213 protein-coding genes, 2 tRNA genes and 1 pseudogene (1 of these 216 only partly in view) are annotated in these 216,361 nt (G+C 64.6%); 98 read left to right on the forward strand and 118 right to left on the reverse strand.

What is annotated here, in order from left to right:
- Together P6U25_RS31775 and P6U25_RS31780 are read left to right on the forward strand one after the other, a co-directional pair.
- Window positions 1-1,200 carry the 3' portion of a flagellar hook-length control protein FliK gene (locus P6U25_RS31775; RefSeq protein WP_407148686.1) on the forward strand. It extends 381 nt beyond the left edge of the window, so only the last 1,200 of its 1,581 coding nucleotides appear in the window; its start codon lies beyond the left edge, outside the window; its stop codon occupies window positions 1,198-1,200.
- A gap of 10 nt (window positions 1,201-1,210) precedes the next feature.
- Complete coding sequence (locus P6U25_RS31780; RefSeq protein WP_407148687.1) at window positions 1,211-1,915, forward strand: flagellar hook assembly protein FlgD; 705 nt, start codon at window positions 1,211-1,213, stop codon at window positions 1,913-1,915.
- A gap of 609 nt (window positions 1,916-2,524) precedes the next feature.
- On the opposite strand, the gene coaA is transcribed toward P6U25_RS31780, so the two are convergent.
- Window positions 2,525-3,457 carry a type I pantothenate kinase gene (gene coaA, locus P6U25_RS31785; protein WP_407148688.1) on the reverse strand — a complete coding sequence of 311 codons (933 nt, stop codon included), beginning with the start codon at window positions 3,455-3,457 and terminating at the stop codon, window positions 2,525-2,527.
- Window positions 3,458-3,645: 188 nt separating this feature from the next.
- Window positions 3,646-5,256 carry a L,D-transpeptidase gene (locus P6U25_RS31790; protein WP_407148689.1) on the reverse strand — a complete coding sequence of 537 codons (1,611 nt, stop codon included), beginning with the start codon at window positions 5,254-5,256 and terminating at the stop codon, window positions 3,646-3,648.
- Window positions 5,257-5,708: 452 nt separating this feature from the next.
- On the opposite strand from P6U25_RS31790, the gene P6U25_RS31795 reads away from it, so the two are divergent.
- From P6U25_RS31795 to P6U25_RS31820, 6 genes are all read left to right on the forward strand, one after another.
- A complete protein-coding gene (locus P6U25_RS31795) occupies window positions 5,709-5,984 on the forward strand; it encodes a DUF1153 domain-containing protein (RefSeq protein ID WP_002714638.1) in 276 nt (91 codons plus the stop codon).
- Between the two features lie 173 nt (window positions 5,985-6,157).
- Complete coding sequence (gene fliF / locus P6U25_RS31800) at window positions 6,158-7,795, forward strand: flagellar basal-body MS-ring/collar protein FliF (protein WP_407148690.1); 1,638 nt, start codon at window positions 6,158-6,160, stop codon at window positions 7,793-7,795.
- 1 nt (window position 7,796) lies between these two features.
- Window positions 7,797-8,882, forward strand: a complete 1,086-nt coding sequence (gene fliG / locus P6U25_RS31805; RefSeq protein WP_407148691.1) for a flagellar motor switch protein FliG — start codon at window positions 7,797-7,799, stop codon at window positions 8,880-8,882.
- A complete protein-coding gene (locus tag P6U25_RS31810) occupies window positions 8,882-9,505 on the forward strand; it encodes a FliH/SctL family protein (protein WP_407148692.1) in 624 nt (207 codons plus the stop codon). The genes fliG and P6U25_RS31810 overlap by 1 nt, the downstream gene beginning before the upstream one ends.
- A 19-nt stretch (window positions 9,506-9,524) precedes the next feature.
- Window positions 9,525-9,875: a flagellar motor switch protein FliN gene (gene fliN, locus P6U25_RS31815; RefSeq protein ID WP_407148693.1), complete on the forward strand. Its 351-nt coding sequence runs from the start codon at window positions 9,525-9,527 to the stop codon at window positions 9,873-9,875.
- Window positions 9,876-9,926: 51 nt separating this feature from the next.
- A complete protein-coding gene (locus P6U25_RS31820; protein ID WP_407148694.1) occupies window positions 9,927-11,312 on the forward strand; it encodes a sigma-54 interaction domain-containing protein in 1,386 nt (461 codons plus the stop codon).
- A 40-nt stretch (window positions 11,313-11,352) separates the two neighbouring features.
- On the opposite strand, the gene P6U25_RS31825 is transcribed toward P6U25_RS31820, so the two are convergent.
- The 8 genes from P6U25_RS31825 to P6U25_RS31860 form a co-directional block, all read right to left on the reverse strand.
- Window positions 11,353-11,508, reverse strand: a complete 156-nt coding sequence (locus P6U25_RS31825; RefSeq protein WP_407148695.1) for a hypothetical protein — start codon at window positions 11,506-11,508, stop codon at window positions 11,353-11,355.
- A 206-nt stretch (window positions 11,509-11,714) separates the two neighbouring features.
- Complete coding sequence (locus P6U25_RS31830; protein ID WP_407148696.1) at window positions 11,715-12,308, reverse strand: flavin reductase family protein; 594 nt, start codon at window positions 12,306-12,308, stop codon at window positions 11,715-11,717.
- Between the two features lie 7 nt (window positions 12,309-12,315).
- On the reverse strand, window positions 12,316-13,161 hold the full coding sequence (locus P6U25_RS31835; protein WP_407152668.1) for an ATP-binding cassette domain-containing protein: 846 nt from the start codon (window positions 13,159-13,161) through the stop codon (window positions 12,316-12,318).
- Between the two features lie 10 nt (window positions 13,162-13,171).
- Window positions 13,172-13,978 carry an ABC transporter permease subunit gene (locus P6U25_RS31840; RefSeq protein ID WP_407148697.1) on the reverse strand — a complete coding sequence of 269 codons (807 nt, stop codon included), beginning with the start codon at window positions 13,976-13,978 and terminating at the stop codon, window positions 13,172-13,174.
- Entirely contained in the window at window positions 13,975-15,156 is a 1,182-nt protein-coding gene (ssuD, locus tag P6U25_RS31845; protein WP_407148698.1) for an FMNH2-dependent alkanesulfonate monooxygenase, read from the reverse strand. Before ssuD ends, P6U25_RS31840 begins: the two co-directional genes overlap by 4 nt.
- Window positions 15,138-16,091, reverse strand: a complete 954-nt coding sequence (locus tag P6U25_RS31850) for a sulfonate ABC transporter substrate-binding protein (RefSeq protein WP_407148699.1) — start codon at window positions 16,089-16,091, stop codon at window positions 15,138-15,140. Before P6U25_RS31850 ends, ssuD begins: the two co-directional genes overlap by 19 nt.
- A gap of 39 nt (window positions 16,092-16,130) precedes the next feature.
- Window positions 16,131-17,081, reverse strand: coding sequence for a sulfonate ABC transporter substrate-binding protein (locus P6U25_RS31855; protein ID WP_407148700.1), 951 nt, complete (start codon window positions 17,079-17,081; stop codon window positions 16,131-16,133).
- A 221-nt stretch (window positions 17,082-17,302) separates the two neighbouring features.
- Entirely contained in the window at window positions 17,303-18,508 is a 1,206-nt protein-coding gene (locus tag P6U25_RS31860; RefSeq protein WP_407148701.1) for an LLM class flavin-dependent oxidoreductase, read from the reverse strand.
- Window positions 18,509-18,727: 219 nt separating this feature from the next.
- Between P6U25_RS31860 and P6U25_RS31865 the strand changes: the two genes are divergently transcribed.
- The 5 genes from P6U25_RS31865 to P6U25_RS31885 all read left to right on the forward strand — a co-directional run bounded on the left by P6U25_RS31865 (window position 18,728) and on the right by P6U25_RS31885 (window position 22,012).
- Window positions 18,728-19,837: an ATP-dependent RecD-like DNA helicase gene (locus P6U25_RS31865; protein ID WP_407148702.1), complete on the forward strand. Its 1,110-nt coding sequence runs from the start codon at window positions 18,728-18,730 to the stop codon at window positions 19,835-19,837.
- A gap of 215 nt (window positions 19,838-20,052) precedes the next feature.
- Complete coding sequence (gene msrA / locus P6U25_RS31870; protein ID WP_407148703.1) at window positions 20,053-20,769, forward strand: peptide-methionine (S)-S-oxide reductase MsrA; 717 nt, start codon at window positions 20,053-20,055, stop codon at window positions 20,767-20,769.
- A gap of 21 nt (window positions 20,770-20,790) precedes the next feature.
- Window positions 20,791-21,201, forward strand: coding sequence for a peptide-methionine (R)-S-oxide reductase MsrB (gene msrB / locus P6U25_RS31875; RefSeq protein WP_407148704.1), 411 nt, complete (start codon window positions 20,791-20,793; stop codon window positions 21,199-21,201).
- A gap of 134 nt (window positions 21,202-21,335) precedes the next feature.
- Entirely contained in the window at window positions 21,336-21,500 is a 165-nt protein-coding gene (locus tag P6U25_RS31880) for a DUF3309 family protein (RefSeq protein WP_407148705.1), read from the forward strand.
- Between the two features lie 221 nt (window positions 21,501-21,721).
- Window positions 21,722-22,012: a hypothetical protein gene (locus P6U25_RS31885; protein ID WP_407148706.1), complete on the forward strand. Its 291-nt coding sequence runs from the start codon at window positions 21,722-21,724 to the stop codon at window positions 22,010-22,012.
- 80 nt (window positions 22,013-22,092) lie between these two features.
- Here P6U25_RS31885 and P6U25_RS31890 read toward each other — a convergent pair whose 3' ends face one another.
- The 4 genes from P6U25_RS31890 to P6U25_RS31905 form a co-directional block, all read right to left on the reverse strand.
- On the reverse strand, window positions 22,093-22,629 hold the full coding sequence (locus P6U25_RS31890) for a DUF4112 domain-containing protein (RefSeq protein ID WP_407148707.1): 537 nt from the start codon (window positions 22,627-22,629) through the stop codon (window positions 22,093-22,095).
- 284 nt (window positions 22,630-22,913) lie between these two features.
- On the reverse strand, window positions 22,914-23,342 hold the full coding sequence (locus P6U25_RS31895) for a DUF5413 family protein (protein WP_407148708.1): 429 nt from the start codon (window positions 23,340-23,342) through the stop codon (window positions 22,914-22,916).
- A 209-nt stretch (window positions 23,343-23,551) separates the two neighbouring features.
- Window positions 23,552-25,111, reverse strand: coding sequence for a hypothetical protein (locus tag P6U25_RS31900; protein WP_407148709.1), 1,560 nt, complete (start codon window positions 25,109-25,111; stop codon window positions 23,552-23,554).
- 35 nt (window positions 25,112-25,146) lie between these two features.
- Complete coding sequence (locus P6U25_RS31905; protein WP_407148710.1) at window positions 25,147-26,439, reverse strand: adenylosuccinate synthase; 1,293 nt, start codon at window positions 26,437-26,439, stop codon at window positions 25,147-25,149.
- Window positions 26,440-26,790: 351 nt separating this feature from the next.
- Between P6U25_RS31905 and ybaK the strand changes: the two genes are divergently transcribed.
- Window positions 26,791-27,273 carry a Cys-tRNA(Pro) deacylase gene (gene ybaK / locus P6U25_RS31910; protein ID WP_407148711.1) on the forward strand — a complete coding sequence of 161 codons (483 nt, stop codon included), beginning with the start codon at window positions 26,791-26,793 and terminating at the stop codon, window positions 27,271-27,273.
- Window positions 27,274-27,291: 18 nt separating this feature from the next.
- On the opposite strand, the gene P6U25_RS31915 is transcribed toward ybaK, so the two are convergent.
- From P6U25_RS31915 to P6U25_RS31925, 3 genes are read right to left on the reverse strand one after another with little or no spacing between them, the layout of a single operon-like run.
- Window positions 27,292-27,510 (reverse strand): hypothetical protein, encoded by a 219-nt coding sequence (locus P6U25_RS31915; protein ID WP_407148712.1) that lies wholly within the window; start codon window positions 27,508-27,510, stop codon window positions 27,292-27,294.
- Between the two features lie 38 nt (window positions 27,511-27,548).
- Window positions 27,549-28,910, reverse strand: a complete 1,362-nt coding sequence (locus tag P6U25_RS31920; protein ID WP_407148713.1) for a cytochrome P450 — start codon at window positions 28,908-28,910, stop codon at window positions 27,549-27,551.
- Window positions 28,849-29,526, reverse strand: a complete 678-nt coding sequence (locus P6U25_RS31925; protein ID WP_407148714.1) for an acyl-homoserine-lactone synthase — start codon at window positions 29,524-29,526, stop codon at window positions 28,849-28,851. The genes P6U25_RS31920 and P6U25_RS31925 overlap by 62 nt, the downstream gene beginning before the upstream one ends.
- 78 nt (window positions 29,527-29,604) lie before the next feature.
- Here P6U25_RS31925 and P6U25_RS31930 point away from each other — a divergent pair, with 78 nt between their 5' ends.
- From P6U25_RS31930 to P6U25_RS31955, 6 genes are all read left to right on the forward strand, one after another.
- A complete protein-coding gene (locus tag P6U25_RS31930) occupies window positions 29,605-30,378 on the forward strand; it encodes a LuxR family transcriptional regulator (protein ID WP_407148715.1) in 774 nt (257 codons plus the stop codon).
- 109 nt (window positions 30,379-30,487) lie between these two features.
- On the forward strand, window positions 30,488-30,619 hold the full coding sequence (locus tag P6U25_RS31935) for a hypothetical protein (RefSeq protein ID WP_407148716.1): 132 nt from the start codon (window positions 30,488-30,490) through the stop codon (window positions 30,617-30,619).
- On the forward strand, window positions 30,616-30,987 hold the full coding sequence (locus tag P6U25_RS31940; RefSeq protein ID WP_407148717.1) for a hypothetical protein: 372 nt from the start codon (window positions 30,616-30,618) through the stop codon (window positions 30,985-30,987). Before P6U25_RS31935 ends, P6U25_RS31940 begins: the two co-directional genes overlap by 4 nt.
- A 153-nt stretch (window positions 30,988-31,140) precedes the next feature.
- Entirely contained in the window at window positions 31,141-32,067 is a 927-nt protein-coding gene (locus P6U25_RS31945; protein WP_407148718.1) for a DMT family transporter, read from the forward strand.
- 95 nt (window positions 32,068-32,162) lie between these two features.
- Window positions 32,163-32,972, forward strand: coding sequence for an MlaD family protein (locus P6U25_RS31950; RefSeq protein ID WP_407148719.1), 810 nt, complete (start codon window positions 32,163-32,165; stop codon window positions 32,970-32,972).
- A gap of 217 nt (window positions 32,973-33,189) precedes the next feature.
- Window positions 33,190-34,344, forward strand: a complete 1,155-nt coding sequence (locus tag P6U25_RS31955) for an alpha-hydroxy acid oxidase (RefSeq protein ID WP_407152669.1) — start codon at window positions 33,190-33,192, stop codon at window positions 34,342-34,344.
- A gap of 481 nt (window positions 34,345-34,825) precedes the next feature.
- Here P6U25_RS31955 and P6U25_RS31960 read toward each other — a convergent pair whose 3' ends face one another.
- The gene (locus P6U25_RS31960) at window positions 34,826-35,230 is read right to left on the reverse strand and encodes a hypothetical protein (RefSeq protein ID WP_407148720.1); all 405 of its coding nucleotides are present in this window, start codon (window positions 35,228-35,230) and stop codon (window positions 34,826-34,828) included.
- 89 nt (window positions 35,231-35,319) lie between these two features.
- On the opposite strand from P6U25_RS31960, the gene P6U25_RS31965 reads away from it, so the two are divergent.
- The 3 genes from P6U25_RS31965 to P6U25_RS31975 all read left to right on the forward strand — a co-directional run bounded on the left by P6U25_RS31965 (window position 35,320) and on the right by P6U25_RS31975 (window position 38,091).
- On the forward strand, window positions 35,320-35,934 hold the full coding sequence (locus P6U25_RS31965; RefSeq protein WP_407148721.1) for a TetR/AcrR family transcriptional regulator: 615 nt from the start codon (window positions 35,320-35,322) through the stop codon (window positions 35,932-35,934).
- Between the two features lie 139 nt (window positions 35,935-36,073).
- The gene (locus P6U25_RS31970; RefSeq protein ID WP_407148722.1) at window positions 36,074-36,919 is read left to right on the forward strand and encodes a metal-dependent phosphohydrolase; all 846 of its coding nucleotides are present in this window, start codon (window positions 36,074-36,076) and stop codon (window positions 36,917-36,919) included.
- Between the two features lie 224 nt (window positions 36,920-37,143).
- Window positions 37,144-38,091: a DMT family transporter gene (locus tag P6U25_RS31975; protein ID WP_407148723.1), complete on the forward strand. Its 948-nt coding sequence runs from the start codon at window positions 37,144-37,146 to the stop codon at window positions 38,089-38,091.
- An 81-nt stretch (window positions 38,092-38,172) separates the two neighbouring features.
- Here the strand turns inward: P6U25_RS31975 and P6U25_RS31980 are convergent, their stop codons facing one another.
- A complete protein-coding gene (locus tag P6U25_RS31980; protein ID WP_407148724.1) occupies window positions 38,173-39,135 on the reverse strand; it encodes a LysR substrate-binding domain-containing protein in 963 nt (320 codons plus the stop codon).
- A gap of 135 nt (window positions 39,136-39,270) precedes the next feature.
- On the opposite strand from P6U25_RS31980, the gene P6U25_RS31985 reads away from it, so the two are divergent.
- Window positions 39,271-39,654 (forward strand): nuclear transport factor 2 family protein, encoded by a 384-nt coding sequence (locus P6U25_RS31985; protein WP_407148725.1) that lies wholly within the window; start codon window positions 39,271-39,273, stop codon window positions 39,652-39,654.
- Between the two features lie 129 nt (window positions 39,655-39,783).
- Window positions 39,784-40,761 carry a Bug family tripartite tricarboxylate transporter substrate binding protein gene (locus tag P6U25_RS31990; RefSeq protein ID WP_407148726.1) on the forward strand — a complete coding sequence of 326 codons (978 nt, stop codon included), beginning with the start codon at window positions 39,784-39,786 and terminating at the stop codon, window positions 40,759-40,761.
- 175 nt (window positions 40,762-40,936) lie between these two features.
- Here P6U25_RS31990 and P6U25_RS31995 read toward each other — a convergent pair whose 3' ends face one another.
- Window positions 40,937-42,622 (reverse strand): methyl-accepting chemotaxis protein, encoded by a 1,686-nt coding sequence (locus tag P6U25_RS31995; RefSeq protein ID WP_407148727.1) that lies wholly within the window; start codon window positions 42,620-42,622, stop codon window positions 40,937-40,939.
- Between the two features lie 257 nt (window positions 42,623-42,879).
- On the opposite strand from P6U25_RS31995, the gene P6U25_RS32000 reads away from it, so the two are divergent.
- The 4 genes from P6U25_RS32000 (at window position 42,880) to P6U25_RS32015 (ending at window position 47,415) form a co-directional block, all read left to right on the forward strand.
- Entirely contained in the window at window positions 42,880-43,923 is a 1,044-nt protein-coding gene (locus P6U25_RS32000; RefSeq protein ID WP_407148728.1) for a C-terminal binding protein, read from the forward strand.
- A gap of 149 nt (window positions 43,924-44,072) precedes the next feature.
- Window positions 44,073-45,410: an ABC transporter substrate-binding protein gene (locus P6U25_RS32005; RefSeq protein WP_407148729.1), complete on the forward strand. Its 1,338-nt coding sequence runs from the start codon at window positions 44,073-44,075 to the stop codon at window positions 45,408-45,410.
- A gap of 159 nt (window positions 45,411-45,569) precedes the next feature.
- The gene (locus P6U25_RS32010) at window positions 45,570-46,526 is read left to right on the forward strand and encodes a carbohydrate ABC transporter permease (RefSeq protein ID WP_407148730.1); all 957 of its coding nucleotides are present in this window, start codon (window positions 45,570-45,572) and stop codon (window positions 46,524-46,526) included.
- Between the two features lie 46 nt (window positions 46,527-46,572).
- Window positions 46,573-47,415 carry a carbohydrate ABC transporter permease gene (locus P6U25_RS32015; RefSeq protein ID WP_407152670.1) on the forward strand — a complete coding sequence of 281 codons (843 nt, stop codon included), beginning with the start codon at window positions 46,573-46,575 and terminating at the stop codon, window positions 47,413-47,415.
- 175 nt (window positions 47,416-47,590) lie between these two features.
- Here the strand turns inward: P6U25_RS32015 and P6U25_RS32020 are convergent, their stop codons facing one another.
- From P6U25_RS32020 to P6U25_RS32045, 6 genes are all read right to left on the reverse strand, one after another.
- A complete protein-coding gene (locus P6U25_RS32020; RefSeq protein ID WP_407148731.1) occupies window positions 47,591-48,418 on the reverse strand; it encodes a TonB family protein in 828 nt (275 codons plus the stop codon).
- Entirely contained in the window at window positions 48,418-48,864 is a 447-nt protein-coding gene (exbD, locus tag P6U25_RS32025) for a TonB system transport protein ExbD (RefSeq protein WP_407148732.1), read from the reverse strand. The genes P6U25_RS32020 and exbD overlap by 1 nt, the downstream gene beginning before the upstream one ends.
- Window positions 48,865-48,867: 3 nt before the next feature.
- Complete coding sequence (gene exbB, locus P6U25_RS32030; RefSeq protein ID WP_407152671.1) at window positions 48,868-49,596, reverse strand: tonB-system energizer ExbB; 729 nt, start codon at window positions 49,594-49,596, stop codon at window positions 48,868-48,870.
- A gap of 86 nt (window positions 49,597-49,682) precedes the next feature.
- Window positions 49,683-50,192: a heme utilization cystosolic carrier protein HutX gene (gene hutX / locus P6U25_RS32035; protein WP_407148733.1), complete on the reverse strand. Its 510-nt coding sequence runs from the start codon at window positions 50,190-50,192 to the stop codon at window positions 49,683-49,685.
- Between the two features lie 11 nt (window positions 50,193-50,203).
- Window positions 50,204-50,539, reverse strand: a complete 336-nt coding sequence (locus tag P6U25_RS32040; protein ID WP_407148734.1) for an antibiotic biosynthesis monooxygenase family protein — start codon at window positions 50,537-50,539, stop codon at window positions 50,204-50,206.
- A gap of 138 nt (window positions 50,540-50,677) precedes the next feature.
- A complete protein-coding gene (locus P6U25_RS32045; RefSeq protein WP_407148735.1) occupies window positions 50,678-52,978 on the reverse strand; it encodes a TonB-dependent hemoglobin/transferrin/lactoferrin family receptor in 2,301 nt (766 codons plus the stop codon).
- A gap of 311 nt (window positions 52,979-53,289) precedes the next feature.
- Here P6U25_RS32045 and P6U25_RS32050 point away from each other — a divergent pair, with 311 nt between their 5' ends.
- Genes P6U25_RS32050 through P6U25_RS32065 form a run of 4 tightly spaced genes read left to right on the forward strand, consistent with a single transcriptional unit; the run spans window position 53,290 to window position 56,340 of the window.
- Window positions 53,290-53,496 carry a hemin uptake protein HemP gene (locus tag P6U25_RS32050; protein ID WP_407148736.1) on the forward strand — a complete coding sequence of 69 codons (207 nt, stop codon included), beginning with the start codon at window positions 53,290-53,292 and terminating at the stop codon, window positions 53,494-53,496.
- An 8-nt stretch (window positions 53,497-53,504) separates the two neighbouring features.
- Entirely contained in the window at window positions 53,505-54,455 is a 951-nt protein-coding gene (locus tag P6U25_RS32055) for a hemin ABC transporter substrate-binding protein (protein ID WP_407152672.1), read from the forward strand.
- Window positions 54,452-55,552: a FecCD family ABC transporter permease gene (locus P6U25_RS32060; protein WP_407148737.1), complete on the forward strand. Its 1,101-nt coding sequence runs from the start codon at window positions 54,452-54,454 to the stop codon at window positions 55,550-55,552. The genes P6U25_RS32055 and P6U25_RS32060 overlap by 4 nt, the downstream gene beginning before the upstream one ends.
- On the forward strand, window positions 55,549-56,340 hold the full coding sequence (locus tag P6U25_RS32065) for a heme ABC transporter ATP-binding protein (protein ID WP_407148738.1): 792 nt from the start codon (window positions 55,549-55,551) through the stop codon (window positions 56,338-56,340). The genes P6U25_RS32060 and P6U25_RS32065 overlap by 4 nt, the downstream gene beginning before the upstream one ends.
- Window positions 56,341-56,468: 128 nt before the next feature.
- On the opposite strand, the gene P6U25_RS32070 is transcribed toward P6U25_RS32065, so the two are convergent.
- From P6U25_RS32070 to P6U25_RS32115, 10 genes are all read right to left on the reverse strand, one after another.
- Window positions 56,469-58,133, reverse strand: a complete 1,665-nt coding sequence (locus tag P6U25_RS32070) for a mucoidy inhibitor MuiA family protein (protein ID WP_407148739.1) — start codon at window positions 58,131-58,133, stop codon at window positions 56,469-56,471.
- Window positions 58,134-58,596: 463 nt separating this feature from the next.
- Window positions 58,597-59,769 (reverse strand): thiolase family protein, encoded by a 1,173-nt coding sequence (locus tag P6U25_RS32075; RefSeq protein ID WP_407148740.1) that lies wholly within the window; start codon window positions 59,767-59,769, stop codon window positions 58,597-58,599.
- Window positions 59,770-60,042: 273 nt separating this feature from the next.
- Window positions 60,043-61,632: a phosphoglycerate dehydrogenase gene (serA, locus tag P6U25_RS32080; RefSeq protein WP_407148741.1), complete on the reverse strand. Its 1,590-nt coding sequence runs from the start codon at window positions 61,630-61,632 to the stop codon at window positions 60,043-60,045.
- A gap of 235 nt (window positions 61,633-61,867) precedes the next feature.
- The gene (locus P6U25_RS32085) at window positions 61,868-63,040 is read right to left on the reverse strand and encodes a phosphoserine transaminase (protein ID WP_407148742.1); all 1,173 of its coding nucleotides are present in this window, start codon (window positions 63,038-63,040) and stop codon (window positions 61,868-61,870) included.
- Between the two features lie 323 nt (window positions 63,041-63,363).
- Window positions 63,364-63,834: a GNAT family N-acetyltransferase gene (locus tag P6U25_RS32090; RefSeq protein ID WP_407148743.1), complete on the reverse strand. Its 471-nt coding sequence runs from the start codon at window positions 63,832-63,834 to the stop codon at window positions 63,364-63,366.
- A 21-nt stretch (window positions 63,835-63,855) separates the two neighbouring features.
- Window positions 63,856-64,446 (reverse strand): glutathione S-transferase family protein, encoded by a 591-nt coding sequence (locus tag P6U25_RS32095; protein ID WP_407148744.1) that lies wholly within the window; start codon window positions 64,444-64,446, stop codon window positions 63,856-63,858.
- A 71-nt stretch (window positions 64,447-64,517) separates the two neighbouring features.
- Window positions 64,518-65,369 carry an outer membrane protein gene (locus tag P6U25_RS32100; RefSeq protein ID WP_407148745.1) on the reverse strand — a complete coding sequence of 284 codons (852 nt, stop codon included), beginning with the start codon at window positions 65,367-65,369 and terminating at the stop codon, window positions 64,518-64,520.
- 182 nt (window positions 65,370-65,551) lie between these two features.
- Complete coding sequence (locus tag P6U25_RS32105) at window positions 65,552-66,406, reverse strand: outer membrane protein (protein ID WP_407148746.1); 855 nt, start codon at window positions 66,404-66,406, stop codon at window positions 65,552-65,554.
- A gap of 784 nt (window positions 66,407-67,190) precedes the next feature.
- Window positions 67,191-68,537 carry a phosphoglucosamine mutase gene (glmM, locus tag P6U25_RS32110; RefSeq protein ID WP_407148747.1) on the reverse strand — a complete coding sequence of 449 codons (1,347 nt, stop codon included), beginning with the start codon at window positions 68,535-68,537 and terminating at the stop codon, window positions 67,191-67,193.
- A gap of 212 nt (window positions 68,538-68,749) precedes the next feature.
- Window positions 68,750-68,926, reverse strand: a complete 177-nt coding sequence (locus P6U25_RS32115) for a hypothetical protein (protein WP_407148748.1) — start codon at window positions 68,924-68,926, stop codon at window positions 68,750-68,752.
- Window positions 68,927-69,032: 106 nt separating this feature from the next.
- Here P6U25_RS32115 and P6U25_RS32120 point away from each other — a divergent pair, with 106 nt between their 5' ends.
- The gene (locus P6U25_RS32120; RefSeq protein WP_407148749.1) at window positions 69,033-70,169 is read left to right on the forward strand and encodes an L-lactate dehydrogenase; all 1,137 of its coding nucleotides are present in this window, start codon (window positions 69,033-69,035) and stop codon (window positions 70,167-70,169) included.
- A 78-nt stretch (window positions 70,170-70,247) separates the two neighbouring features.
- Here the strand turns inward: P6U25_RS32120 and P6U25_RS32125 are convergent, their stop codons facing one another.
- The 8 genes from P6U25_RS32125 to P6U25_RS32160 all read right to left on the reverse strand — a co-directional run bounded on the left by P6U25_RS32125 (window position 70,248) and on the right by P6U25_RS32160 (window position 78,515).
- A complete protein-coding gene (locus P6U25_RS32125; RefSeq protein ID WP_407148750.1) occupies window positions 70,248-70,856 on the reverse strand; it encodes a hypothetical protein in 609 nt (202 codons plus the stop codon).
- Between the two features lie 191 nt (window positions 70,857-71,047).
- The gene (locus P6U25_RS32130; RefSeq protein WP_407152673.1) at window positions 71,048-71,626 is read right to left on the reverse strand and encodes a hypothetical protein; all 579 of its coding nucleotides are present in this window, start codon (window positions 71,624-71,626) and stop codon (window positions 71,048-71,050) included.
- 114 nt (window positions 71,627-71,740) lie between these two features.
- Window positions 71,741-72,583 carry a shikimate dehydrogenase gene (locus P6U25_RS32135; protein WP_407152674.1) on the reverse strand — a complete coding sequence of 281 codons (843 nt, stop codon included), beginning with the start codon at window positions 72,581-72,583 and terminating at the stop codon, window positions 71,741-71,743.
- Between the two features lie 31 nt (window positions 72,584-72,614).
- On the reverse strand, window positions 72,615-73,253 hold the full coding sequence (locus P6U25_RS32140; protein WP_407148751.1) for a YoaK family protein: 639 nt from the start codon (window positions 73,251-73,253) through the stop codon (window positions 72,615-72,617).
- Between the two features lie 145 nt (window positions 73,254-73,398).
- The gene (locus tag P6U25_RS32145) at window positions 73,399-75,447 is read right to left on the reverse strand and encodes an elongation factor G (protein WP_407148752.1); all 2,049 of its coding nucleotides are present in this window, start codon (window positions 75,445-75,447) and stop codon (window positions 73,399-73,401) included.
- A gap of 375 nt (window positions 75,448-75,822) precedes the next feature.
- Window positions 75,823-76,308 carry a DUF992 domain-containing protein gene (locus P6U25_RS32150; RefSeq protein ID WP_407148753.1) on the reverse strand — a complete coding sequence of 162 codons (486 nt, stop codon included), beginning with the start codon at window positions 76,306-76,308 and terminating at the stop codon, window positions 75,823-75,825.
- A gap of 238 nt (window positions 76,309-76,546) precedes the next feature.
- Complete coding sequence (locus P6U25_RS32155) at window positions 76,547-77,065, reverse strand: DUF992 domain-containing protein (RefSeq protein WP_407148754.1); 519 nt, start codon at window positions 77,063-77,065, stop codon at window positions 76,547-76,549.
- 247 nt (window positions 77,066-77,312) lie between these two features.
- Window positions 77,313-78,515, reverse strand: coding sequence for a pyridoxal phosphate-dependent aminotransferase (locus tag P6U25_RS32160; RefSeq protein WP_407148755.1), 1,203 nt, complete (start codon window positions 78,513-78,515; stop codon window positions 77,313-77,315).
- Window positions 78,516-79,123: 608 nt separating this feature from the next.
- On the opposite strand from P6U25_RS32160, the gene P6U25_RS32165 reads away from it, so the two are divergent.
- Window positions 79,124-79,777, forward strand: a complete 654-nt coding sequence (locus tag P6U25_RS32165) for a glutathione S-transferase family protein (protein WP_407148756.1) — start codon at window positions 79,124-79,126, stop codon at window positions 79,775-79,777.
- Between the two features lie 158 nt (window positions 79,778-79,935).
- Here the strand turns inward: P6U25_RS32165 and P6U25_RS32170 are convergent, their stop codons facing one another.
- Window positions 79,936-80,142, reverse strand: a complete 207-nt coding sequence (locus P6U25_RS32170) for a hypothetical protein (RefSeq protein ID WP_407148757.1) — start codon at window positions 80,140-80,142, stop codon at window positions 79,936-79,938.
- 42 nt (window positions 80,143-80,184) lie between these two features.
- On the opposite strand from P6U25_RS32170, the gene P6U25_RS32175 reads away from it, so the two are divergent.
- Complete coding sequence (locus P6U25_RS32175; RefSeq protein WP_407148758.1) at window positions 80,185-80,331, forward strand: hypothetical protein; 147 nt, start codon at window positions 80,185-80,187, stop codon at window positions 80,329-80,331.
- Between the two features lie 12 nt (window positions 80,332-80,343).
- Here P6U25_RS32175 and P6U25_RS32180 read toward each other — a convergent pair whose 3' ends face one another.
- Entirely contained in the window at window positions 80,344-80,697 is a 354-nt protein-coding gene (locus tag P6U25_RS32180) for a DMT family protein (RefSeq protein WP_407148759.1), read from the reverse strand.
- A 204-nt stretch (window positions 80,698-80,901) separates the two neighbouring features.
- Here P6U25_RS32180 and P6U25_RS32185 point away from each other — a divergent pair, with 204 nt between their 5' ends.
- The 3 genes from P6U25_RS32185 to P6U25_RS32195 all read left to right on the forward strand — a co-directional run bounded on the left by P6U25_RS32185 (window position 80,902) and on the right by P6U25_RS32195 (window position 83,453).
- Entirely contained in the window at window positions 80,902-81,714 is an 813-nt protein-coding gene (locus P6U25_RS32185; protein WP_407148760.1) for a PAS-domain containing protein, read from the forward strand.
- A gap of 96 nt (window positions 81,715-81,810) precedes the next feature.
- Window positions 81,811-82,272, forward strand: coding sequence for a GNAT family N-acetyltransferase (locus P6U25_RS32190; protein WP_407148761.1), 462 nt, complete (start codon window positions 81,811-81,813; stop codon window positions 82,270-82,272).
- Between the two features lie 239 nt (window positions 82,273-82,511).
- A complete protein-coding gene (locus P6U25_RS32195) occupies window positions 82,512-83,453 on the forward strand; it encodes an aldo/keto reductase (RefSeq protein WP_407148762.1) in 942 nt (313 codons plus the stop codon).
- Window positions 83,454-83,708: 255 nt separating this feature from the next.
- Here P6U25_RS32195 and P6U25_RS32200 read toward each other — a convergent pair whose 3' ends face one another.
- The 3 genes from P6U25_RS32200 to P6U25_RS32210 form a co-directional block, all read right to left on the reverse strand.
- Window positions 83,709-84,053, reverse strand: a complete 345-nt coding sequence (locus tag P6U25_RS32200) for an endonuclease domain-containing protein (protein ID WP_407148763.1) — start codon at window positions 84,051-84,053, stop codon at window positions 83,709-83,711.
- A gap of 73 nt (window positions 84,054-84,126) precedes the next feature.
- Window positions 84,127-85,356, reverse strand: coding sequence for a DUF1501 domain-containing protein (locus P6U25_RS32205; RefSeq protein WP_407148764.1), 1,230 nt, complete (start codon window positions 85,354-85,356; stop codon window positions 84,127-84,129).
- Window positions 85,353-86,909, reverse strand: coding sequence for a DUF1800 family protein (locus P6U25_RS32210; protein WP_407148765.1), 1,557 nt, complete (start codon window positions 86,907-86,909; stop codon window positions 85,353-85,355). The genes P6U25_RS32205 and P6U25_RS32210 overlap by 4 nt, the downstream gene beginning before the upstream one ends.
- 315 nt (window positions 86,910-87,224) lie before the next feature.
- Between P6U25_RS32210 and P6U25_RS32215 the strand changes: the two genes are divergently transcribed.
- Entirely contained in the window at window positions 87,225-87,911 is a 687-nt protein-coding gene (locus P6U25_RS32215; protein WP_407148766.1) for an HAD family hydrolase, read from the forward strand.
- Window positions 87,912-87,958: 47 nt separating this feature from the next.
- Here the strand turns inward: P6U25_RS32215 and P6U25_RS32220 are convergent.
- A pseudogene (locus P6U25_RS32220) lies at window positions 87,959-88,555 on the reverse strand (TetR/AcrR family transcriptional regulator).
- Between the two features lie 93 nt (window positions 88,556-88,648).
- On the opposite strand from P6U25_RS32220, the gene P6U25_RS32225 reads away from it, so the two are divergent.
- Window positions 88,649-89,440, forward strand: a complete 792-nt coding sequence (locus P6U25_RS32225) for a crotonase/enoyl-CoA hydratase family protein (protein WP_407148767.1) — start codon at window positions 88,649-88,651, stop codon at window positions 89,438-89,440.
- Between the two features lie 120 nt (window positions 89,441-89,560).
- Here the strand turns inward: P6U25_RS32225 and P6U25_RS32230 are convergent, their stop codons facing one another.
- Complete coding sequence (locus tag P6U25_RS32230) at window positions 89,561-90,268, reverse strand: glutathione S-transferase N-terminal domain-containing protein (protein ID WP_407148768.1); 708 nt, start codon at window positions 90,266-90,268, stop codon at window positions 89,561-89,563.
- Between the two features lie 193 nt (window positions 90,269-90,461).
- Complete coding sequence (locus P6U25_RS32235) at window positions 90,462-90,695, reverse strand: hypothetical protein (RefSeq protein WP_407148769.1); 234 nt, start codon at window positions 90,693-90,695, stop codon at window positions 90,462-90,464.
- Window positions 90,696-90,881: 186 nt separating this feature from the next.
- Between P6U25_RS32235 and P6U25_RS32240 the strand changes: the two genes are divergently transcribed.
- The 6 genes from P6U25_RS32240 (at window position 90,882) to P6U25_RS32265 (ending at window position 96,587) form a co-directional block, all read left to right on the forward strand.
- A complete protein-coding gene (locus P6U25_RS32240) occupies window positions 90,882-91,784 on the forward strand; it encodes a LysR substrate-binding domain-containing protein (RefSeq protein WP_407148770.1) in 903 nt (300 codons plus the stop codon).
- Between the two features lie 125 nt (window positions 91,785-91,909).
- Complete coding sequence (locus P6U25_RS32245; RefSeq protein WP_407148771.1) at window positions 91,910-92,131, forward strand: hypothetical protein; 222 nt, start codon at window positions 91,910-91,912, stop codon at window positions 92,129-92,131.
- A gap of 11 nt (window positions 92,132-92,142) precedes the next feature.
- Entirely contained in the window at window positions 92,143-92,334 is a 192-nt protein-coding gene (locus tag P6U25_RS32250) for a hypothetical protein (protein WP_407148772.1), read from the forward strand.
- Window positions 92,335-92,461: 127 nt separating this feature from the next.
- Window positions 92,462-95,374 (forward strand): excinuclease ABC subunit UvrB, encoded by a 2,913-nt coding sequence (gene uvrB / locus P6U25_RS32255; RefSeq protein ID WP_407148773.1) that lies wholly within the window; start codon window positions 92,462-92,464, stop codon window positions 95,372-95,374.
- Window positions 95,375-95,528: 154 nt separating this feature from the next.
- Window positions 95,529-96,296, forward strand: a complete 768-nt coding sequence (locus tag P6U25_RS32260; protein WP_407148774.1) for a DpnI domain-containing protein — start codon at window positions 95,529-95,531, stop codon at window positions 96,294-96,296.
- 117 nt (window positions 96,297-96,413) lie between these two features.
- On the forward strand, window positions 96,414-96,587 hold the full coding sequence (locus P6U25_RS32265; protein ID WP_407148775.1) for a hypothetical protein: 174 nt from the start codon (window positions 96,414-96,416) through the stop codon (window positions 96,585-96,587).
- A gap of 29 nt (window positions 96,588-96,616) precedes the next feature.
- Here the strand turns inward: P6U25_RS32265 and P6U25_RS32270 are convergent, their stop codons facing one another.
- From P6U25_RS32270 to P6U25_RS32280, 3 genes are all read right to left on the reverse strand, one after another.
- A complete protein-coding gene (locus tag P6U25_RS32270; RefSeq protein WP_407148776.1) occupies window positions 96,617-97,060 on the reverse strand; it encodes a GNAT family N-acetyltransferase in 444 nt (147 codons plus the stop codon).
- A 798-nt stretch (window positions 97,061-97,858) separates the two neighbouring features.
- Entirely contained in the window at window positions 97,859-98,050 is a 192-nt protein-coding gene (locus tag P6U25_RS32275; protein ID WP_407148777.1) for a hypothetical protein, read from the reverse strand.
- A gap of 84 nt (window positions 98,051-98,134) precedes the next feature.
- The gene (locus tag P6U25_RS32280; protein ID WP_407148778.1) at window positions 98,135-98,383 is read right to left on the reverse strand and encodes a hypothetical protein; all 249 of its coding nucleotides are present in this window, start codon (window positions 98,381-98,383) and stop codon (window positions 98,135-98,137) included.
- A 141-nt stretch (window positions 98,384-98,524) separates the two neighbouring features.
- On the opposite strand from P6U25_RS32280, the gene P6U25_RS32285 reads away from it, so the two are divergent.
- Window positions 98,525-99,343 (forward strand): hypothetical protein, encoded by an 819-nt coding sequence (locus P6U25_RS32285; RefSeq protein ID WP_407148779.1) that lies wholly within the window; start codon window positions 98,525-98,527, stop codon window positions 99,341-99,343.
- 101 nt (window positions 99,344-99,444) lie between these two features.
- On the opposite strand, the gene P6U25_RS32290 is transcribed toward P6U25_RS32285, so the two are convergent.
- On the reverse strand, window positions 99,445-99,579 hold the full coding sequence (locus P6U25_RS32290; RefSeq protein ID WP_407148780.1) for a hypothetical protein: 135 nt from the start codon (window positions 99,577-99,579) through the stop codon (window positions 99,445-99,447).
- Window positions 99,580-99,893: 314 nt separating this feature from the next.
- Between P6U25_RS32290 and P6U25_RS32295 the strand changes: the two genes are divergently transcribed.
- The 5 genes from P6U25_RS32295 to P6U25_RS32315 all read left to right on the forward strand — a co-directional run bounded on the left by P6U25_RS32295 (window position 99,894) and on the right by P6U25_RS32315 (window position 103,058).
- Complete coding sequence (locus P6U25_RS32295; RefSeq protein ID WP_407148781.1) at window positions 99,894-100,331, forward strand: nuclear transport factor 2 family protein; 438 nt, start codon at window positions 99,894-99,896, stop codon at window positions 100,329-100,331.
- A 115-nt stretch (window positions 100,332-100,446) separates the two neighbouring features.
- Window positions 100,447-100,722 (forward strand): hypothetical protein, encoded by a 276-nt coding sequence (locus tag P6U25_RS32300; protein WP_407148782.1) that lies wholly within the window; start codon window positions 100,447-100,449, stop codon window positions 100,720-100,722.
- Between the two features lie 181 nt (window positions 100,723-100,903).
- The gene (locus P6U25_RS32305) at window positions 100,904-101,338 is read left to right on the forward strand and encodes a nuclear transport factor 2 family protein (RefSeq protein ID WP_407148783.1); all 435 of its coding nucleotides are present in this window, start codon (window positions 100,904-100,906) and stop codon (window positions 101,336-101,338) included.
- Window positions 101,339-101,562: 224 nt separating this feature from the next.
- On the forward strand, window positions 101,563-102,480 hold the full coding sequence (locus P6U25_RS32310) for a hypothetical protein (protein WP_407148784.1): 918 nt from the start codon (window positions 101,563-101,565) through the stop codon (window positions 102,478-102,480).
- A 161-nt stretch (window positions 102,481-102,641) separates the two neighbouring features.
- Window positions 102,642-103,058: a hypothetical protein gene (locus tag P6U25_RS32315; protein ID WP_280975495.1), complete on the forward strand. Its 417-nt coding sequence runs from the start codon at window positions 102,642-102,644 to the stop codon at window positions 103,056-103,058.
- Window positions 103,059-103,483: 425 nt separating this feature from the next.
- On the opposite strand, the gene P6U25_RS32320 is transcribed toward P6U25_RS32315, so the two are convergent.
- From P6U25_RS32320 to P6U25_RS32330, 3 genes are all read right to left on the reverse strand, one after another.
- On the reverse strand, window positions 103,484-103,627 hold the full coding sequence (locus P6U25_RS32320) for a hypothetical protein (protein ID WP_201456095.1): 144 nt from the start codon (window positions 103,625-103,627) through the stop codon (window positions 103,484-103,486).
- 158 nt (window positions 103,628-103,785) lie between these two features.
- On the reverse strand, window positions 103,786-104,268 hold the full coding sequence (locus P6U25_RS32325) for a MaoC family dehydratase (protein ID WP_407148785.1): 483 nt from the start codon (window positions 104,266-104,268) through the stop codon (window positions 103,786-103,788).
- 105 nt (window positions 104,269-104,373) lie between these two features.
- Complete coding sequence (locus tag P6U25_RS32330) at window positions 104,374-104,838, reverse strand: MaoC family dehydratase (protein WP_407148786.1); 465 nt, start codon at window positions 104,836-104,838, stop codon at window positions 104,374-104,376.
- A 327-nt stretch (window positions 104,839-105,165) separates the two neighbouring features.
- Here P6U25_RS32330 and P6U25_RS32335 point away from each other — a divergent pair, with 327 nt between their 5' ends.
- Together P6U25_RS32335 and P6U25_RS32340 are read left to right on the forward strand one after the other, a co-directional pair.
- Window positions 105,166-105,459 (forward strand): DUF4282 domain-containing protein, encoded by a 294-nt coding sequence (locus P6U25_RS32335; protein WP_407148787.1) that lies wholly within the window; start codon window positions 105,166-105,168, stop codon window positions 105,457-105,459.
- Window positions 105,460-105,808: 349 nt separating this feature from the next.
- Window positions 105,809-105,934 (forward strand): hypothetical protein, encoded by a 126-nt coding sequence (locus tag P6U25_RS32340; RefSeq protein ID WP_407152742.1) that lies wholly within the window; start codon window positions 105,809-105,811, stop codon window positions 105,932-105,934.
- A 206-nt stretch (window positions 105,935-106,140) separates the two neighbouring features.
- Here the strand turns inward: P6U25_RS32340 and P6U25_RS32345 are convergent, their stop codons facing one another.
- Both P6U25_RS32345 and P6U25_RS32350 read right to left on the reverse strand, forming a co-directional pair.
- Window positions 106,141-106,821, reverse strand: a complete 681-nt coding sequence (locus P6U25_RS32345; RefSeq protein WP_407148788.1) for an AAA family ATPase — start codon at window positions 106,819-106,821, stop codon at window positions 106,141-106,143.
- Window positions 106,822-106,995: 174 nt separating this feature from the next.
- On the reverse strand, window positions 106,996-107,319 hold the full coding sequence (locus P6U25_RS32350) for a hypothetical protein (RefSeq protein WP_407148789.1): 324 nt from the start codon (window positions 107,317-107,319) through the stop codon (window positions 106,996-106,998).
- Window positions 107,320-107,710: 391 nt separating this feature from the next.
- Between P6U25_RS32350 and P6U25_RS32355 the strand changes: the two genes are divergently transcribed.
- Window positions 107,711-108,415: a phosphatase PAP2 family protein gene (locus P6U25_RS32355; RefSeq protein WP_407148790.1), complete on the forward strand. Its 705-nt coding sequence runs from the start codon at window positions 107,711-107,713 to the stop codon at window positions 108,413-108,415.
- 1,072 nt (window positions 108,416-109,487) lie between these two features.
- Here P6U25_RS32355 and P6U25_RS32360 read toward each other — a convergent pair.
- The 4 genes from P6U25_RS32360 to P6U25_RS32375 all read right to left on the reverse strand — a co-directional run bounded on the left by P6U25_RS32360 (window position 109,488) and on the right by P6U25_RS32375 (window position 112,490).
- Window positions 109,488-110,459, reverse strand: coding sequence for a hypothetical protein (locus P6U25_RS32360; RefSeq protein ID WP_407148791.1), 972 nt, complete (start codon window positions 110,457-110,459; stop codon window positions 109,488-109,490).
- Between the two features lie 643 nt (window positions 110,460-111,102).
- A tRNA-His gene (locus P6U25_RS32365) sits at window positions 111,103-111,179 on the reverse strand.
- 183 nt (window positions 111,180-111,362) lie between these two features.
- Window positions 111,363-111,797 carry a phasin gene (locus P6U25_RS32370; protein WP_280975486.1) on the reverse strand — a complete coding sequence of 145 codons (435 nt, stop codon included), beginning with the start codon at window positions 111,795-111,797 and terminating at the stop codon, window positions 111,363-111,365.
- Window positions 111,798-112,106: 309 nt separating this feature from the next.
- Window positions 112,107-112,490, reverse strand: a complete 384-nt coding sequence (locus P6U25_RS32375; RefSeq protein ID WP_407148792.1) for a phasin family protein — start codon at window positions 112,488-112,490, stop codon at window positions 112,107-112,109.
- A 327-nt stretch (window positions 112,491-112,817) separates the two neighbouring features.
- Between P6U25_RS32375 and P6U25_RS32380 the strand changes: the two genes are divergently transcribed.
- The gene (locus P6U25_RS32380; protein ID WP_407148793.1) at window positions 112,818-116,477 is read left to right on the forward strand and encodes a PAS domain-containing protein; all 3,660 of its coding nucleotides are present in this window, start codon (window positions 112,818-112,820) and stop codon (window positions 116,475-116,477) included.
- A 308-nt stretch (window positions 116,478-116,785) separates the two neighbouring features.
- Here the strand turns inward: P6U25_RS32380 and P6U25_RS32385 are convergent, their stop codons facing one another.
- Entirely contained in the window at window positions 116,786-117,103 is a 318-nt protein-coding gene (locus P6U25_RS32385) for an ArsR/SmtB family transcription factor (RefSeq protein ID WP_407148794.1), read from the reverse strand.
- Between the two features lie 75 nt (window positions 117,104-117,178).
- Between P6U25_RS32385 and P6U25_RS32390 the strand changes: the two genes are divergently transcribed.
- Complete coding sequence (locus P6U25_RS32390) at window positions 117,179-118,123, forward strand: threonine/serine dehydratase (protein WP_407148795.1); 945 nt, start codon at window positions 117,179-117,181, stop codon at window positions 118,121-118,123.
- 346 nt (window positions 118,124-118,469) lie between these two features.
- Here the strand turns inward: P6U25_RS32390 and P6U25_RS32395 are convergent, their stop codons facing one another.
- Genes P6U25_RS32395 through P6U25_RS32405 form a run of 3 tightly spaced genes read right to left on the reverse strand, consistent with a single transcriptional unit; the run spans window position 118,470 to window position 120,494 of the window.
- On the reverse strand, window positions 118,470-119,114 hold the full coding sequence (locus P6U25_RS32395; protein ID WP_407148796.1) for a GNAT family N-acetyltransferase: 645 nt from the start codon (window positions 119,112-119,114) through the stop codon (window positions 118,470-118,472).
- A gap of 1 nt (window position 119,115) precedes the next feature.
- Window positions 119,116-119,766, reverse strand: coding sequence for a 3-oxoacid CoA-transferase subunit B (locus P6U25_RS32400; protein WP_407148797.1), 651 nt, complete (start codon window positions 119,764-119,766; stop codon window positions 119,116-119,118).
- Window positions 119,766-120,494: a CoA transferase subunit A gene (locus P6U25_RS32405; protein ID WP_407148798.1), complete on the reverse strand. Its 729-nt coding sequence runs from the start codon at window positions 120,492-120,494 to the stop codon at window positions 119,766-119,768. Before P6U25_RS32405 ends, P6U25_RS32400 begins: the two co-directional genes overlap by 1 nt.
- Window positions 120,495-120,734: 240 nt before the next feature.
- On the opposite strand from P6U25_RS32405, the gene P6U25_RS32410 reads away from it, so the two are divergent.
- The 4 genes from P6U25_RS32410 (at window position 120,735) to P6U25_RS32425 (ending at window position 126,153) form a co-directional block, all read left to right on the forward strand.
- Entirely contained in the window at window positions 120,735-122,693 is a 1,959-nt protein-coding gene (locus tag P6U25_RS32410; protein WP_407148799.1) for an AsmA family protein, read from the forward strand.
- 159 nt (window positions 122,694-122,852) lie between these two features.
- Window positions 122,853-124,238, forward strand: a complete 1,386-nt coding sequence (locus tag P6U25_RS32415; RefSeq protein WP_407148800.1) for an ABC transporter substrate-binding protein — start codon at window positions 122,853-122,855, stop codon at window positions 124,236-124,238.
- 197 nt (window positions 124,239-124,435) lie between these two features.
- Complete coding sequence (locus P6U25_RS32420) at window positions 124,436-125,305, forward strand: carbohydrate ABC transporter permease (RefSeq protein WP_407148801.1); 870 nt, start codon at window positions 124,436-124,438, stop codon at window positions 125,303-125,305.
- Window positions 125,302-126,153, forward strand: a complete 852-nt coding sequence (locus tag P6U25_RS32425) for a carbohydrate ABC transporter permease (RefSeq protein ID WP_407148802.1) — start codon at window positions 125,302-125,304, stop codon at window positions 126,151-126,153. The genes P6U25_RS32420 and P6U25_RS32425 overlap by 4 nt, the downstream gene beginning before the upstream one ends.
- A gap of 4 nt (window positions 126,154-126,157) precedes the next feature.
- Here P6U25_RS32425 and P6U25_RS32430 read toward each other — a convergent pair whose 3' ends face one another.
- Genes P6U25_RS32430 through P6U25_RS32440 form a run of 3 tightly spaced genes read right to left on the reverse strand, consistent with a single transcriptional unit; the run spans window position 126,158 to window position 128,978 of the window.
- The gene (locus tag P6U25_RS32430) at window positions 126,158-126,967 is read right to left on the reverse strand and encodes an ABC transporter permease (protein ID WP_407148803.1); all 810 of its coding nucleotides are present in this window, start codon (window positions 126,965-126,967) and stop codon (window positions 126,158-126,160) included.
- The gene (locus P6U25_RS32435) at window positions 126,967-127,881 is read right to left on the reverse strand and encodes an ABC transporter permease (protein WP_407148804.1); all 915 of its coding nucleotides are present in this window, start codon (window positions 127,879-127,881) and stop codon (window positions 126,967-126,969) included. Before P6U25_RS32435 ends, P6U25_RS32430 begins: the two co-directional genes overlap by 1 nt.
- Window positions 127,878-128,978 carry an ABC transporter ATP-binding protein gene (locus tag P6U25_RS32440; RefSeq protein ID WP_407152675.1) on the reverse strand — a complete coding sequence of 367 codons (1,101 nt, stop codon included), beginning with the start codon at window positions 128,976-128,978 and terminating at the stop codon, window positions 127,878-127,880. Before P6U25_RS32440 ends, P6U25_RS32435 begins: the two co-directional genes overlap by 4 nt.
- A 292-nt stretch (window positions 128,979-129,270) precedes the next feature.
- On the opposite strand from P6U25_RS32440, the gene P6U25_RS32445 reads away from it, so the two are divergent.
- Entirely contained in the window at window positions 129,271-130,500 is a 1,230-nt protein-coding gene (locus P6U25_RS32445; RefSeq protein ID WP_407152676.1) for a tetratricopeptide repeat protein, read from the forward strand.
- A 31-nt stretch (window positions 130,501-130,531) separates the two neighbouring features.
- Here the strand turns inward: P6U25_RS32445 and P6U25_RS32450 are convergent, their stop codons facing one another.
- The gene (locus P6U25_RS32450) at window positions 130,532-132,055 is read right to left on the reverse strand and encodes an ABC-F family ATP-binding cassette domain-containing protein (RefSeq protein ID WP_407148805.1); all 1,524 of its coding nucleotides are present in this window, start codon (window positions 132,053-132,055) and stop codon (window positions 130,532-130,534) included.
- Window positions 132,056-132,406: 351 nt separating this feature from the next.
- Window positions 132,407-135,094 (reverse strand): EAL domain-containing protein, encoded by a 2,688-nt coding sequence (locus tag P6U25_RS32455; protein WP_407148806.1) that lies wholly within the window; start codon window positions 135,092-135,094, stop codon window positions 132,407-132,409.
- A gap of 259 nt (window positions 135,095-135,353) precedes the next feature.
- Here P6U25_RS32455 and P6U25_RS32460 point away from each other — a divergent pair, with 259 nt between their 5' ends.
- Window positions 135,354-136,457 carry an NAD(P)/FAD-dependent oxidoreductase gene (locus P6U25_RS32460; protein ID WP_407148807.1) on the forward strand — a complete coding sequence of 368 codons (1,104 nt, stop codon included), beginning with the start codon at window positions 135,354-135,356 and terminating at the stop codon, window positions 136,455-136,457.
- Between the two features lie 83 nt (window positions 136,458-136,540).
- Here the strand turns inward: P6U25_RS32460 and P6U25_RS32465 are convergent, their stop codons facing one another.
- Entirely contained in the window at window positions 136,541-136,726 is a 186-nt protein-coding gene (locus tag P6U25_RS32465; RefSeq protein WP_280975469.1) for a YdcH family protein, read from the reverse strand.
- Between the two features lie 241 nt (window positions 136,727-136,967).
- On the opposite strand from P6U25_RS32465, the gene P6U25_RS32470 reads away from it, so the two are divergent.
- The 3 genes from P6U25_RS32470 (at window position 136,968) to P6U25_RS32480 (ending at window position 137,857) form a co-directional block, all read left to right on the forward strand.
- Window positions 136,968-137,174, forward strand: coding sequence for a YdcH family protein (locus P6U25_RS32470; protein ID WP_029085523.1), 207 nt, complete (start codon window positions 136,968-136,970; stop codon window positions 137,172-137,174).
- 186 nt (window positions 137,175-137,360) lie between these two features.
- Window positions 137,361-137,570 (forward strand): hypothetical protein, encoded by a 210-nt coding sequence (locus tag P6U25_RS32475; RefSeq protein ID WP_407148808.1) that lies wholly within the window; start codon window positions 137,361-137,363, stop codon window positions 137,568-137,570.
- A 35-nt stretch (window positions 137,571-137,605) separates the two neighbouring features.
- Window positions 137,606-137,857 (forward strand): hypothetical protein, encoded by a 252-nt coding sequence (locus tag P6U25_RS32480; protein ID WP_407148809.1) that lies wholly within the window; start codon window positions 137,606-137,608, stop codon window positions 137,855-137,857.
- Window positions 137,858-137,877: 20 nt separating this feature from the next.
- On the opposite strand, the gene P6U25_RS32485 is transcribed toward P6U25_RS32480, so the two are convergent.
- A complete protein-coding gene (locus tag P6U25_RS32485) occupies window positions 137,878-138,570 on the reverse strand; it encodes a GGDEF domain-containing protein (RefSeq protein WP_407148810.1) in 693 nt (230 codons plus the stop codon).
- A gap of 145 nt (window positions 138,571-138,715) precedes the next feature.
- On the opposite strand from P6U25_RS32485, the gene purE reads away from it, so the two are divergent.
- A complete protein-coding gene (purE, locus tag P6U25_RS32490; protein WP_407148811.1) occupies window positions 138,716-139,204 on the forward strand; it encodes a 5-(carboxyamino)imidazole ribonucleotide mutase in 489 nt (162 codons plus the stop codon).
- On the forward strand, window positions 139,201-140,304 hold the full coding sequence (locus P6U25_RS32495; protein ID WP_407148812.1) for a 5-(carboxyamino)imidazole ribonucleotide synthase: 1,104 nt from the start codon (window positions 139,201-139,203) through the stop codon (window positions 140,302-140,304). Before purE ends, P6U25_RS32495 begins: the two co-directional genes overlap by 4 nt.
- Window positions 140,305-140,396: 92 nt before the next feature.
- On the opposite strand, the gene aqpZ is transcribed toward P6U25_RS32495, so the two are convergent.
- Window positions 140,397-141,119: an aquaporin Z gene (gene aqpZ, locus P6U25_RS32500; RefSeq protein WP_407148813.1), complete on the reverse strand. Its 723-nt coding sequence runs from the start codon at window positions 141,117-141,119 to the stop codon at window positions 140,397-140,399.
- A 262-nt stretch (window positions 141,120-141,381) separates the two neighbouring features.
- On the opposite strand from aqpZ, the gene rpsU reads away from it, so the two are divergent.
- Complete coding sequence (gene rpsU / locus P6U25_RS32505; RefSeq protein ID WP_407148814.1) at window positions 141,382-141,678, forward strand: 30S ribosomal protein S21; 297 nt, start codon at window positions 141,382-141,384, stop codon at window positions 141,676-141,678.
- 152 nt (window positions 141,679-141,830) lie between these two features.
- Window positions 141,831-142,445, forward strand: coding sequence for a tetratricopeptide repeat protein (locus P6U25_RS32510; protein WP_407148815.1), 615 nt, complete (start codon window positions 141,831-141,833; stop codon window positions 142,443-142,445).
- A gap of 16 nt (window positions 142,446-142,461) precedes the next feature.
- Here the strand turns inward: P6U25_RS32510 and P6U25_RS32515 are convergent, their stop codons facing one another.
- The 12 genes from P6U25_RS32515 to P6U25_RS32570 form a co-directional block, all read right to left on the reverse strand.
- Complete coding sequence (locus P6U25_RS32515) at window positions 142,462-143,301, reverse strand: hypothetical protein (protein ID WP_407148816.1); 840 nt, start codon at window positions 143,299-143,301, stop codon at window positions 142,462-142,464.
- Window positions 143,302-143,573: 272 nt separating this feature from the next.
- Window positions 143,574-143,858 (reverse strand): cupin domain-containing protein, encoded by a 285-nt coding sequence (locus P6U25_RS32520; RefSeq protein ID WP_280975459.1) that lies wholly within the window; start codon window positions 143,856-143,858, stop codon window positions 143,574-143,576.
- A 51-nt stretch (window positions 143,859-143,909) separates the two neighbouring features.
- Window positions 143,910-145,241: a sodium:proton antiporter gene (locus P6U25_RS32525; RefSeq protein WP_407152677.1), complete on the reverse strand. Its 1,332-nt coding sequence runs from the start codon at window positions 145,239-145,241 to the stop codon at window positions 143,910-143,912.
- 96 nt (window positions 145,242-145,337) lie between these two features.
- Window positions 145,338-146,435 carry a calcium:proton antiporter gene (locus P6U25_RS32530; protein ID WP_407148817.1) on the reverse strand — a complete coding sequence of 366 codons (1,098 nt, stop codon included), beginning with the start codon at window positions 146,433-146,435 and terminating at the stop codon, window positions 145,338-145,340.
- Between the two features lie 55 nt (window positions 146,436-146,490).
- On the reverse strand, window positions 146,491-147,309 hold the full coding sequence (locus P6U25_RS32535) for an alpha/beta hydrolase (protein ID WP_407148818.1): 819 nt from the start codon (window positions 147,307-147,309) through the stop codon (window positions 146,491-146,493).
- A gap of 191 nt (window positions 147,310-147,500) precedes the next feature.
- On the reverse strand, window positions 147,501-148,901 hold the full coding sequence (locus P6U25_RS32540; protein ID WP_407148819.1) for an NAD(P)(+) transhydrogenase (Re/Si-specific) subunit beta: 1,401 nt from the start codon (window positions 148,899-148,901) through the stop codon (window positions 147,501-147,503).
- A 39-nt stretch (window positions 148,902-148,940) separates the two neighbouring features.
- Window positions 148,941-149,258, reverse strand: a complete 318-nt coding sequence (locus P6U25_RS32545; protein WP_407148820.1) for a proton-translocating transhydrogenase family protein — start codon at window positions 149,256-149,258, stop codon at window positions 148,941-148,943.
- Window positions 149,259-149,270: 12 nt separating this feature from the next.
- Window positions 149,271-150,395: a Re/Si-specific NAD(P)(+) transhydrogenase subunit alpha gene (locus P6U25_RS32550; protein ID WP_407148821.1), complete on the reverse strand. Its 1,125-nt coding sequence runs from the start codon at window positions 150,393-150,395 to the stop codon at window positions 149,271-149,273.
- Window positions 150,396-150,537: 142 nt separating this feature from the next.
- Window positions 150,538-150,690: an aa3-type cytochrome c oxidase subunit IV gene (locus tag P6U25_RS32555; protein WP_407148822.1), complete on the reverse strand. Its 153-nt coding sequence runs from the start codon at window positions 150,688-150,690 to the stop codon at window positions 150,538-150,540.
- Window positions 150,691-150,772: 82 nt separating this feature from the next.
- Window positions 150,773-151,168, reverse strand: coding sequence for a type II toxin-antitoxin system death-on-curing family toxin (locus tag P6U25_RS32560; protein ID WP_407148823.1), 396 nt, complete (start codon window positions 151,166-151,168; stop codon window positions 150,773-150,775).
- A gap of 12 nt (window positions 151,169-151,180) precedes the next feature.
- The gene (locus P6U25_RS32565; RefSeq protein WP_407148824.1) at window positions 151,181-151,405 is read right to left on the reverse strand and encodes an AbrB family transcriptional regulator; all 225 of its coding nucleotides are present in this window, start codon (window positions 151,403-151,405) and stop codon (window positions 151,181-151,183) included.
- 122 nt (window positions 151,406-151,527) lie between these two features.
- Entirely contained in the window at window positions 151,528-153,429 is a 1,902-nt protein-coding gene (locus tag P6U25_RS32570) for a M3 family oligoendopeptidase (RefSeq protein ID WP_407148825.1), read from the reverse strand.
- Between the two features lie 142 nt (window positions 153,430-153,571).
- Here P6U25_RS32570 and P6U25_RS32575 point away from each other — a divergent pair, with 142 nt between their 5' ends.
- From P6U25_RS32575 to P6U25_RS32585, 3 genes are all read left to right on the forward strand, one after another.
- Window positions 153,572-155,056, forward strand: a complete 1,485-nt coding sequence (locus P6U25_RS32575) for a sigma-54-dependent transcriptional regulator (protein ID WP_407148826.1) — start codon at window positions 153,572-153,574, stop codon at window positions 155,054-155,056.
- A gap of 334 nt (window positions 155,057-155,390) precedes the next feature.
- Window positions 155,391-157,739 (forward strand): L,D-transpeptidase family protein, encoded by a 2,349-nt coding sequence (locus P6U25_RS32580; RefSeq protein WP_407148827.1) that lies wholly within the window; start codon window positions 155,391-155,393, stop codon window positions 157,737-157,739.
- A gap of 266 nt (window positions 157,740-158,005) precedes the next feature.
- Window positions 158,006-159,589, forward strand: a complete 1,584-nt coding sequence (locus tag P6U25_RS32585; protein WP_407148828.1) for a DUF882 domain-containing protein — start codon at window positions 158,006-158,008, stop codon at window positions 159,587-159,589.
- Window positions 159,590-159,627: 38 nt separating this feature from the next.
- On the opposite strand, the gene P6U25_RS32590 is transcribed toward P6U25_RS32585, so the two are convergent.
- The 3 genes from P6U25_RS32590 to P6U25_RS32600 form a co-directional block, all read right to left on the reverse strand.
- Entirely contained in the window at window positions 159,628-161,391 is a 1,764-nt protein-coding gene (locus P6U25_RS32590) for an adenylate/guanylate cyclase domain-containing protein (protein WP_407148829.1), read from the reverse strand.
- 119 nt (window positions 161,392-161,510) lie between these two features.
- Window positions 161,511-161,783 (reverse strand): DUF2312 domain-containing protein, encoded by a 273-nt coding sequence (locus tag P6U25_RS32595; protein WP_407148830.1) that lies wholly within the window; start codon window positions 161,781-161,783, stop codon window positions 161,511-161,513.
- A gap of 268 nt (window positions 161,784-162,051) precedes the next feature.
- Window positions 162,052-162,354 (reverse strand): DUF1244 domain-containing protein, encoded by a 303-nt coding sequence (locus P6U25_RS32600; protein ID WP_407148831.1) that lies wholly within the window; start codon window positions 162,352-162,354, stop codon window positions 162,052-162,054.
- 265 nt (window positions 162,355-162,619) lie between these two features.
- On the opposite strand from P6U25_RS32600, the gene P6U25_RS32605 reads away from it, so the two are divergent.
- A complete protein-coding gene (locus tag P6U25_RS32605; RefSeq protein WP_407152678.1) occupies window positions 162,620-163,156 on the forward strand; it encodes a DUF1036 domain-containing protein in 537 nt (178 codons plus the stop codon).
- Window positions 163,153-164,592, forward strand: a complete 1,440-nt coding sequence (gene pyk / locus P6U25_RS32610) for a pyruvate kinase (protein ID WP_407148832.1) — start codon at window positions 163,153-163,155, stop codon at window positions 164,590-164,592. The genes P6U25_RS32605 and pyk overlap by 4 nt, the downstream gene beginning before the upstream one ends.
- 54 nt (window positions 164,593-164,646) lie before the next feature.
- Here the strand turns inward: pyk and P6U25_RS32615 are convergent, their stop codons facing one another.
- Complete coding sequence (locus P6U25_RS32615) at window positions 164,647-165,075, reverse strand: OsmC family protein (RefSeq protein ID WP_407148833.1); 429 nt, start codon at window positions 165,073-165,075, stop codon at window positions 164,647-164,649.
- Window positions 165,076-165,151: 76 nt separating this feature from the next.
- Entirely contained in the window at window positions 165,152-165,826 is a 675-nt protein-coding gene (locus P6U25_RS32620; protein ID WP_407148834.1) for a TetR/AcrR family transcriptional regulator, read from the reverse strand.
- Between the two features lie 322 nt (window positions 165,827-166,148).
- Here P6U25_RS32620 and P6U25_RS32625 point away from each other — a divergent pair, with 322 nt between their 5' ends.
- Entirely contained in the window at window positions 166,149-167,132 is a 984-nt protein-coding gene (locus P6U25_RS32625) for a phosphatase PAP2 family protein (protein WP_407148835.1), read from the forward strand.
- 307 nt (window positions 167,133-167,439) lie between these two features.
- A complete protein-coding gene (locus P6U25_RS32630; protein ID WP_407148836.1) occupies window positions 167,440-168,900 on the forward strand; it encodes a hypothetical protein in 1,461 nt (486 codons plus the stop codon).
- Window positions 168,901-169,119: 219 nt separating this feature from the next.
- On the opposite strand, the gene P6U25_RS32635 is transcribed toward P6U25_RS32630, so the two are convergent.
- The 12 genes from P6U25_RS32635 to P6U25_RS32690 form a co-directional block, all read right to left on the reverse strand.
- The gene (locus tag P6U25_RS32635; protein ID WP_407148837.1) at window positions 169,120-169,539 is read right to left on the reverse strand and encodes a DUF3052 domain-containing protein; all 420 of its coding nucleotides are present in this window, start codon (window positions 169,537-169,539) and stop codon (window positions 169,120-169,122) included.
- A gap of 11 nt (window positions 169,540-169,550) precedes the next feature.
- Window positions 169,551-171,473, reverse strand: coding sequence for an ATP-dependent zinc metalloprotease FtsH (gene ftsH, locus P6U25_RS32640; RefSeq protein WP_407148838.1), 1,923 nt, complete (start codon window positions 171,471-171,473; stop codon window positions 169,551-169,553).
- A gap of 254 nt (window positions 171,474-171,727) precedes the next feature.
- Window positions 171,728-172,750: a tRNA lysidine(34) synthetase TilS gene (gene tilS, locus P6U25_RS32645; RefSeq protein WP_407148839.1), complete on the reverse strand. Its 1,023-nt coding sequence runs from the start codon at window positions 172,748-172,750 to the stop codon at window positions 171,728-171,730.
- 52 nt (window positions 172,751-172,802) lie between these two features.
- Window positions 172,803-173,846 carry a tol-pal system protein YbgF gene (gene ybgF / locus P6U25_RS32650; protein WP_407148840.1) on the reverse strand — a complete coding sequence of 348 codons (1,044 nt, stop codon included), beginning with the start codon at window positions 173,844-173,846 and terminating at the stop codon, window positions 172,803-172,805.
- A gap of 241 nt (window positions 173,847-174,087) precedes the next feature.
- Entirely contained in the window at window positions 174,088-174,582 is a 495-nt protein-coding gene (gene pal / locus P6U25_RS32655) for a peptidoglycan-associated lipoprotein Pal (RefSeq protein ID WP_407148841.1), read from the reverse strand.
- 309 nt (window positions 174,583-174,891) lie between these two features.
- The gene (locus tag P6U25_RS32660) at window positions 174,892-175,629 is read right to left on the reverse strand and encodes an N-acyl amino acid synthase FeeM domain-containing protein (RefSeq protein ID WP_407148842.1); all 738 of its coding nucleotides are present in this window, start codon (window positions 175,627-175,629) and stop codon (window positions 174,892-174,894) included.
- A gap of 171 nt (window positions 175,630-175,800) precedes the next feature.
- The gene (locus P6U25_RS32665; RefSeq protein WP_407148843.1) at window positions 175,801-178,128 is read right to left on the reverse strand and encodes a putative bifunctional diguanylate cyclase/phosphodiesterase; all 2,328 of its coding nucleotides are present in this window, start codon (window positions 178,126-178,128) and stop codon (window positions 175,801-175,803) included.
- Between the two features lie 183 nt (window positions 178,129-178,311).
- Window positions 178,312-179,637 carry a Tol-Pal system beta propeller repeat protein TolB gene (gene tolB / locus P6U25_RS32670; protein ID WP_407148844.1) on the reverse strand — a complete coding sequence of 442 codons (1,326 nt, stop codon included), beginning with the start codon at window positions 179,635-179,637 and terminating at the stop codon, window positions 178,312-178,314.
- A 72-nt stretch (window positions 179,638-179,709) separates the two neighbouring features.
- Window positions 179,710-180,642 (reverse strand): cell envelope integrity protein TolA, encoded by a 933-nt coding sequence (locus P6U25_RS32675; protein ID WP_407148845.1) that lies wholly within the window; start codon window positions 180,640-180,642, stop codon window positions 179,710-179,712.
- A 36-nt stretch (window positions 180,643-180,678) separates the two neighbouring features.
- Window positions 180,679-181,155: a biopolymer transporter ExbD gene (locus tag P6U25_RS32680; RefSeq protein WP_407148846.1), complete on the reverse strand. Its 477-nt coding sequence runs from the start codon at window positions 181,153-181,155 to the stop codon at window positions 180,679-180,681.
- Window positions 181,156-181,189: 34 nt separating this feature from the next.
- On the reverse strand, window positions 181,190-181,903 hold the full coding sequence (tolQ, locus tag P6U25_RS32685) for a protein TolQ (RefSeq protein WP_407148847.1): 714 nt from the start codon (window positions 181,901-181,903) through the stop codon (window positions 181,190-181,192).
- 1,426 nt (window positions 181,904-183,329) lie between these two features.
- A complete protein-coding gene (locus P6U25_RS32690; protein ID WP_407148848.1) occupies window positions 183,330-183,929 on the reverse strand; it encodes a superoxide dismutase in 600 nt (199 codons plus the stop codon).
- 126 nt (window positions 183,930-184,055) lie between these two features.
- Here P6U25_RS32690 and P6U25_RS32695 point away from each other — a divergent pair, with 126 nt between their 5' ends.
- Together P6U25_RS32695 and P6U25_RS32700 are read left to right on the forward strand one after the other, a co-directional pair.
- Window positions 184,056-184,586 (forward strand): GNAT family N-acetyltransferase, encoded by a 531-nt coding sequence (locus tag P6U25_RS32695; RefSeq protein WP_407148849.1) that lies wholly within the window; start codon window positions 184,056-184,058, stop codon window positions 184,584-184,586.
- A gap of 291 nt (window positions 184,587-184,877) precedes the next feature.
- Complete coding sequence (locus P6U25_RS32700) at window positions 184,878-186,266, forward strand: MATE family efflux transporter (protein WP_407148850.1); 1,389 nt, start codon at window positions 184,878-184,880, stop codon at window positions 186,264-186,266.
- A gap of 117 nt (window positions 186,267-186,383) precedes the next feature.
- Here P6U25_RS32700 and P6U25_RS32705 read toward each other — a convergent pair whose 3' ends face one another.
- The 4 genes from P6U25_RS32705 to P6U25_RS32720 form a co-directional block, all read right to left on the reverse strand.
- A complete protein-coding gene (locus P6U25_RS32705) occupies window positions 186,384-187,535 on the reverse strand; it encodes a DUF3095 domain-containing protein (protein WP_407148851.1) in 1,152 nt (383 codons plus the stop codon).
- A 193-nt stretch (window positions 187,536-187,728) separates the two neighbouring features.
- Window positions 187,729-189,591 (reverse strand): molecular chaperone HtpG, encoded by a 1,863-nt coding sequence (gene htpG / locus P6U25_RS32710; RefSeq protein WP_407148852.1) that lies wholly within the window; start codon window positions 189,589-189,591, stop codon window positions 187,729-187,731.
- 111 nt (window positions 189,592-189,702) lie between these two features.
- Window positions 189,703-190,515: an MBL fold metallo-hydrolase gene (locus P6U25_RS32715; protein ID WP_407148853.1), complete on the reverse strand. Its 813-nt coding sequence runs from the start codon at window positions 190,513-190,515 to the stop codon at window positions 189,703-189,705.
- A gap of 199 nt (window positions 190,516-190,714) precedes the next feature.
- Window positions 190,715-191,809, reverse strand: a complete 1,095-nt coding sequence (locus P6U25_RS32720; protein WP_407148854.1) for an asparaginase — start codon at window positions 191,807-191,809, stop codon at window positions 190,715-190,717.
- Between the two features lie 317 nt (window positions 191,810-192,126).
- On the opposite strand from P6U25_RS32720, the gene P6U25_RS32725 reads away from it, so the two are divergent.
- On the forward strand, window positions 192,127-193,281 hold the full coding sequence (locus P6U25_RS32725; protein WP_407148855.1) for an OpgC domain-containing protein: 1,155 nt from the start codon (window positions 192,127-192,129) through the stop codon (window positions 193,279-193,281).
- A gap of 74 nt (window positions 193,282-193,355) precedes the next feature.
- Window positions 193,356-194,066, forward strand: coding sequence for an alanyl-tRNA editing protein (locus P6U25_RS32730; protein ID WP_407148856.1), 711 nt, complete (start codon window positions 193,356-193,358; stop codon window positions 194,064-194,066).
- Window positions 194,067-194,077: 11 nt separating this feature from the next.
- On the opposite strand, the gene P6U25_RS32735 is transcribed toward P6U25_RS32730, so the two are convergent.
- A complete protein-coding gene (locus tag P6U25_RS32735) occupies window positions 194,078-195,367 on the reverse strand; it encodes an MFS transporter (protein WP_407148857.1) in 1,290 nt (429 codons plus the stop codon).
- 169 nt (window positions 195,368-195,536) lie between these two features.
- Between P6U25_RS32735 and P6U25_RS32740 the strand changes: the two genes are divergently transcribed.
- A complete protein-coding gene (locus P6U25_RS32740) occupies window positions 195,537-196,001 on the forward strand; it encodes a class I SAM-dependent methyltransferase (RefSeq protein WP_407148858.1) in 465 nt (154 codons plus the stop codon).
- Between the two features lie 66 nt (window positions 196,002-196,067).
- Here P6U25_RS32740 and P6U25_RS32745 read toward each other — a convergent pair.
- A tRNA-Met gene (locus P6U25_RS32745) sits at window positions 196,068-196,144 on the reverse strand.
- 313 nt (window positions 196,145-196,457) lie between these two features.
- On the opposite strand from P6U25_RS32745, the gene P6U25_RS32750 reads away from it, so the two are divergent.
- Entirely contained in the window at window positions 196,458-197,891 is a 1,434-nt protein-coding gene (locus tag P6U25_RS32750; protein WP_407148859.1) for an aldehyde dehydrogenase family protein, read from the forward strand.
- Window positions 197,892-198,240: 349 nt separating this feature from the next.
- On the opposite strand, the gene P6U25_RS32755 is transcribed toward P6U25_RS32750, so the two are convergent.
- Window positions 198,241-198,408, reverse strand: a complete 168-nt coding sequence (locus P6U25_RS32755; RefSeq protein ID WP_407148860.1) for a hypothetical protein — start codon at window positions 198,406-198,408, stop codon at window positions 198,241-198,243.
- Between the two features lie 109 nt (window positions 198,409-198,517).
- Between P6U25_RS32755 and P6U25_RS32760 the strand changes: the two genes are divergently transcribed.
- From P6U25_RS32760 to P6U25_RS32770, 3 genes are all read left to right on the forward strand, one after another.
- Window positions 198,518-199,033, forward strand: a complete 516-nt coding sequence (locus tag P6U25_RS32760) for a CvpA family protein (RefSeq protein ID WP_407148861.1) — start codon at window positions 198,518-198,520, stop codon at window positions 199,031-199,033.
- A gap of 219 nt (window positions 199,034-199,252) precedes the next feature.
- Window positions 199,253-200,035: an SDR family oxidoreductase gene (locus P6U25_RS32765; RefSeq protein WP_407148862.1), complete on the forward strand. Its 783-nt coding sequence runs from the start codon at window positions 199,253-199,255 to the stop codon at window positions 200,033-200,035.
- Window positions 200,032-201,021: an NADPH:quinone reductase gene (locus P6U25_RS32770; protein ID WP_407148863.1), complete on the forward strand. Its 990-nt coding sequence runs from the start codon at window positions 200,032-200,034 to the stop codon at window positions 201,019-201,021. The genes P6U25_RS32765 and P6U25_RS32770 overlap by 4 nt, the downstream gene beginning before the upstream one ends.
- A gap of 57 nt (window positions 201,022-201,078) precedes the next feature.
- Here the strand turns inward: P6U25_RS32770 and P6U25_RS32775 are convergent, their stop codons facing one another.
- On the reverse strand, window positions 201,079-201,495 hold the full coding sequence (locus P6U25_RS32775; protein ID WP_407148864.1) for a DUF3775 domain-containing protein: 417 nt from the start codon (window positions 201,493-201,495) through the stop codon (window positions 201,079-201,081).
- Window positions 201,496-201,614: 119 nt separating this feature from the next.
- On the opposite strand from P6U25_RS32775, the gene P6U25_RS32780 reads away from it, so the two are divergent.
- The 5 genes from P6U25_RS32780 to P6U25_RS32800 all read left to right on the forward strand — a co-directional run bounded on the left by P6U25_RS32780 (window position 201,615) and on the right by P6U25_RS32800 (window position 206,351).
- Window positions 201,615-202,463 carry an MBL fold metallo-hydrolase gene (locus tag P6U25_RS32780; RefSeq protein ID WP_407148865.1) on the forward strand — a complete coding sequence of 283 codons (849 nt, stop codon included), beginning with the start codon at window positions 201,615-201,617 and terminating at the stop codon, window positions 202,461-202,463.
- A 167-nt stretch (window positions 202,464-202,630) separates the two neighbouring features.
- Complete coding sequence (locus P6U25_RS32785) at window positions 202,631-203,473, forward strand: fumarylacetoacetate hydrolase family protein (protein ID WP_407148866.1); 843 nt, start codon at window positions 202,631-202,633, stop codon at window positions 203,471-203,473.
- Window positions 203,474-203,637: 164 nt separating this feature from the next.
- Entirely contained in the window at window positions 203,638-204,249 is a 612-nt protein-coding gene (locus P6U25_RS32790; RefSeq protein ID WP_407148867.1) for a glutathione S-transferase family protein, read from the forward strand.
- A gap of 111 nt (window positions 204,250-204,360) precedes the next feature.
- Entirely contained in the window at window positions 204,361-205,464 is a 1,104-nt protein-coding gene (locus P6U25_RS32795) for a serine hydrolase domain-containing protein (protein WP_407148868.1), read from the forward strand.
- Window positions 205,465-205,481: 17 nt separating this feature from the next.
- A complete protein-coding gene (locus tag P6U25_RS32800; protein WP_407148869.1) occupies window positions 205,482-206,351 on the forward strand; it encodes an MBL fold metallo-hydrolase in 870 nt (289 codons plus the stop codon).
- 174 nt (window positions 206,352-206,525) lie between these two features.
- Here the strand turns inward: P6U25_RS32800 and P6U25_RS32805 are convergent, their stop codons facing one another.
- Window positions 206,526-207,068, reverse strand: a complete 543-nt coding sequence (locus tag P6U25_RS32805; protein ID WP_407148870.1) for a methylated-DNA--[protein]-cysteine S-methyltransferase — start codon at window positions 207,066-207,068, stop codon at window positions 206,526-206,528.
- A 151-nt stretch (window positions 207,069-207,219) separates the two neighbouring features.
- On the opposite strand from P6U25_RS32805, the gene P6U25_RS32810 reads away from it, so the two are divergent.
- A complete protein-coding gene (locus P6U25_RS32810) occupies window positions 207,220-208,029 on the forward strand; it encodes an alpha/beta fold hydrolase (protein ID WP_407148871.1) in 810 nt (269 codons plus the stop codon).
- Window positions 208,030-208,097: 68 nt separating this feature from the next.
- Here the strand turns inward: P6U25_RS32810 and P6U25_RS32815 are convergent, their stop codons facing one another.
- On the reverse strand, window positions 208,098-208,553 hold the full coding sequence (locus P6U25_RS32815; protein WP_407148872.1) for a carboxymuconolactone decarboxylase family protein: 456 nt from the start codon (window positions 208,551-208,553) through the stop codon (window positions 208,098-208,100).
- Between the two features lie 107 nt (window positions 208,554-208,660).
- Here P6U25_RS32815 and P6U25_RS32820 point away from each other — a divergent pair, with 107 nt between their 5' ends.
- From P6U25_RS32820 to P6U25_RS32835, 4 genes are all read left to right on the forward strand, one after another.
- Window positions 208,661-209,527 carry a sigma-70 family RNA polymerase sigma factor gene (locus P6U25_RS32820; RefSeq protein WP_407148873.1) on the forward strand — a complete coding sequence of 289 codons (867 nt, stop codon included), beginning with the start codon at window positions 208,661-208,663 and terminating at the stop codon, window positions 209,525-209,527.
- Window positions 209,528-209,691: 164 nt separating this feature from the next.
- On the forward strand, window positions 209,692-210,366 hold the full coding sequence (locus P6U25_RS32825) for a GntR family transcriptional regulator (protein WP_407148874.1): 675 nt from the start codon (window positions 209,692-209,694) through the stop codon (window positions 210,364-210,366).
- A gap of 111 nt (window positions 210,367-210,477) precedes the next feature.
- Window positions 210,478-211,278 carry a phytanoyl-CoA dioxygenase family protein gene (locus P6U25_RS32830; protein WP_407148875.1) on the forward strand — a complete coding sequence of 267 codons (801 nt, stop codon included), beginning with the start codon at window positions 210,478-210,480 and terminating at the stop codon, window positions 211,276-211,278.
- 153 nt (window positions 211,279-211,431) lie between these two features.
- Window positions 211,432-212,739, forward strand: coding sequence for an NAD(P)H-dependent oxidoreductase (locus P6U25_RS32835; RefSeq protein ID WP_407148876.1), 1,308 nt, complete (start codon window positions 211,432-211,434; stop codon window positions 212,737-212,739).
- 96 nt (window positions 212,740-212,835) lie between these two features.
- Here P6U25_RS32835 and P6U25_RS32840 read toward each other — a convergent pair whose 3' ends face one another.
- Window positions 212,836-213,921, reverse strand: coding sequence for an NAD-dependent epimerase/dehydratase family protein (locus tag P6U25_RS32840; RefSeq protein WP_407148877.1), 1,086 nt, complete (start codon window positions 213,919-213,921; stop codon window positions 212,836-212,838).
- A 305-nt stretch (window positions 213,922-214,226) separates the two neighbouring features.
- On the opposite strand from P6U25_RS32840, the gene P6U25_RS32845 reads away from it, so the two are divergent.
- A complete protein-coding gene (locus P6U25_RS32845; protein ID WP_407148878.1) occupies window positions 214,227-215,315 on the forward strand; it encodes a TRAP transporter substrate-binding protein in 1,089 nt (362 codons plus the stop codon).
- 85 nt (window positions 215,316-215,400) lie between these two features.
- Here P6U25_RS32845 and P6U25_RS32850 read toward each other — a convergent pair whose 3' ends face one another.
- Window positions 215,401-216,018 carry a hypothetical protein gene (locus tag P6U25_RS32850; RefSeq protein ID WP_407148879.1) on the reverse strand — a complete coding sequence of 206 codons (618 nt, stop codon included), beginning with the start codon at window positions 216,016-216,018 and terminating at the stop codon, window positions 215,401-215,403.
- Between the last annotated feature and the right edge of the window lie 343 nt (window positions 216,019-216,361).

Raw genomic sequence — 216,361 nt, forward strand, 5'->3', positions numbered from 1 at the left:
GCCCAGACCGAGGCTCAGCCGGCTCCATCCGACAAGGCGGCGGCTAACGCGGCCAACCCGATCGCTACCGTGCTTCCGGTTGCCGCGGCCCGGACCGATCCAAGTGCAACGGCCACAACCACCTCGTCCGACAAGCCTGCGGCACCGCTGGCGATCGCGGCCGCGGCGATCGCTGCGAGCTCGGCGATCGCCGGCACCGGCGCGCCCAACGGCACCGACACCGCAACCGCGACAACCACCACCGCGAACGCCGGCAACATCGCCAAGGCCGCCGGCGTGAAGACCGAGGCGCAGGTCGCGGCCAGCGCCGATGCAACGACGGCCCAGGGCGTCGCGACAGCGAGCGGTAGCGTAACGCTCACCGCAACTGTCGCGGCCACGACACCTGCCGCGAAGGCGACGACACAGCAAGCCACCACACAAGCGGCCGTGAAGGATGCGGCCGCCACCGCGCCTGCGGATCAGGACGGCACCGCCGCATCCAACAACGCCGCTGCGGCGGCGCCGACGACCATCGTTCCTCAGGTGACCCAACCCGCCGCCGTCGCCGGCAAGGCGAAGACCGCCGACGGCGCCGCCGATGTCATCAAGGCCGATGCCGACGGCAAGGCCGCGCCGATGCCTGCTGCCAACGCCCACACGGCGGCGCAGACATTGCTCAATGCGCCCGACGCCAGCACGCAGGCCGCGAACGCGCTTCCGCCGCAACTCGCGACCACATCGACGACGCAGGTCACGGCACCACAATTCACCGTGGCCACCGCGGCGCAGAATGCCGCCGTGCCGCTGAGCGGACTTGCGATGCAGATCGCCGCCTCCGCCAGGAGCGGCAAGAGCCGGTTCGAAATCCGGCTCGATCCAGCCGAGCTTGGCCGCATCGACGTCCGCATCGACGTCGATCGCAATGGCCAGGTCACCTCGCATCTCACCGTCGAACGGCCGGAAACGCTGTCGATGCTGCGCCAGGATGCCAACCAGTTGCAGCGCGCGCTCGACAATGCCGGCCTGTCGACCGGAAACGGCGGATTGCAGTTCAGCCTGCGCGACCAGTCGCAGTCCGGTCAGAACAACAACGGCCAGCCCAATCCGAACGCCCATCGCCTGATCGTCAGCGAGGACGAGAGCGTTCCCGCGGCCAACGCAAGCCGCTCCTACGGGCGCCCATCCGGCGCGCTCGGCGGCGTCGATATCCGAGTGTAGGGAGTTCACGATGTCAGTCGATGCAACCATGCCGACGCCGATCACTTCGGCACCAGGAACCAACACCGGATCGAGCTCCAGCAGCAACTCGGCGTCGACGACGACGAAGGGCATCGCCGACAATTTCCAGACCTTCCTGACGCTCCTGACGACGCAGTTGCAGAACCAGAACCCGCTGGATCCGCTCGACACCAACCAGTTCACCCAGCAGCTCGTGCAGTTCGCAGGCGTCGAGCAGCAGCTCAAATCGAACGACCAATTGAAGTCGCTGATCGATATCGAGAAGAGCGCGCAGTCGACCCAGGCGCTGGTTTATGTCGGCAACACGGTCGCGGTCGACGGCAGCAAGGCGCAGTTCGACAAGTCCGCGACCTGGAATCTGACGGCGACACAGGCCGCGAGTGCCACCATCACGATTACGAGCTCGACCGGCCAGACCGCCTATTCCGGCAGTTTCAACCTGAACCAGGGCAATGCCAGCTTCGTCTGGGACGGCAAGGGCACTGACGGCACGCAATGGCCGCCCGGCACCTACACGCTAACCGCAACCGGCAAGGACTCCAAGGGCAACGACGTCGCGATCACGACAGAAGTTCAAGGCATGGTGGATTCGGTCGACCTGACAGCCTCCCCGCCGCTGCTCTCGATCGGCGGCCAGACCTACACCACCGACAAGATCAAGCGCGTGGTGCGCACAACGACAGGCTCGAGCTGAGTTACGTCACTCTCGCTGCACATTTCGTCTGTCGTTCCTGCGAAGGCCGGCGCTACGTCCACCGCCGTCGTCCCTGCGAAAGCAGGGACCCATACTCCGCGGCGGATGTTGTGAATGGAACGCGTCGTTCCAGCATCGCGCAACGAACAGCATTTGTGGTTATGGGTCCCTGCTTTCGCAGGGACGATACCGAGTGTGTTTGCGTGGCCCGCGAGTCAAACATCTGCATTCTCTCACTCGTCATGGCCCGCCACCGGGTCGCGCGAACGCGCGCCCGATGACAGGCTCCGGCGGGCCATCCAGTACGCCGCGGCCTCTCGGTTCAGGCACCGGCCTCTCTGGAATACTGGATCACCCGCATGCGCGGGTGATGACAGCGCGCTGGTTGACAGGTGAACTTGAAACTGCCCCGGATGCACATTCTCTCACTCGTCATGGCCCGCGCAGGCGGGCCATCCAGTACGCCGCGGCTTCTCGGTTCAGGCACCGGCCTCTCTGGAATACTGGATCACCCGCATGCGCGGGTGATGACAGCGCGCTGTTTGGCATGACTACATGAATCCACGGCCTCTCAAGATGAGGACGCACGACGTTTATGACGCCGCAGGATCAGGTTTCCCGCAGCCAGATTTCACCGATCGAATGATCGGAGCGCTTGCGCAGCACGACGTCGGCCCGCGTCCGCGTGGGTTGGATGTTCTCGCGGAGATTGGCGCGATGATGCTCACGCCACAACCTGTTCGCAACCTCGCGTGCGTCCGCCGGTGGGAGGTCCCGGTAGTGATGGAAATATGAGGTAGGATCGCGGAAAGCCGTCGGCTGTAGCCCGAGAAAGCGCTCGACATACCAGGACTGGATGTCGGCCTCGTCGGCGTCGAGGTAGATCGAAAAATCGAAGAAATCGGAAACCACCACCGGTGCCGTGCCGCGCGCCTGCAGGACATTGAGCCCCTCGAACACCAGGATGTCGGGTTGCCGGACCACCTGACATTCGGAAGGCGCGATATCGCCGATCAAATGCGAGTAGACGGGCAGCGCGAGGTCGGGCTCGCCGGCCTTTATCGCCGAGAGAAACCGCAACATGCGCGGAAGATCGTAGCTGTCGGGAAACCCTTTCCGCCGCATCAGCCCGCGCTCCTCCAGAACGCTGTTGGCATGCAGGAAGCCGTCGGTCGTCACCAGCTCGACTTGCGGATGATCCGACGAGCGCGCCAGGAGCGCGCAAAGCACGCGGGCAAGGGTGCTCTTGCCGACCGCAACGCTCCCTGCCAACGCGACAATGTAGGGCGAGCCGCGCGCCGGCCGACCGAGAAATTCCGCCTTGACCCGCGCGAGGTTACGCGCCGCCAAGAAATGGAGGTTCAACAGGCGGGTCAACGGCAAGTAGACGTCGGCGACCTCGGCGGTGGTGATCGGCTCGTTCAAGCCGCGAAGCGCCAAGAGATCGGCGTCCGACAGAGTGAGGGACGTGTTGGAGCGCAATGCCGCCCAATCGCGTCGGCCGAACATCGTGTATGCGGACAGCTCGTCGGACGGTGTCATGGTCATCTGCTCACGGTGGACCAGATGCATTCCACCAATTTTGCCTGGGCAAATCCAGGTGCTTCAATGCCCCACGAGGTGATCGCGCGAGTTGGGCAGCCCCCATGTAGCCACCGATCGCTCCCCTTACCTTTGGCGCGGGCAGCCGAGCAAGATGCGCCGAGTGGGGCGCGTCCTCTTTCCCTGCGTTACCACAAGCCCCGTTGCGGCGGATAGAAGCCCTGTTGCGACGGATAGACTTGCTGCGACGGATAGCCCTGCTGCGGATAATAGTACTGGCCGCCACGTCGGCGCGTGTAGACCGCTTGAGGGGCCGCATTGCCCTGGAAGAAATTGCCGAAGAAGCCGCCGCCGTCGTCGCTCCAGCCGTCGCCCGCGACCTCTATCCCATCGGTCCGCGGCGTCGGCTTGCGCGTGATGAAGCCGCCTTGCGGCTGGTTGCTCAGCACCGCGACGAACTCAGTGCGGTAGTTGGTCTCGCTGCTCAGCGGCTCGTCCGAGATGATGATCGAGGATTTCGGCACCGCAGTCGGCGCGATGCGATCCAGCACATCCTGCGGGATCGTGACGCGGTCGAGCGCGTCCTTGGCGTTGTCGCCGTCGTCGATCGTGACCTCGGTCCAGCGCAGGCCTGCGCCGTTACGCGCTACCGCCGTGTAGATGTGCGTGCCGATCGGCCGGTCGGGATCGCGGATCGTGACCGGAACCTCGATGCTCGAGTCGAACACCTCGCCGCCGTCCGGCCACGGCTTGTGGGTGTTGCGGCGGACGTAAAGCTTCTGCGTCGCGCGGCTGATGTAGACCGAGACCGGCTCGAGCGCGAGCTTCGCCTCGGTCGCCGCTTTCTCGGTCTCGGCCTTCTTGGCCGCAGCCGCCTTGGCGGCGTCCTTGGCGACCGCGACGGCGTCGAGCTTCGGCTTCGCATCGGCCTTGGCGGTATCGAGCTGCGTGGCAGCGTCCGCGGCCTTGGTAGCGGCCTTCTGCTTGATGTCCTCGGCGCGCGCCTTGGCCTGGTCGGTCTTGGCCGCGGCGAGCACCTTGTCAGCGTAGGCGAGTTCTGCGTCGGCACGGGCTTTCAGCTTTTCCAGCTTGCGCAGCGCTGCCGGCGTGTATTGCGCGGCGTCCTTCGCCGCGGCCGCGACGGCTTTCTTCGCCTCGTCGGCCGTCCTGGCGGCTTCCGCCGCCTCGCGTTCCAGAGCCTCGGCATGTGCCGGTGCAGCGGCCATGGCTTGCGGGTTCGGCACGAACAGCGCCGGGTGGGTGAACTCGACCGGAGCCGCATCGTTCGGCGCGATGATCACGCGCATGCCGATCCAGGTCTTGTCGAACAGGTCCTCCGCGAACTCGTAAGGCATTCGCACGCAGCCGTGCGAGGCGGCATAGCCGGGCAATGGTCCGCCGTGCAGCGCAATGCCGTTCCATGTGATGCGCTGCATGTTCGGCATCCACGCATCATCGTACAGCGTCGAGTGGTGGTCCTTGTCCTTCTCGACGACGGCGAAGACGCCGGCCGGCGTCTCGCGTCCCTTGATGCCGCTTGAGACCGGCGCGCGCAGGATCCAGCCGTCGGCGTCATAGAACGTGACCTTCTGGGTCTTGATCGACACGATCGCCATGATCGGCTCGCCGGCCTCGCGCGGCGCCACCGCCTCGACGGCGGGTGCCGGGCGCGCCTGCCGCGCCGCGGCCGCGGAGGTCAGCGCCAGCAATGCGGCGAGCGCCGCGAGCGCCACGGTGGCGGGAAGGCCCCGACGCAGCATTGCCCCGGTGGATTGTGCCGTCGTCAATCGAGCAACCATGCCCTGCCCCGCTTGAAATGCCTGTCCGCGCTTGCGTCAATCAAGACGTCAGGTCTCAAGTTCCTGATCAACTTGACGGCTGCCACCGTTCGCGACGCTGCCAGTCCGTTCCCCGGCGACTATCGGCGCGATTCGACAACGAATCTCTCATATACGACCCCCCGGGCGTGAGAAAGGTGGCGCGCGGCCGATGGCCGCGGCAAATTTTGGTGTTTCGCCGACACGCAAGTTTCGCATTGCCGGCTTCTGTCGACGGAAGCACGCGAACGTGCCGATCTCATGGTGCGATCATCGGCCGCTGACCGCCCGGGCCCAATTGGCGCCCGAATTCCGCCCTGTTCCGGGCCGTTCCAACGAGATTCGTATTGGACGCTTGGGCTTAGGCAAATTTTAAACCGGTGGGCGTAGGTTACCTTCCGCGAGTTCAGTGGTTGAGAGTTTGTGAGTACGCCATGACAGAACCCCACCGCCCGAGGGTGAAATACGTCATCGGGCCTGACGGCAGCCCGTTAACGATTGCGGACCTGCCGGCCCCCGGAACCAAGCGGTGGGTGATCCGCCGTAAGGCCGAAGTCGTTGCTGCGGTCCGCGGCGGCCTGCTCTCCCTCGAGGAAGCCTGCAGCCGCTACACGCTGACCGTCGATGAATTCCTTTCCTGGCAGTTCTCGATCGACCAGCATGGTCTGGCCGGGCTGCGCACCACGCGAATCCAGCAATACCGGCAGTAATTCCGCAAATTCCTGTAGCATTTGACGAAAACCGGCTCCGCCTCGCGAGGCCGGTTTTTTTCATGTCCGCGTTTTTGCCGCGGTTCTTAATCCCTGTTAACCAGATGGAAACCATACCCTAGGCAATAATTGCCCAGTCGGACCCGCTGGGGCCGAATCCCTGGGGGCCGTTGGTGCAAAGTCTGGTTGCTTTCCTGAGAGGTCTGGGTGCGGCCCGCCTCGCGGCCATGGTGGCGGTCACGGCTGCCCTGATCGGCTTCTTCGCCTTCGTCATCGTCCGCGTCACCACGCCGCAGATGACCACGCTGTTCACCGACCTGTCGACCGAGGATTCCTCGGCCATCGTCAAGGAGCTGGAGCGACAGGCCGTCCCTTACGAGCTGCGCAATGACGGCGCCATCATCATGGTGCCGAAGGACAAGGTGACGCGACTCAGGATGAAGCTCGCCGAGGGCGGCATGCCCAAGGGCGGCGGCGTCGGCTACGAGATCTTCGACAAGTCGGACGCCTTGGGCACCACGAGCTTCGTCCAGAACATCAACCATTTGCGCGCGCTGGAAGGCGAGCTCGCCCGCACCATCCGCGCCATCGACCGCGTGCAGGCCGCGCGCGTCCACCTGGTGCTGCCGGAGCGGCCGCTGTTCTCGCGCGAGACGCCGGAGCCGTCCGCCTCGATCGTGCTCAGAGTGCGTGGCGCGCTGGAGCCGCAGCAGATCCGCGCTATTCGCCATCTGGTCGCCTCCGCAGTCAACGGGCTGAAACCGCAACGCGTCTCGATCGTCGACGAGGCCGGCCAGTTGCTCGCCGACGGCGCTACCAGCGATGCCGACGCGGCGGTCGGCGACGAGCGCCGCACCGCCTTCGAAAAGAGGATGCGCAAGCAGGTCGAGGACATCGTCTCCTCGGTGGTCGGCACCGGGCGCGCCCGCGTCCAGCTCTCCGCCGACTTCGACTACAACAAGATCACCGAGACCTCGGACAAGTTCGATCCCGAAGGCCGCGTGCTGCGCTCCAGCCAGACCCGCGAGGAATCGAGCCTCACCGCCGACAATTCCGGCCAGGTCACGGTCAACAACGAGCTGCCCGGCAACCAGAACCAGGACAACGCCGCCCGCGCCCGCGATCAGAGCAAGAAGAGCGAAGAGACCAACAACTACGAGATCTCCCGCACCACCAAGACCGAGGTCACCGAAGCCGGCCGTGTCAACCGGATCTCGGTCGCCGTGCTGGTCGACGGCAGCTATTCCAAGAACGAAAAGGGCGACCTGGTCTATCAGGATCGCTCCAAGGAAGAGCTCGACCGCATCGCTGCGCTGGTTCGCTCCGCGATCGGCTTCGACCAGAAGCGCGGCGACCAGGTCGAGGTGGTCAATCTCCGCTTCGCCGAGCCACCGATGGCAACCCCGCTGCCTGAGCCGACCGGCCTGCTCGGCATGCTGCAGTTCACCAAGGATGACGTGATGTACGTCATCGAGCTCGGCGTGATGATGATGCTTGGCCTGGTTGTGCTGTTCATGGTGGTCCGCCCGCTGGTCAAGCGCATCCTGGCGACCGACGTGGTGCCGGCGCTGACCGGCGCGATGCCCGCTCTCGCCGAGGCCGGCGCGCATGCCGGAGAAGGCACCACTGCTGCGACCGGCCAGGCCCTGATCCCGGGCGGCAGCGCCGCGGCGCAACTGATCGACGTCGCCCAGATCCAGGGCCAGGTCCATGCCCAGGCGGTGCACCGGGTCGGCGAACTGGCCGAACGCAATCCGAACGAGACCGTCTCCATCGTCCGTCAATGGCTGAGCGAACCCGCCGAGAGCTGACATGGCCGCCGTACCGCAGACCACCAACGCCAACGACATCACCAGCGTCCTGACGACGCTGGCGAGCCGCCAAAGCGGCCGGCCGAAGGGCAAGCCGCTGTCCGGTCCCAAGCGCGCGGCGATCCTGATGCTCGCGCTCGGCGAGCAATATGGCGGCAAGATCTGGTCGATGCTCGACGACGACGAGGTGCGGGAGCTGTCGGTTCATATGTCGACGCTCGGAACCGTCGAAGCCGACGTGGTCGAGGACCTGATGCTCGAATTCGTCTCGCGGATGTCGGCGTCGGGCGCGCTGATGGGCAATTTCGACGCCACCGAACGCCTGCTGCAGCAGTACCTGCCGGCCGAACGCGTCACCGGCATCATGGACGAAATCCGTGGGCCCGCCGGCCGCAACATGTGGGAGAAGCTCTCCAACGTGCAGGAAGAGGTGCTGGCCAACTACCTCAAGAACGAGTACCCGCAGACCATCGCCGTGGTGCTGTCGAAGCTGAAGCCCGAGCATGCCGCCCGCGTGCTAGCCATCCTGCCCGAGGACATCGCGCTCGACGTCGTGGGCCGCATGCTGCGGATGGAGGCGGTGCAGAAGGAAGTCATCGAACGCGTCGAGCAGACGCTGCGCACCGAGTTCATGTCCAACCTGTCGCAGACCCGCCGCCGCGACGCCCATGAGGTGATGGCCGAAATTTTCAACAATTTCGACCGCCAGACCGAGACCCGCTTCATCACCTCGCTGGAGGAGGAAAACCGCGAGTCCGCCGAGCGCATCAAGGCGCTGATGTTCACCTTCGACGACCTGATCAAGCTCGACGCCGCCTCGGCGCAGACCTTGATGCGCAACATCGACAAGGACAAGCTCGGCGTCGCGTTGAAGAGCGCCAACGAGGAAGTGCGCGCGTTCTTCCTCGGCAACATGTCCTCCCGCGCCGGCAAGATGCTGATGGACGACATGGCCGCGATGGGCCCGGTGCGGCTCCGCGACGTCGACGAGGCGCAGGCGCTGCTCGTCAACCTCGCCAAGGACCTCGCCGCCCGGGGCGAGATCACGCTGACCAAGAACCGCGCCGACGACGAGCTGGTGTACTGATGGCCGCGCCCGCGAAATTTCTGTTCGATACGGACTTCTCGGAGCCCGACCGCGCCCGCGAGCGCGCGGCCACTCCGGCCGAGGTCGCGCAGAAAATCGCCGATGCCGAGGCCCGGGCCTACCGCGCCGGATACGAAGCCGCGCAGCGCGAAGCCAAGGTCGAGAGCGACCGCCGGTCCGCCCAGGCGCTGGAGGAGATCGGCGTCGCGATCAAGGGCATCGCGGCGCGCTTCGCCGGCATCGAGACGCGGATGGAGACCGAAGCCGTCGATGTCGCGGTCGCGGTCGCTCGCAAGCTGTGCTCCGAACTGGTCGCGCGCGAGCCGCTCGGCGAGATCACCGCGCTGGTCAGCGACTGCTTTTCGCATCTGGTGTCGACGCCGCATCTCGTGGTCCGCATCAACGATGCGCTCTACGAGACCGCGCACGAGAACATCGAGCGGATGGCCGCGCAAAGCGGCTTCCAGGGCCGGCTGGTGATCCTGGCCGAGCCGACGATTGCGACCGGCGACTGCCGGATCGAATGGGCCGACGGCGGCGTGGTGCTGGAGCGCGCCGCCATCGAAGCGAAGATCAATGAACTTGTCGGGCGCTATCTGGCGTCCCGCGGTCAGGCCGGCTGACGGCGATGAGGGCAGAACCATGAGCGACACTGACGCACACGTCCCGCTTCCCGACCTCAATTCGTCCGAGGCGCCCGGTATCGACGATATCGGCTACAACGAAGACGAACATGCCTCGCGCATCGCCGCCGATCTCGAGGCGGTGTTCGACGTGCCGGTGCAGGTCTCGGCGGTGCTCGGCCGCTCCAAGATGGAAATCGGCGACCTGCTCAAGCTCGGACCGGGCACGGTGCTCGAGCTCGACCGCCGCGTCGGCGAGGCGATCGACATCTACGTCAACAACCGCCTGGTGGCGCGCGGCGAAGTGGTGCTGGTGGAAGACAAGCTCGGCGTCACCATGACGGAAATCATCAAGGCGGAACGCTCCTAACCTTAACGATGCCGCGCGGGGCGCGCGCGACCAGACGAACAGGAGATACTCATGCGGCTTCTCATCGTTGGCACCCTGAAGGGCCAGCTCACGACCGCTACCAAGATCGCGATGGAGAAGGGCGCAACCGTGACCCACGCCGAGACCGCCGAACAGGCGATGAGCGTGGCGCGCGGCGGCAAGGGCGCCGACCTGCTGCTGGTCGATGTCGGCCTCGACATCCGCGACCTCGTGATCCGGCTGGAGGCCGAGCATATCCACGTGCCGATCGTGGCCTGCGGCATCACCAACGATGCCCGTGCCGCGGTTGCCGCGATCCACGCCGGCGCCAAGGAATACATCCCGCTGCCGCCCGACCCCGAACTGATCGCAGCCGTGCTCGCCGCGGTCGCCAATGACGCGCGCGACCTGGTGTGGCGCGACGAGGCGATGGGTAAGGTGATCAAGCTCGCGCAGCAGATCGCAGGCTCGGACGCCTCCGTGATGATCACCGGCGAGTCCGGCACCGGCAAGGAGGTGCTGGCGCGCTACGTTCACTCCCGCTCGGCCCGCGCCAAGCGCCCGTTCATCTCGATCAACTGCGCGGCGATTCCCGAGCACCTCTTGGAATCCGAACTGTTCGGCCATGAGAAGGGGGCCTTCACCGGCGCGATCGCCCGCCGCATCGGCAAGTTCGAGGAAGCGACCGGCGGCACGCTGCTGCTCGACGAAATCTCCGAGATGGACGTGCGGCTGCAATCCAAGCTGCTGCGCGCGATCCAGGAGCGCGTGATCGACCGCGTCGGCGGCACCCGGCCGGTGCCGGTCGACATCCGCATCATCGCGACCTCGAACCGCAACCTCGCTGACGCCGTGCGCGAAGGCACGTTCCGCGAGGACCTGCTGTTCCGCCTCAATGTTGTCAATCTGAAGATTCCGCCGCTGCGCGACCGCCCGACCGATATTCTCGAGCTGGCGCAGCACTTCGCCAAGAAATACGCCGAGGCCAACGGCGTGCCGGTCCGCCCGATCTCGGCGGAAGCCCGGCGCATCCTCACCGCGAACCGTTGGCAGGGCAACGTCCGCGAGCTCGAGAACACCATCCATCGCGCGGTGCTGATGGCCCAGGGCGACGAGATCGGAGCCGAGGCGATCCTCACGCCCGACGGTGACCGCCTCGATCTCGCCAAGACCGCACCCGCCGTGGCGCACGCGACGCTCGCCGCCGAGCAGGTCACCCGGGCGCTCGTCGGCCGTACCGTCGCCGACGTCGAACGCGATCTGATCCTGGAGACGCTGAAGCACTGCCTCGGCAATCGCACCCATGCCGCCAACATCCTCGGCATCTCGATCCGCACGCTGCGCAACAAGCTGAACGAATATGCCGACGGCGGCATCCCGATCACCCCGGCCGGCAACGGCGCACCCGACTATCAGCGGCTGGCGACGGCAGGTTGAGGAGCCCAAACGGCGAGGCCGTTCGTGTGATTGCCACGCCTCACGAATAGCTCGGCGCGTCGGGCTTGCGGAAGATGTGGATGGGGTCGCCAGGCGTGACGTTGCGACCGGTGAACGTCACATAGGCGTACAGCGCGAGATAGCCGATGGCGAGCGCGCCGACGAGATAGAACAGCCAGATTCCCACGCGTTTCATCGAACCATCGCGTCTCCGAGATCTCGCCGGCTTTTAATCGGTCGTTCCGCGAAGCGCCACAGGCAACATGCCGCGCCCGGCCACCGCCCCCGTCAGGCCGTTGAAATCCGGCAGCGAGGCCGCGGCGCATCGAGGACTGTCGTCGTCGGCGTTCCCCCGAGGGAACAAGACTCAGACTCGACAGCCCCGCATCGCGGGCCATGATCTCACCTAGGGTGTCCCCGGGCATGGACGTGACGCGACGGCAGGCTGACCTCGGCCAGCCTTGCGGCGTCCTCTTCCTTGTCGATCGCGACATACTCGCCGTGCCAGTAGGCCAGCGCGGCGGTCCGCTGCGAGGCGATCACATCGAGCACGCGACCGATGACAATCGCGTGCGAATGCCGCTCGATCGTCTCCTCGACTTCGCAATCGATTGCGGCAAGGGCCCCGATCAGCAACGGTACGCCTGAGGCGCGCGTGGTCCATTCGGCGCCGGCAAACCGGTCCGCACCCTTCAGGCCATCCTTGCCGGTGAAGCGTTCGGCGATATCGAGCTGGTCCGCCGTCAGGATGTTGACGCCGAAGACGCCGTGGCGTGCGATCAGCGGCCATGACGAGGCCGCGCGATTGATGCTGACGATCAGCGACGGCGGGTCGACCGACAGCGACGACACCGAGGTCACCGTCATCCCCGAAATGTCGGTGCCGCGCCCCGCCGTGATGACGCTGACGCCGCCGGTGAGATGCCGCATCGCGCCACGGAAGTCGGTGGCGGAGACCGCGGGCGCAACCGAGATGTTTCGGACGACGGGGTTCATGGCAACCTCACAGATCGGATGTCTCGTCACTGCCTTCCAGCAGGTGCTTCAGAATCTCGCCCTCCAGCGCGGCGAGGCCGGCGGAGCCGCGCCGGCGCGGCCGCGGCAGGTCGATCGTGATGTCCTGCGCGATACGGCCGTCCTCGATGACCAGCACGCGGTCGGCAAGTGCGACCGCCTCGGCGACGTCATGCGTCACCAGGATCGCGGTGAAGCCCTGGTCCTGCCAGACGCGCTCGAGCAACTGCTGCATCGAGATCCGGGTCAGCGCGTCGAGCGCGCCAAGCGGCTCGTCGAAGGCGAGCACACGCGGTTGGCTGACCAGCGCCCGCGCCAGTGCGACGCGCTGCTTCTGGCCGCCCGACAGCACCGACGGCCACTGCGCGCGCTTGTCGCCGAGGCCGACCTCGACCAGCGCCTGCTCGGCCCGCGCTTGCGCGTCGGCCGAAGCGCGCTCACGGCCCAATCCGACCTCGACATTGGACAGCACGCGCGCCCACGGCAGCAGCCGCGGCTCCTGGAACATGACGCGGATGTCCTGCGCACGGAGTTGCTCGCCAAAGGCAATGCTCCCGGCCGTCGGCGCCTCGAGACCGGCGACGAGGCGCAGCAACGTGCTCTTGCCGCAGCCACTGCGGCCGACGATCGCGACGAACTGGCCGGCCGGAATATGCAGGTCGATGCCGCGCAACACCTCGTTGTCGCCGAACGCCTTGCGCAAGCCGCGGATGGTCAACGACAGGCCGCGGGCTGCGCCTTCCGATCTTTGCCGTAACTGCCGCGCCTTCACGACGACGTCGGCGCGGTCGACCGGCTCGGCATCAATGGATTCGAAACGAAGCGCTTCTTGCATTCTCATTCACTCACTTCTTCTGGAAGGCGGGATGCCACGACAGGGTGAGCCGCTCCAGCGCGCGCGAGGCGCTGTCGGCGAGCTTGCCGAGCAAGGCATAGATCAGGATCGAGAGCACGACGACGTCGATCAGCATGAACTCGCGCGCCTGCATCGCCATGTAGCCGAGGCCGGACGAGGCCGCGATGGTCTCGGCTACGATCAGAGTCAGCCACATGATGCCGAGCGCAAACCGCAGGCCGACGAAGATCGACGGCAGTGCGCCCGGGAAGATCACCCGGCGAAACAGTTCACCGTCCGTCATGCCGTAGATGCGGCCCATCTCGATCAGTTGCGGATCGACGGTGCGGATGCCGTGCAGCGTGTTGAGATAGATCGGGAAGAACACGCCGAGCGCGACCAGGAACAGCTTGGCCGACTCGTCGATGCCGAACCACAGGATGACGAGCGGGATCAGCGCCAGATGCGGGATGTTGCGGACCATCTGCAACGTCGTGTCGGTGAGTTTCGCCGACAGTTGCGACAGGCCATTGGCGAGGCCGAACGCGAAGCCGATGCTGCCGCCGATCAGAAAGCCGATGCTGGCACGCCAGAAGCTGACCCAGATGTTGCGGATCAGCTCGCCGGAGAGCAGCAGCTTCCATCCCGCCAGCGCGACGTCGGTCGGCGCCGGCAACACGCGCGACGGCACAAAGCCGGTGACGCAGGCGAGCTGCCAGAGCACGATGATCGCAAGCGGCACGATCCACGGGATCAGGCCGTCGACGCGGGGCAATTTCGCCGTGCGGACGCGCGGTAGACTGTCTATCAAGCTCATGAATGCGATGCCTGTTTCTGCGGACGATAGTCGTTGCCGATGGTTTCGCCGAACGGCCCGGTGTTGACGCGAAGGGGTGTCACGTTGTCCGGCCGCGCCAGCGACAAGAGCGGGAACACCAGCTCGGCGAAGCGATAGGCCTCCTCGAGATGCGGGTAACCGGACAGGATGAAGGTATCGATGCCGATGTCCTGATACTCCTTGATGCGCGCGGCGATGGTCTGGGGATCGCCGACCAGCGCGGTGCCGGCGCCGCCGCGCACCAGGCCGACGCCGGCCCAGAGATTCGGGCTGATCTCGAGCTTGTCGCGCCGTCCGCCGTGGAGCTGCGCCATGCGCTGCTGGCCGACCGAGTCCATCCGCGCGAGAATCTTCTGCGCGGCGGCCACCGTATCGTCGGTGACGTACTGGATCAGCTCATCGGCGGCCTTCCAGGCCTCGGCGTTGGTCTCGCGCACGATCACATGCAGGCGGATGCCGAACGACAGCTTGCGGCCGCGCTGTGCAGCCACCGCCTTCACCCGTGCGACCTTCTCGGCGACCTGCTCCGGCGGCTCGCCCCAGGTCAGGTACTTGTCGACGGCATCGACGGCGACATCAATGCCGGCATCCGACGAACCGCCGAAATACAGCGGTGGCCGCGGCGACTGCACCGGCTGGAACAACAGCCTGCCGTCCTCGATCCGGATGTGCTTGCCCTCGACATTGACGGTTCTGCCCGCCAACAGATCGCTGTAGACGCCGAGGAACTCGCGCGTCACCGTATAGCGCTCGTCGTGACCTAAGAAAACGCCGTCTCCCTTGTTCTCGACGGGATCGCCGCCGGTGACGACATTGATCAGGAGGCGGCCGTTCGACAGCCGGTCCAGCGTCGCGGTCATGCGCGCGGCGACGCTCGGCGACTGCAGGCCCGGCCTGACCGCCACGAGATAGCGCAGCCGCTCGGTCCACGGCGCAACGGCGGAGGCCACCACCCAGGAGTCCTCGCAGCTCCGTCCCGTGGGCAGCAGCACGCCGTAATAGCCGAGCTGGTCCGCGGCCTGTGCGATCTGGCGCAGATAGTTGAAGTTCACCTCACGGCCGCCGTGCACCGTGCCGAGATAGCGGCTGTCGCCGTGGGTCGGCAGAAACCAGAGGATGTTGGCGTTGATTGGGGTGCTCACGTGCCCGGCCTCCATGCGACGTCAGAAATCTTGATCTGTTTGGGGATCAGGCCGAGCGTGAAAAACGTGTCGGCCACCTGTTGCTGGTCCGCGATCACGGCATCGGTGATCGGCTTGATGCCGTAGGCCTGGCGCTTCAGGGCGACTTCCACCACCGGCACCGACAGCCCGATCGATGGCGCAAGCTGCTCGGCCACGGCGTGGATGTCGCCCTTCGCCCAGTCATCGACCTCGCTCAACTGCGCGAGCACGAGATCGACGATCTTCGGATCACGCTGCAGGAACGCCTTTGATGCGAAATAGAACTGGTAGTTCGCGACGATGCCGGCGCCGTCCGCCAGCGTGCGGGCGCCGGTTGCTGCTTCCGCGGCGGCCTGGAACGGATCCCAGATCACCCAGGCATCGACTGCGCCACGCTCGAAGGCAGCGCGCGCATCGGCCGGCGCCAGGAACACCGGCTCGACCTCGGAATATTTGACGCCGGCCTGCTCCAGTGCCCTGACCAGGAGATAATGGACGTTCGATCCCTTGTTGAGCGCAATCTTCTTACCCTTCAGCTCGACGATCGATTTGATCGGGCTGTCCTTCGGCACCAGGATCGCCTCGCCTCTCGGCGCGGCCGGCTCATAGGCGACATACTGGATCGGCGCGCCGGCGGCCTGCGCGAAGATCGGCGGCGCCTCGCCGGTGTTGCCGAAATCGATCGCGCCGACATTGAGCGCTTCGAGCAGCGGCGGACCGGACGGAAACTCGGTCCACACCGCCTTGTAGCCGGCGGCCTTCAGCTTCTGCTCGAGCGAGCCCTTGCTCTTCAGCAGCACGAGCTTGCCGTATTTCTGGTAGCCGATGCGCACGACCTTGTCCTGGCCGTAGGATGCGCCGACGGTCGCAGCGACGATGCTGAGCGACAGCACCGCACGGGCGACCCAGCGTCGCAGCAAGCGCGTCATGATGGCGTCCTTTGCATTGAATTGACCAAGGAAAAACGATCAGGTCTGGGGGTTGCGCCAGACGATGTCGCGGATCGCGATTTGCTTCGGAATCAGGCCGAGCTTGAAGAAGCGGTCGGCCACGCCCTGCTGGGTTGCGATGATCTCGTCGGTGACGGGCCCCACCGAAAAGCCGGCCCGCTTCGCTGCGATGGTCTGGATGTCGAGCGGAACGCCGGTGACGGCGGCCAGCGATTTCGCGACCTCCTCGGGATGCGCCTGCGCCCATGCCGCCGTCGACGCCGTCACGTCGACGATCTGCTGCAGGAGCTGGCCGTTGTTCTTCGCGAAGTCGCGGTTGGCAATGTAGAACGAGTTGGTCTTGGTGATCTCGCGGGCGTTGACCAGAATGCGGCCGTTCTGCTTGGTCTCGCCGATCGCGAAATACGGATCCCAGATCGCCCAGGCGTCGATGCCGCCATTGGCAAAGGCCGGACCGGCATCGGGCGGCGTCAGGTAGACCGGCGTGATGTCGTCATAGGTAAGCCCCGCCTTCTCCAGCGTCTGGATGACGATGTTGTGCGCACTCGATCCCTTGGTGAAGCCGATGCGCTTGCCCTTGAGATCGGCGATGGTTGCAATCGCCGAATTCCGCGGCACCAGGATGCCCTGCCCGTTGGTGATGGGCTGGCCTGCGGCATAGACGATGGCCGCGCCGGCAGCTTGGGCAAAGACCGGCGGCGAATCGCCGACCGCGCCGTAATGGATGCTGCCGACATTCATCGCCTCCATCATCGGCGGACCGGAGGAGAACTCGACCCATTTCACATCGATGCCTTGCGGCCGGAAATGATCTTCCAGGGCCGCGCGCTGGCGCGTGACAACCAATACGCCGTTCTTCTGATAGCCGATACGAATGTCCTTCGCGCCTGTCTGCGCCAGCGCGCGCTGGGACAGCGCAGCCGCGGCCGCGGAGCCGAGCGAAAATTTGAGGAACTCACGACGCTTCATTGCAACGAACTCTCCTGACGATCATGCGCGGTGCGGTGCGCTGCACGATCATGCGACGTCAGGATGATGGGGGCGGCCAATGAAGCTGTCGAGCACTCCGGAAAAATAGCGATGCCCGCACTTTGGTGCGGGCATCGCGCATGTCGTTTCTTTCAAGTCGCAGATAGCGTGTAGCGAATTATTTTCCTCACGCGATCGCGAGGTCGCTGCACAGGATTCGATCAGCCTGCGGCGGCACTCTTCTGCCCGACATTGACCGCAAGTTTACCGTAGCGATCCCTGAACGCTTCGGTGCCGATCTCCTCAAGCTGAATCGCGCCGCTCAGCACGCCCTTCTTCCATTGATCGTGCTCGGGATCGTGCTGGAATTCCGGCATCACTTCCTTGGCGAACAATTCGAGCGACTCGCAGATATGCTCATGCGTGTTCTTGCCGGCCTGGTTGAGCAGGATCACCTGATCGATATGCGACGAGCGGAAACGACGCAATTTCTTGCGCAACGTCTCCGGCGAGCCGATCAAGCCGCCGCGCAGCGCGGCCTCCTGCGCCTCGGGATTCTCGCGCTTCCACTTGTTGTATTCGTCCCACATGTTGACGGTGCCGGGTGCCGGGCGCTGCCGGTTCTGCGACTGCCCGTAATAGCGCAGCGCGAACTGGAAGAAGGTGGCGCCGTCGGCGCGCCGGCGGGCTTCCTCGTCCGTCTCCGCGCACATGAAGAACGAGACCAGCGCCATGTTCGGATTGATCTCATAGTCGGCGAGCTTCTTCAGCCGTTTGGTGATCGCATTGTAATAGGCGTGCACCCAGGCATGCGCGGCTTCCGCGCTGACGAACTGGAAGCCGAGTGCGCCGAAGCCGTTCTGCCCGGCGCGCTCGATCGTCGGCAGTTGCGAGCAGGCCATCCAGAGCGGCGGGTGCGGCTTCTGCACCGGCTTCGGCACGACGTTGCGCAGGGGGATGTCGAAATACTTGCCATGGTGCTCGGTGCCGACCTTGCTGAACATCGGGAAGATCGCTTCGACGGCTTCCTCGAACACCTCGCGCTTGGTCTCCATGTCGCGTCCGAACGGCGTCAGCTCGGTGATCGAAGCGCTCTCGCCCATACCGAACTCGCAGCGGCCGTTGCTCAGGAGATCGAGCACCGCGACCCGCTCGGCAACGCGGGCGGGATGATTGGTGGTGAGCTGGAAGATGCCGTGGCCGAGCCGGATGTTCTTGGTGCGCTGGCCGGCGGCGGCGAGAAAGGACTCCGGTGCCGGCGAGTGCGAATATTCCTCGAGGAAATGATGCTCCACGACCCAGGCGTAATCATAGCCGAGCCGGTCGGCAGTCTCCATTTGCGTCAGCGCGTTTTGATAAAGCCTGAGCTCGTCGCCGTCGTTCCAGGGGCGCGGCAGTTGCAGCTCGTAAAAGATGCCGAATTTCATCGCGTCACTCCCAAGGTCGCGCCCTCGACCACTTGTTGTGGTCCCGACCGCTTGTTGTTTTGCGGCAGTCTAGTGCCGCCTCGGGTCAAGTCTAGCCTCGGGCGCGAAACTCCAATTCCGCCGAGCGGAAGCTGGCTTGATCGGCACGCATGAATGTTTAGCTTGTGTTCGCTTGAGTCGCGGCGTTATCGGTCGCGCGCTCACTCCTTCCGAAAGCCCATGACGACATTTACGCCGCATCAGGACACCGCGCTGAAAGCCGTTGCCGACTGGCTGAAAGCCAAGCCAGGCCAGGGCGGCACGCCGCAGGTGTTTCGTCTGTTCGGCTATGCCGGAACCGGCAAGACCACGCTCGCCCGCCATATTGCCGAAGGCGTCGACGGCGAGGTGAAGTTCGCCGCCTTCACCGGCAAGGCGGCGCTGGTGATGCGCAACAAGGGCTGCGACAACGCCTCCACGATCCATTCGCTGATCTATCGCGCCCGCGAATCCGGCGTCGAGCAACCGAGCTTCGAATTGTGGGACGACGCGCCGGCCTCGAAGGCCAAGCTGATCGTGATCGACGAATGTTCGATGGTGGATGCCGAGCTCGGCCGCGATTTGATGTCGTTCGACTGCCCGCTGCTGGTGCTCGGCGATCCCGCGCAGTTGCCGCCGATCCAGGGCGGCGGCTTCTTCACCGACGCCGCGCCGGACGCGATGCTGACCGAGGTGCATCGTCAGGCGCAGGACGATCCGATCGTGCGGATGTCGATGGATATCCGCGAGGGCCGCGAGCTCGAGATCGGCCGCCATGGCGAGAGCGAGGTGGTCTCGCGCAAGGAGCTCGACCCCGACCGCGTGATGGGCGCCGATCAGGTACTGGTCGGCCGTAACAACACCCGCCGCGCCTACAACGTGCGGGTGCGGCAGCGGCAGAACATCGAGGATCCCCTGCCCGTTGCCGGCGACAAGCTGGTCTGCCTGCGCAACAACCGCAAGAAGGGCCTGTTCAACGGCGGGCTGTGGCGCGTCAAGGCGCGCGCGCAGTCGAAATCCAAGATCATCACCATGCGCGTGATGCCGGACGAAGACTTCGGCCACAAGGTCACCAAGGTCTCGGTGCGCGGCGAATGTTTCGATGGCGGCGTCGAGGGCGTGCCGTGGGAGCAGCGCAAGCCGTATGATGAATTCGACTACGGCTATGTGCTGACCGTGCACAAGTCGCAGGGCTCGCAATGGGACGACGTCGTGCTGTTCGACGAGAGCTTTGCGTTCCAGGACAGCCGCGCCCGCTGGCTGTACACCGGCATCACCCGCGCCGCGAAGCGGCTGAGCGTGGTGGTCTGACACATCCAGGTCTTCGGACCTCAATCCTGCCGCGCGACATGACCGCGCGGCTGACGCTTAAGGTACTGCATCGACGCGGTTTTATTCACGAAACCGTGTGACATCAGCCGTAACAAGGCGGCTGCTTGGCCGTATCTTGAGGGGTCGGAGCAGGCCGATTGCGCACGCCGGCCCACGCTTTAGACTGGCCCCAACCGCGATCCCACGAGGAACCCATGTCCCGTCGCACCCTCAGCCGCCTTTCACTGTGCGCCGCCACGATCGGCGCATTGGCCGTCGCCGCCTTTGCCGTCGCGCCGTCGCAGGCGGCCGAGGACGCCGTGATCATTCCGCCGCCTGCGACCGACGCGCAGGAGAGCGGCATCAAGACCGCGGTGCTGGCGGGCGGCTGCTTCTGGGGCGTGCAGGGCGTGTTCCAGCACACCGCCGGCGTCGTCAGCGCGGTCTCAGGCTATTCCGGTGGCAACAAGGCGACCGCGGACTACTCCATGGTCTCGACCGGCACCACCGGTCACGCGGAATCGGTCGAGATCAAGTACAACCCGCAGCAGATCTCCTACGGCAAGATCCTGCAGATCTTCTTCTCGGTCGTGCACGATCCGACCCAGCTCAACCGCCAGGGCCCCGACACCGGCTCGCAGTATCGTTCCGCGATCTTCACCACCAGCGACGAGCAGAAGAAGGTGGCGGATGCCTATATCGCCCAGCTCAACGCGGCCAAGGTCTATCCGAAGCCGATCGTGACCAAGGTCGGCGCGCTGCAGGCGTTCTACCCGGCGGAGGGTTACCACCAGGACTACCTGACGCTGCACCCGAACCAACCCTATATTGCGTACAACGACATCCCGAAGGTCGAGAACCTGAAGAAGATCTTCGCGGCGAACTACATCGAGAAGCCCACGCTGGTGAACGGCAGCAAGGTCACCAATTGAGCATCTCGCAAAGGAGGTTGAATGTCCGACACCAAGACTGGCGGCAAGGTCCACAAGAGCGAGGCCGAGTGGCGCAAGGAGCTGACGCCGATGCAGTATGCCGTGCTGCGCGAGAAGGCGACCGAGCGTCCGTTCTCCGGCGAATACGAACATGAGCAGCGCAAGGGCACTTATGTCTGCGCCGGCTGCGGGCAAACGCTGTTCGAGTCCGACCAGAAGTTCGATTCCGGTTGCGGCTGGCCGAGCTTCTCTAAGCCCGCGGTTGAGAGCCACATCGACGAGGAACAGGACACCAGCCACGGCATGATCCGCACCGAGGTGCTGTGCTCGAAATGCGACGGCCATCTCGGCCACGTCTTCAACGACGGTCCCGGGCCGACCGGCCTGCGCTACTGCATCAACTCGGCGGCGTTGAAGCTCGACCCGAAATAGCGTCAGTCTCGTCCCACCACATCAACGTGATCGGCGTCACGACCGAGGACTCGCAAGCCGGAATGTGATTTGCTGTGCTTGCGGGGCCGTCGGCGTCTCGCCGAGCGGCTGCCGCCTGTTTTGAGGAGGGCGCCATGTCGCTTGGATTGATCCTCATCATCCTCCTGCTGATTATCCTGCTCGGCGGCTATAGCGGCCGCATCCGCGGCTACGGCTACGGCTTTGGCCATTCCGGAATGGGCCTTTTCGGGGTAATTTTGGTCGTGGTCCTGATCCTGGCCTGGCTCGACAAGCTATGATCAACACAACTGTTTGAAATATATAGACTTATCGGACCGGTTCCCGTGCCATGCACGGATTCATCATGTGCCTTGCCGGGGCGGTTCTGGGGTCGCATTTCTGTCAAAGAAGCCTATATTAGCAGCGGAAATGACATGTACGGTGCGCCGCCCGTCGCAGCCCGCCGTCCCCAAAAATCCCTTCGCCGCGCTAGCGCCAAAAAGACAAGAGGTCGTCGACCATGCGTCCCATGCGTCCGTTCAACTTTAACACGTCCGCCGAACTGTTCCCCGCCGCGATCCGCAAGAAGAAACGGGCCGGCTTCGCCTATCGCCGTTTCGGCACCGCCGCCGAAGCCGTGCGCTTTGCGATGGAAGAGCTGCCCGCGGATTCGCTGAACGGCGCCTATCTGCAGGTCGAGGAAGCCCGTTTCGACCAGAACGGCATCCGCTCGCTCTATGAGAGCGAGGCCTTCCCGCTGCCGCGCCGCCCGCGTCCTGCGCCTGCCCAGACTGACGCCGACGCCGCCTAACTGTTTCTGCCTCGCCGTAACGAAAAGCCCTCGGACATTTCCGGGGGCTTTTGTTTTGGGCCGTTTGCTTGCGGATGCGCTTATTGCCGCGGCTGCTTGTCGAGCCAGCGGCGCAACAGCCGCACGTTGCGGATGTTGGCACGGAACATCACGTCGAACGCATCGCCCGCAACCGGCACCAGGCCGACCACGCCGTCGACGGCGACGTTGGCGAGCATCCGCGCGGTGATGTGCCAGGGCGCACCGAGCAGGCGCGCCTCGCGCACCAGCCACAGCGAGATCGCAGTGGTGATGATGTCGCCGATCACCGGGACCAGGCCGATGATCCCGTCGATGCCGTAGCGAATATTGGTGCCGGGCAGGATGAAGGCGACGTCGAGCAGCTTTGCGATCATCTCCAGCCGCGCCAGCCGCTGCTCGCGCGTCAGTTCGCCGAACGGATTGGCGCTGGAGGTGCGAAAATCGAACTGGAAACCGTCGAACTGCTGAAACGGCGCGGCATCAGGGATTTCGCGGCCATCCTGATCGATGACCTTGCCGCGCGCCTGCGCTCCGCCGAAGGGCGGCCGCGATCGCGCACGATGGGGCGTGAAGATGTCGTCCTCGGGCATGGTCATGACATGGTAACGCGCTCGCACGATGCAAGTTGCGGCACATTACCGCTGTGTCATCTGCCCGAGGCCGTAGGATGAGTTTCCGATTCACACATCAAACGGCGCTCTTGTCAAACAGCAGGTGTCGCGCATGCGAGTGATCCAGTATTCCAGAGACGACAGTGCTTGAGCCGAGAGGCCGCGGCGTACTGGATGCCCGCATGCGCGGGCATAACGATCGAGAGGATGTGAGTCTGCATTCTCGCCTCGACATGACGACGCGAGTGAGGGTTACACGACGTTGAGTATCATTGCGCCGACGTTGCCGGGGCTTGCAGCTCCTCGGCATATTTGTGTGCCGCCCAGGACGAGATCACGCCCGGCACGAAGCCGACCAGCCCGTAGATGACGAACTGCGCGACGCCGCTGTCCGGTCCGTGCGAGGCATACGTCAGCGCCGCCGCGACAAATGCGATCACGCCGACGAGCAGCATCCGCACCACGGCCGAAATCGACCGGACATGCATCAGGATGTCGTCGATCGCGCCGAACATCAACGCCGGCACGATGCCGAACAGGTAGTTGTATTGCAGCGACTTCGCGAACACCGCGAACAGCTTCGCAACCTCGCCACCATGGGTCTCGGTCCAATAGCCCGACTGGTAGGTGGTGGCGAGCAGCAGCAGGAAGCCGCCGATGAACGGCCCGATGGCTGCGAAGATGAGGTAACGTTTCATGGCGCGCCCTTGGAGCGTAGGCATTCAGTCTAGCGCAGTCGTGCAACGGTGCTACGGGAAATTGAACTCGAAGCGCTCCTTCGGGTCGTGCCCCGCTTCAAGCGGGGCATCCAGTACGCTGCAGCGTATCGGTGAACGTCCGGCGCCTCGGATACTGGGTCGCCCGGACGAGTCCGAGCGACGACGAACGGCAAGAGGCGCAAAGCCCCTTACTCCCCCCATGCCGCGAACGCTTCGTTGAAGGCACGCTCGCCCGGGGCGCCCTTCTCGATCGCGATGATGGCGCGGCGCTGGTTGGTGTAGACCAGGGGGACGTCGAACCAGGAGCGCTCCTTCAGGAGCTGCAGGTTGCGCGAGCGGTCTGCGTCGACATTGGAGAGGCCGACCAGGAAGAAGCCGTCGGTGACCTTGACCGCAAGCCCGGCGAGCGGCGTGCCGCGCGCCTGCTCGTTGGACTTCATCAGGATGCCCGGCACATTGCCGACGCCGCCATTGGCGAAGTCCTGCGGCAGGATGAAGGTCAACTCCGCGGTGTGGCTCGCCGGCAGCGAGGTGTCGGTGTTACGGCGGAACGACATCGTCATCTTGAACTTGCGATCGGGGATGTCGATGTCGGCGCGCACGGCGATGTCGGGCTGCTGGTTGCCCGATGCCTTGACCTGTTCGGTGCGCCACACCACCGAGCCGACATATTGCTTGCCCTTCGGATCGGACGGATCCTCGTCATAGAGCACCACGCGCTGCGCCACCGGAGCGACCGGCTCGCCCGACGGCTGGCCGACGCGGTCGGCGATCTTCGGCTTCACCGCGGGCGCCGAGGCATCCTTCGGCGCCTCGACCGCGGTCTGCGACGGCTTGAACAGACTGGTCACATAGGACATCGCCTGCTGGCGCAGGAGGATACCGGTGCCGACCAGAATCAAGATGATGCCGATGACGATCGCGGTCTTGAACGGAAACAACGAGCCGGTGCGGATCCGCTTCTTCGGCTCGCGATCGGCGTTGCCGGTCCGCTTCCGCTGCTGCTGCGGCGGCGCGTAGCGCTCGGCCTCCTCGATCGGCTCGTCATAGGAGAACTCCGCATCCGGATCGGCGCCCCGGTTCTCCATGTTCGGCTCGAGCCGGTCGAATTCCGGCGAGGGCGACGGCACGTTGGCGTAGGTCTTGCGCGCGTTGCGGCTGGCCTGCGCCGCGGCGCGGCCGAGATCGTCGGCATCGGCGGTGATGTCGCGGAAGCCGCGGACACCCGGCGCTGCGGGCGGTACCGGCGGCGGCGCACCCTCGGCCCGGCGCGGCGCGCCCGGCCGCTCGCGGGTCGGCGGCACCTGCGCGTCGGCTGGCGGCGGCGCCGGCGGGGACTGCGGCCGCGACGGGGGGACCGGCGGCGCATCGGAGCGCTGGTTGCGCGGGCGCGGATCCGGTGGCGGCGGATTGGACAGGCGCGGCCGTGCGGGAGGCGGCGCACCGGCGGCGGAATTGGCCTCCGGCGGGCGGGCATTGGCGCGACGGAAGGTATCGCCGCGTCCGCCGCCCGGGCGGGCCGCGTCGCGGGCCCGCTGGGCAGCCTCGGCTTCAACCTTGCGGACGGCTTCCTCCAGCGACAGCCGCTCGCGGGTGATCTCGGATTCGGAAAGCGGCGGTTGCACGCCGCGGAGCTGCTGGATCAGTGCCGCCCGCGCCCGCTCATAGAGCGCGCGGCGGCTTTCGCCGGGAGCGTTGGGGTCCAATCCGGCGATGGCACGGGCAATCAGCGGGTAGTAGTCAGCCATTTCCACACAATTGGTGGGATATAGGTAATATCCCGTTAAGCCTCGAACGGATTCTGTACCAGAATAGTATCCTCACGTTCCGGGCTGGTGGACAGCAGGGCGATCGGACACCCCACCAGTTCCTCGACCCGGCGGACGTACTTGATGGCCTGGGCCGGCAGGTCCGCCCAGGACCGGGCATTGGCGGTGGGCTGCTTCCAGCCTTCGATGGTCTCGTAGATCGGCTCCACCCGGGCCTGCGCGCCCTCGCCGGCTGGCAGGTGGTCGACCTCCTTGCCGTCCAGCCTGTAGCCGATGCAAACCTTGATGGTGTCGAACCCGTCGAGGATATCGAGCTTGGTCAGCGCCAGTCCGGCGATGCCGCAGGTCCGCACGGTCTGTCGCACCAGCATGGCATCGAACCAGCCCACCCGTCGCTTGCGTCCGGTGTTGACGCCGAACTCCCGGCCGCGGCGGCCGATCTCCTCGCCGATCTCGTCATTCAGCTCGGTCGGGAACGGGCCCTGGCCGACGCGGGTGGTGTAGGCCTTGCAGATACCCAGCACATAGCCGACGGCGCCCGGCCCAAGTCCGGTCCCGGTCGCAGCCTGCGCCGCCACCGTGTTCGACGAGGTCACATAGGGATAGGTGCCGTGGTCGACATCGAGCAGCGCGCCTTGCGCACCCTCGAACAGGATGCGCTTGCCCTCGCGGCGCTTGAGGTCGAGCAGCCGCCACACCGTTTCGGCATAGGGCAGCAGCTTCGGCGCCATCGCCGACAGTTCGGCCAGGATGGTCTTGCCGTCGATCTCCTCCAGATTGAGGCCGCGGCGCAGCGCATTGTGATGCGCCAGCAGCCGTTCGATCTTGTGCGGCAGGGTGTCGAGGTCGGCGAGGTCCATCAGGCGGATAGCGCGGCGGCCGACTTTATCCTCATAGGCCGGGCCGATGCCGCGGCGGGTGGTGCCGATCGAGGTGATGGCGTTGCTCGATTCGCGCAGCGCGTCGAGCTCGCGATGCAGCGGCAGGATCAGGGTGACGTTCTCGGCGATGCGCAGGTTGTTGGGACCGACCGCGACGCCCTGCCCCTTCAGCTTAGTGACCTCGTCGAGGAAGGCCTGCGGGTCGAACACCACGCCGTTGCCGATCACCGCAAGCTTGTTCGGACGCAGCACGCCGGACGGCAACAGCGCCAGCTTGTAGGTTTCGCCATTGATCACGAGCGTATGGCCGGCATTGTGGCCGCCCTGGAAGCGCACGACGATGTCGGCCTGTTCCGACAACCAGTCGACGATCTTGCCCTTCCCCTCGTCGCCCCACTGGGCGCCGACGACGACAACATTGGCCATTTCGAAGCTGTTCCCTTCAGGTGTTCCTCAAACCATGATCGCGGCGAAAACGCGTCCACCCACAGCGATCATGCGGTTCATGCGCCCAGCCCAAATCACGGCCTCAGCCGTCTGCACGCAAGGCGCCTAACCGGATAAAGGAAGCGGCTCGGCTGCGCAAGCAAGAAGGGGCCGTTCTAACCCTTTTGGGTGGGGTCCAACCCCTTGATATCCCCTAAAAATTCCGGAACGCGCGAGCCGGCGGCAGGCTGTCGCGAATTTAATGTTGGTGCTGCCTGCGGGAAATCCTGTCCTTGGTTGATCGTCGCCCCCATTGCGACGATCATCGACTTCCATTAACCGGCTCGATCCATGCCCAATGCGACACCCGCGACGATGGCCCTGAGGAAGCTTGGCCTCGCCTTCAAGCTCCACACCTATGTCTACGATTCCAATGCGGAGAGCATCGGCTTGCAGGCCGCGGAGGCGCTCGGGGTCGAGCCGAACCGGATGCTGAAGACGCTGATGGCGGAGGTGGACGGCAAGCCCGTCTGCGCCGTGGTGCCCTCCGACTGCGAGCTCAGCATGAAGAAGCTCGCCGCCGCAATGGAGGGCAAGTCCGCGAAGATGATGCGCCCGGCCGACGCCGAGCGCCTGACCGGCTACCACGTCGGCGGCATCAGCCCGTTCGGGCAAAAGAAGCCTGTGCCGACCGCGATCGACGAATCGGCGCTTACCCATGTCACCGTCTTCGTCAACGGTGGGCAGCGCGGCCTGCAGATCGAGATCGATCCCAACGACGCCGCGGTCGCCGCCGGCGCCAGGATGAAGGCGCTGGTGGCGACGCGGGGGTGAGCCTTCGCCCTGCCTGGATCAATGCGAAGGTTTGTCGTCGGCGAGCTCAGCGCCTATGAAGTCGGAGAGCCCCGACAATTCCTCTTCCGAAATGTCGTTGACGTTGAGGCGGATCTGCATGATCGCAAGATCAAGCAGATGTGCGGCAAAGGTCGCGCCCGCGGCCATCGCGATACCACGCTGCTGCGTCAGCACAGCGATGACATCGCGCAGCCGGCGCGCGTGCGCTTCATTCATATCCCCTTGCCTGTTGCTGACTAGTCGTAGATGCGTCGTCATTGGGACAGCGATTGCAATGTGGCGGCGGAGGGTACGCCGACCGGTGGAAGGTAGGGCATCGGATGCATCTCATCGAAATGCAGGACGCCGGCACGCGCCTGCCTGACTTCGATCTCGATCTTCATGGGCGGCGGGATCAGCGTCACTGACGCTTTCGGCCAAGGCGCCGGGTTCGGGCTGACACCGGTGAAGCGATAGGCCGCGGCAATCTCGAGCGCGAGGAGCTGGAGCTCGAGCATCGCAACCCCCATCCCGGCGCAGGCGCGCGGACCGGCTCCGAACGGGATGTAGGCGTCGGTGTTGTAGCGCCGCGTCATCAGGAAGCGATCAGGCTCCTCGAAATGCCGCGGATCGCGCTGCAACTGCCAGGGGCAGATCAACAGCGAGGTACCGGCCTTCAGCTCACGCCCGCCGACTGTCACGGGCTGCATCACCTCACGGGAGAACCACCAGGCGCCGGGGTAGAGTCGGCAGACTTCCTTCACCAGCGTGGCGCTGACATCAGCGCGACGCACCGCGTCGGGACGCAATTCGCCGTTGTCGTCCAGGCAGCGCTCCGCCTCGCCGGCGATTGAATCCATCAGCTCCGGATCGGTCGCCATGTGGTACAGCACCCAGGCGGCAGCGGTGCCCGTCGTGTGATGGCCTGCAAGCAGGAGCGTCAGGATTTCGTCGTGCAGGTCCTGATCGGAAAGGCCGAGTTGCTCGAATTCCTTCAGGGCGCTCGTTGCACGGGCGCGCTCGCGCAGCCTCTCGACCACGGTCGACATCGCGAGCTTGGCGAACTTCCGCCGCTGCTTGCGTCGGTGCCAACCGATCGGACCAACCGGCATTACGCGGAACATGTCGTCCGCGAGGTCATCCTCGATCATGCCGACCGCCTGCACCAGCGCCTCTTCGTCACCGGAGGAGATCACTTGCGTGCCGAACACGGCGATGCAGATCGTGCGCAGTGCCAACGCGGCGGTGAAAGTATGTGGATCGAACGAGCCCATTCGCGCCAGCTTGGCACCTACGGCGCGGATCTCGGCGCACATCTGCGGCAGATACCGCTCGACGCTCCCCTTCGCCATGTGCTTGTGCAGCACCGCGCGGCGCCGTTTGTGCTCGTCGCCATGCAGCATCAGCGAGCTGCGACCGAACACCGGCGTCAGCTTCTTGATCAGCCGCCCCTTGCCGATCTCCGTCTCTGGCGCCTTCAGGATCGGCCGGATCAGATCCGGATCGGTGACGAGGAAAACCGGACTTGGACCAAGATGCAGCGGCTCCAGCCCCAGCGGCGCAGCATTGCCGCGTTCAAGCAGGAACCGGAGTGGATCGTGCCGGAATGCGCGAACGTCCGAAAACATGTGTGGCATCGTGGATCTCCAGTTGCCGTCCAAGGTCGAGGAAGCCGGCCAGGCGGGGGTTTTCAGCGGGGTTGAGCGGGATCTCGCCGGCGAGCGCCCGCAGCGGGCGGCCGAAGCGATCGTTGCCGATCACCTGTGGCGGGCCGTAGCGGCGGGTGTGGATGCCCATGCGCGTGAGGAAGCGCTCATAGGCGGGATCGGCCATCGCCACCAACGCTTCGGCCCCGCGCAATTCGGCAAAGCGAAACATCAACGCGTAGTTCAATCGTCCGACATGCGCGTTTGCAGCGCCGGACAGCACGCCGAAGCGGCTGATCTCCCAGGCATCGGCGCAATTGGGGAAGCGACCGACCGCAAGCTGCGGAAAGACCGACTCGGTGAGATAGGGATGATCGGTGCGGATCGCGCGGAAACCGCCGACCAGCTCCGGGCCAAAGAACAGAAGACAGTGCTCGGTATACCAGGTGTCGAACTGATCGCGCTCGACGTCGCCGGTTGTGGTCAGCAGCCAGCCACGCTGGTCGACGAACAGACGCTTGCGCAGCCTGAGCATCGCCTCAACGCAGGCCGGATCGCGCTCTTCAGTTGTGATGAGGGCGTGATACGCCTCCAAAGGGTGCGACATTGCTCTGCCTCCAGATTCCGCGACATCTGGGACAAAAAGGCGTAGTTATGGTACCCCCAATATCGGGGGTTTTAGGCGATGGGCCTGGAAGAAGCGATTTCAAGCATCGAGACGTCGCAAACGATAGACGAGCTTCGCTCATCGCTGCACCGGATCATCCAGAACTACGGCTTCTCAGGCTTCACCTTCATAGATGCTGGCCGCCCCGAACTCGACATACCCTATTATACTGGCACGCACCCTCCGGCTTGGGAGCGGACCTATTTGCAGAACGATTTCGTCCATTGCGATCCGGCGCTGGCGCGGGTGCGGCGAACCAATACGCCGTTTCACTGGGGCACCCTGAAGCTGCCGGAGCGGCAGGGCCGCAAGCGCCCTCCGGAGCTCAAGATGATGGACGCCGCGCACGATCACGGCTTTCAGCAAGGCCTCGTCGTGCCCTTCCACTACCGCGACCGGCTCGGCGCCATCCATTCGAGCTCGACCGTGTTCTTCTGGGAAGACCAGCCGCGCGCATTCGACAAGCTGTTCCTCTGCCACCGGCATGAGCTGCATCTGCTCATGGTGTATTGGGTGCAGCGGGCGATGGATATCGTCAATCGCGACCAACGGAACGCACCGGCGATTCTGAAGCCTGCCGACGCCGCGGAGACCATCACCCTCACGGGCCGCGAGAAGGAGGTGATGGCCTGGGCCGCCCGCGGCAAGACGGTTGCTGATACGGCGCAGATCCTCGGTATCTCGCCAGAGACCGTGGAAGGCTTTGTCAAACAGGCGCTGCGCAAGCTCAACGCCTCCAACAAGACCCACGGCGTCGCAAAGAGCATCGCGCTCGGAATCATCGACCTGTGAGGTCCGCTCCGGTCGAGGCCACGTATTCGGGTTGGATTCGCCTCACCAATCGCTCCCTGATTGCATTCGCGCGTCATCTTGGTAATAAGGTGCAGGCCGGATGAATGGCATGCGATCATTTCCGTGGTTCTGCGATGATTTCGCATATCCGAAGGATTTGCAGCGCGCCGACCAGGACGCCGAGCGTCCCAAGGTGATTCCCATGTTCAAGAAGCGCGCCACCAGGGCGAGTTGCCGATGACAGGACGATCCCGCGAAATCGATCAATTCGTGAAGGCGCGCTGGCGCGCAATCGGGTTGTCGCCGGACGATCTTGCGGAGGTGCTCACGACGGTTGCGGAGCGGCCTGCGAAAGCCGGCCGCGGCAAGAGCACGGCCGGCGGTGGTCGGCTGATGCAGGTCGCCACCGCCCTGGGGGTCGCCAACGGCCGCGACGGCGCGCGGATGTGCGCACCGGATTCGACCGACGCCATACCGGCCGAGGCGTTGCTTGAATTGAGGCTGTTACGGCTGTTCCGCGACCTGCGCGACCCCGACACAAGGCGGATGCTGGTCCAACTGGTCGAGCAGATCGTCAAGCGCCAGGGCGCGCCGCGCAATGCGGATTGAGCGCAATCCCTCGCGGATTGTGCATGGTCGCGATGCGTCAGGTCCCATTGATGGCAGGCCAAAATCCGTGTCTGTGATGTGAGCCGGGGAGTCCAATCCGGCCCGGCGGTTGCGCGCCGGGCGGACCGCGGCGTCGTCAACCCGGTCCTTTGAATGTCCGCTTCCGAATCCGCCACAACGCCTGCATCCGGCTCCTGGATCGCCAACCAGCCGTATCTTCTGCTCTGCATCACCGCGATGTGTTGGGCCGGTAACGCGATCGTCGGCCGGCTCGCAGCCGGACATATTCCGCCGGTGACGCTGTCGTTCCTGCGCTGGACCGCGGCGTTCCTGATCATCCTGCCGTTTGCCTGGAAGCACATGGTGCGCGACTGGGCCGCGATCCGCGGCAAGCTCGGCATCATGATGCTGCTGTCGATCACCGGCATCAGCGCCTTCAACACCCTGCAATACTGGGCGCTCGAACATACCCAGGCGCTGAACACGCTCTTGCTGCAATCCGCGGCGCCGCTGGTGGTCGCGGTGTGGTCGCTGATCCTGCTCGGCGCCCGGCTGACGGTGGCGCAGGCGCTCGGCGTTCTGCTGTCGCTCTGCGGCGTGCTGGTGATCCTGCTGCATGGCGATCTCACCACGCTGTCGAAGATCGAGTTCAACAAGGGCGATCTGATCTTCACGGTCGCGCTGATCATCTTCGCGCTGTACTCGGTGCTGACGCTGAAGCGGCCCAACATCCACGGCCTGTCGGTCGCCTGCTTCACGTTCGGCTGCGGTGCTCTGTTTCTGGTCCCGTTCTTCATCTGGGAACTCAATGCGCGCCCGGTGATGCAGCTCACGTCAGGCAACTTGCTCTCGCTGTTCTATGTCGCAGTGTTCCCCTCGACGGTGGCCTATATCTGCTTCAACCGCGGCGTGCAGCTCATCGGCGCCAACCGCGCCGCGCCGTTCTTCCACATGGTTCCGGTGTTCGGCACCGTGATGTCGATCGTGTTCCTCGGCGAGCATCCGCAGGCCTTTCATTTCATCGGTTTCGCCCTGGTGCTGGCTGGCGTCTTCGCGGCATCCCGGAAGCAGTCCGCGTGATCCTTTATTCCCGCGCACGGATGATACGACGGCGCGGTGACGACCGGCCGAAAATCCGCTATCTCTAGGCCCGCTTCGCGAACAGGTCTTAAGCAATGGCGCGCGCCAGCAATGTGATGATCGGCACCCTGACGCTCGCCTTGATCGCGGGCTCGCTGATCGGCTGGCTCGGCTATCAGCGCTATGCCGGCATCAAGCGGCAGGTGCCGTTCCGCGTGATCTTCGAGGGCTCGGCCTCCGGTCTGCGCCGCGGCGGCAGCGTGAACTTCGCCGGCGTGCGGATCGGCGAGGTGGTCTCGATCAGGCTCGACCACCATCGCGTGGTCGCAATGACGCGGATCGAAAACGACGCGCCGATCAGGAAGGACACCGAGGTCGGCCTCGAATTCCAGGGCCTGACCGGGATTGCGGCGATCTCCTTCACCGGCGGCACCGACGCAGCGCCCCCTCCGGATCGCGGCGCGGACGGCATTCCGGAGCTGACCGCCGATCCCGAAGGCACGATGGGTGTGCCGGAAAAGCTGCGCCGCGCGCTTGGCAACGTCGACCGTGCCATCATCGAGAACGAGGCCGCGGTCAAGGACACGCTGCAAGGCTTCGAGAACTTCACCAGCTCGCTGTCCGGCAACGGCGAGCTGGTCACGAGCTTCGTCGATGCCGCCGAGACCGGCGTCAACGCGGTCGACGACAAGATCACCGCCACCGACAAGTTCATCAACAGCCTCGGCAGCGAGAAATACGGCGGCAAGCTGCTGCCGACCGTGATCTCGCTGCGCGAGCTGATCCAGAGCTTCGACAAGAAGTCCGGCGTCTTCATCGCCGAGACCCGCAGGACGCTCGGCGACGTCAGCCAGTCCGTCAACAAGTTCAACGAGAGATTTGTCGGGCCCGGCGGCAGGCGCTAAAGCGCGATGAGACTGCATCGTCATCGCGCTTTGTTTGCGCATGATCTCCCGCGCAAACGCTCCCGCGTTTGCCGCGAGGAAAACCGCTTCACACTGTTCCGGATCATGCGCTAGGCTGCGCCATCAAGAACCAAGAACAACGGAAATGCTCAACGTGCACGACCGGACCACCGCGCCCTCTCCGCCTCCCGTCACCGTGACCCGCGCCACGAGCGCCGTGCCGAGACATCTGCGGCGCTATCTCACGCTCGATGATTTCGAGCCGCAAGCGCGCCGGCTGCTGCCGAAATTCCTCTACGGCTACATCTCTGGCGGCGCCGAGACCGACGCGGCGCGCACCGACAATCGCAAGGCATTCGACGAATACGGCTTCGTGCCGCGGGTGCTGAAGGACGTCTCCGGCCGCGACCAGACCACGACGCTGTTCGGCAAGACCTACGCCTCGCCATTCGGCATTCCGCCGATGGGTTCGTCTGCGCTCTGCGCCTATCGCGGCGACATCGTGCTGACGCGCGCCGCTGCCGCGGCCAACGTGCCGATGATCCTGTCGGCGTCGTCGCTGATCACGCTGGAGGACGTCCGCGCCGCCAATCCTCAGGCCTGGTACCAGGCCTATCTCGCCGGTGTCGACGCCCGCATCGAGCCGCTGGTCGATCGCGTCGCGGCCGCGGGCTACGACACGTTCGTCGTCACCGCCGACGTGCCGGTGCCGCCGAACCGCGAGAACAACATCCGCAACGGCTTCCAGGTGCCGCTTGCGATCACGCCACGGGTCTTCTGGGACACCATCACGCATCCGGACTGGCTGCTGAACACGTGGGCGCGCACGGTGTTCAATCATGGCATGCCGCATTTCGAGAACATGGACGCCAAGCAGGGTCCGCCGGTGCTCTCCAAGAACCTGATGCGCAATATCGGCAACCGCGATCAGCTCGCCTGGAAGCATGTCGAGCTGATCCGCAAGCGCTGGCCCGGCAAGCTCGTGGTCAAGGGGCTGATCTCGCCGGAGGACGCGCGGCTGGCGCGCGAGCACGGCTGCGACGGGGTGATGGTCTCCAACCATGGCGGCCGCCAGCTCGACTACACCGTCTCCGCATTACGCACGCTGCCGGAGATCGCGGCACAAAAGGGCGATATGACCGTGATGGTGGACGGCGGCATCCGCCGCGGCACCGACGTAATCAAGGCGCTGGCGCTCGGCGCCGACTTCGTGTGGGTCGGCCGCCCGTTCCTCTACGCCGCTGTGGTCGCAGGCGAGGCCGGTGTGGCACGCGCGATCTCGCTGCTGCATGCCGAGATCGACCGCGACCTCGCCCTGCTCGGCATCCGCAGCCTGAAGGAGATCACGCCCGACCTGGTGCGGAAGTTTTAGACAGGCGTGCGGTGGTGGAGTAGCTCGCCACCGCAGGCGCGCGCGGCCAAAATATCGAAAACAACCCCATGCAAAGGAGCGGCCGGCCGGCTGCCGGCGCTCGACAAGGCAGCTTGACCTGTCGGGCAAATCAGGTTTATATTTCTAATATTCCGAAATTATGCAGCGCCGCTGCCCGCCCCTTGCGAGGCATCATTGCGTGAAGGAAGCACCCCGCCCGCTGCGCCCTTCGGCCCAGCGATCTCTCCGCGAGCGCAGGACAATCGCATTTGGGAGAAAAGTGCCCTACGGCCATCCTTCGAGACGCCCGCCTTTGGCGGGCTCCTCAGGATGAGGTCTTGTTTTGCGGCACAATAGTAGACCCTCATGGTGAGGAGCGCCGCTTGCGGCGCGTCTCGAACCACGAGGCCGAGTATGTGCGCAGCCGCCCAAGGCGGCATATGCGATAGCCCTGCCCGCGAGCGGGAGAGGCAAGACAGGATCAGGCATAGCGTGCCGCGCCCATGCAGAGCGCGGTGATGGCGAGCAGCCCGGCCGCGATGCGCTGGGCGACCGCAAGGCGCGAACGTGCCGCTGACGCGTCGCCCGCGGCATTGCGCAACTGCCTCACTGCACCGCCGCCGATGATGATCTGCACCGCGACTGCGGCGAGCGCTGCGATCGCTCCGCCCACCAGGATTTGCTCGGACAGCGCGAACGAGCCTTCATGAACCAGATGCCACAGCGTGGCACCGGTCACGATCGCCACCGTGGCGGCGCCGATCTGCGGGACCAACAGCCTCTCGGCGCCCAACCCGCCGGTGCGCGCCAGGGTGAAGCTCGAGCCGGCCCAAAACACCGATGACAGAATGTGAAGGGACAGCGCTATGATCAGGACGGTCTGCATGATGTCGCTCCAAGATCGGGACAGAAACATACGTTAGCAAATTAGATATACATGATGTATAGTCAATTCGACGAAAGCAAGGCAAACGAATGCCGCCGCGCAGTTATGTGAGTTCGGTGCGCAACGCGGCCGCCGCCGAAACGCGCGACCGCGTGATCGAGGCGGCGGCGCGGACGCTGCGCGAGGAAAACATCGCCCGGTTCTCGCTGGACACGGTGGCGAAGGCAGCCGGCGTGACGCGGCTGACCGTCTATAACCAGTTCGGCTCGCGGCGCGGGCTATTGGAAGCCGTGTTCGACGGGATCGCGAAAGCGGGCGGACTGCATCAGCTCGCCGACGCCATGGCGATGGCCGACCCGCGCGCCGCGCTCGACCGCATCGTCGAGATCTTCTCCGCGTTCTGGAGCCGGGATTCGGCGATCGGCCGGCTGCAGGACGCGATGGTGACCGATCCCGAATTCGCCGAGGCCGTGCGTGGCCGCAACGAGCGCCGCCGCAAGATCTTCACGGCGCTGGTCGACCGCATCGCGGAGAAGGGTACCTCACACCAAGCCCGCAAGGATGCAGCCGACCTGCTCTTCACGCTGACGAGCTATCCGACCTTCGCCTCGCTCAGCGCGGGGCGGTCGAGAGATGACGCCTGCCGGCTGGTGCAGCGCGCTTGCCACGCAGCGGTCGCGGCGCTGTCAAACCCGTCAGCCTGAGCGCCCGTCCCACCCGTCATTGCGAGTTCGGACCGGGGCCGCGATCCAGCCGCAAAGACTATGTCACATGCCGGCGCTACGCTAGAATGGGGTTGCGGACCCCCTGCTTGCAGGCGGTGCGAACGCGGAGGTCAGGGCCATGATGACCCTTCCGGAACTTGCGGCCGACGCTCTCGGCAAATTCCTCGGCGAGTACATGCAGCGCCGGTTCGGCACGTCGCAGACCCAGCTCGTCGAAATGGTGCCCTCGATCGCGCGGATCGCGATCGAATGCATCGGCAACAGCGATGCGCTCTTTCACAATGTCGAGCACACCATGCTGGTGACGCTGGCCGGCCACGACATCCTGCGCGGGCGCGCGCTGCACTCGCACATGACCGCGGAGGACTATGCCCATGTCATTATCGCCTGCCTCATGCACGACATCGGCTATGTGCGCGGGTTGTTCGAGGCCGACGACGCGGACGGCTATCTCATCGCCGCCGACGGACGCAAGATCACGCTGCCGCGCGGCGCATCGGATGCCGCGTTGATGCCCTATCACGTCGACCGCTCCAAGATGTTCGTGATGGAGCGGATCAAGGGCATCGCCCAGCTCGACCGGGGACGGATCGCACACGCCATCGAGGGCACGCGCTTTCCGTTGAGCGCCCCGAACGACAACGAAGCCTTCGACGAGGACGCCGCATTGCTGCGCGCCGCCGACCTGATCGGCCAGCTCGGCGATCCCAACTACATCCGCAAGGCCAACGCGCTCTACCTGGAGTTCGAGGAAGCCGGGCTGAACCGCGAGCTCGGCTACAATTCGCCGGCCGACCTCGTCAATCTCTATCCCCAGTTCTACTGGGATAGCGTCGCGCCCCATGTCCAGAAGGCGATCCGCCACCTCAACATCACCTCGGCCGGACGGCAATGGATTGCCAATCTCTACGGCAACGTCTTCCGCGCCGAGCGCGACATCTCGCTGTCGGGGCCGCAGAAATAGCCGGCGCAAGCAGGATGCAGGCCGATGCTCCGAGTGACCGTGTCATCCCCCGCGAAAGCGGGGTAACCAGTACGCTGCGCGGTCTCGAATCTTCGCTGATGGCTCTGGAGAACTGGATCACCCGCATGCGCGGGTGATGACATCGGTGACTGCGGCCGCGCATGGCACCAATCCGCTCTTTCGTCTTGCCGCAGCGGCAGATTCGGGCACAACATCAGCCAATAATGGCCGACCTCCGCGCTTTGCCCGCCGCTCCTCCCGTTCATCGCTCGCCGTTGCGCTGGCTCAACAACCAGCCCTATCTGCTGCTCAGCCTGACGTCGCTGTTCTGGGCCGCCAACATCGTGCTGGCGCGGCATGTCGGCAGCCATGTGCCGCCGATCACCCTGACCACGATCCGCTGGATCGGCGTCTTCCTGATTCTGCTGCCGTTCGCCTGGCCGCATCTCAAGCAGGACTGGCCGAAGCTGCGCGGCGCGCTGCCGCTGATGCTGCTGTTGTCGGCGACCGGCTTCGCGTTCAACAATGCGATCTCCTATTGGGCGATGCAGTACACCGAGGCGCTGAATGCGCTCCTGATCCAGTCGGCCGGGCCGCTGTTCGTGGCGCTGTGGTCGCTGATCCTGTTCGGCGTCCGGCTGACGCCGGCGCAGCTCGCCGGCATCGCGATCTCGCTGGCCGGCGTGCTCACCATCATCCTGCGCGGCGATTTCTCCGCGCTCGCCAGCATCAGCTTCAACAGGGGCGACATCATGTTCGGCTCCTCGCTGGTGTCGTTCGGGCTCTATTCGGCCCTGATCCCGCGCCGGCCGAGGATCCACCAGCTCTCGCTGATCTCCTTCACCACCTGCTGTGGCGCACTATTGCTGCTGCCGTTCGCATCCTGGGAGTTCGCAAGCGGCGCGCGGCTGCAGTTCGACCTTCTGACCATGGCGACGCTGGGCTTCGTGCTGATCTTTCCGTCCACCCTCGCTTATCTGTTCTTCAACCGCGGCATCGCGCTGATCGGCCCGAACCGCGCCGCGCCGTTCTTCCACCTGGTGCCGGTGTTCGGCTCGTCCATGGCCATCCTGCTGCTCGGCGAGACGCTCGCGCTGTTTCACCTGATCGGATACGCGCTGGTGCTCGCCGGCGTCGTGATCGCCTCGCGGCAGGGATCCGCCAAGCGCTAGCAACGACGGAAGCACCGTAGGGGCGGGTAAAGCGCAGCCTGCCGCACTTCCGCGACGGGAATGGCGGACTACGACTTCAGCCTAACACGCCTTACGCAAGCCGGCCGACTTACGCGGCGGATGGGCGCGGGGCTTTGCGGTCAGGTTATCCAGGATGAAGTCGATGAAGGTCCTCACCTTGGCCGGCACATGATTGCGCGAGGGATAGTAGACATAGAGCGGGAAGCGTTCGTCGGGCCAATCCGGAAACAGGTCGATCAGCGCTCCACTTCCGAGGTGGTCGTCAAGGCCGAGGTCGATGACCTGCGCGATACCGAACCCGGCCAGGCATGCGCCGAGCTTGGTCCCGGACTCCGTGACGGTGAGCCGCCCGTTGACCGCGACCGGCACCACCTCGCTGCCCCGGCAGAACTCCCAATCGAACGGACGCCCGGTCGATGGATCGATCGCAAGGATGCATTGATGTGCGTCGCTCGCCAGATCGCGCGGATGCGCCGGTCGCCCGTGACGCGCGATATAGGCCGGCGCAGCGACGGTGAGTACCCGGGCCTCGAGCAGCCGGCGGGCGATCAGCGCCGAGGGTGCCGGCTCGCCGAAGCGCACCGCCAGATCGAAGCCGTCGCTCACGAGGTCGGCGATGCGGTCGCGGGTCTCGATGCGGAGCTCCATCTCCGGATTCCGCCGCAGGAATTCGTTCAGCTTCGGGGCCAGAACCATGCGTGAGAACAGCGCATCCACATTGACCCGCAGCCTGCCGCGGACCGCATCCCGCGATTTCGAGGTTTCCGCCGCCGCCTCGCCGATCCCGGCCAGATGCGCGGCCACCCGCTCGTATAGCGCGCGTCCTTCCTCGGTGAGCTCGACGGCGCGGCTGGTGCGGTGGACCAGCCTGGCGTCGAGGCGCGCCTCGAGCTTTGCGATCGCCTTGCTGACGCCGGACTGCGTCATGCCGAGGCGTTCGGCGGCCTTGCCGAAGCTGCGCGCATCTGCGACCGCCGCGAGCACCACCAGGCCGCCAACCAGCCGACCGTCAACTTCGTCCATATCGATGCCTCTCAGTCATCCAAGAGATGACCGCCCAGTCGTAGCACTCCGCCACCATATCGGCCACTGTCGGCACAGATCACCGGCTCGATCCGGTGAAGCTACGGCCACATCATCCGCTACGGAGTGTTTGCAATGAGCGACATTGAGGCCATCGCATCCGCGATCGATGGATATTTCAACCTGATGTATGACGTCGACGATAGCCGGTTCCGCGACGTCTTCTCCAATGCCTGCATCGTGCACGGCATCCGGGACGGCAAGCACACGGTGCGGTCGGCCGCGGAATTCCGCGACTTCATCCGCAGCCGTCCCTCGCCGGCGTCGATGAAATCGCCGCGCGATGAGGCCATTATCAGCATCGACCAGACCGCGTCCGATCTGGCCATCGCCAAGGTGCGCGTCAGGGCGGGGCAAACCGGCTTCATCGACCACCTGGTGTTTCATCGGATCGACGGCAGGTGGCTCATCACCACCAAGGCTTTTCATGTCGCACAGGTCTTCCCAGCGGGATCGTAGAGTCTTCACCCGCGTCCGGAAGCGGACATGCGGCGAAAAGCTGCTCCCTGCACGCCTTCCGCAACCATTGCGGCCGGGCTAGCTTCGGCCGCAATGGGCTTGTTCACGGCCAGCGCGGGGGACGACGACATGATCTTGGAATTGAGACGATACTCGTGCGTGGCGGCCGCACTGCCCATCGTCGTCGCGCTCGCCGCCTCGGCCTCCGCCGAAGCACCTTATCCGACCCGCAACATCACGCTGGTGCTGCCGTTCGCCGCCGGCAGCGGCACCGACACCACGACGCGCCTGATCTCCAAGGAGCTCGGGGTTGCGCTCGGCGTCGGTATGGTGATCGACAACAGGGCCGGCGCCAACGGCTCGATCGCGGCGAGCTATGCGGCCCGCTCGGCACCCGACGGCTACACGCTGTTCGTCACCACGAACACGACGCATTCGGCCAATCCCTATCTGCTCAAGACCATGAGCTACGATCCGATCAGGGATTTCACGCCGATCGCACGGACCGGTGACCTGCCCTTCATGCTGGTGATCCATCCGGACATCCCGGCCAATTCGGTCGCCGAGCTGATCGCGCTCGCCAAGAAGGAGCCTGGCAAATACTCATATGCCAGCGGCTCCTCATCGGCGAGCGTGTCCGGCGCGACATTTGCCCGCCTCGCCGACATCGACTTGCTGCACGTCCCCTACAAGAGCTCGCCGCCGGCGTTGACCGACGTGATCGCCGGCCGGATCTCGATGATGTTCATCGACGTTCCGACCGGGCTGCCGCACGTCAACGCCAAGGCGCTGAAACCGCTCGCCGTCACCACCAAGCGGAAGTCCGCGCTGCTGCCGGACCTGCCCACGATGGACGAAACCGTGAAGGGCTTCGACATCACCTCGTGGCAGGGCTATCTCGGGCCCGCCAACATGCCGAAAGACATCGTCGTCAAGCTGAACGCCGAAATCCGCAAGATCGTGGAACGGCCCGACATCAAAAGCCAGCTCGCCGAGCGCGGCATGGAGGCGTTCTCCGGCACGCCGGAGGAGTTCGATGGCTTCCTCAAGGAACAGCTCGTGCTATGGGAGAAGCTGATCACCGACGCCGGGATCGAGAAGCAGTGACCGCACTCGCCGTCATTGCGAGCCAACGGGTCGCGCGAATGCGCGCCCGATGACAGGCTCCGCGAAGCAATCCATCCTTCCGCTTGGGGAGAGATGGATCGCTTCGTCGCTTCAGCGCAAAATTGCTTCGCAATTTTGTCGCGAGCTCCTCGCAATGACGTATGCGGCGCCGGCTCTACGCCGCGCGGACCTTCTGCAGGAATTCGTCGACCGCGTTGCGCAGCATGCCGGACTGGGTGTCGAGCTCGCGAGCGTTCGACAGCACGTCGCTTGCCGCGGTGCCGGTCGCCGCGGCTGCGGTGGTGACGCCGCCGATATGCGCCGAGATCTCGCTGGAGCCGGCCGCGACCTGCTGGATGTTGCGCGCGATCTCGCGGGTCGCGTCGCCCTGCTGGTCGATCGCGGCCGAGATCGAGACGGTGATCTCGCTCATCTGAGCGATGGTCGCGGTGATGCCGCCGATCGAGGTCACCGCCTCGCCGGTGGAGGCCTGCATCGCCGCGACCTGGGCGGAGATTTCCTCGGTGGCCTTCGCGGTCTGGTTGGCCAGCGCCTTCACCTCGGAGGCGACCACCGCAAAGCCGCGGCCGGATTCGCCGGCGCGCGCCGCCTCGATGGTGGCGTTGAGCGCGAGCAGATTGGTCTGGGCCGCGATCGAGTGGATCAGCTTGACCACCTCGCCGATCTTCTCGGCTCCCGTGGAGAGCGCTTGCACGGTCGCGTTGGTGCGTTCGGCATCGGCCACCGCCTGGCTGGCGACCTCGCTGGAGCGCGCCACCTGACGGGCGATCTCGGCAACCGAGCTGGACAGTTCTTCGGCCGCGGCGGCGACGGTACCGACATTGTTGGATGCGCTGTCGGACGCCGCACCGACGGTCGCGGCACGCGCGCTGGCGTCGCTCGCAGTCGCGGTCATCGATTGCGCGGTGGTCTGCATGCCGGCGGCGGCTGAGGCCACCGAGCGGACGATACCATTCACGCTGCGCTCGAAATCGTCGGCGATATTCTCCATCGTCGAGCGGCGATCGGCGGCGGCGCGGGCCTGGCTCGCGGCCTCGGCCTGCTCGAGGTCGCGGATCTTGACCGCATTGTCCTTGAAGATCTGCACGGTTGCCGCCATCGCGCCGACCTCGTCGCCGCGGCTGACACCGGGAATCTCGCCGTCGAGCTTGCCGTCCGCGATGTCGCGCATCCGGGCGCCGAGCAGGTTGAGCGGCCGGGAAATGCTGCGGCCGATCAGCCAGGCAGCCGATCCCGAGATGATGCCGATGCCGACGATCGCGAGGCCGAGCAGCCAGATGATCGGCCGCATCTTGGTGTCGAGATCGTCGAGATAGACGCCGGTGCCGACGAACATGTTCCAGCCGGGGATCGCGACCGCGTAGGACAGCTTGCGGATCGGCACTTCCTGGCCCGGCTTCATATATTCATAGCGCAAGGTGACATCGCCCTTGGCGGCTACGCCGTCGCGCAACTCGCGCGCCAGCTTGCGGCCGTTGGTTTCAACATCGAGGCGATTCTGGCCGATCTGCTTCGGGTCCGGAGCAAGAACTGTGACGCCTTCCATCGTGTAGGCAAACACATAGCCGGAGCCGTTGTCATAGCTCAGCGTGTTGCCGCGACGGCCGAACTCGGCGATCGCCGCGTCCTTGGTCAGTTGGCCCGCATCGACCTGCTTCTGCAGCCCGATCGCCATGTTGCGCGCCATTTCGGCGATCGCCTTGCTCTGCTCGAAACGCGCGTTCACCATCTCACGCTGCATGAGGTAGCCGGCGAGGATGCCAGCCGTGCACAGACCAAGGAGCGTCACCCCCACCAGAATGCCGAGCTTGGGGGTGATCTTCAGATTTGACAGCTTCACGGGGATCTCCGGGCGGGAAACGCAGCGCGATTGGTGGATTGATTCCGCACACCGTAATGTGAGAGCCTTTACCTGTTGGTTACGGAGGTTCCCCGTAGTAGCCCGGAGAATCAGAGCGCGGACCAACCGGCAATTGTGGAGGAGCCACTCAAGTCGCGTAGACGTAGATGGCGGCGGCGCAAGGCCGTGGCCCAAGCAAGAAGCCAAGCAAGAACAACGAGCAACAAAGAACAGAAGACTCACATCGGGAGCACGCAATGTCGAAATTCAGAGTGGTCACGCCGAAGGGCGCGAGCTTCACGGTCGCCGGCGGCGGTTACGACTATGAAAAGGAGGCGCTCGATCCGATCGGCGCCGAGATTGTCGAGGCTCCGGCCAACGAGGCGGAATTCATCGCCGCGGCCAGGACCGCCGATGCGATCTACGCCAAGGGCATGCCGATCACCAAAGCGATCATTGACGCGCTGGAGAACTGCAAGGTGATCACGCTCGGCAGCGTCGGCGTCGATTCGGTCGACGTAAAGGCGGCCACCGCCCGCGGCATCCCCGTCACCAACATCCCCGACACCTTCATCGAGGAAGTCGCCGATCACGCCATGATGCTGCTGCTCGCCGGCTTCCGCCGCCTGATCGAGCAGGACAAGATGGTGCGTACCGGCCGCTGGGCCGAAGGCCGGCCGGCGCTGCTGAAGATTCCCCGCCTGATGGGGCAGACGCTCGGCTTCATTTCCTTCGGCCGGGTTGCGCGCGCGGTGGCGAAACGCGCCGCTCCGTTCGGCTTGCGGATGATGGCCTACGATCCATTCATCCAGGAAACGCTGATGTATGACCACGGCGTGATCCCGGCGACGCTGTCGGAGGTGCTGTCACAATCGGATTTCGTCTCGATGCACGCACCGGCGCGGCCCGAGGTGCATCACATGCTGACCGAGAAGCATTTCCGCCAGATGAAAAAATCGGCCGTCTTCATCAACACCGGGCGCGGCGCCACCGTCGACGAGGAGTCGCTGATCAAGGCGTTGCAGGAGGGCTGGATCGCCCACGCCGCGCTCGACGTGCTGGAAAAGGAGCCGCCGTCGCACAACAACCCGATGCTCGGGATGGATAATGTTACCTTGACCGCCCATGTCGCGTCGGCCTCGGCACGTTTTGACGAGGCGCGCAAGCGCCGGGTGGGCTACGAATTGTCACTAGTGCTGCAAGGCATGTGGCCGGTAAGCTGCGTCAATCCGTCGGTGCTGCAGAACACCGCGCTGCGCCGCTGGCAGCCTGTCAGCATGGATCGCGGTCCGAACAGCTAGGCGGCGTCGAAGCGCCGTCGCGCGACCAGCCATCCCGCATTCGCATGCGGGATGGGCTCGGGCTTGCGCGAGGGCGCGCCGGAACAAATGAGAACCTTCACTGGCGGCCAACGCCGGGAAGGAAACATAAGAACAAGGAGAGAAACGAGATGAAGACCGAGATTACGCGCCGCGACGCCTTGGCGCTGGGGGTTTCCGCGGCAGCACTGGTTGCGACCGGCGCGTCGGCGCAGGATGCGTCGAAGGTGAAGGCCGCCGACGCAGCGGCCCCGTCGCTGCCGATCGAGAAGGGCGCATCCTTGCGGATGCTGCGGCCGGTGCGCTTCGTCCAGGCCGACGAGGACGTGTTCCGCGCCAATGCCAAGAAATTCACCGACAAGACCGGCGTCGAGATCAAGGTCGATTTCGTCGGCTGGGAGGACATCAACCAGCAGACCGCCGTGACCTCGAACTCCGGCGCCGGCCCCGACATGATCATCGGCTTCGGCGACGCACCGCACATCTATGTCGACAAGCTGGTCGAGCTGACCGATGTCGCCGACTATCTCGACAAGCGCTATGGCGGCTGGCTGGCGCTGGCGCGGCGCTACGGCATGCGTTCGAAGTCCAAGACCTGGATCGGGCTGCCGTTCGGCGCCTCCGGCGGCCCTCTCGTCTACCGCAAGTCGCTGGTCAACGCCGCCGGCTTCGACAAGGTGCCGGAAGACCACGCTGGCTTCCTCGAGCTCTGCAAGAAGCTGAAGGCGGCCGGCAAGCCCGCCGGCTTCGCGCTCGGCAACGCCGTCGGCGACGGCAACGGCTTCGCCAACTGGCTGTTGTGGTCGCACAACGCCGCGCTGCTGGATGAGGAAGGCAATATCATCATCAACAGCAAGGAAACGATCGCCGCGCTGAAATACCTGAAGGAGCTCTATCCGACCTTCATTGCCGGCACGCCGTCGTGGAACGATGTCTCCAACAACCGCGCCTACTCGTCGCAAGAGATCGGCCTGACCGCCAACGGCGTCTCGCTGTACTTCTCGCTGAAGAACGACCCCGCGACCAAGGCGATCGCCGACGACACCGAGCATCAGTTCCTGATCAAGGGGCTGGCGCAGACCTCCCCGATGTCGGGCCTGACCCTGAATGCGATGGTGTTCAAGCACAGCAAGTACCCCAATGCGGCGAAGGCGTTCCTGCAATTCATGCTGGAGCACGAGCAATACGAGCCGTGGCTCAACGCCAACTCCGGCTACTGGTCGCAGCCGCTGGCCGCCTATGCCGACGCCGCGGTGTGGTCGAGCGATCCCAAGGTCGCGATCTTCAAGGACACGATGAAGAGCCCCTATTACAACGGCTATAAGGGGCCGATCTCGACCGCGACCGGCGCCGTCAACGCCGACTACGTCCTGGTGCAGATGTGCGCATCGGTCGCAACCGACGCAGCAACGCCGGAAGCCGCCGCGGCGGAAGCCGAGCGGCGGGCCAAGCGATACTTCCGCCGCTGAGCTGAACGCATCTGGATCAACCGTCATTGCGAGCGAAACGAAGCAATCCATAGCGCCGCAACGGAGGAATGGATTGCTTCGTCAGCGGAGTTTATCATCGGGCCGGCCAACGGCCGGACCCGTTGGCTCCTCGCAATGACGACAGCGCACGAGTATTCAATGTCTGTAACGACCCTGCCATCGCGAGGAATGGCGCTGCGCCAGCCGAACTGGCTGATGCGCCTGTTCGATTATAAACCGTTCCTGGTCGTGGTGTGCCTCACGCCCGCGATCGGCCTGCTCGCGGTGTTCCTGACCTATCCGCTCGGCCTCGGCATCTGGCTCGCCTTCACCGACACCACGATCGGCCGCGGCGGCGTCTATGTGGGGCTGGAGAACTTCCAGTACCTGCTGAGCGATCCCTTGTGGTGGAGCGCTGTGTTCTACAGCATCTTCTACACCGCGGTCGCGACCTTCGGAAAGTTCGCGCTCGGCTTCTGGCTGGCGCTGCTGCTCAACAATCACTTCCCGCTCAAGAGCCTGATCCGCGCCATCGTGCTGCTGCCGTGGATCGTGCCGACCGTGCTGTCGGCGCTGGCCTTCTGGTGGATCTACGATCCGCAATTCTCGATCATCTCCTACGTCCTCGTCGACGTGCTGCATTGGCGCACCACCAACGTCGATTTTCTCGGCTCGCCCTGGCCGGCGCGGTTCTCGCTGATCGCGGCCAATATCTGGCGCGGCATCCCGTTCGTCGCGATCTCGCTGCTGGCCGGATTGCAGACCATCTCGCCTTCGCTCTATGAGGCCGCGATGCTCGACGGCGCCACTGCCTGGCAGCGCTTCCGCTACATCACCTTCCCGATGATGATGCCGATCCTGGCGATCGTGATGACGTTCTCCATCATCTTCACCTTCACCGATTTCCAGCTCGTCTACGCCATCACCCGCGGCGGTCCGGTCAATTCGACCCACCTGCTCGCGACGCTGGCGTTCCAGCGCGGCATCGCCGGCGGCGAGCTCGGCGAGGGCGCAGCGATCGCGGTGTCGATGATCCCGTTCCTCGTGTTCGCGACGCTGTTCAGCTACTTCGGCCTCGCACGCCGCAAATGGCAGCAGGGAGAAGCCAATGACTGACGTCGCAGCCCAATCGAGCAACGTCGGCAGCGCCACGCCCGACACGATGGCATGGGATTCCCGCGCGCGGCGCGCGGTGATGATCTATCTGCCGCTGGCCTGCTTCGTCGTGATCCTGCTGTTTCCGTTTTACTGGATGGCAATCACCTCGTTCAAACCCAACGCGGAGCTGCTGAACTACAAGGAGCACAACCCGTTCTGGATCACCTCGCCGACGCTCGCGCATATCAAGCATCTGCTGTTCGACACCGACTATCCGCGCTGGCTGAAGACGACGATGGTGGTCGCGATCGGCTCGACCTTCCTGTCGCTGTTCGCCTCGACGCTCGCCGCTTACGCGATCGAGCGGCTGCGCTTCCGCGGCAGCCCCTATGTCGGCCTCGGCATCTACCTCGCCTATCTGGTGCCGCCGTCGATCCTGTTCATTCCGCTCGCCACCGTGATCGTGCAGTTCGGCCTGTTCGACTCACCGATGGCGCTGATCCTGGTCTATCCGACCTTCCTGGTGCCGTTCTGCACCTGGCTTCTGATCGGCTATTTCAAGTCGATCCCCTACGAGCTCGAGGAATGCGCGCTGGTCGACGGCGCAACACGGCTGCAGATCCTGCGGCGGATCACGCTGCCGCTCGCGGTGCCCGGCCTGATCTCGGCCGGCATCTTCTCCTTCACGCTGTCCTGGAACGAGTTCATCTACGCGCTCGCCTTCATCCAGAGCGGCGCCAACAAGACCGTTCCGGTCGCGATCCTGACCGAGCTGATCACCGGCGACGTCTATCAGTGGGGCGCGCTGATGGCAGGCTCGCTGCTCGGCTCGCTGCCGGTGGCGCTGTTCTATTCGCTGTTCGTCGACTACTACGTGTCGTCGCTGACCGGCGCGGTGAAGGAGTAGCCAAGCGGTCATCAGATCGGAGCGGGCACACTCCATCTTCGTCATGCTGAGGTGCGAGCGAAGCGAGCCTCGAAGCATGCACGGCCGCAGTCGGGCCGTCGCCCTTCGAGACGGCCGCTTCGCAGCCTCCTCAGGGTGACGGTGAGAGGGATTGCGCAGACCGAGTAGATCCGCACTACCTCGGCACAAAGGCGACCGGCACGCTGAAGGCCATCGAACCTTGCGTTATCTCCGTCGGAAACGCCGGAAACGGCTGGGCCTGGCGAACCATCGCCAGTGCCCGTGCATCGAAGGTCGCATTGCCCGAAGAGCCGCTGAGGCGGCTCGACAGCACCTGTCCGCCGCGTCCCAACGTGAAGCTCAAATGGACCACGCCGCGCTGGCCGTTGCTGCCGGGCGGATAGGAGTGGAAGCGCATCAGATGCGCGCGGACGCGCTGGTTGTAGGCGGCGACTGCCGATGCGGATGCACCTGCGCTAATCGATGACGCCATCGGCGCCCGACGCTCGGCGCGCGACGGCGCGCTGGTGCGCGGCGCGGGCACAGAATCCGACGGATGCTTGGCCTCGCGGCGAACCACCTTCGGCTTCACCGGTGCCGGCTTCTGCTCAGGTGCAACCTTCGCAGGCTCCGCCTTCGGCGGCGCGGCTTGCTGCGTCGGCTCCGGCGGCGCGACCACGTCGGGCTTTTCCTGCGGCGGTGTCGGCGCGATCTGCTCCTGCACGGGCTGCGCAGCCATGGGCTCCGGCGGCGCGGCATCCGCTTCCTGCATGACGGGGCCTGGCGGCTTCTCTGCGGGCGTGATCTCGGGCGCCGAAGTGATCGGCGTCAGGTCCACCAGGACAGTCGGCACCGCGACGCCCGGCGGCGGCGCGGACGCCCAGGTCAGGCCGAGCGCGATGACTGCAGCATGTATCACGAGGATCGCAACGGCCGAGAGGCCCCAGCAACGCAGCCCAGCCTCATCGCCCGTGTCGTGCAGCGCAAAGGCGTTCATCGACATCAGCTTCGCCCGTCGAGGCCGACCAGCGCGATCTTGAGATAGCCGGCATTGCGCAGCAGATTCATCACCTCCATCAGGTCGCCGTAGCTGACCGCCTTGTCGGCGCGCAGGAAGATGCGCTCGTCCCGGTTGCCCTGGGTGGCACCGTCGAGTGTCATTGTCAGCGCATCGCGCGTGATCACGTCCTCGCCGACCGCGACCGAGAGATCCGGCTTCACGGTGACGAACACCGGCTTATCCGGGCGCGGCTGCGGCTCGGCGGTGCTGGCGGGCAGGTCGACGCCGAGATCGACGGTGGCGAGCGGCGCGGCCACCATGAAGATGACGAGCAGCACCAGCATCACGTCGATGAACGGCGTGACGTTGATCTCGTGCGCCTCGACGAGCTCGTCGTCTGTGCGACGCCGGCCACCGAGCGCGCCGCTGGAGCCGAGCTTCGCGCCCATCTCCTACTCCGCCGCATGCGCCAGCCGAAGCAGGCTGCGATCGCCCTCCCGGCTGACCAGCAGCATCACCATCGCGGAGGCATCGCCGAGTAGCGCGCGATGCGCCGCGATCACCCGCGTCAGGTGATTATAGATCACCACCGCCGGGATCGCCGCGACCAGGCCGAGCGCGGTCGCCAGCAACGCTTCCGCGATGCCCGGCGCGACCACCGCGAGATTGGTGGTGTGGGCCTCGGAGATGCCGATGAAGGCGTTCATGATGCCCCAGACCGTGCCGAACAGGCCGACGAACGGCGCGGTGGCGCCGATCGTGGCGAGCACGCCGGTGCCCCGCGCGATCTGCCGAGACATTGCCGCTTCCACCCGTTCGAGCCGGAGCGCGATGCGCTCCTTGAGGCCATCATCGAACAGGCCGCCGGACAGCGTCGCCTCGCGCGCCGCGGACCGGATGATCTGCGCCACTGCATCGCTGCCGTCGCGGCTCGCCTGCTCGACCTCGGCAAGCCGGGTATCGCGCTCGAGCAGGCCGATCCGCTGCCTGACGATCGCGGTCTTGCGCCTGATCTCGACGGTCTTGGCGAGCCAGATCGTCCAGGTGACGAGGGAGGCGAAGGCGAGCCCGATCATCACGGCCTTCACCACGATGTCGGCATTCTGGAACATGCCCCAGGGCGACAGATTGCGCGGCAGCAGTGCGGTGTCGGTCGCAGCATCGCTCACATCAGGTGGCATGACGCCGAGCACGGCGACTGCTACCGTCCAGATGCTTCGCCCGAGCCATCGCTGCGACATGATCGCCTCCCGTCCCTATCCGGTTATCAGCCCATTCTTGGCAACAGCCGATCTGCCAGCGCGTGGAAGCGCCGGAGCTGGTCGCCGCGCAGCGCGCGCGTTTCGTCGCGGCCGACGAACACCTTGAACATGAAGCCGCCGGCCGAATTGATGAAGGCGATGAACGCCGACGCCTTACCCATGAACGGACGCTCGACGAAGGCGATCGCCGCGCAGCGGTCGTGACGGAGATGGCCGTGCAGGCCTTTCGGCTGTATCAGGTTGAAGTAGCCGCGACCGACCTCACCTGTCGGAATCGCGCCGGTGAACTCGAAGATCGCATCCTCAGTGTGCACGATCAGCGTCACCTCGCCCCACTCGGCGATGTCCTGCATCGCGGCTGCGAATTCGCCGGCGCCGATCCGGACCATGCCGTCCGGCAGCGCCTCGAGCACCGCGCGCGGCGTGACCTTGCGCTCGCGCGCGACGTCCTCGATCACAGCACCGGGATTGGCGGCCATATAAGCTTTCAGCTCCGCAAGCTCGGTCGAGAGCACGGGCACCTCCACTACGCCGCAGCGTTTTTCGCCCGTTCGGTGATCAGCACCTCGAATCCTTCGAACTTGGGGTGGCCGAGATAGAGACTGCCGCCGGTCTCGTTACCGGCGCGGGAGTGGGCACGGCGGAACGCCTCGGACTTGGTCCAGGCCTCGAACGCGGCCTTGTCCGCCCACACCGTATGGGTCGCATAGAGCGTGTGGTCCTCGGCCTCGGGGCCCTTCACCAGGTGAAACTCGATGAAGCCCGGCAAATCGCCGAGATAGGATTCCCGCGTCTTCCAGACCGTCTCGAATGCTTCCTCCGAGCCCTTCTTCACCTGAAACCGGTTCATTGCGATGAACATGAAAGAGTTCTCCTGTTGGCGGCGGACGCCTTTCGCGATCCTGCCGGTTGATCTCGTTGATAACATGAACGCGCCAAGGCCGCGCTGGGGGCACCAGCGCGGCCGGAGCAACCTGGATGGAAGGATCGGCTCGTCGCGTCACGCTCCACCGAGGTGAATCTTCAGCCCGGCCTTGTAAACGGTGCCCGGACCAGGGCTCGAGAACAACACGTCGTTCTGCGTGGTGCCGTCGGTCGAACTGCCCGGGATCGCGTAGGGCCGATAGTACTGGTTCAAGAGGTTGTCGACCGACGCCGTGAAGGTGATGTCCTTGGTGGCGTTCCAGGTCAGATAGAGATTGACGAGGTCATAGGCCGTCGAGGGGAGATAGCCCGCCGGAAGATCGTTATTGGCGCCGAATGACGACCACTGCGCCGCGACCGTCAACGTGCGGTCGAGCAGACGCACGCCCGCCGTCGTCGTCACCTTGCGCGGCGTGATCGTAGCGAGACCGATATTGGTCTGGGTGTTCTTGCCGCGCATCAGATGGCCGCTGACGCCAAGGAACCAGGTGCCGGCGTCGTACATCGTCTCCGCCTCGATTCCCTCGATGCGGGCATGTGCGATGTTCTGGTATTGGTAGAACTGGCTGAAGGAGCCGAACGGCGGCACCGGGGTCGGCGTCGAGGCGACCAGATCGATATAGCCGTCGACATCGTTGCGGAACACGTTGATCTTGCCGCGGAACGTATCGCCGGCCGAGAAGATGCCGTCATACTTCAGGTTGACGCCGGCTTCCTTGTTCTTGCCGACCTCGGGCCGCAGGCCGGGATTCGGCAGGAAGCAGAACAGGCCGCTGGTGCCGTCGGGGCAGTTGAACAGCGCAGGGCCGCCGCCGGTAGCGTGGCCGCCGGCAATCAGCGTCTCGGTGATCGACGGCGCGCGATAGCCCTCGGCGTAGCTGACATAGGGCGTGAAGCCCGCGACCGGCGTGACGCCGACCGTGATCTTCGGCGAGAAGCGATCGCCGCTGGTCGAGGTGTTGAAGGAACTGAGATCGTAGCGGTCGTACCTGACGGCACTGACGATTTCTAGCCAGCTCGAATAATTCTGCTTCAACTGGACGAAGCCGCCGGACACCGTGCGCTGCCCGCTGGGGGTCGTGATGTTGGAGTTGCCGCGGCTGTCGAAAGTCTGGACATCGTCACGGAAGGCATCGAAGCCATAGGTAACGGCATTGCGCCATTCGCCGATGTCGAAGCGCGAGGTGTTGTTGACGTCGAGGCCGACCGTATCGAGCGAATAGCCGCGCTTGTCGCCAACGCATCCCGAGATGTTGTTGCCGGCAATGCCCGCCCCGCAATAGGCCGAGCCTGACGTGCTGTAGTGGTAGGTCTTGGTCTGATCGTTGTCGGTGCGGTTGCCGTAGACCGAGATGTTCCAGTCGAACAACATGTCGTCCGGCCTGGAGTATTTCCAGCTCAGCGTACCCGTGTAATTCCTGACGTCGGACGCGTAGACTGACGAGCCCTGATACAGCGCGCGCTGCGCCGCGGTCAGCACCGGGCCGCGATTGAACTGGCCGATGTCATACTGATAATCCTGGAATACGCCGCCGAGCTTGATCTCGTGGCCCTCGGCGGGGCGGATCGTCACCTTCATCAGGCCGCCGGCGATCTCGTTGCCGGTGTTGCCGATCTCGGTGCCCGAGCCGTCCTTGTAATTGCCCTGGGTACGATAGACGGCGCCGCCGAACACATCGACATTGGGATCGACCCGCACGCCGCCGAACACCGAGCCCAAGCCGCGATCCCGGTTGGTGCCGTAGGAGCCCGACATGTCAACGCCCCAGCGCTCGCCGGGACGCAGCACATCGTCGATATCCTTGGTACGGAACGAGACCACGCCGCCGATCGCGCCGGAGCCGTTGATGTTCGCGGTCGGACCGCGCACCACATCGACGCCGCCGATCAACTCGGGATCGAGGAAGAACGAGCCGTTGGCGTTGTGGCCGGTGCGCTGATAGTTCTGCCGCGCGCCGTCGACGACCACGGCGACACGGCCGAAGTCTTGCAGGCCGCGGATGTTGATGACGGTCGACGGATCGTCGCCGCGCTCCTGGACCGAGACGCCAGGCACATTATAGAAGATGTCGGACAGCCGGTTCGGCTGCAGGCCCTGAATCTTCTCCAGCGTGACGACGCTCACCGGCGCCAGCGCGTCGATCGCGCGCTCATCGGTCTTGTTCGCAACCGCCGTGATGGTGTCGAGCGATTGCACCGGCACCGCGCCGATCTGCGCCCGGGCATTGATAGGTGAAGTCGCGGTCTGCTGCTCGGCCGGCGGCTTCGCCGGCTTGCGCTTCGCCTGCTTGGGCAGCGCCGACGTGGGCCGCGCGGCCGACGGATCAGCGGTCTGGGCAAGACTGCCCTCCGACATGGTTGCCGCAAATGAAAACATTGACGCGCCCACAATCAGGGCGCGCGAATACTTAGCCCCGTCAGCCATACCAGCCCCAGCCCGATGATCGCTTGTTGGTTTGGCTGGCGTGCGCTCGGCAACGTGCGAGCGGCTTGCTGGCTAACGATGTCATTGCGATGCGAGCCACCCGCCCGCATCGTGTGACGATTGGTTACGTGCCGGCAACAAAGCGGTCAAGAATGCGGCGACGCTGTTTACATCGATTGTAAAGTGCGGCCGTTGGAATGCACCGTGGCCCGCTTATACAAACATATAACATCCGAAAAATTCGAAGTCGCAGCACCAGGACAATGTCGGAAGCTTCCGGAGACAACAGCGGCGCGGCCGGAAGGCCTACGGAAAACGCTTCGAGCGCAGCTAAAACCCTGATCATGCGCGGAAATCGCATCGACAGCCGCGACCTGTTTGCAGCGGAGCGCGAGATCATCATCGCGCATGGCGAAGAGAATTACCGATTGCGGCTGACGTCGCAGAACAAGCTGATCCTCACCAAGTGACATCAATGATGACAATTTGCCGCACGCTCGCCCTGCTCACGCTCTGCTGCCTGCTGTCACCGGAGATGGCGACCGCCGAGGGTCTCACCGTGCACGACGCCCGCGACCGCGACGTCGTGATCGACGACCCCTCGCGGATCGTCTCGATCGGCGGCGCGATCACCGAGATCCTCTATGCGCTCGGTTTCGAGGACCGCATTGCCGGCATCGACTCGACCAGCCTCTATCCCCCGACTGCGCTGCACGAGAAGCCCGACGTCGGCTACATGCGCCAGTTGTCGCCCGAGGGCGTGCTCGGCCTTCACCCAACGCTGGTGCTGGCGGTGCAGGGCTCCGGTCCGAAGGAGACCATCGACGTGCTGGAGGCTGCCAAGGTGCCGCTGGTGCTGGTGCCCGAGACGTTCTCCGAGGCTGGGCTCGTCGAGAAGATCAAGGTAGTCGGGCATGCCATGGCTGCCGATCGGCGCGCCGCCTGCCTGAGCGCGGCGGTGGAGACCGATCTCGCGCAATTGCGTGCGCTGCGCGCCAGGGTGACGAACCCGGTACGCGTAATGTTCGTGATGTCGCTGTTGAACGGGCGCGCCATGGCCGCAGGTCACAAGACCGCGGCGGACGAGATCATCCAGCTCGCCGGCGCCGTCAACGCGATCGACGGCTATGACGGCTACAAGCCGATCAACGACGAAGCCATCGTGGCGGCGAAGCCCGATGTCGTGCTCTCGATCGACCGCGGCAAAGACTCGCTCAGCGCCCAATCGATCTTCGGCCATCCGGCCTTCGCGCTGACGCCGGTCGCTGCCAACAAGACCTTCATCTCGATGGAAGGGCTTTACCTGCTCGGCTTCGGGCCGCGCACTGCCGCGGCGGCGCGCGATCTCTCACTCAAGCTCTATCCAGAGCTGGCGCCGCAGGGCGAGACCTTCAAGCCCGCCGTCCTGACGGCCAACTGCCGGCAATGAGCGTGCTGGCCGAAGGCCGTCCGCACGGGACGAAACGCCGGGTCGGCGCTGCGCTGCGGCCTGCGGCCTCGCTCACGCTTGCTTGCCTGCTCGCCGCCCTGGCCGGCACCGCCCTGGTCGCACTGACCGTCGGTGCCGCAGGCATTCCGCTGGCGCGGCTGCCCGCGGCGCTCGGCCTGTGGATCGACGACGGCACCAACCCGCTCGTCGCACGCGACCAGCTCGTGCTGTGGTCGATCCGGATTCCGCGGATCGCGGCGGCCGCGATGATCGGCGGCCTGCTCGCCGTCTCCGGCGCGATCATGCAGGGCCTGTTCCGCAATCCGCTCGCCGATCCGGCGCTGGTCGGCGTCTCCTCGGGCGGCGCCCTTGCCGCCGCCGCGGCGATCGTATTCACCGACAGCCAGCTCGGCGAGACCCTGCGCGTCCTGCAAAACCAGCTATTGCCGATCGCAGCGTTCGGCGGCTCACTGCTCACGACCATGATCCTCTATGCCATCGCCAGCCGCAGCGGACGGACCTCGATTGCGATCTTCCTGCTAGCGGGACTTGCGATCGCCGCGATCGCCAATGCCGGCATCGGGCTGCTGGTGTTCGCCGCCGACGATCGCCAGCTCCGCGACATCACGTTCTGGCTGCTGGGATCACTGAGCGGCGCGACCTGGGCCAAGGTCACGACACTGGCGCCGGTGCTGGCGATCGCTGTTGTCGCATGCCTCTCGATCGCGCGCGGGCTCGACGTGCTGGTGCTCGGTGAAGCCGAGGCATTCCACAGCGGTGTCGACGTCGAACGGCTGAAGCGCACCTCGATCGTGCTGGTGTCGGCAATGACCGGCGTCGCGGTCTCGGTCTGCGGCGTGGTCGGCTTCGTCGGCATCGTGGTGCCGCATCTGTTGCGGCTCGTGATCGGGCCGTCGCATCGTCTGCTGCTTCCGGCCTCCGCGCTTTCGGGCGCGATCCTGCTGGTCGGCGCCGATACGGTGGCACGTACCGTCGTCGCGCCGGCGGAGATGCCAATCGGTATCCTGACCGCGGCGATCGGCGCGCCGTTCTTCCTCGCGATGCTGCTGCGCCAGCGCGGATTGGTCTCGCTGTGACCGACCTGCTCGAGGCAAAGGCGGTGTCGATCGCGGTCGGCGGCACGACCCTGGTCGATGCGGTATCGCTGCAGATCGGCGCCGGCGAGATGGTCGCGATCGCAGGTCCCAACGGGGCCGGCAAGTCGACCCTGCTGCGCATGCTATCCGGCGATCTCCGCCCATCGCGGGGGACGGTCCGCCTCAAGCAGCGCGACATCCACGCCTACGGGCCGCGCGCGCTCGCGCAGCACCGCGCTGTGCTGTCGCAGCACGTCAACGTCAGCTTTCCGTTCACGGTCGAGGAAATCGTCACCATGGGCGCCGGCGAGAGCCCGCGCGCCGGGGCTCGCGGGCTGGTCGAGGCCGCGCTGGACGAAGTGGGCCTGGCGCATTTCCGCGCCCGGCAACTGCCGACGCTGTCGGGCGGCGAGCAGCAGCGCGCGCATTTCGCCCGCGTGCTGGTGCAGCTCGCCTGTGGTGAAGCAAAGCACGGCCCCGGCCTACTGCTATTGGATGAACCGACCTCGAGTCTCGATTTGCGGCACCAGCTCGATCTTGTCGAGACCGCACGGCGACGCGCGCAGCGCGGCACCACCGTGATCGCGATCCTGCACGACCTTAATCTCGCAATGCGATTCGCCGACCGCATCCTGCTGCTGCATCGCGGCCGCCTCGCCATCGACGGCGACCGCACCACCGCGATGCAGCCCGAGACGATCAGGCAGATCTTCGAGATCGACGCCGCGATCCAGCACACCGACCAGGGCGTGCCATTCCTGCTGCCGCAAACCATGCGGCCGATCTAGCCTATAACGGTTCAGCGGAAAGCGTTTCCGTCATTTCTCCAATTGCTGTGGGATGGATTGCTTCGCCGCGAAGCCTCCAGCGCGTCTTGGCGCGACCCGTTGGCTTCCGCAACGACGCAACAAGAGCGCTAGCCCGCCGGCACCATCACGACGCCCTTGTCCTTCGGCCAGCGCATCCGCCATGCGAAATTGATGTCTCTGACCTCACCGGGCTTGGCCTCGAACGCCCATTCCAGCACGCCGCGCTTGTCGCGCAGATTGGTGGTGGTCGCGGGCGTGCTTGACGGCAACATCTCGACCACGATGTCGTTGGTCTCGCTGACCGGCAATTGATCGAGGATCGCGACCTTGACCGGGAAATCGTGACCGTTGCGCACCGTGGTCTTGAACGCACGCTCCTCGGTCTTCGACGTCGTCACGATGAGCCCGGCTGAGCCTTCGTTGCGCTTCACCACCGTGCGCTCGATCTTGACCTTGTCGTCGGCGCCGAAGCCGAGCCGCACCGTCTCGTCCTTCGCGGTCGCCGCCATCTGGCCCCGGCCGACGAAGATGCCGTCACGGTAGATCGACACCCGCCCCGGCAGCAGCGGCGCGTCGTCGCTCTGCACAAAGCTCGCCTCGAGGAACGCGGTGGGATCGATCACCGGGACGGCGCGGATCGCGAGATCCGGCACGATCACAGCCGTCGAGATCCGCAGGCTTTTTGCACTCTCATTTGCCGCGACACTGACGCGTCCCGGAATCCTGAAGGTAGCCTGGAAGGCACCAATCTCGGCGGTCGCCTCGCGCTCCTCGGCATGTTTGCGAAGCGAGGCCTCGCCCTGCTCGACCTCCGGTGCCGGCGCAAGCGCCGAGCGCTGCATGCTGTCCAATGCCTTGGCTGCCGCCATCGGTCGCGGTGGTAGCGGATACTGCACGATCAGCGAATTGAGGTCGGGCGCATTGCCGCCACGCGCGACGCGGACGGTGGAGACGCCGAGCGTGACGTTCGACCAGTCCTCCCCGGTCGCTTGCGTGATTTCGGCGCGGCGCACCAGCTCCATCGCCGGCTTGCGATCCTTCGCGCCGGTATCGAGTCTGGCGTCATAAAGCGGGGTCCAGCGCGCGTTGGGCACCGAATAGGTCACCCGCAGCGTCGCCCTGGTCGCGGCCGTGGCGGCGACGTCGATCCGCACCTCGAGCTTGCTCGGCGGCTTGGCGGCGCGGTCGGCTTCGAGCCGCGCGACCTCGCGGTCGATGTCGCGTTGCTTGCGCTTGGCGTCACGGATCGTGCTGTCAGCGGTTGCGACTTCGTCCGCGACGGCCGCGAATGCGGCGCGCCATTCGCTCACCGGGCGCGCCTCGCCCTTTTCGCCGAGGCCGGCCGGCGAGGCCTCGGCAAAGCGGGTCGCGAACTTGCGCCGCGCCTCGGCGGCCGCAATCGCGCCCTGCAGATCGGCGCGTTCATCCTTCAGCGCCTCGATGCGCTTGTCGATCTCCGGCAGGTTGGCCGGCGCGATCTTACGCGACTCGCGCGTGTCGATCGCACCGATCGACAGCCTGGCAGCCGCCTCACCTTCGACCCGCAACGAGGACGGATCGAGCAACAGCGGGAAATCCTTCGCGACCAGCGTATTGTCGCCGGCAGGCAGGTCCAGTGTGATGACTCGAGTAACGCTCGCGCCATCGGGATAAACGGTGACCGCGTCGATATTCGAGGTCGCGTCGAGATCGGCCGCATGGAGCGGCCCGGCGGCCAGGGCAGTGACCAGCACCAGGCTGGTGGTCACCAGACAATTCGCAATCAATCGCATTGATATCCCTCCGAGAAACATCGCGTGGCACGCGAGGCGCGAAGGTGCGCCGGCGTCGCGGAGCACGCTTGCTCGTGGTGAGACGCGACGAAGAAGCGACTGGTTCGATTGAGGTTTCGGTGCGGCGTGACGATGGCGCGATGGCGGCCGCTGGATGGCGCAGCGGCGGCGGGACCTGCCAACATCTCCCGCACGGTCGTCATTGCGAGCCAACGGGTCGCGCGAACGCGCGCCTGATGACAGGCTCCGCGACGTGTCCGCCGAAGCCTTTGGCGAAGGCGGAAGCAAGCCACGGCTTCACGTATGCGGGACAGTGGATTGCTCCGTCGCTTCAGCGCAAAATTGCTTTGCAATTTTGTCGCGAGCTCCTCGCAATGACGGCTGAGAATGCATGTCACAAAAAAACACGGCGCCCGAAGGCGCCGTGCTGTCGTCGTCCGAACGTCTCAGCCGAGCCGAGACCTCAGCTATAGATCTCGAACAGGCCCGCGCCGCCCTGGCCGCCGCCGATGCACATGGTCACGACGCCCCACTTGGCCTTGCGGCGACGGCCTTCCTGCAGCAGGTGGCCGGTGAGACGTGCGCCGGTCATGCCGAAGGGATGGCCGATCGCGATCGAGCCGCCGTTGACATTGTACTTCTCGGGATCGATGCCGAGCTTGTCGCGCGAATAGAGGCACTGGCTGGCGAACGCCTCGTTGAGCTCCCAGAGATCGATGTCGTCGATCTTCAGGCCGTGCCGCTTCAGGAGCTTCGGCACCGCGTAGATCGGACCGATGCCCATCTCGTCGGGCTCGCAGCCGGCCGAGGCCCAGGCGACGAACCGGCCCATCGGATTGAGACCGCGCTTCTCGGCGTCCTTGGCTTCCATCAGCACCACGGCGGCGGCGCCGTCGGAGAGCTGGCTGGCGTTGCCGGCGGTAATGTACTTGCCCGGACCCTTCACCGGCTCGAGCTTGGCGAGACCCTCCAGCGTGGTCTCGGGACGGTTGCACTCGTCGCGATCGACGACGTAGTCCTTGATGCTCTCTTCCTTGGTGACCTTGTCGACCACCTTCATCCTGGTCTTCATCGGGACGATTTCGTCCCTGAACTTGTTGGCCTGCTGCGCGGCCGCCATGCGACGCTGCGACTCCAGCGAATACTCGTCCTGGTATTCACGGCTGACCTTGTAGCGCTCGGCGACGATGTCGGCGGTGTCGATCATCGCCATGAAGATGTCGGGCGCGGTCTTGAGCAGATCCGGATCGATCGATTCCTTCGGCGAGCCGCCGCCAGGAATCGAAATGCTCTCGACGCCGCCGGCGACGATGCAGTCCGAGCCGTCGGAGCGGATCGAGTTAGCGGCCATCGCGATGGTCTGCAGGCCCGACGAGCAGAAGCGGTTCACCGAGACGCCGGCGGTCGACTTCGGCAGGCCGGCGAGCAGCGCCGCCTGGCGGCCGATGTTCGGCGCGCCATGCGCGCAATTGCCGAGGTAGCAATCCTCGACATACTCCTTGTCGACGCCGGCGCGATCGACAGCGTGCTTGATCGCGTGCGCAGCGAGCGACATCGGCGGGGTGATGTTGAATCCGCCACGGCCGGACTTCGCCAGGCCGGTGCGCGCATAGGAAACGATTACGGCTTCACGCATAGTTTTCTCCCTTCGAGATGACGGTCATTGTGGCGTGTCATGACCCGTTCGTACACCTAATTTCGGCCGGCACAACAAGAATACCGGATGCCTGCCGACGACAAACGCCGCCTCCAGGGTCGGAGACGGCGTTCAGTTCCGCAGATCGGAATATCGTTGTGTTTGAAACGTATTTCCCCGTCGTCAATGCCCGGGCTTCCACGTCTTTCAGCGCGGACCTCAAGCAAGACGTAGATGGCCGGGTCAAGCCCGGCCATGACAGAGAAGAGGCTTTTAGAAGCTCAGCGCCTTGGCCTGCTTCACCTGCGGCAGCGCCTGCACCTTGGCAAGCACGTCTGCCGGCACCGCGCCGTCGACCTCGACCAGCGCGATGGCGTCGCCGCCCTGCTTGACGCGGCCGAGATGGAAGGTCGCGATGTTGATCTTGGCGTCGCCGAGCAGGCTCGCAAACGCGCCGATGAAGCCCGGCTTGTCCTCGTTGGTGACGTAGATCATCGACTTGCCGAACTCGGCGTCAACGCGGATGCCCTTGATGTCGACGAGGCGCGGCTTGCCATCGGCATAGACGGTACCGGACACCGAACGCACCTGTCGCTCGGTGGTGACGGTGACCGTGATCAGGCTTTCATAGTCGCTCTGCGCGGCGCGCACGACCTCGTCCACCACCATGCCGCGCTCCTTGGCGACGACGGGTGCCGAGACCACGTTGACCTCGCCCAGCATCGGCCGCAGCAGCCCCGACAGCACCGCCGAGGTGATCGCCTTGATCTTCATCTCGCCGACATGGCCCTCATAGGTGATCTGGGTCTTGAGGATGCCGCTCTCGGTGAGCTGGCCGGCGAACGAACCGAGCTTCTCGGCGAGCTCGATGAACGGCTTCAGCTTCGGCGCCTCTTCCGCGGTGATCGAGGGGAAGTTGACGGCGTTCGAGATTGCGCCGGACAACAGGTAATCCGACATCTGCTCGGCGACCTGCAGCGCGACGTTCTCCTGCGCTTCGGTGGTGGAAGCGCCGAGATGCGGAGTGCAGATCACGTTGGGATGGCCGAACAGCACGTTCGCGGTCGCCGGCTCCTCGACGAACACGTCGAAGGCGGCGCCGGCGACATGCTTGGAATTGAGCGCCTCGACCAGCGCCTGCTCGTCGACCAGGCCGCCGCGCGCGCAGTTGATGATGCGAACGCCCTTCTTCATCTTGGCGATCGCGGCCGCGTCGATGATGTTGCGCGTCTTGTCCGTCAGCGGCGTGTGCAGCGTGATGAAATCGGCGCGCTTCAACAGGTCGTCGAGCTCGACCTTCTCGACGCCGATATCCTTGGCGCGCTCCGGCGACAGGAACGGATCGAACGCGATCACCTTCATGCGCAGGCCGAGCGCGCGGTCGGCGACGATCGAGCCGATATTGCCGCAGCCGACCACGCCCAATGTCTTGGCGGTGATCTCGACGCCCATGAAGCGGTTCTTCTCCCACTTGCCGGCCTGGGTCGAGGCATCGGCCTGCGGGATCTCGCGCGCCAGCGCCAGCATCAGGGTAATCGCGTGCTCGGCGGTCGTGATCGAATTGCCGAACGGCGTGTTCATCACGATGATGCCCTTGGCGGTCGCCGCCGGAATCTCGACATTGTCGACGCCGATGCCGGCGCGGCCGATCACCTTCAGCTTCTTGGCCTTCTCGATGATCTTGGCGGTCGCCTTGGTGGCCGAGCGGATCGCGAGGCCGTCATAGTTGCCGATGATCTCGGCAAGCTTCTCCTTGTCCTTGCCGAGGTTGGGCTGGAAGTCGACGTCGACGCCGCGATCCTTGAAGATCTGCACGGCGGCGGGAGACAGCGCGTCGGAAATGAGAACTTTGGGTTTGGACATGTGGATGTTCCTTTGCCCCACAGAGGGAGCAGGCCACTCGGGCCGATGTGGTGAAGTCTCTGATCACTTCTCCCTCTCCCCGTTCTTACGGGGAGAGGGTTGGGGTGAGGGGCAGCCGCGGGCGAGGAACAAGCCGAAAGGGCCCCTCACCCGGATTGCACGGGACGATGCTGCGCATCGCCCGGGGAAATCCGACCTCTCCCCGTAAGAACGGGGAGAGGTGACAAGAGAAAACTTACGCCGCTTTGGGCAACGCTGCCTTGGTCTCGGCGAAGGCCCAGTCGATCCACTGCGTGAGCAGCTCGACGTCCTTTGCTTCAACGGTGGCGCCGCACCAGATCCGCAGGCCCGCCGGCGCATCGCGGTAATACGCGAAGTCGAAGCCGGCGTTCTCCTTCTCCACCAGCGCGACCAGCTTCTTGCAGAAGTCGGCCTGTGCTTCTGATGGAAGCGAGGTGATCGCGGGATCGGTGAACTTCAGGCACACCGAGGTGTTGGAGCGGATCGCGGGATCCTTCGCCAGGAAATCGATCCACGGCGTCTTCGCCTTCCAGTCGGCAAGCACCTTGGTGTTGGCGTCGGCACGCGCGATCAGCGCCTTCAGGCCGCCGATCGACTTCGCCCAGTTCAGCGCGTCGAGATAATCCTCGACGCAGAGCATCGACGGCGTGTTGATGGTCTCGCCCTCGAAGATGCCCTGGTTTAGCTTGCCGCCCTTGGTCAGGCGGAAGATCTTGGGCAGCGGCCAGGCCGGCTTGTAGGTCTCCAGCCGCTCGACCGCGCGCGGCGAGAGGATCAGCATGCCGTGTGCGGCCTCGCCGCCGAGCGCCTTCTGCCAGGAGAAGGTGACGACATCGAGCTTGGCGAAGTCGAGCGGCTGCGCAAAGGCGGCCGAGGTCGCATCGCAAATCGTGAGGCCTTCGCGGGTCGCGCTGATCCAGTCAGCATTCGGCACGCGCGCGCCCGAAGTGGTGCCGTTCCAGGTGAAGACGACGTCGGACGCGGGGTCCACCTTGGAGAGATCGGGGATTTCACCGTAAGCCGCGTTCAGCTTGGTGACGTCCTTCAGCTTCAATTCCTTGACGATGTCGCTGACCCAGCCTTCGCCGAAGGATTCCCAGGCGAGCGTGGTGACGGGCCGCGCACCGAGCAGCGACCACAGCGCCATCTCGACCGCGCCGGTGTCGGAGGCCGGCACGATGCCGATCTTGTAATCGGCAGGGACTTCAAGCACCTCGCGCGTCAGCTCGATCGCGAGCTTGAGCTTGGCCTTGCCGATCTTCGCACGATGCGAGCGGCCGAGGGCGGCATCCTTGAGATTGTCGGGGTTCCAGCCGGGGCGCTTGGCACAGGGGCCGGAGGAAAAATGCGGCACATGGGGCCGCGAAGCGGGCTTCGCTGCAGTCATAATCTACCCTTCCAGATAGCTGCCTCTCGGTGGGGAGAGGTTTCCCGCCGCCGGAAATAGTGGAAAGGCGTCAGAACGTCAAGAAACTTCGGATGCGTCGGCCGGATATCGGCATCACGGCTGATTGATGGGGCGTCGCCACGCGGCGCCAATTTGCTGACCCGTGAAACCACGGGAATCGGCAACTCCCCGGCCGAAGAGCGGTCTGCGGTCGCTCCACTCTCCTGGTCATATCCGAGGATGGATTGCGTCGCGGAGCCTGTCATCCGGCGGCTCTTCGCACCGACCGGGTGACTGGGGCCGTACGCCTTCGCGCCAGCGCGTTAGAAACGAATCGTCATGCCGACATGGCTTCGTGCGAATCCAAGCCGCTCATAGAAGCGCTGCGCATCGACGCGGGTGTGATGCGTCAACAATTCGACGAGCATGCAGCCCTTCGCACGCGCTTCCGCGACCGCCCACTGCACAAGCTGCTCGCCGATGCCGCGGCTGCGGCAATGCTTTGCGACGCGTACATCCTCGAGCAAACCGCGCGAGCCGCCTTGCGAGCTGATGCCCGGCAGGACCGCCAGTTGCAGGCAGCCGACGACGGTTCCCTCGCCGTCGACGGCGACCACGAGTTGCAGGTTAGGATCGCGATCGACCCGCTCGAACGCCTGATAGTAGCTTTGCGGCAGCGGATCCTCGATCCGCTCACGCGCGCTGCCGAGCGGATCGTCGGCCAGCATGCCGACGATGGCGGCGACGTCGTCGCGACGAGCCCGGCGAATGGTGGCGGATGTCGGTGCGGTCATCGTCGTTCGTTCCGTTTCAGGTCAGCGTGCCGGCGGCAGGCCAAGCACGCGCTCGGCATCGGCAATCCAGCGGTTGATCGCGGGATAGCGATCGAGGTCGAGGCCGCCTTCATGGGCGACCCGCGTGTAGGCGAGCAGCGAGACATCGGCCAGCGAGAACGCGTCCCCGACCAGGAAGCGCGCGCCGCCGAGCTGCCGCTCCAGGTGATCGAGTGCCACATAGCCGCGCTTCACCAGGTTCGGATCGAGATCCGCCACCGCCTTGCCGAGATACACAATGTGAAAACGGCAGACCGCCACGTAAGGCTCGTGGCTGTTCTGCTCCCAGAACATCCACGCATCCATCTGCGCTGCGCGATAGGCATCTGTGGGGATCAGGTCGCTGCCGCGCGCGAGATAGCGGATAATGGCGTTGGACTGAGCCAGCGTGCGGCCGTCGTCCAGCTCGACCGTGGGCACCTGGCCCCAACCGTTCAGCTTAAGAAACTCGGGCGTCCGGCTTCCGCCCTTCATCGTATCGATCTCGATCCACGTGTAGGGCAGCGCCAGTCTGTCGCACACCCATTTCACCTTCAGGCAATTGCCCGAATTGGCGTCGCCGTAGATTTTCATGTGATCGCGCTCCGCTTGCGGAGCAACATCCGATCAGCCGCACATTGCGATGTCAAGCCAAGTGGCGCGCGTCAGAACTTGTAGCCGATGGCAGCACGTACGCTGTTCTGCGTGACCGATGTATTCTTGACCTGCATAAACTTGACGTATTCCCACTCGCCGCGCACGAAAACGCAGTTCCACAACATGTATTCCAGGCCGAGACCAGCAGTCCAGCCGGCAACGTAATTGTCCGTTCTCGTATCCGTTGCGGTTTGTGAAAACTGCGGGAGTGCAAAGGTGGTCGAACTTCCGTCGGCAAAGTTGATCGTTCTGTTGACGGAGCTTGTGACCGTGCGCGCAACGTCCATTCGACCGACGGCAAGGCCGCCGAAGATGTACGGCAGGAAGTCACCGGTTGCCCAACCCGCGCGGCCGCGGAATGTCATCTCGTCCTTAAGCTTCAGCGACGCGCTTCCATTCAAGGTCACGCCGTCTGCGGCAGTGGCGCCGGTTGGCAGGACCAAGGTTGGCTGTGCGACTTGAATCGGACCCAGGCTTCCGAAGGTCGATGTCGTAAGGCCGGACCAATAGGTATAGTTCGCTTCGACTCCCAACACGACGTCGTCAAACTGATAGTTGCGTCCGACGAACGCTCCGAAGCCCGAGCTTTGCGCATTGACCCGACCCAGCAGATTGAATTGGGACGTCGGAGCCTGCAGCGTGGTGTTGCGAAAGATGGAATTGGTCAGGGATGAAACGCTACCGCCAAAGTCGGTATTGATCCATGTTTGGCCGACCTGACCGCCGACATACCAGCCGTCCCAGTTTCTGGTTGGTGCGCTCGAAGCGGGGAGACTGCCACGTAGGAACTCCGGCATGTCGGCGGCGTGCGCGCCGGTTACCGCCCCGAACATCATCGCCGCCAGCAACAACCTACGCATCGCAACGCTCCATCCAAATACAGCAAATTACGCGCTGATCATCGCCTGTTAACCTTAACCAATCGTTGTCGCCGGCCGCTTTCGGCATGCTCGCGTTGCAGAGCTGCGATATCGGCGACAAAGAAAAACGGCGCGGGATGATCCCGCGCCGTCTGCGATCGTTAACCGGTGAAGACCGGACATTAACCCTTGGTGATCAGCGGGGGCGGCGGTGGAGGCGGCACATCGCAGCAGGTCCAGCGCACGCCAAGCCGCACGTCCTGCGAGGTCAGGTCGCGGAACTCGAAGGGACGGGTGCTGGTGTGGCCATCGAAGGTCGACCCGCCACCGGTAACTGCAGAACCGAGATCGAGGTAACGATAGGCCAGCTCAACAGTGAAGTTGTTGGTGACCTTGTAGGCCACACCGGCGTGCAGCGCCCAAGCGAAATTCACCTTCGTCGCACCATCGGCCTGATACAGGCTTGTGCTCAGGTTGTTGGCCGGGAACGTGGTCAAATCCGCCAAACCCGTAGTCTTGTTCCAGGCGCCACCAACGCCGGCGCCAATGAACGGCGTCAGACACCACCAGGTACCGAGATCGGCATACACGTTCACCAATCCGACCCAGCTCGAAATGCCTCCGTTGTAGGTGTCGCCGAGCGGCCAATTGCCGGGCACGCCGTTCAAGCCACTGATCACTGCGAAATCATTGCCATTGAAGTTCACCTTGGAACGATACTCACCGGTAATGTCGGCACGGAACCAATTGTTGAACTGATAACCGACGCCGAGGCCGAACGACGTTCCACCAGTAAAGCCGTGGCCGACCTGCCGAACAGACACGGTCGAGGCGTCATTGTAGCCAGGCGCAAACAGCTTGCCGTTGAGGTTGGTCATGCCGATATCGCCGCGGAGATACCAGCCGCCGAAGTCCTGCACCGGCGGCGGCGCATACGCCATCGGGGGCGGCGGCATGATAGGCATGTCGGCGGCGAACGCCGCGGAGGACAGCAGGGATGCCGCGCCCGCGGCAATCAAAGACTTAACGCTACGCATTTGGCTTTGTCCTTTTGGCCAGTGAGGCGAACACGCAAAGCCCCACGTCTGAAACTCACGGACCAAACGATGCCAGCAAATGCTTAAGCGGCACTTAACCCTAATTTTTAAGGTTGACGATCCCTCACCAATCTTCGCGCAATCTCGCTTTTGCTGTCGCGAGTGATGCATTCACGGCACAGCAAGATGGCGATTCCGCCGCAAGTCCTAACGATGCGTTGACGATTGCGCCTAGCGACGGCGCAGGGAACGCGCGCCTGTTAGCGAATGCTTAACCCTGCACAAACGCGATTGGCCCCGTCGGGGTCGACGCGGAGGTGACAGCGACCAGTCGCATGAGCCGATAGCAGCGATGCGCTGTGTGGTCAGCGTCGCTGCGCCTCGAGATGCAAGGCTCGGACAAATGATGTCCGAGAATGCGGATGCACATTCTCTCTCAGTCGTCATGGCCCGCCACCGGGTCGCGCGAACGCGCGCCCGATGACAGGCTCCGGCGGGCCATCCAATACGCCGCGGCCTCTCGGTTCAAGCACCAGCTTCTCTGGAATACTGGATCACCCGCATGCGCGGGTGATGACACCGCGTTCACTTCGTAGAGGGCGGAACGAGATGCAAGGCTCGGACAAATCATGTCGCGAGGATGCGGATGCACATTCTCTCAGTCGTCATGGCCCGCCACCGGGTCGCGCGAACGCGCGCCCGATGACAGGCTCCGGCGGGCCATCCAGTACGCCGCGGCCTCTCGGTTCGGGCGCGCATTCGCGCGACCCGGAAATGACAGGTACTAAGCCGCTGCGGCGTGGCCGAGCGCGCTGACGATGTTGTCGACGACCTCTTCCACCAGGATACGGTCGTCGCCCTCGCCCATCACGCGGATCACCGGCTCGGTGCCGGAGGGGCGGATCAGGAGCCGACCGTGGCCATTAAGGCGGTTCTCGCCGTCGGTGATCGCGGACTTGACCTCGGCGTCGTCGAGCGGCTTGCCGCTGCGGTAGCGCACGTTCTTCAGGATCTGCGGCAATGGATCGAAGCGCCGGCAGACCTCGGACACCGGACGGCGGAGCTTCTGAACCACGGCCAGCACCTGCAGCGCCGCCACGAAGCCGTCGCCGGTCGTCGAATAATCGGACATGATGATATGGCCCGATGGCTCGCCGCCGAGATTATAACCGCCGGCCAGCATCTGCTCGAGCACATAGCGGTCACCGACCGGCGTACGGACCATGTGCATGCCGTTGCCTTGAAGGAAGCGCTCGAGCCCGAGATTGGACATCACGGTGGTGACGATGCCGGGCTTGGCGAGGCGCCCCTCTTCCTTCCAGCTCTGCGCGATCACGGCGAGCAACTGGTCGCCGTCGACGATGTGGCCGCGCTCGTCGACCAGGATGACGCGATCGGCATCGCCGTCGAGCGCGACGCCGATATCAGCGCGCATCTCGCGCACCTTCTTGGACAGCGCCTCAGGCGAGGTCGAGCCGCATTCCTTGTTGATGTTGAAGCCATCGGGTTCGACGCCGATCGGAACGACATCGGCGCCGAGCTCCCACAGCGCTTCCGGAACCACCCGATAGGCCGCGCCATTGGCGCAATCGATCACGACGCGGAGGCCTTCGAGGCTGAGGTCGCGCGGCAGCGTACGCTTGGCGAATTCGATGTAGCGATCATGGACGCCGTCGATGCGGCGAGCGCGGCCGAGGCTGGCGCTCTGCGACAGGCGACGATCGAGCGACTCGCCGAGCAACTGCTCGATCTGCTTCTCGACGTCGTCGGACAGCTTGAAGCCCTGCGGGCCGAACAGCTTGATACCGTTGTCCTCGAACAGGTTATGCGACGCCGAAATCATGACGCCGAGATCTGCCCGCATCGACTTGGTCAGCATCGCAACCGCAGGGGTCGGGATCGGGCCGAGCAGCAACACGTCCATACCGACCGAGGTAAAGCCCGCGACCATGGCGTATTCGATCATGTAGCCGGACAGCCGTGTGTCCTTGCCGATCACGACGCGATGGCGGTGATCGCCTCGCTGAAACACCAGACCTGCGGCCTGCCCCACCTTGAGCGCGAGCTCCGGCGTGATCAGCCCATTGGCGCGGCCCCGAATCCCGTCGGTCCCAAAATATTTACGGCTCATGTCACCCCCAGCGTGGGCCTCTCGAACCCACCCGCCGAGAACGCCCCAATGCCCGCCATTTTAGCGTGCATCGGCCTTATAATGTGTCAGCCGCTAAAATGACTTCAAAAAATATGATGAATCATTACCGGCATCGAATCACGCGATTCGAAGCTAAGCCGTTGTGAAATAAAGGATTACTCCTTTGGGACGCTGCCAACCCGGGGGGCGCCTCATTGTCTGTCGCCTTTGCGCAGGACGTGCCGGTCCTCCTTGCTGGGCGGTGGCTGGGTCACGTTGACGGGGTCGGAACCCGGAAACGTCTCTTCCAGCCCCTCCTCCAGGGCATCGTCCAGACGGCGCTTTTCAGCATTCTCATTCGCTTTCGGCTTGGAGCCTGATTGCGTCATTGCGCTCTCCCATCCGTCGTCGATTTGGCAGGCCTCCCAACCATGCTAGATGACGGCAACACCGTACATCTGCAAGACTTGCGACAGAGGAAGGCCGGGAACGTCCATGAAGCACATTACCTGCATCGAAGATTTGCGCCAGTTGCACAAGCGCCGGGTACCGAAGGCGTTTTTCGATTACGCGGACCGCGGCTCCTACACCGAGGACACGCTGCGCGCCAATTCCGCCGACCTGCAGCAGATCAAGTTCCGCCAGCGCATCCTGGTCGACGTGTCCAAGCGCAGCCTGTCGACCACGATCCTCGGCGAGCCCGCAGCGATGCCGCTGATCCTGGCGCCGGTCGGCCTGCTCGGCATGCAGCATGGTGACGGTGAGATCTATGCCTGCCGCGCGGCGCAGGCGGCTGGCATTCCCTTCACCCAAAGCACGATGTCGATCTGCTCGATCGAGGACATCGCGGCGGCCGTCGACAAGCCGTTCTGGTTTCAGCTCTACGTCATGAAGGACCGCGGCTTCATCAAGTCGCTGATCGAGCGCGCGATCGCGGCGAAGTGCTCGGCACTGGTTTTGACCGTCGACCTGCAGGTGATCGGTCAGCGCCACCAGGACATCAAGAACGGCATGACGGTGCCGCCGGAATGGTCGCTGTCGAAGCTGGTCGATTTCGCGACCAAGCCGGCCTGGGTGTCCGGCGTGCTGCGCGGCAAGCGCCGCACGTTCGGCAACATCGCCGGGCACGTCAAGGGCACCGAAGACCTCACCAAGCTGTCGGAATGGACCGCCTCCCAGTTCGACACCTCGCTGAACTGGAAGGACATCGAGTGGATCCGCAGCATCTGGCCGGGCAAGCTGATCCTGAAGGGCATCCTCGATGTCGAGGATGCCGAGCTCGCCGCCAAGACCGGCGCGCAGGCGATCGTGGTCTCCAACCATGGCGGCCGTCAGCTCGACGGTGCGCCGTCCTCAATCGAGGTGTTGCCCGAGATCGCCGATGCGGTCGGCTCGAAGATGGAGATCATGTTCGACGGCGGCATCCGCACCGGCATGGACGTGATGCGCGCGCTCGCGCTCGGCGCGAAATCCTGCATGATCGGCCGCGCCTATGCCTATGGCCTTGGCGCCGGCGGGCAGGAAGGCGTCGCCAAGGCGATCGACATCCTGGCGAAGGAGCTCACCACCACGATGGGGCTGTGTGGCGTCAACACGATCGCCGAGATCGACGACCACGTGCTGGCGGTGTGATGTAGCCGCTATCGCCTCTCACGCAATCGTCGTCCCGACCTTCGCCGGGACGACATCGTTGAGAGAGCCTTTCTCTCCTTACATCGGTGGGGTAATCCCATCGCGGCCGACATTGACACGATTGGCTTCCAGCGTGCCGTCGTCCTTCTTCACCGCGCCGAAGATGATGATCTTGACGCCCGGCTTGATCTCGGACTTGTCCCCGGCCACGAAGGTCACCACCGGCGTGCCGGGCGGCACCACGACTTTCTTCTCGCCGTCCTTGTACTTCACCAGGATGTTCTGGCCCTCGGTCCCCTTCACCGTCTCCGCGACCGTCGCATTGGTCATGGTCGAATTGGCCCGCAGATCCCAGGGACGGAAACCCTCCGCGGCGCCGCGCTGGTTTTCGGGGAAGATGTGCACCGCGATCGCCTTCTGCGTTCCGTCCGGCTCCGGCATCGCGGTGACGCCGATGTAGGACCCCGGCTTGATCTCGGACAGGTCGGTCTTGGCAACGCCGAACACCGCCGCATTGTCGGTCATGCGCACTTTCATGTCGGTGCCGTCGCGCGACTTGATCGACAACACCGGGCCGTCGACAGCCTCGATGGTGCCGCGGATGCGCACCGTCGGCGGCTGCTGTGCGGATGCGAGCGAGGCGAAGGCAACGGCGAGCAACGCCGCGATCAAAGACGATTTTGGCATGATGGTTGTCCCCGAGGATTGGCTGGCAGATGTGGAAACACCGGCGACGTGCAGGTATTCCAAAGACCCGTTGCCCGGATGGAGCGAAGCGACATCCGGGGACCCCAGCGCTCGGCACTGTCGAGAGTGTCGCGGAACCTGTCATCGGGCACGCGTTCGCGACCCGTTGGCTCCTCCGCGCTACCGAACCGTCACATCGGCGGGGTGAGCCCATCGCGGCCGACGCTGACGCGATCGGTCTCGATGGTGCCATCCGGCCCTTTCTTCATGAAGGCGATGACCTTGGCGCCGGCCTTCAGGTCCGACTTGTCGCCCGGAACATAGGTCACAACCGGCGCCTCGGGCGGCACCACGACTTTCTTCTCGCCGTCCTTGTATTTCACCAGCAGCGTATGACCGTCATTGCCGACGACGGATTGCGCGACCGTCGCGTTTGTCATGCTGCTGTTGGGTTTGAGATCCCAGGGCCGCGAGCCTTCGCCGGTGCCGCGCATGCTCTCGGGGAACACATGCACCTCGACCGCCTTCGGCACGCCATCGGGTCCGGGCACCGTGGTGGTGCCGATGAAGGAACCGACCTTGATGTCCGACAGCGCGACCTTGGTGAGGCCGAGCACAACGACGTTGTTCGTCATGTGCAGCTTGACCTCTTCACCGCTGCGTGACTTCACCGCGAGCGTATCGCCGTCGACGCTCTCGATGGTTCCACGAACCCGCGTCGGTGTGGGCGGCTGTTGCGCGAGCGCATAGAGCGTGGACGCCGCCACCATCGCTAGCGCGATAGACGGACGGACGAATGGATTAGGGCGGAACGGCATGGCGTGGTCTCCGGGTCATAACCTGACCCAACACTGGACCCCTGCCTTGCGACCCTATTCCGTGCCTCAAGTCTTTGTGAGATCGGCCTCGACCAGCGCGCGCAGTTCGGGGGTGACCTGCGGACGCTGCCCGAACCACAGCTCAAAGCCGCGCACCGCCTGGTGCAGGAGCATGCCGAGCCCGTCGGCGGTATCAAGCCCGCGCGCCTTTGCCGCTGCAAGCAGCGGCGTCACCAGCGGCACATAGACGAGATCGGAAACGACGGCCGATTGCGGCAACCGGCCGACATCGATCTCGAGTGCAGGCTGGCCGTGCATGCCGAGCGATGTCGTGTTCACCAGAAGCCCTGCGCGCGGCAGCAACTCGTTGACCGCATCCCAGGCCGCGGGAACAACGTTGCCGCCAAACTGATCGGCCAGCGCGCGGGCGCGGCCGATGGTGCGGTTGACGAGATGCACGCGGGCGATGCCGCGCTCGACCAGGCCGAACACCACTGCGCGCGCCGCGCCGCCGGCGCCGAGCACCAGCGCGTCCTCGGTCTTGTCCCAGCCGGGCGCACAGGCGTCGAGATTGTTGATGAAGCCTTCGATATCAGTGTTGGTCGAACGCAATTCACCGTCGGCAAACCACAGCGTATTGGCGGCGCCGATGGCGCGGGCGCGGTCGTCCGGCGTCGACAACGCCAGCGCGCGCTCCTTGTGCGGGATGGTGACGTTGGCGCCGACGAAGCCGCGCAGCGCCAAACGAAACAGGAAATCCTGGAAATCGTCCGGAGGCACCGCCTCGATCACATAGCCGCCCTCGATGCCGAGTGTGCGCAGCCAGTAATGATGGATCAGCGGCGAGCGGGAATGCGCCGCCGGCCAGCCGATCAGGCACGCGGCGCGGGTTTTGGAGGACGATGTCATGCCCGTGACATCGGCCAAGCCGCTGTCGCTGTCAATCCGTCCGCTTCGCGGTTTGGGCCGCCAGCATGCTGAGCGCGAACGCGGTGCCCGCAGCGAACCAGATCGCGGCGAGGTTGATCCAGCGGTAGGCAAGTGCCCCGAGCAGCGCACCGGCGACCAGCGCCGCCCACAACAGCAGATTGGGCAGCCAGGCCCAGCCCGCGCCGCCGGTCAGGGCCGCGGCGATCAACTGGCCAACCTTGACCAGCGCCCCGGTGACATAGGTGAGACCGAGCCCGCCGCCGTCGAGTTGGAATACGGCGTTTTCCAGTCCCATAGCCAACACGATCGCCGCGATCGCGCTGTTCGGCCGATCGAATTCGTGGGCGGCGGCGGCGACCGTGAGCAGCAGCGCCTCGGCGAGCAGGATCACGGGCTGGCGATGCGCGATGCGGCTGAGCACGATCAAGCTGCCGGCCGCCGCGCCCACGACGAACAGCACGATCAGCCCGAAGGCCTCCAAAGCAGGCCTCCAATCCGCCTCGGAAAGGCTCACGCCAAGCCGGGTCGAGTTGCCGCTCATGAAGGAGACGAACAGACCGCCGAGATGCAGGTAGCCGATGCCGTCGACATAGCCGGCGAGCCCGCTCAGCGCACACGCCAGCATCACGTTGCGGCGGGATTCAAGCATGCGTTTGGAAACTGCCAAAAGCGCATCTCATTGGCCATCCCGGGATGGTCCGACGGACCATACCTCAGATGCGCAATTGCGCATCGGGGAATCTCGAAATTCCGGATCCGCTCGCTGGCGCGAGCGCTCCGGAATGACAATCAGATCACGCCGCGTCGCGATGTGCGGCGATGATCTGGTCTGCGGCGCGGCCGGTTACTTCGGCCATCCGGTCGAACTGGCGGGTGAAGCTGCCGGCGCCGGCGGTGGCCGAGCGCAGTTCCACGATGAGGTCGCCGATCTCGGCTTCCGGCATGGTGGCGCGGACGCAGTCCCATCCGGTCCAGCCATCGCGGGTGTCGAAACCGAGGATCTGCCCGCGGCGCGCCGACAGGATCGCATTGATCTTGGCGGTCGCCTCAGTGGGACAGACGATCTCGACCATGTGGATCGGCTCCAGCAGCACCGGCTGGCATTGCGGCAGCGCCTCGCTGATGCCGATCCGCGCCGCGGTGCGGAACGCCAGATCGGAGGAATCGACGCTGTGGTAAGAGCCGTCGGTGAGCGTGACGTCGATGTCGATCACCGGGAAGCCGAGCGGCCCGCGTGCCAGAGCGTCGACGACGCCCTCTTCCACTGCGGGAATGTAGTTGCGCGGCACCGCGCCACCCACCACCTTCTCGTGGAATTCGAATCCCGAACCGCGGGGCTTCGGTTTGATGTCGAGCACGACGTCGCCGAACTGGCCATGGCCGCCGGACTGCTTCTTGTGCCGGCCGCGCTGGGTGATCGGCTTGCGGATCGTTTCCTGGTAACCGATCGCGGGCGCGTGTGATTTGACGTTGACGCCGAAGCGGTCTTTCAGCCGCTCCTGCGCGACGCGCAGATGCATCTCACCCTGCCCCCACAGCACGGTGTCGTGGGTGTGCGGATTTTGGACCATCGTGAGCGATGGATCCTCCTCGTTCAACCGCAACAGCGCCTGGCCGAGCTTGACGTCGTCCTTGCGGTCGGTCGCAGCGATCGAGATCGACAGCACCGCCGCGGCCGGCTCAACCTTGGCGAGCGATGTGGGCGCGGTCTTGCCGCTCGAGACCGTATCGGCGGTCTTGATCGCATCGAGCTTGCCGAGCGCAACGGCGTCGCCGGCCTCGGCCGACGAACGCTTGCTGTCGTGCGCGCCGGAAACCGCGAGGATGCCGGAAACGCGGCCGCTTTCGCCGGACGAGGATTGCAGCGTCGCGCCGTCCTCGAGGCGGCCCGCAAGCACGCGCGCCAGCGACAGCTTGCCGCCGTGCTGCAGATGCACGGTCTTGAACACATAGGCCAGCGCATCCTTCGCATCGGACGTGCCAAGGCGCTTCGCGGTCTCGGCAACGCCGGGCGCTTCATGACGCAGCGCCTTCATCAGCCGCAGCACGCCGTTCTCGCGGATCGCCGAGCCGAGCAGCACCGGGCAGATCAGCCCTTCGCGCAGTTCGCGCGCGAGGTCATCGAACACCGCGTCGCGCGGCGGCTGAATATCCTCCAGCAGTTGCTCCATCAGCGCGTCGTCATGGTCGGCGAGCTTCTCCAGCATCGAGAAGCGCGCTTCCTTCTCGCGATCGAGATCGCCGCCCTTGAGGGCTACGACCTCCGACGGCTTGTGCTCGCGATAGACGAAGGCGCGCTCGAGCGCGAGATCGACGAAGCCTTCGATCAAGTCGCCGTTCCAGATCGGAATCTGGCGCAGCACCAGCGGCACGCGCGAGGCGGGCTGCAGCATCGCGAGCGTCTCGCGGATGCGCTCGTTGGCACGATCGATCTTGTTGAGGAACAGGAAACGGGGAATGCCGAGCTCCTCGAGCTCGCGCAGGATGATTTGCAGTTGCGGCAGCTTCTTCTCATCGGCCTCACAGACCACGACCGCGGCATCGATCGCCGGCAACGCGGCACGCATGTCGTGCGCGAATTCAACCGAGCCGGGACAATCGATAAAGGTGTAAGTGTCGCCCATGAAGGTGGTGGAGGCGGCGGTCAAGCTCACGCCCATCTTGTGCTGACGCGCCTCGGGGGTGGCATCGCCGACGGAGGTTCCGGCATCGACGCTGCCGGCAGTCTTGATGGCGCCCGTGCGCGCCATGATCGCTTCCAGAAGTGTGGTTTTACCGCTTTGGAAAGGGCCCACCAATGCAATGCACCGTGGACCTCGGGGACTTCTGACGTCTTGTCCCATTGCCGCCTCCTCGTGCTGGAGCTCGGCCCGTGATTGGGTCGGCGACCGTTCATGCTCTGCCTGCGTCAGGCGTTTGGCAAGCGGGAAAACGTCGCTGCGGTGCGGCGTCTTGCAACCTTGCCGCGATCAAGCGACCGGCCCGTTAACGTTCGGATTTTCGCGCCTTGTGCTCCAGTTCCGTGGCTGGCGCCGGCGTGAAGTCACGCCAACGTGTCGCGATCGCACGCAAGTGCCGCACGGCAAGTGACCTATTTTCCTCGCGCCACGCGATCGTGAGCGGCGCCGTGACTGTCGAGCGCTGTGAGCGGAACGCCAACCGCGTCGCCGAAGTGGCGCGCAGCCTCTTCGGCAAGGCGGGAGTGGTTCGCGCGACGATTAGCGTCCCGGGCGTAGCTCGAGGCTCTCCAGCCCGGCGGCGAGATTGACGCCGACCTGGCCTTGCACGCTCAGCGGCTGCAACGCGATCGTGTTGTCGGACCCACCGATCAACACGTTGCCGCCGACACCGACACCAAGCGTCGCGCTGCCCTGCGCGCCGGCATAGTCGCCGGAGAGCGCACCCGGCCCGAGCCGCGCAACCGGAGCGTAGACGCCCCAGGCCAACACCGACTCCTGCGTGATGCCGAGATCGATGCCGACCTTGCGGATGGTCGCAATGTAACGATCCTCCGGCACGCCCTCGGCTCGCAACACGCAACCGAGATTGGTGACCGAGCCGACGATGAATCCGATGCTTGCGCCGCCGCGGCATTCCAGGACGCCGACCTGCACCCGCTGGATCGGCTGCTGCGCGGTGACGCTGGCGATCGAGGCCGCCAGCGCAACGACGGCGGCACCGGCGAGAAAGATAAAACGACGCATGGTGGGAGGTCTCCGGCTGAAGGCGTGATGCGAGCAGAGAACAGAGCGGGTGCCATGCCCCGGCGCCCGCGCTTGCTATGCCATAACACACGACGCCGCGCCAGAATGAGAGGTAACTCCGGATTGTTACAGCATGTGGCGGCGTTGCCGTCGGTGCCAAGTCTCCGCGACCGGCACGAAATAAAAGCAAGAGACAAAAAAGAGGCCCGCTTTCGCGGGCCTCTTGGACTTCACCGGCTTAGTGGTGGTGATGCCGGCGGTGATAGTGCCGGCGCGGGCCGCCAACGCGGACCGGCTCGAGGTCAAGTGCGGCGATGCCGGCCGCGACGTTGAAGCCGGCCTGGCCCTGCAGGCTGATCGGCTGCAGCGCATAGGAATTCGCCGGTCCACCGACGAGGAAGTTGCCGCCCGCACCGAGGCCGACCGACGCGTTGACGCCGACGCCGCCATAGCTGCCGGCGAGCGCTCCGCGCGGGACGCGGGTGACCGGCGCGCTGACCGCCCAGGCGAGCTGCGTCTGCGCGGTGACGCCGAGATCAAGGCCGACGCGGCGCACGGTCGCAATGTAAGCCTCCGGCCGGCGGCCTTCGGTCTGGAAAACGCATTCGAGCTGAGTGACGGAGCCGACAACGAAGCCGACATTCTGCCCGCCCTGGCACTCGAGGACGCCGGCCTGAACGACCGGGGGCGCTGCGTTGGCGGTGGCGATCGGCGCCAGCAGCGCGAGCGTGGCGAGGGTTAGTGTCGAAAGTCGCATTAGTCTGTCTCCGCAGGTGAACTGAATTGCGCGCGGACAGAAGGGAAGGGTCGTGTCCAAAACAAGGCAGACCGCAAAGATGCCGTAAAAACTTCCGGCGTGTGACTATTGGGATGTGCGTGCTCACGCGACAGATGAGCAGGATGTGATTTGACACGCTCGTTTTGGATTCACCGCGTGCTCGACTGCAAAACGCGCGACAACGCTCCCGCAGCTTGTGCGGGAGCGAATCTCTCTTGCAAGCGACTTATCGCAGATTGCCGCAGAAGCGCTGGATGCGTTTGCAGGCGTCCTCGAGATCCGAGGTCTTGGTGGCGTAGGAGATGCGGAATGCCGGCCCGAGCCCGAACGCGGATCCTTGCACGACGGCGACGCCCTCGCTCTCGAGCAGCTCGGTGACGAAGTCCTCGTCATTGCCGATCAGCTTGCCCGACGGCCCCTTCTTGCCGATCGTGCCTGAGCAGGATGGATAGACGTAGAACGCACCTTCGGGGCGCGGGCATTCGATACCACTCGCCTGGTTCAGCATCGACACCACGAGATCGCGCCGCTCCTTGAACACCTTGTTGTTCGCGGGGATGAAGTCCTGCGGTCCATTGAGTGCCTCGACCGAGGCCCACTGTGCGATCGACGACGGGTTCGAGGTCGACTGCGACTGGATCGTCGCCATCGCCTTGATGAGCGGCGCCGGACCACCGGCATAGCCGATGCGCCAGCCGGTCATGCAATAGGCCTTCGATACGCCGTTCACGGTCAGCGTGCGTTCATAGAGCGCCGGCTCGACCTGCGCGGCGGTGGTGAAGACGAAGTCGTCATAGACCAGATGCTCGTACATGTCGTCGGTCATCACCCAGACATGCGGATGCCGGACCAGCACGTCGGTGATCGCCTTCAGCTCGGCGCGCGTATAGGCCGCGCCGGTCGGGTTCGACGGCGAGCACAGGATGACCCACTTGGTCTTCGGCGTGATTGCCTTCTCGAGATCCTCGGGCTTGAGCTTGAAGCCGCTCGCGGCCGTGCAAACCACGGGCACCGACTCGCCACCGGCGAGCGCCACCATTTCGGGATAGCTGACCCAGTACGGCGCCGGGATGATCACCTCGTCGCCCGGATTGATGGTCGCCATCAGCGCGTTGTACAGCACCTGCTTGCCGCCGGTGCCGACGATGACTTGGTTCGGCTTGTAGGTCAGGCCGTTCTCGCGCTGGAATTTGTTGATGATGGCTTCCTTCAGCTCCGGAATGCCGCCGACATCGGTGTACTTGGTCTTGCCGCCCTCGATCGCGCGGATCGCTGCCAGCTTGATGTTGGCGGGGGTGTCGAAGTCCGGCTCGCCGGCACCGAGGCCGATGACATTGCGGCCCGCGGCTTTCAGCGCGCGTGCTTTGTCCGTGACCGCGATCGTCGCGGACGGCTTCACACGGTCGAGCGCAGCGGACAGGAAGGCCATTATCATCTCCTGGCAAACGTCGTGAGCGGTCGGCCACGACTTGATTTGGATGGGATCGGTGCACCCTAGGCCTCTCGCCGCTGCGTCGCAAGAAGCTTGGCGGCAAAGCCCGAAATCTTTCGCGCATGGCTTCAGGCGCGCGCAACATTCCGAAAGTTCCGACCTCAAATCGCTCATATCCGGCAAGGGCTGCGGTGGCCGGACAGGCCTGCTTCCGGCCACGCACTGCGCGACGAATTGCTCCGAGGACAATACGCCACGCGGCGAGACCTCCCGAACCTTGCCGGACGGTCCAGACGCATGCCCATCGCCAGCCCGGCGACGGCTGGTCCGGCGCACGCTAAGGTTGATCGCCATGACGCGTTGGCGTCGCGTGTCGACAAGCGCACACAAGCATCGCGCAAGCGTGATCCGAGTTGTTCTGCCGTGTCGATGGAATCGTTCTGCACGCGTGCAGTGCGGTAGGCGTTTCGACTTTTTCCACTGTCCGGGACTTGCGACGCTCCCCCATCGGCATCATTGTTTAGGCGCGTTGCGGCGTGACGGGCCGCGCGCCAAGCCGCGCAGTCTTCGAATTTCCGTCTTCCGAGCGAGTGAACCCCGACGCAATGTACAAGCTCTATTCGATGCAGCGGTCCGGCAACAGCTACAAGGTTCGCTTGGCGCTGGCCGTGCTGAACACACCGTACGAAGCGATCGAGATCGACATCCTGCGCGGCGAGAGCCGCACACCGGAATTCCTGGCCAAGAATCCGAGCGGCCAGGTGCCGTTGCTCGAAGTGGCCGACGGCCGCTACCTCGCCGAGTCCAATGCCATCCTCTGGTACGTTACGGCCGGCACGCCGCTGTCCCCCGAATCGCGGATCGAGCGCGCCGAGGCGTTGCAGTGGATGTTCTTCGAACAGCACGCGCTGGAGCCGAACATCGGCGCCGCCTATTTCTGGCTGTCGCTGGTCAGGGGTGGACGGGACCTCCAGACGCATGCGCTCGAGGACTGGATGGAACGCGGCTATGCGGCGCTGCAGGTGATGGAAAACCACCTCAAGAACCACGCCTATTTCGCCGCGGACCAGTTAACGGTCGCCGACATCGCGCTCTACGGCTACACCCACGTCGCCGACCGCTGCGACTTCGACCTCGCGACCTTCCCGTCGATCCGGGCCTGGCTCCGGCGGGTCGAACAGACCCCGGGCTTCGTCTCCATGGACTGGCAGGCGGGAACCGAGAACGAGCCTCCGGCCCGCCTCGTGGCCGGCCTCTGAATAGCGGGGACAGCGGGAGAACTGCCCAAATAGCGGGCAAAACCGTGCCCGCTGCCCTGTTTCTGCCGTTTTCCCGGCTTCGGCCGCCGCAATATTGCCGGCGACGATCGTCAGATTCGATCGGATGTCGCGGGTGATTCGCTCGCGTCTTGAAGGATTTAGACCATGATACGGTCGCCCGGCACGGCAGGCTTCCGGAGCTGCCCTGCCCCTGTCGCATCGCCCCGGCTGACGAATGCGATCGCCGCCTCGCTCGCGTTCTGCGCGCTGACGCTTTGCCTTGTCGTCACGATCACGGTGCTGTCGAGCAACGTCACCATGGCGATGCCGATCCCGTCATAGCTCACATTTTCGAAACTAAGCACCTTTCCGCGCCGAGGCGCGGTGGAGACAACGCGGCTCGAACGATGAAGACACCCGTCGGACTTGTGACCGTGACGTTGACGGTGGCGATCCTGCTGGCCGCCTCGCTCCTGATCGTGACCGGTACGCGCGGCGAAGGCCGCGCGCATCCGATGCGCATCATGCCGCATGCCGCCCCCGCCGCCCGATAGGCCCCCGCGCGGTCAGCTCCATTTGTGGAAGATGAAGAACGCGCCGACGGCGATGAAGGCAAAGCCGAGCACATGATTCCAGCCCAAGGGCTCCTTCAGGTACAGCACCGAGAAGCAGGCAAACACGACCAGCGTGATCACCTCCTGCATGGTCTTGAGCTGCGCCGCCGAATAGACCGCGCTGCCCCAGCGATTGGCCGGCACCGCCAGCCAGTATTCGAAGAAGGCGATGCCCCAGCTTACAAGGACGATGATGGGCAGCGCATGGCCCTTGAACTTCAGGTGGCCGTACCAGGCAAAGGTCATGAAGACATTCGAGGCAAACAGCATCAGGATCGGCAGCAGCGAAGGCGAAATGGCAGGCATCGATGTCCTCTTGAAATCCGGCCGGCACCCGGACGCGCGGAACCGGGTTTCATGCCGATCTGCATATCATTTGATTTGAAAGCATTGAAAGCTCGCGCGACCTGAGCGAGCACACCTTAACGCTGATGACGGAAATAGCGGCGGGCTGCGGACTGGTCGTCAAATGACGGCCCTATTCTTTGCTCGACAGCGACGAGAACGAGCATGCGGTACGACTGGCGTGCAATTTCAGGCCCGGCTCTGACGGCGGCCATCGCGCTGGCCGCCTTCCTGATCGATCGTCACATCGTCCCAGTGCCCAACCCGGCGCCGCTGTTCGTCTGCATCGTCGCACTCGCAAGCTCGATCAGCGGCATCAGCTCCGGGCTGATCAGCGCCGCGATCGCCGTGTCGGCCTCCGCACTGTTCTTCCTCGATCATCGCGCAGTGCCCGGTTATGACGCCGCCGACGTCGCGCGGATGCTGATGCTGGCGGCCACCGCTGCCGGCACGGCGGTGATCACGGGATTGCTGCGGCGGAAATGGATCGACGCCTTCGCGGCCGAGCAGGAGCACCACGCCACCGCGGCACGGCTCGCCGCCGCGCTCGACCAGGTCGACATCGGCATCGTGCTGCTCGACGCCGACACCCGCGCGGAATTCATCAACCGCGCCTTTCGCGACTACTTCGCGCTCTCGGACGCGCAGGCCGATTCCAAGCCACCCTTCATCGCGCTGATGTACCACGCCCGCGACACCGGCGCGTGGCAGATGCCCGAGGACGAGCTGGGGGCATTCATTGCGGAGCGTACCGCGCACATGCGCGCGGGCGATTCCACGCCGATCACCCTCAACCTGGCCGGCGGCGAGGTGCTGCGCTTCAGTTGTACGGCGCTGCCTGACGGCGGCCGCATGCTGAGCTACACGCCGGTGACCGATCTGGTGCGGCATACCGACCACCCTGCCGAGGCCGAGTACTATCGTTCGCTGCGTGGCAGCGAACATCAACTGGCGCGGCTGCTGCGCGCCGCCGAGTAAGGCCTCGCGCGCCTTTGTACGGCATTTGATCCCGCACGATCTCGACGATAGAACGTGACAAGCGGCTCGCGCGCATCGCTCAACGCAGGATCACTCATGTCCGACGACGTCACCATCCGCTTCGTCACCCGGGATGACTACGCCCAGTGGCTTCCTTTGTGGGACGGTTACAACGCATTCTACGGACGCTCGGGGCCGACGGCGCTGGCGCCCGAGATCACCGCCGTGACGTGGCAACGCTTCTTCGATGCTTACGAGCCGATGTATGCGCTGGTCGCCGAGCAAGGCGGCAAGCTGCTCGGGCTGACGCACTACCTGTTTCATCGGTCGACCACGGCCATCGAGCCGACCTGCTACCTGCAAGACCTCTTCACCAACGAGGCCGCGCGCGGCAAGGGCGTCGGCCGCGCCCTGATCAACGGCGTCTACACGCAGGCGAAGCTTGCGGGCTCGCCGCGGGTCTATTGGCAGACCCACGAGACCAATCACACGGCGATGCAGCTCTACGACAAGGTCGCGGAGAAGCCGGGCTTCGTCATCTACCGCAAGATCTTCTGAGCGGGCCTGCCGAGGCTTTGTGGACAAGATCAGGTGTCACCGGCGCGTTACAATGCGCCGCTAGGCTCCGGCTTGCGTAAGATCAGGCCCCCCGTCTCGGATCTTCGCCCCGAGCGGTCCCCGTCAGTCGCCGCGTCTGACCGGGACCGCTTTTTTTGCGACGTTGCCATGCGCCGCCGGCGGTAGGCCCGCACCTTGCCCCACGCGACAATGCGGATCGATTTTCGACAGGACTTCTCATGGAAATTCGCAATCTCGGCGGCTCCGGCCTGCGCGTATCCGCGGTCGGCATCGGCTGCAACAATTTCGGCCAGCGCACCGACCTGGAAACCTCGCGCAAGGTCATCCACAAGGCGATCGATCTCGGCATCACCCTGTTCGACACCGCCGACATCTATGCCGGCCAGGGCGGCTCGGAGACCGTGCTCGGCACCGTGCTGGGCGACCGCCGCAAGGACATCGTGCTCGCCACCAAATATGCCAAGCCGATGGCCTCCGACGGCACCAAGCAGGGCGCCTCGCGCCGCTACATCCTGTCGGCGGTCGAAGCGAGCCTGCGGCGGCTGAAGACCGACTATATCGATCTCTACCAGCAGCACGACTACGATCCCCTGACGCCAATCGACGAGACGCTGCGCGCGCTCGACGACCTCGTCCGTCAGGGCAAGGTGCGCTACATCGGCAACTCCAACTTCCCGGCCTGGCGCATCGCGGAAGCCGAGTACGTCGCGCGTGCGATCAACGTCGCCCGCTTCGTCTCGTGCCAGGACGAGTACAGCCTCCTGGTGCGCGGCATCGAGAGGGACCTGTTGCCGGCGGCGCAGGAATACAATCTCGGCCTGCTACCGTTCTTCCCGCTCGCCAGCGGTCTTCTGACCGGCAAGTACCAGCGCGGCGCCGCCGCGCCCGCCGACACCCGCTTCGCCAAGGCGCCGGCCTTGAAGGATCGCTACGTCACGCCGCGCAACGAGGACATCGTCGAGAAGCTGCAGGCGTTTGCCAAGGAGCGTGGCCACACCATGCTAGAGCTCGCCTTCTCCTGGCTCGCCGCCCGCCCGCAAGTCTCGAGCGTCATCGCCGGCGCCACCCGCCCCGAACAGATCGAGCAGAACGTCAAGGCCATCAACTGGAAGCTGAGCGCGGAGGAGATGGCCGAGATCGATCGGATCACGAAGGGGTGAAAGGCCGTGGGCACCGCACTCTCACTCCCTCTCCCCGTTCTTCACGGGGAGAGGGGTGGGGTGAGGGGCCGCCTCCGCAAGCTCGGATCGCCGTGAGACCTGTACCCCCTCACCCGGATCGCATCTTGCGATGCGATCCGACCTCTCCCCGCAAGCGGGGCGAGGTAAAGAAAGATCGACAACCCGACGATACGGGCACCCTCTCTCCACTCCCTCTCCCCGTTCTTCACGGGGAGAGGGTCGGGGTGAGGGGCTTTATCCACGCAACTCGGTTTGAATTGTCATCAGGACACCCTCAATGTTGCCGAGTACATCGTTGTTCCAGAAGCGAAGCACGCGGTATCCTTCGCTGACGAGGTAACGATCACGAACCACATCGGCAGCCGACTCGGCATGTTGTCCGCCATCCACTTCGATCACGATCAGCTTCTCGCGGCAGACGAAGTCGCAGATAAACATTCCGATCGGGACCTGCCGCGCGAATTTGTGGCCGTCGATCTGACGATTGCGGATGCGATTCCACAGCACGGTTTCGGCGTCTGTTTGATTGGCGCGCAGCCGCCTCGCGAGTCGGGTCGGCATTTCCTTGCGGCCACGCATTGCCTTGCCCCTCACCCGGATTGCTGCGCAATCCGACCTCTCCCCGCAGAAGAGCGGGGAGAGGTTGAGGAAGTCAAGCCACCAACCCCTTCATCGGCTTCACCAGTGCGCTGTCGGGGAACACCGCATCGGCCAGCGCGCGTTCGCCGATGCCGAGTTGGTCGTGCAGCACGCCCTTGATCACCGCGCGCAGATCCGTGGTCGGAGCGAGGTCGCGGGACTGGTAGAGGTTGGCGGGTTTCAGCCCTGGCCAGTCCGTGATCATGCGGCCGCCCTTCACCGCGCCGCCGGCGAGCAGCGCGATGGTGCCGGTGCCGTGGTCGGTGCCCTCGGTGCCATTGATGCGCGCGGTGCGGCCGAACTCGGTGGCGACCACGATGACGGTGTCGCGCCAGCGGTCGCCCAAGCCGCTCTCGAATTCCGCCAGCGCGCCGTCGAGGCCGCCGAGCAGTTGTGCGAGGCGGCCGACCGGGCCACCCTCATTGGCGTGGGTGTCCCAGCCGTCGAAGGCGAGCGCGCCGATGCGCGGGCCGTCGTCGGCCGCCATCAGCTTGGCCGCGCCGCGCGCCACCAGCCGCATCGCGCCGACGCCGTTCATGCCGGGCTTCGGCTTCATGTCGCTACCCTGCGCCTGCTTCTCGAGCTGCAGGCCCTGCGTCAGCGCACTCGCCAGCGCGGGATCGCGGTGCTGATAGAGATCGACAAGCCGCATCGCGGTGTCGTCAGCAGCCTGCGGCAGCGCGACCGGGGACCAGCCGACAGTCGGCGCCGCGCCGCGCAGCACCAGCGGCGTGGTCGGGCCGACCGCGAGCGCGCTCGTCACCCGCTCGCCCTTCGGCAACGCCTCCAGCGCGCGGTTGAGCCAGCCGGACTGCACGCGGCCCGGCCCGGGGAAGCCGCTCTCGAGCACGTCCTGCCCGTCAAAATGCGAGCGATCGCGATAGGAGGTCGCAACCGCATGGATCACCGCAGCCTGCTTGGCGCGGTACATCCGCGCGAACTCCGGCATCGCCGGATGCAGGCCGAAGAACGGATCGAGCATCACCGCCGCATTCGGCCCGTCGGCCTTCAGCGCGATCGCGCCGTGCAGGCCGGCATAATCGGGATCGCCGATCGGCGCGACGGTGGCGAGCCCATCGAGCGCGCCGCGCAGGACCACGACGACCAGCCGCGGATCGCGGCCATCGGCCGCGCGTGCGAATTTCGGCAAGTAGGCCCAGGCCGCAAAGGACGCGCCGCCGAGCAGCAGCGCACGGCGCGATGTCGCCTGCATCGTCAGGCTCTCACAGCACTCCATCGTCATCTCCTCTGGAATTCCGGCGACATCAGCAGCAGCGCCAGCGCCTGCTGGCGCGATTCCGCGCGCTCGACGGTGCGCCGGGTCTCGGGCGAGGCCGCATCCGCCGCGGCGAGCTCGAGCAGGTCGCGCGGGTCGAGCCGGTCCCCGAGCGTGGCGCCGAGCTGTGCAGCAATATCAAGCCGCAGCTTCAGCCCTTCCGGCGCAGCCCAGGCCGCGCTGGTATCTGGGAAGCCGTTCGGGCCGGCCGGCGTCCACAGCGGCTGGCCGAGCACGCTGAGGCCGTTGAGATAGCGGCCGGGATCATCGGGGGTGCGCGCCAAGAGGCGGCCGGTCGCGATCAGGAAATCGTAAGGGCTGCGCATCTTGGTCAGCGGCGCCTGCCAGGCCTCGTCGGACCGGACGAGGGTGGTGGCGACCGCCTTGAGGTCGCCGTCGGTCGTCGTGAAGACGTCCTGCAACCGCGCAACCAGGGCCGGCGGCGGATCGTCGGCGACGAAATGGCGGACCAGCTTGGTGGCGATGAACTTCGCCGTCGACGGGTGCCGCGCGATGTCCGACAGCACCGCCTCGCCCTGCGCGATGCCGGTCTGCGCATAGGTCTTGCCGAGCACTTGCTGTGGGCCCGGCTCATGCGCATTGGCATTAAAGACGAAGCTGCCGGGTGCGCCGATCCGGCCCTGCCGGCCGGCGAAGGTCCACCCCGTGATCACCCGCGCGAACGATGTCACGTCGTCCTGCGTATAGCCGCCGCCGACGCCGAGCGTATGCAGCTCCATGATCTCGCGCGCCAGGTTCTCGTTCAGCCCGCGGTGGCGGTTGACGCCGGCCCGCGAGTCCGGGCCGAGCGATTGCTGGTTGTCGAGGAAGAACAGCATCGCCGGATGCTGCTCGACCGCCTTCAGCATGTCGGCGAAACGGCCGAGCACATGCGGGCGGATCGCCTCGCGCTCGAACGAGCCCGCCCACATCCGCGCCAGCGCACCCTTGTTGGCCGAGATACAGAAATGATTGGACCAGAACACGACGAGACGTTCGACGAAGCCGCAATCGGCGACCACGCCGCGCTGCAGCCGCGCCAGGGCCTCGGCACGGAACGTCTTCTGGATGATGTTGAGTGGCCGTGCCGGCGGTTTCTGTGGATCGGCCGCAGGCGGCATCCCGGCCGGCATCATCGCCGCGTTGGCGCTGTCGGCCGTCCGCGCCTGCATTGTAGGATCCTTCGCCGCGATCTGCTTGGCGGCGCTAGGCAACAGGTTGCGCCGCTGCGGTTGCATCGCATCCTGCGCCGGCATCTCGCTTGCCGCGGACTGCGCGACCTTCGCGGCCTCGCGCGCCTTGCGGACCTCGAACTGATAATCGAACACCTGCTTGCCGAGTTCCGGCGTCGAGAGCAGACCCGGAACTTCGAGCAACCCGCCGTTAGGGCGCGACAGTTCCGCCATCACGAAGCCGCGCGGATCGGATGCGGCGTTGATGAGATCGCCGGATGCGCCGCCGCGTGCACCAAATCCGAAGCGATTGAGCGCGACCAGGGCGGCGTGCGAATCTCGGGCCATCTGAATTCCCTCGGCGGCATATTCCGGCTATATCTGCGCGGGATCATAGCGCGGCTCGAGATGAACCCGAGATTAATTCGTTGATTAAATCGCGGTTAGGAATGCGCCTCTCGTCATGACCGATCGATCTGAAAAGTCCTCGCCGCGCCGCCTCGCCTGCACGACATGCGGTGCCGAATTCTCCTGTACGCTCGGAGGACCGTGCTGGTGTTCCGATGAGAGCTTTCGCCTGCCGATGCCGACCGACGGCGGCGACTGCCTGTGTCCCGCATGCTTGCGGAAGCTGGCCGAACAACACGCAAGCGTGAGTGCGGCGTGAGCGAGCGATGGACCGTTGATGCTGTCCTGCTCGACATGGACGGCACCCTGCTCGACACTGAGAAAGTCTATTTCGACAGCTTGGTCGCCGCGCTGAACGGCTGCGGCTACAACGACGGTGTCGTCGCGCTGTGCCACTCCATGGTCGGCCTGCCCGGACCGGCCTGCGAGGCGTTGCTGCTCGACCGCTATGGCGCGGACTTTCCGCTCGCCGATATCAATCAGGCCTTTCTCGATCATCGCGACGCCATGATGCGATCGGGCCTGCCGCTGAAGCCCGGCACGCTGCCGCTGCTCGACGCACTCGCCGCCGCCGACCGCCCGATGGCGATCGTCACCTCGTCGTCGCGACGCTCGGCCGAACGCAACCTCACCGTCGCCGGCATCCGCGACCGCTTCGACACGCTTCTGACCCTCGACGACGTCACCCACGGCAAGCCGGACCCGGAACTCTATCTGAAGGCGGCCGCGCATCTTGGCGTGGCCCCGCGGGCCTGCGTCGCGGTGGAAGACTCCAACCATGGCGTCGCGGCCGCACACGCCGCCGGCGCCATCACGCTGATGGTGCCTGACATGGCGCCGCCGACCGAACAGACGCGCGCGAAATGCGCGGCCGTGTTGCCGGATCTGAACGCCGTGTTGGCGATGCTGCAAGAGCGTGGTGGCCTCAACGATCTATCGTAACCGTCATTGCGAGCTCCTCGCAATGACGGCGAGAATTTGCTGCGAATTTAACGCCGCTTACGCCCCGGCTTCGCCAGCGCCGTCTCGATCAGCGACCGCGCCGCCTCGCCCGCGGTCTCCATGTAGCTCGCGTCGCGATGCAGCAGCACGACGGCGAATGAGCCATCCAGCAGCAACAGCATCTGCCGCGCGAGCCGCAGTGGATCGGCGATGCCTTCGGCCGCAAAGGTCGCGCGCAGCCAGTCCTCGAACTTCTTCTTGTGCGCGGCACCGATCTTGATCGCGGGATGGCCGGGCATGTTGGCGAGCTCGGCCGAGGTGCGCAGGAAGCCGCAGCCCTTTCACTTCGGGTGCCGTGCCGAGCGCGCCAGATTGCGGAAGATCGCCTCCACCTTCACGGGCAGGCCGCCGTCGGCTTCCGCGAACCATTTCCGGAACAGCGCCAGATTGGGCTGATCGCGCGCGGCGAGATAGGCGGCGACGAGATCGTCCTTGCTCCTGAAGTGATAATACAGCGTCCGCTTGGTGAGGCCGGCCTTGGCCGCCACCTCGTCGACGCTCACGCGCCTGATGCCTTCGTTGTAGAACAGCGCGCTTGCGGCCTGGATGATGCGTTCGCGAGTGGGTTCGGACGGTCTGGGCATCCGCCTATGTATACTGACCAGTGAATATACACAAATCGCCGCCGCTCCTACAGTCCGCTCCAGCCCATATGCGCCAATGCCGGAGACCACATCATGGCCGCGCCCATCCTGCTCGACATCGACGACGGAATCGCCCTCATCACGCTGAACCGCCCGGAGCGATTGAACGCGCTGAGTTACGCGCTGATCGACCAATTGATGGCGGCGCTCGACCAGATTGAGGGAGATGCGGCGGTGCGCGCGGTGATCCTCACCGGCGCGGGCGAGCGCGCCTTCTCCGCCGGCGCCGACATCCACGAATTCTCCGAGAGCGTGACGCAGGGCTCCACGATCGCGGTGCGCGATTTCGTGCGCCGCGGCCAGGCAATGACCGCGCGGCTCGAGGCATTCAAGAAGCCGGTGATCGCCGCCGTCAATGGGCTAGCCTTCGGCGGCGGCTGCGAGATCATCGAAGCCGTGCATCTCGCCATCGCCAGCGATCGCGCGCAGTTCGCCAAGCCCGAGATCAAGCTCGGCATGCCGCCGACCTTCGGCGGCACCCAGCGGCTGCCCCGGCTGGCCGGCCGCAAGCGCGGGCTGGAGCTATTGCTGACCGGCGATCCGTTCTCGCCGGAGCATGCGCTTAAGATCGGGCTCATCAACAGCGTCGTGCCGCACGATCAGTTGCTGAACGCCGCCCGCGCGCTGGCCGGCCGCATTGTCAGGCATTCGCCAGCTTCCGTCAGCAGCGTCATCACCGCGACGACGCGCGGCCTCAACATGCCGATTGCCGAGGGCCTGCTGGTCGAAAGCGAGCAATTCGCCGCGCTGGTGCCGAGCCGTGACCTGGCCGAAGGGTTCGCGGCGTGGAAGGAGCGGCGGGCGGCGAAGTATGTCGGGGCGTGAACTGTTCTCGCAAAGCTAACTCGTCATGCCCGGGCCTGACCCGGGCATCCACGACGTCCCGCGTTCAAGAACGTGGATGGCCGGGTCAAGCCCGGCCGCGACGAATGGAGAGGCGCTGCCCTACCGCACCACGGCCGCGGTCTGCCCGAACAACAGCTTGCGCTCCTCCTCGGTGCGGATCGCGGGCTGGCCGAAATTCGGGTTGACCTCCTTCGCCTTGGCATAGGCGCGCTCGGTCGCGGGACGCTTGCCGATGGTCTCCAGCCAGCGCTTCAGATGCGGAAAATCGTCGATGTTCTGGCCCTGGTTCTTGTAGGGCACGACCCAGGGATAGCTTGCCATGTCGGCGATCGAGTAGTCGCCGGCGATGAATTCGCGGTCGGCAAGGCGCTTGTTGAGCACGCCGTAGAGCCGGTTGGTCTCGTTGACATAGCGATCGATCGCGTAAGGCAGCTTCTCGACCGCGTAATTGCGGAAGTGGTGGTTCTGGCCGGCCATCGGGCCGAGCCCGCCCATCTGCCAGAACGTCCACTGGATCGCGTCGTAGCGGCCGTAGAGATCGGCGGGCAGGAACTGGCCGGTCTTCTCGGCGAGATAGAGCAGGATCGCACCGGATTCGAAAATCTGTAGCGGCTTGCCGCCGCCCTTCGGCGCGTGATCGACGATCGCCGGAATGCGATTGTTCGGCGCGATCGCCAAGAACTCCGGCTTGAACTGGTCCCCCTTGCCGATGTTGACCGGGAAGATCTTGTACTCCAGCCCGGTCTCCTCGAGGAACATCGTGATCTTGTGGCCGTTCGGCGTGGTCCAGTAGTGAAGGTCGATCATGGGACGATCCTGCGTTGAGGCGCGCACGTGCATGCGCCTGCGAAAGAAGATGCGATTGCATGAATTTGGGCGCAAAGCTCCCGATGAGTCAATGGCAGCTTCGTGACGCGCGCAAATGTGATGACGCCAACCGCCTCAACGAGCGTCCGATCGGCGGATGGCCTCGTCGCCGGCGAGAGGTCGATTCGGCCAATCAGTGCATCCGGCCGTGCTCGCGCAAAAATCGCTCGCCGCTTTCGGTCACGGTCACGCGCATGCCCTCGATCGAGGGACGGCGCGCGACGTAGCCGCGGTCGACGGCGTCCTCCCAGATCGTCAGCCGCGGGCATGAGGTCCGCCAGGTCTCGATCACCTCGGCATAGGGCCGCGGCTCGCGTGCGATCCATTCGACGAGATCGAGCACCAGGGCATCCGTCGTCTCCGCCATCGCCTCTCTCCCTCATTGTCCCGAGCGTGATCCCACGGTCTGACCTCTCCTTCTACCCGCGTGCGGAGCGAGGCAAGAGATCACGTCGACGACATCCGAACCAATACGCCATGGTTCTCCAGCCCTTGGCCCGTCGCCGCAAACTGAGTTATCTTGCCCTTGCATCAGTTTTCCTGAGGGTCATGCATGCGGCGGCTGCTCTTTCTCAACGGCATCAAGGCGTTCGAAGCCGCGGCGCGCACCGGCAGCTTCGCCGGCGCGGGCCAGGAGCTCAACGTCTCGGCCGCGGCGATCAGCCGGATGGTGCATCTGTTGGAAGAGCGGCTCGGCGTCGCGCTGTTCGAGCGCAAGGCGAACCGGCTCGTCACCACCCAGGCGGGCCGCGCCTATCAGAGCGGGCTGACCCCGATCTTCGACGCGCTGGCGAGCCTGACCGCGCAGGTCACCGCCTCGAGCGCGCGCGTGCTGACCGTCGGGGTCGGGCCGACATTCGCGATGAAGTGGATGATCCCGCACCTCGCCGACTTCCGCAAACAGGAGCCCGACATCGAGGTGCGGATCACCACCGGCGGCATGCAGGTGCCGTTCGCCGACGACTGGAGCTGCGGCATCCAACTTGGCGACGGCGAATGGCCGGGTCTCGTCGCCGAGCCGCTGTTCGCCGCCGACCTGTTGCCGGTGTGCACGGCGCGGCTCGCCAACGGACTGAAGCGTCCGGCCGATCTGAAGGGCCCGAGCCTGATCCGCGTCGCGCATTCGCCCGACGATTGGCCGTCATGGCTGAAGGCCGCCGGCGTGCCGCGGCTCACCGCGCGCGGACCGGAATTCCAGTTCTACGGCCAGGCGCTGCAGGCTGCCGTCGACGGGCTCGGGGTTGCGATGGGGATCCGGCCCTATATCGACGACGACCTCGCCGCGGGCCGGCTGGTGGCGCCATTTGCGCGCAGCGTTCCGAAAGGCATGCGCTGGTATCTCGTCTACCGCGGCTTTCGCGCCGAGCAGCGCGACTTCGCCGCGTTCCGCCGCTGGATCATTCGCGCCGCAGCCGAGCCTGCGACGCGCCAGAAGGCAGCCCGCAACGCCGGTTGACGCGTTCGGTGCGCCGGCTGTTGCTGTCGCCGCGCACAGATAAAACTGCCGGCTTGTGAACTCATTCACATTTGGCGATCCGCCCGCGTGCTTGGCTCAGATGAGCAGAATCCCGGAGGTCGCTCATGATTTACGGCGGTTTTCAGATCAAGTCGTTCGAGGTGGGGACGGGGCAATGGCACGCCAGGATTCAACGGGTCGATCACGAGCCGGTCGTTATCGATGGAATCTCGTTTCCGACGCTCGACATCGGCTTTGCGTGGTCCGATCAGGATGCGGCGATCGCCGACGCCAAGAAGCATATCGACCAGTTCCAGCGACGCTCTGGCGTGACAATGCCGTCCTGACGGTCGACGCCGTGGTCGGCCTCGTCCCGCAACTCACGGCCGAGCCGGCATGGCCGCCGCAGGTCAGAACGCACTGCCCGGACTGTGCGACCGAGCTCGAATTGCTGCGCGTCATTCCCGGCCGCTCCGCACAATACTGGACCATGCGCTGCGCCGGCTGTGGGGGGCTCCATCTCGACGTCGTCGACAAGCCCCGCGCGTAACGTGCTCCGATCGCGGCTCAGAGCGGGACGAGAGGTCTTGCTGACATCTGCTGACAGCAGAGCTGCCGCTTAAGTCCTCACGTCCTTTGCCCTTTTCTCGCTGCCGGACTCGTCCCATATTCCGGCCATGGCGAAGACACCACGCACTCCGAAAAAGCCCGGCAAATCCCCCAGATCCAAAGCGCACCGGCCCGAGGTCCAACCGATCGGGCCTGCACTCGCCGAACTGCTCAATCCCGCGATCAATCGCGGCGATGCCGGCATGGGCTCCGGCACCGGATTGCAGCCGCCGCCGGACAATTCCTGGGACCGCCGCTCCGGCGGCGAGGCCGCCGCGCACCGCGCGCGGGCGTCAACGCGCGGAACCAGCGAACAGGTCGCCAAGCGCGACGCCTCAGGCTTCGACGAGGCGCCGCAGGCCCATTACGGCACCTCGGCCACCGTCCCGACCCTCGATCCGGAACTGGCGCGGCAGCTTGGCCTTCCGACCGCCGAGGATGACGAGGAGGCGCTGGCGCGGCCGCCGCGCAGCAAGATGGAAGCGCTCGGCGTCAAGGCGACCGCCGACGCGCTGGAGAATTTGATCCGCGACGGCCGCCCCGAATTCCGCAAGGACGACGGCTCCATGAAGGTGTGGACGCCGCACCGGCCGCCGCGCCCGGAGAAATCCGAGGGCGGCGTGCGGTTCGAGATCAAGTCGTCCTACGAGCCGAAGGGCGACCAGCCGACCGCGATCGCCGAACTGGTCGAGGGCATCGACCGCAACGACCGGACGCAGGTGCTGCTCGGCGTCACCGGCTCGGGCAAAACCTACACCATGGCCAAGGTGATCGAGGCGACGCAGCGCCCGGCGCTGATCCTGGCGCCGAACAAGACGCTGGCCGCGCAGCTCTACGGCGAGTTCAAGAACTTCTTCCCCGACAACGCGGTCGAGTACTTCGTCTCCTATTACGACTACTACCAGCCCGAGGCCTATGTGCCGCGGACCGACACCTATATCGAGAAGGATTCCTCGATCAACGAACAGATCGACCGCATGCGCCACGCCGCGACGCGCGCGCTGCTGGAGCGCGACGACGTCATCATCGTGGCTTCGGTGTCGTGCATCTATGGTATCGGCTCGGTCGAGACCTACACCGCGATGACCTTCGCGCTGAAGAAGGGCGAGCGCATCGACCAGCGGCAACTGATCGCCGATCTCGTCGCGCTGCAGTACAAGCGCACCCAGGCCGAGTTCACCCGCGGCACCTTCCGCGTCCGCGGCGATGTCATCGACATCTTCCCGGCGCACTATGAGGACCGCGCCTGGCGCGTGAACCTGTTCGGCGACACCATCGAGACGATCGAGGAATTCGATCCGCTCACCGGCCACAAGCAGGACGAGCTCGAATTCATCAAGATGTACGCCAACTCGCACTATGTGACGCCGCGCCCGACGCTGGTGCAGGCGATCAAGTCGATCAAGTCGGAGCTGAAGCAGCGCCTCGACCAGCTCAACGACCAGGGCCGCCTGCTGGAAGCGCAGCGGCTGGAGCAGCGCACCACCTTCGATCTCGAGATGATGGAGGCGACCGGAAGCTGCGCCGGCATCGAGAACTATTCGCGCTATCTCACCGGGCGCCGTCCCGGCGAGCCGCCGCCGACGCTGTTCGAATATGTGCCCGACAACGCGCTGATCTTCGCCGACGAGAGCCACGTCACCGTGCCCCAGATCGGCGCCATGTTCCGCGGCGACTTCCGCCGCAAGGCGACGCTTGCCGAATACGGCTTCCGCCTGCCCTCCTGCATGGACAACCGCCCGCTCCGCTTCGAGGAATGGGACATGATGCGGCCGCAGACCATCGCGGTGTCGGCGACGCCGAGCGGCTGGGAGCTGAATGAATCCGGCGGCGTGTTCGTCGAGCAGGTGATCCGTCCGACCGGCCTCATTGATCCCCCCGTGGATATCCGCCCGGCCCGCACCCAGGTCGACGACCTCGTCGGCGAGGTGCGCGCCACCGCGGCCGCCGGCTATCGCTCGCTGATCACGGTGCTCACCAAACGCATGGCGGAGGACCTCACCGAATATCTGCATGAACAGGGCATCCGCGTCCGCTATATGCACTCCGATATCGACACCATCGAGCGCATCGAGATCATCCGCGATCTTCGCTTAGGCGCGTTCGACGCGCTGGTCGGCATCAACCTCTTGCGCGAGGGCCTCGACATTCCCGAATGCGCGCTGGTCGCGATCCTCGACGCCGACAAGGAAGGTTTTCTGCGCAGCGAGACCTCGCTGATCCAGACCATCGGCCGCGCCGCGCGCAATGTCGACGGCAAGGTGATCCTCTATGCCGACAGCATGACCGGCTCGATGGAGCGCGCGATGGCCGAGACCACGCGCCGCCGCGAGAAGCAGGTCGAGTACAACAAGGCCAACGGCATCACGCCGGAGAGCGTGAAGAAGTCGATCGGCGATATCCTCAACTCGGTCTACGAGCGCGACCACGTGCTGGTCGAGATCGGCGACGGCGGCGTCGCCGACGACGTGATCTCGATCGGGCACAATTTCGAGGCCGTGCTCAGCGACCTCGAGACGCGGATGCGGGAAGCCGCCGCCGACCTGAACTTCGAGGAAGCCGCCCGGCTGCGCGACGAGGTCAAGCGCCTGCGCGCCACCGAGATGGCCGTGGTCGACGATCCCACCGCCAAGCAGAGGGTCGTGCAGAACCGCGCCGGCGCCTATGCCGGTGCGAAGAAATACGGCGAGGCCGCGAACCTGCCGGCCAGCGCGCTGAAGAACAAGTCCGCCGCGACCTCGATCAAGGCGAGCCGCGGCGGCAAGAGCGGCTCGCGCGTGCACAAGCCCGATCTCGACGAGATGCACGGCCCGGAATCCCTGCCGTTCCGCGCGAGCAGCGTGCTGCCGACCAAGCCGTTCGGCAGCACCAGCCGGATCATCCAGCCGACCAACTCGCGCGAGTCAGGGCCGGAGTTTGGTCCCTCGCCGAGGTCGAGCGGCGGGGCACCTGGCAAGCGCGGCGGGTGGAAGAAGCGGTAAGGCTGTCCCGACCGCCGGACGCGTGAGACGTCGCCGAACATCGGCTATATCCGGTGGGTGAGATTCGGTTATTCCGTCGCGATACCGGCTAGCATTGCAGAAATCGAAGCGGCGTAACGCTGGAAATTTGATCCCGTTTCGCTACGCTGACTCTATGAAACTCGGCTTCGAAGAATCACAGACGTCCTACACCAGCGGCTCGCAAAGCGCTCGCGCGTGGACGGAAGCCTGGGTTAAGGCTTGGGCCTATTGCCCGCACTGCGGCAATGCGAAGATGTCCCAGTTTCCCAACAACAGTCCGGTGGCCGACTTCCTCTGCGGCACATGCAGCGAGGAATTCGAACTCAAGAGCCAGAAGGGAAAGTTCGGCGCAAAGGTAGCGGACGGCGCCTACAAGACGAAGTGCGAACGCCTGGACGCGAGCAACAATCCCAACCTTCTCTTGATGAACTACGACCTGAAGACGCTCGCGGTCGTCAATCTGCTCATCGTCCCGAAGCACTTCTTTGTTCGGGACATCATTGAAGAACGAAAGCCGCTCAAGGCGACTGCCAGGCGTGCCGGCTGGATCGGCTCCAATATCCTGCTCGGGAAAGTCCCGGAGTCGGGCAAAATCCACATCGTCCAGAACGGTATCATTCGCGACAAAGAGGTGGTTCTCGCCGAATGGCAGAAGACGCTATTCCTTAGAAGCGAGTCACTGGAATCGCGCGGTTGGCTTCTCGACGTCATGAAGTGCGTTGAGTCGCTTGGGAAGCGTGAGTTCACGCTCGACGAGGTCTATGCCTTCGAACGTCATCTTGGCGACCTGTATCCGGGTAACCAGAATGTCAGGCCGAAAATACGCCAACAGCTTCAATATCTGCGTGATCGTGGATTCGTCGAGTTTGTTTCGCGAGGCAACTACCGACTGAAATCGTGAGGGTCCGCTATGGCTTGGTTTATAAACTTCTACCGGTGCGAACGCTGCAGTAGAGTCTGGCGCGATGAGTGGTCCTGCACATGTGACGACGATTGCCCGCATTGTGGCGCACGACACATGTCTCCGTTCAAGAGCGAAGATCGGACCGAATTGATCGAACAGGACGGGAACGAGTTCATCGTGATGCGCTCACCAGATTCAGCAGAGCATGATCCGGACTATGAGGAGGTCGGTCGTTTCGCTACGCGTGTGCAAGCTGAACAATTCCTAGAAACGACCGATTTTGTCTAACTACCCGGGACGTCCCGTCCCGCCCCCGATCATGCGAGCTCGAACGCCGGATGGTACCTCACATCCCCCTTCGGCGACCGGCCCCTCAGCACCAGCCGCTGCAAATACGGGCTCGCCTCACCGCCATAGGTCAGCGCGGGGTCGCTGACGAAACCGAAGCGGCCGTAATAAGCGGGATCGCCGAGCACGACGCAGCCGTCGGCATCCAGCGCCGCCAGCCGGCTAAGGCCTTCGCGGATCAGCGCACGGCCGATGCCGAGCTTTTGCATCTCCGGCACCACCGAGACCGGGCCGAGGCCATACCAGTGCCCGGCTTCGTGATCGATCCGAACCGGAGAGAATGCGGCATGGCCGACGATACTTCCGTCGTCTGATGTCGCCACCAGCGAGACGGCGAGCGCGCCGCCGTGGCGCAGCGCTTCGACAATGCGCGGCTCCGCGCCGCTACTGTAAGGCGCTGTCTCGAACGCCATTGCTGTGATCCGGCTGATCGCTGCGGCGTCTTCAACTCGTTCATCTCTGATCTGCATGTCGCAGATAGAGCATACGGGCTGGCGACGGCAAGGCCTTGCCGGTGCGACAGATCGGCGAACGCTCGCGATCACCGCGGACCGCAAGAACGCAGACGCGCATGCTCTCAGTCGTCATGCCCGCGCATGCGGGCATCCAGTACGCCGCGGCCTCTCGATCAGGCTCTGACGCCTCTGGAATACTGGATCACCCGCATGCGCGGGTGATGACGACTGAGCAAGCTGTTTGATATGTGAACCGGAAGCTGTCCGTCATGCTGAGGAGGCCGCGCCGCGGCCGTCTCGAAGCAAAACGCCGCGCGGGCTGCGCATCCTCTCGGCCGTTATGCCCGCGCAGGCGGCATCCAGTACGCCGCGGCCTCTCGATCAGGCTCTGCCGTCTCTTGAATACTGGATCACCCGCATGCGCGGGTGATGACGACTGAGGAAGCTGTTTGACATGTGAATCGAAAGCGCTCCGTCATGCTGAGGAGGCCGCGCCGCGGCCATCTCGAAGCAAGACGCCGCGCGGGCCGCGCATCCTCTCGGCCGTCATGCCCGCGCATGCGGGCACCCAGTACGCCGCGGCCTCTCGGTCAAGCTCTGGCGTCTCTGGAATACTGGATCACCCGCATGCGCGGGTGATGACGACTGAGGAACCTGTTTGACTTAGTCGCGGAGCCTGTCATCGAGCGCGCGTTCGCGCGACCCGTTGGCTCCTCGCAACGGACAGGTTGCGCGAGCCTGCGCCTGCGCTTGCGCCTAACCCGACCGCTTGTTGCTGGTGTTCTGCGTCAGGTTGCCGTGCGCGGCTTGCTCGCGGATGTTGTGCTTCTCGTCGTCGCGGTGGCCCTTGGTGGTGTCGAGGGGAACACCGGGTGCGCTGCCGGGGCCCTTGTGGCTCTGATTGTCTTCGGGAACGGGCTGGACGTTTCTTGTCTTTGGTTTCGTCATCAATGTCTCCGTTACGCAAAGGAGACAACGCCGCCCTCGCGAGCGGCGTTCCGGAAATCCCGGGTTACAATTTGTCCTGCGACGTCACAGTTTGTCCTGCTGCCTGTTCTGCGGTGTCGGCTGCGCCGGTTGCTGCTGTTGGCGCGCCTGCATCCTGGCGTGGTGGCGGCCATAGAGACAGCCCGCCGCAGCACCGAGCACGCCGTGATGGCCTGCATAGTGTCCGGCGACGCCGCCGACGATCGCGCCCTTGATGCAGCCCTTGGCGTTGGCGGCAGACACGGCGGCAAATGATGCGATGGCAAAGATGGAAGCGAACAAGACGGATCTCATATCATGGCTCCGGCGCAATCCCGCCGCGTCAACGGTCAAGCCGCCTCGCCCGTTCCAGCGCGGCCTGCGCAGAAAACCGCTGCGCATCCGCCCGGATCGTGCTCTAAATGCTGCGGGACTGCGGACCGTTTGTTTGGGATCATGCCGAAACCACCAATCAATTGGGTTGTTGCGCTGACGTTCTGCGCCGCAGCCCTGTTCATTGCAGAAGCGGCTCAGGCGCAGAACAGCGATCGCGCGCTGCTCTCGACCTTCTGCGCCGCGGCCAGCATCAAGGGATCGGCCTGCACGCGCGCGAGATCCTATCCCAACGCCGCCGGCCGCGCCTGCGATGTGACGTTGACACAGGAGCGTTATGCCGGACGCTTCCTTGCGAACAGTACCCCCCTGCTCGTCGTCAACTATGAGAGCGAGTGCGAGGCCCACGTCACCGATTTCGGCGGCGTCGCCCTGTTCGCCAAGAATGGTCAGGCCTACCGCTTCGTCCGCTTCCTGCCGGGCGCGCAGGGCCATGACTGCATCGTCCTGCCGCGGGACGAGCGGCAGGACGTGCTGGTCTGCGCGGTCGGCCATATGGGCCAGGGCAATCTCGAAAGTGCGGTGGCGCGGATGGAGTTTACGAGCAAACCCGGTAAGGGCATCGCGATCTCGCCCGACTTCCTGCTCAGGGCCGAGGATACGGTGAGCGCTTACGGCTCCAACGTCGTGACCTGCAACGAAGGGCCGAAATATTTCGATCTCTCCAACCTGGCCGCCGGGCCGCGCCGGAATTCGGTCGCCATCGACGTCGAATATGCCGACGACGAAACCATCCGAACCGCCTGCGGCGAGGGCTTTCCGAAGCCGAAGGAGCTGTTCTACGACCTCGCAGCGGGCGAGGCACTGGTGCCGCCGGGCTACGAAAAGAAGAAGCGGTTCACGATCGACCTCTTAACCCGCAAGATCGCGCCGGCGGATTGAGCCATCACCAGATGTCCGGCGCGACGGCGAACCGGCCGGCCCCGGAGGAGAACAGGGCCTTGACCGGCGTCAGGACCGGCTCGCCGCCGGCAGCGCGCCGCCTATTTGGCGACGACGTCGGCGACCTTGTTGTCGGACGGATACATGATCAGCACCCTGTGCTCGGCATCTGATTGGCGGCTGCCGGCGGCCACGCCGGTCAGCACTCCGGCGACGAGCGGAATGGTGCTTTTCATCAGGAACTCCTGGTCGCGGATGCGTCGCCCTGTCGCCCCAACCGGGCGCGCGCGGGGAGGTTTCATTAATTCGCGGATAGCTGGGCCCGTGCCTCACCAATTCGAAGCGTCACGTGCGCAGCGCGGAACCGCCATTCTGCATGCGTTCCCGCGCTGAGCACACGCCCTGGATGCTGAACCAAATTCCTCCAGCCGCGTCAAACTAGCTGTCAAAATACTTGTCAAACTACCTAGCATATTTGCCGGTTGATCGTGGGCCGGTTCGGTTCACAATGCGGGGCAAGGCGAGTCGGACCAACCGGCCGGAGTCGAACATGGGCGAGGATCTGAACCGACGACGCGTGCTGAACTTCCTCGACGTCTACTATGCGGGCGGCATCGAGGGAGCGCTCGACAGTTGCAGCGACGACATCGCGTTCCTGGCCAATGCGCCGATCGACATCCTGCCGCATATGGGCCAGCACCGCGGCAAGGCCGCGCTGCGGCAGATGTGGACCACGATCCACAACCGCTATTCCGATATGCGCTATGAGGCGCCGATCGTGGTCGCCGAGGGCGACAGGGTCGCGGCCCAGCTCCGCGTCTTCTTCCGCAAGCGCGACAATGCGCGCGTCGTGCAGTTTGACGTCGCAGTGTTCTACACCCTGCGCGAGGGCAAGATCATCGAGATCCGCGAAATCATCGACACCTTCGATCTGGTCCAGCAGGTGCTGGAGCGCGACATCGCGGCGACGCTGACCACCGGGCTCTAGCACGGTCTCGCGGCCGACCTGTTCGCCCGCAAAATCCGTACGCCAACGGTGAACCTCGCCTGCGCAACATCGACCAATCACATGGCTTGTTGCGCTTGTCGGGGCTGAAACCATCATGAAAATCGCATTGCTGGCGCTGCTCGGGCCTGCCCTAGGTGCCCTTGGCGGCGCTGCCCTCGGCATCGGGGCCGGCCTCGCATGGGTCGAAATCTTCAGAACCACGGATTTTGAAGGCTATAGCGGCATGCTGGTGTTCTTCACCTGCATGCCGCTGGGTGCCGCGATCGGCGGCATCGGAGGCGCCTTGCTGTTCGCGGTGGTGGCGGTCCGCGACGGCGCGATCGCGATCGAGCAGCAACCGGTCCGGCAGCGCGAGCGCCAACGACGCTGAGAAGCCGGCTCGTTTTGCCAAGTTCCCGCGCAATTGTGCATTGCAAAAATATCATTTGCGTTTTGGCCGATCCGCACTATCTGGGGCGGCAATAGTGATGTGCAGCAACCTGGCACGGTGTCGGCGCTGACGCCCCTGCCGCCTGCTTGCTTTGAAAATCCAGTTTCAGGAAATACGACAAATGACAGAGCACAGCCTCTGGCGTTTTTCGCGCGCGTTGCATCGTGCGATCAACGAACGCCAGCTTGAGGACATTGAGCCCTTGCTCGACGACGAGGTCGAATGGGCGATCTATGGGCCAATCGACCTGTTTTCGTTTTTCGGTCAGCGGCGGGGCAAAGCCGCCGTGCTCGAGGTCATCAGGCAGATCGGCGAGAATCTGCGGGTCCACCGCTTCGATCGCGAACGGATCATGCTGGGCGTGGACTCGGCAGCTTCGATGCTGCGCTATTCGCTCACCGCGCTCGATACCAACAAGCCGATCTCGCTGCGGCTCGCGCACTTCGCCCAGTTCAAGGCCGGCAGGCTGACCAGCTTCCGTGTGCTGGTCGATAGCTTCGACCTCGTCGAGCAGACCGTGGGTTATCCGATCCATCTGCCGCGCATCGCGGTCTGACTGGCTTCAGCGATTTCACGTGTTCGTCATGTCCGGGCCATCGTCCCGGCTCCGCGGCCTGTTTTTTGCCAGCCCCGAGCGGGCCGCGAGGGTTGCCGGGACGTCTTGCGCGACTACATGCTTGGCGCGCGGGCCCGGACATGGCGGCGCCTTGTCCGATCGCCTTGCCACAATTTCGTACCACGGGAACCGCATGTTGCGGCTCTGGAATTCGCGGGCTGGGAATGATCTCTACATTACGATTTGGCTCGGCAAGGCTGCCCCTTCTGGCCGCAGGCTTCAGCTTGGCCATGGCGCTTTCGGCCGCGGCGCAGACGCTTCCCGGCGGGGATGACACCGGGCCGGCCACCGTGACCGAAGAGGCGGCGCCGGCCGCCGATGCCAACGACACCGACATTTTGAAGGATATCGACGAGAGCAAGCTCGACTGGAGCCAGCTCAACACCGACTCCACCACCCTGCCCACGCTCCTGCCGAAGGGCGCGGCCAAGCCGAGCAGGACCGCCAGCAACGATCCGTCCTGGTCGTCCAGCCTCAATGCCAACGGCACGTCGGGCGTGTCGGTCAAGCAGTCGATCTCGCCGTTCCTCGACACCCGCGTGGGTGCAGACATGACAGTGGCGCGGCAGGGCACGCTGACGACGTCGGAGGAGTTGTCGGAACGGATCGCCAATGGCGGCAGCCTGCCGGAGTCCGGAGGCTCCGCCTGGGCCTCGATATCGGCGCCCGGCGTGGCCTCGATCTGGGACAAGACCTCGGTCGAAGCCCGTATCGATCCCGGCGCCGATCAAAGCAAGATCGGCACCTCCTTGAGCAAATCGGTGCCGCTGTCAGACCAATATTCGCTCACCCTGGAGAACGGCTACAACATCACCCAACAGGGCGCTGTGCCGATGCCCGGCATCGTCAGCCATTCGTGGCGTAGCTACGATACCGACCAGTCGGCCAAACTGTCGGTCAACGACACCGGCACCAGCATCACGGCAGGACAGACCCTGTCGACCTCCGACGACCGGTGGCTGCGCCGGATCGGCGCCGAACAGAAGCTGTTCGACGGCGTCACCGTCTCCGGTTCGGTCGGCGAGACCGCACAGGGCACGACCAGCAAGAGCATCAGCGCCGGCTTCAAGCGGACGTGGTGAAGAATCCGTTAGTCTTGTCGTGCTAATGATCGACCATTGCCGCAACTTGGCCCAGATGCGGCCAAATTCGGCGGGACTCATAGGTCTGCAACTATCACCAGATTGATCAATTCGTCGTGCGGGGGACAGCCGCGCTTCGCCATGCGAACAGGGGAAAGCCGATGAACGTTACCAACCGATCCGAAGACGCTGAGACGAATTCGGACGTCGACACCAACCTCGCTGCCGTCTCGGAGGTCGAGGCCGGTATCCGCGACTTCGTGCGCAACGACATCGCCTACCTGCGGCGGCCCGTGGCGAGCCCGGAGACCGCGCCGGTCGAGCCGAACACCGACGCCACCGTCAACAACGTCAACTCGCTGATCCAGCGCGTCGCCGGCACGTCACTGGCCGAGATCGAGAAGCTTATCTCGGAGCTCGAGAGCCTGCGCGACCTGCTGCATGCCGAGGGCCAGCGCGTCCAGCGCGAGATTTCCGGCTATGCCCAGCTCAGCCAGGCTGCGATGAAGTCGACGCGCATGATCGCCGACAACGTCACGCAGTGGAAGCGCGCCGCCGACGGTCTGCGCAACAGCTAATCCGACACCTGCACCAAGGCCGACAGCCGCCGCCTCTCCCAACGGGAGGCGGCGGCTTCATTTTTGCGACGACGATTGGAGCATGCTCGAGCCGGGGCTCGCGGCGAACGGCATGAGTGACAGTGTGACACAACACATCACACAGCAATTCTTGCAGGAATTGAATCAAGCCTTAGATGCGGAGCCGCAGCAAATTCGAAGCGCCATCGGGGCGATGGGCGCTGGGGTGAATTCATGCAACGCATTCGACCGGATAACACCGACCCAATCCCGCTACGCCGGTCGCAGCAAGGCGTCGGTACGATCATGGTCCGGTTTGTCGGACTGCTGGCAGTGGCGACCGCGGTGATGGTGTTGGTCTGGACTCGATAGGGATCCGCACGCCTGCGAATCGGGATCAGCGTCTGTCGCGAGAGGACTCCGAGCTACCGATTGATGCTCGCGGTGGTCTCGAACGAGTAGTCGCCGTCGGCAAAGCCCTTCACGACCATTCCAGTGGCCAGCATCACAACGAGCGTCACCGTTGCGAAGATCAAGCCGACCAGTTTCAGCGCGCTGCGATCTGCCATGGGTATCCCCTGAAGCTGTGCCCCAAACCATAGGCAGGCACAAACGTTCACAACGCGTTAGCAAAAAGCGCGTTTCACGCAACGCACAACAGCGTAGGTCGCTGTAAGTGATCCGCTAACCATGGCGTTCCAGCAACATCAGATGCCGGCGGGCAACATCAGGAACCGGGATGCCGTCGCGGCACGAATGCGGTCGCGAGGAAAGAAAACACCACTTCGCCGCGCTGATTGGTGCCGGTGTTGCGCGCCTGCAGGATGCCCCATTCCGGCCGGCTCGAGGAGGTGCGCTTGGTCTCGACCTGATTGGAGAAGCTGACGGTATCGCCGGCCAGCACCGGACGGATCCAGCGCAGTTCGCGGAAGCCCGGCGAAGGCCCCCACACCGCGACCGGCTCGCCGCGCGCGGCGGCCTCGGCGGAGAGCCGCTTGCCGTCGGCGACCAGCAGCTTCATGCACACCGCGGCGACGTGCCAGCCCGACGCGGCAAGCCCGCCGAACAGCGACTTGCGCCCCTCCTCCTCGTCGAGATGGAAACGCTGCGGATCGAACTGCGCGGCAAAGCGCTTGATATCCTCGGCGGTGAAGGTGAACGAGCCGAAGTCGCGCCGCGCGCCGATCTCGATATCTTCAAAAAAGCGCATGCGCACAACGTCCTGACTTGAGCATAATCTTGGCGCAAACGCCTTGCGCCGGTCGCGGGGAAAGCCGCGCCACACGATTGGCCGACGCGGCCCTTCGGGTCCGGATCATGCCTTCCCGCTCGCCCCGTCGCGACGGCTCACGATGATCGGCGACTCCATCTCGCACAGCACCTCGCCGCGCGCGTTGCGGATCGTGCCCTTGAAGGTGACGATGCCTGTGCTCGGCCGGCTGCGCGAGACGCGTGCTTCGACGACGTCGACGTCCAGCGTCAAGTCGTCGCCCGGGCGCAGCGGCGCCATCCAGCGCATTTCATTGACCCCGGGCGAGCCGAGCGAGGCGGTGCGGCCGATAAAGCCGTCGAACAGCATTCGCATCATCAACGAGCCGAGATGCCAGCCCGAGCCGGACAGGCCCCCGAGCATCGACTTGCGCGCCGCCTCCTCGTCGAGATGCATCGGCTGCGGGTCGTATTCGGCGGCAAAGGCGAGGATGTCCTCGCGGGTGACGTGGCGTGGGCCGAACGTCCCGAAGCGGCCGGGCCTGAAATCTTCGAAGGTCAGTGTGGTCATTGGGTGAGGATATGCCGGAAGGAAGCCCGATTGTGGCCGTTATTTGCAGCAATCACAACCTGTCCACTCGCATAGCTCGTCCCTGACTTGCCCGGCGCCCGGTTCGGGGCTAGCCCTTGGCCGCAAGGGGACAGCTCAGGCGGACTGCGGCATCCATCCCTCATGGTGAAGAGACCTTCCAACTGCGTCTCCCGCCATGCGGCCCGGCTGGTGACCTCGATATTCGAGAGGCTTGCTTCGCAAGCTGCTCGGGATGAAGTGATCAAGCCGGTTGTGACGCAGTAGGATGAGACGCGAATCATATTCGGCTTGCCGGGAGAACCACCGATGTTCGATTTCCAGGATCTGTTTCAGTGGGACCGTTTCATCACGCCCACGATCATCAAGACGTTCTACTGGCTGGTGATCGGCGTCATCGTGCTGTTCGGGATCTCCGGCATCCTGTCCGCCCTCTCCGCCATGGCGATCAGCCCGTTCGTCGGGTTCATCCTGCTGCTCGCATCGATCGCCAGCATCGTCGTCGGCATCGTGTTCTCGCGCATCGTCGCCGAATTCATCCTGATCGTATTCCGCATCAACGAGCATCTCGGCGCGATCCGCGACCAGGGCGGAATGCGCTGAGGCCGCCCGCAAAGCGCAGGCTCGCGGTGAAGATAAGATGAATACGCCGCCGCGAACCTGAAGGGTGCGGCAAGCTGGAATCTTAGAGCTTTTGGCCTACTGCCTCACCTGGGACGACATCGGGGAGGGTCCATGAACGCAAAGTCCCTCACGATCCGCACTGATCGGCTTCGCGCCGCGCACGACGGCGCCGCCCGATGCGCCCGCCGTGGTTAATCCGCGGTAGCACCTGTGGTCAAATCCGAGCGAAATTGCGGCCGGGATCTTAAAGCCGATCGCGTATCACCGTCACCGCCACAAACAAGAATTGCGCGGGGGCGTCGTGAGATCGGAAGTGCGTTCGATTGGCGTGAGGTCCAGACTTGTTGCCAGGCAGGGCTTCACGACCGCGGATATTTTATGGGCTGTCGGCATCTGGTCGGTGATCCTGACCCTGGCGCCGGTGATTATTTTCTACATGCTGATGGTGGCGTAACTTTTCGCCCTGTCATTCCGGGCACGCGAAGCGTGAACCTCAGATGCGCAGTTGCGCATCGGGGAATCTCGAGATTCTCAGGTGCGCAATTGCGCACCGTAGTTCGATGCTCAGGCATCGCCCGGAATGACGCTTCACCATATAACCGGCATCATAAAAAACGCGCGGGAGACGCGCGTTCTTTCAGTTCGGATCAGGCTGCGTGATTACGCCGCCTGCTTGTGCATCGCGCCAGACGCCGACGCCGAACCGCGGATCGCCTTGATCGAACGCTCGATCGCGGCCCACAGCCGATTGATTTCGGCGGCGGCGCGGCCTTCCGCGGAATACTCGCGGGCGCCCTCGCCCTGGCCCAGCGCCATCAGAAGATCGGCGCGATTGGTGATCTGTCCGCTCCACACCGGCGCGCGGAATTTCACCAACGCTTCACGGGCGATCGCAACGATGCGGCTTTCGACACCGTCGCGCTGCGCCGGCGCGCCGTTGATCACGACCGCATAGGGCTTGCGAACCGAGCGGCAGGTCTGGATCGTTTCCTGCACCGCGTTGACGTCGAACACGCCGGGCCGCGCCGGAATGATCACCATGGTGGCGTGCTTGATCGCGTCGCCGACCACAGCCGAGAGGTTCGGCGGCGTGTCGATGAACACCCATTCGATGCCGTCACGCTGGGCTTGAGCGATAATGCCGCCCACCGAATTCACCGCTGTCTTGATCGGTGGCTCGTTGGTGCCGCGCAATTTGTGCCAGAGGGTCAGCGAGCCCTGCGGATCGGCATCGATCAGCAGACAGGGCTTCGTTGCCTTGTGCACTTGCGCGGCAAGGTGAGCAGCCAGGGTACTTTTCCCCGAGCCCCCCTTACGCGAAGCGAAAACAATGACGTTCATACCTTGGCCTCCAGATTGACCCCAGAAGCCAAAAATGAATCAGCGCGTTGATTCGTGGAAGAAAAAAAACTTGCAATTCGCAAAGTCGCCTGAATTACCGGCACGTTTTGGCTTTTGAGTCACACCTTGCAATGACACAACTGGAAATGGAGCAAGTTAACTGCTTGATTTGACTCATCGCGCGCGCTTTGCGGCGCGCTTGTTGCGCTCGCGCTCGATCCATTTGCGTTCGACCCAGCCGAGCAATTGCGCGGTCGGCTTCTGCAGGAATGGAACGTCCTGTGCGAACAAAAGGAGTCCGAGCGGCAGCATCCAGAGCCCGAGCACCGGCAGGAAGCTGAAGATGCCGCCGAGGATCAAGAGGATCGCGAGCGGAATCCGCACATAGCGCGACGACGGCTTGCGCAGCCACGCGACGAACCGCGCCGGCCGCGCCGGGAGCCTGGCCTCGAACCAGGCGAAGTGCCGATCGATTTCGCCTCTGTAAAACTCGTTCACACATCTCTCCTGATCCATCCCGCGCATGGCGCGATGGCGCCTTCATCCGCACCGAATACCAAACCGGAGAGATGATGCTGCGTGACAGCGTCACAAGGCGTCAGTCTGTCGCGTGCGTGGCTCTTGAAATCGCAGTAATGCCATCCTTGCGCGGCCGGATCGCCAACCGCGTTTCGCGCGCGGTCGGCTTGATCGCCTTCTTCACCCGGTGCGAGTGCACTGGCGGAGGGAGAGAAGCGGCCCCGGCTCCGGGCCCGACCACTGCCGTCGGCAACCTGTTGCTCGATATGTCCAGAATCGGGAACATGGCCCGGAGCCCTCTGGCCGAAAGCGCCATTGAGTTGCCCAAGTCAGGGCCGCCTAGTTTGGGTTTTAGCCGGGGGCCGCGCCCGTGAACCCTGACCAGTATCTCTTAGGACTTCTCAACGCGTTTGCACATCGCTCATTGATATTCGATACGGCAATAGGCTTCGTGGAAAGCCAAGCCGTGTTCAAGGGCGCCGTTGTGACGTCGTTACTGTGGCTGGCGTGGTTTCAGCGAGACCCGGATCAAAAACTGCGGCGGTCGCTGGTCATTTCAACGCTTGCGGCGACGATCGCGTCACTTCTGCTCACGAAGATCATCAGGTTCTATCTGCCGTTCCGGCTGCGCCCGATCCATGATCCCGCGGTCGGTTTCACATTGCCGTACAACGTCAGCACCGAGACATTGTGGAACTGGGGCTCCTTTCCGAGCGACACCTCCGCATTTGAGTTTGCGTTGGCTGTTGGTGTGTTCATGATCTGGCGCCGCTGGGGCTGGCTCGCGATCCTGTACAGTCTTGTGGTGATTTCAATTCCGCGCGTCTATCTCGGCTATCATTATCCGTCCGACATCGTCGCCGGCGCCCTGATCGGTGCCGTTGTCACGCTCATCATGGGCCGTGAAAAAATCAGGATACCGTTGAGCCGGCGCCTTTTACTTTGGAGCGATGAGTATCCCGGCGCCTTCTATTGCGCCTTCTTCCTTTTCACATACGAGGTCGCCGCAGTGTTCGAGAACACTCGCCAGGTTCTAACCGCTGCCTGGAAGCTTTCGCACCACTCGGTTTGGTAGGGGCATACTCTTACCAAGGGAGCGGGCATTCGGCATCAGGTACACCGCAGCATCATCAAGCGGCCGCGACCTGGCGGCGAAAATACGTCCAGCTTGTCAGTAGGATGCCCCCGCGGTGGCACAGTTGGGTGAGCACTGTCGGAACGCCGCTTCAGCGTTGATAACTCTGATTTTTTCCACCTCGACAAGACGTCGTAGTGGTATTTTGTATTTATCGCAACTCTATTCGGAACCTCTACCACAATGGTCTCCCCTCCCAAGACGTGCGTATTTTGCGGTCAGCAGAAAAAGATGACGAGCGAGCACGTGTGGGGAGACTGGACCAAGGGGTACGTGGCGCGAACTGCGAACAAGCACACCCACGCCAACATCTTCGTTCCGCAACCCGGACGGCCATCTCCCCCAACATGCGCGTACGGGCCGGGGACCATTTGGGTGCCCAGGTTTCTGTGGTCTGCGCGGATTGTAACAGCGGTTGGCTTAGCCAGATACAGAACGCGGCCAAGCCGATCCTCATTTCCCTCTTTGATGGTTCAGCCATCACTCTAGGTGAAACCGATCAGACCCTAGTAGCCACGTGGGCCGCCATGGCGACGATGACCGGGGAATACCTCTCAAACGACCTAAAGAGGGTTGCCATCCCTCAATCGGATAGAACTTGGCTGATGGACAAGCGCACGCCCCCACCGGGGTGGTGCATTTGGGTCGGTCATTATCCACGACAGCAGAACGCGACCCAGTGGGTGAAGGCGAGTTTCCCAGTCATCAATGCGGACATCCTCCCTGACAGCATATCCGATGCGGACCTAGCGCCGACGTTGCAGACAACCGCCTTCTCAGTGGGCGTCCTCTATGTGTTCGCAATGAGTTCCCACTTTTCCGAAATCCCAAGGGGTTGGGATTGGCGCACCGCCCCGGCGGCTCGGAAACTTCTCAAGCCCATCTGGCCCGCCAATCCATACGGCTTAGGCTGGCCCAGCGGGCCAATGTCAGACGAAGATGCGAAATCGTTCTCAGCCGCTGTCGTGAGGTATTTTGAAGACCATGCGCTGGGAACAGGCAAAAGGCACGGCTAACCGTCACGCTCTTCCTCGACCAGTCGGCCAGTGTTTTCATCCCGTCCTACTCTTGTTACCTTCCCCGTGGCGTCGGTGATGGTCAGCTCCAAAATTTGTTCTTCCGTCAGTGTGAGCACTTGAGGCGCAATTCCGGCCTCTTGCTGAAGAAGGTCTGCAATCCGCAAAAGGCGGTGAAAGCAATCATAACAAAATTCAAGCGCATCTCTGTAATGTCCCAGCGAACCAAACCGCTTGATTTCCTCATCGGAGGGGGGCTCTAACACGCCCTGCGAAGCTCCCCGCTCGATTGCGCGCATTTTTTCAATGTCGTCATACAAGGGATACACCAAATAGCGTAACTCGCCGTAAGGCCCATTCGAGCGCCTTAGCTGATAAACGTCGCCAAAGATTGGACTGGTAGTCCCAAGGCAATGTTGAGCAATGCTCCGGTACAGCGACATGTGGTCAATCAACAGGTCGCCGCTGCTCGAAAACATGGAATCGGAAATTAGCTTCGCTACTTCAGTCGCTTCTATGGCGATCAACTGCTTCAACTTCTTGAGGTTGAATGGCTCTTGGCGCCTAAAGCCCAATCGGTGCGTAGCCGCCAAGATGGCGTCGCGAAGGCCGTAAAGCGCATTGAGCACTGCGCGATACTCATTTCCAATATATGCGGCGTACTTGTCGCTCGTGAAGATGTGAGCAGCAGGCGCTGGTTTGCTCCTGGTCCAAGTTTCCGAAAGAACGGTTCGATAAGCTGCAGAAAGGCGCTCAAAACGAGCGCGAGATGACCGAATCTCCGACGCTACGCGCTTGGCAATAAGCGCATCCGCTCCGCGTTGCGATTGATGCAGGGCGGTTGCAATCCCGTCCCAGCGGGCGAACTGGTATTCGGCGGGACACTGCCCGATGGGAGTGATACCGGCGATGGCAAAATTCGATGTAACCGCGTCATGCATCTCTTGGGCAACGTTGAAATAGTTCATTCCCAAGGGTCGGATTTCGCTGTGGCCCTGAAGGTATGCCGTGACCGGAGCGTTCTCAGACAGAGAAAAAAAGAGCAACCCAGCCCCCGCTGGCATCAACGCGGCCATTCGATTTGAGCCGACTAGGAGCGAAAGGCCACCAGTGAGGTGGTGGCTGCGCATTGGAGGCTTGAAAAGCAATACTTCACGTTCTGATGTCATCGCCGGACTTCGTTCCTCGCAAATAGGAAAGCTATGCAAAAAGGAATCGCTGGGATTCCGAAATGTGTACCACGCCGATTTGCGTAAAGGCTCGCGACCACGGCTGATGGCATTCGTCTCCTATCTGCGCGTATCGAAAGACAAGCAGGCCCGCAGCGGCCTGGGGACCAAAGCGCGAGGCCGTTGCAGGTTATCTCAATGGTGGCTGCTGGAGACTCGTGGCCGAACACGTACAAACCGAGAGCGGGCGAAAGGACGCCAGAGCTCGCCGCTTTCACACGCTAAGGCCGTCGGAGCCAAGCTGGTGTTCGCGAAACTGGACCGGCTCCCCAAGGCGTGGGCGGCGGGAATTCTGAGAGAACAACTTGAGAAGTGCTAGCGATTTGCGAGCGGGACTTGGAAAGCTTCGCCGTGTCGCGAGCGCGTGCGGGCTTCTGTGGGATGGTACAGTTGGGTGGGCTCGAACCACCGACCTCCTGTTCCACAGACAGGCGCTCTAACCAACTGAGCTACAACTGCATCCTGGCACGCGGCCCTCAAGGCGGGGCGGCGATTTCGGGCGGAAACTAGGTGCAACGCCGGACTTTGGCAAGGCCGTAACGCAGCGATTTCCGCGACAATCTAAGGCCGGTTCGACGGCTTCCTCCAGCAAAAAGGCCCGGACCACGGCCCGGGCCTTCCGCGAACGTGAAGCGGGCGCGATCAGGCGGCCGGCTTGTAATACTTCGAGGCGCTGGCCTTGATCGGCTCGGCGGCCTCGGCGGCGACCTTCTGGCCGAGCTCGGCCAGTTCCTTGGCCTGCGCGGTGTAGGTCTCGAACTGCTTGCGGGTGTGCGAGGTCCACAGCTCCAGTGCCTCCGACGGCGACTTCACGCCGAACAGCTCCTGCGCGAAGTCGAGCGAGGAGGTGGTGTTGGCCTTGAAGAACTCGATCAGCTTGGCCGAATACTCGCTGGCGCCCTTGCTGACGCTGGTGAACACGGCCTCGACCGTGCTGTTGTGGGTCTCGGCAGCGTCCTTGAAGCGGGCATAGTTGTCGCGGGCCTGCGACACGCCCTTCTCGGCGAAGGCGCGCATCTGTTCGGGAACCTCAAAGGGAATGATCGAAGCGGAAAACGGATCGGACGGGTTGGTCATTGACGTGCATCCTTCGCAACGGGTGACTCGATGTGACCCTTGCGAACGCCCCGGAGCCTGGAAAACCGGAACGTCGAATGGATCACGCTGCCTTGGTTCACGGGAATGCCCAATTCGGGCATGGCCAATTAAACACCCATATATGTCAATTTTGTGCAACGCAACGTGAAATCGCTGCAATGCCGCAACTTTTGACCGAATCGGATGCAGGTTCCGCGGCGAACCTCAAGGCTGAGGTCAGCGCCGGGATGCCCCGTCATCCGCAGGGATGCCGCTGTCCCCGGGGACACCGAGGTGGAAGGCGCGGGCTCAGTTCTTCGGCTTCACCGCATTGATCGCGGCACGGCTGATGATCTGACCCATTTCGCTGGCCTGGTCGGCGAGCGCGCGCATCTGGCTCTGCACGTACTCGCTGTGCAGCCTCATGATCTCGGTCAGGTCCTTGGCCTTGACCAGCGATTGCGCATAGTTCAGCGAGTCCTGCACGTTCTTTTCGGCATAGGCGAACGCCTTGCTGGAAATGTCCTTGGCGCCGGCGCGCACGCTGGCGTTGCGCTCCTCGATCGAGCCGGCGGTCGCCTGCGCGGTGGAGACGAACTGCTCGAATGCCTTGCGCGCCTGCTCGAAGCTCGCTTCCGCCATCGATCGCATGTCCTTGGGGACCTCGAATTGCTCACGCCCGTTGTCGCTCATGCTCGCGCTCCTGTTGGCTAGGTCTGGGCTCGCCGCGGGCTCGATCGGCCCATGCGGACCTCCATCGCGATGCCGCGTCTCTGATCTGACGCGGTGCCGCGGTTCCGGCCGGTCGGTCGCGGCGCATCTCGACAACGCAAAACGGCTGTGGATCGTTCAGGCAAGTTAACGTTATCCCGCCTTTGCCGTGGCACATCAGGCGCAGCCGTGGACCTGCCGCCGCCCGCTTGCGATACTAACGATCCGTTAAGGCTGTCATTTCCTGGCCGCCGGTATTTCTGGCGATCAAGGAAGAGAAGCTAACCCGATGCGGTCAAATCTTGCGTGATGAATGACGCGGAATTCCAGCTCCAGGCGCTCAGCGATCCCAGGCTAGCGGATCACGCGGCGAGCGCCCAACCCGCATGGCTGTGGTCGGCCGATGGCGCGCGGATCCTGTGGGCCAATCCGGTCGGAGCGCGGGTGTTCGGTGCCGCGGGCGGCAGCGAGCTGGCGAAGCGCGTGTTCGGCCCGGCCGATCCGCATCGCCGGCAGGTCGCCCGTCTCGGCCGCGGCCTCGTCGCCACGGGAGCGGTCCGGCTCGAGCGGCTGCGCGGCTTCGGGGCTTCGCCCGGAATGCTCGCGACCTGCGGCTGCACGCGGATCGACCTGCCCGACGGCAGCCATGGCGTGTTGGTCGCCGCGCTCAATCCCGCCGGCCGCGTGATGCCGCTCGCTGAGCGGTTGCAGCGCCTGGTGCAAGGGATCGCCGAACGGCCGGCCGCAGCCTTCAGCGCCGATGGCCTGCTGATCGGCGCCAACGAGGCGGCGCGTCTGCTGCTCGGTCTTCACGATCTCTCCGACGCCGGCCTCGATACCGCGCGCAGCGATGCACTGAAGCAGGGCCGCGCGGCGGCAAGCATCGGGATCGGCCGCGTGGTGCTGCAGCGGATCGGCCGCGGCGCTGACACCGCGCTGATCGCGCTGATCAAGCCGGCCCCGCATCTGGCTGCACAGACCGAGCCGGCGCTGCCGGCTGCGCCCGAAGCCGCCGCGGCGCCGGAGCAACCTCCCGCGCCCCCTGTCAACGAACACGTCGTTGCCAGCGACACAGCGCCCGTGTCGGCCGACAGCCCCGCAGCCGTCTTCGCGCAGTTCGACGCGCTGGAGGTGCCGCAGGAGATGCCCGCGGAAGGCCCCGCCGAGCCGATCGTTAACGTGCCGCCGCCCGCCGAGCCGTCGGCCATCACCGCAGCAGAAGCGTGCGCAGATCCCGCACCGGCCGAAACCGCCGAAACGCATCGCGACCTCGCGGCGGAAGACACCGCGGTGGTCGAGGCGGCGCCGACCGAAGCGCCAATCGAGGTGGTGGCCGACGAGCAGGCCGCGGCGCCGCCGCTCGCGGCCCGCCCCGACGTCGAATACGACGCAAGCACGCCGGCCCCGGAGACATCCGCACCACCGGTCGCTCCAATCTCCTCGCCCGCGGTAGCCGCGGAATCGCTCGTCCCGCCGTCAGCCGAACCGCCACCCGCGGCGCTCGCGCCCGCCAGGACGTCATCGTGGCTCGACGAACCCGTGCTCGGCACGCGGCGGCATCCGCTACGCTTCATGTGGCAGATGGACCATGAGGGCCGCTTCTCGCTCGGCTCGGACGAATTCACCCGGCTGATCGGCATCCACACCGCGGCCGGTTTCGGCCGGCTGTGGAGCGAGATCGCCGAGACCTTCGGGATCGATCCCGAAGGCCGCGTCATGCAGGCATTTGCCACCCACAACACCTGGAGCGGCGTCACGCTGAGCTGGCCCGTCGACGGCGGCGGCCGTTTGCCGGTGGAGTTGTCGGGCCTGCCGGTGTTCGACCGCAACAGGATATTCGCCGGCTATCGCGGCTTTGGTGTGTGTCGCGATCTCGACGGGCTTGCGCGACTCGCCGCGTTGCGCCGCTATGAGTTCTTCAGCGGGCCGACGGCGCCGCAGTCGCTGTCGGCGAGCGCCGCGCAGGCGCGCGCAGAGACGCCGCCCGGCTCCGCGGCCGCTGGGCCGGCGCCGCCCAATCCTCCGCCCGTAGCGGCGCCGCCCGATACTGCACCACCGACCAAGGACGTAACCGAGCCGACAGCATCCGAGACCTCACAAAAAGCCGATCTGGACCCCACCGTGGAAACGACCCAGGATACGCGCCAGGATATGCACGACGAGACGCCACCGAATGTGGTGCCGTTCCGCCTCGCCGGTGACACCCGGCCGCCGTCGCTGACGCCGGTCGAGAACAACGCCTTCAACGAACTCGCCCGCCAATTGTCGGCGCGGCTCGAGAGTGAAGCGGGCCTCGCGACTACGACCGAACGACAAGAGAGCGAGGCGAATGCCGAACAGCCGTCGGCAACCGAGCCGCCCGCGAGCGAACCGCCGCACGAGGAGCGCACCGAGAGCCCGAAGGCCGAATGGCTCGCGCAGGCCGCGCCGCCGCGCTCCGCCTCCAGGCGCGACCGGGCGCTGCTCGATCTATTGCCGGTCGGCATCCTGATCTACCGGCTCGACCGCCTGCTCTATGCCAACGCCGCGTTCCTCGCGCGCATGGGCTATGACAGCCTGCACGCGCTGGAAGCCGCAGGCGGGCTTGATGCGCTCTATGTCGAGCCGGGCGCCTCGCATGGGAGCAGCACGTCAGGTGCCGGCACGCCGGTGACGATCTCGGCAAGCCAGACCGCCGATCACGACGCGCAATCGGTTTCCGCGGAGGCGCGACTGCACACCATCTCGTGGGACGACGACTCCGCGCTGGCGCTGATCTTCTCGCGCACCCATGACGAGGACGCAGCGATCGCGGCGGCGCTGTCGGCGCAGGATGCGGCTCCCGCACTGGTCGCGGAGCCGGCGCCGCCGCAGGCCGGGCAGGCCGATGCCGAGGAGCTCGGCGCGATCCTCGACACCGCGGCCGAGGGCATCATCATGTTCGATGCCGAGGGCAACATCCATTCCTGCAACCGCAGCGCGGAGGCGCTGTTCGGCTATGACGGCGAGGAGTTCGTCAAGCATACGCTCGCCGATTTGTTCGCGCCGGAGAGCCGGCACGAGATCTTCCAGTATCTCGCCAGCCTGAAATCGGCCGGTGTCGCCAGCCTGCTCGATCATGGCCGGGAGACGCTCGGTCAGGTGCGCCAGGGCGGCGTCATTCCGCTGTCGGTGACGATGGGCCGCACCCGCGCCGACGGGCCGAACTTCTTCGCGGTGTTCCGTGACCTCACGCAAGCCAAGACGAGCGAGAGCGAATTGCGCGAGGCACGACGGCTCGCCGAGCGCGCGGCGAACGGCAAGTCCGACATGCTGGCGCGGATCAGCCACGAGGTGCGCACGCCGCTCAACGCCATCATCGGCTTTGCCGAGGTGATGATCGGCGAGCGCTTCGGCGCGCTCGGCAACGAGCGCTATGTCGAATACATGAAGGACATCCGCGCCTCCGGCGAGCGGGTGATCGCTGTCATCAACGACCTGCTCGACCTGTCGCGGATCGAGACCGGCAAGCTCGATCTCGCCTTCACCGACCAGAACCTCAACGAGATGGTCGAGAGCTGCGTCGCGGTGATGCAGCCGCAGGCCAACCGCGAGCGCATCATCATCCGCACCTCGCTGGCGCACATGCTGCCGCCCGTCCTCGCCGATGCCCGCGCGCTGCGTCAGATCACGCTCAACCTGATCGGCAGCTCGATCCATCTCGCCAATGCCGGCGGCCAGGTGATCGTCTCGACCGCGCTGTCCGATTTCGGCGAGGTGATGCTGCGGGTGCGCGACACCGGTCAGAGCCTGAACGACAACGAGGTCGCCGCCGCACTGGAGCCGTTCCGCGCGCCGACCCCGTCCGATCACACCGCCTCTGCCGGCGTCAGCCTGTCGCTGACCAAGGCGCTGGTCGAAGCCAACCGCGCCAAATTCCAGATCAGGACCGCCGGCCGCTCCGGCACGCTCATCGAGGTGGTATTCTCGCACGCAATCGCGCGGGCGTGATCAACGATGCACACGCGCAGCGCCTCACGGTTGGCGTAAGGAGGGCATCGGCGGAAGGGCTCCCTCCCCCCTTGCGGGGGAGGGCTGGGGAGAGGGGCGCCACACGACGCGCTCTTTCGATTTGCGCTTCAACGACACGCAACCACAATTGCGATAGCAACGCTTTCGTCAAACATCTCGCCCGGGGCTTACCCCTCTCCCCACCCTCCCCCGCAAGGGGGGAGGGAGCCGCCCAGAGTGCTCACCTTACGTAACTGGCGCGACGCCCGCGCAAACGACCCAAGCGAGCCGCTGCGGCTTCCTCACGATCAGATCCTTGCGACGATCGCCGCCTTCATTCGCACGATCTCGGCCTCGTTGCGCTTGTAGAACGTCCACTGCTTGACGCGCTTGGCGTTCAGCAGTCCGGCCTGGGTCAGGATCTTCAGATGCTCGCTCACGGTCGGCTGGCTGACGCCGAGCTTCTCGGCGATCAGCACGCCACAGACCCCGTCCTTGACGAGGTCGCCGTCGACCTGGGCGCGGAAATGCGCCTTTGGGCGCTTCAGCCATTGCAGGATCAAGAGCCTGCGATCGCTGGCCAGCGCGCGCAAAACCGACTCGACGTTTGCGTCTGATGAAGGCATGTTGCTAATTAGCTAAACGACTAATTGCTGTCAATCGCAACGCGTGCCTGAAACGCCCGCCTGAGGAGAACGCCGGTGACCGAGACAACGTCACAAGAGATCACCGAATACGCGGCGCTGATCCGTCCGCACGTCAGACGGACACCGGTCGTCGAGCTCGAAGGCCGCGAGTTCGGCCTGGCCGCAAATCCGCTGACGCTGAAGCTCGAGTTGCTGCAGCATGCAGGCTCGTTCAAGACCCGCGGCGCCTTCGCCAACCTGCTCGCGCGCGATGTGCCGGCCGCCGGCGTCGTCGCGGCCTCGGGCGGCAATCACGGCGCGGCGACCGCCTATGCCGCGATGCGGCTCGGCAAGCCGGCCCGGATCTTCGTTCCGACCGTGTCGTCGCCCGCCAAGGTGCAGCGCATCCGCGACTATGGCGCCGACCTCGTCATCGAAGGCGACCGCTACGCCGATGCGCTCGCCGCAAGCGAAATCTGGGCGCAGCAGAGCGGCGCGATGCCGGTGCCGGCGTTCGACCAGCGCGAGACCATCCTGGGCCAGGCCACACTCGGCCTCGAGCTCGATCGGCAAGCGCCCGATATCGATACGGTGCTGGTCTCGGTCGGCGGCGGCGGCCTGATCGCGGGCATCGCCGCATGGTATGCCGGCCGCATCAAGGTGATCGGTGTCGAGCCGGCTGCCGCGCCGACGCTGACGCGCGCGCTCGCGGCCGGCCACCCGGTCGATGCCGAGGCCGGCGGGATCGCCGCCGATTCGCTGGCGCCCCGCCGGATCGGTGAGCGCGTCTATCCGATCGCCGCGAAATATGTGCATAGCACCGTTCTGGTGTCCGACGATGCGATCGCCTCGGCTCAGGACACGTTGTGGCGCGCGCTGCGCATTGTCGCCGAGCCGGGCGGCGCCGCGGCATTTTCCGCGCTGTTGTCGGAAGCCTACACGCCGGAAGCCGGCGAACGCGTGGCCGTCGTCATCAGCGGCGGCAACACCACGGCGGTGGACTTCGGCCGCACGCGCTGACCGCTCGTTCCGGCGGCGTCGCGAGAATGCGACGCTGCGTGCCCACTCACACTGTCATCGCCCGGCTCGACCGGGCGATCCAGTACGCCGCGGCCTCTCGGCTCCGTCACAGCCGCCTCTGGAATACTGGACCACCCGCATGCGCGTACGCGGGTGATGACATCGCGTGGTGTGGGGCTATGCGTCGAGAGCCCTCCTCGTTGTCGTCCCTGCGAAAGCAGGGACCCATAACCACCGGCGCTGATTGTTACGCGAAGCTGGGACGACGAGTCCCTTCCACTACACAAGCCGCGGAGTATGGGTCCCTGCTTTCGCAGGGACGACGGTCGTGTTTGTGGTCGCCGCCTCAAATCGCCCGCGAAAATCTGCGAAACCCCGGCGCGCCGGTCAGCGCTTCGAATGCGGCGTCGCGCTTCTCTTCGGCGAAGGCAAAGCCGGCCTTGGTGTAGCAGCGTTCGGCGGCCTGGTTGCCGATCACGAACGAGATCGATGCCTGCGCAAACCCCGCCGCCTTGCCGTCAGCGAGGGCGCGGGCGATCAGGGGCTGCACCAGGCCGCTGCCGCGATGCGAGGCTGCCGTTGCGACGTGCTCGATCAGCCAGTCGCCCTCGCCGCCCTGAACCCAGCAGTTGCGAGCGTAGCTGCCGCGCGCGATCATCGCATCGGCATCGATGCCGAGCAGGACCGCGACCTCTTCGATCGCAGCGCGCGCGGCCACGACCGTTCCCGCGGCCGGCATGGCGCACAGCGCCGAGGCCGGCACGCCATCGACCTCGGCGATCAGGAAATGAGCGACGTGGTACCATGACCGCGCCCGCGCAACCGCGAGCCGCGTCATGAACGCCAGGCATTCGCCTTCCGGCCGATCGAGCGCGATGTCGAACCAGCCGCGCGGCAACGGGCCGCGCTGCGCGGCCAGTACGATGCCGGCGATGAAACCGGCATCGTCGGATCGTGCGAGACGGATCTGGGATCGTCCCGCTTCGAACATCTCAGGTGTTCTTCAGCGCGACGCGGAATTCGGCTTCGGTCTTGGCCTTGACCTCGTCGAGCGTGACGCCGTCGGCAAGTTCGATCAGCGACATGCCGTCCTTGCCGTGCTTGTCGATCGTGAACACGGCGAGATCGGTGACGACCATGTCGACCACGCGCTCGCCGGTCAGCGGCAGGTTGCACTTCTTCAAGAGCTTCGGGCCGTCCTTGGCGGAGTGCTCCATCACGACGACGACGCGCTTGACGCCGGCGACGAGGTCCATGGCGCCGCCCATGCCCTTCACCATCTTGCCGGGGATCATCCAGTTGGCGAGATCGCCGTTCTGCGCGACCTGCATGGCGCCGAGGATCGAGAGATCGATATGGCCGCCGCGCACCATGCCGAAGGAATCGGCCGAGGAGAAATAGCTGGTCGAGGGCAGCTCGCTCACCGTCTGCTTGCCGGCATTGATCAGATCGGCGTCGACCTCGTCCTCATAGGGGAACGGACCCATGCCGAGCATGCCATTCTCGCTCTGCAGGCTGACGTCCATCCCGTCCGGAATGTAGTTGGAGACCAGCGTCGGGATGCCAATACCGAGATTGACGTAATAGCCGTCGCGCAGCTCCTTGGCAGCGCGCGCCGCCATCTGTTCGCGGGTCCAGGCCATCAGACTTCTTCTCCGGTTGCAGCCGCCGTGGGGCGCGGCCTTGTGTTGCGGAACTCGATGCGCTTCTTGGCGGTGCCGACCTCGACGATGCGCTTCACGAAAATGCCGGGGGTATGGATGTGATCGGGATTGAGCTGACCTGCCGGCACCAGGTGCTCGACCTCGGCGACGGTGACCTTCGCCGCGGTCGCCATCATCGGGTTAAAATTACGCGCGGTCTTGCGATAGATCAGGTTGCCGGCGGTATCGCCCATCCAGGCGTGGACGATAGCGAGGTCGGCGAACAGGCCGCGCTCCATCAGGTATTTCTCGCCGTCGAACTCCTTCACTTCCTTGCCTTCGGCGATCAGCGTGCCGACGCCGGTCTTGGTGTAAAAGGCCGGAATTCCGGCGCCACCGGCACGGATGCGCTCGGCGAGCGTGCCCTGCGGGTTGAACTCGAGCTCGAGCTCGCCGGCGAGATATTGCTGGGCGAACAGCTTGTTCTCGCCGACATAGGACGAGATCATCTTCTTGATCTGGCGCGTCTCCAGCAGCCGGCTCAAGCCGATGCCGTCGACGCCGGCATTGTTGGAAACAACCGTCAGGCCCTTTACGCCGGCGTCGCGAATCGCGTCCGACAGGGTCTCGGCGATGCCGCAGAGGCCGAAACCGCCCGACATGATCATCATGCCGTCCTTGAGGAGACCATCGAGGGCCGATTTGGCGTCGGGATAGACCTTGTTCATGCAATGAATACCTGATGGAGGGCTAACGGCTGTGACAGCACGGATTATTAGGCGAATTCTTCGCAATGCGTCAATCACGGCCCGGTCCGGCCACGGGAGGGGCCTGCGACATCGGGATGGCCTTGAAAGCGACAAGAAAACCCTTCAGGTTGCGTGGGTTGGCGCGGGCTTGCTTGCGCAGCCCGCAATGTTCCGACAGCGACCTGACAACCTCCAACCCGACCGGACATGTCATTGACGATGGCCCAAGGAATAAAGCGCCTGGGGATGCCGATTGCGGCATTGCTCGGCTTGGCGCTGATCGCCCTGGTCGGGACATCGTGGTTCCTCAACCGCGACGCGCTGCAACGTGCGGTGGAAGCGCAGATCCGCGCGGTCACCGGGCTTGAGCTGGTCGTCAACGGCAATATTGATGTCTCGATATTTCCCGGCAGCTACGTCTCGTTCCACAATGTCGGACTGAAGGGCGCCACCACCATCGATCCCGCCTTGCAGGTCGACGTGCTGACCGCGAATCTGCGCCTGCTGCCCCTGCTGCTGCGGCGGTTCGAGATTGCCGACGTCATGATGCTGCGCCCGCATATCCACGTGGTGCGCGACGCCGCCACCGGCGAGAGCAACTGGACGCCGTTCGTCGAGACCATCGCAAAGGCGATGACGCCGGGCTCCGAGAACCAGGTGTCGTTTTCCGAGATCCGCATCCAGGACGGCGAGCTGAACTACGAGGATGCGACCAACCGCGTGTCCGAGGAGCTCGGCGACATTGACTTGTCGCTGGCCTGGCCCTCGATCTCGCGCTCGTTTGCGGCAACCGGCCAGTTCGACTGGCGCGGCGAGCGTGTCGACGGCTCGATCAGTGCCAGCGATTTCGCCGCGCTCTTGTCGGGCGACCGCTCCGGCCTGAAGGCGCGGCTCGCCAGCGCGCCGCTGAAAGTTGCGTTCGACGGGACCGTCGCCAATCGTACCAGCCTGATGATGGAAGGCGTCACCACCATGGACAGCCCGTCGCTGCGCAATGCGCTGCGCTGGATGGGTCAGGCACCTCCCAGCGGTGGAGGCGGCTTCGGCCGCTTCGCGCTGAAGGCGCGCACCAATGTGGTCGGCGGCTCGGTCGCGCTCACCAATGTCAATGTCGAGCTCGACGGCAATGTCGCCGAGGGCGTGATGACCTATTCCAACAACGGCCGGCAGACGCTGCAAGCGACGCTCGCGGCCGGCAATCTCGACTTCACGCCCTACATCTCGACCTTCCGCCTGCTCGCCAGCGGCCAGCGCGACTGGAACAGGCAATTGTTCGATCTATCGTCGCTGTCGAGCGTCGATCTCGACATGCGCCTGTCGGCGGCGAAGGTGACGGTGGGGCCGTCCAAGCTCGGCCGCACCGCATTCGGCGCGAACTTGCGCGGCGGCGCGCTCGCGCTCAGCGTCGGCGAGGCACAGATGTATGGCGGCATCGCCAAGGGCTCGTTCGCGGTGGCGCGCTCGGATGCGGTCGCCGACGTCAGGGCGCAATTCCAGTTCAACGATGTCGACCTGCAGGCCTGCGCCAGCGAACTGTTCGGCATTACCAAACTGTCCGGCCACGGCAACCTCAACGTCTCGCTGACGGCATCCGGCTCCAGCCCGTTCGGCCTGGCGCAATCGCTCGACGGCACTGCGACGTTGACCGGACACGACGGCGCGATCGCGGGCTTCAACGTCGAGCAGCTCCTGAAGCGGCTGGAGCGACGGCCGCTGTCGGGCGGCGGCCATTTCCGCTCCGGCACGACGCCCTACGACAATCTCAATATCTCGGTGAAGTTCGCCGACGGCATCGCGACCGCCGAGGACATTCGCGTCGAGAGCCCGGCGGCGCGGATCACGCTGACCGGCACGGCCTCGGTGCCGGCGCGCGAATACGATCTGAAGGGCGTCGCGAGCCTGACGGCGGCATCCGGCGGCGGCACCGGGTTCGACCTGCCCTTCGTGGTGCAGGGACCGTGGGATGATCCGCTGATCTTCCCCGATCCGGAAAGCTTGATCCGGCGCTCGCCCGCATCCGCGCCGCTGCTCGATGCGGTGAAGGATCGCAAGACCCGCGACGCGGTGCGCTCGGTGATCGAGCGCTTTACCGGGGGCGGAAAATCCGGCACGGCGGACGCCGCGGCACCGGCGCCGGCCAGCGCACCGGCCGCGGCCGAGAATCCAAAGTCGAACTGATCGAACTGCCCGTTTTCCGTCCGGTGCGACCATGCCTCTTCATCCGTGCGCTGCGCGGCCCCCTACACAAGTTGGCGGCGTCGCCACCTTTATCAGGTCACGGGCATGCGCTAGTGTTTTCCCCAACCGGTTAATACCGGCGTGAAAAGGGAGAATAATGTGAGGTCCAAGGTTATTAGTGCGCTTTCGCTCGCGGTCGCTGCGGTCGGCCTGTTCGCGGCCACGGCCCCCGCTTTTGCCCAGGGCAAGACGATCACCGTCTGGTGGGGCAAGGGCTTCTACAAGTCAGAAGACGACGCACTGCTCGAGACGATCAAGAAGTTCGAGGCCAAGACCGGCATCAAGGTCGAATTGTCGCAATACGCGATCCAGGACATGATTCCGAAGACGGTCGCCGCGCTCGATTCCGGCACCGTGCCCGATGTCGCCTATTCCGACTCGTACGACGTGCAGGCGCAGGGCAAGTGGGCGTATGAGGGCAAGCTCGAGGATCTCTCGGACATCTTGCTGCCGATGAAGGACGCGTTCGCGCCGAACACGCTGGAGACGGCGCTGCTCTATGACAACGTCGCCAAGAAGAAGGCCTACTACGGATTCCCGCTGAAGCAGCAGAGCATGCATGTCCAGATCTGGGGCGACATGCTGGAGAAGGCCGGCTTCAAGCAAACCGACATCCCGACCAAGTGGGAGGACTACTGGTCGTTCTGGTGTGACAAGGTGCAGCCGGCGATCCGCAAGGCGACGCGCCAGCGCATCTACGGCGTCGGCCAGCCGATGGGCGTGGAATCGACCGACTCCTTCCAGTCGTTCTACACCTTCATGGACGCCTACCACGTCAAGCTGGTCGACGACGACGGCAAGCTGCTGGTCGACGATCCCAAGGTGCGCGATGGCCTGATCCACGCGCTGAAAGATTATACCGACACCTACATCAAGGGCTGCACGCCGCCCTCTTCCACGACCTGGAAGGACCCGGACAACAACGTCGCTTTCCACAACAAGACGATCGTGATGACCCACAACTTCACGATCTCGATCGCGGCGAAGTGGTATGAGGACTCCACCAACCCGGCGCTGACCGACGCGCAGCGCGCCGCCGGCAAGCAGGCCTATGAGCACGACATCATCACTGCATCCTTCCCGAAGGCGCCGGACGGCTCGACGATCAAGTACCGCTCCGACGTCAAGACCGGCCTGATCTTCGCCAACGCCAAGAACAAGGCCGAGGGCAAGGAGTTCATCAAGTTCCTGCTGCAGGAAGAGAACGTCCGACCCTATATCGAGGGCGCACTCGGCCGCTGGTTCCCGGTGACCAAGGCAAGCCAGGCGAGCCCGTTCTGGCAGGCCGACCGGCACCGCAAGGCGGTCTACAACCAGTTCATGGGCGGCACCGCGCCGTTCGATTTCACCAAGAACTGGAAGTTCACCATTCTCAACAACGAGAACGTCTGGGCCAAGGCTATGAACCGCGTGGTGAGCGAGAAGGTGCCGGTGGACAAGGCCGTCGACGAACTGATCGCCCGCATCAAGCAGGTCGCGGGCTAAGGGACACGATGCCGGCCGCCGCGAACGTATGTCTCTGTCGTCTCTGCGAAGGCAGGGACCCATACGCCGCGGCGGTCGTTTTGAAGGACGCTGGTCATCGGCTTTCGCAAAACAATACGAGCCGGTGGTCATGGGTCCCTGCTTTCGCAGGGACGACGACGTAGGCGCACGCGACGTCTCGCTACAAGAGTAACCGTATGGCGATCACACTTTCAGCATCCGATGCCTCCTCGCCGCCCCTGTCGGCGCGGCTGTCGCCGCCGCAGGTCTGGGGCATCGTGCTGCTCGCGCCCTATCTGCTCGTGTTCCTCGCCTTCGTGCTCTATCCGGTCTGCTACGGCCTGTGGCTCGCGCGTCATCCGGCGAGCTATGTCGCGCTCTATAACGATCCGATCTTCGCGCGGGCTGCGGTCAACACGCTGATCTTCCTGGTCATCGGCATCAACATCAAGATGCTGATCGCGCTGTTCCTGTCCGGCTTCTTTGCCCAGCAGCGTCCCTGGATCAGATGGTTGTCGGTGATCTTCATCCTGCCCTGGGCGGTGCCGTCGATCCCGACCATCCTTTCGGTGCGCTTCATGCTCAATCCGGAATGGGGCATGGTCAACCAGCTCATCTTCAAGTTCACCGGCGATGACGGTCCGAACTGGCTGAACAATCCGACGGTCGCGCTGGCGATGGCGATCGGCATGCACATCTGGAAATCGCTGCCGTTCTGGACGCTGATCCTGTTGACCGGGCGGCTTGCGATCTCGCACGACTTGTACGAGGCATCCGACGTCGACGGCGCCAGTTGGTGGCAGAAATTCCGCTATATCACCTGGCCGTCGATGCAGACGCTGTACGTCACCTGCACGCTGCTCTCGATGATCTGGACGCTCGGCGACTTCAACAGCGTTTATCTGCTCACCGGCGGCGGGCCCGCCGATCTCACTCACGTGCTGTCGACACTCGGCATCCGCTATCTCAGGCTCGACCAGCTCTCGCTTGCTATGGCCACGATCGTGTGCGCGATGCCGTTCGTGCTGCCTCTGGTCTATTTCATGATGAAACGGTTGTCGCGATGAAGCTGCCCACCCTCCGCGAAGTCGGCACCGAAGCCAAGCTGCTCTTGATCGGCATCCCAGTCTTCATCTGGACGATGGTGCCGATCTACCACATGTTCGTGTTCGCGATCTCGCCGAAGGAGGATGCGTTCTCCGGCAAGCTGTGGCCGGACCATCCGACCCTGCATAATTTCTCGATCGTGTTCCACCAGCAGCACTACTTCCTGCGCGACTTCTGGATCCAGTTCTGGAATTCGACGGTGATCGCGCTCGCCGCCGGTGCGCTGACGCTCTTCGTCGCAACCGCGGCCGCGTTCTCGATCTCGCGGCTGCGCGTGCCCGGCGGCCGCGCCGTGATGAACCTCGCGCTGTTCACCTACTTCATCCCGGCCGCGTTCCTCGCCGTGCCGATGTACCGCACCATGGGCAATTACGGCCTGCTCAACAATCACTGGTCGCTGATCCTGGCGATGGTGACGATCGCCTCACCTTACGCGATCTGGGTGCTGAAGCAGGCCTCCGACAAGCTTCCGGTCGAGCTGGACGAAGCCGCGACCATGGACGGCGCCACCACGCTGCAATTGTTCCGTCTGGTTTACGTGCCGCTGATGATGCCCTCGCTGGTCGCGATCGGCACCTACGCGATACTGCTCGCGTGGAACGAATATCTCTACGCGTTCCTGCTGCTGTCGAACGACACCGAACTCACGCTGCCGGTCGCGCTCGGCAACTTCCTCGCCGCCGACGACTCGCCGTGGGAGCTGTTGATGACCACCGGCTTCATCTACGCGCTGCCGCCGGCGGCGATCTACTATGCCTTCAAGCGCTACATGGTGGGCGGCCTGACCGCCGGCGCCGTCAAGTCGTGAGATCTCACAGCGGCGCGGCGCTCTCGCCGCGCGCATTCGACAGCTTCGAGGCGAAAGAGGCGGCCACGATGATCACGGCGATCAGCGCGATCACCAGCGTGCAGATCGCGTTGATCTCCGGCTTCACGCCGAGCCGGACCTCGGAATAGATCCGGATCGGCAGCGTCGCCGAGCCGGGACCGGTGGTGAAGCTCGCGATCACGACGTCGTCGAGCGACAGGATGAAGGCCAGCATCCAGCCCGCGACGATCGCGGGCACGATCTGCGGCAGCGTCACCAGCAGGAACGCCTTCACCGGATTGCAGCCGAGGTCCATCGCGGCCTCCTCCAGGCTGCGGTCGAGCGCGGTCAGGCGGGACTGCACCACGACGGTGACGAAGCACATCGTCAGCGTGGTGTGGGCGATGGTCACCGTCCAGAAGCCGCGCTCGGCGTTCAGCGCGACGAACAGCAAGAGCAACGACAGGCCGGAGATCACCTCGGGCATCACCAGCGGCGAATACAGCATGCCGGAGAACAACGCGCGGCCGCGGAACCGCTCGCCGCGGGCAAGGCCGATCGCCGCCAGCGTGCCGAGCAGGGCGGCGAGCGTTGCTGACACCACGCCGACGGCGAGACTCATCCACGCGGCTTCCAGCATCGCGGCGTCGCTGAAGAACTCGTGGTACCAGCGCAGCGACCAGCCGCCCCACACCGTGACCAGCCGCGAGGCGTTGAACGAATAGATCACGAGAATGACGATCGGCAGATAGAGGAACGCAAGCCCCAACGCCAGCGACGTCATGTTGAAACGGGTGAGCCTCGTATGTGCCATCAACCGCGACCTTCGAGCTGGCGCCGTTGCAGACGATCGTAGAGCACGAGCGGCGGCACCAGCAGGAGGAGCAGCGCGACCGCCGCGGCTGATGCCACCGGCCAGTCCTTGTTGGTGAAGAACTCGAGCCACAGCGTCTGCCCGATCATCAAGGAATTGGAACCGGCGAGCAGGTCGGGGATCACGAACTCGCCGACGATCGGGATGAAGCAGAGCAGCGCGCCGGCGGCGACCCCACGCAGCGAGAGCGGAAAGGTCACCAGCCAGAACGCCTGAAGCGGCGAGGCGCCGAGATCGCTTGCGGCCTCCAGCAGCGATGCGTCCATCCTGGAGAGCGTCGCATAGAGCGGCAGGATCATGAACGGCAGATAGGAATAGACGATGCCGAGATACATCGCACTGTCGGTCGACAGCCAGACCACGGGCGCGGATACGAGGTGCAGCGCCAGCAGAACCTGATTGAGCAGGCCATCATGCTGGAGGATGTTGATCCAGGCATAGATGCGGATCAGGAACGAGGTCCAGAACGGCACGATCACCAGCATCATCGCGACGCCCTGCCAGCGCTGCGGCAGCCGGGCCATGCCATAGGCGATGGGATAGCCGATCAACAGCAAGATCAGCGTCGAGGTCACCGCGACGACGAGGCTGCGCAGATAGGACAGGATGTAAAGATTGTCCTGAAGCAGCAGCCTGAAATTGTCGAACGACAATTGCGCAAAGGCGGCAGCCAGCGCTGCGCGTCCCGCGGTGAGATCGAAGACCGGCGTATAGGGCGGCTGTGCGATCGCGGTCTGCGACAGGCTGATCTTCAGCACGAAGCCGAACGGCACCAGGAAGAACAGCACCATCCAGAGATACGGCGCGATCGCGGCAAGTCGCGCCGGCCGGGCGAAGATGCGGCGCGCGCTCATTGCTCCAGCACCAGGCAATCGTCGGCCGTGAACCACGCCACCACGCGCTGGCCGGCGAGATAGGCATCAACATCGAGCCGCGCGGTATTGGCCATCGACGAACGCACCACCGCACCCGATTCCAGCTTCACCCTATAGGTCGTGACGCCGCCGAGATAATTGACGTCGGTGACGACACCCTCCAGCCGATTGATCGCCTGTGGACCGCCTTCATCTGATATCGGCTCGCGGCGCGACAGCTTCACCTTCTCGGGACGGATCGCGACGCTGACGGCCTCCTTCGTCACCGGCGGCGACGAATCATTGACCGAGAGTGACCCTGCTTCGGCGGTCGAGACTGTCAGTCGGCTATGTTCGCGGGACACGAGCTGGCCGCTAAACAAATTGATGTCGCCGACGAACTCGGCGATCCAGCGCGAGGCCGGCGCCTCGTAGAGATTGCGCGGGGTGGCGACCTGGACCAGGCGGCCGGCATCCATCACGCCGATCCGTCCGGCCATGGTCATCGCCTCCTCCTGGTCGTGGGTGACGATGATGAAGGTCATGCCGAGCCGGCGCTGCAGCTCCATCAGCTCGTTCTGCGTGCTCTCGCGCAGCTTCTTGTCGAGCGCCGCCAGCGGCTCATCGAGCAGCAGCACCTGCGGGCGACGTGCCAGCGAGCGCGCCAGCGCCACGCGCTGCCGCTGTCCTCCGGAGAGCTGGTCGGGCTTGCGCTTCTCCATGCCTTCGAGCTTGACGAGAGCGACCATCTCCGCGACGCGGGTCGCGATCTCGGCGCGCGTCATGCCGGCACGCTTCAGGCCGAAGGCGATGTTGTCGTGCACCGATAGATGCGGGAACAGCGCATAGTTCTGGAACATCATGTTGACGGGCCGCTCATGCGGCAGCACCTGTGCGATGTCCTTGCCGTCGAGCAGGATACGGCCCTCGTCCGGTGTCTCGAAGCCGGCAAGCATGCGCAACAGCGTCGTCTTCCCGCAGCCACTCGGACCGAGCAGCGCGAAGAATTCGCCGGCACGGATGTCGAGCGAGAGTTTGTCGACGGCGCGGAAATTACCGAACGACTTGGCAACGCCTTCGATACGCAGCAAAGGCATCTCCAGCGCGGCCGCTTTCGGCGGCGGCCTTGCTTCCTGCGTATTCGTTTCGCTCGGTATCACGTCTGTCCCCGATTCCCTGCTGGTTCGACAAAGCGCGCAAGCTAGCGGCGGATCGTCAGCCGCTCAACTGCTTCGCACGACAACTCCCGCAATATTGTCGCGCCTCGCATCTCTGCTAGACTTCGCGTCCAAATCGGGAGGACAACCGATGAGCTACGACCGCTATGGCCTGCCGCTGACGACCGTCTCAGATCGTGCCGCCGCGCATTATGTCGACGGTGTCGATCGCATGCTTGCAGCCCTGCACGGCGCGGATGCCGCGTTTGACGCGGCGATTGCCGAAGACCCGGATTTCGCGATGGCCCACATCGGACGCGCCCGCGTGCATCAGCTCAACATGGAAGGGGCCGGGGCCCGCGCCAGGGCGGCCACGGCAAGGCAGCTCGCGGCGGCCGCCAGCCCGCGCGAGCGCCAACATATCGAGATCATGGCGTCTGTGATCGAGAGCCAGCCCAAAAAGGCCGTGACAGCCGCCGAGCAACACCTGACCGAGTATCCGCGCGATGCTCAGGTGCTGTCGCTGTTGCTCGGCGCCTTCGGCCTCTACGCCTTCTCGGGCCGGGCCGATCACGATGCGGCACGGCTGGCGCTCTGCGAACGCTACGCGCGCGACTATGGCGAGGACTGGTGGTTCCTGACCTATCACGGCTGGTCACTCACCGAGGCGGGCCAGGTCGTCTCCGGCCGCGCCATCACCGAGCGCGGCTATGCACTGAAGCCCGAAAATGCCGGCGCTGCCCACGCCGTGGCGCATGCGCTGTTCGAGCAAGGCGACGGACGCGAAGGCCGGGCTTTCCTGTCGGCCTGGCTGCCAGCGAATGAGCGCACCAGCTTCCTGCAGGGACATCTCGCCTGGCATCTCGCCCTGATCGACCTCGAGGAAGGCGACGCCGACGCTGCGCTCGCCATCTACGAGCGTCACATCAGACCGGCCGGCCGACCCTACCCGCCGCTCAACATCTACACCGACACGGCCTCGCTGCTCTGGCGGCTCTCGCTCGCCGGCAAGGCCGACCTCGCGTCCCATTGGAAGGACGTCGCCGCTTATGGCGATAACCACTTTCCGAAGGCCGGCGCCCATTTCGCCGACGTCCATCACGCGCTGGTCGCGGCTACCACCAACGGCGGCGCACTCGAGCGGCGACTTGCCGAGATGGAAGCGCGGCAGGCCGACGGCAAGCTGGCGCCCGGCCCGTCCGCCGTCGGCCTCTGCCGGGGAATCGCCGCCTTCGCCGCGGGCGATCACAGTGAAGCCGTCCGCATCCTCGCGCCGCTGATGCCCGAGCTGGTGCGGATCGGCGGCAGCCACGCTCAGCGCGAGCTGTGGGAAGACACATTCATCGTCGCGTGCCTTCGCGCCGGTCAGGGCCGGCAGGCAGCCGATCTAATCGCGGATCGATTGCATCGCCGTCCGTCCCGGCGCGACCTTGCATGGTCGCAGGAGGCCGCACGGCAGTAGCCTTGTCTTCGTAGCTAGGGTCGGCGACCCTCTAGCCTGCACCGGCCGACACAAAGAAGCGTTCCGGCCCATCGACTTCCACCAGCTTCCTGGCTTCGATCAGCCAGAATCGGTTGGCCACCGTTCGCACGAACTGGCGGTCATGCGACACCAGCAAGCAACTGCCCTGACGCTCGATCAATTCTTGCTCCAGCGCCTCCTGGCCCTCGATATCGAGGTGGTTGGTCGGCTCATCGAGCAGATAGAAGTTGGGCTCGGTGAGCCGCAGCACAAGCAGGCCGAGACGAGCCTTCTGCCCGCCCGACAGCCGCCCGATCGGGCGCCCCTGCATCTCGATCGACAGCCCTATCCCGGCGAGCAAGCCGCGCGCCCGCTGATCGCCGACCTCGAAGCGGCCGACGATTGTGCGCATCGGCGTATCGGCATCGGCGAGATCGGCAAGCGCCTGGTCGCAATAGCCTGTAACCAGCGACTCCGTGGCGCTGATCTCGGCTGGTGCCGCCTCCGCCGCCTCGATCGCCTGACGCAACGCCGCAACGAGCCGGGTCTTGCCCGCACCATTCGGAGCCAGCAGCGCGACCCGGTCGCCCTTGCAGATGAACTGCTGGCCGGTCCTGAACAGCAGCCGTCCGTCAGGTGTCGCAATCGCGGCGTCGTTCATCCTGATCAGCACCTTGGCGTGGGTGTCGCGACTGGCGAGCCTGATGGTGCCGGCCGATCGTTCCACATATACGGGCTTTGCCGACTCCTCCAGCTTCTCGGCACGCTGTTTCAATTGCCTGGTCTTCGACAGCAGAAGATCGCTGCCGGAGTTGATGCCGAGATTGTTGAGCTTCGCGGCCTGCTGGCGGAGTTGCCGGACGGTCTTCATATCCTTTTGATGGCGGCGCGCATCCGAAGCATCGAGCTCGTCGAGTACCGCACGCGCCCGCGCATAGGGCAACGCGAATAGCTGCGACCGCTCCGGGCGCAGGAACAGCGTCCGGTTCGTCGTTGCATCGAGAAAGGCGCGATCGTGGCTTGCGATCACGACCGGCATCTCGCGCGGCAACGCGTTCAACCAGGTTTCGAGCTGGCCGATCTTGGCGAGGTCGAGATGGTTGGTCGGTTCGTCGAGCAGCAACACATCAGGCTCGGTCACCAGCACGCGGGCGAGCATGGCAAATCGCAACCAACCGCCACTGAGTTGCTTCAGCGGCTTCCCCCACAGCTCCTCGGGCACTTCCAGCGATTGCAGGGCGACGTCGACCCGCCAGCTTTCGCCGGCCCGTCGCTCCCCGGAAAGCGCCTCAAGCACCGCGGCGTGGAACGGCCAATCCAGCAGCGCCGGCGGTGCGTCCTGCGCGACATGACCGATGGTGAGCCCGCGCGATCTGGCGATCTCGCCTTCATGGGCCTCCATCGCGCCCGCGATGCAGCGCAGCAGCGTGGATTTGCCGCGGCCATTGGCGGCGACGAGCCCGATCCGATCGCCAGCATTGATGACAAAATTCAGTTGGGAAAACAGCGGCGCGTTCAGCGTCACGCCGAGATTGCGGACATTGATGAGGGTCACGATGATTCTCTGGTCTGGCCGGCCGTCGCGACATCCGGGGCGTGCAGCCAGCAACGGATGGGCGTGTCAAAGCGCGGCGAGGGATTGAGGTGCAAGGCGCGAACTCAACGGTTCGGCGCCGCACGGCCACGCAGGGCAGACCAGGAAGAGATGTTAGACGAGTTTCCGGTCAGCCCTGCAAACGCATTTGCAGGGCGTTGACGGGGCCACGCCTGAAGTGGTGATCGAGAAATATCGCCACGACGCAGCCCTCCTTTCTCGGCTGGAAGTTATGCTGCTCCGAGATGTAGCCGGGCATACAGCGGATGGCAAGCTCATCCGGCCGACCCGGTCCGGCGACGGGAATCCCGCCTATCCGGCCTTGCACACGGATTCCACGACCTGGCTGCCGCCGACCAGCGCGGCAAAATGGCCGACCGGCGCGGGCCGGCCGATCAGATAGCCCTGTACCGCGTCGCAGCCTTCCTCGGAAAGGAAGCCGAGCTGCGCCTCGGTCTCGACGCCCTCGGCCACGATCGACATTTCAAGGCCGTGGCCGAGATCGATGACGGCGCGCACGATCGCTGCCGATTGGGGATTGCGGCCGAGATTGATGACGAAGGCGCGGTCGATCTTGATCTTGTCGAACGGAAACGCCTGCAGGTAGCTCAGCGAGGAATAGCCGCTGCCGAAATCATCCATCGAGATGCGCACGCCGAGCGTCTTCAGCCGCCGCAGCAGCGAAAGACCGCGGTCGAAGTCCTCGATCAGCACGCCCTCGGTGATTTCGAGCTCGAGCCGATCGGGTCTCAGCCCGGTCTCGAGCAGGATCGAATGGACGAGGCCGACGAGGTCGCCATGGGTGAACTGCGCCGGCGACAGGTTGACCGCGATTTGGAGCGGAGCCGCCCATGACGCCGCTTCCCGGCAGGCTTCGCGCAGGATCCATTCACCCATCTCGACGATCAGGCCGCTTTCTTCCGCGAGCGGGATGAAATCGCTCGGCGGCACGAAGCCGCGCACCGGATGGTGCCAGCGCGCCAGCGCCTCGAAGCCGATGATCTCGCTGCCGGCAACGCTTCCGCCCGCCGCCGCCTGCGGCTGGTAGTAGAGCGACAATTCGCCGTTCTTGATCGCGACCGACAGCTCCTGGTGCAGCACGCGACGGTCGCGGATCTGCTGGTCCATGTCGGGCTCATAAATCGAGATCGTGCCGCGCGACTTCGCCTTGGCGCGAAACAGCGCCGCACCCGAATTGGCGAGCAGCGAGGCCGCGTCGGAGCCGTTATGCGGGAATACCGCGATGCCCGTGGTGAGGCCGGTCCGGACCGCCTTGCCGTCGATTGCAAAATCCTGTCCCAACGCTTCGGCGGCCTGCTCGGCCAACGCAATGCCGGCCGCGGGCTGCCTGCCGTCGATGATGAGGCCGAATTCGTCGCCCGACAGCCGCGCGACCACGCCGCCGCGCGCCACCGTCTGCAGGCGCTGCGCCACCTCGATCAACACCTTGTCGCCCATCGCATGACCGAAGACGTCATTGATCTCCTTCAGCCCATCGAGGTCGACGCAAAGCACGGCGAATTCCTCGTCAGTGCCGGCACAGGCCTCGATCATCTGCGTCAACGCCTGGAGGAAGGCGGCGCGGTTCGGCAGGTCGGTCAGGCCGTCGTGATAGGCCATGTGCGCCATGCGGGATTCGGTCTGCCGCCGGTCCGTGACGTCTTCATGAGTCTTGATCAGATATTGCGGCTCGCCATTGTCGTCGAGCACGGTCATGCGGCGGGTCAGAAACAGCCGCAGCCCGTCCTTGGTCGAGATCGGATGCTCCTCGGCGATCATGCTGCGCTTGCGGATCGCGGCCTCGTCGCGGGCGATGATCAGCTTGGCTTCGCGCGGGTTGAAGATATCGGCGGCGGTGAGACCCGTGGCATCCTCGCGGCGGCGGTTGAGGATCGTCTCGGCGCTGCGGTTGGCCAAGAGATAGCGGCCGTCGCTGACGCGCTCGACGATCAGCGAGACCGGAATGTTGTCGACCACGAGCTCAAGGAATTTTTTGTTGTTCTCCAGCTCGCGCGACAGCGAGCGGCGGTCGGTGACGTCCTCGAACAGGGCGATCAGGAATTCCGGCTCGCCGGCTTCGTTGCGGGCGACGACACGATTGGAGGCGAGGATGCGCTTCTCCGAGCCGCGCTCGACGAAGAATTCGCTGCGATGATAGCCCTCCGGCGCGTCCAGTGCCGCGCGGTCTGCGGTCTCGATACTGGCAGCGGTCTCGGGGCGGAAGATCTCGTCGGCTCGCTTGCCGACGATGTGATCGCGCGAGAAGCGAGAGAAACGTTCGAACGCGCGGTTGGCGAAGATGTAGCGACCATCCTCGATGTTCTTGGCCGCGACGCAGACCGGGACGTTGTCGAGCACGGATTCCAGGAATTGCGTGGTCGAGGCAAGCTTGCGCGACAGCTTACGCTGGTCGGTGCAATCGAGGTGTGTTGCGACCGAGCCGCCATTCGGCAGCCGGAAATACTTCACCAGCACAGACCTGCCGCCCGGCAGTTCGGTGACCAGTCCCTCGGGTGCCGCAGCCTTTGCAAAATAATCCTCGGCGCTGACGTCGAGCATGCCATGGCTCCGGCGCAGTTCCAGGAGCTCGGTGCCGGTCATGTTGCGCCTGATATCGGCGCGGGACAGGTCGTAGATATCGAGATAGCGATCGTTGCAAAAGATGATTCGCCCGTGGACGTCCGTCATCACCACGCCCTGGTTCAGGTGGTTGAGAGCCGACGAGATAAAGACGTTGCGGCGCAGTTGGGCCCGCTTGGCCTTGCGCAGGGCCGACAGGATCCAGAGCCCGATCGCGCCGAGGAACGACGCGACGACCACGCTACCGATCAGCAGCTCCCAGATCACATTAGGGTCGAGGTCACCGAGATAGCTCGATGGCGCGAAGGCGTTCGACGCCGATCGGGCCGTGCCGCATGACGTGACGACGGCGATCAGGCCAAGCACTATCTTTGCCGGAATCGAATTCTTCCTGCTTGCCTGCCAATTCTTGCCAGCCATCAGCCACCCGCGGATTTTCCGAGGGAGTGTCCGGCTTCGGCGGTTTGGATCGGGTAAACGCGATCCGATGCAACTTGAAAATGCGACCAGATTTACGGCAATTGCCCTGACATGATTAATGGTCCACTAACAGGACGTGGCGCTGAAACTATCCAAGACAGCCCAAGCACTTGCCAAGAAACTTGGCGGGGCAAAACAATGATGATTGCGCGCGATGGCATTCTGTTGTCGCGCCGGAATGCCGGATCTGAAGGACGACATGGACAGGGTTGATTGCGTGATTGTGGGTGCGGGGGTGATCGGCCTCGCAGTGGCGCGCCGGCTGGCACAGGCCGGGCGCGAAGTGATTGTCATCGACGAGGCCGAGGCAGTCGGCACGGTGACCTCGTCGCGGAACAGCGAGGTGATCCACGCCGGCATTTACTATCGTGCCGGCAGCCTGATGGCGCGGATGTGCGTCGCCGGCAAGCGCGCCCTCTATCGCTACTGCGCCGAGCACGGTGTCCCGCACAAGAATTGCGGCAAGCTGATCGTCGCCACCACACCCGCGGAAACCGAGAAGCTGCAGTCGATCCGGGCGCATGCCGCGGCCAATGGCGTCGACGACATGCAGCTCTTGTCGGGCGAAGCGGCACGCGCGATGGAGCCGGCGCTGAACTGCGACGCGGCTCTGCTGTCGCCCTCCACCGGGATCATCGACAGCCACGCCTACATGCTGGCGCTGCGCGGCGATGCCGAGGAGGCCGGGGCGGCATTTGCGTTCTACACGCCGCTCAAGCGCGCCAAGGCTGCCGCAGGCAGGATCGAGATCGAGGCCGGCGGTGAGGCGCCGATGACCTTGGCGTGCGACCTCTTGATCAACGCCGCCGGCCTCGGCGCACCGGCCGTGGCGCGCAGCATCGAGGGCATGCCGGCTGAGTTGATACCGACGGCCTACCTGGCCAAGGGGAATTATTTCAGTTGCAGCGCCCGCGCGCCGTTTTCGCGGCTGATCTACCCGGTGCCGGAACCCGGCGGGCTCGGCGTTCACCTCACCCTCGACATGGCGGGCCAGGCAAGGTTCGGTCCCGACGTCGAATGGATCGATCGCGTGGATTATGCCGTCGACCCGGCGCGGGCCGAGCGCTTCTATCCGGCGATCCGGAAGTATTGGCCGACCCTGCCGGACGGCGCGTTGATGCCGAGCTATTCGGGGATCCGGCCGAAGATCGTACCGCCGGCGGTCGCGAACCAGGATTTCCTGATCCAAGGTCCGCGCGACCACGGCGTCGCCGGCCTGATCAACCTGTTCGGAATCGAGTCGCCCGGGCTGACGTCATCGCTCGCCATCGCCGATCATGTCGGCGAATTGCTCGGGCTCTGAGCAAATGCGATCCCGCGAAGGATGGGCGCTCGAGCGTCCATCCTGATGCGGAAAGGCTTGGTTAATTTTTTGCGGGGGAGTGGCTAGTGGATGGTACTGTCCGCGGTTTGCTTCAACCGCTCGATCTCGTCCTTGACCATCAATTTACGGCGCTTCAACTCGAGAATTTGCAGGTCGTCTACTGAAGGGTGCACGAGCGCTTCGTGCAGTTCGTTTTCGAGAATTTTGTGCTTGCGCTCGAGTTCGACGAGATGAGCCTGTATTGCCATACGAACACTCCTCGGTGGGTTAAACCTCAGGGTCGATCCGGACCGCCGAGTGTACACAAGTGGGCGAAGGTGTCGATGGGGAACGCAAAATGCCGAAGTCAGCTTTATCCACCCATCTGTTGCCAATCGTGACTATGGAACCAGTTCAGCTTGCGCCGCGCGCGCCCAGGGACGATATTTCGACAGGCGGCGAGTGCTTCGTCCGCCACAACCTTATCGTGCTTATCAGTTAACGTACACCATGAACGATCAGGATGAGCGCGAACTCCACGCCGAGCTCGCACGTCTGCAACAAGAGCACCGCGACCTCGACGCCGCGATCGACGCGCTGCATCAGTCGCCCGCGCCGGACCTCCTGATGCTGCAGCGCTTGAAGAAGCGGAAGCTGCAATTGCGCGATCGCATCGCCTTTATCGAGGATCAGATCACGCCCGACATCATCGCGTGAGGCCCGCACGGCTGTGGGATCCGGTCGACCGGCCGGTTGCGCTGGGCTTGTCCCCGTCATCCACAGCCGGTTCGTCCGCTTCACGTTCGCGGCAACATATCGCGACCGCGGCGGTCGCACTTGACTCCTTTAGAACAAATAGAGAACATACTGACCCAGCCGCCAGACACGAAGAGGGAGTTCGCCATGTCCACACCGCCTTCCCTGACCGACAACAACCGCTACGAGCGGGCCTGCGACCAAGCCATCGCGATGTGCGACGGCAATCTGCGCAGCACGATCAAGGCACTGATCATGGCCAATGAATATCTGGAGACCGAGATCGAGGAGCTGCAAGCCGCGATCACCGCGCGCGGCGCTCCCGGAGTGACGCAGGCGGCGAGCGACGCCGCCTGATCTTCGAGGAGCAAATCCGTTTCGAGGAGCAAACCATGGCTGATGTCACCTATTACGTGGCGCTGCCGTTCGTACAGGACGACGATGGCACGCCAGTCGCGGGCAATGCGGAGGAATGCCAGAGTTCCGCAATCGCGTTGCGGCGCGCCGAGATGATGTCGCGCATGCCCGGCACTATCGGCGCCGTCGCGTTCAGCCGCACTGGCGATCCCGCCATCGGCGAGTTTGGCGACGCCAAACTGTTGCGGGCCTTCGGCAAGGTGCCGGAAGATTTGGGCGCGCCCTAACCTTAGATCAGAGTCTTGCGTTAGTCTTGGGCCTCGTGCCTCCGCTGTGCCTTGCGCACATACATCGCGCGGTCGGCCTCATCGAGGGCGCGCTCGAGATCGGAATGCGCGCCGAGAACCGCAACGCCGGCCGATGCACCCGCAGTGACCTGACTGCCGCGGAAGACGAAGGTCAGGCGGTCGATCACGCCTTCGAGCATTGCGGCCTTGGCACGGGCGTCGGTCTCGCTGAGATTCCACAGCAGGATGGCAAACTCGTCACCGCCGAGCCGGCCGATCACGTCGGAGGCGCGCACCTCGCCCGACAATGCGGCAACGATCGCCTTCAGCACCTCGTCGCCTGCAGCGTGCCCGAACGCATCGTTGATCGGCTTCAGACGATCGACATCGAGTACGATCAGCGCGCCCGAGGCACGGTATCGCTTGATGAAGGCGATCGCGCGGGCGAGCTCGCGCTCGAAGCCGCGCCGGTTCAGGATATCGAGCAGGAAATCGGTTTCGGCGCGCGCTTGCAGCTCCTCGATCCGGGCCTGGGCCCGCGCCAGTTGCGCCTTCAACCGGCGAATTGTCGATTTGTCGTCGGAAGCGACCGAGTCTCGCGAGGAAGTTGTGGTTCCAGCCCGGCCCGGGCCGACTTTGCGCGCGACTGCCGTGCCTTTCAGCCGTTTTGCTGCCCCGGCGGCGGTCGCGGTCGTCCTCTTCGTCATGCGCATCCTTGTTGAGGCCTGCTTATGAAGGCTTGCCGGGATTCACCAAGACAGGATAGTCCATTCTGACTCCCTTGCCACGCCTTGGATGACGCCCGGGCCACCCCTATAATCGGCCTATGCTTTTGGATTCCTGCACAGAATAGACGAAATGACCGCCCCGATCGCCATCATCATGGGAAGCCAATCCGATTGGGAGACCATGCGCCATGCCGCCGAGACGCTGGCAGCCCTCGGCGTCGCCTGCGAGACCCGGATCGTTTCCGCCCACCGCACCCCGGACAGGCTCTATGCCTTTGCCAAGGGGGCCAAGACCGCCGGCCACAAGGTGATCATTGCCGGCGCGGGCGGCGCGGCCCATCTGCCGGGCATGACCGCAGCGCTCACGGAACTTCCGGTGTTCGGGGTTCCCATCGAATCGAAGGCGCTGTCCGGAGTCGATTCGCTCTATTCGATCGTGCAGATGCCGGCTGGGATTCCGGTCGGAACCCTCGCCATCGGCAAGGCCGGCGCGATCAATTCCGCCCTGCTCGCGGCGAGCGTGCTCGCCCTCAACGATCCCGCATTGGCAACCCGGTTGGCACAGTGGCGCCAGCAGCAGACCGACGCGGTGAAGGACAATCCGGAGGCCTCGGCGTGACAGCTTCGACCGTAGTGAAGCTGAAGCCGGGCGACACCATTGGAATCCTCGGCGGCGGACAATTGGGCCGCATGCTCGCGATGGCGGCGGCACGCCTGGGGCTCAGATGCCAGGTGTTCTCGCCGGATCCGGATTCCCCGGCCTTCGACGTGGTGCAGAGCGCGACGTGTGCGGAATATGCCGACGTCGAGGCGCTCGAACTGTTCGCCAACGACGTCAACGTCGTCACCTATGAGTTCGAGAACGTGCCGGCTGCAACCGCGATGGTGCTCGCCGCGCGGCGTCCGGTGCTGCCCGCGCACACGATTCTTGAAACCACCCAGGACCGGCTGATCGAGAAGGACTTCGTCAGCAGGCTCGGCATCGGTACTGCTGACTATGCCGACGTCTCCTCGGTCGACACGATCCGCGCGGCGATCGAGCGCATCGGCCTGCCCGCGGTGATCAAGACCCGCCGTTTCGGCTATGACGGCAAGGGCCAGGCGATCATCCGCGCCGGCGACGATCTCGACCGGATATGGCAGGACCTCGGCACCAAGTCGGCGATCCTCGAAGCCTTCGTGCCGTTCGAACGCGAGATCTCGGTGATCGCGGCGCGCTCGGCTTCTGGCGAGGTCGAATGCTTCGACGTCACCGAGAACGAGCATCGCGATCACATTCTGAAGATCTCCCGCGCGCCCGCCGCCATTTCCGAGGCGCTCGCCGCGCAGGCGCGGGCCATCGCCGAGAAAATCGCAACTGCGCTGGACTATGTCGGCGTGCTGGCGGTCGAAATGTTCGTGGTGCCCGGCAATGGTGCGCCGACGGTCCTGGTCAACGAGATCGCACCGCGCGTGCACAACTCCGGCCACTGGACGCTCGACGGTGCCTCGATCTCACAGTTCGAGCAGCACATCCGCGCGATCGCCGGTTGGTCGCTGGGCAAGCCGGTGCGTCACGGCGAAGTCACCATGACCAACCTGATCGGCGACGATATCCTGGACTACGAGCGGTGGCTCACTGTTCCGGGCGCAACGGTGCATCTCTATGGCAAGGGCGCACCGCGCCCCGGCCGCAAGATGGGCCATGTCACCCAGGTGGCCCCGGCCCGCAAGCCATAAGCCACGGTCTGCCGCGGCGGCGCCCGGCAGACCAATGACGACAGACGAATGGAAATGGGATCGCGAGGATCACGATCCCATTTGTGGCTTGATCACGCGGTCTTCGCACCGGCGACGACGCCGGTCGGCTCGTCGCTGACCCAGCGATAGATCACGCCGCCCAGCGCGCCGCCGATCAACGGCGCCACCCAGAACATCCAGAGCTGTGCGAGCGCCCAGCCCCCGACAAACAGTGCCGGTCCCGTGCTACGCGCCGGATTCACCGAGGTGTTGGTGACGGGAATACTGACGAGATGGATCATGACCAGTGCAAGCCCGATCGCGAGCGGCGCAAAGCCCGCCGGCGCCTTGCCATGGGTCGCCCCCATGATGACGAACAGAAACATCATGGTCATCACCACTTCGGTGATGAAGCACACCACCATGCTGTACTGACCGGGCGAGTGCGCGTCATAGCCGTTCGATGCGAAGCCCTTGGCCACGTCGAACCCCGGCGCGCCGCTCGCAATCACGTAAAGCAGTGCGGCGGCCACGATCGCGCCGACGACCTGGGCAATGATGTAGGGCAGGATCTGGCCGGTCGGAAAGCGCCCGCCTGCCGCCAGCCCGACCGTGACGGCTGGATTGAGATGACAGCCCGAGACATGCCCGATCGCGTAAGCCATGGTGACAACGCTCAGGCCGAACGCAAGCGACACACCGACAAGACCGATTCCGACCTGCGGAAAGCCGGCCGCAATCACCGCGCTGCCACAGCCGGCGAAAGTCAACCAGAACGTGCCGATGGCCTCGGCCGCGTACTTCTTCATATCCATGTCGCATCTCCCCTATTTCCAATGTCCGGGTTTCAAAACGCCGGGAGCGGCCCCGATCTCGGCGCCAAACCACCCAAATCAGGGCCACACAAAGGCAGTTTCGCCGCATTTCGTGGCTTTACTAGGCCCGAAAGTCACTCCACCGGTGGACATCGACGCATTTGTCTGATACATGCGCCCCCCTAGGGTTAAGAGGCAGGCCTTTTGCCGCCCCTTTGCTTTGCCAGAATTCCGAACCGATCAATTCAAAAGAGGATGCCGCGTGCAGGTTCTCGTCCGCGATAACAATGTTGACCAGGCTCTCAAGGCGCTGAAGAAGAAGATGCAGCGCGAGGGCATTTTCCGCGAGATGAAGCTCCGCGGTCACTACGAAAAGCCGTCCGAGAAGAAGGCCCGCGAAAAGGCCGAAGCCGTCCGCCGCGCCCGCAAGCTGGCGCGCAAGAAACTGCAGCGCGAAGGCCTGCTGCCGATGAAGCCGAAGCCGGTGTTTGGCGCGGGTCCCGGTGGCGACCGCGGTGGCCGTGGTGGCGCAGGCGGTGCTGGTCGCGGACCGCGCTGAACCGTTTTACCGATCTGGGTGTCTAACAGCGCGGGCCTCGGGCCCGCGTTGTTGTTTTGCAGCAAGCGGCATTCCAGGCTAGCAATGCAAAATCACCTGCAAGAGTATTTTGCATAATGGCTGTTCCGGCGCCCCGCCCCCGTTCCGGACCCGTGTCGCGCCGTCGTGCGTCGCAATTCATTGCCCTTGCATTTGTTCTCGGCCTTCCCCTCGGGGGCTGCTCCTTCGACCTGGGATCATGGGGCTCGGACGACAAGCAAAAACCCTCGGCCGCTGCAGAGAAGCCGGCCGACACGATCACCGCGCAGAATATCAGCGACGCCAAAGATCACGCGGCACGCGGCCAGACGCTGGCACACTCCGGCAAGACCGACGAAGCGCTGACGGAGTTCGATCAGGCGCTGGCGGCCGATCCCTACAACATCCAGGCCCTCTATGGCCGCGGCCTGATCTATCAGGGACAGGGTCAGCATCAGCAGGCGATCGACGATTTCACCGCGGCGAGTGGCCTGTCACCACAAAAGGCCGAGCCTCTGCTCGGCCGTGCCAGCAGCTACCTCGCGCTCGACAAGGCCAAGCAGGCCGCCGCCGACGTCGACGAGGCCGTCCAGGCCGATCCCAACAGCGCGGCGGCTTGGAGCGTGCGCGGCCAGATCTATGAGCGGCTTGGCGAGAAAGCCAAGGCAGCGGCATCCTACAACCGCGCGCTCGCGCTGCGGCCAAAGGACGACAGCGCGCGCAGCGGCCTGGCGCGCACCGGTGGCTAGAATGTTCTCGAACGGCCTACTTCGGCAGGACCGCGTGGAACACCGACTTGGCGGCCGACAGCATGTCGTCGGCCACGGTGTGATCCTTCGGAGGCGACGGCTCAGATGCCTCGGCGCGCAGATCAAGCGGTGCACGGGCGAGCGGAATGTCGGCCGGCGGGGTCAGGCGGTCAGCATCTGAAGCATCGGCCGCGTAGGGCGGCCGCGGCTGCGACGACGACTGATCGACCGATTGATCGGTCGGGTTGGAGACCATGATCGGAGGCGGCAAGGGCCGAATCGACGACGCTGGCGCGGGACGCTGCGCCTCGGGCAACCGGGCCATATCGGCCGGACGCGGCTCCTGGCGGACGGCCTCCTGCGTACGCGGCGGGTTCTCCTTGCGCAGCCGCTCGATCGCTGCACGGGCGAGATCGTTGGCGTCGCGGCCTTCGCCCGGCGACGCTTCCGTTGCGGGAGCTGCCGGCGTGACTTTCGCAACTGCCTTCGGCGCGGCGGGGTGATGACGCGAGTCGGCAGGGATGCTCGCGGTCTCGGCCGGCGTATCGGCGGATTTCACGTCGGTTGATTTTTCGACCGGCTTTTCGGTGACGGTGGCCTTCTCGGACGCCGACCGTTCACTCAGCGTCCGCTCGGAGATGCCCTTGGCCTTCACGCCAGCTTCGGGGAGGCTGCTGACGACGGTTGGCTTCTCCGCGGGCTTGGCGACGACTGGCGTGGCAGGGGCATTGACCGCCGTCGTTGCCGGCGCTTCCGGCTTGGCGACGATGTAGTGGTTAACGATGTACGCCCCGATGATGGTCGCAGCCACCGAGGGAAAGATGTCCATCGCGAATTTCTTCAAGTAACTCAGCATGGCCCTGCCACTCCCCGCCCCGGATTTCATGCTGGAACTTTGAGGCACATTGAGGGATCAACTGCGTCGGATCGGTGGCAAACGCCTGTTCCGCCGTCACCTTTAGTGTCACTTCAGTTTCAGCCGGAGGCGGCTTCGCGCGCAAAATCACGGCACCGCCTCCGCCTTCCAGATCATCGTGCAGCCGTTAACGCGCGATGAATTTCCACACCCGCCGACACCGATCTGCCATTCCGAAGTCGCAATTCGGCCGTGGCCGGCCGAGACGGACCTCAGGGTTTGAGTTCGACCTCGAGGAACACGATCTCGCTGGCTGTCTCATTGAGCACGTCGTGCTGGACGCCCGCCTTGCGGAAGTAGGACTTGCCGACGCCAAGCTGCGCCTTCGAGCGCTCGCCGTTCGGCGCCACGATCGTCATCTCGCCTGCGGTGATCGGCACGATGACGTAGTCCATCTCATGGGTGTGGGGACCGGTGGCACTGCCCGGCGCCAGCCGCCATTCGGTGACCCGCACCTCCGGCGTATCGACCTGAACGTCCGATGCAGCACTGAGCATGATATTTTTCTCCACGTTGACGCGATTGCCGGCGCGAATGCCGGATCCACATCAACGGAGAACAGGGGCTATCGGAAGCAAGGTCAAGAGGAGAAACAGTGGCACGAGAATGCCGGAGGCGATCAACAGGTAACCGAAGAAGCTCGGCATCTTGATGCCGCGCTCCGCGGCGATCGCGGCAATCATGAAGTTGGGCGCGTTCCCGATATAGGTCAGGGCCCCCATATAAACGGCCCCCATCGAGATCGCCGACAGCGTGCCCGAGAGCGCATTCATCAGGTTGTCGACATTGCCCCCGGCGAGCTTGAAGAACAGCAGGTAGGTCGGCGCATTGTCGAGAAACGCCGACATCAGACCGGTGTACCAAAAATAGGCCACCTCCTTGGGGGTGCCGTTGGGCTCGGTGACCGCCGACAGCAGCCAGGCAAAGGCGCCATCCTTGCCGGCGTCGAGCATGGCCAGCACCGGGATAATGGCGACGAAAATCGCCGCGAACAGTTTCGCAACCTCGCGGATAGGCTCCCAGGTGAACCCGTTGGATTCGCGGTGCTCGTCGCGGGTTAGCCAGAGCGACAGCAGCGCGATCACAACCAGCATGGCGTCGCGCACCATGTTCTGCAGTTCGAGATGGGTGCCGATGATGTCCACGGCGATTCCAGGTTTCCAGTTCGCTGACAGCAGGATGCAGCCCACGATCGCGGCGATTAGCGGGATATTGAGCAGCCCCCGGATCCGGATCGGGGCAGCCGAGGGTACGGCAAAGGCACCGGCCCGTTCGCCTCGGAAGCGCCAGGCATCGACGACAACGAAAATCGCCAGCAGCGAACCGGCAACAATGAGCGTCTGGAGCCAGAGACTTCGCGTGGTCCAGAAGAAATCCACCCCGTTCAGAAACCCGACGAACAGCGGCGGGTCGCCCAACGGGCTCAACGCACCGCCAACATTGGCCACGAGGATGATGAAGAAGATGACCACATGCCTGTTGTGGGGGCGAGCGAGGTTTGCGCGGATCAAGGGCCGGACCAGGATCATGCTTGCGCCGGTGGTGCCGACGACGCTCGCCATCGCCGTGCCCAGCGCCAGGATGACGGTATTGCTTAGCGGCGTTCCCCTGATGTCGCCGCTGACGACGATGCCGCCCGCGACCGTATAGAGCGCGAACAGCAGCACGATGAAGCTCAGATATTCGGCGAGCAGCGCGTGGGTGACGGCAGCGAGCATCACCGCGCCGCCGGCGAACCACCAGATCGAGGCGAGCGCCACGATGGACCACCCAGCGGCGATCTTTCCGTAATGGTGATGCCAGACCCCGGGGAACAGCAGCGGTCCCGTCGCGATCGAGAGCAGCAGGCCAACAAAGGGAAGCGCGAACGGCCAGCGCATCGCCGCGCCATCGAGCGTGGCGGCGTCGGCAGATTGCGGAAAGAGCAGGAGCAGCAGCGCGACGGCCGGCAGATATCTCATCTCGTCAGGCCGGAGCTACGGCACGAAGACCATGAACACGAACAGGGCAAACACAACCATGTGCACGAGGCCAAACAGGATGTTGGTGCGGCCAGTGCCGAAGGTGAGCATGCTGACCATGAAGGTGAGCAACAGGATCAACATATGTTGGTTGCTGAGCCCGAGCACGAGCTCCTTGTCTAGCACATAAGCGGCAACCGCCACGGCGGGAACGGTGAGGCCGATCGTCGCGATCGACGAGCCGAGCGCGAGATTAATACTCTTCTGCAGATCGTTCTTGCGCGCCGCCGACACCGCGGCGACGCTCTCCGGCAACAGGATCAACAGCGCGACCACGACGCCGGCAAAGGCCGGCGGCGCGCCGATCTTCGCGGTGACGACGTCGACCACGAGGGAGAACTTCTTGGCCAGCAGCACGACCGACAGGAGCGCCACCAGCAGCAGCACAATGCTGATCGCCAGCATGCGGTCCGACAACGCCGCGCCATGCTCGGCCGTCTCGTTGGCGCCGCTCACGAAATAGTCGCGGTGGCGGATCATCTGGGTATAGAGGAACACCGCATAAAGCAGCACAGTGACAGTGCTCACGACCGCAAGCTGGGCGGTGGAATAGACCGGCCCAGGCGCGGTCAGCGTGAAGTTCGGCATGTCGAGGGTGATGGTCGCGAGCACGAACAGCACGCTGAGATACAGGTTCGCGCCGGTGATCTGAAAATCCTGCTCGCGATACCTGATGCCGCCGATGAAGATACACAGCCCGACCAGGCCGTTGCAGACGATCATCACCACGGCGAACACGGTGTCGCGCGCCAACGTCGGAGCCGGCGTATCGCCGAGCATGATAGTTGCAATCAGCGCCACCTCGATGACGGTCACGGCGAGCGTCAGGAGCAGCGTGCCGTACGGTTCACCGATCCGCTCGGCGATCATCTCGGCGTGATGGACGGCCGCGAACACGGTGCCGAACAGAACCACGAGCAGGACGGCCGCGAACAGCCAGCCTGTGGCCGATGGCGCGAACACGTAACCCGATGCCGTGACTGCGGCGAACAACAGCGCAGCCAGGACGGGAAACAGCCAGGCCGACCGCGGCATCGGTCCGTGTGCGCTCATCTCGTCTGCCCCTCAATTCGACTGGCCCCGATTATGCGACAGACAATCGCCGCCGTCAGCCTCCCGCAGTGTTGATAAACCGCCGCGCGGCCTCGATCGCACCGAAATCATCGAGGTTGTCATGTCCGCCGCCCGGGAAGCGGACAAACTGCTTGGGCTCGTGCGCAAGGCCGAACAACCGCTCGCCAAAGCTGACCGGGATCACTGGGTCGTCCGCGCCGTGCATGATCAGGAGCGGCACGTTGACCCGAGCGATGCGCCGGTCGGAGTGGAACTGGTCCCGCATCAACAGGCCGACCGGGACGAAACGAAACTGCGCGCCAGCGAGATCCGCCGTCGAGGTGTAGGGCGCCTCGAGGAGCAGCTTGCCGACCGGATATTCGGCGGCCATCGCGACAGCCACGCCGGTCCCGAGCGAGAATCCCCAGGCTACGATCTGCTCCGCGCTGTAGCGCGCGGTCGTGAACGCATAGGCGGCCTCGGCATCCAGCAACAATCCGCGCTCGCTCGGCGTCCCGCTCGAGCCCGCATAGCCCCGATACGACAGCGCGACCAGCCCGGTGCCGTCAGCCGTGATGCCCTTGAAGCGCGCCACGCGGCCGGCCAGGAGGTCGGCATTGCCGGGAAAGAACAGGACGACGGGCCGGCCCGGCTTCGCCGGCACATGCCAGACGATGACCCTCTCGCCATCGGCCGTGGTCAGGAGATGCTCTTCGGCTTCAGGAAATCCCGCGGCATCCGGCGCGGTTCGCCCGGCCGGCGGAATCGGAAACAGCATATCGCGCTGCTTGACGAACAACACGGCGAGCCCGCCGAGATAGACGATCGCCGCGGCGATCAGCAGCCACTTCAGGATCGTGAGAACCAGCGCCATCCAGGTCCGCCGTCGTCAAGTTGGGCGTCGGAGCTTGAGCAGCCTCTCAACGTCGGACCTGATGCTCTCCGGAATAGCGCGGCACGCGCAAACCCGCGCATGCGCCGCGTGCCAGTTGATGCGCTCTTCGTGCGTGGCCCGGGTTGGCATGCGATTCTGTCGATGCCACGCCCGGTTCAGGGCCATCGGCATCAGGCCATCGCCTTGACGATGTTCTCGGTGACCTTCTTGGCGTCGCCGAGCAACATCATGGTGTTGTCACGGTAGAACAGCGGATTGTCGATGCCGGCATAGCCGGACGCCAGCGAGCGCTTGATGAACATCACGGTGCCGGCCTTCCAGACCTGCAGCACCGGCATGCCGTAGATCGGCGAGCTCTTGTCCTCTTCCGCGGCGGGGTTGGTGACGTCGTTGGCGCCGATCACGAAGGCGATGTCGGCCTGGGCAAACTCCGAGTTGATGTCCTCGAGCTCGAACACCTCGTCATAGGGCACGTTGGCCTCGGCAAGCAGCACGTTCATGTGGCCCGGCATGCGGCCGGCAACCGGATGAATGGCATACTTCACCTCGACACCTTCCTTCTTCAGGAGATCGGCCATTTCGCGCAGCGCGTGCTGGGCCTGCGCCACCGCCATGCCGTAGCCGGGCACGATGATGACCTTGGAGGCGTTCTTCATGATGAAAGCGGCATCATCGGCCGAACCGAGCTTGGCCGGCTTCTGCTCGCCGCTGCCGCCACCGGCGGCCGCCGTCTCGCCGCCAAAGCCGCCGAGGATGACCGAGATGAACGACCGGTTCATCGCGTGACACATGATGTAGGACAGGATCGCGCCCGAGGAGCCGACCAGCGCGCCGGTGATGATCAGCGCCGAGTTGCCGAGCGTGAAGCCGATGCCGGCCGCGGCCCAGCCGGAGTACGAGTTCAGCATCGAGATCACGACCGGCATGTCGGCGCCGCCGATCGGGATGATCATGAGCACGCCAAGCGCCAGCGCGAGGATGGTGATCAGCCAGAAGTCGAGCGCGCTGCCCGACAGCACGAGCCCGACGATGAAGAACACCAGCGCCAGGGCGAGCACGATGTTGATGACGTGGCGGAACGGCAAGATGATCGGTGCGCCGCTCATCCGCGCCGAGAGCTTGAGGAACGCGATCACCGAGCCGGTGAAGGTCAAGGCGCCGATCGCGACGCCGAGCGACATTTCGACCAGGCTCTGCGGATGGATGTTGCCGGGCGTGCCGATGTCGAACGCCTCAGGCGCATAGAACGCGCCGGCTGCGACCAGCACCGCGGCCATGCCGACCAGCGAGTGGAACGCGGCGACCAGCTCGGGCATCGAGGTCATCGGCACTCGGCGTGCGATCACGGCGCCGATGCCGCCGCCGATCGCGACCGCGAGGATGACGAGCAGCCAGGCGACGCCGTCGGCCGGCGGATGGCTCGCCAGCGTCGTGCCGACCGCGATCGCCATGCCGATCATGCCGAGCAGATTGCCCCGCCGCGAGCTGGCCGGGCTCGACAGGCCGCGCAGCGACAGGATGAACAGCACGCCTGCCACGAGATACAACAGTGCAGAGAGATTGGCGCTCATCTCAGGTCCCCAATTTTCCTCATCCCGAGGTGTTTGCGCTTACTTCGACTTCTTCTTGTACATCGCCAGCATGCGCTGGGTGACGAGGAAGCCCCCGAAGATGTTGATGCAGGCGAACACCAGCGCCACGAAACCGAAACCGCGGGCCCAGCCCGAGCCGCTCGAGACCATGCCGACGCCGACCGCAAGCAACGCGCCGACCACGATCACCGACGAGATCGCGTTGGTCACACTCATCAATGGCGTATGCAGTGCCGGCGTCACGGACCACACGACGAAGTAGCCGACGAACACGGCGAGAACGAAAATTGACAGCCGGAACACGAAGGGATCGACGGCCTGCGCGAGATGCTCCATGGCTTGCTCTCCTTATCTCGGCTGGAAGCTGGGATGGATGACGGCGCCGTCTTTGGTCAGCGCGGTGGCCTTCACCAGCTCGTCATCCCAGTTGACCGCGAGCGCCTTGTTGGCCTTGTCGACCATGGTCTCGATGAACGAGAACAGGTTGCGCGCATAAAGGCTGGACGCCGAGGCCGCGACGCGGCCGGCGACATTGGTGTAGCCGACGATCTTGATGCCATCGAGATCGACTACCTCGCCGGCCTTGGCGCCCTCGACATTGCCGCCGCGCTCGACCGCGAGATCGACCAACACCGAGCCGGGCTTCATCGACTTCACCATCTCGCTTGAAACCAGCTTCGGTGCGGGGCGGCCGGGGATCAGCGCGGTGGTGATGACGATATCCTGCTTCTTGATGTGCTCGGCGGTCAGCGCAGCCTGCTTGGCCTGGTACTCCTTCGACATCTCCTTGGCGTAGCCGCCGGCGGTCTGCGCGTTCTTGAACTCCTCGTCCTCGACGGCCAGGAATTTGGCACCCAGCGATTCCACCTGCTCCTTGGTGGCGGGGCGCACATCGGTCGCGGTGACGACGGCCCCGAGCCGCCGGGCGGTCGCGATCGCCTGCAGGCCGGCAACGCCGACGCCCATCACGAACACCTTTGCGGCCGGAACCGTGCCGGCCGCAGTCATCATCATCGGGAATGCGCGGCCGAAGGCTTCGGCGCCCTCGATCACCGCCCGGTAGCCCGCGAGGTTGGCCTGGGAAGACAGCACGTCCATCACCTGGGCGCGGGTGATGCGCGGCATCAGTTCCATGGCGAAGGCCGCAATGCCGGCATCGGCCATCGTCCTGAGCGCGGCCTCGTTGCCGTAGGGGTCCATGATCGCGATGACGAGCGCGCCGCGCTTGTATTTGGAGAGCTCGGCGGCCTCGGGCCGCTTCACCTTGATGACGATGTCGGCGTCCTTGACGGCGTCCGCGCTGACGGTGGCGCCGGCTGCGGTGAATTCCGAATCGGGCAGGCCCGACTTGACGCCCGCACCGGGCTCGACCGCGACCTCGGCACCCAGCGCCTTGAATTTCTTGATGGTATCGGGCGACGCCGCAACCCGCGGCTCGGACGGATCAATTTCCTTGGCAACAGCAATCTTCATGGGCCCTCCGGCGGCGCGAGCGGCGCACGCGTCTTCAAACTAGCGTTATTTTCGCCAGATTGGATACCCGGTTTTTGCCACCGGGTTGGACAGGAAAGTGCTGCGCCGCCAAGGCCGGCAGCGCCGCAGCCGATCTAGGGGATCAGAGCAGGAAATAGGCCATCAGGATGAGAATGATGGCGACGCTGATGGTGCCGTATTTGACCAGCATGAGGAAGCCCTCATAGGTCTGCTCATGCGCCAGGTAGTCGTTGCCGTCAGCGGTCGTGTACGCCACTTCGCTATGGTCTGCCATCCTTGTCCCCAGTCAGAAATTCGTTTCTCGCGAGCCATTACCGCAATCGCGGTGGCAGGGCAACGGCGCGGTCCCGATCGGGTCATTCGGAAGGCCAATTGTCCCGGATCCACCGGGCCAGACTGTCCTCGCTGACCTCGCCGGCCGCGAGGGAGAGGATCATCGACGTGGCGTGCGCCGGCTCCGGACTGAATCGAACGCTGTTCTTGTGAAGGAAGACCATCATCGTCATGAAGGCCATCCGTTTGTTGCCGTCGACGAAGGCGTGATTTTTCGCGAAGCCGAAGGCGTAGGCCGCCGCCAGTTCAGCCAAACCCGCTCGCTCATACCGCCATTTGTTGACGGGACGCTCGATCGCCGAGTGCAGCATCGCCGAATCGCGCAGGCCTGGGGCGCCGCCGAAGCGACGCAACTGACGGGCATGCAGGACGACGGCTTGATCGACGGTGATCCAAACCGGCTCCTTCGGGTCGCTCATGCGAGAAACCCGTCACTTCGCGAGCGTCGCCAGCGTATCGCGATATTTGTCCATGATCTCGTCGGCGATTTCCATGGTTCGCTCGAAATCGGGATCATACGGAAGCGCCTGAAAACCTCCTCCGGGAAGCTCCGTGATGTGCAATCGCTGACCGCGCTTGAGGTCAAGCCGCTGCATCAATTCGCGGGGGAGCAGCAGCCCATCGGAATTTCCGATCTTCTTGATTTCGATCTTCATGGCCGGAACTCATCTGCATGGCGGCCCGCGACAACGGAGCACGCGTTATACATCTGTATAACACATGCCCGACGCTCGTTCAACAGATGTTTTACGGCAGCCTTGAGGGTCCGCCAAGCAGATCAGCCCATCGCCTCCAGTTCGTCTATCATCCCGGCGATGACCGACAGACCGCCATCCCAGAATTTCGGGTCCTTGGCGTCGAGCCCGAACGGCTTGAGCAATTCGGAATAGTGCTTGGTGCCGCCGGCGGCGAGCATGTCGAGATAGCGCTCAGCGAAGCCCTCAGCGGCATGCTCGTAGACCGCATAGAGCGAGTTCACCAGGCAGTCGCCGAAGGCATAGGCATAGACATAGAACGGCGAATGGATGAAGTGCGGGATGTACATCCAGAATGTCTCGTAGCCCAGCTTGATCTCGATGGCGGGCCCAAGGCTTTCGCCCTGCACGCTGAGCCAGAGCTGACCGATCCGCTCGGCGGTGAGTTCGCCGTTCTTGCGCTCGGTGTGCACGGCGCGCTCGAAGGAATAGAACGCGATCTGCCGCACCACGGTGTTGATCATGTCCTCGACCTTGCCCGCCAGCAACGCCTGGCGCTGTTTGGCGTTCTTGGTCTGGGACAGCAGCCGCTTGAAGGTCAGCATCTCCCCGAACACGCTCGCGGTCTCGGCCAGCGTCAGCGGCGTCGGCGCCATCAGCGCGCCATTCTTCGCCGCCAGCACCTGGTGGACGCCGTGGCCGAGCTCATGCGCAAGCGTCATCACATCGCGCGGCTTGCCCTGATAGTTCATCAGCACATAGGGATGCGCCGACGGGGTGGTCGGATGCGAGAACGCGCCGGGCGCCTTGCCCGGTCGCACCGGCGCATCGATCCAGCGATCGGTGAAGAAGCGCTCCGCGATCTCGGCCATCCGGGGCGAGAAGCCGCGATAGGCCGACAGCACCATGTTGCGCGCCTCGGGCCAGGCGATCGTGCCTGATGCCGCGAACGGCAGCGGCGCGTTGCGGTCCCAGTGCGCCAGCTTCTTCTTTCCGAACCAGCCCGCCTTCAAGGCGTAATAGCGATGCGACAGCTTCGGATAGGCCGCGCGCACGGAGGCGACCAGCGCGTCGACCACCTCGCGCTCGACCCGGTTGTTGAGATGGCGGGAATCCGCGACATCCTGGAAGCCGCGCCAGCGATCGGAGATCTCCTTGTCCTTGGCGAGCGTATTGGTGACCAGCGCGAAGGTGCGTTCGTTGTCCTTGAAGGTCTTCGCCAGCGCCTGCGCCGCCGCCTTGCGCTTGTCGCCCACCTTGTCCTGCAACAGGTTCAGCGTCGGCTCGATCGCCAGCTCCTTGCCCGCGACCTTGAAGCGCAGGCTGGAGATGGTCTGGTCGAACAGCCGGTTCCAGGCCGCGTAGCCGCTCTGCGCCTTCTCGTGAAAGAGCTGCTCGACACGATCCTCGAGCTGATACGGCTTGTCCTTGCGCAAATCTTCGATCCACGGCCGGTAATGGCCAAGCTCGGGCTCGGCCATCGCGCGCTCGATCACATCATCGTCAACGCGATTGAGCTCGAGCGAGAAGAACAGCAGATGCACCGACGCTGCCGTCAGCCGCTCGGACACGTCGCCGTAGAATTTCGAGATCGCGGGATCGACGCTGTCGCCGGCGTGCACGAGGCCGGCGTAAGAGCCGAGCCGGCCGGCGAGATCGTCGATCGCCTCGTAGCGCCTGATTGCCTCGGCGAGCCATTTGCCGCCGCCATCGCGAGCGGTATTTTCCGCGAGCTTGCCTTTGTAGTCGGTCTCAAACGCGACGCAATCTGCATCCATTCTGGTCAGGTCGCGCGCGACTTCCGGCGCGTCGATACCGGAGTAGAGATCTGCCAGATTCCATTCGGGCAGCTTGCCGGTCTTGCTGGCCGCCTTTTTCGTCGCCGGTTTTGCGGCGGCGGATTTGCGTTGGGCGGTCGGCTTGCGGAGTGCGGCTTCTTTGCGGAGAGCGGACTTGTTGGGAGCAGATTTGGAGCGCGAGGTCATCTTGTTCGAAACCCTACTTCAGTCGGAAAGACGGCGGCGGCAGCGGAATGAATGCGGGATGGCAACGTTTAAGAGTGCGTTAATCGGCATCGGCGACAGTGCCCCGATTCGAGACAGATAATCGTAGCGTGCGGGGAAAACCATGGCTGCCACCATTTTGATCGCCGATGACGACGCAGTACAGCGTCGTTTGGTTGAAAACATGGTGCAGAAGTGCGGCTATGAGCCTCTCGTGGTGGATAGCGGCGACGCGGCCGTGGCTGCACTCACCGCCCCCGAGGCCCGCGCGATCGACGCCGTGGTGCTCGATCTCGTGATGCCCGGGCTCGACGGCCTTGGAGTCCTCGCAAAGATTCGTGAAGCTGGTTTGAACGTCCCGGTCATCGTGCAGACTGCGCATGGCGGGATCGACAATGTGGTGTCGGCCATGCGTGCCGGCGCCCAGGATTTCGTCGTCAAGCCGGCCAGCTTCGAACGGCTGCAGGTCTCCTTGCGCAATGCGCTCAACGCCTCCGCGCTCAAGGGTGAATTGCAGCGCATCCGGCATAGCCGCGAGGGCCGGCTGACCTTCTCCGACATCATCACCCGCAGCGAAGCCATGACCGGCGTGCTGCGCACCGCGCAGAAGGCGGCGGCCTCGACCATTCCTGTGCTGATCGAGGGCGAATCCGGTGTCGGCAAGGAACTGTTTGCACGCGCCATCCACGGCAGCAGCGAGCGCAAATCGAAGCCGTTCGTCGCCGTGAATTGCGGCGCGATCCCGGACAACCTCGTTGAATCGATCCTGTTCGGCCACGAGAAGGGCGCCTTCACCGGCGCCACCGAGCGCCATCAGGGCAAGTTCGTCGAGGCGCATGGTGGCACGCTGTTTCTCGACGAGGTCGGCGAATTGCCGCTGGCCACGCAGGTGAAGCTCTTGCGCGCGCTGCAGGAAGGCACCGTCGAGGCGGTCGGCGGACGCAAGCCGGTGAAGGTCGACGTCCGCATCATCTCCGCGACCAATCGCAAATTGCTCGATCTCGTGAAGGGCGGCCAGTTCCGCGAGGACCTGTTCTATCGACTGCACGTCCTGCCGCTGACCATTCCGGCGCTGCGGCAGCGGCGCGAGGACATTCCGCATTTGTTGCGGCATTTCCTGGCGCGCTTCTGCGCCGAGGAGAACCGCAGCATCACCGGCATCAGCGGCGAGGCGATGGCGCATCTGTCGCAGCTCGAGTGGCCCGGCAACATCCGCCAGCTCGAGAACACGGTGTACCGCGCCGTGGTGATGAGCGACGGCGACCAACTCGGGCTCGCCGATTTCCCGCAGACGACGGCGCATGCCGCGCCCGAGGGCAAGTCGTTGCAGGGTGAGCCGCTGATCGTATCGCCGTCCACGGCGCCCACGATGAGTTCTGGTAATGAAATACCCATTATGCTGCCCGCCGCAGGCAACCTCTCGATGCTCAATGCCTCAGGCGATGTGCGTCCGCTGGAAGACCTCGAAAACGAAATCATCCGCTTCGCGATCTCGCACTATCGCGGACAGATGTCGGAGGTCGCGCGCCGCCTCAAAATCGGCCGGTCGACACTTTATCGCAAGCTCGACGACGCCGCGGCCGGCTCGCGCGCCACCGACGCCAACTAGGGTTTGTGGCCGCTGGGCTTTATGGCCGACCGGTGACGTACGCAAACGGCCGCCCGCGGGAACCTTTTGAACCGTGGCCTCGCGGTGACAGACAAACATCGGGCTGCGTGGCAAAAACGCTCAGCCCGAATGAAATCAGGTGGTTCGGGGTCAGTTTGTCGTGAGTTGCCCCTGCATGGCGCTGGCTGCATGAGAGGGGCGTCTGTATCGTCTGCGTTGGTTGCGTGCAGGCGTTGCGAGTTGATTGAGAAGGCCGGCGCTTCCGCGCAAGCTGCGAAACCAAACACTGACTTGAGCTGCTCAATGCAAGGGCAGTTTCGCCCAGGGGGTGACGATGCGTGACTGTTCGAACGACCGTCAGGGATTTGACCGCGTATTGATGGCCATCGCGGCAACCTTCCTCACGGTGTCCGCGACCGCAGCTTTCGCACAGGACACATCTCGCTCCAGCCCCGCGGAACTCGCCATCGACGCCGCGATCCCGCGCCCTGAACCCGCCAATGTGCCGCCGCCGACCGCGAGCGATTTCAAGCTGGACACGACCGCCGCGCTGCCCGACGCCACGAAGAAGGCGACCGATACGAAGCCGGTTGATGCACAGGCGACCGACACCAAGCCGACCGATGCCAAGCCCACCGATGCAATGCCCATCGGCGCCAAGGCCGTTGATGCAAAACCGGCCGACGTGAAGCCGGCCGAGCCGAGCGCGACTGCGACGACGACCGAACCGAAGCCCGCAGACGTTGCCACTACGCCGCCAACCGACAGCAAGCCCGCCGACGCGCCGAAGACCGACACCGCGGCCGCGCCCGCAGCGGCACCAGACGCGGCAACGGCAGCGGCGCCCGCGACAGCTCCTGCTCCTGCAACGGCAGCGGCGCCTGCGGCGTCCCCGGCTCCTGCCACTGCTGCGGCGCCAGCAACCGAGCCCGCCAAAGCCGCGAGCAACGTTCCGGCCGAGGATCAGCCTGTCGCCGACAAGCTGCGCGAGCTGCTGGCCAGCAAGACCTTGCGCACCTTCGACCGCAAGAACGAACGCGCGGCGGCCGAGAAATTCTATTCAGCCCGCGACTATGCCCCGGTCTTCACCAAGGCCGGCAAGCTGACCGAGACCGGCAAAGGCGTGATTGCGCGTCTGAAGGATGCGGCCTCCGACGGCCTTGATCCGGACGACTATGTGGTGCCGGACTTCACCGCCGCGACTTCGCCCGACGCGCTGGCCGAAGCCGAGCTGAAGCTCGCCGGCAGCATGCTGGACTACGCGCGGCAGGCGCAGAGCGGTCGCATGCATTGGTCGCAGGTGTCGGCGGACATCCTCTATCCGGAACACCCGATCGATCCGGCGGAAGTATTCGCGCATGTGACGGGGGCGAAGGACGCCTCGAGCGCGCTCGACAGCTACAACCCGCCGCACAAGCTCTACAAGGAGCTGAAGAAGAAGCTCGCGGAGCTGCGCGGCCAGGGCGACGGCCCGGTGGTCCGGATCGCCGAGGGCCCGACGCTGCGCTACGTTGCCGCGCGCGGCAAGAAGGAAGCGGTCGAGACGGACGATCCGCGCGTGCCGGACCTGCGCAACAAGCTCGGCATCACGGAGAATCCCGAGAGCACGACGTATGACGCGACAGTCGCCAGGGCGGTGCAGAAATTCCAGAGCAGCGTCGAGCTCAAGCCGACAGGCGTTCTCGACGACCGCACCGTGAAGGCGCTGAACAGCCCGAAGCGCGACAAGCAGATCGACACCGTGATCGTCAACATGGAGCGTTGGCGCTGGCTGCCGCGCCAGCTCGGCGCCGCCAATGTCGGCGATGCCTATGTGATCCTCAACATCCCCGACTACACGCTGAAGGTGATGCAGAACGGGGCGCAGGTCTGGTCCACACGCGTCGTGACCGGCAAGCCCGGCCAGCATGCCACGCCGCTTCTGACCGAGACGATGAAGTACATCACGGTCAATCCGACCTGGAATGTGCCGCCCTCGATCATCTACAACGAGTACCTGCCGGCCTTGCAGCAGGATCCGACGGTGCTGCAACGCATGGGCCTCAGGCTCGAGCGAAACCGCGACGGCACGATCCACATCTCGCAGCCGCCAGGTGAGGCCAACGCGCTCGGCCGCATTCGCTTCAATTTCCCGAACAAGTTCCTGGTCTATCAGCACGACACGCCGGACAAGTACCTGTTCGCCAAGCAAGAGCGCGCCTTCAGCCACGGCTGCATGCGGGTGCAGAACCCGGACCAGTACGCCTCCATCCTGCTCAACATCACTGAGCCGAACGCGCGCTACACGCCGGAGCGGATCCGCAGCATGTACGGCTCCAGCGAAGTCGACCTGAAATTCCCGACGCCGATCCCGGTCAACATCACCTATCAGACCGCGTTCGTGGATGACGCCGGCAAGCTGGAATTCCGCAAGGACATCTACGGCCGCGACGCCACCATGCTGTCGCTGCTCAGGAACAGCCGCGGCAAGGACCTCGAAACGGTGGTGGCGCATGCACAGCCGAGCTACGCGCGGCCGCCGAGCAGCAGCCTGCCCGCCGGCGTCAACGTCGCCGGTGACAACGGCGGTTGGAATTCCGGACCGAGCTTCTTCGAGCGCCTGTTCGGGGGATTCGGACAGCCGGAGCCGCAGCCGGTGCGCCGCGGCCAGGCCCAGCAGCAGCGTCGGATCTACACCCGTTGAGCTGTGGCTTCCGGCCCAATTTCGGTAGATTTTGAAGTGAAATCAACGATTTCGTCCACGGGATGAGATCGTTGATTTTAACCATCCCGGTCGCCGTCGCGGTACCGGGCTATTTTTCGCCACACTCAACCCGTTAGTTAACGCCCAACTTGGGGGCGGGTCGGTAAACCTCGGTTAACCCTCCCGCTTTAAGAAAGCGTTCACCGTCATTCGCAGGGGGTCTGCGAAGATGCCGACCGAACGCTCGTCGACTGGGTGGGCTTATAGTGCTGGCTGTTTTCGCACGCCGCTTCATTCCGCTGTCGCTGCCTAAGGCCGGTTACCAAGTCGGCCTAACGTCGCTATTGCTCCTTGCTGGCGCTGGGTCGGTTCACGATGCGACCGCGCTGAACGAGACCCGCACCCTCTCCTTCCACCACACTCATTCCGGCGAAGACCTCACCGTCACCTTCAAGCGCAACGGCCGTTACGACGAAGCGGCGCTGAAGCAGCTCAACCACTATCTGCGCGACTGGCGCAACCAGGACGAGACGGTGATGGACCGTCACCTGTTCGACATCCTCTGGGAAGTTTATCGCGACGTCGACGGCAAGCAGCCGATCCAGATCATTTCCGCCTACCGCTCCCCCGCTACCAATGCCATGCTGCGCCGCCGCTCCTCGGGCGTTGCGCGCCACAGCCAGCACATGCTGGGGCACGCGATGGATTTCTACATTCCCGGCGTGCCGCTTGAGCAGATCCGCTACGCGGGCCTTCGCCTGCAGCGCGGTGGCGTCGGCTTCTATCCGACCTCGGGCTCGCCCTTCGTCCATCTCGATACCGGCAGCATCCGCCACTGGCCGCGCATGACGCGCGAGCAGTTGGTCAGGGTGTTCCCGGACGGCCGCACCGTCCATGTCCCGACCGATGGCACGCCGCTGAAGGGATATGAACTCGCCAAGGCCGACATCGAGCGACGCCGCAATGGCGACGACGCAGCGACCATCGCCAAGCCGAGCCTGTTCGCCAAGCTGTTCGGCGTCGGCAAGTCGACCGACGACGAAGACGAAGCTGCTGCGCCCGTGAGCGACAAGCCGGCGGCCAAGACTGCGGTCGCCGCCGCAGCGCCCGCCAAGCCCGCCGATCCCGTTCCAATGCCGCGCGCCAAGCCCCAGATCATGGCCGCGATCCAGCTCGCGGCGGCGGACGCGCAACTCGTTCCGACGCCGAAGGGCAAGCCACAGGTCCAGGCCGCCGACAACAACGGACCGCAATCACCCGCCGACATCATCAACGCCCGCGGCTTCTGGGGCGACGCGACGGCCACGCCGAAGCAGGCCTCGCCGGAGCAGATCGCGGCGCTGAAAGCCCGCGAGGCCGTCGGCGCCGCCGATCCGCAAGCAACCGCCAGCGCGACGGAAAACTTCAACAAGGCGCTCGCCTATGCGCCGGCCACGTCCTCGCCGGTCGACCACGCCAACATCGTTGCAGCGTCCGCGCCGGTCCCACGCAGCGTGCGCTCGACCCGCAACGCTGCCGCGGCCGCCACCGAGATCAACACTGTTGTCGCCAAGGGCGCGCAGGGCCAGGGCGTGATCATGACGTCGGCCCGCATCTCCGCCGCCAAGGGCAACGACACCTGGATGCGTGTCGTGCTGTTGGCGCCGAGCGCCAGCAACGGCATGCTGACCACGGTGCTTGGTGATACCGACATGAGCCTGATGCGTGCTCACTTCATCAAGCCGGAGACGTCGGTCGCGATGACCTTCTCGGATGATCCGATGATGGGGATGACCTGCGACCGCTTTTCGGGCACCGCCACCGCCGTGCTGGCAACCCAATCGTTCGTGCGCACCGCCTCGCTGCGCTAAACTTCAACCCCAGTCACTCGTGTTCGCGCCCAGCCGCCTCAAGCCGGCAGCCCGGCCTTGATCAGGCCGGCCTCGTAGCGCGCCCGGTCGAGATCGCGCTTGTAGTGCTGGGTAGCCAGGTGCGCAGCGACCGAGAACGCCGGTTCCCGCTTCAGCACCTCGGCGGCGTGCGCGCCGGCTGCCACCGCATCACCCATCTGTGCCAGTGTCGCGGCAAGGAAGGCGTGATGGGTGTGATCGGGCCGCGTGATGCGCGAGAACGCGTCGGCGGCGTCGGCGTATTTTTCGGCACAATAGCGGGCGCGGCCGAGATGGCTCCAGAAGCGCTCCGGATGATACGGGTTGAGGCGCATTGCCCGCTTGATCCAGTCGATACCCTCCTCCGGCCGCCCGAGCCAGGTCAAGAGCTCGCCCTGCTGCACGACGACGAGGTCGTAGTTCGGGTTGAGGGCGAGCGCGCGTTCCTGGTGGAAGGCTGCCTTGTCGTGGTCGTCGCGATTGAGGTTCAGCGCGGCGAGGATCCGATGCACATCGCTGTCATTGTCGTCGAGCTTGAGCGCGATTTCGAGTTCCGAAGCCACCTGCTCGAAGGTCGCGTCGCGATCGTCGCACCAATTATAGACCCAGGTCTGCCCGAGCACGCAGGCCCGCCAGGCATGCGCGTGCGCATAGTTGGGGTCGAGCACAATCGCCCGCTCCAGCAAACGCTGCGCTTCCATATTGTCGTCCCGCGCCGAGCGATGATGCAGAACCTTGGCGGCCAACACGCATTCGTAGGCCGCCATGTTGTCGGTCGGCTTGCGCTTGACGCGGTCGTGGGCGGCCGCCTCGACGCGCCCCGGCAAGGTCGCCACGATCGCGCGCGTCATCTCGTCCTGGATCGCGAAGATATCGGCAAGCTCGCGGTCATAGCGCTCGGCCCAGACGTGGCGGTCGGCTTCTGCGTCGATCAGTTGCACCGTGACGCGGATGCGGCCGCCCGCCTTGCGCACACTGCCCTCCAGCACGTAGTCGACCGCGAATTCCTTCGCGACGTCCTGCACCTTCACGGCCTTGCCCTTGTAGACAAAGGTCGAGTTGCGCGAAATCACGAGCAGATCGTGGAAGCGCGACAGCTCGGTGATGATGTCCTCGGTGAGGCCGTCGGCGAAGAACTCCTGCTCGGGATCGCCGCTCATGTTGACGAGCGGCAACACCGCGATCGAGGGCTTCCTGGCGACCGCGGGCGCTGCCGTCCCTTGCGGATGCGTCGGGGCGGGCGTTGCATCGGAGTCGAGATGGATGCGGAAGACCCGGATCGGGCGGGCGATATTCTTGACGGTCTGATCGCCGAGATCCTCGAAGCTCAGATCCTCCAGGCGATCGCCGACCTGGTCGCGGACTGCGGCCGAAATACAGATGCCGCCGGGCTCGGCTAGCGTTTCCAGACGGGACGCGACGTTGACGCCGTCCCCGAAGATGTCGTTGCCGTCAACGATCACGTCGCCAAGATTGATGCCGATGCGAAACTGCATCCATCGCGCCGGCGCGACGTCGGTGTTGCGCTTTGCCATCCGGCGCTGCACTTCGGCAGCGCACAGCACCGCATCCACGACGCTGTGGAATTCGACCAGCATGCCGTCGCCGGTGGTCTTGATGATGCGGCCGCGGTTCTTGCTGATGGCCGGATCGATCAGCTCGATCCGGTGGGTCTTGAGGCGCGCAAGGGTGCCCGTCTCGTCAGCTTCCATGAGCCGACTGAAGCCGACCATGTCAGCCGCGAGGACCGCAGCGAGCCGGCGCTCTGGTCCTGGCACATCCATCTGCGATCTGCCCGGTTACTCGCCGAGCAGTGTAGCAAATCCCGGAAATGGACCCAAGACTTATCGACCCAGACCTTGGAGCGACGCCTTGAACCGCCCCGCCGGCGGATAGAGCCGACTCACAGCATCCCGAGCGCCTGCATGTAGGTCTCGAGAATGGTCTCTTGCTCCTGGCGCTCGTTCGCATCCTGCTTGCGCAGGCGCACGATGGTGCGCAGCGCCTTGACGTCGAAGCCGTTGCCCTTGGCCTCGGCGTAGACGTCACGGATGTCGTCCGAGATCGTCTTCTTCTCTTCCTCCAGCCGCTCGATGCGTTCGATGATGGACTTGAGCTGGTCCTTGGCAAATCGCGTTGCGGGCTCATCCTGAATGGCGGCAGAGGTGGTGGCCATCGCGTACTCCTGAAATGGCATTGAAATGTCGCGCGAATACGCGCCACGCGCACCGCTTGTTGCGGGCGACCCTCGATTTTGAAGCGCGTTCCGTCAAGGAAACATCGCACTCATCCACAGCGCGCCCACAGGAGATGCGTCGATTGATGAAGCGACGTCATTTCGGAGCGTCCGAAGGACGAACCCGGAATCTCGAGATTCCCCGGTGCGCAATTGCGCACCTGAGGTTCGATGCTGCCGCATCGCCCCGGAATGACATCACATGGGCTTAGTGTCCGGGGTGGGATTTCTTCATCGCAGCGAGTTGCTCGGGCGTGGCACTGCCCTGATATTTGGCCTTCCACTCCTCGTAGGGCATGCCGTAGACGGCCTCGCGGCTCTCGTCCTTGCTGACGGCAATCCCCTTGGCGTCGGCCTCTTCCTTCATCCAGTTGGAGAGGCAATTGCGGCAGAAGCCGGCGAGGTTCATCAGATCGATGTTCTGGACGTCGGTCCGGTTGCGCAAGTGATCGACGAGGCGCCGAAAGACCGCAGCCTCGAGCTCCGTTCTGGTTTTGTCGTCAATATTCATTGCCGTCATCCCGATGATTCGTCGGCACCCTACTTGCAACAAGTGGGAATTGTCACAGTTTTTGCCATATCGCCGCGCAAAACAGCGCCGGATCGGCCCCATGTGCCGCCTGGTAACGCGGAAATGCGCGCCCCGACCGTTGACAGTTCCCGCCGGGGCACGCGAAATCGTCAATGATTTGATATAGCTTCGCCGCATGAGTCCAACAGATTCCCCCGCATCAACCACCCGTGCCATCCGCCTGATCCAGGCCGGCGTCCTGCCGATGCTGGCGCTTGTCGCGGCCTGCCTGTGGACCAGCCCGGCGGCCGCCGATTTCCGGCTGTGCAACAACACCTCGAGCCGGGTCGGGATCGCGCTCGGCTACAAGGATGCCGAGGGCTGGACCACCGAAGGCTGGTGGAACGTGTCGTCGCGCGCCTGCGAGACGCTGCTGCGCGGTAATCTGGTCGCACGCTACTACTACATCTACGCGCTCGATTATGATCGCGGCGGCGAATGGTCCGGCCAGGCGTTCATGTGCTCGCGCGACAAGGAATTCACCATCAAGGGTACCGAGAATTGCCTAGCGCGCGGCTATGACCGCACCGGCTTCTTCGAGGTCGACACCGGCGAGCAGCGTGCATGGACCGTCCAGCTAACAGAGGCCAACGAACAACAGCCGCAGAAACTGCCGGGAATGCCGGGCGGAGTAGCTCCGGACAATCCCGGAGCAATGCCCGGCCTGCCAAATCCGCCGGCCGCAGCGCCTCCGGGCGCGTCTGGTCTGCCGCCAGCCGCAACGCCCGGAAACAAACAATGAGACGACTGCGCCGCATCAAGATCCTCGCAACCCTCGGGCCGGCCTCCTCGGACAGCGCGATGATCCGCAAGCTGTTCGAGGCCGGCGCCGACATGTTCCGCATCAACATGAGCCATACCCCGCACGACAAGATGCGGGAACTGGTCAAGACCATCCGCAATGTCGAATCGAGTTATGGGCGGCCGATCGGCATCCTGGTCGACCTGCAGGGGCCGAAGCTGCGGCTCGGCGCCTTCGCGGAAGGGTCGACGCAGCTCAAGAACGGCCAGACCTTCGTTCTCGATTCCGACAAGACGCCGGGTGACAACAATCGCGTGCAGCTTCCGCATCCGGAGATCCTGGCTGCGCTCCGTCCGGGTCATGCGCTTTTGCTCGACGACGGCAAGGTGAGGCTGATCGCCGAGGAAACCTCCCCTGAACGCGCTGTGACGCGCGTGGTAATCGGCGGCCGGATGTCGGATCGCAAGGGCGTCAGCCTGCCCGACACAGATCTGCCAGTCTCGGCGATGACGGCAAAGGACCGCGCCGACCTCGATGCCGCGCTGACCACCGGCATCGACTGGGTTGCGCTGTCCTTCGTGCAGCGCGCCGAAGACGTGCACGAGGCCAAGAAGATGATCCGCGGCCGCGCCGCCGTGATGGCCAAGATCGAGAAGCCGCAGGCGATCGACCGCCTCGCCGACATCATCGACGCATCCGACGCGCTGATGGTGGCGCGCGGCGATCTCGGCGTCGAATTGCCGCTGGAACGAGTGCCGAGCCTGCAGAAGCAGATGACGCGCATGGCGCGCCGCGCCGGCAAGCCGGTGGTGATCGCCACCCAGATGCTGGAATCGATGATCCAGACGCCGGTGCCGACGCGCGCCGAGGTCTCCGACGTTGCCACCGCCGTCTACGAAGGCGCCGACGCCATCATGCTGTCGGCGGAATCCGCCGCCGGCAAATTCCCGGTGGAGGCGGTCTCGACCATGAACCGCATCGGCGAGGAAGTGGAGCGCGACCCGACCTATCGCGGCGTGCTCAACGCCCAGCGCGTCGATCCGGAGCCGACGGTGGGCGACGCCATTGCCGATGCGGCGCGGCAGATCGCCGAGACGCTCGATCTGTCGGCCATCATCTGCTGGACCTCCTCGGGCTCGACCGCGATCCGCGTGGCGCGCGAACGGCCCAAGGTGCCGGTGGTCGCGATCACGCCGAACCTCGTCACCGGCCGCAAGCTCTCCGTCGCCTGGGGCGTGCATTGCGTGGTCGCGGAGGACGCGCATGATCTCGACGACATGGTCAGCCGCGCCGGCTCGATAGCCTTCCGGGACGGTTTCGCCAAAGCCGGCCAGCGCGTCATCATCGTCGCCGGCGTGCCGCTGCGCGAGCCCGGCACCACCAACATGCTGCGCATCGCCTCGGTCGGGCCGAACGGTGAAGCGGAAGTGGTCTGACACGCCGCAGCGTTCCGGGTCCGCCGTGCATGACCCGGAACTTGGGTGGATCGATCAGCCCTGCAACGATGCGTCGAGCGTGATCTTGGTGTTGAGCAGTTTCGACACCGGGCATCCGGTCTTGGCCTTGCCGGCTAATTCCTGAAACTTCGCGTTGTCAGCGCCGGGAACCTTCGCGGTCAGCTTCAGGTGCACTGACGTGATGGCGAATCCGTCACCGGCCTTTTCCAGCGTCACGTCGGCCGTGGTCTCCATGTGCTCGGCCGTGAGCTTGGCCTCGCCCAGGATCAACGACAACGCCATCGTGAAGCACGCGGCATGCGCCGCACCGATCAGTTCCTCGGGGTTCGAGCCCGGCTTGCCCTCGAAGCGGCTGGCGAAGCCATAGGGATAATCCTTCAGAGCGCCGCTCTTGGTCGAGATCGCGCCCTTGCCGTCCTTGATGCCGCCCTGCCATTTGGCCGAGCCATGGGTCGTCGTCATGCGTTGCTCCTTGAGGTTCGCCGCGCCCAGCGCCCGAAGCTACAACGCCGATGCAACAGGAAGCGTTCGCATCGTGTCAGGCGCCGACCAGCGCCTTGGCCGGCGTCGTCGCCTGTACCACCAGCCCACGGGCGCGCGCATCCATCACGCCGACGGCGCGCAACGCGAGCAGGGTCACGGTCTGCACCGCATCGCGCAGCTTGACGGGTTCTTCGAGATTGGCCGGCGCTAGCGGACCGACCAGCGCCTCGTGCAGCGCGCCGAGCAGGGCCGTGGCTGCCAGGCCTGTGTCCTGGGCGGGCAGATGGCCGGCTCGCACCGCGGCATCGATGCGCGTCGCAAGCTCGCCGGAAATGTCACGGCGGCAGGCGAGACGCGAGGCGGTAACGTCGACATCGACCGGCTCGGCAAGGATGCCCCAGGCGAGCTTGCGGTGCGACAGCACGTGAATCGCGATGGTTGTCACGGCCGCGGCCAACGCCGATGACGGACCAGGCGCGGCATCAGCCGCGCGGCGGATCGCGGCGAGTTCGTCACGCGACACATCCGCGATCAGTTCCGAGATCAGATCGGCCTTTGAGGGGAAATAGCGATAGACGGTGCCGGCTGCCACATTGGCGCGGACCGCGACCGGAGCGATCTGGACCGCCGCCATGCCGCCGTCAGCGGCGGCGTCGCGCGCTGCGGACAGGATTGCGCTGCGCCGGGCAGCCAGCCGCTTCACGACTTGATGAGTGCGCCGATACACCATGGCGTTGCCGTCCCCCCGGGCGCGCAGCCCGCCGGCGCCCACCGGCAGAACGCACGCGTCTTCAAAGCCTTGAGCGATTGATCCCGCAATCGCCACAAGAAGTGAACAACTATTCAGACAGAAAGACAAGGTGGATTTGTAAGGAATTTGCGACAGCGGAATGCTCGCCAGGATTGCGGCAGCGGTGCGCTTGACGGTGGATCGGCACCGACCAGGACATCGCAAGGCGCACGCGACCGGGACGGATCGACATTGCGCACCGCCGTTATCTTCATCTTAAAGGAGGTCGAGGAATCTACCGCTCTCATCATCGGGTGCGGTCATGACTGAATCGGACGCCCGCCTTGCCTGGCGGCTCTTCAATCTCAACTGGATTCCGATTGCTGCGATGAGCTTCGTGCTGCTGCTCGCGGTGCTGTTTGCAGGCTTCTCGCTCGAGCCGGTCGCGTTCGGCGTGATGAGCGGTATGGCCGGCGAATTCGCGCTGATGGTCTATCTGTATTTCTGGGCGCGCGGATCGGCGGCCGATCCGAAACTGCTGTTCGGGCTCGGCGCGATCGCGCAGTTGCTCTTGATCGTGACGATCATGGGGCCGTTGACCTATGTGGCGCTCGCACTGAACTGGCCGCTGCAGGATCAAGCCTTCCTCGCGATCGATCGCGCGATGGGACTCGATCCGGAGGCGCTGCTCCGCTTCGTGAACGACCACGCATGGCTGATGAGCTCGCTTGTCACCGGATATGGCTTCATCAAGTGGTTTCTGCTGGGCGTTCCCATCATCCTGGCCGCAACGCTGCGGCTGATCAGGCTGCAGCAGTTCGTCGCTGCCTACAGCCTCGCATTGGCCATCACGCTCGTGATCTCGGCGCTCGTTCCGGCAATCGGCACCTTCTACGGCCTGAACATCTCGCCCGCCGATTTCCCCGCCGTCCACGCCGAGGTCTATGCGGCCCAACTGCGCGACATGCTGGCGGTACGTTCCGGCGCGCTGCATCATCTCGAACTGTTCAAGCTTGCGGGCGTCGTGTCATTCCCGAGCTTCCACGCCGCGTCAGCCGTGCTCTACTTGTGGGCGCTGTGGCCTGTCCGCGTCATCGGCATCGTTGCCGCCGTGATGAACGTGTTGATGATCGCGTCAACGCCGGTGATCGGTGCCCATTACGTCATCGACGTAATCGGCGGCGTGCTGCTCGCCCTGCTCTGCATCGCAGCGGCAAACTACGCCACCGCCTTGCTCCGCAGCCGGGCGACGGCTGCCGCGCTTGGCTATGTTCCGGCAAGGCCGCTCGAAGCAGACGCGCGCTGACGGCAATTGCCCGAGGGCACAGGACCGATCCTCCGCCATGGTAAATCGCGATCTAACATGATCGTTCGATTTCAACCCATATGCGCCGGTGTCCTGCGGTTCGGCCGCTGCTCGGGCAAATTGTGCCGCAGATGGACGTGCGCGCGGCGGACGAGCGCTTCTCTACCCGCGACAGTTGAGTGCGGAGTTTACCCGAATTTATGGGAAACCATGATCCTGTAGCGGCGCGTCGCACCCGCTCCTTCTCCCGCTCAGGCCAAGAAAGCCCATGTCGATTTCCATCACTAGCAGCGTGACGAACCGCAATTTGACTCGAGGGCTTGTGCCGCTCTGCGCCGGTGTGGCCGCCTATCTGTTCTTCCTGTGCGCCGCAGAGATCCTGCTGCGGGATTCCGATACGCTGTGGCAGATCAAGGTTGGACAGTGGATCCTTGAGCACGGCGCCATGCCGTACACGGACGTGTTCACGTTCACCAAGTACGGCGAGGCCTGGATATCGAGCTCATGGCTGGCACAGGTGCTCTTTGCCATCACCTACGGTGCCGGAGACTGGGCTGGGCCGGCAATCCTGACGTCATTCGCGATCGGCGCGACGGTCACGATCTACCTCTATTTGTTGAGCCCGCATTTCGATTCAGCCCGCACGTTCCTGATCGCGGCCCTCGCGCTGCTGCAATCGGCGAGCCACTTCCTCACGCGGCCACATATGCTGGCGCTGCCGGTGTTGTTGGCCTTTATCGGCGGGCTGATGTCGGCCGCCGACCGCCGCACGCATCCCTCCTGGTTGCTGCTGCCGCTGATGACGTTGTGGGCCAATCTGCATGGCGGATTCGTGCTCGGACTGGCACTGATCGGACCGATCGGGCTGGAAGCGATCTGGAGTGCTGAGCCGAACCGCCGCGCTCAGCTCGCCATGCGCTGGGCGCTGTTCGGCATGGCCGCGCTCGTCGCGAGCTGCTTGACGCCCTATGGTTGGGGTTCGCTCCTGGGCGCGTCCAAGATTCTCAGCCTCGGCAAGCTGCTGTCGTTGATCTGGGAGTGGATGCCGGCCGACTTCAGCGAGTTCACCTTCTTCGAAGCCACGCTGCTGACGCTAATCGGCGTAGCCTTCTATCGCAAGCTGACGCTCTCGGTGCCGCGGATCTTGCTGCTGGTCGGCCTGATCTGGATGGCACTGACCCACGTCCGGAATATCGAGGTGTTCGCGTTCATTGCCCCGCTCGTGCTGGCCAAGCCGATCGCCGAGCAATGGGGGACCTCCGACGGCACATCCGCCTTCGAGGAAGCCCGATCGGCTCCGTTCATCACAATCCTTGCAACGATCGCGCTTGTCGTCGGAGCGTGGGCGTCGACGACGGCCTACGCGGCGCATCATCCCTTCCTTTTCAATTCGAAGGTCACTCCCGCTGCGGCCGTCGACCTGCTCCAAAAGCGCGGAGCCCAGCGCATCTTCAGCACCGCGCCGTTCGGCGGCTATTTAATCAGCCGCGATATGAAGGTGTTCATCGATGGCCGCGCCGAGCTGTACGGCGAGCAGTACGTGCTGGATTATATGGATGCGACCGAAGCCCGCGACGTCGGCCAGATGCTGAGCCTGCTCGACAAATACCAGATCGACGCCACGCTATTGAATACAACGTCCCCCATGGGATATGCGCTGGATCACGTGAGGGGCTGGAAGCGGATCTACAAGGACGACGTCGCCGTCATCCACGTCCGGTCGAACGAGCCGGCAGCCGCGGCAACCGCCGCGGAAAAGCCGAACTAGAGCATGATCCGGAAAAGTGCGGAGCGAATTTCCCTTGCGACAAACGCGGAACGCGTTTGCGCAGAGATCATGCTCAAACAAACAGCTAAAGCGCGACGACGATTCAATTCAAGCTCATCGCTCTTTAGATCGCGTTGGCGCACCATCCGAAGATGGATCGGCCCCCGGCCGACGGCGATCCCAATCGTGACATGCGAGCGAGGCAACGGGCTGCCGACGCTATTTCGGCACCCTGCCTCGCTCCTTCACCGGGATCACGAATTTCAGCCCCGACCAGACCTCGTCCACCGCGCACACCTTGATGTCGACAAGCCCTGTGGCGAGCGCGGTCTCGCGCACCGTCGTTTCGGTAAGGTCGGTCGCGACGCCTGAGCTCTTCTTCGGCCACGACACCCAGACCATGCCGTCCGGCGCAATCGCCTGCCGGTAGGCAGCGAGCTTGACCGCAAGCCCCTTGGTCTCGGCCGCGAACAGATGCACCACGTCCAGCGGTCCCTTCGCGGTCTTTGCCATCCGCACACCAAGAGGCAGTTCGCCGACGATGTCGGCATAGGCCACAGACAGTCCATCCACGAAAATGCAAAAGCCCGGCTTGAGGCCGAGCTTCTGCACAACTGACTTGCCGGAATAGCCGGCCATGGCCGCGGGGCTTATGCCTGCGGCTGCGGTTCCAAGCCGGCGTCCGGATCGGGACGCGGGCGCGGCTTGCCGGCCGGCGGCACCGCCGATGCACGCGGCGTTGATGGCTCCAGCACCGACTCGCGATTGGGCTTCTTGCCCTTCAGGAGGTCGGTGATCTCTTCGCCGGTCAGCGTCTCGAACTCGAGCAGGCCCTTCGCCAGCATCTCGAGGTCGTCGCGCTTCTCGGTGAGGATGCGGGTCGCTTCCTTGTAGCCTTCCTCGACCAGACGCTTGATCTCGGAATCGATCTTCTGGACGGTCGCCTCGGACGCATTCTGCGTGCGCGAGACCGACATGCCCAGGAACACCTCGTCCTGGTTCTCGCCATAGGACACGGTGCCGAGTTCTTCCGACAAACCCCAGCGCGTCACCATCATGCGGGCGAGGCGGGTCGCCTGCTCGATGTCGGAGGCAGCGCCCGAAGTCACCTTGTCGCGGCCGAAGATCAATTCTTCCGCGACGCGGCCTCCCATCATGATCGCGAGACGCGACGTCATCTGCTCCAGCGACATCGACAGCTTGTCGCGCTCCGGCAGTTGCATCACCATGCCCAGCGCGCGGCCGCGCGGAATGATGGTCGCCTTGTGGATCGGATCGGTCGCGACGACGTTGAGGCCGACGATGGCATGGCCGCCCTCGTGATAGGCCGTCAGCAACTTCTCTTCCTCGGTCATGACGAGCGACTTGCGCTCGGCACCCATCATCACCTTGTCCTTCGCCTCTTCGAACTCGGCCTGCGTCACCATCCGCTTGTTGCGGCGGGCGGCGGTCAGCGCAGCCTCGTTGACGAGGTTCATCAGGTCGGCGCCCGAGAAGCCGGGCGTGCCGCGCGCGATGGTCTTGAGGTTGATGTCCGGCGCCAGCGGCACCTTGCGAACGTGAACCTTGAGGATCTGCTCGCGGCCGACGACGTCCGGGTTCGGCACCACCACCTGACGGTCGAAGCGGCCGGGACGCAGCAGCGCGGGATCGAGCACGTCGGGACGGTTGGTCGCCGCGATCAGGATCACGCCCTCATTGGCCTCGAAGCCGTCCATCTCGACCAGCAACTGGTTCAGCGTCTGCTCGCGCTCATCGTTGCCGCCGCCGAGACCGGCACCGCGATGACGGCCGACCGCATCGATTTCGTCGATGAAGATGATGCAGGGGGCATTCTTCTTGGCCTGCTCGAACATGTCGCGGACACGGCTCGCGCCGACGCCGACGAACATCTCGACGAAGTCGGAACCCGAGATCGTGAAGAACGGCACGTTGGCTTCGCCCGCCACCGCGCGCGCGATCAGCGTCTTGCCGGTGCCGGGAGGGCCGACCAGCAGCACGCCGCGCGGAATCCGTCCGCCGAGCCGCTGGAACTTGCCGGGGTCGCGGAGAAACTCGACGATCTCCTGCAGGTCCTGCTTGGCCTCGTCAACGCCGGCGACGTCCTCAAAGGTCACGCGGCCGTGCGCCTCGGTCAGCATCTTGGCGCGCGACTTGCCAAAGCCCATCGCCTTGCCGGCGCCGCCCTGCATCTGTCGCGACAGGAAGATCCAAACGCCGATCAGCGCGATGAACGGCAACCAGGAGACGAGCAGCGACACGAACCACGGCACATTGTCGCCCGGCGGCTTCGCTGTGATCGAGACCTTGGCGTCATAGAGGCGCTTCACCAGGTTCGGGTCGCTTGGCGCATAGGTCTGGAAGCTCGAGCCGTTGGTAAAGGTGCCGTGAATCTCCGGTCCCTGGATCACGACGTCGCGGACGTGGCCCTGATCGACTTCAGTCAAAAGCTGCGAAAACGAGATGTCCTGCGAGGACGTGCGCTGGCCCGGATTCTGGAAAAGCGTGAACAACGCCAGCAGCAGCAAAACGATGATGACCCAGAGGGCGAAATTCCGCAGATTGGCGTTCATTTTGTTCCTTCGTGGTCGCGCGGATCGCGGCCTCTCCTATCCTTGGGCCGGCTCTGTGGGAATCCCCAGGGAATCCATCCCGTCGATGGCATACAATTTAGGTGTCGCTGGGGTCGATGCCAAGGGAACCACGCATGACTATTTACCGCATCCTAGCGCAATTCCCGGTCAAATAATGGCGTGGAATCCGGTGTTTTTCGGGGTGGTTAAGCCTCTCTGCCGGATAGCGACGACGATCGGATCAATCGCCGGGGTCATCGCGAGCGCGCGCGACGGGGCGGCGCTGGCTCAACCCGGATCCGACCGCCGGCTACGCTGACAACGGCCCCGGCAAGGGTCTGTTTCAGCCTCAGTCCGCGTTGCGCGATTACGCGATCCAATACCGCGAGCAAGGTCTCGACCTTGCCGAGTTCAGCGGGTCCTTCGTGTCCGGTCCGCTCAATGGCGCGCTTGAGCAGGCGAACACGAATCTCCTCTGGCATCGCGGCAAACAGCGCGGCATCGAGGCCTGGGCGGGAAGCATCTTTCTCCTTCAACGCGAGATAGCGCTCGGCGCCGTCCACCAGCACCTCAACGGCGGCATTGGCGCGCGCAAGCCGGGTCGCGAGCCGCGCCAAGCTCCTTGCATCGCCGCCCTCTTCCGCCAGAGCCGGCATCAATGCACGCAGCCGCGGCCGGGTGAACGCGAGATCACGGTTGGTCGGATCGTCGGCAAATCCGATGCGCGCCTTGTTCAGCGTTGCGATCAACCGTGACTTGGAAATATCGAGCAATGGGCGCGCCACCCGAACCCCATCGCGCTCGGTCTCGCGTGCCATCGCCGACAGGCCGGCGATGCCGCTGCCGCGGAGCATCCGCATCAGGAGCGTCTCGGCCTGATCGTCGCGGGTATGCGCGGTGAGGACATGCGTGGCGCCGTGCTTGCGCGCGGCCTGCACAAGCAGACGATAGCGGGCCTCGCGCGCCGCCGCCGGCACGCCGGTCCTCGGCTTCGGTCCGGTCCAGCGCAACGTGCTGTGAGCCAGGTCGAGGCTTTGCGCCAGCCGTTTGACGTCGCGGGCCTCGCGGGCGGCTTCCGGGCGCAGGCCGTGATCGATGGTGACGGCAATCAGCCGCGGGCCGCGCGAAAGCCCGCGGCGCCAGCGTGCGGCGAGCCACATTAGCGCAACGGAATCGGGACCGCCGGACACCGCGAGCACGATCGCAGGCGTGGACGCGAGGCCCGCGAACAGGCGTTTGGCGTCCCTTGCCGTGATGGCGGATTCGTCGTCGGGCATCGCAAGACCAGCATGTTGCGAGAGGGCCGTATGCGGCCTCCCCAAGGCTGGTTTAGCACTTCACCCGTTTTTGCTCACGGTCGACAGCGGCCTTCACGCTGCCGGACGCCCGCGGATATTTCCGTGTCACTTCGCCGAACGCGGCGCAGGCGGCTTCCTTTTCCTTGAGCGCTGCCAGCGACTGGCCGAGCCGCAACAGCGCGTCCGGCGCCTTGGCCGACTTGTCGTATTTGGTCGTGACGCCGAGGAAGGTCTCGGCGGCGTCGCGATATTGCTGGCGCTGGAAATAGCTTTCGCCGAGCCAGTATTGCGAATCCGCGACCAGCGGGTCGCTCGGATATTTGTGGGCGAAGTTCTTCATCGTCTCTTCGGCGAGCGCGTAGTCCTTGCGCTGCATATAGCCGATGCCGAGGTCGAACTCGTCCTTCGGCGTGGCCGACGGCGGCAAGGTGGTCAGCCCGCCACCAGCACCGGGAGCGCGCTGCGGGGCCGTATTGGCAAGATCGAGCGGCTCGCCTGCACCGCGGCCGCCGGGAGCGCCGATCCCGGCTTCGCTCGGCATCGGCAACTGGCCGCCGCCCAGCGCGCGGGGCGCACCGGGCGCATTCGGATTCTGGTTGGGATCGAAGGCATCACCGCGGCCGCGACGGCCAGGGGCCGCAGCCGGCGTCGGCTCCTGCACGATGGGCGCGGGAGCCGCGATTTGCGGCTGCTGCCCATAGCCGCCCTGCTCCTGCCGGCCGTATCCCGGCTGGGGCTGGCCGTAACCCTGCTGCGGCTGGCCATAGCCGGACTGCGCCTGCGGATAGGGCTGCGGCTGCTGCGCCGGCGGCACCGCCGCGACGCTCGGCTGCGGCACAGGCTGTCCGGGCGCGCCCGGCGGCTGACCGCCAAGCTGGCGCAGCCGCTCCTCAAGCTGGCGGTTGCGGTACTGCAACTCCTCGTTCTGCCCGGTCAGTTGCCGGAGCTGGTTCTCGAGCCGCTCGATCCGCATCTCGGCATCGGCGTCGTCGGATTGGGCAAGAGCTGGAACGGAAACGGCGAGCATCGCCGCGATCGCTGCGGCGGAACCAAGAAAATGCAATCTGGATGACATTTTGCCCTGACGACGATATCGACGTGAAAAGCGAGCCACATTGGGGGACGGAGTACGCCGGAATTGTGACTGGCCGTTCAAATCCCAGGCAGCGTCGCGCGGCTATGGTTTAGTGCCGGCGCCGCAACAAGCAAGCGGGCAATTCGCACAACGTCGTTCATCAAGCTGACAGGGCTGTCGCGCCGGCAAAGAAAAACCGGCGCCCGAAGGCGCCGGTTGAAGCATTGGCCGAAGCGTTGGCTCAGGAGCTCGCGTTCAGCACGGTGACGGCGCGGCGGTTCTGCGACCAGCAGGAAATGTCGTTGCAGACTGCGACCGGGCGCTCCTTGCCGTAGGAGATGGTGCGCATGCGGCTGGGATCGATGCCGCGCGAGACCAGGTAGGAACGCACCGACTGGGCACGACGGGCACCAAGCGCGATGTTGTATTCGCGGGTGCCGCGCTCGTCGGCATGGCCTTCAATGGTGAAGGAATAGCGATTGTAGGTCTGCAGCCACTGCGCCTGCTTGTCGAGGGTCGCGATCGCCTGCGGGCTCAGATCGGTCTGGTCGCTATCGAAAAACACGCGGTCGCCGACATTGACCACGAAATCCTGCTGGCTGCCCGGGGTCGCGGCGCTCGCCATCGCTCCATCGGCGCCGAGGCCGTTCTTGTTGGCGCAGGCACCCATCGACAGCGCCACCGCCAGAACCGCCGCCAGCTTCATACCCTGGAGGATACGCATCTGATGTTTCATTCCGGAGCCTCCACGCTCACGCTCTTCGTACTGTCATCCGATCTACAGGGCGATGGTTAAGCGAACGTTCCGTCAACCTTGACGAGACCTTGCCGGACCGCATCAAATGCCAGCCAATCGCGAAAAGCGCCCCCGATGGTTAATGGGTGGCAAATGTGGCGCGACGGTGAAGAGAAGGCAAGCTCCGCCGGAACCAGCCTGTTTTACAGACGATTTCGCGCCCGCGCGTGGCAGAACGGCGACAGGTCGTAGCGATTCGGGCGGGCAAGGCAGCCGCAACGAGCTCGACGTCTGCGGGCTGATTCCCAGTCAGGGATTCGGGACGATCGAGGCGCGCTCGAATGGCCTGACAAGGCTGTCGGCCGCGGAGTGGCCTTCGGCGCGCTCGAACAGCATTCGCCGCTCGAAGGCGCTCGAGCGAAGAAACGGATAGCGGGCAAGCACCCTCTCCCGTACCGACGGCAGATGTGCCGCCATCAGCCCGACCGGCTTCACGAGCCCGGGATAGAGGCGTGGTTCGGACCAGGTTTCGTGCAGAAAGACCCGACGGTAGAACGCCATGTGCTCGGGACGTACCGGCGCCAGGCCATAATCCGCGTTGAAGTGCACGCCTGCGGTCGAGCCAAGGCGTACTGTGACATACGGCAGTTCCGGACAGTTCCGTGCCTTCTCAGGATCCGCGACAAAGCGCGTTGAATCGATGAACACCAGACCCTGATCGAGTTTGGGATGCAGCACGTCGCCGAATACCTCGACGGTAGGGGCAATGCGGCACTCCGGCGTCACCACGGTGATGCGAATCGAGCTGCAGAGCTCGCCCTGCAGATAGACGCCAAAGACCCAGGCGTTCGGCGCCTCGTCATACTCATCGACAACACGCTCATGCGCGGACGGACGGATCGCGCCCTCACGCAAATAGGCCCGATAACGGAGCCGATAGATCTCGTCTTTCTGCTCCGGGGTCTGGGCGAGGCGGTAATCGACTTGATCCAACGGGTCCGCAAGCCGTCCTGTCGCGGGCTTGATGGCTTCGGCCGCGGACCTCATTTGGCACTCCTGACAAGCGAAACAACTTCTGCGCGTGCGGGAAAAGATTAACAGCATCTTAATTTTATGCAAAGCAATCGCGGGAACACGGTTAACCCGGGCAACCGCAAGCGCACCCTCGAGCCGTGCGGCCTCGACCTGTCACAACTATCGATTGCGATAAAGCGCCGATCAGGCGATCGAGCGGGAGGGGACCACGTGCAGCATCTCGTCGCTCCGCCGGCCATGCGACGCATTCAAAAGCTGCCGGATCCGCACCGCCGGAACCGGCCGGCTGAACAGATAGCCCTGCGCCTCGGTGACCGCCCCGTCGGCGCTGATCAATTCGAGCTGGTCGTTGGTCTCGATGCCCTCGACGACGACGGACATGCCGAGATCGGCCGAGAGCCGCGCCACGCCACGCAGCAGCGTCAGTGGACGGTCGCTGTCGATGCCTTCGAGGAAGGACCGGTCGATCTTGACCTTCTGCAGCGGGAAGTTGTGCAGGTAGCTTAGCGAGGAATAGCCGGTGCCGAAATCGTCGAGCGAGATCCGCACGCCGAGCGTCCGCAACTGCGACAGCAGGTCGTGGGTGAGCTGGGTGTTGTGCAGCAGTGATGATTCAGTGATCTCGATCTCCAGCCGGTGCGCCGGCAGGCCCGAGACCTCGAGCGCATACCGCACCTCGCTCAGCACGTCGCGCTGATGGAACTGCTGCGGCGAGAAGTTGACGGCGACGCTGACCGCCTCCGGCCACTTCATGCATTCCATGCAGGCCTTGCGCAGGATCCAGCGGCCGAGGTCGATGATCAGGCCCATGTCCTCGGCAACTGGAATGATGTCGACAGGCGAAACCGTGCCGCGCGCCGGATGGTTCCAGCGCAACAGGGCCTCGCAGGTGCTCACCTTGCCGGTCCGCAGGTTGATCAGCGGCTGATAGAACAGCTCGAACTCCTCGTTGGCGAGCGCCTTGCGCAGATCGAGCTCGAGGATGCGCCGCGCTTCGACGGTTTGCGCCATCTCGTCGCGGAAGAAGCAGAACGTGCCGCGGCCGTCGGCCTTGGCGCGGTAGAGTGCCATGTCGGCATTCTTGAGCAGGGTGTCGGCGCCGACACCCGGCGCGGTCATCGCGATGCCGACGCTGGCGCCGATCTCGACCAGATGGTTGTCGATCTTGTAGCGCTCGCTGAGCCGGTCGACGATGCGGCGGGCGAGAGCCGCGGCGTCGTCGTGCGACTGGATGTTCTGCTGGAACACGACGAACTCGTCGCCGCCGAACCGCGCCACGAAGTCCTCCGGGCGCAGCATCTCGCGCAGCCGATCGGCAACTGCGCACAAGAGCTGGTCACCGCAGGGGTGGCCCAGCGTATCGTTGACCTGCTTGAACTGGTCGAGGTCTACGAACAGCAGCGCCGAGCGTTGCTCGCTGCCGTAACGGGTCGCGAGCAGGCGACCGATCTCGTCACGGAAATTGACGCGATTGGGCAGTTGGGTCAGCTCGTCATAGCGCGCAAGGTGGCTGATCCGCGCCTCGGCGTCCTTGCGCTCGGTGATGTCTTCGACCAGCACCACGGTGCCGCCGCCGCTCATCGGCTGGAAGGTCCACGACAGCGCGCGGTTCCTGCTGGCGTCGGGATCGCTGGTAACGATCTCGCCGGCCTGTGAGTTCTCGATCTCGGAAAGAATCTGCCGCGACGTTGCCGCCGAAATCGCGCCGGACAGCACGCAGGCATTGCAAATATCGGATGCGCTCGCACCGCGCTGAGCGAAATCATCCGTCAGTTGCATCATCTCGATGAAGCGGTGGTTCATCACCGCGAGACGTCCGTCGGCGCGGAACATGCACAGCCCGTGCGGCATGTTGTTCAGAGCCGTGTCGAACTGGCCGGCCAGCGCCGCTTCGCGCTCCTTGGCGACCCAGGCGTTGACATAGATGCGTTGCAAGCTCGAGGTGAGGTGCCGGATGGCCGTGAAGAACACCAGGCTGAGCAGCGCAAGGGCGATGTGATAGGGTCCGCCGACGTACAGCAGCGCCGCGATCAGCGGACCGATCGACAGCAGCAGGTGCAGATGAAAGATCTGCGGGCGGCCGAAGGTCCGCCCGACCCCCGCCGACGTGTAGGCGACCACGGTCGTCACGCACAACATATGCGCGGCGGCATCGCTGGTCCTGAGCAGGACGGCGCCGCCCCAGATCCCGAGCACGATGCCATAGGCTATCGCCCCGAGCCGATACCGCCGTTCCCAAATCACCGACTCCTCGACGGTGAGGCGGGAATCGCGCTGCTTGTAGCGGTACATCTGCTGCGCACGCGCCAGGCCGACCACGATGAAGAGCGGCACGCACAACCAACACAGGAGGTCGCCCGTGACGGCCGCGATCACCGCGCCGGCAATCGCCGGGCCGAAGGCGCCGAAGATCATGGGCGCGGGATTCATAAAGAGAGAATCGACCAGCGCCGCGGAGATCGTCGGCGGCATCGGCTGATCCGGTTCTCCCGTCTGACTTGCAATCTGCATTGGAGGGGCGCGCGTCCTTATCAACTCGCACTTCTACCCGGTGCTGATGAAGTCTTTCTGAGGGAACATCGTTAGCGAGAGCTTGCCCCGCTCGGCACGCAGCTGGTATATTCCTTTAATTTCAATGCGATAGAAGATAATCCGAGACCAGCGACAAGGTTCCCGGGTATTCTCTTTACCTTGTCAGGACAACAGCGGCGACCAGGCCGGGTCGGACGCGAAGCCCGGCGTCGGCACCCGCAGTTCGTTGCGGCCGGACACGTCGACGGTAAACAGCGACGGCCCGCTGTTGCCGCCGGGGTCGCGGAAGAACATCACCACCCGCCCGTTCGGCGCAAAGGTCGGTCCCTCATTGTGGAAGCCCGAGGTCAGGATGCGCTCGCCCGAACCGTCGGGCTTCATGATGCCGATCGCGAACTGCCCGCCGCCCTGCTTGGTGAAGGCGATGTAGTCGCCGCGCGGCGACCATACCGGCGTCGAGTAGGTGCCGTCGCCGAACGAGATGCGCTGCGCCTGGCCGCCGGTGGCAGGCATCACGTAGATCTGCGGCTTGCCGCCACGATCGGACTCGAAACAGAGCCGCGAGCCGTCGGGCGCATAGGACGGCGAGGTGTCGATCGCCGGCGTGTCGGTCAGCCGCGTCATCGCCTTCGAGCGCAAATCCATCACGAACAGGTTGGCGTTGCCGCCTTGCTGCAAGCTCATGATGATGCGCTGGCCGTCCGGCGAGAAGCGCGGCGCGAACGACATGCCCGGGAAGTTACCGACGATCTCGCGCTGGCCGGTTTCGATATTGAGCAGATAGACGCGCGGGTCACCCTGCCCGAACTCCATATAGGTGATCTCCTGGGTCGACGGCGAGAACCGCGGCGTCAACACCAGATCCGCGCCGCGGGTCAGATAGCGCACATTGGCGCCGTCCTGGTCCATCAGCGCCAGCCGTTTGACGCGGTGTTGCGCGGCGCCGCTTTCGTCGACGAACACGATGCGGGTATCGAAATAGCCCTTCTCGCCGGTCATCCGCTCGTAGATCTGGTCGGAGATGATGTGGGCGATGCGTCGCCAGTATTCGGCGGACGTGTCATATTGCTGGCCGGCGAGTTGCTGGCCGGTGTTGACGTCCCAGAGCCGGAATTCCGCCTTCACGCGCCCATTGGCCTGACGCGTCATGCGTCCGGTCACCAGCGCCTGCGCGTTGATGCTCTTCCAATTGTTGAAGTTCGGCGCCGCGTCGATGTTGACCTGCTTCTCGAGATAGGCCGCCTGGTCGATCGGCGCGAACAAGCCGCTGCGCTTCAGATTGTTGGTGATGACCTGCGTGACGCCGACGCCGACCTCGGTGTCGCCGGGCGTTCCGGCCGCAAAATTCGGGATCGCGATCGGCACCGGCGCGAACTCGCCCTCGGGGATCGTGATGCGCTTTTGTGCGACGGCGGCGCCGCTTCCAGCCAGCGCACCGAGCGCGGCCATTCCGGAAATCATCTGGCGGCGGTTCAGGCGAAACGTCATGGCACGCAAATCTCTTGTCTCGGTCATTGTCGGTAGGCTTTTGTTTGCTATCGGCCAAGCGCCACGGCGGCCTCAGGTCTTTCGCTCTGTGAACACCGGCGCAAAATACTTCCATTCATCGAAATAGGCCGCTGGCAGATTGTACGGCTGGCATTCGATGATCGCCCGCAGCGCGCTCTCCTGGTAGACGCGCAGATAAGGCGTCGCCGGGTGGCCCTCCGGCACCGGCATGCCCTCGAGCGTACCATCGCGCTTCAGCTTGATCGAGAACACGGCTTCGGTCTGCTGCGCTTCGAGGCCGCCATAGGGCTTCTTCCAGCAGCGCTCGACCTGCTGCTTGAACATCGCGCCCCAGGTCGCGGAATTGTCGGCGGCCTTGCCCTTCGACGTGCCGAGCGCGGCGTTGGAATTGAGCGTGTCGCCGGTGATCGAGGCGCGCGTCGGATCGCGCTTGTCGAGCAATGCTGCGATCTTGCTCTGGTCGAACACGCGCTCCTTCGGCTTCTGCTCCGGTGGCGGCTTGGCGGCCTGCTGAACTGGCTTCGGCGGCGGCTTCTTCTCTTCCTTCTTGATCGCTTCCGCGATCGGGTCGGGCTTCACCGGATCGGGCTTCTTCTCGACCGGCTTCGGCTCTTCCTTCGGCTTATTTTCGACCTTCTTCGGCGGATCCGGCTTCTTCTCCTCCGGCTTCTCCACCTTCGGCGTCGGCGCCGGCGCGGTGTCGGTCACGACCGGCGGCTTCTTGTCATCGATCTTGCCGACGGCGTCGTCGACCGGCTTGGCCTCGGCGACCTTCTCGACCAGCGGCTTGGGATTGTCCTTCTTGCCGTCCTTCTGACCGGCCATGACGTGGGAGAGCTGGTCGGAGGAGATCACGTCGACGGCGACGGTGTCTTCTTCCGGCATCACGAAGGCCTTGGTCGAAAACGACACGAGGCCCCACCCGATCACGAGGACGTGCAGGGCAATCGACGCCGCCAGTGTCTTGTCGACCTTGACCTTCAATTCAGGCTTCCCCGTGCCGCTTGCCGCACATGAAGTTTAAGTGCCCCCCTCCGGGATGATGACGATGTTCGCCTTGAACCCGGCGGTCCGGATCTCCCCGAGCAACTTCATCATGTCAGTGTAACAAACGTCCTTGTCGCCGCGCAGATAGACCACGCTCTCGGCGTCCGACCGGGTCTCCCGGATCGCCTTGATCTTCGGCAGCAGGTCGGCGGCCGCGATCGGCGCATCGCCGAGATAGAGCTCGATGTTCGAGTTGCAGCCGCCGCCGGTGCGCTTGACCGACAGCGTCAGCGGCGGCTGGTTCGACGAGATCGACTTGCCGCCGCTCGCGACCGGCAGGTCGATATCGATGTTCGACGTCATCAGCGGCGCCGCCACCATGAAGATGATCAGCAGCACCAGCATCACGTCGACCATCGGCGTGACGTTGATCTCGGCCATCACCGGCTTGCGCCCGCCGCGACCGCGTCGGCCACCGCCGCCGGACGACCCTGCCATGCTCATCGCCATGATGGAGCGCTCGCAAAAGTGATCATCGTCTGTCTCACCCGCGCTCGTCGATCTGACGCGACAGGATGGCGGAGAACTCGTCGGCAAACCCCTCCAGGCGCTGGGCCTGCCGGTTCACCTCCGAGGTGAACTTATTGTAGAAAATAGTCGCCGGAATTGCGGCGATTAGACCAATTGCTGTAGCGAACAGCGCTTCGGCGATGCCGGGCGCCACCACGGCCAGGGAGGTATTCTTCGAGGCTGCGATCGACTGGAAGCTCGACATGATGCCCCAGACGGTGCCGAACAGGCCGACAAAGGGGCCCGCCGAGCCGACGGTCGCCAGCACCAACAGCCGCCGCTCCAGCCGCTCCACTTCCCGGGCGATCGACACGTTCATGACCTTGTCGATCCGCGCCTGGAGGCCGGCAAAGGAGCGCGACTGGCTCTCGAACGAGCGCTTCCATTCCCGCATCGCTGCCACGAAACAGGCGGCCATCGACTGGGTCGGCTTGGCCGACAGCGCCCGGTAAAGCTCCTCGATCGACTGGCCGGACCAGAAAGCCTGCTCGAACCGGTCCATCGAGCGCTTGGTGCGCGCGTAAAGCAGGACCTTGTCGATTGCGATGGCCCAGACCCAGACCGAACAGGACAGAAGTCCCAGCATGACGCATTTGACGACCCAATGGGCCTGCCAAAACAGCGCGATCAGCGACACATCGCTCGATGCCAGTGGCAGAGTTGATTGAGCCACGTCGGCGGGATTCATCGGCAATATCCTCTCAACGCAAGTGTCCCCAACAGGCGGTCCGCAAATCGGCACCGGTTCCATGGCCACGCGCCAGGCGCGGCAAAACTGCGCGAGAGCCTTTTACATCTGTCGCATGGGGGGCCCGTCCAAAGCCGGGCTCTGCTTCCCCTGCCAACATGTCAAAACGAGGGCTTTTCACGCGGCATTCCGACCCTAACCAAACGCTAATCATGGTTAAGGCGAGGTTACCAAAGGGAGATTCCGGGGCCGGAAACAGCGCCGGATGAGCGGGTTGCCGGGCTCCAGGGGGTCGGACCGGCCCGCGCCCGGCCGCCGGTGTCGTCCTGGCAGGAGGCTCATAGGCCGACGGGGACCGTGGGGCAATTGTCAGTTCGTCGTTTTGGCGAAAGCCGGCGCTGCATCCACCGCCGTCGTCCCTGCGAAAGCAAGGGACCCATACTCTGCAGCCGGTGTTGTGAAGGGGGCTGTCGTTCCAGCTTCGCGCAGCAATAAACATTCGCGGTTATGGGTCCCTACTTTCGCAGGGACGACAGCGAGGTTTGGAGCGCTCTGAGTCATAAATCCGCGATCTCGCGACATGATCTGTCCGAGTCCTGCCTCTCGTTCCGCCCTCTCTTGGACAGAGGGCGCAGGGAAAGCCGGGTGCCGATCGCACCCATGGGCCCCGAGCAATGGTAGAAAGCTCGGGGGTAGGACCACAGGTGTAACCGGAGCAATCCCGGCTTTCCCTGCGCGATGGGTTACGGCTTATACGTGCTCGCCCCGGCGAGACTGGGCTTGGTTGTCACCGCTGTTGCAAGACGCAATTGCGTCTTGCAACAGGACACCTGCCACTAGGGCGTCAGGCCTGCACGACTTCGCCGTCCGCCACATGCGCACTCGTCAGTTGCGCAAGCGGCGTCCACCGCATCTCAACCCAGCACTCGTGACGATCGCGAAGCGCCCCTCGGGCAGGTGAGACGGACTGTTCATACATTGAGTTGCACTTCTTGAAAACAGAAATATTTTTGCATGGAGGTCTTGCCATGTCGGGCAACTCAGTGATTGGCGTATTCACGCCAGATGCCGCACGGTGGCGGGCCTAGCAATCAGCCCATCACGGTCGAGCCTGCGATGTTGATGATGAAGGTGCCGCAGGGAAACGCCGTGCCGGCGCGGTGACGTTGATCAGACGGCGCAGCGTCGCGCCGAGTCAGCCGCCGAGGGAGACCAGAAGATAGCTTGTTAGCTGCCCCATCCACACTTTCTGGCGCAAGGCCGCAGCGTCGGCGAGGACCACAAAAAGAAGAGGCGGCAACCGAAGCTGCCGCCCGTGTCCGATGACTCTCTATCGTCATTCCGGGGCAGCCCGCAGGGCTGAACCCGGAATCTCGAGATTCCGGGTTCGATGCTCCGCATCGCCCCGGAAGGACATCGTTTACGATCAGCCGGCCTTGCCGAACAGCTCGTCGACGTAATCCCAGTTGATGAGGTTGTCGACGAAGGCCTTCAGATAGTCCGGACGGCGGTTGCGGTAGTCGATGTAGTAGGAGTGCTCCCAGACGTCGACGCCGAGGATCGGGACCGCGCCGTGAACCAGCGGGTTTTCACCGTTCGGCGTCTTGGCGACTTCCAGCTTGCCACCCTTGACCTGCAACCAGGCCCAGCCGGAGCCGAACTGGCCGGCGCCGGCGGCGGCGAAGTCGGCCTTGAACTTCTCGAAGCCGCCGAGGTCCTCGTTGATCTTCTTCTCCAGCCGGCCGGGCAGCTTGCTGCCGCCGCCATTTGGCTTCATCCACTTCCAGAAGTGGATGTGGTTGTAATGCTGACCGGCATTGTTGAAGACGGCGGCGTTCTTGCCGAACGACCCCTTCACGATCTCCTCGAGGGACTTGCCTTCAAATTCGGTCCCCTTGATCGCGTTGTTGCCGTTCGTGACGTAGGCCTGATGATGCTTGTCGTGGTGAAACTCCAACGTTTCCTTCGACATATAGGGCGCGAGGGCGTCGTGGGCGTAGGGCAGATCGGGTAGCGTGAAGGTCATGGGGTAATGTCCAACAGTGGTGGGAGACTACACTTAACGGGTCCCCCTTATAGAAGGTTCCAACGCGGAGAAACACCGCATTTTCGGATCGGGCATGACAGACCGGCAGAGCCGAGGACGCAAGATATGAGCATCGAGATCGACATCCTCAACGGGGATGCGTCATGGCAGCGCGCCGAGCCGCTGCACCGCGCGGTGTGGGGCCGCAAGGTCGTGGACAAGCAACCGTGGGCTCACATCGAATGGGCTCACGCGGACTTGCGCGTGCTGATCGACGCGCCCGATGACGGCGGGCTCGCCTGCCACGTCGGTATCTACTTCCGGACCATCATCTGGAATCGCCACAAGGTGCATGTCGGCGGCATCGGCGGGGTCACAACCCGCGAGGACTGCCGGCGACGCGGCTATGCGAGCCTGGCCATCGACGCCGCCGTGCACACCATGCGCGCCAACGACGCGGTGAAATTCGCGCTCCTGTTCTGCGAGCCGCACAATTTCGCCTTCTACCAGGCGCGCGGCTGGCACCCTTTCACCGGCGAGGTGTATTGCGACCAGCCCTCCGGGCAAATCCGCTTCGAGGCGATGGCGCCATTCGTCTACGACATCGTCCGCGCCCCACGCGACGGCAAGATCGACCTATGCGGTCTGCCGTGGTGATCCCTGCGCTGGCGGAGGTGGTGCGCACCAGTCGCGGCTCGTAGGATGTCGATCATCATTTATTGACCGCGGGCTTCATCAATTTGACGTCGAATGGCATCGGCAGCGTGCTCCCTCTCCCGCTTGCGGGGGAGGGTTGGGGTGGGGGTTCTCTCCACGAATCACATCGCGGCAAGAGCCCCCACCCGCCGCGCGCTGCGCACGCGTCGGCCTCCCCCGCAAGCGGGAGAGGCGAAGCGAACGCGTGGACAAGCTGGTCACCCGTCCTCGATGTGCGCGAGCCCTTGCCGCATGACCATTGATGCCCCGATCGACGACGCACGCCCCGCCGCCGTCGCGCCCGCGGCGCCGGTCAATCACCTCTTGACCGCGCCGATCCTGCCGACGCTGCTCCGCCTCGCGGTGCCCAACACTATCGCGATGTTCGGCTCGACGCTGGTGGCGGTGGCCGAGACCTCCTATATCGGCCGGCTCGGCACCGAACCGCTGGCCGGCATCGCGCTGGTGTTTCCGTTCGCGATGCTGACGCAGATGATGTCGGCAGGCGCGATGGGCGGCGGCGTCTCGTCCGCGATCAGCCGCGCGCTCGGCGCCGGCAACCGCGATCGGGCCGCCGAGCTCGCGCTGCATGCGGCGGTGATCGGCGCTGGCGCAGGCCTGTTCTTCACCGTGATGATGCTTTGCTTCGGGCGCACTTTCTACACGCTGCTCGGCGGTCGCGGCGGCGTGCTCGAGCAGTCGATGCGCTATTCGCAGGTGCTGTTCTCCGGCGCGATTTCGATCTGGCTGGTCAACACGCTCGCCTCCGTGGTGCGCGGCACCGGCGATATGCGCACGCCGTCGCTGACGCTGATCTCCGTCTCCCTGGTGCAGATCGCGGTCGGCGGCGTGCTCGGGCTCGGGCTGTTCGGACTTCCCAGTCTCGGCATGCGCGGCGTCGCCGCAGGACAGCTCACCGCCTTCACGCTGGGCGCGATCTTCCTCGCCTGGTATCTGCTCAGCGGCCGCAGCCGGCTGACGCTCGATGCCGCCGCGTTCAGGGTCCAACGGGGCATGCTCGTCGACATCCTCAAGGTCGGCGCAATCTCCTGCCTGTCGCCGCTGCAGAGCGTGCTGACCATCCTGATCTTCACCAGGATCCTGGCCGGCTTCGGCACCGAGATGCTGGCCGGCTACGGCATGGGATCGCGGCTGGAATTCCTCCTGATCCCGATCGCCTTTGCGGTCGGCGTCGCCTCCGTGCCGATGGTCGGCATGGCCATTGGGGCGGGCCTCGTCGCGCGGGCGCGCAAGGTGGCCTGGACCGCTGGCGCGGTCGCGGCACTGGTGGTCGGCCTCGTCGGACTCGTGGTCGCGCTCAAGCCGACGCTGTGGATTGCGCTGTTCACCAGCGATCCCGGCGTGACCGCGGCGGCCTCCTCCTATTTCGCGCTCGCCGGTCCCGGCTTCGGCTTCTTCGGTGTCGGCGTCTGCCTTTATTTCTCCGCGCAAGGCGCGGCAAAGGTCGGCGGCCCCGTGCTTGCCGGTACGATTCGCCTGCTGCTGGTCGGTGTCGGCGGCTGGTGGCTGGCTGCTTCCAGCGCGCCGGCGTGGACGCTGTTTGCGCTGGTCGGCGGTGCCATGGTGGCATTCGGGCTCGCGACCGTCATGACGATCAAGCTAACCCGTTGGGGCGATTGATCCGGCAAAGATAACAGTCGCAGAAATCTTTCGACTTGCCACGCAGGCCGGCCGCTCACCCGCAATTCAAGCTCCGCGTGCGACCTCCTCCCGTAGGCGCAAGGTGAAGACGAGCAGCTACGCCGCCCCCTTCTTCAACACCGTCGCCGCGGAGGCGTAACCGCCGCGGGCGCCGTCGATGAAATGGACGTGATCGCTGCGCATCACCGAGGGTGTGAAACAGGTCATCATCGCGGCGTCCTGACGGTGCAGGCCATAGCGCACGACGCCTTGGGCCGCGGCGGCGGCGAGGCGCTGCTCAAGCTCGGCTGCAAGGTCCGGCGTGCAATCCAGGATCATGCGCAGGCCGTCGTCATATTTGCGGAAGTCTGAATTCTGCACGACCTGCTGCAGATAGAGTTTCGGGACGAACTTGCCGACCTTGATGCCGAGGCGAAACACCACATAGGCCCAGAACGCAAAACCCAGCACGACGGCGCGTTGCATCGCGAGCGGGCCGCCGCGCCGCCTGGCGCGCGCTTCGTATTCCATTCCTTGCGGCGGGAAGCGCAGCGGCGGACCGCCTGCCGGGACCGGGCGTCCGGCCTCGGGGCTCCTCTCGACCCGCACGACGATGTCCTCGATCACCTTGCGGAAAGCGGCCGGATCGGCGCTCGTCCCCGGCACAACGAGCACCGACAGGATGACGCCGCGGACTGATGCCATCTCCTCGAACCGGCAGGACAGGCCAGACAGGTCGGGCTGGGTGCCCGGCGGCGCCGGATCGACGGCGAACTCGCCGCGCTTCATCGCGGCGTCGGCGAAGGCCAGTCCGCCGCCGGAGAACATCGCATAGGACAGATTGGCCGAGGGCCCGAAGCGCGCGACGCGGACATCGACGCCCGCGGCACGGATCGAAGCCATCGGCACCAGCGCGACGCGCATGACGAGGTCGAGGTCGTCGCGGACCCAGCGCGCGGTCGCCGCCAGCGCCGCGCGCGCTCTGTCGAGATCTTCGGGCGCGACCGCGAAGCTCGCGCCATCGCCACCGAACACGAAGGGGAATTCGCGGCCCTCCAGCGCATTGGTGACAGAAGCGATCACGGAGGCTCCGGCCATGTTGACGGCCTTGTAGCGCTGCGCCGCGATCGCCTTGGTGGACTCCACGATGTCGGCGACCCCGACGGTCCAGTCGTCGGGTAGCGCCGCATACAGCGCCGGGTCCATCAGGCGCGTGAAGCCGCGGAATACCGGAATGCCGCCGTAGAAAATCTCGCTGCCCGTTTGCATCGCCCGACCGCGCCGTTCCGTTTTCAGGAGTGGTGTAGCAGATACGGGCTGAGGTCGGGATCGGGTTTTGAAGCGTCGCCCGGATGGAGCGGAGCAGCGTAGCCCGGATGCAGCGCAGCGTAATCCGGGGCACTTCAAGGCGTGAAAGGCCCCCGGATTGCCCTTCGCTGCATCCGGGCTACGAGTCCTCAGCCTACTTCGCCACGCCGCGCAGCACGAGCTGGTTCAGGCGGCTCGCGAAGGCGGCGGGATCATCGGGCATTTCGCCGTCGAGGATCTGCGCCTGCTCGAACAGCAACAGCGACAGATCCTTCGCCTGCGCGGTGTCGGCTGCGAGCGCCGCGACCAGCGGATGACGCAGGTTGATCTCGAGGATCGGCTTGGTCACCGCACCGCGGTTCTGCTGGGCGAGCAATCGCTCCAGCGCGCGGTCGCGCCCGTCGCCGCCGGCGACCAGACACGACGCGCTCGACGTCAGCCGCTGTGAGGCGCGAACGTCGGAGACGCGCTCACCGAGCGCATCCTTGACGATGGCGATCGTCGTCGCGGCGTCGGCCGCCGCGTCGTCCTTCTTGTCGTCCTTGTCATCGGTGAGCGGGATCAGGCCGAAATCGACGTCGCCCTGGCTCAGCGACTTCAGCGGCTTTCCGCCGAATTCGAGCGGCGCCGAGGTCCAGAACGCATCCACCGGATCGGTCAAGAGCAACACCTCGATGCCGCGGGCGCGCGCCGATTCCAGCTTCGGATTCGACTTCAGGCGTTCGAGGGTGTCGCCGACGAGATAATAGATCTCGGTCTGGTTCGGCTTGAAGTCGTCGACATATTGCTTCAGCGAGCGCTTCTCGCCCGCGGTGGTAGTGAAGCGCGACAGCGCCAGGAGCTTGTCGCGGCGCTCGAAATCCTCCCATAGGCCCTCCTTGATCACCGGGCCGAACGCATCCCAGATCTTGCCGAAGGTCTCCGGCTCCTTCTCACCGAGGGTCTCGAGCTCGCCGATGACGCGGGTGGTAACCGCTTTGCGGATCTGCGCGAGCTGCGGGTTGTTCTGCAGCATCTCGCGCGAGATGTTGAGCGGCAGGTCCTCGCTGTCGATCACACCGCGGATGAAGCGCAAGTAGGCCGGCAGCAGCTCGGCGTCGTCGGCGATGAAGACGCGGCGGACATAAAGCTTGACCTTGCCCTTGCGCTCGACCTGGAACAGGTCGAACGGCTTGGTCGACGGTGCGAACAACAGCACTGCGTAGGACTGCCGGCCTTCGGCGCGGTAATGCAGCGTCATCGCCGGCTCATCGAACGCGCCCGCGATCTGCTGATAGGCCTGCTTGTAGTCTTCCGGCTTCAGCTCCGACTTCGCGCGCTGCCACAGCGCGCTCGCCGAATTGATCTGGCGCGGCTCGCCCTCCTCCGGCACCAGCAGGATCGGAAACTGGATGTGATCGGAATATTCGTGGACGATGCGCTCGATCTCGTAGGCCTCGAGATATTTCGCCGCGTCCTTTTTCAGATGCAGCACGATCTCGGTGCCGCGCACGACGCGCTTGGCAGCTTCCTCGCTCGCCGGCGCGATCTCGAAGCCGCTGCCGCCTTCCGATGACCATACCCACACCTCATCAGTGCCGGCGCGGCGGCTGGTGACGACGATCTTCTCGGCGACCATGAAGGCGGCGTAGAAGCCGACGCCGAACTGGCCGATCAAATTGGCGCCGTCCTTGGCTTCGGTCAGCTTGTTCAGGAACGACTTGGTGCCGGAGCGCGCGATGGTGCCGAGATTGTCGATCAGCTCCTGCCGGTCCATGCCGATGCCGCTATCGACCACGGCGAGCGTGTTGGCCTTCTTGTCCGGGACGATCCTGATCTCCGGCGGCGCGCCGTCGGCGATCAGGGCCGGATTGGCGATCGCCTCGTAACGCAGCTTGTCGCAGGCGTCGGACGCGTTGGAGATCAACTCGCGCAGGAAAATATCGGTCTCTGAATAAACCGAATGCACCATCAGGTGCAGCAATTCGGCGACCTCGGCCTGGAACGGCTGGGATTCGGCTGAAACAGTGGTGGTCATGGGGGAACTCGGGCAATCCAGGAGGGTTGGAAAGCCCTGATATAGCGCGACCGCACCGGCTGGCAAGATTTGCAGCCCTGCCGGCGCGACCGGTCCGACGACCGGATGCGGTCAGACGCGATCGGAAATAGCGGCAATATAGCGCTTGACCGAGCGATCGAAGGCGGACTTCGCGCCCGAGACGATGTTCTTGCCCCACCAAGCGCCGTAGATGCGGTCGAAGGCGAGCGGCTCGACCACGCGCGCGATCATGCGGACCGCCGCGGCATTGAGCGGGATGTAGTTCGGGTAGGAATACATGAAGCTCACCGAGCGCCGATCCATCGCGACCATCGCGATGTCGCCGGTGAGCAGCGCGCCGCGGCCGTCGGCGCCGCCGCGCCAATGCAGCACGGTGCCGCCGGCAAAATGGCCGCCGGTGCGCACCAGCAGCACATCGTCGGAGAGGCGATAGCTGTCGCCGCGCCACGGCACGATCGACGGATACGGCCGTGTCACCCATTGCGCGTCGTCGCCATGGAGATAGACCGGCGCGTCGTCGAACGCCGCGCTCCAGTCCGCGACCGCACCATAATAATGCGGATGCGAGATAGCGATCGCCTTCAGGCCGCCGAGCGATTTGACATCCGCGATCGCCTCCACAGTGGCCAGCGGCACGCAGTCCCACATCACGCAGCCGCCGCGATCCGGCACCAACAGCGCGCGCTGTCCGATCGCGAACGACGGCTCCAGGCCGATCCCGACCAGACCCATGTCGTCGCGCCAGACCAACCGGTGCCGCTGCGCCAGCTCCTCGCGGCTCAGCCACGTCTGCCCATCCCAGTTGACGTATTGCCGCTCGTCCTCGCAGATCGGGCAGGACGACGGCGGTGTGGCGGCTTCAGAAAATTGCGCACCGCATTGTTCACAGGTCCAGAGGGGCATCGGACATTCACCATGGCTCGCGGGAGACGAGCACGATCATACGCGCAAGCCGTGATGCGACCTAACAACAGCATCGTGAGCGCGGCTGCGCCTGACGCGATATCCACATCTGCTCGCGGCAAACCAATGCTAGAGAGATTGGAACGTTCCGCTCAGAATTCGTCCGGACTCTGGCACACCGCGATCCTGTCGCGCCCGATCACTGCGTCGCGACGAACGCCTGTTGGACCGCCTTCGGCTCGGTGATGCCGTTGGCGATCAGGAGCTCGAGCAGAACGCGCGCCTTCTGCGGGTTGAGGTCGAGCGAGACGGCGAAGCCGAGCTCATCGTCGTTGACCTCGACATTGCGGTTCACGAAGCCGGAGCCGACGCGGCTGGAACGGACCACCACGACGCCCTGCTTCGCCGCGGCGGCGAGCGCATCGATCGCCGCCTTCGATGAGTTGCCGTCGCCGACGCCCGCCAGCACGATGCCTTTGGCGCCGCGCTTCACCGCATCCTCCACCGGCGCAGCATCCATGTTGGCATGCGAGTAGACGATGTCGACGCGCGGCAGCGGCGCGGCTTCCGGCAGCTTCAGCTTCGCCGTCTTGGCCGGCACGGCCGGCTGCAGGAAGCGGAGCGAGCCGGTGTCGACATAGCCGAGCGGCCCGGCACCAGGCGAGCGGAAGGTCTCGACGCTGGTGGTGTTGGTCTTCTGCGCCCAGCGCGCGCCGTGGATGGTGTCGTTGAGCACCACGAGCACGCCGCGCCCGCGCGATTCGGGTGCGGCCGCGACCTTCACCGCCTCATAGAGGTTGGCGGGGCCGTCGGCGCCGATCGCGGTCGAAGGGCGCATCGAGCCGACCAGCACGATCGGCAGCTCGGTCTCCAGCACGTTCTGCAGGAAGAACGCGGTCTCCTCCATCGTGTCGGTGCCGTGCGTGATCACGATGCCGTCGGCTTCCTTGTTGTCGATCGCGGCGCGGATGCGCTTGACGAGGTCGAACCAGACCTTGTCGTTCATGTCCTGCGAGCCGATCGCGGAAATCTGCTCGGCCGAGAGCTGGGCGATCTTGTCCATGCCCGGAATCGCGGCGACGAGATCCGCCGCGCTCACCTTGGCCGAGTCATAGGCGTTGCCGGCGCGCGCGCTGGCCTGACCTGCGATGGTGCCGCCGGTGCCGAGCACGAGCACGCGCGCCCGCGCATCGGACGCCTGCTGCGCGATGACGGGAGGTGCGAGCAGCCCCATCACGAGGACGAAGGCGAGGCCGATCGCGGCAGAACGGTTCGATTGAAGAGGATGCGGCATCTCTTTCCCCCAGCGACACTTTCAAACGAATGCAACCCTCGGTTTTGTCCGCCAACAAATGGACAAAGTTGCGGCAGGCTCCGTGCGACAAGACGCTGACAAGAGAGGTCGCAGCCCGTTCTCGGCGGCACTCCTTCTGTCCCGCAATCGTCGCGGCTGCACGGGCGACGCAGAACGACAACATGGCCGTTCCGCCTCTTCCGCACGAGCCGCGAGCACGCGTCGAAACATGATGCAGTTGAGGCGAAGCTTGCTAGTATGGTGCCCGGGCGCGCCGTACGAACGGCCTCGCAGACCGTATCCGGGGAAACGAACCGATGGAAATCAGGGCTGTCCTGCCGCCGCGTGGACGCGACTATCGCCTCGATCTGCTGCGCGGGTTCGCCAATTGGGCGATCTATCTCGATCACATCCCCAACAACGCGGTGAACTGGATCACGCAGAAGAACTTCGGCTTCAGCGACGCGGCTGACCTGTTCGTCTTCATCTCAGGCTACACGGCGTCGTTCGTCTATGCGCGGATGATGCTGGAGCGCGGCTTCGTGATCGGCGGCACCCGCCTGGTCAAGCGGGCCTGGCAGATCTACGTCGCGCACGTCCTGCTGTTCGTCATCTACATCGCCGAGATCGGCTATCTCTCGCAGCGCTACCACGACCCGAACCTGCAGAATGAGTTCAACGTCGCGGGCTTCATGCAGAACCCGGCCGAGACGCTCTATCAGGGCCTCATCCTGGCGTTCAAGCCCGTCAACATGGACGTGCTGCCGCTCTATATCGCGCTGATGCTGGTGTACCCGCTGGTGCTCTGGGCGATGCTGCGCCGGCCGAATTTGACGCTGGCAGCATCATTCCTGCTCTATCTGGCCGCGCGCCATTTCGGCTGGAATCTGCCGGCCTATCCCAGCGGCTCGTGGTACTTCAATCCATTCTGCTGGCAATTCCTGTTCGTGTTCGGCGGATGGTTCGCGCTCGGCGGCGCGGTCGAATCGATGTCGTTCATCCGCTCGCGCACATTCCTGTGGCTTGGCGCGGCCTATCTGCTGTTCGCACTTGTCATGACGTTCGCGGGTCGCTTCCCTGAGCTCGGCCACGCGATGCCGGCGTGGCTCTACGATGCATTCAACCCGAACGACAAGACCAACCTCGCGCCCTATCGCGTGCTGCATTTCGTGGTGCTCGCCTTCTTCGTCACGCGCTTCCTGCCGCGCGACTGGGCCGGCCTGCATTGGGCGATCTTCCGTCCGATGATCAAGTGCGGTCAGCAATCGCTCGAAGTGTTCTGCACCGGCGTCTTCCTCGCCGTGATCGCGCACCTCGTGCTGGTCGAAGTCTCCGGCAGTATCTGGATGCAGATCGTGGTCAGCGCGGCCGGCATCGCGCTGATGACCGCACTTGCCTACTACCGCTCCTGGTCGAAGAAGGTCGACAAGGCGCCCGCGAAAGTGCCGCCGAGCCCGGCCCCCGCGGAGTAGCTCAACTCGATTTCGTCGGTGTTTGCGGCCTCCGCGAGTGGTCAGCCATCACGTTCATCTGCTAGAAGCATGCAATGTCCCGCGCGTTCTATCACGATCATCCCGACATCCTGCAGCTCGAGGCCGACGTGCTCGATGCCCGCCCGGGGGCGGTTCTCATCGAACGCTCGCCGTTCTTCCCGGGAGGGGGCGGACAGCTTGCCGACCGCGGCACATTGAGATGGTCCGGCGGCGCGGTGCCGGTGACAGAGCTCGGACGCGACGAACGCGGTCTCTGGCATGTGTTTCCCGGCGACGCCCTGCCCTCCGGCAAGGTCGTGCTCGAGGTGGAGCCGGCGTTTCGCGCCCTGATGTGCGAGCTGCACACGCTCGCCCATGTCATCAATGCGCTGGTCTATACCCGGTTCGGCGGCGCCCTTCTCACGGGCGCCCAGCTCAATGCCGACGGCACGTTCCGCGTCGATTTCGATCTGCCAGGCGCCGACAATGAGGGCCTGCGGGCGCTCGAGGCGCCGCTGAACGACGTCATCCGGCGGGATCTTCCGGTGAGCGCATCCTTCATGCCGCACGCCGAAGCGCAGGCCATTCCCGGCCTGTTCCGCAGCAAGGCCGTCGCTCCACCGGTCGGCGAGGACGGCCTCGTTCGCATCGTCGAGATTCTCGACCTCGATCGCCAGGCCTGCGGCGGAACGCACCTTGCCTCCACGGGGCGGGCCCGTCCCGCGCGCATCATGAAGATCGACAACAAGGGCCGTCAGAACCGCAGGATCAAGATTGCGGTCTGATCGGCTCCGGCCTATTTCGCGAGCGGCTTTCCGGCCGTCTCCGGCGCCATCGCGATCAGCGGCAGGCCCACCACATAGATCAGCGACAGCGAGGAGATCGCCAGCGGGAAGCTGCCGGTGCGGGCGGCGAGCGCGCCGATCAGGGTGGGGCCGGCAGCGCCAAGCACGCGGCCCATGCTGAAGGCGAAACCGGAGCCCGCGCCGCGCAGCGCGCTTGGAAACATTTCCGGCAGCCAGATCGTGAACAGGCCGAACACACCGTTGGTGAAGAACCCGAGCACCGGCAGCAGCACCATGAACAGCGTCAAGCTGTCCAGCCATTCGATCGCGACTTCATAGGAGACCACGACCGAGATCAGCCCGCCGATGAAGAACAGCACCGCGGTGCGGCGCCGGCTGCCGAGCCAGCCGGTGATCGAGGGCACCAGGAAGCAGCCGATCAGCGTGCCGACATTGGTGATGAGCCCGGCCACCGCGCCCATCTCCTGCGCGTGCGCAGGGGTCGCGCCCGCTGCCGTCAGCTTGGTTGAAATCACGGTGGGCGCCCAGAAGTTCGACGACCACAGGCCGAAAATGATGCAGGCCATCATCAGCGCCGCGGCCCAGGTGGCCCGCGCCTGATCACCGGCGAACAAGGCCGTCACCGGCGGCCGTTCGCGCGACGCGCTGTGCGCAGGCTCGGGAATGTTGCTGCGCAGATAAGCGATCAACAGCGCCGGCAGGATGCCGATCAGGAACATGCCGCGCCAGCCGAGCGTGCTGCCGATGGCAAGCGTAACGGCGGCGGCCAGAAACAGGCCTGTCGGCGTCGCCGTGTGCAGCCATCCGGCCAATCGCACCCGGGTGTTTTCAGGCACGGATTCCTGCAACAGCGGCGTGCCCGCCGCCCATTCACCGCCGATGCCGAAGCCGGCCACGAACCGAAACAGCGCGAACATCACGATGCCGGTCGCAAGGCCGCACAGCGCCGTGAACAGCGAGTAGACCAGCACCGTCCAGCACATGATCCTGACGCGTCCGTAGCGATCCGCGGCCCAGCCCCAGATCATCGAGCAGGCCCAGCCCAGCATGAAGATCGAGAACAAGAGCCCGCCATAGATGCCGATATTGGCCTTGGTCGCCGCGATCCCGCTCGCGGGCAACAGATCGCTCAACGCGCCGACAAGGACATAGCCGTACATCGATGAGTCGAAGCCATCGAGCATCCAGCCGAACCAGGTCGCCCAGAACACTTTTCGCGGCGACACGGCGCCAGCCGCCGCGACCGGCGGCGCAAGGGTATCGACGATGCTCTCGGTCATGTTTCCTCCGAAGTCTTCTTTTTGCGCGCGAGACTATGACGGGGTTTGCATGAACCGACATCTCCGGCAAACGCGACCGAGGTATCCGACACGAGAATGGCGCCGTACTCGCGACGGACCGCTCAAGACGAACCTGCGTCGTCCCGGTATCCCGGACTGGCTGCGCTTCGTGCCTGTTGATTTCGAGGCAAGCGGATCATGGCGGAAGGGACTTGAGACCGCCAGCTTCGACGCCGCCAGGCCCGCCATCGTGGTCTCCACCGGCGTCAGCATGTATCTCAACAAGGACGCCAACGCCGCGACGCTGCGCGAGGTCGCCTCGCTCGCGCCGGGATCGACATTCGCAATGAGCTTCCTGCTTCCGCTGCAGCTCGCGGATGCGGAGACACGGCCGGGACTCGAGATGGCGGTGAAGGGGGCGCGTGCCAGCGGGACGCCGTTCATCAGCTTCTTCCCCCGCCGGAGATCATCGCGCTGGCCCGCAACGCCGGCTTCCGCGCAGCGCACCATGTCTCAACCGACGAACTCGCCGCGCGCTATTTCGCCGGCCGCACCGATGGACTCCGCCCTACCGCAATGCCGAGGAGTTGCTCGTCGCGCGGACTTAGTCCGGCAGCGTCAGACCAGTCGATGACAACGGTACAGACACGAAAAAGCCCGCCGTGAGGCGGGCCGTTTCATCTCTGCCGGTCGAGAGATTTGGTTGCGGGGACAGGATTTGAACCTGTGACCTTCAGGTTATGAGCCTGACGAGCTACCGGGCTGCTCCACCCCGCGTCAAACCGTTGCATGCCTTGCAGAAGGGGCGCCCGAGCCGGTCGGCCAACGCTTGATACGGCGCCGATCGATCCGTCCGGAGGGCTTCCTGAGAAGGCGACCCGGGCCGAAGCCGGCGGGTGCGAGGCGTATGTATCAACGTCGTCCCGGTTTGGAAAGCCCCGCGAGCAGGTTTTTGAGGATTTTGTGACGCCGAAATCGCGGGTTTTCCTGACAAAATTGCCGCGAGGAACCGGCTCTTGCCAGAAACCGCGCAAAAGCGGAGCTTGGCGCCAACAAAAGCATCATGGAAACGTCATCTGAGGGGAACGCCATGGAGCGACCATTGAAGAGTCCCGGGCTTCACGCGCTCGAGGATACCTTCCAGCGCCAGGTCGAGATGTCGCGAAACGAGCCCGCGCCGACCCTGCAGGCGCGGCTGGACCGGCTCCGGCGCCTGCGCGCCGCGGTCACCGAAAACGAGGCACGGTTCGAGGCGGCGATCTCGGCCGATTTCGGCCACCGCTCCACCGTCGAGACCGTGATCGCCGAGACCATGCTGGTGCTCGGCGAGATCAAGCATGCAGCCACGCACCTCAAGCGCTGGATGGCAACGCGAAAGATCCCGACCACGCTGCAATTCGCGCCGGCAAAAAATCGATTGATTCCGCAGCCGCTCGGCGTGATCGGCATCATTGCGCCCTGGAATTATCCACTGCAGTTGACGCTGGCGCCCGCGGTCGCGGCGATCGCGGCCGGCAACCGCGCGATCATCAAGCCAAGCGAGTTGGTGCCGCGCTTCGCCGAGCTGCTGATGGAGGCGATCGAAAAGAAGTTCGACGCCAGTGAACTCGCAGTGAGCGAGATCGATGAGGATATCGCCAAGGCCTTTGCCGCGCTGCCGTTCGACCATCTGATCTTCACCGGCTCGACCCGCGTCGGCCGCCTGGTCGCGGCAGCCGCCGGACGCAATTTGACGCCGGTGACGCTCGAGCTCGGCGGCAAGTCGCCGGCAATCGTCGACGGCTCCGCCGACATCGACGAGGCCGCCCGGCGTATCGCCTATGGCAAGCTGCTCAATGCCGGGCAGACCTGCATCGCGCCAGACTATGCGCTGGTGCCGGAAGCCTCCGTGCAGCCCTTCGCGATGCGGCTGCACGGCCACATGCAGCAGATGTACGGCACCGATCCCGCCAACCCGGACTACACGTCGATCATCTCGGATCGGCACTACACCCGTCTCGAAGGCCTCGTCGCCGATGCCGCGGCGAAGGCTGCCAGCATCCTGCAGCCGGCCGCGCCCAACGATCCCGACTGGAAGGGCCGGCGCAAATTCCCGCCGACGGTCATCGTCGACGCGACGCCCGAGATGGCCGTGATGCAGGAGGAGATCTTCGGACCGCTGTTGCCCGTGATGCGCTATCGCGACGCTGCCGAGCCCATCGCCTACATCAACAACCACGACCGCCCGCTCGCGCTGTACTGGTTCGGCACCGACAATGCCGCCCGCGACGAGGTGCTGGCGCGCACGGTATCGGGCGGAGTGACCATCAACGACTGCCTGTTTCACTTTGCCCAGGCCCATCAGCCGATGGGCGGCGTCGGCGCATCCGGTAGCGGTGCCTATCACGGCGAATGGGGCTTCAAGACGCTGACCAAGCTGAAGCCGGTGTTCTACCGCTCGCGCTTGAATCGGCTGACCGACCTTTATCCGCCCTATGGGGCCAAGATCGCGCGGCTGGAGAAGCTGATGCGGCTGCTGTCGTAGCTGGTCAAACCGTCATTGCGAGTTCGGACCGGTATGAAGCCGTCGACCCGCTTTGAACGAAAGTGGGTGGTGCAGTCGTCATGGCCCGCGCAGGCGGGCCATCCAGTACGCCGCGGCCTCTCGGTTCAAGCACCGGCCTCTCTGGAATACTGGATCACCCGCATGCGCGGGTGATGACACCGCGTTCACTTCCTAGAGAGCGGAACGAGATGCAAGGCTCGGACAAATCATGTCGCGAGAATGCGGATAGACATTCTCTCTCAGTCGTCATGGCCCGCCACCGGGTCGCGCGAACGCGCGCCCGATGACAGGCTCCGGCGGGCCATCCAGTACGCCGCGGCCTCTCGGTTCAAGCATCGCCCTCTCTGGAATACTGGATCACCCGCATGCGCGGGTGATGACACCGTGCTGTTTGACCCGTGGACTTGGAACTGCCCCTGTCATTGAAGTCGCCGACCCGCTGCGAGGCGCTGGTGATGAGGATGATTTCTTTACTGATATCGAATAGGTCGGACATCGACAGGTTCCCCGGATCGAGTGGCCGATTGATCGCTACAATTGCGCCGAATGTGGTCCCGATTCATTGACCAAGGGACCGTGGCGCAATGGGGTGAGGACTCCCGTGCATGAACAGTTTCGACGCTGTCGTCACCCTCGGGCTACTGTTCGCGATCGTCACGGGCTTCAGCACCGGCCTGTTGCGCAGCGCGATCACGATCCTCGCCTATCTCGTCGCAATGCCGATCGCGGTGGCGATACTGTCGATGGTCGGCCCAGGCATCGCAAACCTGCCGGCGTCGCCTTTTCCCTCCGACGGAGTGCTGTTGTTCGCCCTCTTTCTGGTAACCGGCGTCGTGCTCGGAAAACTGGCGCGAACGATGCTCGACGACGCGGTTGGTTCGGAGATCGGGATCGGTGACCGGCTCGGCGGTGCGCTGCTCGGCGCGGTCAGGGCCGGGCTCGTCGTGACCACCCTGGTCCTGGTTTTCGATCAGCTCGTGCCGCTCGCAAGCCAGCCGCAATTCCTCAACGGATCGCGCTTGCGGCCGTTGTTTTCGGCTGCGGGGCAAACCGGCTTCCGTTCGTTGCCACCGGAGGTCACCATGACCATTGAGCGGTTGCGGCGCGAGCGCCGCATCTAGAGCGTTTTCGAGCGAAGTGGATACCGGTTCGCGTGAAGAAAACGCGTCAAGACTAGAATCTAGAGCTTCGGTTCTGATTCAATCAGAACCGAATATGCTCTAGCCTGTTGCTGTCGGGCATGCACTTATGCATTGGATACGCCTTATCGGCGGCGCCCGGCCTGGCTAGAATGCCGTCGAACCCTTACAAACCGACCCGACACTACAGGGAGTGAAACCGTGGATCTTGGAATCAAAGGCCGCCGCGCCATCGTCTGCGCATCGAGCAAGGGACTGGGCCGCGCCTGCGCGATTGCGCTCGCCAACGAGGGCGTCCATGTCACCCTGACGGCACGCGGCGCCGAGGCGCTGAAGCAGACCGCCGACGAGATCCGCAAGGCGCATCCCAACGTCACGGTCACCGAGATCGTCGGCGACATCACGACGCCGGCGGGACGCGAGGCCGTGCTGAAGGCCTGCCCCGATCCGGACATCCTGATCAACAATGCCGGCGGCCCGCCGCCCGGCGACTTTCGCAACTGGACCCGCGACGACTGGATCAAGGCGATCGACGCCAACATGCTGACCCCGATCGAGCTGATCAAGGCGACCGTCGACGGGATGATGGCGCGCAAGTTCGGCCGCATCGTCAACATCACCTCCGCCGCGGTGAAAGCGCCGATCGAGATTCTGGGCCTGTCCAACGGCGCGCGCGCCGGCCTCACCGGATTCGTCGCCGGCCTGTCGCGCAAGACCGTGATCAACAACGTCACCATCAACGGCCTGTTGCCGGGCCCGTTCGAGACCGACCGGCTGCGCGGCACCGCCAAGCCCGAGGCCGAGAAGCGCGGCGTTCCAGTCGAGCAGATTCTGGCCGATCGCGCCAAGCTCAATCCGGCCGGCCGCTTCGGTCACCCCGACGAATTCGGTTACGCCTGCGCCTTCCTGTGTGGCGCCAAAGCCGGCTTCATCACCGGGCAGAACATCCTGCTCGACGGCGGCGCGTTTCCGGGCACGTTGTGAGGGCAGTCTGGTACGAGCGCACGGGCGCGGCGCCGACGGTGCTCACCGTCGGCGAGATGCCGACGCCCGATGCGGGCCCCGGCGAGGTCCGCGTCCGCCTCGAAGCCTCCGGCGTCAATCCTGCCGATGTCGGCCGCCGCAGCGGCAACTATCGGCAGATGGAATTTCCGCGCGTCGTTCCGAACAGCGACGGTGCCGGCGTCATCGACCAGATCGGCGAGGGCGTGACACGCTTTGCCGTTGGTGATCGCGTCTGGCTGTTCAACGGCCAGCGCAACGGCCGCGCCTTCGGCACCGCGGCGGAGTACATCACGATTGCCGACCATCTGGTGACCCCGCTGGCCGATGACGTGTCCTTTGCGGCCGGCGCGACGCTCGGCATCCCCGGCATGACCGCATGGTGCGCGCTGTTCGCGGATGGGCCGATCACCGGACAGACGGTGCTTGTCACCGGCGGCGCCGGGGCAGTCGGGCACTACGCGGTACAACTGGCGAAGTGGGGCGGCGCGCGCGTGATTGCGACCGTGAGCTCGCAGGCCAAGGAGAGGCAAGCGCGGCTGGCGGGTGCCGACGTGGTGGTGAACTACCGCGCCGAGGACGTGGTCGCCAAGGTGATGGCATTCACCGAAAACCGCGGTGTCGATCGCCTGGTCGACGTCGATTTCGGCGGCAATCTCCCGACCACGCTGAAGCTCATGGCGCAGAACTCGACGATCGCGGTCTATGCGACCAACGGCAACCGTACCCCCACGGTGCCGGTGCGCGAGTTGATGGAAAAGTGCATCACGGTGCGCTCGCTGGCGCTGTTCGCGCTGCCGCCGGCGCTGCTCGCAGCCGCGCAACAGGACATCACCCAGTGGCTCGCGGCCGCGCCCCGCATGCACAACATCGCCGGACAGTTCGCGCTCGCCGAGACGGCGCAGGCTCATCTCGTCGTTGAGAAGGGCGACAAAATCGGCACCGTGATCGTCGACTGTGCTCGGTAATGGACCCAGCCCTGCGTCCTTGCTCTCCTCGCAAGCGGGACGAGGTGAGGCGAAGGGCTAATGGAGCTGCGCGGCGCCCTCGCCACCCGGCAGAAGACCGAGCTCGTCAAGACCTTCTGCAAGCAGGTCGCCGAGCATCGGCTCTCCAAGGAGGTAGCTTGCGGTATTGTGCCCGCGGTGTCCGCGCGCGGCTTCGCGCCTGAGATCCGGCCATTCCTCGATCGAGCCGTCGCCGCGGCCAAGCCGCATCAGGGCAATGAGATCGACCTGCTCATCCTCGCTCAGCGCGTCGATGAAGCCGGCGATCTCACGCACCACCGGGTCCCTACCGTCATCCTCCAACACGTCGATCATGTCGTCGTCTACGCTGTTCGAGCCGGAGTCCGGATCGACCGCTTCCTCCTTGACGTCGAATTCCCGGGCCTTCTCGATCAGAAAGCTGACCTTTTCAGGAGAGATCGTGAGTTCCGGCATTCGCGCACTCCTTCTTCCCACGAGGCGGTAACGCCGAAGGTGCCGACTTGATCCATTGCACCGCGGCGCGGAAACCCGCATGGTTGAGACAGAGCAACAAGAAACGGAGGACACGCAGCATGCACTGGACCGTGGGCGAGGTCAGGATCACCAAGATCATCGAGCTCGAGACTGTCGGCAGCACGCGCTTCATCCTGCCGCTCGCCGGCCGGGAAGAGATTCAGCGCCTGCCCTGGCTGATGCCGCATTTCGCCAGCGAGGACGGTCGGCTGAAGATGTCGATCCACTCGCTGCTGGTGGAGACGCCGGAGCATCGCATCATCGTCGACACCGGCCTTGGCAACCACAAGCAGGGCCGTAATGTGCCGACCTGGAACAATCGCACGGATCCGTTCCTGGAGAAGCTGACGGAGGCGGGCTTCGCACCCGACAGCATCGACACCGTGCTCTGCACGCATCTGCATGTCGATCATGTCGGCTGGAACACCAGGCTCGTCGACGGCAAGTGGGTGCCGACCTTCGCCAATGCCCGCTACATATTTGGCAAGACCGAATTCGATTACTGGCGCGATCACAGCAACGATCCCGCGCACGCTGCCGTGTTCGCAGATTCGGTGAAACCGATCATGGACGCCGGCAAGGCCGAGCTTGTGCCGAGTGATCATCGGCTGACCCACGAGATCACGCTGATCCCGACGCCGGGCCACAGCCCCGGTCACGTCAGCATCCACATCACGTCCCGCGGAGAAGAGGGGTTGCTGACCGGCGACGTCGCCCATCATCCGTGCCAGATGTACCACCTGGACTGGTCGTCGACGGCGGACTCCGACCAGAAGCAGTCGGCCGCAACGCGCCGCGCACTGTTCTCGCGCTTTGCCGATACGCCGACGCTGGTGATCGGCGGGCATTTCGGCGCCGGCCATATCAAGCGCGATGGCGATGCCTTCAGGTTCGTTGCGCTGACGTGACCCGGACGGTGTGCGGCCGCCGGCGTGCAGCCGATGGGTCAGGCGCACCTGCGCCTTTACCACCCTACCCTGCGCTTTCGGCGGTTGAATTTCCCCGCATGCTGTTCCATGAAGCGTACCGAGGTATACCAGCAACAATCCTCTAGGCACCGCAGGGAGTGATCACTATGAAGCTTGTTCGTTATGGCGAAAAGGGCGCGGAAAAGCCCGGTCTGATCGACAAATCCGGCCAGCTCCGCGACCTCTCGGCCCATCTGAAGGACCTCACCGGCGACGCCTACGCGCCGGAGCAGCTAAAGAAGCTCGCCGGCCTCGATCCCGCCTCCCTGCCCGCGGTCTCCGGCAAGCCGCGCCTCGGCGCGCCCGTCACCGGCATCTCCAAATTCGTCGCAATCGGATTGAACTATGAGGATCACGCCAGGGAAACCGGCGCGCAGATTCCGAGCGAGCCGATCTTCTTCATGAAGGCGAGCACGTCATTGTGCGGCCCGAACGACCAGGTCGAGAAGCCGCGCGGCTCGACCAAGCTTGACTGGGAAGTCGAGATCGCCGCCATCATCGGCACCCGAGCCAAGTACGTCTCGGAGGCCGACGCCCTCAATCATGTCGCCGGCTACTGCATCTGCAACGACGTCTCCGAGCGCAATTTCCAGACCGAGCGGCTGGGTCAATGGACCAAGGGCAAGTCGCACGACACGTTCGGTCCGGTCGGACCGTGGCTTGTCACCAAGGACGAGATCGCAGACGTGCAGAACCTGTCGATGTGGCTCGACGTCAACGGCCAGCGCCGCCAGACCGGCTCGACCAAGACCATGATCTTCTCGATGGCGAAGTGCATCTCCTATGTCTCGCAGTTCATGACGTTGCTGCCCGGCGACATCGTCACCACCGGCACCCCGCCCGGCGTCGGCATGGGTATGAAGCCGCCGACCTATCTCAACGTCGGCGACGTCGTGACGCTCGGCATTGAAGGCCTCGGTGAACAGCGCCAGGAGATTATCGCGGCGTAGGACGTGGCTGACAACGACCGTCATTGCGAGCCAACGGGTCGCGCGAACGCGCGCCCGATGACAGGCTCCGCGAAGCAATCCATGCCGCCACATCGGGGATCGATGGATTGCTTCGCCGCTTCGCTCCTCGCAATGACGGTCTCATCCATCGCTGAGGTGTATTCATGAAACTCACCTTCTCTCCCGCCTCCCCCTTTGCCCGCAAGGTACGCATCGCGGCGATCGAGCTCGGCCTGATCGACAAGATCGAGCTGGTGCCGGCCACTGTCGCGCCGGGGCAGGCCAACGACGAATATTCGAAGATCACGCCGCTGAAGAAGCTGCCGGTGCTGATCCTCAATCACGGCGACGTCATTCTCGATTCCTATGTCATCGTCGAATATCTCAACGAGCTCGGTGGCGGCCGGCTGATCCCGGGCTACGGCCCGCGGCGCTGGAAAGTGAAAACCGATCATTCACTGCTCAACGGCATGCTCGATTCCATGTTGCTGTGCCGCTACGAGAAGATGACGCGGCCCCAGGGCTCGGCATGGCCGGCCTGGTATGACGATCACTGGAATCGGGCGTGGACCGGCATGGCGCGGTTCGAGAACCAGCCCGAGGTGCTGAACGGCCCGTTCGACATCGCGCAGATCGGGCTGGTTTGCGTGCTCGGCTATGCCGACTTCCGCTTCGCCGATTGCGGCTGGCGCAAGGCCTATCCAAAGCTCGACGCGTTCTACCAGAAAATGCGGGAACGACCGTCGGTGAAGATCTCTGCGCCGCCCGCGGCGTAACGCTAGGACAAGGGGGAGATGAGCATGAGCGACCACCTCCCCAAAATCCTTCTCTGCGCGAGCCTTTTGCTCGCGCCGATCCCGTCAAGTACGTCAGCAAGGGCGGACAGCATGGCGATCGGTCAACGAAGTCTCGCTTGCGGATCACCGTCGTCGCTCGACGATGGCTGGGTGACCGCCCCGCCCGAGAGCGTCGGCATGGACGGCGCGCGGCTCTGCGGCATCGCCGAACGGCTGCAGCTCAGGGGCTCGGAGATTCACGCCGTCGTCGTGGCGCGGCACGGCAAGCTGGTGTTCGAGCAATATTTTGCCGGGATCGACCAGCCATGGGGTCATCCGGCGGGCCACAGCGAATTCGCGGCCGCCACCAAGCACGATATGCGTTCGGCGTCGAAGAGCGTGACGTCGCTGCTCGTTGGCCTTGCCATCGACCACAAACTGATCGCTGGCGTCGACGAGCGTGTGCTCAAATTTTTCCCGGATCATCAAGCGCCGCAACCGGCGGGATGGGACGCCATCACGCTGCGCCATTTGCTGACGATGTCGTCAGGCATCAAATGGGATGAGACGCTGGCATGGGCTGATCCTGGCAACGACGAGCCGCATCTGGGATATGAGCCGGATCCGGTCGGCTATGTGCTCTCGCGGCCGATCGCCGCGCCGCCGGATACGTTGTGGACCTACAATGGCGGTGGGACCGACCTGCTGGGCAACATCGTTGAACGGGTCTCCGGCAAGCCGCTGGAAACGTTTGCGCGCGAAATGCTGTTCCAGCCGCTCGGCATCACCGATCTCGAGTGGAAGACATATCCGAAGAACGGCAGGATCGCAGCCGCGGCCGGCCTCAGGCTGCGGCCGCGGGATGCTGCCAAGATCGGCCAGCTCGTGCTCAATCACGGCATCTGGAACGGCCAGCAGATCATCTCACGGGATTGGATCACGCAATCGATCGCGCCGCGTTTCCAGGCGGTCGGCTATTTTGGCGGCACGCTGTTCTACGGCTATCAGTGGTGGCTGGGGCGTTCCTTGTCAGAAGGCAAGGAAGTGAAGTGGGTCGCGGCGTTCGGTTGGGGTGGCCAGCGCATCATCATCGTCCCCGATCTCGATCTTGTGATGATGACGACGGCCGCCCAGTACGGCCAGCCGAAGGAAGGCCTTGCGGCGATGGATATCCTCGCCAACATCGTTATTCCCGCCGTGCGCGACGCGCACTGACTTTCAAGGAAAGCACCATGAGCCTGAAATTCACCGTCGGCGATCTCACCATTCATCGCATCATCGAGCAGGAGACCACCTTCCTGCCCGCACTCGAGATGCTGCCCGGGCTGACACCTGAGGTGCTCGCGGAGAATCGCGCCTGGATGAAGGCCGCCGGCGCGCTCGACGACAGCGACACGCTGATCCTGGCGTTCCAGTCCTATGTCGTGAAGACGCCGCACCACACCATCCTGATCGATAGCTGCATCGGCAACGACAAGCCGCGGCCGACACGGCCGAGCTGGAACATGAAGACCGACGACGGCTATTTGCGCGCCCTCGCCGCAGCCGGCGTTGCGGTCGGCGACATCGACTACGTGATGTGTACGCATATGCATGTCGACCATGTCGGCTGGAATACACGGCTGGAGAACGGCCGCTGGGTGCCGACGTTCCCGAATGCCCGCTACGTGTTCGACAAGACCGAGTTCGACTACTGGACCGAGACCAATGCGAAGGCCGAGGTCGGCCCGTTCGTCGACAGCGTGCTGCCGGTGGTCGAAGCGGGCAGAGCCGAGATTGTGCGCAGCGATTTCGCTATCGGTGATCACACCCGCATCCTGCCGACGCCCGGCCACACGCCGGGCCATGTCGCCTTCAGCTTCGGCCGCGGCAAGGACGACGCGGTGTTCTCAGGCGATCTGATGCATTCGCCGATTCAGACGCATTATCCGGAACTGTCGCCGAAGTTCGACGTCGATCCTGCGCTCGCGGCGAAGACACGGCGTAGCTTCCTCGAGCGCTATTGCGACACCGACACGTTGTGCTGCCCCGCGCATTTCCCCTCGCCGTCGGCCGGCAGGATCAAGCGGAAAGGCAACGGATTCGTGTGCGAAATGGCGTAGCAGTCTGCTCACTTCACCTCGTCCCGCTTGCGGGGAGAGGTCGGATTGCATCGCGAGATGCAATCCGGGTGAGGGGGTACAGGTCTTTCGGCTCCCACCGCCTCGTGGATAGAGCCCCTCACCCCGACCCTCTCCCCGTAAGGAACGGGGAGAGGGAGTCGGAAGAGTATCGCCTCAATCGAACAGGCTCGGCGTGTGGTTCACGACCGCGCCTTCGATCTCCAGCATCTTCAGCTTGGTGACGACGCCGCCATTGGCGGAGAAGCCGCCGGGCTTGTTGCCTGCCGCCAGCACGCGGTGACAGGGCACAACGATCGGGCACGGGTTGCGGCCGAGCGCCTGGCCGACATCGCGCGACAGCTCGACGCCGCCGAGTTGCTTGGCAATCTCGCCATAGGTCATGGTCTTGCCCGGCGGGATCCTGCGCGCGATGTCGTAGACGCCGCGGTTGAACTCCGGCACGCCCGCGAGATCGAGCGCGATGTCGGCAAGGTCGTTCGGCTTGCCCGTCAATAGCTCGACCATGCCGTCGATCGCGTGCTGCACCTCGGCCGGTGGGGCCGCTTCGGTGACGTCACCGCTGCGCTGGACAATGCGCTTGCGCGTCTTTTCTTCGTTGCCCATCGGCAGTTGCACGCCGGTGATGCCGTGCTCGCCCCAGACCACGCCGCAGGCGCCGATCGGAGTGTCGAAAATCGCAAAATTCTGGCCCGTCATAGCTCGCTCCAAATGTTCCATTGGATATTTCCTGGCTCATCTTCTGAACCTGATGTTGGAGCGGAATCTAGGCTTGGAGAATGTTGCTATCCACCCGAATCCTGTGGGAACTTGCACCAAATCAACAACATCACGCAGTCCGCGAGCCCTTATGCAAAGCCTCCACGTCAACGGTTTCGATATGCCCTATCTCGATATCGGCGCGGGCCCGCCGCTGGTCTGCGTGCATGGCTCGCTGTGCGATTTCCGGATCTGGTCGTCCGTGCTGGGGCCGCTGACGCGCAAGCACCGCGTGATTGCAGTCAGTCTGCGGCACTTTTTCCCGGCGCAATGGGATGGCGTCGGCGACACCTATTCGATCGCCCAGCACGTCGACGATGTAATCGCCTTCATCGAGACATTCGACTCAAGGCCGGTCGACCTGATGGGCCACTCCCGCGGCGGTCACATCTCGTTTCGGGTCGCGCAGCGGCGACCGGATCTCTTGCGCAAATTGATCCTCGCCGAGCCCGGCGGAGAGCTTGACGGCACGCTTGATCCCGACTTCCAACCCGGCCCGTCGCCGCTGGCGGCGCGGATCGCGGCCTCCGCCGACCTGATCGCCAAGGGCGATATCGACGGCGGCATGCAGATCTTCATCGACGCGCTGGAAGGCCCCGGCGCTTGGCGGCGCCTACCGGCCGCGCCGAAACAGATGCTGCTCGACAACGCCATGACGCTGATCGGCCAGACCCGCGACAAGCGCCCGCCCTTCTCCAAGGCGGACGCGGAGGCGATCAAAACGCCGACACTTTTCATCGGCGGCGCCAACACCAAGGGCGTGCTGCCGAAGGTGTTGCATGCGCTCGCCGCCCATGTGAAGGACGCGCGCATCGAGATGATCCCAGGCACCACGCATCCGATGTTCGAACAGGCGCCGCGCCGCTATTGCGAGATCGTGCTGGAGTTCTTGGCGAGCTGAGCTTACTACCTCGCCCCCCTCACCCCGACCTTCTCCCCGCGAAGAACAGGGAGAGGGAGAACAGCGGCTCACACCTTCCACACGCCGACCGGCTGGCGCACGGCGACGTTGAGTCGATTCCACACATTGATCGCAGCGATTGCGAGAACCAGGGCAGCAAGCTCGCGTTCGTCGAAATGCTTGTCGGCCTCGTTCCAGATCGCGTCCGGTACCGGATCCTCACGGTCACTGAGGCGAGCCAACGCTTCAGTGAGCGCCAGCGCGGCGCGCTCGGCTTCGGTGAAATAGGGCGTGTCGCGCCAGGCGGCGACAGCGAACAGCCGCTCATCGGTCTCGCCGGCGCGCTTGGCAAGCTTGGGATGCATGTCGACACAGACGCTGCAGCCGTTGATCTGGCTGGCGCGCAAATGGACCAGTTCGAGCAGCCGTTCCGGCAGCCCTTGCTTGGTGCTCTCGTTGAGCGCCTGGATCGCCTTCATGGCCTCCGGGATGACCATGACCGGGTGGTTCATACGGGCTTGCACGATGTCAGTCTCCCGCTTTTTTGACGCGGCCGCGCCGATCTGCTGTCACATCGGCCGGGTCCGCTCCGTCATGGGCATGACGGAGCAAACCCAAGGGAATGTGACCGATGGACGAGAAAAAGTTTCTGGCCGAGCAATTCGAGGCCAACCGGCCCCGCTTGCGGGCTGTGGCCTATCGCATGCTGGGCTCGACCGCCGAGGTCGACGACGCCGTGCAGGAAACCTGGCTGCGGCTGAGCCGCACCGACGCTACGACAGTCGACAATCTCGGCGGCTTCCTGACCACCGTGATCTCCCGCATCTGTCTGGACATGTTGAGGTCGCGCAAATCGCGCCGTGAGGAGCCGATGGGCCCGCAGGTGCCGGAACCGATTGCCGACGGTGATCACGAACGGGAGGCCGAAATGGCCGATTCCGTCGGCGCCGCGCTGCTGGTGGTGCTTGAAACGCTGGCGCCGGCCGAGCGGCTCGCCTTCGTGCTGCACGACATGTTCGCGGTGCCGTTCGAGGATATCGCGCCGATCGTCGGCCGCACTCCGGCCGCCGCGCGGCAGCTTGCCAGCCGCGGGCGGCGCCGCGTGCAAGGCACCCGGCCCGCAGCGGACGCTGACCTCGGCCGACAGCGCGGAATCGTCGAGGCGTTTCTCGCGGCCTCCCGCAACGGCGATTTCGAAGGGCTGCTCGCGGTGCTCGATCCTGATGTGGTGGTGCGTGCCGATCAGGCCGCGCAGCGGCTCGGCTCGCTTCCGGAAATCCGTGGCGCTGCGGCCGTCGCCGAGGCGTTCAAGGGACGGGCAAAGGCGGGAAAGCCCGCGCTGGTCGATGGCGAGATCGGCGTTGCCGTCATCCTTGGCGGCCAGTTGCGCCTCGTGCTGCGCGTTACGATTGCCGGCGACAGGATCGCCGCGATCGAGGCGGTCGCCGAACCAGGGCAGATCGAGACGTTCGATGTCGAGGTGCTCGATCGAGCCTGATGTGACCGACCGCTTGCCGCATGCGGCGTTGCCTGTCCGTGGCCAGAACAGCATATCCTTCAATTGGTTAGATAAATCGGAAAACGAACTCTTGACCATTCGTGGTCAGCGCCGTAGCCTCGATTTCGAATACGGAATTCCGTATTCCGTCATGGATGACCGGCATGATCCCATTGGACCCGCTCCCGAACCTGATCGACCAAGTCTATGCGCGGATATTGGAGGCGATCATCGATCGCACGCTGCTGCCCGGCCAGCGCATCACCCAGAATGAACTTGCCGAAAAACTCGGCGTCTCGCGCCAGCCGGTCTCGCACGCATTGCATCTCTTGCACCGGCAAGGCCTCGTCGCCGAAAGCGGCCGGCGCGGCTTCGAGGTGACGCAACTCGATCCGCTGCGCATCCGCCAGCTCTATGAAGTGCGCGGCGCGATCGACGCGCTGGCGGCGCGGCTCGCGGCAGCGCGCGCCAAGGACGATGCGGCGGGACGCGCGCGGCTCGCGACGGCGCTCGAAGCCGGGCGCGCGATCGATGGCGATACATCGCTGGCACGCCTGATCGCGCTCGATGTCGACTTCCACAGCGCGATCTATCGCCTCGCCGGCAATTCGGCGATCGAGGAAATGATCGCGCCGCAATGGCCGCATATGCGCCGCTCGATGGCCACCGTGCTTGCCGAGCTCGACTATCGCGACAGCGCCTGGACCGAGCATGAGGCCATCGCCGCGCAGATTTTCTCCGGTAACGCGGCAGGCGCGGAGGCCGCCGCGCTCGCGCACGCGCAGACGGCGGGACGGATGACGGAAGAAAAGCTGAGGGCAATCGACGTGGCGGCGTGATTTCGCATCGTCCTTCCGGGATCGTGCGCCAGCACCAGACCCGGATTCTCGAGATTCCGGGTTCGCTACGCGCCCCGGAATGACAACAACGAACAACAGGAGGAAAGCACCATGAAACTCACCCCGGAGCAGGTCGAATTTTTCCATCACGAAGGCTGGCTGTTCCTGCCCGAGCTGTTCAACCAGGAAGAGGTCGATTTCCTCGCGCGCGAAGCGGTCTCGATCTATGACGCCAACCGCCCCGAGGTGTGGCGAGAGAAAAGTGGCGCACCGCGCACCGCGTTTGCCGCGCATCTCTACAACGAGGCGTTCGGCGTTCTCGGCGCGCATCCGCGCATGATCGAACCGATCGAGCAGATCTTCGGCGAGAAGGTCTACATGCATCAATTCAAGATCAATGCGAAGGCGGCCTTCACCGGCGACGTCTGGCAATGGCACCAGGATTACGGCACCTGGAAGCGCGACGACGGCATGCCGGAGCCGCGGGCGATGAACATCGCGATCTTCCTCGACGAGGTGATGCCGATCAATGGCCCCTTGATGCTGGTGCCGCAGAGCCAGACCGCCGGCGACCTCAAGGCCTCGCACGACCTCGAGACCACATCGTACCCGTTGTGGACGCTGGATGAGGAGACCGTTACGCGGCTGGTGAAGCAAGGCGGCATCGTCGCGCCGACCGGCAAGCCCGGCGGCATGCTGATGTTCCACGGCAATCTGGTGCACGGATCGAGCGGCAACATCACGCCCTATCCGCGCAAGATCGTCTACCTGACGCTGAATGCGGTTTCGAACTACATCCGCACCCCGACGCGGCCGGACTACATCGCACACCGCGACTTCACGCCGATCCAGACCGTCGAGGACGACGCATTGCTGCGGTTGGCACGTGCGCCGCGGCAGGCGGCAGAGTAACGGTCAGCACACACTCGTCATGCCCGGGCTTGACCCGGGCATCCACGAACAAGCACAAGTGCTCTCGCCAAGACGTCGATGGCCGGGTCACGCCCGGCCATGACGAATTTGGAGACGGTCTCCGCCTCGGCGCACCAACATCGGATCCACATCATGAATCTGCATCACCTCCTCCAAACCCGCGCCGCCGCCGGAAAACCGGTCCGCGTCGTGCTGATCGGCGCCGGAAAATTCGGTTCGATGTTCCTGTCGCAGGTGCCGCATACGCCGGGGCTTGAGGTGCCCGTGATTGTCGATCTCGACCCTGATCGTGCGCGCGAGGCGTGCCGCACGGTCGGCTGGGACGACGAGCGGATCAAGGCGACCACGTTCACCGACGACGGCGCGCGGGCGATCGCCGGCGGCGCGCTCGACGTGGTTGTGGAAGCGACCGGCAATCCCGCGGTCGGCATCCGCCATGCCCGCGCCGCGATTGCCGCCGGCAAGCATGTCGTGATGGTCAATGTCGAGGCCGACGTGCTGGCGGGACCGCTGCTCGCCGAAGAAGCGCGGAAGGCCGGCGTGGTCTATTCACTCGCTTACGGCGATCAGCCGGCGCTGACCGCAGAGATGGTGGATTGGGCGCGCGCGACGGGCTTCCGCGTGGTCGCAGCCGGCAAGGGCACGAAGTACCTGCCCGCCTATCACGACGTTACGCCGGAGGGCGTCTGGCAGCACTACGGGCTCACCGCGGGCGAGGCGCAATCCGCAGGCATGAATCCGCAGATGTTCAATTCCTTCCTCGACGGTACCAAATCCGCGATCGAGATGGCAGCGATCGCCAACGCCTGCAGCCTCGACGTGCCTTCACAAGGACTGCTGTTTCCGCCCTGCGGCGTCGACGACCTGCCGCATGTGATGCGGCCGCGCGATAAGGGTGGCGTGCTGGAGAAATCCGGCATCGTGGAAGTCGTGTCGTCGCTGGAGCGCGATGGCCGCCCGGTGTTCCGCGACCTGCGCTGGGGCGTCTATGTGGTGCTGGAAGCGCCGAACGATTATGCCGCCGACTGCTTCAAGCAATACGGCCTCAAGACCGATTCATCGGGCCGCTTTGCCGCAATGTACAAACCCTATCACCTGATCGGGCTCGAACTGAACATCTCGATCCTGTCGGCGGCGCTGCGCAACGAGCCGACCGGGCAGCCGCGCGGCTTCCGAGGCGATGTCGCGTCCGTCGCCAAGCGCAACCTGCGTGCCGGCGAGATGCTCGACGGCGAAGGCGGCTACACGGTGTGGGGCAAGCTGACGCCGGCTGCCGCCAGCCTCGCGGCCGGCGCGCTGCCGATCGGGCTCGCGCATCGCGTCAAGCTGAAGCACGACGTCGCCCATGGCGCGGTGGTGCGCTGGAGCGATGTCGAGGTTGACGAGAGCAACGACACGATCAAGACGCGCAAGGCGATGGAGAAGGCGTTTTCGCGTTAGCGATTCTGTCATTCGGACTCGAAGAAAGGGAGTGCTCTTAACCTCTCCCCCGTCCTTTACGGGGAGAGGGAGACGGGAGAGCGCAGGCTGACTGACTCAAGGCAGCAACCGGCTGGCCTTCGCCCGCTTGAACCATTTACGGAACATCACCTCGGTGTCCATCATCTCGGTGAAGCCGGCCTGGTTGATCTTCACGGTGGAGACGATCGAGGGCGGGCCCGCCTCGGTTTTTCCATAGCGCATGCTGTAATCGGCATACTGGAATGACAGGCCGACGAATTCTTCGAGACCAGGCGCGATCAGGCCCTGCGCCCTGCGAAGCTCGTCCCACGGTGCGATCCATTTTGGGTATTCCCGCGCGAGCGACAGCGGCACGCGCCGGCCCGGTTTCATCTCGAGCGCATCCGCGATCGCGGGCCAGATGTTGTCCCAGGTGAAGACGTCGCCATTGGTGACGTTGAAGGCTTCGTTGCGCGCGGTCTCGGCTTCGCCCGACCAGGCGATCGCACGGGCCAGAAGATCGACATCGACCGCTTGCGCCACCCGCGGCGCACCGCCGGGATAATCGAGCGGCTTGCCCTCCGCGCGCAGCATCGCAGCATAGACGCCGAGCGGCGGGATCAGGTCCATCGCGCCGCCCATGGCCTCGCCGATGATGAGCACGGGACGCAGGATGCTCCAATGCCAGCGCTTGCCCTGTTGCAGATCGCGCAGGAAATTCTCCTGCGCCCAATAGAAATTCGGCTGCTCGTACATTTCCGAGCGGCCCTCGCGCGCCGGCACCGTGAGCGGCCGGACATGGACGCCATAGGCCTTGGTGCCCTGCAGCAGCGCGACATGCTTCAGGTCAGGCGCGACCGGTTCGAGCGCGCCCATCAGATTGCGCAACATCAGGTCGTTGGTCGCGATCTGCCGCGCGTCGCGCCAGCCGTCGACCAGGTTCGATGCTTCATAGAGCGCGGCATAGATCAGGTGAGTCGCGCCGCTGAACTCGGCTGCGGCGCGACCACAATCCTCCGCGCTCGCCAGGTCGATCGGTACGTGACGCGCGCCATAGAGCTCGCGCGGCTTGCGGCGCGACAGCGCGATGCACTCACAATCACCGGATGCGCTGAAATGTCGCAAGGCGGCGCTGCCGACGAGGCCGGTTGCGCCGGCGACCACGACTTTCTTGCGGGTCATGTCCTTGAACTCCTATCACGCTCGCCCCCCTTGCCTAGCAGATCGCAGCGCTTCGGGCAGCGTCTGTCCTGCTCTTCGCACCGCGGCATCTTCCCTGATGTTCGCACTTGCGGTGAGCGTGGACGCTTGATTTCCTAGTCCGAACCGTCATCCTCACCCGCCGAACCGCATACGCGGCATCCACCAACAAGAGCCCGTCGAGGGCCACCGAGCACACTCACCACAACAACGTCGATCGATCGGCGAAGAAAGACGGCAGCAAGATCGTTCCCTGGTCGAGATATCGACAAACAGGAGGGAAACGCATGAAACGTCGTGATTTCTTGAAGGCCGGCGGCGTCGGGCTGGCCACAACCGCGGTCGCTGCGCCTGCGGTTGCGCAGTCGATGCCGGAAGTCAGGTGGCGGCTGGCGGCAAGCTGGCCGAAGGCGCTCGATACGCTCTATGGCGGCTGCGAATTCTTCTGCAAGCGCGTCGCCGAGCTCACCGACAACCGATTCCAGATCCAGTCATTCGCCGCCGGTGAAATCGTGCCGGGCCTGCAGGTGCTGGATGCCGTCTCCAACGGCACCGTCGAGATGGGCAACACGGCGCTCTATTACTACTGGGGCAAGAATCCCGCGTTCACCTTTGGCACGTCGCTGCCGTTCGGGCTTAACACGCGCCAGCACATCTCCTGGCTGCAATGGGGCGGTGGTACCGAACTCATCAATGATCTGCTCAAGGACTACAACTGCGTCGGCATTCCGACCGGCTCGACCGGCGCCCAGATGGGCGGCTGGTTCCGGAAGGAGATCAAGTCGATGGCGGATCTGCAAGGCTTGAAATTCCGCGTCGGCGGCTTCGCCGGCAACATCATCGCCAAGGTCGGCGGCGTGCCGCAGCAGATCGCAGGCGGCGACATCTATCCGGCGTTGGAGAAGGGCACCATCGATGCGGCCGAGTGGGTCGGACCATATGACGACGAGAAGCTCGGCTTCGTGAAGGTCGCGAAGTTCTATTACTATCCTGGCTGGTGGGAAGGCACCGGCCAGGGCCACAACGTGATGAACGCCCAGAAGTGGAACGCGCTGCCGAAGCATTATCAGGCGGCGATCCAGGCCGCATCCGAAGATACGTTCACCTGGGTGACCGGGAAGTATGACGCCGTCAATCCGCCGGCGCTGAAACGCCTGATCGTGGCCGGCGCGCAATTGCGACCGTTCCCGCAGGAGGTGCTGGAGGGCTGCTACAACGCGGCCAACGAGATCTACGCCGACCTCGCCAAGAGCAACCCGCATTTCGGCAAGATGTATGCGAGCCTGACGAGTTATCGCAACGAATCACTCGCCTGGATGCAGGTCGCGGAGCTCTCGTTCGACAGCTTCATGATGCGGATGCGCACGCGGACATAAATCGCAGGACCTTGCCCGAACGAGTCGGCCCAACAAAAAAGCCCCGGAGAGTTCTCCGGGGCTACATCTCGATTCGACTGGTGGCTCAGTTCTCGTCGCTGCCGCCGAACGCTGTCATCAGCTTATCGTAGTTCTTCGTGACCAGATCGATATTGCCCTTGTTCTCGACCGCCGGCGGCGGCGACTTCAGGGCCTCGTTGAGATCGGCGAGCGCTTCCTTCTTGTCGCTGGCCGACATCTTCTTGTCGGCCTGCACCTGGGCGATCTGCGCCTTCAAGACAGCCTCCGGTCCAACATATTTCTTGGTCTGCGGATCGAAGCCGCCGAGCACCAGCGCGATGTTGTCGACGACGTTGTTGTAGTCGTCATAGCTCGCAAAGCCGTGCTTCTTGGCGATGCCCTCGAGCTGGGCGATGACCTTCGGATCCGGCTTGGCATTCTCAGGCAGTTTCGCGGTGATCGGGTCCATCTCCTTGGACGCGGCGAGCGCGCCGTCGATCTGCTTGTCGTTGAGCGCGATCTGCTTGATCGGGGGCGGCTGATCCTGGGGAGCCGGAGCTGCCTGCGCAGGCTGCTTGGCCGGTGGCGCCGCCTGCTGCTGCTTGGCCTGCGCGAACGCTCCGCTGTTCGACGCCGCGGTCACCGCTACCGCAAGGCACGCGACGCTCAACGCAGCAAATATGGGGCGGACGATCTCACGCATGGAAGTCTCCTTGCTGGGCAGGGATTGCCGGGGCATGTCGGACCCAATGGGTACGGAACCCGAAATGAATGCCCCATGAACTTTGGTCTTAGAAGATGACGACCGATCACGGCCGAACGATCACGAACAGTTCAGAGTCGGCGGATTGCGTCCCGCTAACGGCACGAGCGTCATTCCGTTCCCGTCAGAGCAGCGTTGATTGATTCGCATCTCCTTCGCGCCCACCGAACTGCGTAAGCGCGCATCGATGATCAAAGAGTCCCCGAAAGGAAGCGCGCCCTGGGACACGGGCGCGACGTTGTGGCTGCGAGGTCGCATTGCCCGCTGCACCCAAGCCTGCGCG

This window comes from Bradyrhizobium sp. ORS 86, from assembly GCF_045571475.1.
GTDB lineage: Bacteria > Pseudomonadota > Alphaproteobacteria > Rhizobiales > Xanthobacteraceae > Bradyrhizobium.

What these genes read in the sequence shown, in the direction of transcription:
- P6U25_RS31780 (WP_407148687.1), top strand. Translation starts at nt 1,211, where the DNA reads ATGTCAGTCGATGCAACCATGCCGACGCCGATCACTTCGGCACCAGGA.
- coaA (WP_407148688.1), bottom strand. Translation starts at nt 3,457, where the DNA reads ATGACACCGTCCGACGAGCTGTCCGCATACACGATGTTCGGCCGACGC.
- P6U25_RS31790 (WP_407148689.1), bottom strand. Translation starts at nt 5,256, where the DNA reads ATGGTTGCTCGATTGACGACGGCACAATCCACCGGGGCAATGCTGCGT.
- P6U25_RS31795 (WP_002714638.1), top strand. Translation starts at nt 5,709, where the DNA reads ATGACAGAACCCCACCGCCCGAGGGTGAAATACGTCATCGGGCCTGAC.
- fliG (WP_407148691.1), top strand. Translation starts at nt 7,797, where the DNA reads ATGGCCGCCGTACCGCAGACCACCAACGCCAACGACATCACCAGCGTC.
- P6U25_RS31810 (WP_407148692.1), top strand. Translation starts at nt 8,882, where the DNA reads ATGGCCGCGCCCGCGAAATTTCTGTTCGATACGGACTTCTCGGAGCCC.
- fliN (WP_407148693.1), top strand. Translation starts at nt 9,525, where the DNA reads ATGAGCGACACTGACGCACACGTCCCGCTTCCCGACCTCAATTCGTCC.
- P6U25_RS31820 (WP_407148694.1), top strand. Translation starts at nt 9,927, where the DNA reads ATGCGGCTTCTCATCGTTGGCACCCTGAAGGGCCAGCTCACGACCGCT.
- P6U25_RS31825 (WP_407148695.1), bottom strand. Translation starts at nt 11,508, where the DNA reads ATGAAACGCGTGGGAATCTGGCTGTTCTATCTCGTCGGCGCGCTCGCC.
- P6U25_RS31830 (WP_407148696.1), bottom strand. Translation starts at nt 12,308, where the DNA reads ATGAACCCCGTCGTCCGAAACATCTCGGTTGCGCCCGCGGTCTCCGCC.
- P6U25_RS31835 (WP_407152668.1), bottom strand. Translation starts at nt 13,161, where the DNA reads ATGCAAGAAGCGCTTCGTTTCGAATCCATTGATGCCGAGCCGGTCGAC.
- P6U25_RS31840 (WP_407148697.1), bottom strand. Translation starts at nt 13,978, where the DNA reads ATGAGCTTGATAGACAGTCTACCGCGCGTCCGCACGGCGAAATTGCCC.
- ssuD (WP_407148698.1), bottom strand. Translation starts at nt 15,156, where the DNA reads ATGGAGGCCGGGCACGTGAGCACCCCAATCAACGCCAACATCCTCTGG.
- P6U25_RS31850 (WP_407148699.1), bottom strand. Translation starts at nt 16,091, where the DNA reads ATGACGCGCTTGCTGCGACGCTGGGTCGCCCGTGCGGTGCTGTCGCTC.
- P6U25_RS31855 (WP_407148700.1), bottom strand. Translation starts at nt 17,081, where the DNA reads ATGAAGCGTCGTGAGTTCCTCAAATTTTCGCTCGGCTCCGCGGCCGCG.
- P6U25_RS31860 (WP_407148701.1), bottom strand. Translation starts at nt 18,508, where the DNA reads ATGAAATTCGGCATCTTTTACGAGCTGCAACTGCCGCGCCCCTGGAAC.
- P6U25_RS31865 (WP_407148702.1), top strand. Translation starts at nt 18,728, where the DNA reads ATGACGACATTTACGCCGCATCAGGACACCGCGCTGAAAGCCGTTGCC.
- msrA (WP_407148703.1), top strand. Translation starts at nt 20,053, where the DNA reads ATGTCCCGTCGCACCCTCAGCCGCCTTTCACTGTGCGCCGCCACGATC.
- msrB (WP_407148704.1), top strand. Translation starts at nt 20,791, where the DNA reads ATGTCCGACACCAAGACTGGCGGCAAGGTCCACAAGAGCGAGGCCGAG.
- P6U25_RS31880 (WP_407148705.1), top strand. Translation starts at nt 21,336, where the DNA reads ATGTCGCTTGGATTGATCCTCATCATCCTCCTGCTGATTATCCTGCTC.
- P6U25_RS31885 (WP_407148706.1), top strand. Translation starts at nt 21,722, where the DNA reads ATGCGTCCCATGCGTCCGTTCAACTTTAACACGTCCGCCGAACTGTTC.
- P6U25_RS31890 (WP_407148707.1), bottom strand. Translation starts at nt 22,629, where the DNA reads ATGACCATGCCCGAGGACGACATCTTCACGCCCCATCGTGCGCGATCG.
- P6U25_RS31895 (WP_407148708.1), bottom strand. Translation starts at nt 23,342, where the DNA reads ATGAAACGTTACCTCATCTTCGCAGCCATCGGGCCGTTCATCGGCGGC.
- P6U25_RS31900 (WP_407148709.1), bottom strand. Translation starts at nt 25,111, where the DNA reads ATGGCTGACTACTACCCGCTGATTGCCCGTGCCATCGCCGGATTGGAC.
- P6U25_RS31905 (WP_407148710.1), bottom strand. Translation starts at nt 26,439, where the DNA reads ATGGCCAATGTTGTCGTCGTCGGCGCCCAGTGGGGCGACGAGGGGAAG.
- ybaK (WP_407148711.1), top strand. Translation starts at nt 26,791, where the DNA reads ATGCCCAATGCGACACCCGCGACGATGGCCCTGAGGAAGCTTGGCCTC.
- P6U25_RS31915 (WP_407148712.1), bottom strand. Translation starts at nt 27,510, where the DNA reads ATGAATGAAGCGCACGCGCGCCGGCTGCGCGATGTCATCGCTGTGCTG.
- P6U25_RS31920 (WP_407148713.1), bottom strand. Translation starts at nt 28,910, where the DNA reads ATGCCACACATGTTTTCGGACGTTCGCGCATTCCGGCACGATCCACTC.
- P6U25_RS31925 (WP_407148714.1), bottom strand. Translation starts at nt 29,526, where the DNA reads ATGTCGCACCCTTTGGAGGCGTATCACGCCCTCATCACAACTGAAGAG.
- P6U25_RS31930 (WP_407148715.1), top strand. Translation starts at nt 29,605, where the DNA reads ATGGGCCTGGAAGAAGCGATTTCAAGCATCGAGACGTCGCAAACGATA.
- P6U25_RS31935 (WP_407148716.1), top strand. Translation starts at nt 30,488, where the DNA reads ATGCGATCATTTCCGTGGTTCTGCGATGATTTCGCATATCCGAAGGAT.
- P6U25_RS31940 (WP_407148717.1), top strand. Translation starts at nt 30,616, where the DNA reads ATGACAGGACGATCCCGCGAAATCGATCAATTCGTGAAGGCGCGCTGG.
- P6U25_RS31945 (WP_407148718.1), top strand. Translation starts at nt 31,141, where the DNA reads ATGTCCGCTTCCGAATCCGCCACAACGCCTGCATCCGGCTCCTGGATC.
- P6U25_RS31950 (WP_407148719.1), top strand. Translation starts at nt 32,163, where the DNA reads ATGGCGCGCGCCAGCAATGTGATGATCGGCACCCTGACGCTCGCCTTG.
- P6U25_RS31960 (WP_407148720.1), bottom strand. Translation starts at nt 35,230, where the DNA reads ATGCAGACCGTCCTGATCATAGCGCTGTCCCTTCACATTCTGTCATCG.
- P6U25_RS31965 (WP_407148721.1), top strand. Translation starts at nt 35,320, where the DNA reads ATGCCGCCGCGCAGTTATGTGAGTTCGGTGCGCAACGCGGCCGCCGCC.
- P6U25_RS31970 (WP_407148722.1), top strand. Translation starts at nt 36,074, where the DNA reads ATGATGACCCTTCCGGAACTTGCGGCCGACGCTCTCGGCAAATTCCTC.
- P6U25_RS31975 (WP_407148723.1), top strand. Translation starts at nt 37,144, where the DNA reads ATGGCCGACCTCCGCGCTTTGCCCGCCGCTCCTCCCGTTCATCGCTCG.
- P6U25_RS31980 (WP_407148724.1), bottom strand. Translation starts at nt 39,135, where the DNA reads ATGGACGAAGTTGACGGTCGGCTGGTTGGCGGCCTGGTGGTGCTCGCG.
- P6U25_RS31985 (WP_407148725.1), top strand. Translation starts at nt 39,271, where the DNA reads ATGAGCGACATTGAGGCCATCGCATCCGCGATCGATGGATATTTCAAC.
- P6U25_RS31990 (WP_407148726.1), top strand. Translation starts at nt 39,784, where the DNA reads ATGATCTTGGAATTGAGACGATACTCGTGCGTGGCGGCCGCACTGCCC.
- P6U25_RS32000 (WP_407148728.1), top strand. Translation starts at nt 42,880, where the DNA reads ATGTCGAAATTCAGAGTGGTCACGCCGAAGGGCGCGAGCTTCACGGTC.
- P6U25_RS32005 (WP_407148729.1), top strand. Translation starts at nt 44,073, where the DNA reads ATGAAGACCGAGATTACGCGCCGCGACGCCTTGGCGCTGGGGGTTTCC.
- P6U25_RS32010 (WP_407148730.1), top strand. Translation starts at nt 45,570, where the DNA reads ATGTCTGTAACGACCCTGCCATCGCGAGGAATGGCGCTGCGCCAGCCG.
- P6U25_RS32015 (WP_407152670.1), top strand. Translation starts at nt 46,573, where the DNA reads ATGGCATGGGATTCCCGCGCGCGGCGCGCGGTGATGATCTATCTGCCG.
- P6U25_RS32020 (WP_407148731.1), bottom strand. Translation starts at nt 48,418, where the DNA reads ATGTCGATGAACGCCTTTGCGCTGCACGACACGGGCGATGAGGCTGGG.
- exbD (WP_407148732.1), bottom strand. Translation starts at nt 48,864, where the DNA reads ATGGGCGCGAAGCTCGGCTCCAGCGGCGCGCTCGGTGGCCGGCGTCGC.
- exbB (WP_407152671.1), bottom strand. Translation starts at nt 49,596, where the DNA reads ATGCCACCTGATGTGAGCGATGCTGCGACCGACACCGCACTGCTGCCG.
- P6U25_RS32040 (WP_407148734.1), bottom strand. Translation starts at nt 50,539, where the DNA reads ATGTTCATCGCAATGAACCGGTTTCAGGTGAAGAAGGGCTCGGAGGAA.
- P6U25_RS32045 (WP_407148735.1), bottom strand. Translation starts at nt 52,978, where the DNA reads ATGTTTTCATTTGCGGCAACCATGTCGGAGGGCAGTCTTGCCCAGACC.
- P6U25_RS32050 (WP_407148736.1), top strand. Translation starts at nt 53,290, where the DNA reads ATGTCGGAAGCTTCCGGAGACAACAGCGGCGCGGCCGGAAGGCCTACG.
- P6U25_RS32055 (WP_407152672.1), top strand. Translation starts at nt 53,505, where the DNA reads ATGACAATTTGCCGCACGCTCGCCCTGCTCACGCTCTGCTGCCTGCTG.
- P6U25_RS32060 (WP_407148737.1), top strand. Translation starts at nt 54,452, where the DNA reads ATGAGCGTGCTGGCCGAAGGCCGTCCGCACGGGACGAAACGCCGGGTC.
- P6U25_RS32070 (WP_407148739.1), bottom strand. Translation starts at nt 58,133, where the DNA reads ATGCGATTGATTGCGAATTGTCTGGTGACCACCAGCCTGGTGCTGGTC.
- P6U25_RS32075 (WP_407148740.1), bottom strand. Translation starts at nt 59,769, where the DNA reads ATGCGTGAAGCCGTAATCGTTTCCTATGCGCGCACCGGCCTGGCGAAG.
- serA (WP_407148741.1), bottom strand. Translation starts at nt 61,632, where the DNA reads ATGTCCAAACCCAAAGTTCTCATTTCCGACGCGCTGTCTCCCGCCGCC.
- P6U25_RS32085 (WP_407148742.1), bottom strand. Translation starts at nt 63,040, where the DNA reads ATGACTGCAGCGAAGCCCGCTTCGCGGCCCCATGTGCCGCATTTTTCC.
- P6U25_RS32090 (WP_407148743.1), bottom strand. Translation starts at nt 63,834, where the DNA reads ATGACCGCACCGACATCCGCCACCATTCGCCGGGCTCGTCGCGACGAC.
- P6U25_RS32095 (WP_407148744.1), bottom strand. Translation starts at nt 64,446, where the DNA reads ATGAAAATCTACGGCGACGCCAATTCGGGCAATTGCCTGAAGGTGAAA.
- P6U25_RS32100 (WP_407148745.1), bottom strand. Translation starts at nt 65,369, where the DNA reads ATGCGTAGGTTGTTGCTGGCGGCGATGATGTTCGGGGCGGTAACCGGC.
- P6U25_RS32105 (WP_407148746.1), bottom strand. Translation starts at nt 66,406, where the DNA reads ATGCGTAGCGTTAAGTCTTTGATTGCCGCGGGCGCGGCATCCCTGCTG.
- glmM (WP_407148747.1), bottom strand. Translation starts at nt 68,537, where the DNA reads ATGAGCCGTAAATATTTTGGGACCGACGGGATTCGGGGCCGCGCCAAT.
- P6U25_RS32115 (WP_407148748.1), bottom strand. Translation starts at nt 68,926, where the DNA reads ATGACGCAATCAGGCTCCAAGCCGAAAGCGAATGAGAATGCTGAAAAG.
- P6U25_RS32120 (WP_407148749.1), top strand. Translation starts at nt 69,033, where the DNA reads ATGAAGCACATTACCTGCATCGAAGATTTGCGCCAGTTGCACAAGCGC.
- P6U25_RS32125 (WP_407148750.1), bottom strand. Translation starts at nt 70,856, where the DNA reads ATGCCAAAATCGTCTTTGATCGCGGCGTTGCTCGCCGTTGCCTTCGCC.
- P6U25_RS32130 (WP_407152673.1), bottom strand. Translation starts at nt 71,626, where the DNA reads ATGGTGGCGGCGTCCACGCTCTATGCGCTCGCGCAACAGCCGCCCACA.
- P6U25_RS32135 (WP_407152674.1), bottom strand. Translation starts at nt 72,583, where the DNA reads ATGACATCGTCCTCCAAAACCCGCGCCGCGTGCCTGATCGGCTGGCCG.
- P6U25_RS32140 (WP_407148751.1), bottom strand. Translation starts at nt 73,253, where the DNA reads ATGCTTGAATCCCGCCGCAACGTGATGCTGGCGTGTGCGCTGAGCGGG.
- P6U25_RS32145 (WP_407148752.1), bottom strand. Translation starts at nt 75,447, where the DNA reads ATGGGACAAGACGTCAGAAGTCCCCGAGGTCCACGGTGCATTGCATTG.
- P6U25_RS32150 (WP_407148753.1), bottom strand. Translation starts at nt 76,308, where the DNA reads ATGCGTCGTTTTATCTTTCTCGCCGGTGCCGCCGTCGTTGCGCTGGCG.
- P6U25_RS32155 (WP_407148754.1), bottom strand. Translation starts at nt 77,065, where the DNA reads ATGCGACTTTCGACACTAACCCTCGCCACGCTCGCGCTGCTGGCGCCG.
- P6U25_RS32160 (WP_407148755.1), bottom strand. Translation starts at nt 78,515, where the DNA reads ATGGCCTTCCTGTCCGCTGCGCTCGACCGTGTGAAGCCGTCCGCGACG.
- P6U25_RS32165 (WP_407148756.1), top strand. Translation starts at nt 79,124, where the DNA reads ATGTACAAGCTCTATTCGATGCAGCGGTCCGGCAACAGCTACAAGGTT.
- P6U25_RS32175 (WP_407148758.1), top strand. Translation starts at nt 80,185, where the DNA reads ATGAAGACACCCGTCGGACTTGTGACCGTGACGTTGACGGTGGCGATC.
- P6U25_RS32180 (WP_407148759.1), bottom strand. Translation starts at nt 80,697, where the DNA reads ATGCCTGCCATTTCGCCTTCGCTGCTGCCGATCCTGATGCTGTTTGCC.
- P6U25_RS32185 (WP_407148760.1), top strand. Translation starts at nt 80,902, where the DNA reads ATGCGGTACGACTGGCGTGCAATTTCAGGCCCGGCTCTGACGGCGGCC.
- P6U25_RS32190 (WP_407148761.1), top strand. Translation starts at nt 81,811, where the DNA reads ATGTCCGACGACGTCACCATCCGCTTCGTCACCCGGGATGACTACGCC.
- P6U25_RS32195 (WP_407148762.1), top strand. Translation starts at nt 82,512, where the DNA reads ATGGAAATTCGCAATCTCGGCGGCTCCGGCCTGCGCGTATCCGCGGTC.
- P6U25_RS32200 (WP_407148763.1), bottom strand. Translation starts at nt 84,053, where the DNA reads ATGCGTGGCCGCAAGGAAATGCCGACCCGACTCGCGAGGCGGCTGCGC.
- P6U25_RS32205 (WP_407148764.1), bottom strand. Translation starts at nt 85,356, where the DNA reads ATGACGATGGAGTGCTGTGAGAGCCTGACGATGCAGGCGACATCGCGC.
- P6U25_RS32210 (WP_407148765.1), bottom strand. Translation starts at nt 86,909, where the DNA reads ATGGCCCGAGATTCGCACGCCGCCCTGGTCGCGCTCAATCGCTTCGGA.
- P6U25_RS32225 (WP_407148767.1), top strand. Translation starts at nt 88,649, where the DNA reads ATGGCCGCGCCCATCCTGCTCGACATCGACGACGGAATCGCCCTCATC.
- P6U25_RS32230 (WP_407148768.1), bottom strand. Translation starts at nt 90,268, where the DNA reads ATGATCGACCTTCACTACTGGACCACGCCGAACGGCCACAAGATCACG.
- P6U25_RS32235 (WP_407148769.1), bottom strand. Translation starts at nt 90,695, where the DNA reads ATGGCGGAGACGACGGATGCCCTGGTGCTCGATCTCGTCGAATGGATC.
- P6U25_RS32240 (WP_407148770.1), top strand. Translation starts at nt 90,882, where the DNA reads ATGCGGCGGCTGCTCTTTCTCAACGGCATCAAGGCGTTCGAAGCCGCG.
- P6U25_RS32245 (WP_407148771.1), top strand. Translation starts at nt 91,910, where the DNA reads ATGATTTACGGCGGTTTTCAGATCAAGTCGTTCGAGGTGGGGACGGGG.
- uvrB (WP_407148773.1), top strand. Translation starts at nt 92,462, where the DNA reads ATGGCGAAGACACCACGCACTCCGAAAAAGCCCGGCAAATCCCCCAGA.
- P6U25_RS32260 (WP_407148774.1), top strand. Translation starts at nt 95,529, where the DNA reads ATGAAACTCGGCTTCGAAGAATCACAGACGTCCTACACCAGCGGCTCG.
- P6U25_RS32265 (WP_407148775.1), top strand. Translation starts at nt 96,414, where the DNA reads ATGTCTCCGTTCAAGAGCGAAGATCGGACCGAATTGATCGAACAGGAC.
- P6U25_RS32270 (WP_407148776.1), bottom strand. Translation starts at nt 97,060, where the DNA reads ATGGCGTTCGAGACAGCGCCTTACAGTAGCGGCGCGGAGCCGCGCATT.
- P6U25_RS32275 (WP_407148777.1), bottom strand. Translation starts at nt 98,050, where the DNA reads ATGACGAAACCAAAGACAAGAAACGTCCAGCCCGTTCCCGAAGACAAT.
- P6U25_RS32280 (WP_407148778.1), bottom strand. Translation starts at nt 98,383, where the DNA reads ATGAGATCCGTCTTGTTCGCTTCCATCTTTGCCATCGCATCATTTGCC.
- P6U25_RS32285 (WP_407148779.1), top strand. Translation starts at nt 98,525, where the DNA reads ATGCCGAAACCACCAATCAATTGGGTTGTTGCGCTGACGTTCTGCGCC.
- P6U25_RS32290 (WP_407148780.1), bottom strand. Translation starts at nt 99,579, where the DNA reads ATGAAAAGCACCATTCCGCTCGTCGCCGGAGTGCTGACCGGCGTGGCC.
- P6U25_RS32295 (WP_407148781.1), top strand. Translation starts at nt 99,894, where the DNA reads ATGGGCGAGGATCTGAACCGACGACGCGTGCTGAACTTCCTCGACGTC.
- P6U25_RS32300 (WP_407148782.1), top strand. Translation starts at nt 100,447, where the DNA reads ATGAAAATCGCATTGCTGGCGCTGCTCGGGCCTGCCCTAGGTGCCCTT.
- P6U25_RS32305 (WP_407148783.1), top strand. Translation starts at nt 100,904, where the DNA reads ATGACAGAGCACAGCCTCTGGCGTTTTTCGCGCGCGTTGCATCGTGCG.
- P6U25_RS32310 (WP_407148784.1), top strand. Translation starts at nt 101,563, where the DNA reads ATGATCTCTACATTACGATTTGGCTCGGCAAGGCTGCCCCTTCTGGCC.
- P6U25_RS32315 (WP_280975495.1), top strand. Translation starts at nt 102,642, where the DNA reads ATGAACGTTACCAACCGATCCGAAGACGCTGAGACGAATTCGGACGTC.
- P6U25_RS32320 (WP_201456095.1), bottom strand. Translation starts at nt 103,627, where the DNA reads ATGGCAGATCGCAGCGCGCTGAAACTGGTCGGCTTGATCTTCGCAACG.
- P6U25_RS32325 (WP_407148785.1), bottom strand. Translation starts at nt 104,268, where the DNA reads ATGCGCTTTTTTGAAGATATCGAGATCGGCGCGCGGCGCGACTTCGGC.
- P6U25_RS32330 (WP_407148786.1), bottom strand. Translation starts at nt 104,838, where the DNA reads ATGACCACACTGACCTTCGAAGATTTCAGGCCCGGCCGCTTCGGGACG.
- P6U25_RS32335 (WP_407148787.1), top strand. Translation starts at nt 105,166, where the DNA reads ATGTTCGATTTCCAGGATCTGTTTCAGTGGGACCGTTTCATCACGCCC.
- P6U25_RS32345 (WP_407148788.1), bottom strand. Translation starts at nt 106,821, where the DNA reads ATGAACGTCATTGTTTTCGCTTCGCGTAAGGGGGGCTCGGGGAAAAGT.
- P6U25_RS32360 (WP_407148791.1), bottom strand. Translation starts at nt 110,459, where the DNA reads ATGAACTATTTCAACGTTGCCCAAGAGATGCATGACGCGGTTACATCG.
- P6U25_RS32370 (WP_280975486.1), bottom strand. Translation starts at nt 111,797, where the DNA reads ATGACCAACCCGTCCGATCCGTTTTCCGCTTCGATCATTCCCTTTGAG.
- P6U25_RS32375 (WP_407148792.1), bottom strand. Translation starts at nt 112,490, where the DNA reads ATGAGCGACAACGGGCGTGAGCAATTCGAGGTCCCCAAGGACATGCGA.
- P6U25_RS32380 (WP_407148793.1), top strand. Translation starts at nt 112,818, where the DNA reads ATGAATGACGCGGAATTCCAGCTCCAGGCGCTCAGCGATCCCAGGCTA.
- P6U25_RS32385 (WP_407148794.1), bottom strand. Translation starts at nt 117,103, where the DNA reads ATGCCTTCATCAGACGCAAACGTCGAGTCGGTTTTGCGCGCGCTGGCC.
- P6U25_RS32395 (WP_407148796.1), bottom strand. Translation starts at nt 119,114, where the DNA reads ATGTTCGAAGCGGGACGATCCCAGATCCGTCTCGCACGATCCGACGAT.
- P6U25_RS32400 (WP_407148797.1), bottom strand. Translation starts at nt 119,766, where the DNA reads ATGGCCTGGACCCGCGAACAGATGGCGGCGCGCGCTGCCAAGGAGCTG.
- P6U25_RS32405 (WP_407148798.1), bottom strand. Translation starts at nt 120,494, where the DNA reads ATGAACAAGGTCTATCCCGACGCCAAATCGGCCCTCGATGGTCTCCTC.
- P6U25_RS32410 (WP_407148799.1), top strand. Translation starts at nt 120,735, where the DNA reads ATGGCCCAAGGAATAAAGCGCCTGGGGATGCCGATTGCGGCATTGCTC.
- P6U25_RS32420 (WP_407148801.1), top strand. Translation starts at nt 124,436, where the DNA reads ATGGCGATCACACTTTCAGCATCCGATGCCTCCTCGCCGCCCCTGTCG.
- P6U25_RS32425 (WP_407148802.1), top strand. Translation starts at nt 125,302, where the DNA reads ATGAAGCTGCCCACCCTCCGCGAAGTCGGCACCGAAGCCAAGCTGCTC.
- P6U25_RS32430 (WP_407148803.1), bottom strand. Translation starts at nt 126,967, where the DNA reads ATGGCACATACGAGGCTCACCCGTTTCAACATGACGTCGCTGGCGTTG.
- P6U25_RS32435 (WP_407148804.1), bottom strand. Translation starts at nt 127,881, where the DNA reads ATGAGCGCGCGCCGCATCTTCGCCCGGCCGGCGCGACTTGCCGCGATC.
- P6U25_RS32440 (WP_407152675.1), bottom strand. Translation starts at nt 128,978, where the DNA reads ATGCCTTTGCTGCGTATCGAAGGCGTTGCCAAGTCGTTCGGTAATTTC.
- P6U25_RS32445 (WP_407152676.1), top strand. Translation starts at nt 129,271, where the DNA reads ATGCTTGCAGCCCTGCACGGCGCGGATGCCGCGTTTGACGCGGCGATT.
- P6U25_RS32455 (WP_407148806.1), bottom strand. Translation starts at nt 135,094, where the DNA reads ATGGCTGGCAAGAATTGGCAGGCAAGCAGGAAGAATTCGATTCCGGCA.
- P6U25_RS32460 (WP_407148807.1), top strand. Translation starts at nt 135,354, where the DNA reads ATGGACAGGGTTGATTGCGTGATTGTGGGTGCGGGGGTGATCGGCCTC.
- P6U25_RS32465 (WP_280975469.1), bottom strand. Translation starts at nt 136,726, where the DNA reads ATGGCAATACAGGCTCATCTCGTCGAACTCGAGCGCAAGCACAAAATT.
- P6U25_RS32470 (WP_029085523.1), top strand. Translation starts at nt 136,968, where the DNA reads ATGAACGATCAGGATGAGCGCGAACTCCACGCCGAGCTCGCACGTCTG.
- P6U25_RS32475 (WP_407148808.1), top strand. Translation starts at nt 137,361, where the DNA reads ATGTCCACACCGCCTTCCCTGACCGACAACAACCGCTACGAGCGGGCC.
- P6U25_RS32480 (WP_407148809.1), top strand. Translation starts at nt 137,606, where the DNA reads ATGGCTGATGTCACCTATTACGTGGCGCTGCCGTTCGTACAGGACGAC.
- P6U25_RS32485 (WP_407148810.1), bottom strand. Translation starts at nt 138,570, where the DNA reads ATGCGCATGACGAAGAGGACGACCGCGACCGCCGCCGGGGCAGCAAAA.
- purE (WP_407148811.1), top strand. Translation starts at nt 138,716, where the DNA reads ATGACCGCCCCGATCGCCATCATCATGGGAAGCCAATCCGATTGGGAG.
- aqpZ (WP_407148813.1), bottom strand. Translation starts at nt 141,119, where the DNA reads ATGGATATGAAGAAGTACGCGGCCGAGGCCATCGGCACGTTCTGGTTG.
- P6U25_RS32515 (WP_407148816.1), bottom strand. Translation starts at nt 143,301, where the DNA reads ATGCTGAGTTACTTGAAGAAATTCGCGATGGACATCTTTCCCTCGGTG.
- P6U25_RS32520 (WP_280975459.1), bottom strand. Translation starts at nt 143,858, where the DNA reads ATGCTCAGTGCTGCATCGGACGTTCAGGTCGATACGCCGGAGGTGCGG.
- P6U25_RS32525 (WP_407152677.1), bottom strand. Translation starts at nt 145,241, where the DNA reads ATGCGCTGGCCGTTCGCGCTTCCCTTTGTTGGCCTGCTGCTCTCGATC.
- P6U25_RS32530 (WP_407148817.1), bottom strand. Translation starts at nt 146,435, where the DNA reads ATGAGCGCACACGGACCGATGCCGCGGTCGGCCTGGCTGTTTCCCGTC.
- P6U25_RS32535 (WP_407148818.1), bottom strand. Translation starts at nt 147,309, where the DNA reads ATGGCGCTGGTTCTCACGATCCTGAAGTGGCTGCTGATCGCCGCGGCG.
- P6U25_RS32540 (WP_407148819.1), bottom strand. Translation starts at nt 148,901, where the DNA reads ATGAGCGCCAATCTCTCTGCACTGTTGTATCTCGTGGCAGGCGTGCTG.
- P6U25_RS32545 (WP_407148820.1), bottom strand. Translation starts at nt 149,258, where the DNA reads ATGGAGCATCTCGCGCAGGCCGTCGATCCCTTCGTGTTCCGGCTGTCA.
- P6U25_RS32550 (WP_407148821.1), bottom strand. Translation starts at nt 150,395, where the DNA reads ATGAAGATTGCTGTTGCCAAGGAAATTGATCCGTCCGAGCCGCGGGTT.
- P6U25_RS32555 (WP_407148822.1), bottom strand. Translation starts at nt 150,690, where the DNA reads ATGGCAGACCATAGCGAAGTGGCGTACACGACCGCTGACGGCAACGAC.
- P6U25_RS32560 (WP_407148823.1), bottom strand. Translation starts at nt 151,168, where the DNA reads ATGAGCGACCCGAAGGAGCCGGTTTGGATCACCGTCGATCAAGCCGTC.
- P6U25_RS32565 (WP_407148824.1), bottom strand. Translation starts at nt 151,405, where the DNA reads ATGAAGATCGAAATCAAGAAGATCGGAAATTCCGATGGGCTGCTGCTC.
- P6U25_RS32570 (WP_407148825.1), bottom strand. Translation starts at nt 153,429, where the DNA reads ATGACCTCGCGCTCCAAATCTGCTCCCAACAAGTCCGCTCTCCGCAAA.
- P6U25_RS32575 (WP_407148826.1), top strand. Translation starts at nt 153,572, where the DNA reads ATGGCTGCCACCATTTTGATCGCCGATGACGACGCAGTACAGCGTCGT.
- P6U25_RS32580 (WP_407148827.1), top strand. Translation starts at nt 155,391, where the DNA reads ATGCGTGACTGTTCGAACGACCGTCAGGGATTTGACCGCGTATTGATG.
- P6U25_RS32590 (WP_407148829.1), bottom strand. Translation starts at nt 161,391, where the DNA reads ATGGATGTGCCAGGACCAGAGCGCCGGCTCGCTGCGGTCCTCGCGGCT.
- P6U25_RS32595 (WP_407148830.1), bottom strand. Translation starts at nt 161,783, where the DNA reads ATGGCCACCACCTCTGCCGCCATTCAGGATGAGCCCGCAACGCGATTT.
- P6U25_RS32600 (WP_407148831.1), bottom strand. Translation starts at nt 162,354, where the DNA reads ATGAATATTGACGACAAAACCAGAACGGAGCTCGAGGCTGCGGTCTTT.
- P6U25_RS32605 (WP_407152678.1), top strand. Translation starts at nt 162,620, where the DNA reads ATGCTGGCGCTTGTCGCGGCCTGCCTGTGGACCAGCCCGGCGGCCGCC.
- pyk (WP_407148832.1), top strand. Translation starts at nt 163,153, where the DNA reads ATGAGACGACTGCGCCGCATCAAGATCCTCGCAACCCTCGGGCCGGCC.
- P6U25_RS32615 (WP_407148833.1), bottom strand. Translation starts at nt 165,075, where the DNA reads ATGACGACGACCCATGGCTCGGCCAAATGGCAGGGCGGCATCAAGGAC.
- P6U25_RS32620 (WP_407148834.1), bottom strand. Translation starts at nt 165,826, where the DNA reads ATGGTGTATCGGCGCACTCATCAAGTCGTGAAGCGGCTGGCTGCCCGG.
- P6U25_RS32625 (WP_407148835.1), top strand. Translation starts at nt 166,149, where the DNA reads ATGACTGAATCGGACGCCCGCCTTGCCTGGCGGCTCTTCAATCTCAAC.
- P6U25_RS32635 (WP_407148837.1), bottom strand. Translation starts at nt 169,539, where the DNA reads ATGGCCGGCTATTCCGGCAAGTCAGTTGTGCAGAAGCTCGGCCTCAAG.
- ftsH (WP_407148838.1), bottom strand. Translation starts at nt 171,473, where the DNA reads ATGAACGCCAATCTGCGGAATTTCGCCCTCTGGGTCATCATCGTTTTG.
- tilS (WP_407148839.1), bottom strand. Translation starts at nt 172,750, where the DNA reads ATGCCCGACGACGAATCCGCCATCACGGCAAGGGACGCCAAACGCCTG.
- ybgF (WP_407148840.1), bottom strand. Translation starts at nt 173,846, where the DNA reads ATGTCATCCAGATTGCATTTTCTTGGTTCCGCCGCAGCGATCGCGGCG.
- pal (WP_407148841.1), bottom strand. Translation starts at nt 174,582, where the DNA reads ATGAAACATCAGATGCGTATCCTCCAGGGTATGAAGCTGGCGGCGGTT.
- P6U25_RS32660 (WP_407148842.1), bottom strand. Translation starts at nt 175,629, where the DNA reads ATGAGGTCCGCGGCCGAAGCCATCAAGCCCGCGACAGGACGGCTTGCG.
- P6U25_RS32665 (WP_407148843.1), bottom strand. Translation starts at nt 178,128, where the DNA reads ATGCAGATTGCAAGTCAGACGGGAGAACCGGATCAGCCGATGCCGCCG.
- tolB (WP_407148844.1), bottom strand. Translation starts at nt 179,637, where the DNA reads ATGACGTTTCGCCTGAACCGCCGCCAGATGATTTCCGGAATGGCCGCG.
- P6U25_RS32680 (WP_407148846.1), bottom strand. Translation starts at nt 181,155, where the DNA reads ATGGCGATGAGCATGGCAGGGTCGTCCGGCGGCGGTGGCCGACGCGGT.
- tolQ (WP_407148847.1), bottom strand. Translation starts at nt 181,903, where the DNA reads ATGAATCCCGCCGACGTGGCTCAATCAACTCTGCCACTGGCATCGAGC.
- P6U25_RS32690 (WP_407148848.1), bottom strand. Translation starts at nt 183,929, where the DNA reads ATGACCTTCACGCTACCCGATCTGCCCTACGCCCACGACGCCCTCGCG.
- P6U25_RS32695 (WP_407148849.1), top strand. Translation starts at nt 184,056, where the DNA reads ATGAGCATCGAGATCGACATCCTCAACGGGGATGCGTCATGGCAGCGC.
- P6U25_RS32700 (WP_407148850.1), top strand. Translation starts at nt 184,878, where the DNA reads ATGACCATTGATGCCCCGATCGACGACGCACGCCCCGCCGCCGTCGCG.
- P6U25_RS32705 (WP_407148851.1), bottom strand. Translation starts at nt 187,535, where the DNA reads ATGCAAACGGGCAGCGAGATTTTCTACGGCGGCATTCCGGTATTCCGC.
- htpG (WP_407148852.1), bottom strand. Translation starts at nt 189,591, where the DNA reads ATGACCACCACTGTTTCAGCCGAATCCCAGCCGTTCCAGGCCGAGGTC.
- P6U25_RS32715 (WP_407148853.1), bottom strand. Translation starts at nt 190,515, where the DNA reads ATGCCCCTCTGGACCTGTGAACAATGCGGTGCGCAATTTTCTGAAGCC.
- P6U25_RS32720 (WP_407148854.1), bottom strand. Translation starts at nt 191,809, where the DNA reads ATGCCGCATCCTCTTCAATCGAACCGTTCTGCCGCGATCGGCCTCGCC.
- P6U25_RS32725 (WP_407148855.1), top strand. Translation starts at nt 192,127, where the DNA reads ATGGAAATCAGGGCTGTCCTGCCGCCGCGTGGACGCGACTATCGCCTC.
- P6U25_RS32730 (WP_407148856.1), top strand. Translation starts at nt 193,356, where the DNA reads ATGTCCCGCGCGTTCTATCACGATCATCCCGACATCCTGCAGCTCGAG.
- P6U25_RS32735 (WP_407148857.1), bottom strand. Translation starts at nt 195,367, where the DNA reads ATGACCGAGAGCATCGTCGATACCCTTGCGCCGCCGGTCGCGGCGGCT.
- P6U25_RS32750 (WP_407148859.1), top strand. Translation starts at nt 196,458, where the DNA reads ATGGAGCGACCATTGAAGAGTCCCGGGCTTCACGCGCTCGAGGATACC.
- P6U25_RS32755 (WP_407148860.1), bottom strand. Translation starts at nt 198,408, where the DNA reads ATGTCCGACCTATTCGATATCAGTAAAGAAATCATCCTCATCACCAGC.
- P6U25_RS32760 (WP_407148861.1), top strand. Translation starts at nt 198,518, where the DNA reads ATGAACAGTTTCGACGCTGTCGTCACCCTCGGGCTACTGTTCGCGATC.
- P6U25_RS32775 (WP_407148864.1), bottom strand. Translation starts at nt 201,495, where the DNA reads ATGCCGGAACTCACGATCTCTCCTGAAAAGGTCAGCTTTCTGATCGAG.
- P6U25_RS32780 (WP_407148865.1), top strand. Translation starts at nt 201,615, where the DNA reads ATGCACTGGACCGTGGGCGAGGTCAGGATCACCAAGATCATCGAGCTC.
- P6U25_RS32785 (WP_407148866.1), top strand. Translation starts at nt 202,631, where the DNA reads ATGAAGCTTGTTCGTTATGGCGAAAAGGGCGCGGAAAAGCCCGGTCTG.
- P6U25_RS32790 (WP_407148867.1), top strand. Translation starts at nt 203,638, where the DNA reads ATGAAACTCACCTTCTCTCCCGCCTCCCCCTTTGCCCGCAAGGTACGC.
- P6U25_RS32795 (WP_407148868.1), top strand. Translation starts at nt 204,361, where the DNA reads ATGGCGATCGGTCAACGAAGTCTCGCTTGCGGATCACCGTCGTCGCTC.
- P6U25_RS32800 (WP_407148869.1), top strand. Translation starts at nt 205,482, where the DNA reads ATGAGCCTGAAATTCACCGTCGGCGATCTCACCATTCATCGCATCATC.
- P6U25_RS32805 (WP_407148870.1), bottom strand. Translation starts at nt 207,068, where the DNA reads ATGACGGGCCAGAATTTTGCGATTTTCGACACTCCGATCGGCGCCTGC.
- P6U25_RS32810 (WP_407148871.1), top strand. Translation starts at nt 207,220, where the DNA reads ATGCAAAGCCTCCACGTCAACGGTTTCGATATGCCCTATCTCGATATC.
- P6U25_RS32820 (WP_407148873.1), top strand. Translation starts at nt 208,661, where the DNA reads ATGGACGAGAAAAAGTTTCTGGCCGAGCAATTCGAGGCCAACCGGCCC.
- P6U25_RS32825 (WP_407148874.1), top strand. Translation starts at nt 209,692, where the DNA reads ATGATCCCATTGGACCCGCTCCCGAACCTGATCGACCAAGTCTATGCG.
- P6U25_RS32830 (WP_407148875.1), top strand. Translation starts at nt 210,478, where the DNA reads ATGAAACTCACCCCGGAGCAGGTCGAATTTTTCCATCACGAAGGCTGG.
- P6U25_RS32835 (WP_407148876.1), top strand. Translation starts at nt 211,432, where the DNA reads ATGAATCTGCATCACCTCCTCCAAACCCGCGCCGCCGCCGGAAAACCG.
- P6U25_RS32840 (WP_407148877.1), bottom strand. Translation starts at nt 213,921, where the DNA reads ATGACCCGCAAGAAAGTCGTGGTCGCCGGCGCAACCGGCCTCGTCGGC.
- P6U25_RS32845 (WP_407148878.1), top strand. Translation starts at nt 214,227, where the DNA reads ATGAAACGTCGTGATTTCTTGAAGGCCGGCGGCGTCGGGCTGGCCACA.
- P6U25_RS32850 (WP_407148879.1), bottom strand. Translation starts at nt 216,018, where the DNA reads ATGCGTGAGATCGTCCGCCCCATATTTGCTGCGTTGAGCGTCGCGTGC.